Origin of the sequence: Nocardia jiangxiensis NBRC 101359, assembly GCF_000308615.1 — a bacterium.
GTDB classification, from domain to species: Bacteria; Actinomycetota; Actinomycetes; order Mycobacteriales; family Mycobacteriaceae; genus Nocardia; species Nocardia jiangxiensis.
This window is the reverse complement of record NZ_BAGB01000031.1, coordinates 1-230,686: the sequence shown is the minus strand read 5'-3', so window position 1 is coordinate 230,686 and position 230,686 is coordinate 1. Positions and strand designations below refer to the sequence as shown.

Annotated in this window: 211 protein-coding genes, 1 tRNA gene and 1 pseudogene (1 of these 213 cut by a window edge); 67 read left to right on the top strand and 146 right to left on the bottom strand. The window is 68.1% G+C overall.

The features are described from left to right. On the bottom strand, positions 1-136 hold the 5' end (the start) of the coding sequence (gene uvrA, locus ON40_RS11325) for an excinuclease ABC subunit UvrA (protein ID WP_040821362.1). Its footprint begins 2,861 nt before the window's first position; only the first 136 of its 2,997 coding nucleotides appear in the window; it begins with the start codon at positions 134-136; its stop codon lies beyond the left edge, outside the window. Between the two features lie 177 nt (positions 137-313). Then, on the bottom strand, positions 314-1,456 hold the full coding sequence (locus ON40_RS11320; RefSeq protein ID WP_040821360.1) for a beta-ketoacyl synthase N-terminal-like domain-containing protein: 1,143 nt from the start codon (positions 1,454-1,456) through the stop codon (positions 314-316). 252 nt (positions 1,457-1,708) lie between these two features. Between ON40_RS11320 and ON40_RS11315 the strand changes: the two genes are divergently transcribed. Together ON40_RS11315 and ON40_RS11310 are read left to right on the top strand one after the other, a co-directional pair. Next, on the top strand, positions 1,709-3,043 hold the full coding sequence (locus tag ON40_RS11315) for a diguanylate cyclase domain-containing protein (protein ID WP_040821357.1): 1,335 nt from the start codon (positions 1,709-1,711) through the stop codon (positions 3,041-3,043). Positions 3,044-3,159: 116 nt separating this feature from the next. Further along, the gene (locus ON40_RS11310) at positions 3,160-5,460 is read left to right on the top strand and encodes a HelD family protein (RefSeq protein WP_051192970.1); all 2,301 of its coding nucleotides are present in this window, start codon (positions 3,160-3,162) and stop codon (positions 5,458-5,460) included. 84 nt (positions 5,461-5,544) lie between these two features. On the opposite strand, the gene ON40_RS11305 is transcribed toward ON40_RS11310, so the two are convergent. Together ON40_RS11305 and ON40_RS11300 are read right to left on the bottom strand one after the other, a co-directional pair. Continuing rightward, entirely contained in the window at positions 5,545-6,000 is a 456-nt protein-coding gene (locus tag ON40_RS11305; RefSeq protein ID WP_040821354.1) for a universal stress protein, read from the bottom strand. 461 nt (positions 6,001-6,461) lie between these two features. Then, complete coding sequence (locus tag ON40_RS11300; RefSeq protein WP_245567755.1) at positions 6,462-7,325, bottom strand: AraC family transcriptional regulator; 864 nt, start codon at positions 7,323-7,325, stop codon at positions 6,462-6,464. Positions 7,326-7,402: 77 nt separating this feature from the next. On the opposite strand from ON40_RS11300, the gene ON40_RS11295 reads away from it, so the two are divergent. After that, on the top strand, positions 7,403-7,876 hold the full coding sequence (locus ON40_RS11295) for a VOC family protein (RefSeq protein ID WP_040821352.1): 474 nt from the start codon (positions 7,403-7,405) through the stop codon (positions 7,874-7,876). A 182-nt stretch (positions 7,877-8,058) separates the two neighbouring features. Here ON40_RS11295 and uvrB read toward each other — a convergent pair whose 3' ends face one another. Then, positions 8,059-10,230, bottom strand: a complete 2,172-nt coding sequence (gene uvrB / locus ON40_RS11290) for an excinuclease ABC subunit UvrB (protein ID WP_040821349.1) — start codon at positions 10,228-10,230, stop codon at positions 8,059-8,061. Between the two features lie 260 nt (positions 10,231-10,490). Here uvrB and ON40_RS11285 point away from each other — a divergent pair, with 260 nt between their 5' ends. Both ON40_RS11285 and ON40_RS11280 read left to right on the top strand, forming a co-directional pair. Beyond that, positions 10,491-11,099 (top strand): DUF402 domain-containing protein, encoded by a 609-nt coding sequence (locus tag ON40_RS11285; protein WP_040821347.1) that lies wholly within the window; start codon positions 10,491-10,493, stop codon positions 11,097-11,099. Between the two features lie 45 nt (positions 11,100-11,144). Next, positions 11,145-11,672 carry a ribonuclease FAU-1 family protein gene (locus ON40_RS11280; RefSeq protein ID WP_040821344.1) on the top strand — a complete coding sequence of 176 codons (528 nt, stop codon included), beginning with the start codon at positions 11,145-11,147 and terminating at the stop codon, positions 11,670-11,672. Between the two features lie 3 nt (positions 11,673-11,675). Here the strand turns inward: ON40_RS11280 and coaE are convergent, their stop codons facing one another. Further along, on the bottom strand, positions 11,676-12,863 hold the full coding sequence (gene coaE / locus ON40_RS11275) for a dephospho-CoA kinase (protein ID WP_040821342.1): 1,188 nt from the start codon (positions 12,861-12,863) through the stop codon (positions 11,676-11,678). A gap of 308 nt (positions 12,864-13,171) precedes the next feature. On the opposite strand from coaE, the gene ON40_RS11270 reads away from it, so the two are divergent. Further along, a complete protein-coding gene (locus tag ON40_RS11270) occupies positions 13,172-13,387 on the top strand; it encodes a hypothetical protein (RefSeq protein WP_040821341.1) in 216 nt (71 codons plus the stop codon). A gap of 110 nt (positions 13,388-13,497) precedes the next feature. Here the strand turns inward: ON40_RS11270 and ON40_RS11265 are convergent, their stop codons facing one another. After that, positions 13,498-15,027, bottom strand: a complete 1,530-nt coding sequence (locus ON40_RS11265) for an alkaline phosphatase family protein (protein WP_040821338.1) — start codon at positions 15,025-15,027, stop codon at positions 13,498-13,500. A 200-nt stretch (positions 15,028-15,227) separates the two neighbouring features. Here ON40_RS11265 and ON40_RS11260 point away from each other — a divergent pair, with 200 nt between their 5' ends. Continuing rightward, positions 15,228-17,489 (top strand): MMPL family transporter, encoded by a 2,262-nt coding sequence (locus ON40_RS11260; protein WP_051192969.1) that lies wholly within the window; start codon positions 15,228-15,230, stop codon positions 17,487-17,489. On the opposite strand, the gene ON40_RS48065 is transcribed toward ON40_RS11260, so the two are convergent. Further along, positions 17,435-18,067, bottom strand: a complete 633-nt coding sequence (locus ON40_RS48065) for a TetR/AcrR family transcriptional regulator (protein WP_051192968.1) — start codon at positions 18,065-18,067, stop codon at positions 17,435-17,437. The genes ON40_RS11260 and ON40_RS48065 overlap by 55 nt on opposite strands. A gap of 83 nt (positions 18,068-18,150) precedes the next feature. Continuing rightward, complete coding sequence (gene rpsA / locus ON40_RS11250) at positions 18,151-19,623, bottom strand: 30S ribosomal protein S1 (protein WP_040821336.1); 1,473 nt, start codon at positions 19,621-19,623, stop codon at positions 18,151-18,153. A 278-nt stretch (positions 19,624-19,901) separates the two neighbouring features. On the opposite strand from rpsA, the gene ON40_RS11245 reads away from it, so the two are divergent. After that, positions 19,902-20,780, top strand: a complete 879-nt coding sequence (locus tag ON40_RS11245; protein WP_040821333.1) for a class I SAM-dependent methyltransferase — start codon at positions 19,902-19,904, stop codon at positions 20,778-20,780. Between the two features lie 33 nt (positions 20,781-20,813). Here ON40_RS11245 and ON40_RS11240 read toward each other — a convergent pair whose 3' ends face one another. The 4 genes from ON40_RS11240 to ON40_RS11225 form a co-directional block, all read right to left on the bottom strand. Further along, positions 20,814-21,581 carry a hypothetical protein gene (locus tag ON40_RS11240; protein WP_063712987.1) on the bottom strand — a complete coding sequence of 256 codons (768 nt, stop codon included), beginning with the start codon at positions 21,579-21,581 and terminating at the stop codon, positions 20,814-20,816. A 202-nt stretch (positions 21,582-21,783) separates the two neighbouring features. Further along, on the bottom strand, positions 21,784-21,966 hold the full coding sequence (locus ON40_RS11235) for a type II toxin-antitoxin system antitoxin (RefSeq protein ID WP_040821331.1): 183 nt from the start codon (positions 21,964-21,966) through the stop codon (positions 21,784-21,786). Then, positions 21,966-22,901, bottom strand: a complete 936-nt coding sequence (locus ON40_RS11230; RefSeq protein ID WP_040821327.1) for an SPFH domain-containing protein — start codon at positions 22,899-22,901, stop codon at positions 21,966-21,968. Before ON40_RS11230 ends, ON40_RS11235 begins: the two co-directional genes overlap by 1 nt. 147 nt (positions 22,902-23,048) lie before the next feature. Next, positions 23,049-24,413, bottom strand: coding sequence for an FAD-binding oxidoreductase (locus ON40_RS11225; RefSeq protein WP_040821325.1), 1,365 nt, complete (start codon positions 24,411-24,413; stop codon positions 23,049-23,051). A 71-nt stretch (positions 24,414-24,484) separates the two neighbouring features. Here ON40_RS11225 and ON40_RS11220 point away from each other — a divergent pair, with 71 nt between their 5' ends. After that, positions 24,485-25,399 (top strand): LysR family transcriptional regulator, encoded by a 915-nt coding sequence (locus tag ON40_RS11220; protein WP_040821322.1) that lies wholly within the window; start codon positions 24,485-24,487, stop codon positions 25,397-25,399. Here ON40_RS11220 and ON40_RS11215 read toward each other — a convergent pair. The 4 genes from ON40_RS11215 to ON40_RS11200 all read right to left on the bottom strand — a co-directional run bounded on the left by ON40_RS11215 (position 25,396) and on the right by ON40_RS11200 (position 29,267). After that, on the bottom strand, positions 25,396-26,148 hold the full coding sequence (locus tag ON40_RS11215) for an amino acid ABC transporter ATP-binding protein (protein ID WP_040821538.1): 753 nt from the start codon (positions 26,146-26,148) through the stop codon (positions 25,396-25,398). The two genes, ON40_RS11220 and ON40_RS11215, sit on opposite strands and share 4 nt — an antisense overlap. 41 nt (positions 26,149-26,189) lie before the next feature. Continuing rightward, complete coding sequence (locus tag ON40_RS11210) at positions 26,190-27,137, bottom strand: amino acid ABC transporter permease (protein WP_040821319.1); 948 nt, start codon at positions 27,135-27,137, stop codon at positions 26,190-26,192. Between the two features lie 4 nt (positions 27,138-27,141). Further along, on the bottom strand, positions 27,142-28,050 hold the full coding sequence (locus tag ON40_RS11205; protein WP_083895569.1) for an ABC transporter substrate-binding protein: 909 nt from the start codon (positions 28,048-28,050) through the stop codon (positions 27,142-27,144). Positions 28,051-28,199: 149 nt separating this feature from the next. Then, a complete protein-coding gene (locus ON40_RS11200) occupies positions 28,200-29,267 on the bottom strand; it encodes an isocitrate/isopropylmalate dehydrogenase family protein (RefSeq protein ID WP_040821315.1) in 1,068 nt (355 codons plus the stop codon). A 415-nt stretch (positions 29,268-29,682) separates the two neighbouring features. Between ON40_RS11200 and trxA the strand changes: the two genes are divergently transcribed. Further along, entirely contained in the window at positions 29,683-30,066 is a 384-nt protein-coding gene (gene trxA, locus ON40_RS11195) for a thioredoxin (protein ID WP_040821313.1), read from the top strand. A 67-nt stretch (positions 30,067-30,133) separates the two neighbouring features. Here trxA and ON40_RS11190 read toward each other — a convergent pair whose 3' ends face one another. The 8 genes and pseudogenes from ON40_RS11190 to ON40_RS11160 form a co-directional block, all read right to left on the bottom strand. After that, positions 30,134-30,568, bottom strand: coding sequence for an alpha-isopropylmalate synthase regulatory domain-containing protein (locus tag ON40_RS11190; RefSeq protein ID WP_051192967.1), 435 nt, complete (start codon positions 30,566-30,568; stop codon positions 30,134-30,136). A gap of 679 nt (positions 30,569-31,247) precedes the next feature. Beyond that, positions 31,248-33,983 carry a DNA polymerase I gene (polA, locus tag ON40_RS11185; protein WP_040821308.1) on the bottom strand — a complete coding sequence of 912 codons (2,736 nt, stop codon included), beginning with the start codon at positions 33,981-33,983 and terminating at the stop codon, positions 31,248-31,250. A 126-nt stretch (positions 33,984-34,109) separates the two neighbouring features. Continuing rightward, positions 34,110-34,805, bottom strand: coding sequence for an ABC transporter ATP-binding protein (locus ON40_RS54485; RefSeq protein ID WP_235748240.1), 696 nt, complete (start codon positions 34,803-34,805; stop codon positions 34,110-34,112). Positions 34,806-35,039: 234 nt separating this feature from the next. Beyond that, positions 35,040-36,032: pseudogene (locus ON40_RS54480) on the bottom strand (ABC transporter ATP-binding protein); the annotation flags it as partial. Continuing rightward, positions 36,029-37,264: a branched-chain amino acid ABC transporter permease gene (locus ON40_RS11175; RefSeq protein WP_040821306.1), complete on the bottom strand. Its 1,236-nt coding sequence runs from the start codon at positions 37,262-37,264 to the stop codon at positions 36,029-36,031. The pseudogene ON40_RS54480 and the gene ON40_RS11175, both read right to left, overlap by 4 nt. Beyond that, entirely contained in the window at positions 37,261-38,295 is a 1,035-nt protein-coding gene (locus tag ON40_RS11170; protein ID WP_051192966.1) for a branched-chain amino acid ABC transporter permease, read from the bottom strand. The genes ON40_RS11175 and ON40_RS11170 overlap by 4 nt, the downstream gene beginning before the upstream one ends. Positions 38,296-38,455: 160 nt before the next feature. Next, positions 38,456-39,646, bottom strand: a complete 1,191-nt coding sequence (locus ON40_RS11165) for a branched-chain amino acid ABC transporter substrate-binding protein (RefSeq protein WP_245567760.1) — start codon at positions 39,644-39,646, stop codon at positions 38,456-38,458. A gap of 237 nt (positions 39,647-39,883) precedes the next feature. Further along, entirely contained in the window at positions 39,884-40,504 is a 621-nt protein-coding gene (locus ON40_RS11160; RefSeq protein WP_040821299.1) for an ANTAR domain-containing response regulator, read from the bottom strand. A 202-nt stretch (positions 40,505-40,706) separates the two neighbouring features. On the opposite strand from ON40_RS11160, the gene ON40_RS11155 reads away from it, so the two are divergent. From ON40_RS11155 to ON40_RS11145, 3 genes are all read left to right on the top strand, one after another. Then, positions 40,707-40,793, top strand: a tRNA-Leu gene (locus ON40_RS11155). A 437-nt stretch (positions 40,794-41,230) separates the two neighbouring features. Further along, positions 41,231-41,860 carry an arsenate reductase/protein-tyrosine-phosphatase family protein gene (locus tag ON40_RS11150; protein ID WP_051192965.1) on the top strand — a complete coding sequence of 210 codons (630 nt, stop codon included), beginning with the start codon at positions 41,231-41,233 and terminating at the stop codon, positions 41,858-41,860. A gap of 154 nt (positions 41,861-42,014) precedes the next feature. Continuing rightward, positions 42,015-42,377, top strand: a complete 363-nt coding sequence (locus ON40_RS11145; RefSeq protein WP_245567754.1) for a hypothetical protein — start codon at positions 42,015-42,017, stop codon at positions 42,375-42,377. Positions 42,378-42,392: 15 nt separating this feature from the next. Here ON40_RS11145 and ON40_RS11140 read toward each other — a convergent pair whose 3' ends face one another. From ON40_RS11140 to ON40_RS11090, 11 genes are all read right to left on the bottom strand, one after another. Then, complete coding sequence (locus ON40_RS11140; protein ID WP_245567753.1) at positions 42,393-43,289, bottom strand: acyl-CoA thioesterase; 897 nt, start codon at positions 43,287-43,289, stop codon at positions 42,393-42,395. Then, positions 43,290-44,711, bottom strand: coding sequence for a pyruvate kinase (gene pyk, locus ON40_RS11135; RefSeq protein ID WP_083895567.1), 1,422 nt, complete (start codon positions 44,709-44,711; stop codon positions 43,290-43,292). 81 nt (positions 44,712-44,792) lie between these two features. After that, positions 44,793-45,461 carry an amino acid ABC transporter permease gene (locus ON40_RS11130; protein ID WP_040821291.1) on the bottom strand — a complete coding sequence of 223 codons (669 nt, stop codon included), beginning with the start codon at positions 45,459-45,461 and terminating at the stop codon, positions 44,793-44,795. A 15-nt stretch (positions 45,462-45,476) separates the two neighbouring features. Beyond that, positions 45,477-46,211, bottom strand: a complete 735-nt coding sequence (locus ON40_RS11125) for a transporter substrate-binding domain-containing protein (RefSeq protein ID WP_373281892.1) — start codon at positions 46,209-46,211, stop codon at positions 45,477-45,479. Between the two features lie 166 nt (positions 46,212-46,377). Then, positions 46,378-46,881, bottom strand: coding sequence for a TM2 domain-containing protein (locus ON40_RS11120; RefSeq protein WP_040821286.1), 504 nt, complete (start codon positions 46,879-46,881; stop codon positions 46,378-46,380). Positions 46,882-46,995: 114 nt separating this feature from the next. Next, on the bottom strand, positions 46,996-48,153 hold the full coding sequence (gene lgt, locus ON40_RS11115) for a prolipoprotein diacylglyceryl transferase (RefSeq protein ID WP_083895566.1): 1,158 nt from the start codon (positions 48,151-48,153) through the stop codon (positions 46,996-46,998). Positions 48,154-48,215: 62 nt separating this feature from the next. Then, on the bottom strand, positions 48,216-48,989 hold the full coding sequence (gene trpA, locus ON40_RS11110) for a tryptophan synthase subunit alpha (RefSeq protein WP_040821525.1): 774 nt from the start codon (positions 48,987-48,989) through the stop codon (positions 48,216-48,218). Between the two features lie 121 nt (positions 48,990-49,110). Further along, positions 49,111-50,367, bottom strand: a complete 1,257-nt coding sequence (gene trpB, locus ON40_RS11105; RefSeq protein ID WP_040821284.1) for a tryptophan synthase subunit beta — start codon at positions 50,365-50,367, stop codon at positions 49,111-49,113. Continuing rightward, positions 50,364-51,188, bottom strand: coding sequence for an indole-3-glycerol phosphate synthase TrpC (gene trpC, locus ON40_RS11100; RefSeq protein ID WP_040821282.1), 825 nt, complete (start codon positions 51,186-51,188; stop codon positions 50,364-50,366). Before trpC ends, trpB begins: the two co-directional genes overlap by 4 nt. A gap of 147 nt (positions 51,189-51,335) precedes the next feature. Further along, a complete protein-coding gene (locus tag ON40_RS11095) occupies positions 51,336-52,190 on the bottom strand; it encodes a Trp biosynthesis-associated membrane protein (protein ID WP_083895565.1) in 855 nt (284 codons plus the stop codon). 1 nt (position 52,191) lies between these two features. Continuing rightward, complete coding sequence (locus ON40_RS11090) at positions 52,192-53,763, bottom strand: anthranilate synthase component I (RefSeq protein WP_372460216.1); 1,572 nt, start codon at positions 53,761-53,763, stop codon at positions 52,192-52,194. A 383-nt stretch (positions 53,764-54,146) separates the two neighbouring features. Between ON40_RS11090 and ON40_RS11085 the strand changes: the two genes are divergently transcribed. The 3 genes from ON40_RS11085 (at position 54,147) to ON40_RS11075 (ending at position 55,770) form a co-directional block, all read left to right on the top strand. After that, positions 54,147-54,455: a hypothetical protein gene (locus tag ON40_RS11085; RefSeq protein ID WP_040821279.1), complete on the top strand. Its 309-nt coding sequence runs from the start codon at positions 54,147-54,149 to the stop codon at positions 54,453-54,455. A 66-nt stretch (positions 54,456-54,521) separates the two neighbouring features. Then, complete coding sequence (locus ON40_RS11080) at positions 54,522-55,100, top strand: hypothetical protein (protein WP_040821277.1); 579 nt, start codon at positions 54,522-54,524, stop codon at positions 55,098-55,100. A 145-nt stretch (positions 55,101-55,245) separates the two neighbouring features. Continuing rightward, entirely contained in the window at positions 55,246-55,770 is a 525-nt protein-coding gene (locus ON40_RS11075) for a MarR family winged helix-turn-helix transcriptional regulator (RefSeq protein ID WP_051192964.1), read from the top strand. On the opposite strand, the gene hisI is transcribed toward ON40_RS11075, so the two are convergent. The 4 genes from hisI to priA are packed head-to-tail and all read right to left on the bottom strand — an operon-like array spanning position 55,761 to position 58,449. Further along, positions 55,761-56,108, bottom strand: a complete 348-nt coding sequence (gene hisI, locus ON40_RS11070; RefSeq protein WP_040821516.1) for a phosphoribosyl-AMP cyclohydrolase — start codon at positions 56,106-56,108, stop codon at positions 55,761-55,763. The genes ON40_RS11075 and hisI overlap by 10 nt on opposite strands. A 10-nt stretch (positions 56,109-56,118) precedes the next feature. Continuing rightward, complete coding sequence (hisF, locus tag ON40_RS11065) at positions 56,119-56,892, bottom strand: imidazole glycerol phosphate synthase subunit HisF (protein ID WP_040821274.1); 774 nt, start codon at positions 56,890-56,892, stop codon at positions 56,119-56,121. Beyond that, the gene (locus ON40_RS11060; protein ID WP_040821514.1) at positions 56,889-57,713 is read right to left on the bottom strand and encodes an inositol monophosphatase family protein; all 825 of its coding nucleotides are present in this window, start codon (positions 57,711-57,713) and stop codon (positions 56,889-56,891) included. Before ON40_RS11060 ends, hisF begins: the two co-directional genes overlap by 4 nt. 4 nt (positions 57,714-57,717) lie before the next feature. Next, entirely contained in the window at positions 57,718-58,449 is a 732-nt protein-coding gene (priA, locus tag ON40_RS11055; RefSeq protein ID WP_040821272.1) for a bifunctional 1-(5-phosphoribosyl)-5-((5-phosphoribosylamino)methylideneamino)imidazole-4-carboxamide isomerase/phosphoribosylanthranilate isomerase PriA, read from the bottom strand. A 289-nt stretch (positions 58,450-58,738) separates the two neighbouring features. Between priA and ON40_RS11050 the strand changes: the two genes are divergently transcribed. After that, on the top strand, positions 58,739-59,251 hold the full coding sequence (locus ON40_RS11050; RefSeq protein ID WP_157186266.1) for a hypothetical protein: 513 nt from the start codon (positions 58,739-58,741) through the stop codon (positions 59,249-59,251). A 10-nt stretch (positions 59,252-59,261) separates the two neighbouring features. Here the strand turns inward: ON40_RS11050 and ON40_RS55450 are convergent, their stop codons facing one another. The 5 genes from ON40_RS55450 to hisD form a co-directional block, all read right to left on the bottom strand. Next, entirely contained in the window at positions 59,262-59,384 is a 123-nt protein-coding gene (locus tag ON40_RS55450) for a hypothetical protein (RefSeq protein WP_281033021.1), read from the bottom strand. Positions 59,385-59,510: 126 nt separating this feature from the next. Further along, positions 59,511-60,176, bottom strand: coding sequence for an imidazole glycerol phosphate synthase subunit HisH (gene hisH / locus ON40_RS11045; protein WP_051192963.1), 666 nt, complete (start codon positions 60,174-60,176; stop codon positions 59,511-59,513). Further along, a complete protein-coding gene (gene hisB / locus ON40_RS11040) occupies positions 60,173-60,817 on the bottom strand; it encodes an imidazoleglycerol-phosphate dehydratase HisB (RefSeq protein ID WP_040821509.1) in 645 nt (214 codons plus the stop codon). Before hisB ends, hisH begins: the two co-directional genes overlap by 4 nt. Positions 60,818-60,879: 62 nt before the next feature. Continuing rightward, on the bottom strand, positions 60,880-62,004 hold the full coding sequence (locus ON40_RS11035) for a histidinol-phosphate transaminase (protein WP_085997696.1): 1,125 nt from the start codon (positions 62,002-62,004) through the stop codon (positions 60,880-60,882). 5 nt (positions 62,005-62,009) lie between these two features. Next, positions 62,010-63,347: a histidinol dehydrogenase gene (gene hisD / locus ON40_RS11030; protein ID WP_040821264.1), complete on the bottom strand. Its 1,338-nt coding sequence runs from the start codon at positions 63,345-63,347 to the stop codon at positions 62,010-62,012. A gap of 193 nt (positions 63,348-63,540) precedes the next feature. Here hisD and ON40_RS11025 point away from each other — a divergent pair, with 193 nt between their 5' ends. After that, complete coding sequence (locus ON40_RS11025) at positions 63,541-63,942, top strand: PPOX class F420-dependent oxidoreductase (protein WP_040821261.1); 402 nt, start codon at positions 63,541-63,543, stop codon at positions 63,940-63,942. Positions 63,943-64,069: 127 nt separating this feature from the next. Here ON40_RS11025 and ON40_RS11020 read toward each other — a convergent pair whose 3' ends face one another. Together ON40_RS11020 and ON40_RS11015 are read right to left on the bottom strand one after the other, a co-directional pair. Further along, positions 64,070-64,657: a maleylpyruvate isomerase family mycothiol-dependent enzyme gene (locus tag ON40_RS11020; RefSeq protein WP_040821506.1), complete on the bottom strand. Its 588-nt coding sequence runs from the start codon at positions 64,655-64,657 to the stop codon at positions 64,070-64,072. A 104-nt stretch (positions 64,658-64,761) separates the two neighbouring features. Next, positions 64,762-66,318, bottom strand: coding sequence for a serine/threonine-protein kinase (locus ON40_RS11015; RefSeq protein WP_040821258.1), 1,557 nt, complete (start codon positions 66,316-66,318; stop codon positions 64,762-64,764). 242 nt (positions 66,319-66,560) lie between these two features. Here ON40_RS11015 and ON40_RS11010 point away from each other — a divergent pair, with 242 nt between their 5' ends. Beyond that, on the top strand, positions 66,561-67,733 hold the full coding sequence (locus ON40_RS11010) for a winged helix DNA-binding domain-containing protein (RefSeq protein ID WP_040821255.1): 1,173 nt from the start codon (positions 66,561-66,563) through the stop codon (positions 67,731-67,733). Positions 67,734-67,743: 10 nt separating this feature from the next. On the opposite strand, the gene ON40_RS51780 is transcribed toward ON40_RS11010, so the two are convergent. Further along, positions 67,744-68,319, bottom strand: a complete 576-nt coding sequence (locus ON40_RS51780; RefSeq protein WP_040821253.1) for a TetR/AcrR family transcriptional regulator — start codon at positions 68,317-68,319, stop codon at positions 67,744-67,746. 93 nt (positions 68,320-68,412) lie between these two features. Between ON40_RS51780 and ON40_RS11000 the strand changes: the two genes are divergently transcribed. Further along, on the top strand, positions 68,413-69,138 hold the full coding sequence (locus ON40_RS11000; RefSeq protein WP_051192962.1) for a CPBP family intramembrane glutamic endopeptidase: 726 nt from the start codon (positions 68,413-68,415) through the stop codon (positions 69,136-69,138). A gap of 116 nt (positions 69,139-69,254) precedes the next feature. Here the strand turns inward: ON40_RS11000 and nadC are convergent, their stop codons facing one another. From nadC to nadA, 3 genes are read right to left on the bottom strand one after another with little or no spacing between them, the layout of a single operon-like run. Further along, positions 69,255-70,115: a carboxylating nicotinate-nucleotide diphosphorylase gene (gene nadC, locus ON40_RS10995; protein ID WP_040821251.1), complete on the bottom strand. Its 861-nt coding sequence runs from the start codon at positions 70,113-70,115 to the stop codon at positions 69,255-69,257. 40 nt (positions 70,116-70,155) lie between these two features. Beyond that, positions 70,156-71,820, bottom strand: a complete 1,665-nt coding sequence (locus ON40_RS10990; protein WP_040821249.1) for an L-aspartate oxidase — start codon at positions 71,818-71,820, stop codon at positions 70,156-70,158. Positions 71,821-71,851: 31 nt separating this feature from the next. After that, entirely contained in the window at positions 71,852-72,877 is a 1,026-nt protein-coding gene (gene nadA / locus ON40_RS10985; RefSeq protein ID WP_040821247.1) for a quinolinate synthase NadA, read from the bottom strand. Between the two features lie 77 nt (positions 72,878-72,954). On the opposite strand from nadA, the gene ON40_RS10980 reads away from it, so the two are divergent. Then, positions 72,955-73,713, top strand: a complete 759-nt coding sequence (locus ON40_RS10980; protein WP_040821244.1) for an NUDIX hydrolase — start codon at positions 72,955-72,957, stop codon at positions 73,711-73,713. Between the two features lie 116 nt (positions 73,714-73,829). Then, entirely contained in the window at positions 73,830-74,489 is a 660-nt protein-coding gene (locus ON40_RS10975; RefSeq protein WP_040821241.1) for a DedA family protein, read from the top strand. A 23-nt stretch (positions 74,490-74,512) separates the two neighbouring features. Here the strand turns inward: ON40_RS10975 and ON40_RS10970 are convergent, their stop codons facing one another. From ON40_RS10970 to bioB, 5 genes are all read right to left on the bottom strand, one after another. Then, the gene (locus tag ON40_RS10970; protein ID WP_040821238.1) at positions 74,513-75,709 is read right to left on the bottom strand and encodes a dipeptidase; all 1,197 of its coding nucleotides are present in this window, start codon (positions 75,707-75,709) and stop codon (positions 74,513-74,515) included. Between the two features lie 208 nt (positions 75,710-75,917). Then, positions 75,918-76,100: a hypothetical protein gene (locus ON40_RS10965; RefSeq protein ID WP_040821236.1), complete on the bottom strand. Its 183-nt coding sequence runs from the start codon at positions 76,098-76,100 to the stop codon at positions 75,918-75,920. A 301-nt stretch (positions 76,101-76,401) separates the two neighbouring features. Beyond that, positions 76,402-77,091, bottom strand: a complete 690-nt coding sequence (locus ON40_RS10960; RefSeq protein ID WP_051192961.1) for a DUF2567 domain-containing protein — start codon at positions 77,089-77,091, stop codon at positions 76,402-76,404. Then, on the bottom strand, positions 77,091-77,300 hold the full coding sequence (gene bsaP, locus ON40_RS10955) for a biotin synthase auxiliary protein BsaP (protein ID WP_040821499.1): 210 nt from the start codon (positions 77,298-77,300) through the stop codon (positions 77,091-77,093). Before bsaP ends, ON40_RS10960 begins: the two co-directional genes overlap by 1 nt. 106 nt (positions 77,301-77,406) lie before the next feature. Further along, on the bottom strand, positions 77,407-78,426 hold the full coding sequence (gene bioB / locus ON40_RS10950) for a biotin synthase BioB (RefSeq protein WP_040821234.1): 1,020 nt from the start codon (positions 78,424-78,426) through the stop codon (positions 77,407-77,409). 134 nt (positions 78,427-78,560) lie between these two features. Here bioB and ON40_RS10945 point away from each other — a divergent pair, with 134 nt between their 5' ends. Then, positions 78,561-79,163 (top strand): TetR/AcrR family transcriptional regulator C-terminal domain-containing protein, encoded by a 603-nt coding sequence (locus ON40_RS10945; protein WP_040821230.1) that lies wholly within the window; start codon positions 78,561-78,563, stop codon positions 79,161-79,163. Positions 79,164-79,249: 86 nt separating this feature from the next. On the opposite strand, the gene bioD is transcribed toward ON40_RS10945, so the two are convergent. The 3 genes from bioD to ON40_RS10930 form a co-directional block, all read right to left on the bottom strand. After that, entirely contained in the window at positions 79,250-79,933 is a 684-nt protein-coding gene (bioD, locus tag ON40_RS10940; protein WP_040821228.1) for a dethiobiotin synthase, read from the bottom strand. A gap of 32 nt (positions 79,934-79,965) precedes the next feature. Further along, a complete protein-coding gene (locus ON40_RS10935; RefSeq protein WP_051192960.1) occupies positions 79,966-81,153 on the bottom strand; it encodes an 8-amino-7-oxononanoate synthase in 1,188 nt (395 codons plus the stop codon). A gap of 64 nt (positions 81,154-81,217) precedes the next feature. Further along, complete coding sequence (locus ON40_RS10930) at positions 81,218-82,486, bottom strand: adenosylmethionine--8-amino-7-oxononanoate transaminase (RefSeq protein ID WP_083895563.1); 1,269 nt, start codon at positions 82,484-82,486, stop codon at positions 81,218-81,220. Positions 82,487-82,660: 174 nt separating this feature from the next. Between ON40_RS10930 and ON40_RS10925 the strand changes: the two genes are divergently transcribed. The 3 genes from ON40_RS10925 to treY all read left to right on the top strand — a co-directional run bounded on the left by ON40_RS10925 (position 82,661) and on the right by treY (position 88,333). Next, positions 82,661-83,599 (top strand): bifunctional helix-turn-helix transcriptional regulator/GNAT family N-acetyltransferase, encoded by a 939-nt coding sequence (locus ON40_RS10925; protein ID WP_040821223.1) that lies wholly within the window; start codon positions 82,661-82,663, stop codon positions 83,597-83,599. 103 nt (positions 83,600-83,702) lie between these two features. Next, entirely contained in the window at positions 83,703-85,871 is a 2,169-nt protein-coding gene (gene glgX / locus ON40_RS10920) for a glycogen debranching protein GlgX (protein WP_051192959.1), read from the top strand. Between the two features lie 35 nt (positions 85,872-85,906). Further along, positions 85,907-88,333 (top strand): malto-oligosyltrehalose synthase, encoded by a 2,427-nt coding sequence (gene treY / locus ON40_RS10915; protein ID WP_051192983.1) that lies wholly within the window; start codon positions 85,907-85,909, stop codon positions 88,331-88,333. A 21-nt stretch (positions 88,334-88,354) separates the two neighbouring features. On the opposite strand, the gene ON40_RS10910 is transcribed toward treY, so the two are convergent. After that, positions 88,355-89,509 (bottom strand): T6SS phospholipase effector Tle1-like catalytic domain-containing protein, encoded by a 1,155-nt coding sequence (locus tag ON40_RS10910; RefSeq protein ID WP_051192958.1) that lies wholly within the window; start codon positions 89,507-89,509, stop codon positions 88,355-88,357. A gap of 233 nt (positions 89,510-89,742) precedes the next feature. Between ON40_RS10910 and dnaE the strand changes: the two genes are divergently transcribed. Continuing rightward, the gene (gene dnaE / locus ON40_RS10905; RefSeq protein ID WP_040821219.1) at positions 89,743-93,288 is read left to right on the top strand and encodes a DNA polymerase III subunit alpha; all 3,546 of its coding nucleotides are present in this window, start codon (positions 89,743-89,745) and stop codon (positions 93,286-93,288) included. Positions 93,289-93,399: 111 nt separating this feature from the next. Here the strand turns inward: dnaE and ON40_RS10900 are convergent, their stop codons facing one another. Then, positions 93,400-94,434, bottom strand: a complete 1,035-nt coding sequence (locus ON40_RS10900; protein WP_245567752.1) for a LacI family DNA-binding transcriptional regulator — start codon at positions 94,432-94,434, stop codon at positions 93,400-93,402. 425 nt (positions 94,435-94,859) lie between these two features. After that, entirely contained in the window at positions 94,860-95,093 is a 234-nt protein-coding gene (locus ON40_RS10895) for a hypothetical protein (RefSeq protein ID WP_040821214.1), read from the bottom strand. 171 nt (positions 95,094-95,264) lie between these two features. On the opposite strand from ON40_RS10895, the gene ilvA reads away from it, so the two are divergent. Next, a complete protein-coding gene (gene ilvA / locus ON40_RS10890) occupies positions 95,265-96,620 on the top strand; it encodes a threonine ammonia-lyase IlvA (RefSeq protein ID WP_051192957.1) in 1,356 nt (451 codons plus the stop codon). A gap of 32 nt (positions 96,621-96,652) precedes the next feature. On the opposite strand, the gene ON40_RS10885 is transcribed toward ilvA, so the two are convergent. Together ON40_RS10885 and ON40_RS10880 are read right to left on the bottom strand one after the other, a co-directional pair. Next, a complete protein-coding gene (locus tag ON40_RS10885; protein WP_040821212.1) occupies positions 96,653-97,591 on the bottom strand; it encodes an AraC family transcriptional regulator in 939 nt (312 codons plus the stop codon). Between the two features lie 207 nt (positions 97,592-97,798). Further along, positions 97,799-99,049 carry a serine hydrolase domain-containing protein gene (locus ON40_RS10880; RefSeq protein ID WP_174435029.1) on the bottom strand — a complete coding sequence of 417 codons (1,251 nt, stop codon included), beginning with the start codon at positions 99,047-99,049 and terminating at the stop codon, positions 97,799-97,801. 44 nt (positions 99,050-99,093) lie between these two features. Here ON40_RS10880 and ON40_RS10875 point away from each other — a divergent pair, with 44 nt between their 5' ends. After that, entirely contained in the window at positions 99,094-100,494 is a 1,401-nt protein-coding gene (locus ON40_RS10875; protein ID WP_040821209.1) for an alpha/beta hydrolase family protein, read from the top strand. Between the two features lie 23 nt (positions 100,495-100,517). Here ON40_RS10875 and treZ read toward each other — a convergent pair whose 3' ends face one another. Both treZ and ON40_RS10865 read right to left on the bottom strand, forming a co-directional pair. Continuing rightward, positions 100,518-102,254: a malto-oligosyltrehalose trehalohydrolase gene (gene treZ, locus ON40_RS10870; RefSeq protein WP_040821206.1), complete on the bottom strand. Its 1,737-nt coding sequence runs from the start codon at positions 102,252-102,254 to the stop codon at positions 100,518-100,520. Beyond that, a complete protein-coding gene (locus ON40_RS10865; protein WP_157186265.1) occupies positions 102,251-102,484 on the bottom strand; it encodes a hypothetical protein in 234 nt (77 codons plus the stop codon). Before ON40_RS10865 ends, treZ begins: the two co-directional genes overlap by 4 nt. 92 nt (positions 102,485-102,576) lie before the next feature. Here ON40_RS10865 and ON40_RS10860 point away from each other — a divergent pair, with 92 nt between their 5' ends. Further along, complete coding sequence (locus ON40_RS10860; protein WP_040821199.1) at positions 102,577-103,194, top strand: class I SAM-dependent methyltransferase; 618 nt, start codon at positions 102,577-102,579, stop codon at positions 103,192-103,194. Between the two features lie 10 nt (positions 103,195-103,204). Here ON40_RS10860 and ON40_RS10855 read toward each other — a convergent pair whose 3' ends face one another. Together ON40_RS10855 and ON40_RS10850 are read right to left on the bottom strand one after the other, a co-directional pair. Next, complete coding sequence (locus ON40_RS10855; protein WP_040821197.1) at positions 103,205-103,900, bottom strand: response regulator; 696 nt, start codon at positions 103,898-103,900, stop codon at positions 103,205-103,207. Next, on the bottom strand, positions 103,897-105,639 hold the full coding sequence (locus tag ON40_RS10850) for a sensor histidine kinase (protein ID WP_245567751.1): 1,743 nt from the start codon (positions 105,637-105,639) through the stop codon (positions 103,897-103,899). Before ON40_RS10850 ends, ON40_RS10855 begins: the two co-directional genes overlap by 4 nt. Positions 105,640-105,838: 199 nt before the next feature. Between ON40_RS10850 and ON40_RS10845 the strand changes: the two genes are divergently transcribed. Genes ON40_RS10845 through ON40_RS10835 form a run of 3 tightly spaced genes read left to right on the top strand, consistent with a single transcriptional unit; the run spans position 105,839 to position 108,572 of the window. Next, the gene (locus ON40_RS10845; RefSeq protein WP_040821195.1) at positions 105,839-106,645 is read left to right on the top strand and encodes an ABC transporter ATP-binding protein; all 807 of its coding nucleotides are present in this window, start codon (positions 105,839-105,841) and stop codon (positions 106,643-106,645) included. Beyond that, positions 106,635-107,519: an ABC transporter permease gene (locus ON40_RS10840; protein ID WP_040821192.1), complete on the top strand. Its 885-nt coding sequence runs from the start codon at positions 106,635-106,637 to the stop codon at positions 107,517-107,519. Before ON40_RS10845 ends, ON40_RS10840 begins: the two co-directional genes overlap by 11 nt. Before the next feature lie 3 nt (positions 107,520-107,522). Continuing rightward, complete coding sequence (locus ON40_RS10835) at positions 107,523-108,572, top strand: ABC transporter substrate-binding protein (protein WP_040821190.1); 1,050 nt, start codon at positions 107,523-107,525, stop codon at positions 108,570-108,572. An 88-nt stretch (positions 108,573-108,660) separates the two neighbouring features. Here ON40_RS10835 and ON40_RS10830 read toward each other — a convergent pair whose 3' ends face one another. Both ON40_RS10830 and rarD read right to left on the bottom strand, forming a co-directional pair. Then, positions 108,661-109,059, bottom strand: coding sequence for a VOC family protein (locus ON40_RS10830; protein WP_040821187.1), 399 nt, complete (start codon positions 109,057-109,059; stop codon positions 108,661-108,663). A gap of 119 nt (positions 109,060-109,178) precedes the next feature. Next, positions 109,179-110,087 carry an EamA family transporter RarD gene (gene rarD, locus ON40_RS10825; RefSeq protein WP_373281891.1) on the bottom strand — a complete coding sequence of 303 codons (909 nt, stop codon included), beginning with the start codon at positions 110,085-110,087 and terminating at the stop codon, positions 109,179-109,181. A gap of 221 nt (positions 110,088-110,308) precedes the next feature. Here rarD and ON40_RS10820 point away from each other — a divergent pair, with 221 nt between their 5' ends. Further along, the gene (locus ON40_RS10820; RefSeq protein WP_040821185.1) at positions 110,309-110,722 is read left to right on the top strand and encodes a group I truncated hemoglobin; all 414 of its coding nucleotides are present in this window, start codon (positions 110,309-110,311) and stop codon (positions 110,720-110,722) included. 159 nt (positions 110,723-110,881) lie between these two features. On the opposite strand, the gene ON40_RS10815 is transcribed toward ON40_RS10820, so the two are convergent. After that, complete coding sequence (locus tag ON40_RS10815) at positions 110,882-111,457, bottom strand: TetR/AcrR family transcriptional regulator (RefSeq protein WP_040821182.1); 576 nt, start codon at positions 111,455-111,457, stop codon at positions 110,882-110,884. 95 nt (positions 111,458-111,552) lie between these two features. Between ON40_RS10815 and ON40_RS10810 the strand changes: the two genes are divergently transcribed. Beyond that, positions 111,553-112,599 carry a beta-ketoacyl-ACP synthase III gene (locus tag ON40_RS10810; protein ID WP_040821179.1) on the top strand — a complete coding sequence of 349 codons (1,047 nt, stop codon included), beginning with the start codon at positions 111,553-111,555 and terminating at the stop codon, positions 112,597-112,599. Positions 112,600-112,610: 11 nt separating this feature from the next. Here the strand turns inward: ON40_RS10810 and ON40_RS10805 are convergent, their stop codons facing one another. The 5 genes from ON40_RS10805 to lspA all read right to left on the bottom strand — a co-directional run bounded on the left by ON40_RS10805 (position 112,611) and on the right by lspA (position 118,353). Next, entirely contained in the window at positions 112,611-113,429 is an 819-nt protein-coding gene (locus tag ON40_RS10805) for a PhzF family phenazine biosynthesis protein (RefSeq protein WP_040821177.1), read from the bottom strand. Between the two features lie 65 nt (positions 113,430-113,494). After that, entirely contained in the window at positions 113,495-115,918 is a 2,424-nt protein-coding gene (locus tag ON40_RS10800; protein ID WP_051192956.1) for a cation-translocating P-type ATPase, read from the bottom strand. A 158-nt stretch (positions 115,919-116,076) separates the two neighbouring features. Continuing rightward, positions 116,077-116,781: a hypothetical protein gene (locus ON40_RS10795; protein ID WP_245567750.1), complete on the bottom strand. Its 705-nt coding sequence runs from the start codon at positions 116,779-116,781 to the stop codon at positions 116,077-116,079. Next, complete coding sequence (locus ON40_RS10790; protein WP_040821173.1) at positions 116,729-117,655, bottom strand: RluA family pseudouridine synthase; 927 nt, start codon at positions 117,653-117,655, stop codon at positions 116,729-116,731. The genes ON40_RS10795 and ON40_RS10790 overlap by 53 nt, the downstream gene beginning before the upstream one ends. Continuing rightward, entirely contained in the window at positions 117,652-118,353 is a 702-nt protein-coding gene (lspA, locus tag ON40_RS10785) for a signal peptidase II (protein ID WP_083895573.1), read from the bottom strand. The genes ON40_RS10790 and lspA overlap by 4 nt, the downstream gene beginning before the upstream one ends. 100 nt (positions 118,354-118,453) lie before the next feature. Here lspA and ON40_RS10780 point away from each other — a divergent pair, with 100 nt between their 5' ends. Beyond that, entirely contained in the window at positions 118,454-119,404 is a 951-nt protein-coding gene (locus ON40_RS10780; RefSeq protein ID WP_245567749.1) for a hypothetical protein, read from the top strand. Then, complete coding sequence (locus ON40_RS10775; protein ID WP_157186264.1) at positions 119,401-120,150, top strand: sensor domain-containing protein; 750 nt, start codon at positions 119,401-119,403, stop codon at positions 120,148-120,150. The genes ON40_RS10780 and ON40_RS10775 overlap by 4 nt, the downstream gene beginning before the upstream one ends. A 542-nt stretch (positions 120,151-120,692) precedes the next feature. On the opposite strand, the gene ON40_RS10770 is transcribed toward ON40_RS10775, so the two are convergent. The 3 genes from ON40_RS10770 to ON40_RS10760 form a co-directional block, all read right to left on the bottom strand. Next, complete coding sequence (locus ON40_RS10770) at positions 120,693-123,956, bottom strand: arabinosyltransferase domain-containing protein (RefSeq protein WP_040821470.1); 3,264 nt, start codon at positions 123,954-123,956, stop codon at positions 120,693-120,695. A gap of 151 nt (positions 123,957-124,107) precedes the next feature. Next, entirely contained in the window at positions 124,108-124,617 is a 510-nt protein-coding gene (locus tag ON40_RS10765) for a WKL family lipoprotein (RefSeq protein WP_040821167.1), read from the bottom strand. 101 nt (positions 124,618-124,718) lie between these two features. Next, complete coding sequence (locus tag ON40_RS10760; RefSeq protein WP_245567758.1) at positions 124,719-126,074, bottom strand: DNA polymerase IV; 1,356 nt, start codon at positions 126,072-126,074, stop codon at positions 124,719-124,721. A gap of 257 nt (positions 126,075-126,331) precedes the next feature. Here ON40_RS10760 and ON40_RS10755 point away from each other — a divergent pair, with 257 nt between their 5' ends. Beyond that, positions 126,332-127,210, top strand: coding sequence for a UTP--glucose-1-phosphate uridylyltransferase (locus tag ON40_RS10755; RefSeq protein WP_040821164.1), 879 nt, complete (start codon positions 126,332-126,334; stop codon positions 127,208-127,210). 18 nt (positions 127,211-127,228) lie between these two features. Here the strand turns inward: ON40_RS10755 and ON40_RS10750 are convergent, their stop codons facing one another. The 4 genes from ON40_RS10750 to pruA form a co-directional block, all read right to left on the bottom strand. Continuing rightward, the gene (locus tag ON40_RS10750) at positions 127,229-127,846 is read right to left on the bottom strand and encodes a C40 family peptidase (RefSeq protein ID WP_245567748.1); all 618 of its coding nucleotides are present in this window, start codon (positions 127,844-127,846) and stop codon (positions 127,229-127,231) included. Between the two features lie 361 nt (positions 127,847-128,207). Next, complete coding sequence (locus ON40_RS10745) at positions 128,208-129,569, bottom strand: MFS transporter (protein WP_174435028.1); 1,362 nt, start codon at positions 129,567-129,569, stop codon at positions 128,208-128,210. 271 nt (positions 129,570-129,840) lie between these two features. After that, positions 129,841-130,881, bottom strand: a complete 1,041-nt coding sequence (locus tag ON40_RS10740) for a proline dehydrogenase family protein (protein ID WP_051192954.1) — start codon at positions 130,879-130,881, stop codon at positions 129,841-129,843. Continuing rightward, on the bottom strand, positions 130,878-132,533 hold the full coding sequence (gene pruA / locus ON40_RS10735; protein WP_040821162.1) for an L-glutamate gamma-semialdehyde dehydrogenase: 1,656 nt from the start codon (positions 132,531-132,533) through the stop codon (positions 130,878-130,880). Before pruA ends, ON40_RS10740 begins: the two co-directional genes overlap by 4 nt. A 79-nt stretch (positions 132,534-132,612) precedes the next feature. Between pruA and ON40_RS10730 the strand changes: the two genes are divergently transcribed. After that, positions 132,613-134,289, top strand: coding sequence for a PucR family transcriptional regulator (locus tag ON40_RS10730; protein ID WP_040821160.1), 1,677 nt, complete (start codon positions 132,613-132,615; stop codon positions 134,287-134,289). 19 nt (positions 134,290-134,308) lie between these two features. Here ON40_RS10730 and ON40_RS10725 read toward each other — a convergent pair whose 3' ends face one another. The 23 genes from ON40_RS10725 to ON40_RS10615 form a co-directional block, all read right to left on the bottom strand. Then, complete coding sequence (locus ON40_RS10725) at positions 134,309-134,872, bottom strand: 3'-5' exonuclease (RefSeq protein ID WP_040821158.1); 564 nt, start codon at positions 134,870-134,872, stop codon at positions 134,309-134,311. A 141-nt stretch (positions 134,873-135,013) separates the two neighbouring features. Next, positions 135,014-138,190, bottom strand: a complete 3,177-nt coding sequence (gene ileS / locus ON40_RS10720) for an isoleucine--tRNA ligase (protein ID WP_040821156.1) — start codon at positions 138,188-138,190, stop codon at positions 135,014-135,016. A 325-nt stretch (positions 138,191-138,515) separates the two neighbouring features. Further along, complete coding sequence (locus ON40_RS10715; protein WP_040821458.1) at positions 138,516-138,716, bottom strand: hypothetical protein; 201 nt, start codon at positions 138,714-138,716, stop codon at positions 138,516-138,518. A gap of 105 nt (positions 138,717-138,821) precedes the next feature. Beyond that, positions 138,822-139,658, bottom strand: a complete 837-nt coding sequence (gene wag31, locus ON40_RS10710) for a DivIVA-like cell division protein Wag31 (protein WP_040821154.1) — start codon at positions 139,656-139,658, stop codon at positions 138,822-138,824. Positions 139,659-139,731: 73 nt separating this feature from the next. After that, positions 139,732-140,034: a YggT family protein gene (locus ON40_RS10705; protein ID WP_040821152.1), complete on the bottom strand. Its 303-nt coding sequence runs from the start codon at positions 140,032-140,034 to the stop codon at positions 139,732-139,734. 124 nt (positions 140,035-140,158) lie between these two features. Then, a complete protein-coding gene (locus ON40_RS10700; RefSeq protein WP_040821150.1) occupies positions 140,159-140,941 on the bottom strand; it encodes a cell division protein SepF in 783 nt (260 codons plus the stop codon). A 183-nt stretch (positions 140,942-141,124) separates the two neighbouring features. Next, on the bottom strand, positions 141,125-141,877 hold the full coding sequence (locus ON40_RS10695; protein WP_040821148.1) for a YggS family pyridoxal phosphate-dependent enzyme: 753 nt from the start codon (positions 141,875-141,877) through the stop codon (positions 141,125-141,127). A 134-nt stretch (positions 141,878-142,011) separates the two neighbouring features. Then, positions 142,012-142,716, bottom strand: coding sequence for a peptidoglycan editing factor PgeF (gene pgeF / locus ON40_RS10690; RefSeq protein ID WP_245567747.1), 705 nt, complete (start codon positions 142,714-142,716; stop codon positions 142,012-142,014). A 246-nt stretch (positions 142,717-142,962) separates the two neighbouring features. After that, positions 142,963-144,195 (bottom strand): cell division protein FtsZ, encoded by a 1,233-nt coding sequence (gene ftsZ / locus ON40_RS10685; RefSeq protein ID WP_040821144.1) that lies wholly within the window; start codon positions 144,193-144,195, stop codon positions 142,963-142,965. A 364-nt stretch (positions 144,196-144,559) separates the two neighbouring features. Further along, a complete protein-coding gene (locus ON40_RS10680; protein ID WP_083895572.1) occupies positions 144,560-145,234 on the bottom strand; it encodes a cell division protein FtsQ/DivIB in 675 nt (224 codons plus the stop codon). A 5-nt stretch (positions 145,235-145,239) separates the two neighbouring features. Beyond that, positions 145,240-146,745 (bottom strand): UDP-N-acetylmuramate--L-alanine ligase, encoded by a 1,506-nt coding sequence (murC, locus tag ON40_RS10675; protein WP_174435026.1) that lies wholly within the window; start codon positions 146,743-146,745, stop codon positions 145,240-145,242. Next, positions 146,742-147,905 (bottom strand): undecaprenyldiphospho-muramoylpentapeptide beta-N-acetylglucosaminyltransferase, encoded by a 1,164-nt coding sequence (gene murG / locus ON40_RS10670; RefSeq protein ID WP_281033020.1) that lies wholly within the window; start codon positions 147,903-147,905, stop codon positions 146,742-146,744. Before murG ends, murC begins: the two co-directional genes overlap by 4 nt. Continuing rightward, the gene (gene ftsW, locus ON40_RS10665; RefSeq protein ID WP_040821449.1) at positions 147,902-149,320 is read right to left on the bottom strand and encodes a putative lipid II flippase FtsW; all 1,419 of its coding nucleotides are present in this window, start codon (positions 149,318-149,320) and stop codon (positions 147,902-147,904) included. Before ftsW ends, murG begins: the two co-directional genes overlap by 4 nt. Before the next feature lie 64 nt (positions 149,321-149,384). Then, positions 149,385-150,833 carry a UDP-N-acetylmuramoyl-L-alanine--D-glutamate ligase gene (murD, locus tag ON40_RS10660; protein ID WP_040821142.1) on the bottom strand — a complete coding sequence of 483 codons (1,449 nt, stop codon included), beginning with the start codon at positions 150,831-150,833 and terminating at the stop codon, positions 149,385-149,387. 49 nt (positions 150,834-150,882) lie between these two features. Beyond that, entirely contained in the window at positions 150,883-151,959 is a 1,077-nt protein-coding gene (gene mraY / locus ON40_RS10655) for a phospho-N-acetylmuramoyl-pentapeptide-transferase (protein WP_040821139.1), read from the bottom strand. Then, a complete protein-coding gene (locus ON40_RS10650) occupies positions 151,956-153,512 on the bottom strand; it encodes a UDP-N-acetylmuramoyl-tripeptide--D-alanyl-D-alanine ligase (protein WP_040821137.1) in 1,557 nt (518 codons plus the stop codon). The genes mraY and ON40_RS10650 overlap by 4 nt, the downstream gene beginning before the upstream one ends. Further along, positions 153,509-155,200, bottom strand: coding sequence for a UDP-N-acetylmuramoyl-L-alanyl-D-glutamate--2,6-diaminopimelate ligase (locus ON40_RS10645; protein ID WP_040821135.1), 1,692 nt, complete (start codon positions 155,198-155,200; stop codon positions 153,509-153,511). The genes ON40_RS10650 and ON40_RS10645 overlap by 4 nt, the downstream gene beginning before the upstream one ends. 175 nt (positions 155,201-155,375) lie before the next feature. Beyond that, positions 155,376-157,178 carry a peptidoglycan D,D-transpeptidase FtsI family protein gene (locus ON40_RS10640; protein ID WP_157186263.1) on the bottom strand — a complete coding sequence of 601 codons (1,803 nt, stop codon included), beginning with the start codon at positions 157,176-157,178 and terminating at the stop codon, positions 155,376-155,378. Between the two features lie 101 nt (positions 157,179-157,279). Next, the gene (ftsL, locus tag ON40_RS48060) at positions 157,280-158,146 is read right to left on the bottom strand and encodes a cell division protein FtsL (protein ID WP_051192953.1); all 867 of its coding nucleotides are present in this window, start codon (positions 158,144-158,146) and stop codon (positions 157,280-157,282) included. Positions 158,147-158,183: 37 nt separating this feature from the next. Further along, the gene (gene rsmH, locus ON40_RS10630) at positions 158,184-159,167 is read right to left on the bottom strand and encodes a 16S rRNA (cytosine(1402)-N(4))-methyltransferase RsmH (RefSeq protein ID WP_040821132.1); all 984 of its coding nucleotides are present in this window, start codon (positions 159,165-159,167) and stop codon (positions 158,184-158,186) included. A 163-nt stretch (positions 159,168-159,330) separates the two neighbouring features. Then, the gene (gene mraZ, locus ON40_RS10625) at positions 159,331-159,762 is read right to left on the bottom strand and encodes a division/cell wall cluster transcriptional repressor MraZ (protein ID WP_040821130.1); all 432 of its coding nucleotides are present in this window, start codon (positions 159,760-159,762) and stop codon (positions 159,331-159,333) included. Between the two features lie 442 nt (positions 159,763-160,204). Beyond that, positions 160,205-160,627, bottom strand: coding sequence for an SCO2097 family morphological protein (locus tag ON40_RS10620; protein ID WP_040821441.1), 423 nt, complete (start codon positions 160,625-160,627; stop codon positions 160,205-160,207). Between the two features lie 123 nt (positions 160,628-160,750). Then, positions 160,751-161,182 (bottom strand): SAV_6107 family HEPN domain-containing protein, encoded by a 432-nt coding sequence (locus ON40_RS10615; protein ID WP_051192952.1) that lies wholly within the window; start codon positions 161,180-161,182, stop codon positions 160,751-160,753. 176 nt (positions 161,183-161,358) lie between these two features. Between ON40_RS10615 and ON40_RS10610 the strand changes: the two genes are divergently transcribed. Genes ON40_RS10610 through ON40_RS10590 form a run of 5 tightly spaced genes read left to right on the top strand, consistent with a single transcriptional unit; the run spans position 161,359 to position 166,391 of the window. After that, positions 161,359-162,015, top strand: a complete 657-nt coding sequence (locus tag ON40_RS10610; RefSeq protein ID WP_051192951.1) for a GNAT family N-acetyltransferase — start codon at positions 161,359-161,361, stop codon at positions 162,013-162,015. Next, positions 162,012-163,574: a phytoene desaturase family protein gene (locus ON40_RS10605; RefSeq protein WP_040821126.1), complete on the top strand. Its 1,563-nt coding sequence runs from the start codon at positions 162,012-162,014 to the stop codon at positions 163,572-163,574. Before ON40_RS10610 ends, ON40_RS10605 begins: the two co-directional genes overlap by 4 nt. Next, on the top strand, positions 163,568-164,389 hold the full coding sequence (locus tag ON40_RS10600) for a carotenoid biosynthesis protein (RefSeq protein ID WP_373281888.1): 822 nt from the start codon (positions 163,568-163,570) through the stop codon (positions 164,387-164,389). The genes ON40_RS10605 and ON40_RS10600 overlap by 7 nt, the downstream gene beginning before the upstream one ends. Before the next feature lie 27 nt (positions 164,390-164,416). Beyond that, on the top strand, positions 164,417-165,154 hold the full coding sequence (locus ON40_RS10595; RefSeq protein WP_051192950.1) for an LppM family (lipo)protein: 738 nt from the start codon (positions 164,417-164,419) through the stop codon (positions 165,152-165,154). Between the two features lie 55 nt (positions 165,155-165,209). Next, complete coding sequence (locus ON40_RS10590; RefSeq protein WP_040821124.1) at positions 165,210-166,391, top strand: glycosyltransferase family 2 protein; 1,182 nt, start codon at positions 165,210-165,212, stop codon at positions 166,389-166,391. Between the two features lie 83 nt (positions 166,392-166,474). Here the strand turns inward: ON40_RS10590 and ON40_RS10585 are convergent, their stop codons facing one another. Both ON40_RS10585 and ON40_RS10580 read right to left on the bottom strand, forming a co-directional pair. Next, a complete protein-coding gene (locus ON40_RS10585) occupies positions 166,475-167,197 on the bottom strand; it encodes a hypothetical protein (RefSeq protein ID WP_040821122.1) in 723 nt (240 codons plus the stop codon). Positions 167,198-167,299: 102 nt separating this feature from the next. Beyond that, positions 167,300-168,295 (bottom strand): methylenetetrahydrofolate reductase, encoded by a 996-nt coding sequence (locus ON40_RS10580; protein WP_083895559.1) that lies wholly within the window; start codon positions 168,293-168,295, stop codon positions 167,300-167,302. A 109-nt stretch (positions 168,296-168,404) separates the two neighbouring features. Here ON40_RS10580 and ON40_RS10575 point away from each other — a divergent pair, with 109 nt between their 5' ends. The 4 genes from ON40_RS10575 to ON40_RS10560 all read left to right on the top strand — a co-directional run bounded on the left by ON40_RS10575 (position 168,405) and on the right by ON40_RS10560 (position 173,890). Further along, positions 168,405-169,568, top strand: a complete 1,164-nt coding sequence (locus tag ON40_RS10575; protein WP_083895558.1) for a polyprenyl synthetase family protein — start codon at positions 168,405-168,407, stop codon at positions 169,566-169,568. Next, positions 169,565-171,157, top strand: a complete 1,593-nt coding sequence (crtI, locus tag ON40_RS10570) for a phytoene desaturase family protein (RefSeq protein WP_040821118.1) — start codon at positions 169,565-169,567, stop codon at positions 171,155-171,157. The genes ON40_RS10575 and crtI overlap by 4 nt, the downstream gene beginning before the upstream one ends. Positions 171,158-171,287: 130 nt before the next feature. Beyond that, entirely contained in the window at positions 171,288-172,949 is a 1,662-nt protein-coding gene (locus ON40_RS10565; protein ID WP_083895557.1) for an alpha-(1->6)-mannopyranosyltransferase A, read from the top strand. Next, positions 172,946-173,890: a phytoene/squalene synthase family protein gene (locus ON40_RS10560; protein WP_051192949.1), complete on the top strand. Its 945-nt coding sequence runs from the start codon at positions 172,946-172,948 to the stop codon at positions 173,888-173,890. The genes ON40_RS10565 and ON40_RS10560 overlap by 4 nt, the downstream gene beginning before the upstream one ends. A gap of 208 nt (positions 173,891-174,098) precedes the next feature. Here ON40_RS10560 and ON40_RS10550 read toward each other — a convergent pair whose 3' ends face one another. Continuing rightward, positions 174,099-174,467: an Rv2175c family DNA-binding protein gene (locus ON40_RS10550; RefSeq protein WP_040821114.1), complete on the bottom strand. Its 369-nt coding sequence runs from the start codon at positions 174,465-174,467 to the stop codon at positions 174,099-174,101. Positions 174,468-174,582: 115 nt separating this feature from the next. Here ON40_RS10550 and pknB point away from each other — a divergent pair, with 115 nt between their 5' ends. Next, the gene (gene pknB, locus ON40_RS10545) at positions 174,583-176,517 is read left to right on the top strand and encodes a Stk1 family PASTA domain-containing Ser/Thr kinase (protein WP_040821425.1); all 1,935 of its coding nucleotides are present in this window, start codon (positions 174,583-174,585) and stop codon (positions 176,515-176,517) included. On the opposite strand, the gene ON40_RS10540 is transcribed toward pknB, so the two are convergent. The 3 genes from ON40_RS10540 to ON40_RS10530 all read right to left on the bottom strand — a co-directional run bounded on the left by ON40_RS10540 (position 176,492) and on the right by ON40_RS10530 (position 178,849). Further along, complete coding sequence (locus tag ON40_RS10540) at positions 176,492-176,848, bottom strand: hypothetical protein (RefSeq protein ID WP_169541849.1); 357 nt, start codon at positions 176,846-176,848, stop codon at positions 176,492-176,494. The two genes, pknB and ON40_RS10540, sit on opposite strands and share 26 nt — an antisense overlap. 289 nt (positions 176,849-177,137) lie before the next feature. Next, positions 177,138-177,437, bottom strand: coding sequence for a hypothetical protein (locus ON40_RS10535; RefSeq protein ID WP_040821110.1), 300 nt, complete (start codon positions 177,435-177,437; stop codon positions 177,138-177,140). 26 nt (positions 177,438-177,463) lie between these two features. Further along, positions 177,464-178,849 carry a class II 3-deoxy-7-phosphoheptulonate synthase gene (locus tag ON40_RS10530; protein ID WP_040821108.1) on the bottom strand — a complete coding sequence of 462 codons (1,386 nt, stop codon included), beginning with the start codon at positions 178,847-178,849 and terminating at the stop codon, positions 177,464-177,466. Between the two features lie 90 nt (positions 178,850-178,939). On the opposite strand from ON40_RS10530, the gene ON40_RS10525 reads away from it, so the two are divergent. Continuing rightward, positions 178,940-179,428, top strand: coding sequence for a polyadenylate-specific 3'-exoribonuclease AS (locus ON40_RS10525; protein WP_040821106.1), 489 nt, complete (start codon positions 178,940-178,942; stop codon positions 179,426-179,428). 46 nt (positions 179,429-179,474) lie between these two features. On the opposite strand, the gene ON40_RS10520 is transcribed toward ON40_RS10525, so the two are convergent. The 10 genes from ON40_RS10520 to ON40_RS10475 form a co-directional block, all read right to left on the bottom strand. Continuing rightward, positions 179,475-180,200 carry a lysophospholipid acyltransferase family protein gene (locus tag ON40_RS10520; RefSeq protein WP_040821104.1) on the bottom strand — a complete coding sequence of 242 codons (726 nt, stop codon included), beginning with the start codon at positions 180,198-180,200 and terminating at the stop codon, positions 179,475-179,477. 134 nt (positions 180,201-180,334) lie between these two features. After that, on the bottom strand, positions 180,335-181,417 hold the full coding sequence (locus ON40_RS10515) for an ROK family protein (RefSeq protein ID WP_083895556.1): 1,083 nt from the start codon (positions 181,415-181,417) through the stop codon (positions 180,335-180,337). Then, positions 181,414-181,974, bottom strand: a complete 561-nt coding sequence (locus ON40_RS53710; protein ID WP_174435025.1) for a hypothetical protein — start codon at positions 181,972-181,974, stop codon at positions 181,414-181,416. The genes ON40_RS10515 and ON40_RS53710 overlap by 4 nt, the downstream gene beginning before the upstream one ends. Continuing rightward, positions 181,971-183,245 (bottom strand): ArsA family ATPase, encoded by a 1,275-nt coding sequence (locus ON40_RS10505; RefSeq protein ID WP_245567745.1) that lies wholly within the window; start codon positions 183,243-183,245, stop codon positions 181,971-181,973. The genes ON40_RS53710 and ON40_RS10505 overlap by 4 nt, the downstream gene beginning before the upstream one ends. 74 nt (positions 183,246-183,319) lie before the next feature. Then, the gene (locus ON40_RS10500; RefSeq protein ID WP_040821103.1) at positions 183,320-183,757 is read right to left on the bottom strand and encodes an SRPBCC family protein; all 438 of its coding nucleotides are present in this window, start codon (positions 183,755-183,757) and stop codon (positions 183,320-183,322) included. Positions 183,758-183,803: 46 nt separating this feature from the next. After that, entirely contained in the window at positions 183,804-184,202 is a 399-nt protein-coding gene (locus tag ON40_RS10495) for a hypothetical protein (RefSeq protein WP_040821101.1), read from the bottom strand. Between the two features lie 10 nt (positions 184,203-184,212). Further along, positions 184,213-185,376 (bottom strand): glycosyltransferase family 4 protein, encoded by a 1,164-nt coding sequence (locus tag ON40_RS10490; protein WP_040821098.1) that lies wholly within the window; start codon positions 185,374-185,376, stop codon positions 184,213-184,215. A 118-nt stretch (positions 185,377-185,494) separates the two neighbouring features. Then, positions 185,495-186,502: a hypothetical protein gene (locus ON40_RS10485; RefSeq protein WP_040821096.1), complete on the bottom strand. Its 1,008-nt coding sequence runs from the start codon at positions 186,500-186,502 to the stop codon at positions 185,495-185,497. A gap of 30 nt (positions 186,503-186,532) precedes the next feature. Continuing rightward, entirely contained in the window at positions 186,533-187,573 is a 1,041-nt protein-coding gene (locus ON40_RS10480) for an NlpC/P60 family protein (RefSeq protein ID WP_373281885.1), read from the bottom strand. Between the two features lie 157 nt (positions 187,574-187,730). Further along, complete coding sequence (locus ON40_RS10475; protein ID WP_040821410.1) at positions 187,731-188,315, bottom strand: C40 family peptidase; 585 nt, start codon at positions 188,313-188,315, stop codon at positions 187,731-187,733. A 540-nt stretch (positions 188,316-188,855) separates the two neighbouring features. On the opposite strand from ON40_RS10475, the gene ON40_RS10470 reads away from it, so the two are divergent. Next, positions 188,856-190,667 carry a DEDD exonuclease domain-containing protein gene (locus ON40_RS10470; protein WP_040821094.1) on the top strand — a complete coding sequence of 604 codons (1,812 nt, stop codon included), beginning with the start codon at positions 188,856-188,858 and terminating at the stop codon, positions 190,665-190,667. A gap of 61 nt (positions 190,668-190,728) precedes the next feature. Beyond that, complete coding sequence (locus ON40_RS10465; protein ID WP_040821092.1) at positions 190,729-191,004, top strand: Lrp/AsnC family transcriptional regulator; 276 nt, start codon at positions 190,729-190,731, stop codon at positions 191,002-191,004. Positions 191,005-191,086: 82 nt separating this feature from the next. On the opposite strand, the gene qcrB is transcribed toward ON40_RS10465, so the two are convergent. The 4 genes from qcrB to ctaE are packed head-to-tail and all read right to left on the bottom strand — an operon-like array spanning position 191,087 to position 195,458. Further along, positions 191,087-192,721: a cytochrome bc1 complex cytochrome b subunit gene (qcrB, locus tag ON40_RS10460; RefSeq protein ID WP_040821090.1), complete on the bottom strand. Its 1,635-nt coding sequence runs from the start codon at positions 192,719-192,721 to the stop codon at positions 191,087-191,089. After that, positions 192,718-193,923, bottom strand: coding sequence for a cytochrome bc1 complex Rieske iron-sulfur subunit (gene qcrA / locus ON40_RS10455; protein WP_174435024.1), 1,206 nt, complete (start codon positions 193,921-193,923; stop codon positions 192,718-192,720). The genes qcrB and qcrA overlap by 4 nt, the downstream gene beginning before the upstream one ends. Next, positions 193,920-194,792, bottom strand: a complete 873-nt coding sequence (gene qcrC / locus ON40_RS10450; protein ID WP_040821089.1) for a cytochrome bc1 complex diheme cytochrome c subunit — start codon at positions 194,790-194,792, stop codon at positions 193,920-193,922. Before qcrC ends, qcrA begins: the two co-directional genes overlap by 4 nt. A 54-nt stretch (positions 194,793-194,846) precedes the next feature. Beyond that, complete coding sequence (gene ctaE / locus ON40_RS10445) at positions 194,847-195,458, bottom strand: aa3-type cytochrome oxidase subunit III (protein ID WP_040821086.1); 612 nt, start codon at positions 195,456-195,458, stop codon at positions 194,847-194,849. Between the two features lie 269 nt (positions 195,459-195,727). Here ctaE and ON40_RS10440 point away from each other — a divergent pair, with 269 nt between their 5' ends. Then, positions 195,728-196,144, top strand: coding sequence for a hypothetical protein (locus ON40_RS10440; RefSeq protein WP_040821404.1), 417 nt, complete (start codon positions 195,728-195,730; stop codon positions 196,142-196,144). Between the two features lie 95 nt (positions 196,145-196,239). After that, positions 196,240-197,295 (top strand): anthranilate phosphoribosyltransferase, encoded by a 1,056-nt coding sequence (trpD, locus tag ON40_RS10435; RefSeq protein ID WP_083895554.1) that lies wholly within the window; start codon positions 196,240-196,242, stop codon positions 197,293-197,295. Positions 197,296-197,339: 44 nt separating this feature from the next. On the opposite strand, the gene ON40_RS56020 is transcribed toward trpD, so the two are convergent. The 11 genes from ON40_RS56020 to cysD form a co-directional block, all read right to left on the bottom strand. Beyond that, positions 197,340-197,894: an nSTAND1 domain-containing NTPase gene (locus tag ON40_RS56020; RefSeq protein ID WP_373281890.1), complete on the bottom strand. Its 555-nt coding sequence runs from the start codon at positions 197,892-197,894 to the stop codon at positions 197,340-197,342. 41 nt (positions 197,895-197,935) lie between these two features. Further along, positions 197,936-198,655, bottom strand: a complete 720-nt coding sequence (locus ON40_RS10425) for an ATP-binding protein (RefSeq protein WP_040821080.1) — start codon at positions 198,653-198,655, stop codon at positions 197,936-197,938. Between the two features lie 288 nt (positions 198,656-198,943). Next, positions 198,944-199,396, bottom strand: a complete 453-nt coding sequence (locus tag ON40_RS10420) for a MaoC family dehydratase (protein ID WP_040821078.1) — start codon at positions 199,394-199,396, stop codon at positions 198,944-198,946. A 43-nt stretch (positions 199,397-199,439) separates the two neighbouring features. Continuing rightward, on the bottom strand, positions 199,440-200,042 hold the full coding sequence (locus ON40_RS10415; RefSeq protein ID WP_040821076.1) for a TetR/AcrR family transcriptional regulator: 603 nt from the start codon (positions 200,040-200,042) through the stop codon (positions 199,440-199,442). A gap of 9 nt (positions 200,043-200,051) precedes the next feature. Next, the gene (locus ON40_RS10410) at positions 200,052-201,218 is read right to left on the bottom strand and encodes an MFS transporter (protein WP_051192947.1); all 1,167 of its coding nucleotides are present in this window, start codon (positions 201,216-201,218) and stop codon (positions 200,052-200,054) included. A gap of 392 nt (positions 201,219-201,610) precedes the next feature. Then, a complete protein-coding gene (locus ON40_RS48055) occupies positions 201,611-202,534 on the bottom strand; it encodes a hypothetical protein (RefSeq protein WP_157186261.1) in 924 nt (307 codons plus the stop codon). A 149-nt stretch (positions 202,535-202,683) separates the two neighbouring features. Next, positions 202,684-203,817, bottom strand: a complete 1,134-nt coding sequence (locus ON40_RS10400) for a sulfotransferase family protein (protein WP_040821075.1) — start codon at positions 203,815-203,817, stop codon at positions 202,684-202,686. A 13-nt stretch (positions 203,818-203,830) separates the two neighbouring features. Then, entirely contained in the window at positions 203,831-204,607 is a 777-nt protein-coding gene (locus ON40_RS10395; protein WP_040821073.1) for an SDR family oxidoreductase, read from the bottom strand. Further along, complete coding sequence (locus tag ON40_RS10390; RefSeq protein WP_040821070.1) at positions 204,607-205,821, bottom strand: hypothetical protein; 1,215 nt, start codon at positions 205,819-205,821, stop codon at positions 204,607-204,609. The genes ON40_RS10395 and ON40_RS10390 overlap by 1 nt, the downstream gene beginning before the upstream one ends. Before the next feature lie 42 nt (positions 205,822-205,863). After that, a complete protein-coding gene (gene cysC / locus ON40_RS10385) occupies positions 205,864-207,768 on the bottom strand; it encodes an adenylyl-sulfate kinase (RefSeq protein ID WP_040821069.1) in 1,905 nt (634 codons plus the stop codon). Next, positions 207,768-208,712, bottom strand: coding sequence for a sulfate adenylyltransferase subunit CysD (gene cysD, locus ON40_RS10380; RefSeq protein WP_051192945.1), 945 nt, complete (start codon positions 208,710-208,712; stop codon positions 207,768-207,770). The genes cysC and cysD overlap by 1 nt, the downstream gene beginning before the upstream one ends. A 90-nt stretch (positions 208,713-208,802) precedes the next feature. On the opposite strand from cysD, the gene ON40_RS10375 reads away from it, so the two are divergent. Both ON40_RS10375 and ON40_RS10370 read left to right on the top strand, forming a co-directional pair. Beyond that, the gene (locus tag ON40_RS10375; protein ID WP_245567744.1) at positions 208,803-209,750 is read left to right on the top strand and encodes a helix-turn-helix domain-containing protein; all 948 of its coding nucleotides are present in this window, start codon (positions 208,803-208,805) and stop codon (positions 209,748-209,750) included. Between the two features lie 285 nt (positions 209,751-210,035). Beyond that, on the top strand, positions 210,036-211,316 hold the full coding sequence (locus tag ON40_RS10370; protein WP_040821065.1) for an FAD-binding oxidoreductase: 1,281 nt from the start codon (positions 210,036-210,038) through the stop codon (positions 211,314-211,316). Positions 211,317-211,377: 61 nt separating this feature from the next. Here the strand turns inward: ON40_RS10370 and ON40_RS10365 are convergent, their stop codons facing one another. Both ON40_RS10365 and ctaC read right to left on the bottom strand, forming a co-directional pair. Then, positions 211,378-211,794, bottom strand: a complete 417-nt coding sequence (locus ON40_RS10365; RefSeq protein ID WP_040821063.1) for a cytochrome c oxidase subunit 4 — start codon at positions 211,792-211,794, stop codon at positions 211,378-211,380. A 13-nt stretch (positions 211,795-211,807) separates the two neighbouring features. Continuing rightward, positions 211,808-212,881 (bottom strand): aa3-type cytochrome oxidase subunit II, encoded by a 1,074-nt coding sequence (gene ctaC, locus ON40_RS10360; RefSeq protein WP_051192972.1) that lies wholly within the window; start codon positions 212,879-212,881, stop codon positions 211,808-211,810. 498 nt (positions 212,882-213,379) lie between these two features. On the opposite strand from ctaC, the gene asnB reads away from it, so the two are divergent. The 3 genes from asnB to ON40_RS10345 are packed head-to-tail and all read left to right on the top strand — an operon-like array spanning position 213,380 to position 217,321. Beyond that, a complete protein-coding gene (gene asnB / locus ON40_RS10355) occupies positions 213,380-215,305 on the top strand; it encodes an asparagine synthase (glutamine-hydrolyzing) (protein ID WP_040821062.1) in 1,926 nt (641 codons plus the stop codon). 52 nt (positions 215,306-215,357) lie between these two features. Next, complete coding sequence (locus tag ON40_RS10350) at positions 215,358-215,642, top strand: hypothetical protein (protein WP_040821060.1); 285 nt, start codon at positions 215,358-215,360, stop codon at positions 215,640-215,642. A 35-nt stretch (positions 215,643-215,677) separates the two neighbouring features. Then, entirely contained in the window at positions 215,678-217,321 is a 1,644-nt protein-coding gene (locus ON40_RS10345) for a purple acid phosphatase family protein (RefSeq protein WP_083895551.1), read from the top strand. A gap of 97 nt (positions 217,322-217,418) precedes the next feature. Here ON40_RS10345 and ON40_RS10340 read toward each other — a convergent pair whose 3' ends face one another. Both ON40_RS10340 and cobT read right to left on the bottom strand, forming a co-directional pair. Then, positions 217,419-218,171: an adenosylcobinamide-GDP ribazoletransferase gene (locus ON40_RS10340; RefSeq protein WP_040821390.1), complete on the bottom strand. Its 753-nt coding sequence runs from the start codon at positions 218,169-218,171 to the stop codon at positions 217,419-217,421. Positions 218,172-218,232: 61 nt separating this feature from the next. Continuing rightward, the gene (gene cobT / locus ON40_RS10335) at positions 218,233-220,026 is read right to left on the bottom strand and encodes a nicotinate-nucleotide--dimethylbenzimidazole phosphoribosyltransferase (protein WP_083895550.1); all 1,794 of its coding nucleotides are present in this window, start codon (positions 220,024-220,026) and stop codon (positions 218,233-218,235) included. 144 nt (positions 220,027-220,170) lie between these two features. On the opposite strand from cobT, the gene ON40_RS10330 reads away from it, so the two are divergent. Then, complete coding sequence (locus ON40_RS10330) at positions 220,171-220,536, top strand: ClpX C4-type zinc finger protein (RefSeq protein ID WP_040821059.1); 366 nt, start codon at positions 220,171-220,173, stop codon at positions 220,534-220,536. A gap of 19 nt (positions 220,537-220,555) precedes the next feature. On the opposite strand, the gene ON40_RS10325 is transcribed toward ON40_RS10330, so the two are convergent. Next, entirely contained in the window at positions 220,556-221,512 is a 957-nt protein-coding gene (locus tag ON40_RS10325; RefSeq protein WP_040821057.1) for a helix-turn-helix domain-containing protein, read from the bottom strand. An 86-nt stretch (positions 221,513-221,598) separates the two neighbouring features. Here ON40_RS10325 and ON40_RS51775 point away from each other — a divergent pair, with 86 nt between their 5' ends. Together ON40_RS51775 and ON40_RS51770 are read left to right on the top strand one after the other, a co-directional pair. Continuing rightward, on the top strand, positions 221,599-221,763 hold the full coding sequence (locus ON40_RS51775) for a hypothetical protein (protein WP_157186259.1): 165 nt from the start codon (positions 221,599-221,601) through the stop codon (positions 221,761-221,763). A gap of 14 nt (positions 221,764-221,777) precedes the next feature. Then, complete coding sequence (locus ON40_RS51770; RefSeq protein WP_157186258.1) at positions 221,778-221,948, top strand: hypothetical protein; 171 nt, start codon at positions 221,778-221,780, stop codon at positions 221,946-221,948. Between the two features lie 89 nt (positions 221,949-222,037). Here the strand turns inward: ON40_RS51770 and ON40_RS10320 are convergent, their stop codons facing one another. Beyond that, complete coding sequence (locus ON40_RS10320; RefSeq protein WP_040821055.1) at positions 222,038-222,697, bottom strand: DUF3043 domain-containing protein; 660 nt, start codon at positions 222,695-222,697, stop codon at positions 222,038-222,040. 231 nt (positions 222,698-222,928) lie between these two features. Here ON40_RS10320 and ON40_RS10315 point away from each other — a divergent pair, with 231 nt between their 5' ends. The 3 genes from ON40_RS10315 (at position 222,929) to ON40_RS10305 (ending at position 225,361) form a co-directional block, all read left to right on the top strand. Next, the gene (locus ON40_RS10315) at positions 222,929-223,279 is read left to right on the top strand and encodes a HesB/IscA family protein (protein ID WP_040821053.1); all 351 of its coding nucleotides are present in this window, start codon (positions 222,929-222,931) and stop codon (positions 223,277-223,279) included. A gap of 203 nt (positions 223,280-223,482) precedes the next feature. Next, the gene (locus ON40_RS10310; RefSeq protein WP_040821385.1) at positions 223,483-224,454 is read left to right on the top strand and encodes a carbohydrate kinase family protein; all 972 of its coding nucleotides are present in this window, start codon (positions 223,483-223,485) and stop codon (positions 224,452-224,454) included. A gap of 193 nt (positions 224,455-224,647) precedes the next feature. Next, positions 224,648-225,361: an MBL fold metallo-hydrolase gene (locus ON40_RS10305; RefSeq protein ID WP_040821051.1), complete on the top strand. Its 714-nt coding sequence runs from the start codon at positions 224,648-224,650 to the stop codon at positions 225,359-225,361. Between the two features lie 23 nt (positions 225,362-225,384). Here ON40_RS10305 and ON40_RS10300 read toward each other — a convergent pair whose 3' ends face one another. Continuing rightward, positions 225,385-226,485 (bottom strand): branched-chain amino acid aminotransferase, encoded by a 1,101-nt coding sequence (locus ON40_RS10300; RefSeq protein WP_040821049.1) that lies wholly within the window; start codon positions 226,483-226,485, stop codon positions 225,385-225,387. Between the two features lie 273 nt (positions 226,486-226,758). Next, complete coding sequence (gene gcvT / locus ON40_RS10295; protein ID WP_040821047.1) at positions 226,759-227,859, bottom strand: glycine cleavage system aminomethyltransferase GcvT; 1,101 nt, start codon at positions 227,857-227,859, stop codon at positions 226,759-226,761. A 171-nt stretch (positions 227,860-228,030) separates the two neighbouring features. On the opposite strand from gcvT, the gene ON40_RS10290 reads away from it, so the two are divergent. Continuing rightward, positions 228,031-229,551, top strand: a complete 1,521-nt coding sequence (locus ON40_RS10290; protein WP_040821382.1) for a leucyl aminopeptidase — start codon at positions 228,031-228,033, stop codon at positions 229,549-229,551. 92 nt (positions 229,552-229,643) lie between these two features. Here the strand turns inward: ON40_RS10290 and ON40_RS10285 are convergent, their stop codons facing one another. Next, positions 229,644-230,006 carry a hypothetical protein gene (locus ON40_RS10285; protein ID WP_040821045.1) on the bottom strand — a complete coding sequence of 121 codons (363 nt, stop codon included), beginning with the start codon at positions 230,004-230,006 and terminating at the stop codon, positions 229,644-229,646. Positions 230,007-230,389: 383 nt separating this feature from the next. Here ON40_RS10285 and ON40_RS10280 point away from each other — a divergent pair. Beyond that, positions 230,390-230,686 (top strand): biotin/lipoyl-containing protein (locus tag ON40_RS10280; RefSeq protein WP_040821043.1); only part of this gene is annotated, 297 nt, incomplete at its 3' end.

Below are 230,686 nucleotides of genomic sequence, written 5' to 3'. Positions count from 1 at the left end.
TGGTGTCGAACGCGAGGCTCGACTTACCCGATCCGGACAATCCCGTGAAGACGATGAGACTGTCGCGCGGCAGGTCGATATCGACCCCTTTGAGATTGTGCTCCCGCGCTCCGCGCACCGTCAGGCGATCCGCCACAGGTCGTCCCTTCCCATTCGTATTCCGGCGTCCACTGGCACCCCGGCCGCCATGCTAGGCACACCCACCGACAAGTTTCGTCGAGCAGCGCACATCAGGCGCCCGGACCAGGGGATTTCGGTCATCCGCGGCGAACACCGCCACTCCCGCGACCGATCCACCCCAGCCTACTTGCCCTCAGATCGAGCCCAGGACGATCACCGAATTGTGCCCGCCCATACCCAGCGACGTCTTGACGGTGACCCCGCCGGTGCACTCGGTCGGCCCGTCCAGCAGGCGCGGATGCGCGGGCGCGACGATCGGCGGGGCCGGTACGACCCCGCGCTCGTAGGCCAGCGCGGCCACCGCGACCTCGACCCCGGCCGCCGCGCCCTGGCAGTGACCGGTCAGCGGCTTGATCGAGTACAGCGCCGGACGATCATCGAAAATCGTTGCCAGAACGTCTGTTTCGGCTTCGTCGCACTGGCGGGTGCCGGGGCCGTGCGCGTTGTAGTAGCGGACCTGATCGGGTCGTACCCCGGACACGTCCAGCGCCCGGCGGACACAGTCGAGGATCTGCTCGTGGGACGGATCGACCGACACCACGTGATAGCCGTCGTTGGACATCGCACCGCCCAGCACCCGGGCGTACGGCCGCTCGGCATCGCGGGTGAGTACGAAGGCCGTGGACGCCTCCCCCATGCTGAAACCGCGGCTGCCCTGCTGGAACGGGCGGCAGGCATCGAGCGGTTCGGCATCGCCGACCGCCGCGCCCAGCCCGACCATGTGCTCGAGCAGTTCGGGGCTCGCCGACAGATCGGTGTTCACGCACAGCACGTCGTCGGCCATGCCCTGGTTGAGCCACAACTGCGCGGTGATCAGGGCGACGTTCGCCGAACTGCAGGCGGCCGAGACGTCCATCGACGGGCCGTGGAAACCGAACTCCTGCGCCAGCATCGCGATCGGCGTCGAGGGCAGCAGCGACATGAATCCGCGTGAACGGCGATGTCCCTCGTCCACCAGATAGAAGTCCCGCCAGTTGCGGACGTCGCCGAGCACGATCGAATGCAGGATCCCGACGGTGCGGCCCGGCCGCCAGCCGCGGGCGCGGGCATCGTCGATCGCCTCCCGAGCGGCATCCTGCACGGCCCGCCCGTAGCGACTCGCACCGACCTCGGCATCGCCGCCCTCGGGAATCAGGGCAACCCAGGCGCGCTCATCACGCCCGGCCCCGTACCCTGGATGGAGCCGAGCGGCGGACTTCGCGCTGAGCAAACCACGCCACAAGGCCTCACGACCCCAGCCGTAACCGGAGACGACGCCGATTCCGGCAATCGTCATATGATCTTGGTGTCTCGGGTTACAGCCTGGCATCGCCTCGCTCCTTCACCGGTTCGAGCAGAATAGCGAATACTCCGCCATCGCTGAGCAAACCCTTTGCCGTACCAATGTCCGATCAATGCTCGAACAAGTGCTCGAACTGTGACCGATCCGACAACGTCGGCGCTGCGATCTTCCACACGCCGACAGCAGGATGATCCCATGCTGAAATTGACATAGATAGTCTTTGATCAGGGGGTACGCGTGGCTGACATGAGCGACGAGAAAGGCGACGGCGCGGTAGACGCCGAGCAATTGGCACAAAGGTACCGGTCGCTGGTCGATCACAGCCCGGACGGTGTTGTCGTGCATGAGGGCGGCAAACTCGTTTACGCCAATCCAGCAATTGTTCGGTTACTTGGCGCGAATGCGGTCCGGGATATTCTCGGCCGCCCGGTGACGCAGTTCGTCGCACCGCGCGACATCGGGCCGATGCTCGCGCGGATCGCCCGCCTCAACGCCACCGGAGACGCCTCCGAACCCGCCGAGATGGCCCTGATCCGGCTCGACGGAGGCACGGTCGACGTGGAGACCGTCTCGGTGCTGACCATCTGGCAGAAGCGCCGCGCCCATCAGGTGGTCATCCACGACCTCACCGCCCAGCGCCGGGCCGAGGACGCCCAGCGTCGCGCCGAACAGCACTTCACCACGGTCGTCTCGCAACTGGAGGAGGGTGTGGTGGTGATCGACCGGGGCGGATGTATCGAATCGATCAATCCGGCCGCGCTGCGGATCTTCGGTCACGCGGGCGGGGATCTGGTCGGCACCGCGATCGCAGCGCTGCCGCTGGCGCTGTTGGATCCCAACGGGCAGCCGCTCTCGGCGAGCCGGCATCCGGTCGCGCGCACCCTCGCCACCGGCGAGACGATCGCACGATACGTCTTCGGCGTCGACCGCGCCGACGGGCAGCGCCGCTGGCTGTCCGGTTCGTCGCGGCTGCTCAATCCCGGTGATCCGGAATCGCCCGCCGTCTCCTCCTTCAACGACATCACCGAATTCCGTGCCAGCCGCAGACAGCTGGAGTATCAGGCCACCCACGATCCGCTGACCGGTCTGGCGAATCGGTCGCTGGTGCTGTCCCGGCTGGCCGGGGCGTTGGGCACCAGCGAGGATCTGCCGGTCTCGACGGTGCTGTTCATCGATCTGGACGGATTCAAGTCCATCAACGACACCCTCGGCCACGCCATCGGCGATACCGTCCTGCAGATCGTGGCCCAGCGCCTGCAACGCAGCCTGCGCCAGGACGACGTGGTCGGTCGCATCGGCGGTGACGAATTCCTGGTGCTGCTGTCCGGCGGCACGTTGCCGGTGGATCTGGACGGCCTGGTCACGCGCCTGCGCCAGGCGATGGCCGAACCGATCATCGCGCGCGGACACCGCATCCACGTCGACGCATCGATCGGGGTCACGCCGCTGCATCCGGGCGATACCCGCACTCCCGAGGCCGTGCTGCACGACGCCGACGTCGCGATGTACCAGGCCAAACCTGCCGCACATCACGAGGGTCCGGGCTCGATTCGCCGACCGAACAATACCCACGCCTCGTGAACTGGCGTTCACCTGCGGTTACAGCGAGTCACCCCGAGGCCAACTAGACTCGACAACTCCGTTTTCCCTTCGAATGCGGCCTCGCCCGGCCGACCGTGGTGACAAGGAGTTCCGTCTTGCCCGACCGCCTCACCGAGGATCTCCCGGCGACCGGCCACGCCGCCGAACTGGCACGCGAACAGACCAATCTGACAACGCTGTACGAGCGTCTGGACGCGATGCGCGAGTACGCGCAGCGACGTTTGCGCACGGTGCTGCTGGAGACCGGCGGCACCCCGCAGGCCCGCAGTGAACGCGAATCGTTCACCCAGCTGTACAGCGAGGACCTGGCCAAATACGACGCCGCCGAGCACGGGCTGTGCTTCGGCCGGATCGATCTGTCGGCGGGCGTGGACGGCGACGCGGAACAGCGCTATATCGGGCGACTCGGCATTCTCGACGAGGACGACGACTACGCCACCCTGCTGCTGGACTGGCGCGCCCCGCTGGCGCGGCCGTTCTACCTGGCCACGACCGCCACTCCGGACGGCGTCACCCGGCGTCGGCACATTCGCTCCCGCAATCGCCGGATCACCACGGTGACCGACGAATACCTGGACCTGGATCTGGCGCAGGCGGAGGGCGCGATCGAGTCCGATGCCGGAGTCGGCAGCGAGAGCGCCCTGCTGGCCGCGTTGAACGCGGCGCGCACCGGCCAGATGAGCGACATCGTGGAGACCATCCAGAGTCAGCAGGACGCGATCATCCGCTCCGAGCACAAGAGCGTGCTGGTGGTGCAGGGCGGTCCGGGTACGGGTAAGACGGCCGTCGCACTGCACCGCGCGGCATATCTGCTGTACACCTACCGCAAACAGCTGGACAAGGCCGGTGTACTGATCATCGGCCCGAATTCGACCTTCCTGGACTACATCGGTCAGGTGCTGCCCTCGCTGGGCGAGACCGGGGTGCTGCTGTCCACGATCGGCAACCTGTATCCGGGAGTGCAAGCGAGACTGGAGGATTCGCTGCGCGCGGGCGAGCTGAAGGGTTCGCTGGGGATGATCGACGTACTGAAGAAGGGTGTGCGCGACTGGCAGCAGACGCCGCCCGAGCCCATCCGGCTGACCTTCGACGGGTACGAGGTCATCCTGGACCGCAAGATCGTCAGCAAGGCGCGCGGACGGGCGCGTTCCTCGCGCCGGCCGCACAATCTGGCCCGGCCGGTCTTCGCCGCCTCGGTGGTGGACGCACTCACCGATCAGCTCGCCCAGACCATGGGCAAGGACCTCACCGGTGGCCAGAATCTGCTGAGCCAGGCGGATCTGACCGAGATCCGCGACGAGATGCGCGCGGACGCCGAGATCCAGCGCGCCATCGCCGGGCTGTGGCCGATCCTGACACCGCAGGAGGTGCTGGCCGGTCTGTGGGCCGATCCGGCGCGCCTGGCTCGCGCCGCCGGCGGATTCTCGCCCGAGGATCGCAAGGAGCTGTTCCGTCCCGACGACGGTAATTTCAGCGCGGCCGACACACCGCTGCTGGACGAACTCGCCGAACTCCTCGGCGTCGACGACGCGGAGGAGCGCGAACGTTCCCGGCGTCGCTGGCGCGCCCAGCTGGCCGAGGCCCAGGACGCGCTGGACATCCTGACCGGTTCCGCCCCGCAGGATCTGGAGGACGATCTCGACCCGGAGATCCTGATGGCCTACGACCTGATCGACGCCTCGCAGCTGGCCGAGCGGCAGAACGTGCGCACCCACCAGACCACCGCCGAACGCGCCGCTGGGGATCGCACCTGGACGTACGGGCACGTCATCGTCGATGAGGCACAAGAACTTTCGGAGATGGCGTGGCGAATGGTGATGCGGCGCATCCCGAATCGCTGGGTCACCATCGTGGGCGACGTCGCGCAGACCGGCGATCCGGCCGGTGCGTCGTCCTGGCAGCAGATGCTGGAACCCTATGTCGCCCAACGCTGGAAGCTCACCGAACTGACCGTCAACTACCGCACTCCCGCGGAAATCATGGCCGTGGCCGCGGACGTGCTCGCGGCGATCGATCCGCAGGTGACCGTACCCCGCTCGGTCCGCGAATCGGGCTGTCCGCCCGAGGCCCGGCACATCTCCCCCAGCGAATCGGTCGCCACGGTCGCCGAACTGGTGGCCGCCGAGGCCGACCGTCCTGGCACCACCGCGGTCCTGGCCCCCCACGCCATCCTCGGCGACTACACCGACCTGGCGAGCGACTCGGTCCGCGTCCTGACCGTCACCGAGGTGAAGGGCCTCGAGTTCGACACGGTGATCCTGGTCGAACCCCAGGACATCCTCGACGAATCCCCCCGGGGCCTCAACGACCTCTACGTAGCCCTCACCCGAGCCACCCAGCGCCTGTCGGTGGTCTACTCCGGCGAACTACCGGAAGTACTGGGCGCATTGGGCTGAACAGACCAGAGCGGCCGTGAGCAGTACGGAACTGCTCACGGCCGCTCTGTTGCGACAGCGCCGCGCGGGTGAGGATCTGCTACCTCATCGCACGGTGTGGACGATCAAGACGTCCGAGCGGGACTTGCGGGCGACGTCCGAGGGCACCGAGCCGAGCAGACGACCGGCGAGGGTGTTCAGGCCACGGTTACCGACGACCAGCAGGTCGGCCTGCACCTGTTTCACCAGATCCAGCAGCGATTCGACGGGCTCGCCGACGATCGCCTTCTCCTGCACGTCGGTGGCGCCCGCCGCGTGGGCCTTGTCCCGTGCGACGCGCAGGATCTCGTTCGTGGGCGCCGAGCCGTGGACCTGGTAGGCCTCGTCCTTGAGCACATCGCTCGCGGCGGCCACGTCGCGGTCGTCGGTCGGGTAGTAGGCACAGGCGACATACAGGGTCGCGCCCGAGGCCCCGGCCAGGGCAGCGGCCTTCTCGACGGCGACGTACGACGAGTCCGAGCCATCGGTACCGACGACAATGGACCGGTAGGCGGTGGTCATCTTTCCTCCAAACGTACAAGTGGTCGGATGCCGGCGCATGACGTCCGCGACTGCGGGCGCCGCGCGGCAACTGCGCTAGACCATAACCGCTACCGAGTCGGAAAAATCCGAAATTGCATCACATCACATCCGCACGCTGTGTAGCGCATGCCACACATTCGCCGGGACCTTCCGCGAGGACCCTAACTACCAGCGCGGATCCGGACATCTCCGACCGTCGCGGCGACGTACGCCGCAATCGCGAACGGTCTTGCGGCCCTGGGATTCTCATCACAGTTGCGCTGCTCGGCGCGCCATCGGGGCCCTGCCGTGGGTATGTCCGGCGACCGCGGTTCCGGGCCAGGAGTGAACAGCATTTACCTGCTTCACCACGGCAGCTGGTAGTTCGCCCGGAAATCCCGGGTAATTGTCGTGAATTGCACCAAAGTTTCGCCGTCCTGCACAAATGCGTCGCGCGACAGTCAATCCGCCGATCGCGCGTATTCCAGGGGCGCCATTCCCACCTCCAGGGCGAACTCGCGGGAGAAGTGGGCCTGATCGAAGTAGCCGAGGTCCAACGCCAGGGCCGCGAGATCCTCGGTGCGGCCGTCGGCGAGCAGCTGCGCACCGTCCTGCAGACGATAGCGGCGCAGCACCCACTTCGGATTCGCGCCGACATAACGCCGGAACAAGCGTTGCAGGGTGCGGATCGGCACACCGAAACGTTCGGCGACCTGATCGACGCGGAGTAGATCGCGGTCGGACTCCATGGCTGCGATCATCCGCAGCAGCAGCCGATAGTTGTCGTCGACGACGGCCGTACGCGCCTGTTCGGCGAAGAAATCCTCGACCACGTCACGCCGCCGCTCGGCGGTGGGCACGGCGAGCACCCGCTCGGTCAACCCCTGCGCCTGCGGCAGCACCTCGATGAGGTCGATCGCGGAATCTCGGAACGAGGCCACATCGAGCCCGGTGAACGCGCCGAAACCGCCGGGCCGGAACTTCACCGCGAAGGCCTCGCCCTCCTCGGCCAGTTCGCGGGTGAACTTGGTGGTGCACACGCCGTTGACGAAACCGCCGGTGCTCGCGGTCGTGCGTTCGAAGGTCAGATTGACGCTCGGGAACGGCAGCACCTCGGCCACGAACGGCGGACAACCGCGCAGATCCCACCGCACCTCCCAGTACCACTCCACGAACCGGGACATCTGCGCACTCGCGGGCACCCTGGTCAGCCGCCGGTGCCGAGCCTGCGTACGGGGGTGCAGGATCCCCTTGGCGACCTCCGCCGGTGGAATCGGAACACGTTCCAGCGCAGGATCTTTCGCATCCCGACCGACGGCGTTCACCGGCCTGCTCCGTTCGCTCGCGCGTGCTGTCGCGTTCTTACAAGATCCACTGCGGGCGAACCGGCAGAGTCGTGCCCATGACGAACACCGTGAATCCGATCCCCGAGGGCTATCACTCCATCAACTGCTTCCTGGCCGTCCCCGATGCCAATGCCGCCATCGAGTTCTACGGCGCGGTTTTCGGCGCGGAGGTGCTGAGCCGCAACGACCTTCCCGACGGCCAGGCCGCGCACGCCGAACTGAAGGTGGGCGATTCGACCTTCCAGATGGGTATGCCGATCCCCACGGAGGGGGTGCTTGCTCCCGCGGCCGACTGGGTGCACACCAGCATCGTGCATTACTGCCCCGACGTGGACGCGGTCACGAAACTCGCCCGTGAGCACGGTGCCAAACGCGTCGAGGACCCGCAGACCTTCGTCACCGGCGACAGATACGGCCTGATCATGGACCCGTTCGGACATCGCTGGGTGGTCATGACCCGGGTCGAGGACATCTCCCGCGAGGAGGGCGAGCGCCGCGTGAACGAGTGGATGGCGAGCCAGTCGAGCTGATCCGCCGCACCGGGCACGGCCCGCACCGCCACGGCGGACACCGGAACCCAGGCACACCTTCCCTGTGCGCACGACCGCGTGCACGTGTGCCTGGGCCCCGGACTCCGCCGGGACGGCATGCCCCGCGACGACCGGAAATCCGGGCGATGCGGGAACCGAGCCGAAACCCAGTGGAACGGTACTCATTTCAACCCGGCCGCGTCCATTCCGCGTAGTTCCTTTTTCAGATCGGCGATCTCGTCACGCAATCGACCGGCGAGCTCGAATTGCAGCTCACGTGCGGCGTTCATCATCTGGTCGGTCATTTCCTTCACCAGATCGGCCAGTTCGGCGCGCGGCATGGATTTGATGTCGCGCCCCTCGTAGACGCCCGCGCTGACCGCCCGGCCCGGTTCGCCCTGGGCGCGACGCCCGCGGCTGGCGTTGCGGCCCGAACCGCCGATCTCGACCTCCGTCTCGTCGGCCTCGCGGTACACCTGGTCGAGGATGTCCGCGATCTTCTTGCGCAACGGTTTCGGGTCGATCCCGTTCGCCTCGTTGTAGGCGACCTGTTTGGCGCGCCGCCGCTCGGTCTCCTCGATGGCGTTGCGCATCGAATCGGTGACCTTGTCGGCGTACATGTGCACCTCGCCCGAGACGTTGCGGGCCGCGCGGCCGATGGTCTGGATCAGGCTGGTGGTACTGCGCAGGAAGCCTTCCTTGTCGGCGTCCAGAATCGCCACCAGCGACACCTCGGGCAGGTCCAGGCCCTCGCGCAGCAGGTTGATGCCGACCAGGACGTCGTACTCCCCCAGGCGGAGCTGGCGCAGCAGTTCCACCCGACGCAGCGTATCGATCTCCGAGTGCAGATATCGCACCCGCACGCCGAGCCCTAGCAGATAGTCGGTGAGATCCTCGGCCATCTTCTTGGTCAGGGTGGTGACCAGTACGCGTTCGTCACGCTCCGCGCGCATCCGGATCTCGTGCACCAGATCATCGATCTGTCCCTTGGTCGGTTTGACCACGACGTGCGGATCCACCAGACCGGTCGGCCGGATGACCTGTTCGACGAACTCGCCGGAGGTCTGCCCGAGTTCGTACGGGCCCGGGGTGGCCGACATGTAGACCGTCTGGCCGATGCGGTCGGCGAACTCCTCCCAGGTCAGCGGGCGGTTGTCCACCGCGGACGGCAGCCGGAAGCCGTATTCGACGAGGTTGCGCTTACGCGACATATCGCCCTCGTACATGCTGCCGATCTGCGGGACGGTGTTGTGCGACTCATCGATGATGAGCAGGAAATCCTCGGGGAAGTAGTCGATCAGGGTGGCCGGGGCCGATCCGGCCGCGCGGCCGTCGATATGCCGCGAATAGTTCTCGATACCCGAGCAGAAGCCGACCTGCCGGATCATCTCCAGGTCGTACTGGGTGCGCATGCGCAGGCGCTGCGCCTCGAGCAGTTTGCCCTGACGCTCGAGTTCGGCGAGGCGATGTTCGAGTTCGACCTCGATATCGGCCACGGCCCGCTCCATCCGCTCCGGACCGGCCACATAGTGCGTCGCGGGGAAGATCCGGACCATATCCACCTGTCGCACCACATCACCGGTCAGCGGGTGCAGGTAGTAGAGCGCCTCGATCTCGTCACCGAAGAACTCGATGCGGATCGCGAGCTCCTCGTAGGACGGGATGATCTCGACCGTATCGCCGCGCACCCGGAACGAACCGCGGGTGAAGGACATGTCGTTGCGGGTGTACTGCACATCGACCAGCAGCCGCAGCAACCTGTCCCGGTCGACCTCGCCGCCGACCTCTAGCTGCACGGACCGGTCCAGATAGGACTGCGGCGTGCCCAGGCCGTAGATGCAGGACACCGAGGCGACCACCACCACGTCCCGGCGAGACAGCAGACTCGACGTGGCCGAATGCCGCAGCCGCTCGACATCGTCGTTGATCGAACTGTCCTTCTCGATATAGGTATCGGTCTGCGCGATGTACGCCTCGGGCTGGTAGTAGTCGTAGTACGAGACGAAGTACTCGACCGAGTTGTTCGGCAGCATCTCGCGCAACTCGTTGGCCAGCTGCGCGGCCAGGGTCTTGTTCGGCGCCATGACCAGCGTGGGACGCTGGGTGCGCTCGATCAGCCAGGCCGCCGTCGCGGATTTACCGGTGCCGGTGGCGCCCAGCAGGACCACATCGCGCTCCCCGGCCCCCAACCGGCGGTCGAGCTCCTCGATCGCGGTGGGCTGATCGCCCGCGGGCCGGTGCTCACTGATCACCTCGAACCGCCCGTCGGCCCGCTCGATCTCGCCGATGGGCCGGAACTCCGAATGCGCCAGCGGTGTGTTGCCCTCGGCGGGCAGCTCGGATGCGAAAGCCATGATTCACAGCGTAGGACCACCCACCGACAACATTCACCGCTCTATACGCGCGCCCGCGGGCCCCGCGCGCCCCGGCGGCCGCCCCCGGCCACCTGGGAATGATCAACGAATGTCCGAAATGTCCGGTGCCGCAAGGAAGTTCGCACTCGGTGCCGAATTCGTCACGACGCGCGAGAAGTGTGTTTACGCTCCCGCGCGGCAGGCAATCCCGGTGTACTGTCGACCCGGTTTCCCAGGCAGTTCCAGATAGGGGCAGTGCAATGACGAGTCTCAACCCATTGCGCAACGCAGCACGCAACCTGCTCTCCACCGTGCACACGCACGGCGCGTCGCAGAATACGGGTCCTGCCGGTGCACCGGCGCGCACCGCGCGCAAACCGTCGATCGAGTACTTCGACATCGCCGACTGCACCAAGACCGACGCCCGCGGCTTCGTGCACGCCGTGGAGAGCTATCACGCCGAGCCGTGGGGCCTGTACCTCGTGCGCGCGGCCGACGCGCCCCCCAATCGGTTCACCGAGACCTGGTTGCTACCGGATCCCGCGGTGCGGATCACGATGAGTCACGCCAACAACGCACACGATCGCGATCCGATCTACCACGTCCACGTCGGCGAGTACACCCGTCTCGAGCCCAAGCGCTGGCGCGCGATCTACCACTACATCGATATCGTCTCGCGCAACGGCCACACCCCCGAACTACACGGCCTGGGCGACCTGTTCGCCGCGCACGACGCGGGTTACGTCGATGCCGCCGAGGCCCAGCGCATCATCGAACGCGCCAATTCGGTGGTCTCCGGCATCGTCGCGCACGAGCGCCACGTCGAGCGCTGGCTCGGGTCCAAGGGCATAACCCTCACCTGGTTGTAGCGGGAATCCTGAACTACCGGGCGATGCCCGGTAGATTCTCAGGATATGACCCAGGTGCCAGCGGTTCATCTGCATCGACCCAAGGTCGAGTACTTCGATGTCGGCGAGCTCACCAACACCGATCCGAAGGGGTTCGTGCGGACCGTGGAGCGGTATCACGTCGAGCCGTGGGGGCTGTACATGGCCCGCACGGCCGACCATCCCGAATTCCACTACCTGGAGTCCTGGATCCTGCCCGCGGTGTCGTTGCGCGCCACCGTCTTTCACTACACCCCCGCACACCGCCGGGATCAGGACTACTACATCGATATCGGTGAATTCGCCGAGATCGAACCGGGCCGGTGGCGTTCGATCGACCACTATCTGGATCTCGTCGTGCGCACCGGCCGCGACGTGCGGCTGCTCGATGTGGACGAACTCCTCGCCGCGCACGCCGCCGGATATCTCGGTCCGGTCCAGGCGCAGCAGGCGATCGAGGTCGCCACGACCGCGATCGACGGCATCGCCCGGCACGGGCACGACTTCGGCAGCTGGATCGAAGAGTCCCAGGGCATCACGCTGACCTGGCTGTAGCGGTCAGCCCGCCTGCTCGGCCCAGGTCAGCACGCGGGGATAGATCTCGTCGAACCACGGGGTCTTCACGTCGATGTACGCCGCGATCGCCGCGGCGCCGGTCAGCCCTGCCGCACTCGCCTCGGCTTTGTGCTTGACCGCCAGGTACTCCTCGCGCGCGGCGGGTTCGGCGCGCAACCAGTCCCGGAAGGCGAGGGCGAAGCGCTGTCCGGGCCAGCCGTCCACCCGGATGTGCACATTGGCCGGTCGGCCCGGATCGGCATTGCCGTGAATCCGTTTGGCCCACAGCGCCGGATCGGTACCCGCCCTCGGATCGTCGGTGAGATACGGACCGCGCGGAAACCCGGCGTCCTGCAACGCATCTCGAAGCCCGTCCGCGGTCTCCAGATCGGCCACGGTGATCTGGATGTCGACGACGTCCTTGGCGGGCAGTCCGGGCACGGCCGTCGAGCCGATGTGATCGATGCGCAGCGCGGCGGCGCCGCAGGCCAGGGCGAGCCGGGCGATGATCCGCTGCGCCTGCGCGGGCCACGACGGATCCGCGGCAACCACCTGCACCGCACCGCGCTCGGGCAGGGTCCGGGTGCGCAGGTTGTGTTCGAACGGCACCAGCCGCTCGTCCCACAGCGCACTCACCTGCGGCTCCAGATCCGCCGGAACCCCCGAATTGTCCAGTAGCACATCGGCGACCGCTCGCCGCTGCTCGTCGGTCGCCTGGGCCGAGATCCGCGCCAACGCGTCCGCGCGGGCGATCCCGCGGAACTCCTCGAGGCGGTGCACCCGCGTCTCCAACGCCGCCTCGACCACGACGACCAGGTTGGTCATCGCCCCGAGCCCGTTCTCGACCAGCAGCGGAACGTCCTGCACCACGATGCCGTCCGCGGGCGCGGCGGCGATGATCTCGGCGGTGCGGGTTCCGACCAGCGGATGGGTGATCGAGTTCAGCGTGCCCCGGGCCTCGTCGCTGGCGAATGCCTTGGCCGCCAGTGCCGGACGATCGAGACTGTCGTCGGCGGAGAGGATGTCGGACCCGAACGCATCGACCAGCGCGGCCAGTCCCGGGGTACCCGGCGCCACCACCTCGCGGGCGATCGCGTCGCTGTCGACCAGGACCGCGCCCCGCTCCACCAGCAGCCGCGCCACCGTCGACTTACCCGCTCCCATGCCTCCGGTGAGACCGATACGCAACATCGGACCAGTTTCGCATCCGGCCGGCGCGCCGACCCGCCCGCCCCGGCCCCGCCCGGCGGTGACATCGCCGCAAACGAACCGAATACCCACACGGGCAACGTCTTTCACGCGACCCCCGGCACATTTCCCATTCCGTGACGGCAGCGATATCAATCCGCAACTTTTTCCACCCGATACCGACCTGTGGTCCGAGAATTTCCGACACGCAAGGACACAAGTCGATCAAAATCGCCGATCACACACTTTCGTTCCGCTAATCTTTCGCCGCAGGCGATCCAGGCCGCAGACGAGCAAGCGAAGGAACAGCATTGGGCATCCGAAACATCCAGACGGGTCGCCACCGATTGGGCACGCCGGGCGGGGTGCACTGCCTCGAAATCCCCGCCGTCGCGACCGCTTTGGCCGCATACCGCCGCACCTGGCTCACCGCGCTGATCAATCCGGCCCGGCACAGCTGGGCGGCCATGCGACGCCGCACGACCCTGGCCGCGGTGCCCTGGGTTCCCGCGACCGCCGTCGGCTGACGAGTCCGGCTCCCGCCGTTCACCTTCCCATTCGCCACCGATGCCCGGCGCGCACTTGCCGCACGCCGGAACAATGACGGAAATATCGCCGCAATGGCGACCGCCGCGAATTACACCAGCCCGCTCGGCCGCCGTCGAGTGCCCGGCTGCTGCGTGGGCATCGCATTGGGCGGCACGGGATGGGGAACGCCCTTGTCCTGCGTCCCGAGCGCGATATTCGGACCGCACTGCGCCAATGCCGCGGCCGTACGGGAATTCGGGTCGGAGATTCGCGGCCGCGCCTTGTTCGGCGCGGAGGCGAAATCGAAGGCCGAGGTCATATCGCCGACGGTCCGGCGGCGCCAGGCCGTCAGGTTCGGCACGTCGACGCCGAAACGCCGCTCCAGCAAACGCAATTGGGAGGTGTGGTCGAAGGTCTGCGAGGCGACCAGCCCACCGCGCGAGTACGGCGAGATGACCAGGCACGGTACGCGGTAACCCAGGCCGATCGGCCCCGCGACGCCCTTTGCCGCGGGCACCCGCTTCAGATCGGCGGTCAGGTACTCCCCCGCCGTGCCGGGCGGCGGCGTCGGCGGGGTCACGTGGTCGAAGAATCCGCCGTTCTCGTCGTAGCTGACGATCAGCGCGGTCTTCTCCCACACCCGTGGATTCGAGGTGAGGATGTCCAGCACCTGCATGATGCCGACCGCGCCGAATGCGGGCGGCAGCGCCGGATGCTCGCAGTTCATCAGCGCCGGGATCACCCAGGACACCGACGGCAGCGTGCCGGCGGCCACGTCGGCGGCGAACTCGTTCGGAAAGGTCGGGGCCTTACCGCGCCGCGCGAGTTCGGAATTCGGATCGGCGGCCTGTTTGAAGCAACCCAGCATGCCGTCCAGGAATACCGAGGAGATCGGACCGATGTCGCGGTTGTTGTACATCTTCCAACTGACCCCCGCGTCGGAGAGGTTCTCCGGCATGGTGCGCCAGCTGAAGACGTTCTGCGGCAGGATCGTGGGCGTCTCCACCAGCGGGCCACCGGCCACGCCCTCGGGATCGATGTGCGCGGACATCCAGTACAGCCGGTTCGGATCGGTCGGGCCCAGCACCGAGCAGTGGTAGTGGTCGCAGATCGTGAACGCGTCGGCCAGTTCGTGATGGATCGGGATGTCCTCGCGGGTGTAGTAACCCATTGCGGCAGGACCGTTTCCGGCACCGACGCTCGCGATCGACATCGGCATCCACCGGTCGTTGCGCCCGCCGTTCCAGGACTCGTGCATGCCGGGCCAACTGTGGTCCGGATCGTTGATGCACTCCCCGTCCAGGCTCGCGCCACGGGTGGTGTCGAGCCGGAACGGCAGAATGAATCCGTCCGCGGTCGGTCCGACGCCTGGCGCGTAGCCGTGCTGCCGCCAGGCCGCCGACTTGTCACCGAAGCCGCGAACCCCGGACGTCGTCCCGAAGTAGTGGTCGAACGAGCGGTTCTCCTGCATCAGCAGCACGATGTGCTCGATATCGCCGAGCCCGCCCATACCGGCCGGATCGGCCGCATACGCGCGTTCGATGATCGGATTCGCCAGCGAGGCCAGCGCCGCGACCCCGCCCGCCGCCATCGCCTTGGCCAAGAAGTCTCGCCGATTGATGCCGTCGAACAGACCCATGCCGCCCAGAAACCTTCCGAATTGTGAAATTACAAATTTTCAATTCTGCCGATAACGCTATCCGACAACCTATCCCGTCACCACGCGGCCCGCGCGCGATGCACCCGGGACTCCAGACAGCCACTTGCACGTGTGCCCGGCGGGTCTCTATGGTGAGACATACCTGATAGTGACTTTCAGGTATTCACCAGGGAGGGGCGATGACACAGTCCGCCACGTCGGATCGGCCCGAGGCGGCGACCATCGAACCCCGGCTCCACGCCGCAGGGCGATGGGGCAGGTTCATCGCGCGCCGTCACCGGGTCGTCCTGTGCGCGTGGCTGCTGCTCGCCGTCCTGTGCGGCGCGGGCTACCCGGCCCTGCACGCGCGCCTCGGCGCACCGGACTACACCCTGCCCGGGTCAGCCTCACAGGCCGTTGACCACGTTGTCGCACAGCATTTCTCGCGAGCCGGAGTCGAGCAGGATCTGATCGTCTTCCACTCCGGCGGATACACCGCCGACACCCCGGAGTTCCGAGCTGCGATCGATCGGACCCTGCCCGCGGTGCGCGACGTGGCCGGAGTGGTGAGCGCGATCGGACCGTTCGAGGGGTCCGCGGCCATGCAGATATCCGCGGACCGGCACACCGCCTTCGCCGTGATCGGCATCGACGGATCGATGTCGGCGCGCAGCGAGGTCGCCCAGCACCTGCAGAATGCTGTTGCGGCCGTGTCGGATTCGACGGTGCGGATCTCGGTGACCGGATACTCCCCCGTCCAGGCGGATCTGATGCGGACCGAGACCGCCGACATGTCGCGCGCGGAGGCCATCGGCGTGCCCGTCGCCGCCGTACTGCTCGCCCTGGCACTCGGCGCGGTGACCGCGGCCATGATCCCGATCACGGCGACCGCGGCCGGGATCGCACTCGCGGTCGGAATCCTGTTCGGGCTCACCGTATTTCTGAGCTTCGACTCACTCGTGCTGTCGGTGGGGACCATGATCGCCACGGGGACCGCGATCGATTACGCGATGTTCATCGTCAGCCGCTTCAACGAGGAACTGACCCGGCGTGGTGTGCGCAGCCGACGCGAGCGCGAGGCGATCGGGCAGGCCGTCGGCGTCGCCATGGACACCGCCGGGCGAACCATCCTGGCCTCGGGGCTGATCGTGGCGATATCACTGTGTTCGCTGGTCCTGGTCGGCCTGCCCATGCTCGACGGTGTCGCGGCCGGGGTGCTGGCGGCGCTGTTCGCCACACTCACCAGCGCGTTCACCCTGCTTCCGGCCGCAATGGGCCTGCTGGGACCGGCGGTCAACCGCGGCGCGCTGCCCGCTCGGCTGCGCCCGGCCGAAACCCGGTCGGCTACGGCCTCCCGCGGCTGGGCGCGGTGGGCGCATACGGTCATGCGCCGTCCCGTGCTGTTCGGGTTGGCCGGTGTCGCGGTGCTTGCCGTGGCGGCGCTGCCGCTCACCGGACTGCGCTACGGCGTCGACATGGGCCTGCGGTCGGTGGCCGACCAGCCCTCCGGCCAGGCCACCCGGCTGGTGCAGGAGAACTTCGGCCCCGGCCTGCTCGCGCCGATCGAGGTGGTCGCGACCGGCCCGCACGATTCGGTGCTCACACCGGCCGGCCTGAGCGCTGCCGACACCTTCGTCGGCGAACTGTCCCACGATCCGCGTATCGCGAAGGTTCTGTCCCAGCCGAGTGACGGCAGGCTGCTCGCCGTCGTGGTGCCGCGAGAGTCGTTCGACTCCACCGTGGTTGCCGCGATCGTTTCCGATATCCGTTCCCGCGCACAGGATGTCGACTCGGCGCAGATCCTGGTCGGCGGCACGACGGCCACCTTCGCCGACGTGTCCGCGCGGATCACCAGCCGGTTCCCCTTGGTGATCGCCCTGGTACTGATCGTCTCGCTGATCTTCCTGGTGATCGCGTTCCGCAGTATCGTGCTGGCACTCAAGGCGATCGCGCTCAATCTGCTCGCGACCGGTGCGGCGCTGGGCCTGACCGTACTGGTCTTCGAACACGGCGTCGGCGAATCCGTACTCGGTTTCCGCAGCACCGGCTTTCTGCAGGTCTATCTGCCGATGCTGGTGTTCGCGGTGTTGTTCGGGCTGTCGATGGACTACGAGGTGTTCCTCATCCGGCGTATGCGCGAGGCGTGGGATCGCCACCCGGACAACGCATCCGCGGTCGCCGAGGGCCTGGAGCGCACCGCGCGCCCCATCACCGCGGCAGCGGCCATCATGGTGGCCGTCTTCGCCAGTTTCGTCACCGCCGATGTACTCGAACTGAAGCAGATCGGCTTCGCACTCGCGGTGGCCATCGCCCTCGACGCGCTGATCGTGCGGCTGATCCTGGTCCCGGCGTTCATGCGACTGTTCGGCCGCTGGAACTGGTGGCTGCCGCGGCTACCGGCACGCTGTCAGCGGAAGATCGCCTCCACCGCATCGATGATCGAACCCACCGCATCCCGGTAGACGTCCCGCAACCGAGCCTGGAATCCCGTTGCGGCCCAATGATCCAGGGCCGCCACACCACCCCAGATCGCGGTCGCGGCGGCCAGGCGAACCTGCAGATCGTTGTGATCGCGGCCCGAGCGGTCCGCGAAGAGGATGCGGACCTCGTCCTCCATCTCCCGCATCTGACGCATCTGGCCGTCCCGAACCTCGGCGATCGTGCGAACGTAGTGCAGACTGCGACGCACCCGTTGCTCGGTGTCGTCGGTGACCAGCGCATCGGCCACCGCCGGAACCAGGCTCCGGGCCAGGGCGATCAGAGCGGAAACCTCGAAGGTCGTACCTCCGCCCGCCGTCCGCAGCACGTCGAGCAGCTTGGGATCGGCCTCGTCGTAGAGGACCAGCATCTCCTTGGTGCCGAAGTACCGGTAGACCGAACTGGGCGAGACGCCCGCCGCGGCGGCGACCCGTTCGACGGTCACCTCGCGATAACCGTTCTCGTCGAACAGATCCAGCGCAACCTGCTGGATACGGGTCATCGCCTCGTACTTCCGGCGCTCCCACAGGGTCGGTGCGGATTCCGCGGCAGACTCGGACATGTCATCGCCGAGAATACCGGGACGCCCCCGAAAACGGGCGAAGGCCCCGGTCGATGGACCGGGGCCTTCGTCGGACGTGCGAATTACGCGTTGCCGGACAGCTTCTCGCGCAGCGCGGCGAGCTGCGCGTCGCTGGCGAGCGAACCACCGGTCGACTCCGAAGAGGAGGACGACGACGCGTTCGACTGCGCGCCGCTCTCGGAGGAGTAGTTCGACGAACCACCGTTCGCGGCCTCGGCGGCGGCGTCGGCGGCCATCTTCTCCATCTGCGCGGTGTGCATCTTGTGGCGACGCTCCGCCTCGGCGTAGCGGCCTTCCCACTCCTCGCGGACCTTGTCCGAACCCTCGAGCCATTCGTTGGTCTCGGGGTCGAAGCCCTCGGGGAAGATGTAGTTGCCCTGCTCGTCGTAGCTGTCGGCCATGCCGTACTTCGACGGGTCGAACTCGGCGTGGTAGTCCTCGTTCGCCTGCTTCAGCGACAGCGAGATCCGGCGACGCTCCAGGTCGATGTCGATGACCTTGACCATCGCGTCGTCGCCGACGGCGACAACCTGGTCCGGCACCTCGACGTGGCGCTCGGCCAGCTCGGAGATGTGCACCAGGCCCTCGATGCCCTCCTCGACGCGCACGAACGCACCGAACGGAACCAGCTTGGTGACCTTGCCGGGCACGATCTGGCCGATGGCGTGGGTGCGGGCGAACTGACGCCACGGGTCTTCCTGAGTCGCCTTGAGCGACAGCGAAACCCGCTCGCGGTCCAGGTCGACGTCGAGAACCTCGACGGTGACCTCCATGCCGACCTCGACGACCTCGGACGGGTGGTCGATGTGCTTCCAGGACAGCTCGGAGACGTGCACCAGACCGTCGACGCCGCCGAGATCGACGAACGCACCGAAGTTGACGATCGAGGACACGACGCCCTTGCGGACCTGGCCCTTCTGCAGCTGGTGCAGGAACTCGCTGCGGACCTCGGACTGGGTCTGCTCCAGCCAGGCGCGACGGGACAGAACGACGTTGTTGCGGTTCTTGTCCAGCTCGATGATCTTGGCCTCGATCTCCTTGCCGACGTACGGCTGCAGATCGCGAACCCGGCGCATCTCGACCAGCGAGGCCGGCAGGAAGCCGCGCAGGCCGATGTCCAGGATCAGACCGCCCTTCACGACCTCGATGACGGTGCCCTTGACGGCCTCGTCCTTCTCCTTGAGCTCCTCGATCGTGCCCCACGCCCGCTCGTACTGCGCGCGCTTCTTCGACAGGATCAGGCGGCCTTCCTTGTCCTCCTTGGTGAGAACGAGGGCCTCGACCTCATCACCCACGGAAACGACCTCATTCGGGTCGACATCGTGTTTGATGGACAGTTCGCGGGAAGGGATGACGCCTTCGGTCTTGTAACCGATGTCGAGCAGAACCTCGTCGCGATCGACCTTGACGATGGTGCCTTCAACGATGTCTCCGTCGTTGAAGTACTTGATCGTCTTGTCGATGGCGGCGAGGAAGTCCTCGGCGGAGCCGATGTCGTTGACGGCTACCTGCGGCGAGGTGACGGTGGTGGGCATATGTTGGGTTGCTCCGGACGGATTGTGGTCGGTAGTGGACATTGGAACTTTCGGTTTCGCTGCTACTCACAGCCACGGGAACTACGTTGGACCTGCACAGCACATCGCCGCGACACAGCACAACGCTGTACTCATTACCTGGACTCACAGCTCACGAGTGACATCAGCAATCACGTACCAGGTACGCGAGCACTGAAGACACTCGCGGGAAACAGCGTACGCGACGTGCGTTGTACCAAGCAAACAAGGGTCCCCCGGTATGTCGATACCCTTCCATCATGCCTCGAGACCGTCCCGATTTCTCGCCCGAAGATCGCCACGCACAGGCCAATGCCCTGCTCAGCACCGCCGGAGTGAGCCGTACCCGCATCGACTCCGACGCCAGCGCTCGGGCGAGTCGGGCCTGGTGGGACGCCGATGCGGAGCAGTACCACGACGCACACGCCGACTTCCTGGGCGTGGACTCCCTGGACGGCGAATTCATCTGGTGCCCCGAGGGATTGCACGAGGGCGACTGGCATCTGCTCGGCGACGTCGCGGGTAAGCGGATCCTGGAGATCGGCTGCGGATCGGCCCCGTGTTCGCGATGGCTGGCCGCGCACGGCGCCCGCCCGGTCGGTCTGGATCTGTCCCGCGGGATGCTCGAACGCGGGCTCGCCGCGATGGCACGCGGTGGTCCGCGGGTGCCATTGGTACAAGCCGGTGCGGAGGAGCTGCCGTTCGCCGACGAATCGTTCGATCTGGCGTGTTCGGCATTCGGCGCGGTGCCCTTCGTCGCCGATTCGGCGCGCGTCATGCGCGAGGTGGCGCGAGTGCTGCGGCCGGGCGGGCGCTGGGTGTTCTCGGTCAACCATCCGATGCGCTGGATCTTCCCCGACGACCCGGGTCCGGACGGATTGCGCGCGACCATGCCGTATTTCGACCGCACCCCCTACGTGGAGGTCGACGACGAGGACAACCCGACCTACGTCGAACATCACCGCACCGTGGGCGACCGGGTTCGCGAGATCGTTGCGGCCGGACTCGTCCTGGTCGATCTGATCGAACCGGACTGGCCGGAGTGGCTCGACCGCGAATGGGGCCAGTGGAGCCCCCTGCGCGGCGAAATATTCCCCGGCACAGCCATTTTCGTTACTGCGCGACCCGGCCCCGCGTGACCGGCCCGCCTTCCCGCGACTTCAGCGTGCCCCTCAGGCCTTGGGGATCGGCATGGTCTCCGGAGAGGCCGGGGCGGAGGCGATCGGCATCGCTTCGGTGGCGGCGCTCTCGCTCGACGCGTTGGTCGTCATGGTCGCACTCGTGCTGGAACTCGCGCTGGAGCTGGAGCTACTGCTCGCTTCGGCGGTGCCCACGCTCGCGCCGACGGCGGACGGGCCGGTGAACGCGGGCAGGGCGGCGTAGCGCGGGTCGATCTTGGCGGTGCGGCTGGCGTGCACGATCCAGGCGCGGGCGCGAGTGAGGGCGTGGCCGGGGAACATCGAGTCCCAGCGCATGTCGTCGGCGGCGTTGTAGGGCAGTTTGCCCCGGACGTCCGGCGCGTACGGGTGCGGCGGGAACATGTTCGGGAACCCCACCTTGGGCACGACCGCCGCCTCCCGCGCGCCTGGCCGCCCGTTCTCCGGGCACATGATCTTCAGGATCGCGCTGCAGGTCGCCTTGGGCACCACGATCCCGGCGGTGAATCCGAGACCGGATTCGCGGTCCGGCAACGGGAACTTCTCCAGCCGCAACAGCGCGGGCTGACCGTTCACCGTGATGGAGTGCGCCTCGAGCAGACAGCCGAACTCGGCCTGTAACTCGGTGAGCCGACGGCGCAGCGTGTCCTCGTCCTCGAGTGGCGCAGGCAGATCGGGCACCGCATCGATGTACGTCAGCGTGATGATGTCACGTGTCTTCGGATCCCCCCAGGTGTTCTGGTCGAGCTGTTGCAGTCCCCCGGTTTCGAACGAGATTGGCACGCGACCACGCTACCTATCCGTGATGTCCACGCATGTCCTGGGGCGTTTTGTGCTCAATACGTGACGTGTTGGTAACCAATCCTGGACAAAACCGACGTTTAGTTTGTTTCCTCCCCGGGCAGGTCGCGCCCCGATCGCGAGCATGCCGGTGGGCCGTGGTTCGCGAACCACGGCCCACCGGCTTATTCGCACCCGTACCCGATCAGTTCTCGCCCGGCGCGGCGCGCGGTTTGGGCGATCGGCCCGCCTGCTCGAGGGCCTTTCGCAGCGCGTACTCGATCTGGGCGTTCACGCTGCGCAGATCGTCGGCCGCCCACCTGGCGATCGCCTCGTGGACGGCCGGATCGAGCCGCAGCAACACCTTCTTGGGCTCGCGCGCGACCATCAGGAGTACAGCGTCCCGGTGTTGACCACCGGCTGCGCGGCACGATCGCCGCACAGCACCACCAGCAGGTTCGACACCATCGAAGCCTTGCGCTCCTCGTCGAGGTCGACCATCCCCTCGTCGGACAACCGCTGCAGGGCCATGCCGACCATGCCCACCGCGCCGTCGACGATGCGGCTGCGCGCCGCGACCACCTGACTGGCCTGCTGACGCACCAGCATCGACTGGGCGATCTCCGGCGCGTAGGCCAGATGGGTGATCCGGGCCTCGAGGATTTCGATACCGGCCATCTCGGTGCGTTCACGCAGTTCGGCGGTCAGCTCCTCGGCCACCTCGGCGCCGTTGCGCAGGCTGGTGCGCGACGGGTCGACAGCGGAAACCTCGGCCGTCTGCGTGACCAGGTGCGAACCCGCATCGGGTGCGGCGTCGTACGGATGCGTGGTCGCCAGATGCCGGACCGCGGTCTCGGACTGGGTGCGCACGTACTCCTCGTAGTCGTCGACCGAGAACGCCGCCTTGAAGCTGTCCACCACCCGATAGACGACCACGGCCGCGATCTCCACCGGATTACCGTCCGAATCGTTGACCTTCAGCTTCTGCGTCTCGAAGTTGCGCACTCGCAACGAGATTCGCCGCTTGGTCGTCAGCGGCACCACCCAGAAGAATCCGGCATCGCTGACCGAGCCGATGTACTTCCCGAAGAACTGCAGCACCTTCGCCTCGTTCGGCCCGACGGTCGCCAGACCTGTCAGCCCGAGCACCGCCACACCCAGCACGATGTACCCGACCACGGCCCCGGCACTCGCCCCGGCGCCACCGCCGTTCGCGGCCGATCCCGATGCGGTGATCCCGCCGATCAGCCCGGCTGCCCCCACGACCAGCAACACCACCAGCATCAAGAACCCGTTGACCCGAAAGGCCCGCCGCAACTCCATGACATCCTCCCAATATTGAAGTGATATCACGACAATAGCGTTCTGATGTCTCAGGTGTCCAGTGGCGGCGACGCCCCGAATCACGGGGGCAACGCCGCCGGGCACGACATCTCCGCGGTCACCGGAGCGGCACAGTCCACCGATCGATCACGAACGGTTCGGACGGATGTTGCGGTTGAAGCGGAACAGGTTGGCCGGGTCGGTATCGGACTTCAGCGCGGCCAGGCGGCGGTAGGTGGCGGGGGTGTATCCGGCGCGGGTCTGAGCCTCGTCGGCTCGATCGCCCGCACCGTAGAGGAAGGTGGGGCTGTGGCCGACGGCCCAGGAGGACAACGCTTTCGCGATCAGATCGTGGTGGTCGCCAACCGCGGTGCCGTCGGTTTCGGGTCCGGTGATGAATCGGGCGAGATATTCCGCGTCACGGTGATCGACCGCGACGTTCGCCGGCCCCGGACGACGCAGCGCACCGCCGAGATGGCGGATACCGGCGACCACCGGCACCGGGCTCGCCGGACCCGCAACGTCCAGGAACGCCTGTGCCGCATCGACGGTCAGCTCCGGCAGCAACGCGTTGGTCGCGGTATAGGCGTGCGGGAAGGGCGGGTCGCTGTGGATCGTGTGAGTGTCGACATAGGGCATCACACGCAGGTCGTCGGTCAGGCGGGGGCCGATCGCGCGCAGCGGCGCGACGAGGCGTTCGCCATCGCTGCCCGAACCGGTGTAGGCGATGTTGACGGTGGCAATGTACCTGCCGCGCAACGGTTCCGGGATCACTGGAAGATCGGGCATGGCCATCACGGTGATCGCCGAGGTCATCTCCTCGGGCAGATCCCAGGTCCATTGCCGCCACCCCTCGAGGGCCGGTTCCACGAGTCCGGCGTCGAAGATCAGCCGACCACCGTAGACGGCGGCGATCGGGAAGAGTTCGACCTCGAGTGCGGTGACCACGCCGTAATTGCCGCCGGTGCCCAGGACCGCGCCGAACAGATCCTCGCCCGGAGTGAGGCGGCGCAGTCGTCCGTCGGCGGTCACCAGTTCGATCGCCCGGACATGGTCGGCGGCATAGCCGAAGGTCCGAGCCAGGATGCCCAGGCCCCCGCCGAGGTGATAACCCACCACCCCGACACTCGGCGAGGATCCGTTCAACGGCGCGAGACCGTGTGCCCCGGCCGCCTCGATCAGCGCCTCGGCCTGCACACCCGCACCCACCCGGGCGGTGCGGGCATCCGGGTCGACGGTGATCTCCCGCATCCGCCGCGTACTGATCAGCACGCCGTCGTCGGCAGCCACCGACAGACCGTGCCCGGTCGCCTGCACCGACACCGGAAGACCATGCCGCGCAGCGTATTCCACCGCACTGCGGACATCCTCGGCGTGCAGTGCGCCGACCACCAGGGCGGGCCGGTGGGTGTAGGCGGTCTGGAAGCCCGCGATCTCCTCGTCGTATCCGGGTGCGCCCGGACGGAACAGCGGGCCGGTGACTTCGGGAAGTTCGGGAAGCGTGTTCGTCATATTTCGAACTCTGCCCGCGCGCGAATCAGAAGTACAACAGATGGTTTTTCTCAGAGCTATAATTAGCAGTTATGGAACTGCGGCAGCTGCGCTACTTCGTCACCGTGGTCGAGGAGGCCAACTTCACCCGGGCCGCGGCTCGCCTGCACCTGACCCAGCCCGGTCTGTCCGCCCAGATCCGGCAGTTGGAGAAGGAGGTCGGCCAGCCACTGCTGGACCGTTCCGGCCGATCGATCACCCCGACCGCGACCGGCGCCGCCGTGCTGCCGCATGCGCGCGCGGCATTACAAGCGGCACAGCAGATTTCGCACACCGTGGACGAATTCACCGGCCTGCTGCGCGGTCACGTCCGGATCGGGCTCATCTCCGGCGCGGCGCTCGGCGAGGTGAATATCGCCGCGGTGCTCACGACCTTCCACCGCGATCATCCGCAGGTCGGGATCAGCCTGACCGAGGACACCTCCGAACGGATGCTCGCCGCGGTGGTGCGCGGCGATCTCGATATCGCGCTCATCGCGTCGACCGGCGCCGAACCGGATCCCGGCCTGGGCATGGACATCGTGTTCGACACCCGGATCAACGCCGCCGTCGCCGCCGACGACCGGGAATTCCGCTCCCGGACAACACTTTCGGACCTGCGCGACCGGCCGCTGATCTGCCTGTCCCGCGGCACCGGCATCCGCGGCGTCCTCGAACGCGCCTGCGCTGCGGCAGGTTTCGAACCACGCGTCGAATTCGAGGCCGCCGCGCCGCCGCTGCTGGTCCGCCTCGCCGCCGGTGGCCTGGGCGTCGCCGTGGTCCCCGATCTCACCCCCGAACAGGCGGCGGCCGAGGGCGTCCGCATGGTCGAGATCGAACCCGAACTACGCGGCCGCCTCGCCCTGACCTGGCGCGCGGACCGACCGGCCGCGCCCGCCGCGAAAGTGCTGCTCGGTCAACTCCGCATCGCACTCGCTCCCCGCGCGGCCACCCGCACGCCGAGCTAGAGGATCCGGGACAGGAACGCCTTGGTGCGCTCGTGCTGCGGATCGGACAGCACACTGCGCGGGTTGCCCGACTCCACGACGACTCCGCCGTCCATGAACACCAGCTGATCGGCGACCTCGCGGGCGAAACCCATCTCGTGGGTGACCACCACCATGGTCATCCCCGACGCGGCCAGCTCGCGCATCACGCCCAGTACCTCGCCGACCAGTTCGGGATCCAGCGCCGAGGTCGGCTCGTCGAACAGCATCAGCTTCGGGTCCATCGCCAGTGCCCGCGCGATCGCGACCCGCTGCTGCTGACCGCCCGACAGCTGAGCCGGATACGAATCGGCCTTGTCCGCCAACCCGACCCGGTCCAGCAGTTCCTTGGCACGAGTGATCGCCTGGGCCTTGCGGATCTTCTTCACCTGGGTCGGCGCCTCGATGACGTTCTGCAGGGCCGTGCGGTGCGGGAACAGGTTGAAATGCTGGAACACCATGCCGATATCGCGCCGCTGGCGCGCGGCCTCCCGCGGATGCAGCTCGTAGAGCCGTCCACCCTTCTCGCGATAACCGACCAGATCGCCGTCGACGTACAGCCTTCCTGCATTGACCTGCTCGAGGTGGTTGATGCAGCGCAGGAAGGTGGATTTGCCCGAGCCCGACGGACCGATCAGGCACATCACCTCCCCGCGCACCACCTCCAGCGAGATGCCCTTGAGCACCTGCAGGGTGCCGAAGTTCTTGCACACCTGCTGGGCACTGATCATCGAGGCGCTCTGGGCTCCGGCGGAATCAGTTGCGGCGGAGGTCATTTGGCCACCTCTCCCAGAGTGGTGGTCTCGGCCATCGCGCGCAGCTGACGAGCGGTCAGCCGCCGGGTCGCGCCGCGCGAGTAGTACCGCTCGAGGTAGTACTGCCCGATCATCAGCACACTGGTGATCGCCAGATACCAGGTCGCGGCGACCAGCAGCAGCGGCACCGGCTTGAAGTTGACGCTCGAGATATCGTGCGCCCGGCCGTACAGATCGGTGGTCAGCGGAATGGCCGTGACCAGCGACGTGGTCTTGAGCATGCTGATCAGCTCGTTACCCGTCGGCGGGATGATCACCCGCATCGCCTGCGGCAGCACGGTGCGCCACATGGTCCGCGACCAGGACATGCCCAGCGCGTACGAGGCTTCCCGCTGCCCCTCGTCCACGGAATTGATTCCCGCGCGCACGATCTCGGCCATGTAGGCCGACTCGTTCAGACCGAGGCCGATCATCGCGAACAGGAAGGGCGCCTGCCACTGCTGCACGTTCCAGTGCGTGAAATGCGGTCCGCCGAACGGGATTCCGAGCTCGATGACCTTGTACAGCGACGGGAACAGACCCCAGAAGAGCAGTTGCACGTAGACCGGCGTCCCGCGGAAGATCCACAGGTAGCCCCACGACACCGAGCGCAGTACGGGATTCGGCGACAACCGCATCACCGCCAGGGTGACGCCCAGCACCACGCCGATCACCATCGCCAGCACGGTCAGCTCGAGGGTGACCAACGCACCCTCGGTGATCCGCACGTCGAACAGGTAGTCGCGGTAGGTGCTCCACTGGTAGCCGTCGTTGGTGGCCGCGCCGTAGATGAACAGTGCGAGCAGGATCGCGATGACGATCGCGGCCACCCACCGGCCCGGCCGCCGCAGCGGCACCGCCTTGATCGGTGCGGGCTCGGTGACTGCCCCGGCGGCGTGCGTGTTGTCCGGGTCCGGTGAACTCACCAGCTCAGCCCTTGGCGCCGTTGATGACCGACTTGGTGATCGCACCCTGTTCGACGCCCCAGTTCTGGGAGATCTTGCGATAGTCACCGGAATCCATCAGATGCTGCACCGCGGCCTGCAGGACCGGGCCCAGCGGCGAGCCCTTGGCCACCGGCCAGCCGTACGGCGCGGAGGCGAAGATCTGACCGTCCGTCTCGATCTTGCCCTCGTTCTGCTTGACCGCGTAGGCGGTCACCGGCGAATCCGCCGAGAAGGCGTCCACCTGGCCCAGCACCAGCGCGTTCGCCGCGGCGGCCTGATCGTCGAAGGCGACGATATCGATCTTGGCCTTGCCCGCGTCCGTGCACGCCTTGCTCTTGGCCGGGAGTTCGTCGGTCTGCTGCACGGTGGTGCGCTCGACCGCGACCTTCTTACCGCAGGCGTTGTTCGGGTCGATGGACGCACCCTTCTGCTGAGCCCACTGGCTGCCCGCGGAGAAGTAGTCGACGAAATCGACCGACTTCTCGCGATCGGCGTTGTCGGTGAACGAGGACATGCCCAGGTCGTAGGTGCCCGCCTGGATGCTGGGAATGATCTTCTCGAAATCGGCCTGCTGATAGTCGGCCTTCAGCCCGAGGGTCGTGGCGACCGCATCCATCAGATCCACATCGAAACCGACGATCTTGCCCGACGAGGGATCGCGGAACTCGTTGGGCGAGTAGGGGATATTGACCCCGACCACGAGTTTGGCTGCCTGCTTGACCTTCTCGGGCACCTGCGCCGCCAGGGCGTCGACCTTGCTGACCTGAACCTTGGCCACCGCCGGGGTGGTGCTCTCGGTGTTCTTGGTACAGCCCGTCAGCAGCAATGCACCGCCGGCGACAACACATGCGGCTCGCAGAATGTACCCGCGAGCTCCGGATCGAACAGACACAGCAGCCCTCCATGTTTGGGTGAGCGATAACACGACATCGCCCGCCGTTCGAAATGTATGCGATTCGGACCGACTGTGCCGGTCGGTTACCGAAGGTTAATCCTCGCCGGGTGCGACGAGTACCCATACACGCCGAATCCGGGACCCTATCACCAGCGATGCACGCGCGCGCGGACCTGCTCGGTGAACTCGCTCGTGGAGGCGAGCCCGCCCAGGTCGGCCGTCGCGATACCGGCCTCGAAGACGGCCGCCACCGCGCGTTCGATGCGTTCGCCCGCATGTGTGAACGTCGGCTCTTTTCGGTGAGATCCCAACCAGCGCAACAACATTGCCGTAGACAGTTGCAGCGCCGCCGGATTCGCACGGTTGTGTCCGGCCAGCACGGGCGCCGCACCGTGCACGGCCTGGGCCATCGCCTGGGTGCGTGAACAGTTCAGCGAGGCGGCGGTGCCGAGCGATGCACCGAGTTCGGCGGCCAGATCGGACAGGATGTCGCCGAACAGGTTCTCGGTGACCACCACGTCGTAATCACCCGGCGCGCGCACCAGATGGGCAGCGGCCGCATCGACGTGCTCGTCGTCCACCCGCAGGTCCGGATAGCCCGCGGCCACCTCGTAGCACACGTCGCGGAACAGTCCCATCGTCATGGGCAGCACATTGGCCTTGTGCACGATGGTCAGATGTCTGCGGCGGGCCGAGGCCAGCGCACAGGCCTCGTGCGCGATCCGCGTACATGCCTCGCGCGTGATCACGCCCACCGACATCGCCACATCGGGCGTCGGCCGGAACTCGCCCGAACCCGCAAACATATTGCGATCGGCGTAGAAACCCTCGGTGTTCTCCCGCACGATCACCAGATCCGTCTCCGGCGCGACCGCCCGTACCCCGGGGAACGCCCGCGCGGGGCGGATGTTCGCGAACAGGCCGAACCGCTTGCGGATCGCCCCGCCCGGTGGTGCGAATGTGCGGAATTCCGGTGCGTACGAGGCATTGTCGTGCGGACCGAGAATCCACCCGTCCAACTCTGCCAGCGCGTGGAGCGTCACCAGCGGCAGCGGATCGTTGAACTCATCGATCGCACCCTGCCCCATCGGCAGCCGCACCCACTCCGCCGCCGGAGCCCCCGCCGCCCCCAACGCCTCATCGGCCACTTCCCGGGCAGCCCGCACCACCTCCGGCCCGATACCGTCTCCGTCGATCAACCCCAGCCGAACCATGTCCGAAGTCACCACCCCATCCTCGACGCCCACCCACCCCCGGCAACACCCGGGTCACCCCTCCCCCACTCTCAGGCAACCCACCGGCAAGCAGTGATCCGCACCATCACCACACCCACCCGCCTGCGATCCCCGACATCGAAGGCGAGAACCACCCGCAAGCGTGCAATAGGTCATTCTCACGCGATAGCGTGCAATTGCGGCGCGAGCCGCACCCGCAACGATTGATCTCGTGAGCACATGGGTAACTCCCCGGGAACGCCCGAAACCCGCCCCCGCTCCAAACCGCCAGCCCGACGCCCAACGTTCCGAGGCACCCAACGACACGCTCAATTCTCGGGGAGGCGGGACCGCGGTGGAACAGGCGGGGCATGGTCTTGCGTTGTAATGGGCGATACCAACAGGAGAGGAACCCATGGCCACCCAGACATTGACCGCTCAGAACTTCGATGAGGTCGTCACCGGAAACGACGTCGTGCTCGTCGATTTCTGGGCCGACTGGTGCGGACCGTGTAAGCAGTTCGCGCCGACCTACGACAAGTCCTCGGACAAGCACCCCGACGTGGTGCACGGCAAGGTCGACACCGAGGCCGAGCAGAGCCTGGCCGCTGCGGCCAACATCCGCTCGATCCCGACGATCATGGCGTTCCGCGAAGGCGTACTGGTGTTCGCACAGCCCGGCGCACTGCCCCCGGACGCCCTCGAGGATCTGGTGACCCAGGTGAAGGCACTCGACATGGACGACGTTCGCAAGCAGATCGCCGAGCAGGCCGAACAGGGTGCCGACCAGGCCGAGTGAGACTCGCCCCATCGCACACATCTCGCCCCCGCCGCGTCGTACGCGGCGGGGGCGAGTGCTGTGAGTATCAGTTGGCGAACGAGTTGATGCCCGAAAGCATCGCTCGCACAGAGGATTCCGCGCCGTCGCCGGCGAGGGCGGCACCCCAGCCACGACGGCCGTTGACCTCGCAACGGACGAAAGTCGCTATGCCCGAAGCGGTTTGCCGCTGGTGGAACTGCAGGATCTCGACCGGATAGCCCTCGTCGTAGAGAGCCGAGGTGAGTGCGGCCACCGGGTTGCCCGCGGACACCACGGTCCGCAGGTGGTCGTTGAATTCGAGTGTGGCGGTGTAGGTTGCCGAGGCATGTCGCTGCCCGGCCGGTATCCATTCGCCGAGCTTGACCGGGCCTGCGAGGTCGCAGTACCGCTCGTGGAACTCGGCGGGGGTCAGGCCGTCACTCTCGGCGCGCAGGGCGCGAGGGGCGGCAGTGATGAAGGCAGTGTCGATGGTCAGTGTCATGATGACTAGGTCTTCCCGAGGCGTGTCGTGTCCGATTGACAGAGGGGACCAGCTCAGTAATTAGGTTCTACGGCCGCAGCGAGGGGCCGGTCCGAATCAGACCCCGCTACGGCGGAGAACTACGAGAAGTCGACCAGTAGCCACCATCGCGGTCAGCGGCATTAGCGCCACGCGGTCGCGGTCGGCGACATTGCGAGCGGCGCTGTGGCTAGCGGCGGGATTCGGCACGATTCGAGGATATGGACTGTCCGCGCCGATAGCAACCACATCGGCGCGGAACCGATGGGTAACTTCGTCACAATCGTCCGTAAACAGCGAACCAACGGCCGACGATGCGCTCAGCAACCCGATCGACGAGCGGAAATCAGCGCTTGCACGCCCAGCAGGACATACTGGCAATCTTCAGGCAATCAGATTCGAATGTCCGTTTCGCCCGGATCCGACGGGCTGATCCGGCCTCGGACCGGGGACCGTCACCGCCGCCGGATGACGTTCTCAGCCTTCTCGAAGGTCGCTATCATCCGCCCGTAAGGCGGGCGACGCACGATAGATCTGATAACGAGCCATACCGGAACGGGCCCACCGGCCCGACCGGATCCGGCGCCACGATGCGCCGACCGACTCCGTGGCCGCCGGGCGTCCCCCTCATCCGACCGGCGGCCACGGTTTTTCTTCGTCGCTAGTGCGCGGCGGCATCCCAGCTGCGCCCGACTCCCACCGAGACCTCGAGCGGCACCGACAGCTCGATCGCCTTCGACATATGTTCGCGCGCAAGAGCTTCCAGCTGCTCGCGCTCGCCCGGGGCGACTTCGAAGAGCAGTTCGTCGTGGATCTGCAGCAGGGTGCGCGAGGCGAGTCCGGCCTCCTGCACCGCGTGCTGCACGTTGATCATGGCGACCTTGATGATGTCGGCGGCGGTGCCCTGGATGGGCGCGTTGAGCGCCATGCGCTCGGCCGCCTCGCGACGCTGGCGGTTACTCGAATCCAGATCGGGCAGATAGCGGCGACGACCGAACAGCGTCTCGGTGTACCCGACCTTGCGGGCCTGCTCGACCGCCTCGTGCAGATAGTCGCGAATCGCGCCGAACCGGGAGAAGTACACGTCCATCTGCGCCTTGGCCTCCTCGGCGCTGATCTTGAGCTGCTGGGACAACCCGTAGGCCGACAATCCGTAGGCCAGGCCGTAGGACATCGCCTTGATCCGGCGGCGCAGCTCCGGGTTCACCTCGGTGATCGGTATGTCGAAGGCCTTGGAGGCGACGAAATTGTGCAGATCCTCCCCCGAGTTGAACGCCTCGATCAGGCCCTCGTCCTTGGACAGGTGCGCCATGATCCGCATCTCGATCTGGCTGTAGTCCGCGGTCATCAGCGACTCGCAGCCGGGCCCGACGACGAAGGTGTCGCGGATGCGACGGCCGGTATCGGTGCGGATCGGGATGTTCTGCAGATTCGGCTCGGTGGAGGACAACCGGCCCGTCGCGGCGATGGTCTGGTTGAACGTGGTGTGGATGCGGCCGTCGTCGGCGACCGATTTGAGCAGGCCGTCGACGGTCACCTTCAGCCGGGTCGCATCGCGGTGCGCGAGCAGATGCTCCAGGAAGGGATGCTGGGTCTTCTCGAACAGCGACTCGAGCGCATCGGCGTCGGTGGTGTATCCGGTCTTGGTGCGCTTGGTCTTGGGCATCTCGAGCTCGTCGAACAGCACCACCTGCAACTGCTTGGGCGAGCCGAGGTTGATCTGCTTGCCGATCACCCCGTAGGCCGCGCTCGCGGCATCGGCGACGCGATCGGCGAATTCGGATTGCAGCTGCTCGAGTTCGGCGACGTCGACGCCGATACCGGCCTCCTCCAGTTCGGCCAGCACCGCCAGCAGCGGCAGCTCCATCTCGGTGAGCAGCCTGGTGGACTCGATGCGCTCCAGCTCGATATCCAGCGCCTCGGCCAGATCGGCCACCGCGCGGGCGCGCAGGATCTCGGCCTGGGCCAGTTCGGCGTCGACCGAGCCCTCCTCGTCGAGCAGGGACAGCTGTGGCTGCTCGTCCGATTCCACGCGCAGCTCGCGCGAGAGATAGCGCAGCGACAGATCGTCCAGATTGAAGGTGCGCTGACCGGGGCGGACCAGATAGGCGGCCAGCGCCGTATCGCTGGCCAGGCCGGCCAGCCGCCAGCCACGCCCGCGCAGCGCGTGCTTGGCGGCCTTGGCCTCGTGCACGGCCTTGGGGATCGCCGGATCGGCCAGCCACGCGCCCAACGCCGCCTCGTCCTCCGGGGTCAGCCCTACCGCGTCGAAATAGCCGCCCTCGCCGTCGGCGGCCGAGATCGCGATCGCGGTGACGTCACCGTTCACCGGAGTTCCGGTGCCGACTACCGAAATGCCATGGCGCACACCGGCTTTGGCATGCTCGGCCAACCAGTCGGCGGCCCCGCCGGGCTCGACGGCCCCACCGCTGATCTCGAATCCGCCGTCGGCCTCGGGCTCGGGCGCCGCGAGGGTGTCGAACAGCCGATCACGCAGCACCCGGAATTCCAGATCGTCGAACAGGCGGTGGATCCGGTCTCGATCCCACGGCTGCTGAGCCAGCTGATCGGGGGTGTACGGCAGCGCGACGTCCTTGACCATCTCGGTGAGCTGGCGGTTGAGCACGACGCTGGACAGGTTGGCGCGCAACGCATCACCGACCTTGCCCTTCACCTGATCGACACGTTCCACCAGGGTGTTCAGATCGCCGTATTCGCGCACCCACTTGGCGGCGGTCTTCTCCCCCACGCCCGGAATACCGGGCAGATTGTCGCTCGGGTCGCCGCGCAGAGCCGCGAAGTCCGGATACTGGGCCGGGGTCAGGCCGTACTTCTCCTGCACCGCGTCGGGGGTGAACCGGGTGAGTTCGGAAACGCCCTTCTTCGGGTACAGGACCGTGACGTCGTCGGTCACCAGCTGGAGCGAATCCCGGTCGCCCGTGACGATCAGCACCCGGAAACCCTGCGGCACGGCCTGGGTGGTGAGCGTCGCGATCACATCGTCGGCCTCGTAACCGTCGATCGCCATCACCGGAATGCCCAGTGCGCCCAGGACCTCCTGGGTGATCTCCACCTGGCCGCGGAACTCGTCGGGCGTCTGGGCGCGATTGGCCTTGTACTCCGGATACGCCTCGGTGCGGAAGGTCTTGCGGCTGACGTCGAACGCGGCGGCCACGTGGGTGGGCTTCTCGTCGCGCAACAGGTTGATGAGCATGGCGGTGAACCCGTACACCGCATTGGTGGTCTGCCCGGTGACCGTCTTGAAGTTGTCCGCGGGCAGGGCGAAGAACGCGCGATAGGCCAGCGAATGTCCGTCCAGCAACAACAGGGTCGGCCGCTCGCCTTCGGTGGCTGCGGGCACGGTGCTCGGGCGCTGATCGCTGGTGGCTGAAGTCACGGCACAGAGTCTAGGGACAGGCACCGACAAGCGTTGCCGGACCTCCGCGGATCCCGCGCGCCGCGATCGGATGAGGCGGTTCGGCCGGGATCCGGCCGCGCATCGCACGGCCGGATCCCGCACCGGTTACGCGACGCCCAGATACGCCGATTTGACCGCCGGATCGGTCAGCAGCGCACGGCCACCGCCGGTCTTGGTGATCTCACCGGTCTCCAGGATGTAGGCGCGGTGACTGCGGGTCAGCGCCTGTTGCGCGTTCTGCTCGACCAGCAGCACGGTCGTGCCGTTGGCGTTGATCTCGCTGATGATCCGGAAGATCTGCTGGATCACCATGGGAGCCAGACCCATGGACGGCTCGTCCAGCAGCAGCAGCTTCGGCCGGGCCATCAGCGCGCGGCCGATCGCCAGCATCTGCTGCTCACCGCCGGACATGGTGCCGCCCACCTGTTTACGGCGTTCGGCCAGGCGCGGGAACAACTCGAACACCCGCTCGAGCGTCTGCCCGTACTCCGCCCGCTGCTTGAACGGCCGTGCGTGACAACCCATGTCGAGGTTCTCCTGCACGGTCATGCCCGGGAACACCCCGCGGCCCTCGGGGGCCTGGATCAGTCCCTCGACCACCCGCTCGTGCGCCCGCATCCGGCTGACGTCCTTGCCCGCGAACGTGATCCGCCCGCGCCCCAGGGGCAGCAGCCCGGACAGCGCGCGCATGGTGGTGGTCTTGCCCGCACCGTTCGCGCCCAGCAGGGTCACCAGCTCACCCTCCGCGACCTGCAACGAAATACCGTGCAGCGCTTGGATTCTGCCGTAGCTGACGACCATGTCCTCGACCACGAGCAGCGGTTCGGAGCCACCCTGCCCGGGACCGCCGGTGGTCAGCGCGGCGGGTGATACCGCGCCGGATCCGCTCGCCGCGCGGTCGGATCCGGTGCTCTCGGGGATCCGGAACGGCACATCGGGATCCGCGCCCGCGGCATCCGCCGGGCGGGGATCCTCCTCCTGGTAGACCGGAAGCACCGCGGTATCGGCCACCGCGGTCGGGTTCACGAATACCGACGATTCGGATTCGCTCGAGGCATCGGCCAATTCCGCCGCCGCCTCCTCGTCCGGAACACCCAGATAGGCCGCGATCACCGCCGGGTCGTCGCGGATCTGCTCGGGCAGCGCGTCGGCGATCTTGCGCCCGAACTCCAGCACCACGATCCGGTCGGTGACGCCCATGACCAGCCGCATATCGTGCTCGATCAGCAGCACCGTGAACCCGTCGTCACGGATCTTGCGGATCAGATCCATCAGCGCGGACTTCTCGCTCGGATTGAATCCGGCGGCGGGCTCGTCGAGGCACAGCAGCTTCGGCTCGGTCGCCAGCGCGCGGGCGATCTCCAGCCGGCGTTGATCGCCGTAGGACAGGTTGCGCGCCTTCTCCACCGCCCGCGGCGCGATGCCGACGAACTCCAGCAGCGCCATACCGCGTTCGATGGCGTCGCGCTCCTCGCGACGATGTCGCGCGGAACGGAACACCGCACCGGGTACCGAGGTGTGGTGCCGGGCGTCGGTGCCCACGACCACGTTCTCCAGCGCCGTCATCTCCCCGAACAACCTGATGTTCTGGAAGGTCCGGGCGATGCCCAGCCGGGTGATCTGGTTGCGCTTGGTCTTTGTCAGCGGCTTGCCGTCGAAGAACACCGTACCCGCCGACGGCCGGTACACACCGGTGATGGCGTTGAAGCAGGTCGTCTTGCCCGCGCCGTTGGGCCCGATGAGTCCGAGGATCTCGCCGCGGCGGATCTCGAAACTCACCGCGTCCAGTGCCGTCAGACCACCGAACCGCATGGTCAGCCCGTCGGTGCGCAGCAGCGGCTCGCCGACCGCCGTCTCGATTTCCCGGTGTGGTGCAACGACTTCCGCGACGACCTGGGTATCGGCCAACTCCGGGAGCACGGCGCCGACGTCGACCACACCGGCCGCACCCGCCTCCTGCTCCTCGGCGTACCCCGCCGACATGTCCTCGTTGTCGAACAGCGCGCCACCAGCGCCCGGCCCGGTCATGCGCCCGCTCCCGTCGCCTCGGCAGCCTGCGCAGGCCGCCGCACCGCTCGATACACCTGCCTGGAATAGGCGAGCAATTTCTGCCGCGCCGGGAACAGCCCCTGCGGACGGAAGATCATCACCACCACCAGCGTGAGACCGAAGAACAGATATTTGAAGTCGCCCAGCGACTGTCCCGCCACGTTCACCGACATGAACCGGTTCGGCAGGTACACGATCAGGAACGCGCCGACGATCACGCCGAGCTTGTTGCCCTGACCGCCCAGCACCACCGCGCACAGGAACAGCATCGAGTTGATGACGTTGAATCCGGTCGGATTGATGAACTGCACCTGACCGGCGTACAGCGCGCCGGACAGGCCGCCCACCGCCGCGCCGATGGTGAACGCCCACAGCTTGAATTTGAAGGTGGGCACGCCCATGATCTCCGCGGCGTCCTCGTCCTCGCGGATCGCGACCCAGGCGCGGCCGACGCGGCTGCGCTCCAGATTGCCGACCAGGATCAGCACCACGACCACCAGCAGCATGCCGATCCAGAACCACCAGACCCCGGAATTCGCGCGGTCCAGCAGATTCCCGGAATTCCGGTCGCCGAGGTTACCCGACGAGAAATAGCCGCCGGTATGGGTTTTCGACTCGCCCAGGTGCGGATACGCGATGCCCGCCAGGCCGAGGCTGCCGTTGGTGACCCCGCCCAGGTTGTCGGCGAGCAATCGGACGATCTCACCGAATCCGAGGGTCACGATCGCCAGATAGTCACCGCGCAGCCGCAGTGTCGGGGTGCCCAGAATCAGGCCGGAAGCCGCGGTCGCCAGGATCGCCAGCGGCACGCACAGCAGCCACGCCCATTTCGAATCGAAGACACCGGAATTCGAATGGAACGGGCTGTTCGGACTGGTCAGGATTCCGACCGTATAGGCGCCGACCGCGTAGAAGCCGACATAGCCCAGATCCAGCAGACCGGTCTGCCCGACCACGACGTTCAGGCCGATCGCGATGAGCGCGTACATCGCGAACTGCGCCATCACCCCGCCGAAACTCGTGCCCGGGGTGTTGATCAGCGGCGGCGGGAACAGCGCGATCAGCCCGAGCACGATGACCGCCGGCACGCCGAACGCCCATTGTGCCGGCCGGGACAGCCCGCCCCACCAGCCGCGAATCGCATCACCCACACCGCGCGGCTGCTGCTGCGGTGCGGTGGAGGTCACCGGAACTTTCGTCGCCTCGCTCATACCCGGGCCTTTCCGAGACTCTCGCCCAGAATGCCGGTCGGACGGAGCATCAGCACCGCCACCAGCACCACGAACGCGACCACGTCACGCCACTGGGTACCGAACAGGATCTGGCCGTAATCCTCGGCCAGGCCCAGCAGCAGACCACCCAGCAGCGCGCCGCGCAGGTTGCCGATACCGCCGAGCACCGCGGCGCTGAACGCCTTGACGCCCAGGATGAATCCGCCGTTGAAGACGATTCCCTGCGGCACCTTCAAGGTGTAGAGCGTCGCGGCGGCACCGGCCAGCAGACCGCCGATCAGGAAGGTCAGCATGATGACCCGCTCGCGGGACACGCCCATCAGCGTCGCGGTGTCGGGGTCCTGGGCGACCGCGCGGATGGCGCGGCCGAATCTGGTCCGGTTGATCAGGATCTCGGTGAGCGCGGCCAGCGCGACCGCGGCCAGCACGATCACGATCGCCACATTCGTCACCGATGCTCCGAACAGGGAGAATTCCTGTTTGGGCTCGACGAGTTTGATCGGCTGCTGCGGATTGGTGCCGCCCAGCCCGGACACGAGTTTCGGCAGTACGTAGTGCACGAACTCCTGCAGCACGAAGGACATGCCGATCGCGGTGATCAGGAAGATCAGCGGTTTGGCGCCGCGTTTGCGCAGCGGCCGGTAGGCCACCCGCTCCAGGCCGACGGCGGTCGCACCGGACACCGCCATACCGATCAGCATCGCCACCAGCAGGTAGACGATCGTCAGCAGCACACCCTGGGAGTAGACATTCCCACTGGCGGAGAATCCCAGCAGCTCCAATCCGACATACTGTCCGAACATGCCGAGCATGAAGACCTCGGAATGGGCGAAGTTGATCAGCCGCAATACGCCGTAGACCAGGGTGTAGCCGACGGCCACCAGCGCGTAGATCGCGCCGTAGCTCAATCCGTCGACGGTGAGCTGCCAGAACTGGTCGACCACCCCGGAAATGTTGAAATCAATGGTCCCGGCATACAGCGCGGGATCCGCCAATACGGTTACAGACATTCGACACTCTCGTCATCGTGGGAAACAGCGTGCCCGGGTCCCGATGCGGACCGCCGGAGCGGAGATCACGGGTGCCCCCAGCCAAGGTGATGGAAGGGGCGTGCACCGGGACGATGGGTTCGCCTTCCGGTGCACGCTGTTGCCGATACGGGGTAGGTCCCTACTTGACCTGGTACATCCAGATCAAGGCGTTCGACAATTCACCCGTGCTGTCCCACTTGTAGTGCCGAGCCAGGCCCTGGCCGTCGTAGTTGCGCACGTAATCGAGCACCTCGGGGCGGGTGACCTTGCCCGCGTCGATCGCCTTCAGCACGATCGTGGTCAGGTCGTACGCCTCGACCGAGTACACGCCCGGCTCCTGGTTGTTCAGGGCCTTGTAGGCGGTGGCGAAGGAATCCGGCGCCGGGCCACAGGGGCAGGACAGCAGCGCGCCCTTGCTGGAGTCACCGGCCTGCTTGACGAACTGCGGGTCGTTGGTGCCGTCGTCGGAGACGAAGGTCGCGCTCACCCCGGCCGAGTGCAGCTGCTCCACCAGCGGAGCCGCCTCGGCGTAGTACCCGGAATAGAAGATCGCGTCCGGCTTGGCGGCGGACAGCTTCGAGACCGTCGCGGAGAAGTCCTTGTCACCGGTCTTCACCTGGGCCGCGCAGGATTCGTCGGCCGAGGAGCCGAGCGCGGCGATGACCGACTTGGCAAGGCCCACACCGTAATCGGAGTCGTCCTGCACCACGCAGATCTTCTTGAACCCGCCCGCGCCGGTCAGATAGTGCGCGACCGAGGGACCCTGCAGATCGTCGTTGGCCAGGCCGCGGAAGAAGGTCTTCCAGCCGTTCTTGGTCAGCGAGGCGTTGGTGGCCGAGGAGGTCAGCGCCGGAAGTCCGGCGTCGCTGATGATCTGGCCGGTCGCCTTGGTCTCACCGGAGAACGCCGGACCGATCAGCGCGGTCACCGACTGATCGCTGATCACCGTCGGGATGACCTGGCTGGCCTTCTGCGGATCACCCTCGGTGTCGAAGGGCTTGAGCTGCACCTGACAGTCCGGGTTGGCCTTGTTGTGCTGCTGGACAGCGAGTTTCACGCCATCCACGATGTTGATGCCGAGCGCGGAATTCGCCCCCGTGAGCGCACCGGCCATCGCGATCGCCGTGGTGGGCGCGCACTTGGCCTTGCCGTCACCCGCGGGATCGGCGGCCTGAGCCGTACCGGTCTGGGTCACCGCCTTGCCCTGGCTATCGATCTGCACCAGCGACTTGATCGACAGACCGGTTCCGCTCCCGCCACCGGCGCTGTTCGACGTCGATTTGCTGCTGCAACCGGCTACGGCCAGCACGGCCGCCGCCCCGATCACCAACGCACCGCGAACCACACGAGTCCGCGTGGTGCTCCGCGTTATTGAACCAAGCACGATTCACCTCTATGTTCCTCGATCCCCCGGGGTTGCCGAGAGGGCCGACCATGTCGGCCAAGCTCAGAACATAGCGTTGTGACGTTAGCTCCGCATCACATTCGGGCCATCGGTCCTACTTCGATCCCGAAGATTCGTCAAGATCGCGTTACCACTGTGTTAATGGTGGCAAATGCATCGCTACTACGACTTGGGTGCGAGGTTCTCCAAAACCACCTCGGCAACCGCCTTCATCGTGGTGCGGCGGTCCATCGCGGTCCGCTGTATCCACTTGAATGCCTGCGGCTCCGACAAACCCTGCGTCTGCATCAGCACACCCTTGGCACGCTCGACGAGTTTGCGCGTCTCGAGCCGCTCGGACAGGCTCGCGACCTCGCTCTCGAGTGCGGTGATCTCGTGGAAACGGCTGGCTGCCAGCTCGATCGCCGGTACCAGATCGGATTTGGTGAACGGTTTGACCAGATAGGCCATCGCACCCGCGTCCCGGGCCCGCTCGACCAGGTCGCGCTGGCTGAATGCGGTCAGGATCACAACGGGTGCAACACGATTGGTCGCGATCTCCGCCGCGGCGTCGATGCCGTCGCGCCGCGGCATCTTCACATCCATGATCACCAGATCCGGGCGCAGCTCACCGGCCAGATCGACCGCCTGCTGACCATCGCCCGCCTCGCCGACGACCTGATAGCCCTCCTCGGTGAGCATCTCCACCAGGTCCATCCGGATGAGTGCCTCGTCCTCGGCCACGACCACACGCTTGGCGGCGGTCGCCCCATCCTTCTTCGCGCCCCCTGTTGACGTTCCCATAGACAGACCCCTCGTATTCCGATGCCGACACCCGATGCTCCGATGTAGTCCGACGCCGCCCTCGACGGACCGCTACGCATCCGAGTTCCCTGAAGCGTACCGTTCGCCGCCGTCTAGAACCCACTTACCCAGCACGAACCGGGGCAGTATCACACCGATTCGGTTCCCGGGAGGGTCACCGGCTATGATTTGCACCCGGTGCGCCGAGTTGGCGGAACAGGCAGACGCGACGGTCTCAAAAACCGTTGTCCGAAAGGACGTGTGGGTTCGAGTCCCACACTCGGCACCAGATAAGCCTCCCCTTTCGGTCGGCATCTCGTAATTCTCTTCCGCGGATCTGTCCGAATATCCGGATCCGGTCGTCATCCATCCGGGCACACGAGGCGTACTTCCTGTGCGACGGGATCGACGCCATGTAGGACGATATGACCACCCCGATCGGGCCCGGCCCGCGTCGCACCGACGGCGGCAATGCGCGCACGACTGTTCTCCCCCGCGGACACGTCGAAAGCGCGGCCCCGAAAGCCGACCCGGCGGTCGAAGAAGCGACATATTATACCGAAGATTCCGGCCGGAAATAATTTACCGATTTCCGGGCCGTTCAGCGACTCACAGGCAAACGGCTCACGCGCGACTCGCTACACGGAAATGAACATCTGGCGACAATGGCTGTTTTCCGCTATTGCCGTCTTCTCGTCGCGCCCGTGGACGCATACCGTACCTGCCATGCATGTCCTGTTCGTCTGCACCGGCAATGTGTGCCGCTCGGTGATCGCCGAACGCCTCACCCGCGCGCTGGCGGACGAACACGGACTGTACGACGAACTGACCGCGGAGAGCGCCGGAACCCGGGCATTGGTCGGATTCGGTGTGGAACCGCTTGCGGCACAGACGATCACCGGACTCGGCGCGAATGCGAGCGGCTTCCGCGCCCGCCGCCTCAAACCGGAGATGGTCGACCGCGCCGATCTGATCCTGGCCATGACCGAACAGATTCGCGACGATATCGTCGCGCATGTCCCCGGCGCCCGGCCACGCACCTTCACACTGCTGCAGGCGTACCGCATCGCCAAGGTCAGCGGTGCGCGCACCGTCGCCGAGATGGACCGCGCCCGTAACGATCTGGCACTGGTGGGCCGGGAGAACATCGCCGATCCGGTGGGCCTGTCCCCGGAGAAATACTGCGAGGTCGGCGACCGGATCGCCGAAAATCTCGCGCCGCTGCTGCTGTGGCTGTGCATGCCCACCGGGCACGCCACCGACGACCGCGGCCGCCCGCATCTGGTGGTACTGCCCGGTGGACGGCGGGACGTACCGCCGGTGACCGACACCACTCGAATCGGCCGACAGGCCTGAGGAATTCGCACCGACGCTCCAGGCGACGGAGGTGTCCTCCCCATTTCCCGCGGGAGCGACTACACTGCCGGGCGAATGGCTCCGCCAAAGGTTCGACACAAGAACAGGACTCGACATGCCGAAACGCATTTCGGATGTTTCACTCCATGTTTACGTGACACCCGAAACCCTCGATCGTGTGGTGGCCACCGTCCGCAGGGTGGTCGACGAACACGTGGCCGATCGCGATCTGTTCGCGTGGCGATTCACTCTGCCGGTCGATGCCGATCAGCCGACCCACGCGGTACTGGAAACCCAATGGCGACTGGATAATCCGGACGAAGACCCCGGTGACAGACGCACCTACGAGATCGCCCTGAGCCTGGTCGGTGACGCGAAGCTGCTCACCGAGACCAACCTGGCCCAGCTGGAGCGCCGCCTGATGCTGTGCATCTCCGCACAGGACGCGGTCCCCTACGAGATCCACACCCTCCACCGGGAGAGCTTCGACCTCGAAGAGAACCGCGAACTGATCTAGTACTCCCCGGAGGGCTCAGCGCCTGGCCGGGAAGTGCCGGATGACGCCTTCCTGCACAACCGTCGCCAGCAATTCGCCTGCGCGAGAATAGAAATGCCCCATCGCCAGGCCGCGCTGCCCGGCGGCGACGGGCGACTGGGTCGAGTACAGGGCCCACTCGTCGAAGCGGAACGGGCGGTGGAACCAGATCGAGTGGTTCACCGTCGCCGCGACGATCCGGTCGAAGCCCCAGGACAGGCCGTGCGTGGTGATGATCGAATCCAGCACCGTGGTGTCCGACGAATAACCCAGCGCCGCAACGTGAATCAGCGGATCGTCGGGCAGCGTGCCGTCGGCCTTCATCCACACGCGGTTGTGGTTGAGGGTTTCACCGGTGCCCTTGAGGATCCACGCCGGATCGTTGGTGTACCGCATATCGATCGGATGCGGAGCCTGGACGAACATCTGCAGCCGGTCCTCGAGCCCCTCGAAGGACTCCTCGACCCGCGGCAGACCGTCCGGATCGGGCACCTGCGGCTGCGGCGTGGCGTGCTCGAGGCCCTTGCCGTAGTCCTGGAAGGCCGCCAGCATGACGAACAGCTCCTGATCGTCCTGATAGGCGGTGACGGTGCGATTGGCGAAGGCGCGGCCGTCCCGGTGACGTTCCACCCGGTATTCGATCGCCTTCTTCACATCGCCGCCGCGCACGAAATGCGCGTTGACCGCGTGCACCGGACGCCCGGGGCCGACGGTACGGCCGGCGGCGATGATCGCCTGCGCGACCAGCTGCCCGCCGAAGGTCCGGCTCCACACCTTCTCCGGGTGCTGCCCGAGGAACGTGTCCTCACCGGTCTGCTCCAGGTCGAGCAGACCGAGCAGCACCTCCAGATCGCCCGTTCCCGTAGACACCGACTCGCCCAGTGACGCGCTCAACTAGTGGTCCTCCTCGCCTATCCGATGCACGTGAATCAGGTTGGTGGAACCGATGGTTCCCGGCGGGGACCCGGCCACGATGACCACCAGATCGCCCTTGGCGTACCGATTCAGCGACAGCAGTTCCTTGTCGACCTGACCGATCATCTCATCGGTCGTGCGCACGGTCGGCACGATGAACGTCTCCACGCCCCAGCTCAGCGACAGCTGGCTGCGCACCTCCGGCAGCGGGGTGAACGCCAGCAGCGGCAGCGGGGTGTGCAGTCGGGCCAGGCGGCGCACGGTGTCGCCGGACTGGGTGAACGCGACCAGCGCCTTGGCGTTGAGCCGCTCGCCGATGTCGCGGGCGCCGTAGGAGATGACACCGCGCTTGGTGCGCGGCACATGGGTCAACGGCGGTACCCGCGTGGAGGTTTCGGATTCCACGGCGTGCACGATGCGTGCCATCGTGCGGACCGTCTCGATCGGGTATTCGCCGACCGAGGTCTCGCCCGAGAGCATGACCGCGTCCGCACCGTCCAGCACCGCGTTGGCGACATCGGATGCCTCGGCGCGGGTCGGTCGGGAGTTGGTGATCATCGACTCCAGCATCTGGGTCGCCACGATCACCGGTTTGGCGTTCTCCCTTGCCATCTGGATCGCGCGCTTCTGCACCAGCGGCACCTGCTCGAGCGGCAGCTCCACGCCCAGATCGCCGCGGGCGACCATGATCGCGTCGAAGGCCAGCACGATCGCCTCGAGGTTGTCGATCGCCTCGGGCTTCTCCAGTTTGCCGATCACCGGCACCCGGCGGCCGACGCGATCCATCACGTCGTGCACCAGTTCCACATCCGCCGGGGAGCGCACGAACGACAGCGCGATGAAGTCCACGCCCAGCTTCAGCGCGAACTCCAGATCGGCAATGTCCTTGTCCGACAAGGCCGGCACCGAAACGTCCATACCGGGCAGCGACACGCCCTTGTTGTTCGACACCGGGCCGCCCTCGGTCACCCGGCACACGACGTCGTCGCCCTCGACGCGCAGTACGGTCAGCCCGACCTTGCCGTCGTCGACCAGCAGCCGGTCGCCCGCCTTGGCGTCGGCGGCCAGTTCCTTGTAGGTGGTGGAGACACGGTCGTGGGTGCCCTCCACGTCCTCGACGGTGATGCGCACCTCCTCGCCGGTGGCCCACATCGTCCGGCCGTCCGTGAACCGGCCGAGCCGGATCTTGGGGCCTTGTAGATCGGCGAGGATGCCGACAGCGCGACCCAGGTGATCCGCGGCCTTCCGCACCTTCTCGTAGTTCTCAGCGTGATCGGCGTGTTCGCCGTGACTGAAATTAAGCCGGGCCACATCCATGCCGCTTTCGACAAGTTCGCGGATCCGGTCCTCGGAGGCTGTGGCCGGCCCGAGGGTGCATACAATCTTTGTCCGTCGCATCACGGCTCGAGCCTAGTCCTGCTCGATGCGCTTCGCCGAGTGGGCACACCCTTCGCTATCAATAGGGCGAGCCTATGGTCCGGCTCACCCCGCGAGATGTCTGGCCAGCCGGGTTTCGACACGAGTTTGCGCAAATCCGAGCACCAGACAGATCACCCAGTAATAGATGGCGGCCACACCGTAGAGCGCGAAGAAATCGAAGGTCGGGGCGGCCGCCAATTGCGCCACCCGCAACAGTTCGGTTACCAGAATCGTGGATGCCAGCGAGGTGTCCTTCACCAACGAGATGAGGGTATTGGACAACGGCGGCACCGCGATTCGCGCGGCCTGCGGCAGCACGATCAACCGCAGCGTCTGCGGATAGGACAACCCGAGCGCCTCCGCGGCCTCCCACTGCCCGCGTGCCACCGACAGGATGGCCGCCCGAATCACCTCTGCGGCATAGCCACCCACGTTCAGACTGAACGCGATCACCGCCGCGGGGAACGGATCGATGACGACGTTCAACTCGGGCAGCGCGTAGAACACGATGAACAGCTGCACCAGCAACGGCGTGCCGCGAATGACCGAAATGTAGAACCGTGCCACCGCGGCGACCGGGCGCACCGACGACATCCGGGCCAGCGCCACGAACAACGCGAGGACCAGGCCGATACCGAAGCTGATCGCCGTCAGCGGCAACGTCTTGGTGACCGTCGCGACGAGCATCGGCTCGAGATTGTGACGGATCAGCTCCCAGGTCGGGGAGTCCATGGATCGGCAACCGGCCTATTTGCTGACGTCGGAGCCGAAGTACTTCACGGAGATCCGGGCCAGCGTGCCGTCCGCGCGCAACTGGTTCAGCGCATCGTCGATCCGTCCGATCAGCGCCCCGGAATCCTTGCGGGCGGCGAAGGCCTGCTTACTGGTGTCGCTGGTCTTCGCCGCGACCTGCACGGCGGTGTCGCCGGTCTTCTTCGTGTATTCCCCCACCGCGAGAGTGTCGTTGACCGTGGCGTCCACGCGGCCCTGTTTCAACAGCTGGATCGCCTGCACGAAACCCTCCACGGCCTCGACCTTGCAGCCCGCCGCGGCAGCCACCTGACTCCAGTTGCTCGTCGAGGACTGGGCGCAGGTCTTACCGCGCAGATCGGGCAGCGCGTGCACCGAGTGATCGTCGGCGCGGGTGACGATGACGCCCTCCGAGGTGGTGTACGGCTGGGACAGGGCGTACTTCTGCTGCCGATCCGGATTCACCGTCACCTGGTTGGCGACCAGGTCGAATCGCTTGGACGTCAGCCCGGCGAAGATCGAATCCCAAGGGGTCTGGGTGAATTCGACCTTCTTGCCCAGCTTGCCGGCCACGGCCTGCGCGACCTCGATGTCGTATCCGGTGAGCTTGCCGTCACTGCCCTGATAGCTGAACGGCGCGTAGGTGCCCTCGGTCCCGACCTTCAGTACATTCGGATCGCTGCTGCTGCTGCACCCGGCGGATGTCCCGACGATGGCAGCGAACGCGAGCACGGCGGCGAACAGCTTGCGACGCAATGGATTACCTCTCCGGCAGACAGGTCCGTCTCCTCGGGCCCGATGAGACAGAACCGGCACAGACTACGGTATGCGCGCATGTCGTCCGGAGGATTTCGCTCGCGATGAGCCGAATTCCCGGTATCGCCGCTCGCCGGCGTCGTCAGCTTTCCTGCAGCGGGCGGCCGTACGGGTCGGGGACGTTACCGATGAAGATCATGATCGCGTCGATGAGTGGCCAGATGCCGCCCAGACCGCAGGTGAAGATGGTGACCAGCAGCTGTGCGACGGCAATCCCGTTGTAGCCCAGGTAGAACCGGCCGGCTCCGAAGCCGCCGAGGAACAGTTGCAGCAGGCCCGCCACCAACTTCGACTTGTCCGAGTAGGGCATGCCGTACATGTCGCGGCCGAAGGGCGCCTGGGGATCCATCCCGGGCTGGCCGTACGGACCGGCCGGATAGCCGGTTTGCGGGTATCCGCCCGGCTGCTGCGCGTACACCTGCTGGTTGTACGGGTTGGACTGGCCGTAGGCGTCCTGCGGCTGTCCGTACGCGTCCTGCGGACCGTACTGCGGCTGGCCGTACGGCTGCTGCCCGCCCATACCCGGGCCCGTGCCCGGTGCGCCGTACTGCGGCCCGTAGCCGGGCTGCTGATAGGGGTCGGTCACTGCCGCACCCCGCTGTGCTCGATCATCCTGTCCTCCTCGTCCGCGGGGCGTACCACGCCGCCCCGCCTCACCCCGTCCCGCCGCATCGTGGCGGATCGGATATCGCTGCCGGTCCTACTCGGCGGATTTCGACGGTGTCCCCGTCGACTCCGCCGCGGCGGACACCGTCGACTCGTCATCGTCGGCGGCGTCGTTTTCGCTACCGGAGGTTTGCTCGTCCGTCCCGGATTCCTCCGACGAGTCCTCGGGCTCAGCGTGCTCCGGTTTCTCGCTCGACGCATCCGATTTCCCGGGGTTCTCCTCGGAACCCTGCGCCGACTCCGCGCCGCGCGCGCGCAAGGCGCCGAACTGCCAGGGCCACGGGCGTTTCCCGCCGGGCTGCAATGTCTCGGCGGCCTCGCGGCCCTTGGTGGCGAGCACGAAATAGGCGATGGCGCAGACGAATACGATCGTCGAGGTGAACGAGTTGATCCGGATGCCGAAGATGTGCGTGGCGTCGTCGTCGCGCAGCAACTCGACCCAGAACCTGCCGAAGGTGTAGACCGCGACGTACAGCGCGAACAGCCGCCCGTGGCCGATCCGCCAGCGCCGGTCCGCCCAGATCAGCAGTGCCACCCCGATCAGGTTCCACACCAGCTCGTACAGGAAGGTCGGTTGCACGATGCGCTGGACGACGCCGGTGGACACGCCGTTCATCATGTCCAGCTGGCCGTTGTGGTCGAACCGGAGGTAGATCTCCAGGCCCCACGGCTTGGTGGTGTCGTGGCCGTACAGTTCCTGGTTGAAGTAGTTGCCCAACCGGCCGATCGCCTGCGCCAGCAGAATGCCCGGCGCGATCGCATCGCCGAAGGCGGGCAACGGAATTCGGTACACCCGGCAGCCGATCCAGGCGCCGACGCCGCCCAGCAGCACCGCGCCCCAGATGCCCAGGCCGCCGTCCCAGACCTTCAGCGCGTCCCAGGGATCCTTGCCCGTGTCGAAATACCGGTACCAGTCGGTGCACACGTGGTAGAGCCGCCCGCCGACCAGACCGAACGGCACCGCGAACATCGCCACGTCCAGCACCGCGCCCGCGCGGCCGCCGCGCTGCTGCCAGCGCCGCTCACCCCACCAGATCGCGACGATTATGCCGATGATGATGCACACCGCGTACGCCCGCAGCGGTAGCGGGCCCAGATTCCAGACCCCGCGCGGCGGACTCGGAATATATGCCAGCACGGAGCCGTGCACGGCACTGTCGACAACACTCTCGGCCAGGACTCGGTAGGTCACGCGCCCACCGTAACGGAAACCACTCGCGCCGCATTCGGCGCGGTCGGCCGGACACCGGCGGACTAGGAGGCGACGGCCGCCGAACGCACGCCCTCGGCCAGTTCCGCGGTCAAAGCCCGGACCTCGGCCAGCCCCTGACCAGCGGCGGTGACCAGGGCCGAGCCGACGATCACACCGTCGGCGTAGGCGGCGATCTCCGCGGCCTGCGCACCGCTGCGCACACCCAGGCCGACGCCGATCGCGATATCGGAGTGCGCCCGGATCCGCGCGCACAATTCCGGCGCCATCGAGGACACCGCGGCACGCGCACCGGTCACGCCCATCGTCGAGGCGGCGTAGACGAATCCGCTGCTGGCCTCGATGGTCTTGACCAGACGTTCCTCGGTCGAGGACGGCGCGACCAGGAAGATCCGGTCCAGGCCGTGCGCCCGCGAGGCGGCGAACCAGTCCTCGGCCTCTTCCGGAATCAGATTCGGGGTGATGATGCCCAGGCCGCCCGCGGCGGCCAGATCACGCGAGAACCGGTCGACGCCGTATTGCAGCACCGGATTCCAGTACGTCATCACCACGGCCTTGCCACCGGCCCGGGTGATCGCCTCGACCACGGCGAACACGTCCCGCACCCGTACTCCGCCGCGCAACGCCTGGTCGGCGGCGGCCTGGATGGTGGGTCCGTCCATCACCGGATCGGAGTACGCGACACCGACTTCGATGACGTCGCAACCGGATTCGACCATTGCGGTGCAGGCGGCGATGGAACCTGCCAGATCCGGGTAACCGGCGGGCAGATAACCGATCAGCGCGGCCCGGTCCTCGTCGCGGCACGCCGCGAACATATCGGCCAACCGGCTCACTTCTGCTCCTCCTGCGGCTCGTCGAACAGGCCGAACCACTTCGCCGCGGCGCTCCTCGATGTCACTGCCATGTCCTTGTCGCCGCGACCAGCAATCGTCATCATCACGCGTCCTCGTCGAACAGGTTGAACCACTTGGCCGCGGTGTCCATATCCTTGTCGCCGCGACCGGACAGGTTCACCAGGATGACCGATCCCTCGCCCAGCTCACGCCCCAGGGTCAGCGCGCCCGCCACGGCGTGCGCGGACTCGACCGCCGGGATGATGCCCTCGCGGCGGGACAGCAGCAGCAGCGCGTCCATCGCCTCGGTATCGGTGATCGGCCGGTATTCCGCACGACCGATGTCCTTGAGGTAGGCGTGCTCCGGGCCGACGCCCGGATAGTCCAGACCAGCCGAGATCGAGTGCGACTCGATCGTCTGCCCGTCCTCGTCCTGCAGCAGATACGAGTACGCGCCCTGGAACGCGCCCGGCGTACCGCCGGTGAACGTGGCTGCGTGCCTTCCGGTTTCGACACCCTCACCAGCGGCCTCGTAGCCGATCAGGCGCACGCCCGCGTCGTCGATGAAGGGATGGAAGATGCCGATCGCATTGGATCCACCGCCCACGCACGCCGCGACCGCATCGGGCAGCCGCCCGGCCTGCGCCTGGATCTGCGCCCGCGCCTCGAGCCCGACCACCCGCTGGAAATCGCGCACCAGCAAGGGGAAGGGGTGCGGGCCCGCGGCGGTGCCGAAGGCGTAGTAGGTGTCGTCCGCATTGGTGACCCAGTCGCGCAACGCCTCGTTGATCGCGTCCTTGAGGGTCTGCGAACCGGTGGTCACCGAGACGACCTTCGTGCCCAGCAGTCGCATCCGGGCGACGTTGAGCGCTTGGCGGGCGGTGTCCACCGCACCCATGTAGACCACGCAGTCCAGGCCCAGCAGGGCGCACGCGGTCGCGGTCGCGACACCGTGCTGGCCCGCGCCGGTCTCGGCGATGACCCGGGTCTTGCCCATCCGCTGGGCGAGCAGGGCCTGGCCCAGCACGTTGTTGATCTTGTGCGAGCCGGTGTGGTTCAGATCCTCGCGCTTGAGGAAGATGCGCGCTCCGCCGGCGTGCTCGGCCAAGCGCCGGCATTCGAACAGCGGCGAGGGACGACCGGCGTAGTCGCGCTGCAACCGGTCCAGCTCCCCGAGGAAGTCCGGGTCGACGCGGCACTTGTCGTACTGGGCGGTGACCTCCTCGATCACCGCCATCAACGCCTCGGGCACGTGCCGCCCGCCGTAGACGCCGAAATGGCCGCCCGCATCGGGTTCGTGGCTGCGCTGCGTCACACCCTCGCTGGCCTGTGGCAGCACCGGCTCGTGGGTCCGGGTCATCGGGCCGCACCCCGGCGCAGCGGGCGCGGGCAGGACGGGTGGGTTCCGGCGGTCGCCAGCTCGGACACCGCCGCGCGCGGATCACCGCTGGTCACCAGGCTCTCGCCGACCAACACGGCATCCGCGCCCGCACCGGCGTAGGCCAGCAGATCCGCGGTACCGCTGATGCCGGACTCCGCGACGCGGATGACCTCGGTGGGCAGGCCGGGCGCGATCCGCGCGAACACGTCGCGATCCACCTCGAGCGTCTTGAGATTGCGCGCGTTCACACCGATGACCGAGGCTCCCGCCTCCAGGGCCCGATCGGCCTCTACCTCGGTGTGCACCTCGACCAGCGCGGTCATGCCCAGCGATTCGGTGCGATCGATGAGCGAGGACAGCACGTCCTGCTCCAGGGCCGCGACGATCAGCAGGATCACGTCCGCACCGTGCGCGCGCGCCTCGTGGATCTGGTAGGGACCGACGACGAAATCCTTGCGCAGGATGGGCAGATCGACGACCGCGCGCACCGCGTCGAGGTCGTCCAGCGAGCCGTTGAACCGGCGCCGCTCGGTGAGCACGCTGATGATCCGCGCGCCGCCGTCCTCGTACGACTTCGCCAGACTGGCGGGGTCCGGGATGTCGGCCAGATCACCCTTGGAGGGGCTGGACCGCTTCACCTCGGCGATCACTCCGACACCGTCCTGGTGCAGCGCGGCGAGCGCGTTGCGTGGGGACGGGGCCGCCGCGGCGGCCTTCTTGACGGCCTGGAAATCCAGGTGGGCTTCCCGTGCGGCCACATCCGCGCGGACCCCGTCGAGAATCGAGTCGAGTACCGTCATCTGGCTCGAATCCTTTCTGGGGAGACGGAGTTGATGCCTGAGAATCCCCCCAGGCCGTTGTCTCTCACCGAACTTGATAAAGAGTAAATGGCTATGTTCGCGACGCCGACGGCGGGGTGTTCCGCGTCGCACCTGGGCGGATATGACTCACCGGTCACGTTCGGCCCCGTCGTCGGTGGGGTCGGCCCCGGCGTCCAGCGCATCCCACAGGACACGCTCGGACAGCGGCTCCTTCGAGGCGGAACCCGCTTGCGGCGCACCGGATTCCGCAGTCCCAGCCGGAGCTTGCCCAGAGTTCGCTGACGACGTTGCCGCGACGTTGCCGCGCTGCCGCGCGACCTGCTCGGCAGCGGCCGCCCGCCGGAACACCGGATTATCGTATTTGCCCGACAGTCTGGCCGTGGCCTCGGGCATCCGCGCGAGCAGGACACCCGCGGCGAAGGCCAGCAGCGCGCCGATCAGACTCAGCACTGCCGGAAACGCCGCGGTGGTGACGTGATCCACGTGCGCGCGGGCAGGTAGCTGAGCCAGCGTTGCGGCGCGTTCGGCCGTCTTGCCGTGATGGGTCAGCAACGCGAATCCGGGGACCGCGGCCACCGCCGCGAGCAGGGCGACCACCACTCCGACCAGCCGCCGCAGCCACCCTCGCGTCGCGAAGACGGCCGCCACACCGGCCAGCAGCACCAGCGCCACCGGGGTCAGCGCGCCGAACCACACACCGCCGTCGAGCCGATGCGTCGCCGGTTCGGTGAGCCCGTCGGAGGACGAGATCGTCACCCACGTCATTCGCGACGCGCCCCACAGCGCGGCGGCGGCCAGCACCAGCAGCACCACCGGCCCGATCGGATTCTTCCGCCGGGCAGGCGCTTCGGGCTGCCCGGGGACGTCGTCGGGCGGAACCGCGCGCTCGGCGCCGACGCGCGCGACCTGGTCGTCGGCCGGTGCGGCGTGGTCCTGGGGGGTCGAATCCGGCTGGGCCGGTTGGGATTCCGGGGAACTCATCTCAGCCCGCCGAATCCTGGTCCGGGGTGAAGGCGCGAACCGTGCGGGCGGCCGCGACGGCGTTGAGCACCGCCATCGCCTTGTTGCGCGACTCGGTGTCCTCGTATTCGGGTTCGGAGTCGGCGACGATGCCACCACCGGCCTGCACATAGGCGATGCCATCCTTGAGCACCGCGGTGCGGATGGCGATGGCGGTGTCGGCGTCACCGGCGAAGTCGAGATATCCCACCACTCCGGCGTACACCCCGCGACGCGTCGGCTCCAACTCCTCGATCAACTCCATCGCCCGCACCTTGGGCGCACCCGACAACGTGCCCGCCGGGAAGCACGCCTGCACCGCGTCCAGGGCGATCCGGCCCTCGGCCAGTTGCGCGGAGACGGTCGAGACCAGATGCATGACGTGGCTGTACCGCTCGACGTGGCGATAGTCGGTCACGCGCACCGTGCCGGGGCGGCAGACCCGGCCCAGATCGTTGCGGCCCAGGTCGACGAGCATGAGATGCTCGGCATTCTCCTTCTCGTCGACCAGCAGATCCTTCTCGAGCAGCACATCCTCCTCGGGGGTGGCACCGCGCCACCGGGTGCCCGCGATCGGATGGGTGGTCGCGATGCCGTCCTTGACGGTCACCAGCGATTCCGGACTCGAACCCACGATGGAGAACGCGGTGTCGCCGGACGCGTCCGGAACGTGCATCAGATACATGTACGGACTCGGATTCGACGCCCGCAGCATCCGGTACAGATCCAGCGGGCTGCCGTCGTAGTCCATCTCGAATCGCTGCGAGAGAACCACCTGGAACGCCTCGCCGGCCTCGATCTCCTTGACCAGCCGCCGCACGCCCGCATGGTGTTCCTCGCTGCTGCGCTGCCGCCGGTACTCCGGTTCGGGCCGGTCGAACACCGAAACCGTGGACTCGGCCGGGGCGGCCAGGGCGACGGTCATCCGGTCCAGCCGGGCGACCGCGTCGTCGTACGCCTCGTCGACGCGCTCGTCGGTGCCGTTCCAGTTGACGGCGTTGGCGATGAGCGTGATCGCGCCCTCGTGGTGGTCGAAGGCGGCCAGATCCGTGGCCAGCAGCATCACCATCTCCGGGACGTGCAGATCGTCCTGGGCCAGCGAGGGCAGCCGTTCGATCCGGCGCACGATGTCGTAGCCGAGGTAGCCGACCAGTCCGCCGGTCAGCGGCGGCAGATCCGGGAACCGCTCGGTGCGCAGCAGTTCGAGCGTGTCCCGCAGCGCGTGCAGCGGATCACCCCCGGACGGGGCGTCGGCGGGGGTCGCGCCGTACCACGCCGCCTCGCCGTCCACGACCGTCAGCGCGGCCCGGCTGCCCGCGCCGATGAACGACCATCGCGACCACGATCGCCCGTTCTCCGCCGACTCGAGCAGGAACGTGCCCGCCCGGTCGCCGGCCAGCTTGCGATAGGCCGAGAGTGGAGTTTCCGAGTCCGCCAGCACCTTTCGAGTCACCGGTACCACACGGTGCTCGGCCGCGAGCGCACGGAAGTGTTCGCGGGTGGTGGTGGTCGAGGTCCCCGGACGATCGGTTGCGCCGTGCATACCGCCCATCATTTCAGGAACGGGCAACCGAGATTCCCGCGGCCCACACCAGCATGCCCGGTTCGCACCATGCGCGGGCGTTCCGGGCGTTACCCTTACCATCGCCGTTCGCGGCCGGACGAGGTCATCGGCGGCGGATGCGCCGAGCCCCACCCCACCAAGCCCGCTGGGCGAGTTCTTCCGGGCGGGCCATCGGACGCAGTCGACTCCTGGGGCAGCACCGCGTACCAGGAAATGCTCCACCAGAGCCGGGCCCATCGGCGATCGATGCCGAGGGGTCTCCGGCTCCGTTTCACCAGCAGCTAGACCAGCTATCAGTTCAAGCCCTCCGCGGGCGCGAGTTCGATCAGCGCGGCGCGGCGGGACACCCGAGCAAGAGCGGAGTTCATACACCGATGTACCCCTCGCAACCGATCGCACCGGAGGTACCCCGATACCCGGCGCAGCCGCTGGGCGGTACGCCCGGCCAGGCACCCCGGATGATGCCGCGCGGCCCGCAGACCACCGGGACCCGGTCCGACGCCCTGGCCTCCTTCGTCACCTATGTGAAGGCTCTGGAGAGCCTGGACCGCCGCAAATTCCCGGACGAGTACGCCGAGCACGCCGATCGCATCAAGGAACTCAGGCCGTTCCTGAAGGCGCACGGCATCCTGGACGTCATGCAGATCAAGAATCCGGAAGTGGCAACGCTGCTCGGGGTCTGACCGGCTTTTCGGTACCGGGCGTGTGCCGCGCCCGGTACTTCGGCAAATTCCGCCTACGCTGGTCATATGACCTCGCAAAGTGCGGAGCAATCATCCAGCACCAATACGTGGCGAAATCGGATCATCGGTATTGTCGCCGTGATCGTGGCGCTGGTCGTCGCCTATTTCATTCTGGCCTCCTTCATCCCGCGCTGGTGGGCGCAGCGCATCGCGACCATGTCCGGGCACGGCAGTTTCGCCAAGGGCATCTGGTCCGGCCTGGGATTGGGCTTCTTCTGCACGGTGATCCCGCTGTTCCTGCTGATGGGCGTCGTCACGGTCTGGCGGCGCAGGGGCGGGCGATTCCTGGCCGGATGCGCGGCCGTGCTGGCACTGGTCCTGGCCCTGCCGAATCTGATGACGCTGACCATCGTCTGGGGCGGTAGCAGCGCAGCGCATGCCGGGGAGCGCGTGCTGGACGTGCAGGCGCCGGGCTTTCGCGGCGCATCCTTGATCGGGGCCATCGTCGCCGCCGTGCTGTTTCTGCTCGCACTGTTCCTGCGGATGCGCGGGCGGTGGCGCACGCGCCACGCCGGGCGGCACCGTAAGGATTCCAGCGCGCCGCCACCTCCTGCCCAGCCCGCTGACATGGAACGCAACGGGTGAGAGATGTCACGTCATTCACAACACCCGTGACCATCGAGCGAAATCATGGCAAACTACGTGTCTGCAGGTGACCGTGGATTGACCATTCAAGACCAACCAGTATCGCAAACCAGATCACGTCACTTGGCTGTAAGAAAGGCTCGAAGTGACGAAGTGGCTGAACCCCACCGAACAGCGAGCGTGGCGAATCCTGGTCGCGCTCACGACCCGGCTGCCCGCCGCCATGGACACGCAGATGCAGCGTGAATCCGGCGTCACCCACTTCGAGTACTTCGTCCTCGAGCTACTGGCCGCCGAACCCGAACGCCGACTTCAGCTCAGCGAACTGGCCTCCAGAGCAAACGCTTCGCTATCTCGCCTGTCCCATGTGGTGACCAAATTGGAGCGGCTCGGCTGGGCCAAGCGCGAGATGTCCACCGGCCGCCGCGGCGCGGACGCGGTACTGACCGAAACCGGCTATCTGAAGGTGCAGCAGGCCACCCCCGGCTACCTCGAGGCCGTGCGCGGACTGGTCCTGGACGGCCTCGACGAGCAGCAGACCGAACAACTCGCCGAACTCGGCGAGGCGATGGTCGCGCAACTCGAAGAGGGGCTCACCCGGGGGCTGGGGCGCACCGACGGCCGATCCACCGTCACCGAGGACGCCGAACCCGGATCAGCTCAGCCCTGATCGGTCAGCAGGACGTCCGAATCCCAGCAGGTGTGCGTGCCGGTGTGGCAGGCCGCGCCCTCCTGATCGACGATCAGCAGCAGAGTGTCACCGTCGCAGTCCAGACGCACCTCGTGCACGTACTGGGTGTGCCCGGAGGTCTCGCCCTTGACCCAGTACTGCTGCCGGGAGCGCGAATAGTAGGTGGCCTTGCGCGTCGCCAGAGTGCGGGCCAGGGCCTCGTCGTCCATCCACGCCATCATCAGCACGTCACCGCTGCCCCGCTCCTGCGCGACGGCGGCGACCAATCCGGCCTCGTTGCGTTTGAGGCGGGCGGCGATGGCGGGATCCAGACTCACGCGGTCCACGCTAGCGGACCGTGATTCCCTCGCCGCGCATGGCGTCCTTGACCTGCGTGATGGTCAGGTCACCGAAGTGGAACACGCTCGCGGCCAACACCGCGTCGGCGCCCGCTCGCACCGCCGGGGCGAAATCCTCGACCTTGCCCGCACCGCCGCTGGCGATGACCGGCACCGAGACCGCCGCGCGCACCGCGCGCAGCATCCGCAGATCGAAACCCGCCTTGGTGCCGTCGGCGTCCATCGAATTCAGCAGGATCTCCCCGACGCCCAGTTCGGCGCCGCGCACGGCCCATTCGACCGCGTCGATTCCGGTTCCCCGCTTACCGCCGTGCGTGGTGACCTCCCAGCCCGAGGGCGTGGGTTCGGTACCTTCGGGCACCGTCCGGGCGTCCACCGACAGCACGATGCACTGCGAGCCGAACCGCTCGGACATCTCCCGCAGGATCTCCGGATTCGCGATGGCGGCGGTGTTCACCGACACCTTGTCCGCACCGGCGCGCAGCAGCCGATCCACATCGGCCACGGTGCGCACACCGCCGCCGACGGTCAGCGGGATGAAGATCTGCTCGGCGGTGCGGGTCACCACATCGATCATGGTGCCGCGGTCGCCGGTGGAGGCGGTGACGTCCAGGAAGGTCAGTTCGTCCGCGCCCTGGGCGTCGTAGGCGGCGGCCAGTTCCACCGGATCGCCCGCGTCACGCAGGTTCTCGAAGTTCACGCCCTTCACGACGCGTCCGGCGTCGACGTCCAGGCACGGGATCACGCGCACGGCCAGTGTCATCGGTTCGTCTCCCCTGCGGCCTCGTCGACCGCGGTATTGATCATCTCCAGCAATTCCTCGTGGACGCCGGGCGCGGCCGCGAGCACCGATCCCGAGGTGATGGTCCACGGTTCGCCGCGCAGATCGGTCACCACTCCTCCCGCGGCACGCACCAGCGCGACCCCGGCGGCGTTGTCCCACGGATGATGTCCGAACACGACCGCGCCGCCCAGTACCCCGGATGCGGTGAAGGCCAGGTCGATTCCGGTGGAACCGTGCATGCGCACCCGGCCGGACAACCGGCTCAGCGCACCCAGCAGGTCGAAGCGGAACCGGCCCGGAATGCGCCCGCGCGAATCCACATTGAACGCGCCGAAACCGATCATGGCGTCGGCGAGAGTCCCGGACGCCAAGGGCGGCAGCGGTTTCCCGTCCAGCAGGAGCGGACCATCGACCGCGGCGGCATAGCGACGCCCCAGCAGCGGCAGCCAGGTCAGGCCCAGCACCGGCGTACCGTCGTGCACCAACGACAACAGGATGCCCGAGAGCGGGTGTCCCGCAGAGTAGTTGAACGTGCCGTCGATCGGGTCGAGCACCCACGCGGTGCCCGATTCGAGGGAGGGGCCGCCGAATTCCTCGCCGTGCACGCCGATTCCGGTGCGTTCGAGCAATACGTCGGACAGGGTTCGCTCGAGTTCCAGATCCAGCGCGGTGGCGAAATCGCCACGCCCCTTCTCGACCGCGCTGGGCGCGCCGAGCCCCTGGACGAAACGTGGTGCGGCCGAATCCAATATCTCGCTCGCGACGGCGAGCAGCGCCTGACTGTCCGGTTGAGCGGTCATCACCTCAGCGCACCGCGTCCAACGCCTCGGGCAGGGTGAATCGCCCGGCGTACAAGGCTTTTCCGACGATCGCCCCTTCGACGCCCTCCGGTACCAGCCCGGCGATGGCGCGCAGATCGTCCAGTGTGGACACGCCGCCGGAGGCGACCACCGGCGCCTCGGTGGCCTGGCAGACCTCGCGCAGCAGATCCAGATTCGGCCCGGTCAGGGTGCCGTCCTTGGTGACGTCCGTGACGACGTAGCGCGAACAGCCGTCGCGCTCGAGCCGTTCGAGCACCTCCCACAGATCGCCGCCGTCGCTGACCCAGCCGCGACCGCGCAGCCGGTATTCGCCCTCGGTCAGCCGCACGTCCAGGCCGACGGCGATCCGGTCGCCGTATTCGCCGATCGCGCGGGCCGCCCACGCCGGATCCTCCAGCGCGGCGGTGCCCAGATTCACCCGGGCGCATCCGGTCGCCAGGACCGCCTTCAACGACTCGTCGTCGCGGATGCCGCCGGACAGTTCGACCTTCACATCGAGTTCGCCGACCACCCCGGCGATCAGGTCCCGGTTGGAGCCGCGCCCGAAGGCGGCGTCCAGGTCGACCAGATGGACCCATTCGGCGCCGGCGGTCTGCCAGGCCAGCGCGGCCTCGCGCGGCGATCCGTAACTCGTCTCACTGCCCGCCTCCCCCTGGACCAGGCGAACGGCCTCACCATTGGCAACATCGACGGCGGGAAGCAGCACAAGATTCACGGCAGTAGCCTACTGGGCAACCGTGCTGCTCCGGGCTCCGGGCCGGACCCGCCGCAGGCCCGGGGCTGTCGACCGGACTTCGAACGCGGCCGGGCACGGCCCGTGCGACGGCGCAGCACCCGCCTCGTCGCGGCGGCGCACCGCGAGTTCGACGACATGCCCGCGAGGCGAACTGGACCGCTGATCAGGTTTGCCGAGCCGCTCGTTGGGCAATATGAAATGGGCGCGTGTCATTGCACGGGGCGAGGACACGGGTTCGCAAGCATTGTCGAGCAACAAGGGGTGCGGTATGTCCCGGAGAACGCTGCGACACAGGGGCCTGCCACGACCGGCCACGGGAATCGGCATGGTCGCACTGGCCGCATCGGGTATCAGCGTGATCCCCGTGAGCGGTCTGCTGGCCGGCCCCGCCGCCGCCGATCCGACCGATCCGGCGCAGATGGCCGCGTGCGAATTCGGCCGCCAGCTCACGACCTACACGTTCACCGACTACGACGCCTACAACCAGCGCGTCCTGGACAACTCCACCGGCACGTTCCACGCGGATTTCCAGAACTCCAGCACGGACCGGCGCAATCGGGTGGTCGGGTCACACACCTCCTCCGATGTGGTGTCGGTGGAGTGCAGCACCCAGACCGCCGACCCCGGCCACGCGCAGATGGTGGTGTCGGTGGACCAGACCACGCGCAGCGACGCGACCTTCGGTCTGCCCCGCCCCGGACGCACGGTGATGCACGTGAGCCTGGACAACGTCGGCGGCCGCTGGCTGGCCGAACGCGTCGACCCGGTGCCGCCGGACTGAGCCGGATCCGCTAACTGGATCCGGCCGCCGCCGAACCGGACGCAGACCCGCTCAGCAGCGGAATCCCCGCCGAGCCGGTGTTGATGTACCCCAGCCACATCGGCAGGTCGAATGCCGCGGCCAGAGCGTTCACGATGTCACCGCGCCCGCGCCGGAATTGCTCTCGAGCTCACGCACAGCAGTCCCTTTCGCCGCATGGTCCCGACCGGGTTCGACCCTAACCGCAATTCCTCGGCGAACCTACGACCCGGACCGTGGACTACAGCGAGTTCACCCAGTTGCGCAGCAGTAGCGCACCGGCGTCGCCGGATTTCTCCGGATGGAACTGGGTCGCGCTGAGCGGGCCGTTCTCGACCGCGGCCAGGAACGGTCCGCCGTGTTCGGCCCAGGTGAGCTTCGCGGCGGGAATCGCGGTGTCCGCGTCGTTCCAGGCCCACTTCTGCGCGGCGTAGGAGTGCACGAAGTAGAACCGGGTCTGCTCGTCCATTCCCGCGAACAGCACGCTGTCCGCGGGGGTGCGCACGGTGTTCCAGCCCATGTGCGGCAGGACCGGCGCGGGCAGCTGCTCGACCGTGCCGGGCCACTCCGCGCAGCCCTCGGTCTCCACGCCGAATTCCACGCCGCGCTCGAACAGGATCTGCATGCCGACGCAGATACCCAGTACCGGCCGACCGCCCGCGAGACGTTTGCCGATGATGCGTTCACCGCGCACCGCACGCAGTCCGGCCATACAGGCGGCGAAAGCTCCCACGCCGGGAACAACCAAACCGTCGGCGGCCAAGGCGATTTCGGGATCGGCCGTGACGGTGACCTCGGCGCCGGCGCGGATCAGCGCGCGGTTGGCCGAATGCAGGTTGCCCGAGCCGTAGTCCAACAGCGCGACACTGGGCGCGGCGCCTGCCGAGCGCCCCGGATATACCGTCACAGCGTCCCCTTCGTCGAGGGCACACCGCTGACCCGCGCGTCGAATTCGACCGCGGCACGCAATGCCCGTGCCACAGCCTTGAATTCGGCCTCGGTGACGTGATGCTGGTCGCGGCCGTACAGCACCCGCACGTGCAGTGCGATGCGTGCGTTGAGTGCGATGGATTCGAACACGTGCCGATTCAGCACGGTGGAGTACGGCGCGCCGGGACGCAGCGCCGAACCCGCCGGACCGGAGCTCGCCGAACCGGGAATGATCGTGTGCAGCAGGTGATCCGGCTCGCCGGTGTGCACGCAGTAGGGCCGCCCGGACACGTCCACGACCGCATGCGCCAGCGTCTCGTCCATCGGGATGAACGCGTCGCCGAAGCGCCGGATGCCCTTCTTGTCGCCCAGCGCCTGCCCGAGCGCCTGCCCGAGCACGATCGCGGTGTCCTCGACGGTGTGGTGCGCCTCGATCTCGATATCGCCCTGCGAACGCACGGTCAGATCGAAACTGGCGTGCGCGCCCAGTGCGGTCAGCATGTGGTCGTAGAAGGGGACGCCCGTGGAGATCTCGGTGCGGCCGGTTCCGTCGAGATCCAACTCGACGACGATGCTGGACTCCTTGGTGGTGCGCTCCACCCGCGCGGTTCGGTGCATACTCGCTCTCGCCTGGGGATTGGTCTCGGCCGACGTGTCGGCGGCCGTATCGGTGTTCGCGGTCACGGGACCACCCGCTCGCTGGCCGCCAGAAGCTCACTGACGCGCAGGAATTCGTCGTTCTCGGCGGTGAGGCCGATGGTGACGCGCAGATGCCCGGGAATGCCGACGTCGCGAATCAGCACGCCCTCGTCCAGGTACCGCTGCCAGGCGCGCGGCGCATCGGCGAAGGGGCCGAACAGCAGGAAGTTGGCATCGCTCGGCGCGACGCGGAATCCCATCTCCCCCAGCGCTTTCGCAACCCGATCGCGCTGCACCGCCAATTCCGCGACGCTGGCCAGGGTTTCGTCGGCGTGCCGCAGGGCCGCCCGCGCGGCCGCCTGAGTGACCACCGACAGGTGATACGGCAGGCGTACCAGCAACATCGCGTCGATCACCGCGGGTGCGGCGGCCATATAGCCGAGGCGGCCACCGGCGAAGGCGAACGCCTTGGACATCGTCCGGCTGACCACCAGCTTGGCCGGGAACCGATCGATCAGCTCGATCGCGCTGGGGGCGCCGGAGAACTCGGCGTACGCCTCGTCGACGATGACCATGCCCGGCGCCGTCTCGAGGATGCGGACCAGATCCGCCTGGGCGATGCTGTGCCCGGTCGGATTGTTCGGACTCGTCACGAACACCACATCGGGACGACGTTCGGCGATGTGCGCGAGCGCGTAGTCGATGTCCAGGGTGAAATCGGCGTCACGCTTGGCCGCCACCCATTCGGTGTCGATCCCCTCGGAGATGATCGGGTGCATCGAATACGACGGCACGAAACCCATTGCGCTGCGGCCGGCTCCGCCGAATGCCTGCAACAGCTGCTGCAGCACCTCGTTGGAGCCGTTGGCGGCCCACACGTTCGACACGTCCAGGGCGACGCCGGTCTGCCGGGTCAGGTAGGCGGCCAGATCGGTGCGCAGCGCGATCGCGTCGCGGTCCGGATAGCGATGCAGATCCGCCGCCGCGGCCCGGATCGATTCGGCGACGTCCTCGACCAGCGCCCGGCTGGGCGGATGCGGATTCTCGTTGGTGTTCAGTTGGACCGGCACGGTCAACTGCGGTGCGCCGTACGGGGATTTACCACGCAGGTTCTCCCGCAGCGGCAGATCGTCCAGGGATATCGCCGACCCCGGGATGTTCGCCACACTCGTCACGACAGGGCCTCGAATCGAGCCTGCACGGCCTGGCCGTGCGCGGGCAGATCCTCGGCCTTCGACAGCGCGACCACATGGCCCGCAACATCTTTCAGCGCGGCCTCGGAATACTCCACGACGTGGATGCCGCGCAGGAAGGTCTGCACACTCAATCCCGAGGAGTGCCGGGCGCATCCGGCCGTCGGCAGGACGTGATTGGATCCGGCGCAGTAGTCGCCCAGGCTCACCGGTGACCACGCGCCGACGAAAATCGCTCCGGCACTGCGTACTCGGGCCGCCACCGCGGATGCGTCGGCGGTCTGGACCTCGAGGTGTTCGGCGGCGTAGGCGTCCACCACGCGCAGCCCCTGAGCGACGTCGTCGACCAGGACGATGCCGGACTGCTTGCCCGACAACGCCTCCGCCACCCGGTGGTGGTGTTTGACGACGTCGAGCTGCGCGTTCACCGCCGCCTCGACGGCATCGGCCAGTGCGGCGCTGTCGGTGACCAGCACGCTCGCGGCCAGGACGTCGTGTTCGGCCTGGCTGATCAGATCGGCGGCCACGTGCACCGGATCGGCGGTGGCGTCGGCCAGAATGGCGATCTCGGTGGGGCCGGCCTCGGCGTCGATGCCGACCAGGCCGCGGCACAGGCGTTTTGCCGCGGTGACGTAGATGTTGCCAGGGCCGGTGATCATGTCGACGGGCTCGAGCGCGGATCCGGTGGTGTCGGTGCCGCCGTAGGACAGCAGTGCGACCGCCTGAGCGCCGCCCACGGCCCAGACCTCCTGCACGCCCAGCAGTTTCGCCGCGGCCAGGATGGTCGGATGCGGCAGCCCGCCGAACTGCGCCTGGGGCGGCGAGGCCACCACGAGCGAGCCGACCCCGGCCGCCTGGGCGGGCACCACGTTCATCACGACGCTGGAGGGGTAGACCGCGTTGCCGCCGGGCACGTACAGCCCGACGCGCTCGACCGGAACCCAGCGCTCGGTGACGGTGCCGCCCGGCACCACCTCGGTCGTGGTGTCGGTGCGGCGTTGATCGGCGTGCACCTTGCGGGTCCGCTCGATGGCGACCTCCAGCGCGGCGCGCACGGCCGGGTCCAGTTCGGTCAGCGCCCGGTCCAGCTCGTCGGCGGGCACCCGGATCGAAGCGGGCACAACCCCGTCGAACTTCTCGCTGAACTCCTGGGCCGCCTCGACACCCCGACCGCGGATCGCCTCCACGACCGGCCGGACATGATGCAGCACCGAGTCGACGTCGACTCCCCCGCGCGGCAGCGCGGTGCGCAGATCGCCGGCGGTGGGAGTACGACCGCGCAGATCGACGCGGGCGAGCTCGATGCGGGATGTCATAGCGGTGTGGAATCCTTGTCTGTGCTGGTCATCACACCCGAGGCAGGATGGCCCCGGACCACATACCAGACTATCGGGTCCGCGCCGCGAGCCATCCGCCGCCCGACCGGCTGCTTGCGTGCTGGGCATAGTCGAGCGTCCTTCGTGGTTCGATCCGGACGTACACCGAACACCGACGAAGGAACGAGGCACGATGGTCGAAATCCCCGCGAAGGCCCGCGACCTGCTGGAGCGGCCCATTTTCGCGAGCCTGGGCACCACCCGGCCCGATGGAGCGCCGCAGGTCAACCCGATGTGGTTCGTCTGGGACGGTGAGTTGATCTGGTTCACCCACACCAATGCCCGGCAGAAGTTCCGGAATCTCGCCGCCGAGCCGCGGGTTTCGGTCTCGATCTTCGATCCGGACAAGCCGTACCGGTACATCGAGGTTCGCGGGGTGGTCGACCACATCGACCTCGACCCGGAGGGCTCGCTCTACACCAGCCTGTCCCAGCGCTACGGCGGCGGGCCGATCGTGCCGCCCGATGCGAAGGACCGCGTGAAGTTGGCGATCCGCCCGACGCACGTGTCGGGATACGCCGTCACCCGGGACTGAGCATTCGCCGGGTGCCGAGCCCCGCACCGTGCGGCGGCCCGGCACCCGGCCGTCATCGCGATGATGAATTACGTTCGGCTGCAGCTGTTCTCGATGAGCCCCGCGCACATGCGCGGCTGCGGGCGGTTCACCCGTGACGCAGGCGCAGGATCGGCACTCCGTCACCGGTCAGGTCGTCCAGAGCAGCGGTTCGCCCGACCATCGCCAACGCCAAAGCCTCACCCGGACCACTGACCTCCGGACCCACGCCACGCGACCACTCCACATCGGTCGCGACGAATCGCAGGCCGCTGGTGTATCGACCCGGCCGGGCGAACGGATCCGGATGGGCCAGCACCGCACGCAGGCGCTCGGGCGGCACGGTGCGTTGATATCCGAGGGGGCGGCGAATGTCCTGCTGGTGGACGAACATATCGGCCAGGCCGACCTTCGGGACCAACCGCGTGATGTGTTCGCGGTTGTGCTCGAGCTTGTCCAGCAGTTCCTCGATGGACAGGACCTTCGTCCGGTCGACCAGTGTGTTGTTCACCCGGTCCGGAGAGAAGCGGCAGCGCACGCCCGCCATCGCGTACTCCGGCAACGGAATCGCGTCGTACAACAGATGCCCCACCACATCGCGCACCCGCCACCCCGCGCACAGCGACGGCGACTCCCACTCCTCGTCGCTCAGCGAACGCAGCAGCGCGACCAGTTCGGCGCGCTCCTCTCTGAGCATCTGCCGTATATCCACAGTGGAAGGCTAACCGGGACAACGAATACGGCAAACCCTAGGGTGCGCGATTGCGCCATCGGGCGCATTCGCGACAGGCCCGACACCGCTCAGGACTTCGTATCGCTGTCGATGAGCAGTTTGCCGCTGCTGCCGACGACCACGCGCAGCGATACCGACCGGGAATGTCCGGCATTGGTGACGTTGCCGACGGACATGTCGACCGATCCGTCCGCGTTGGCACCGTCGCCGGCCCCGGAGACCGAGCTCCACTTGGTCACCGGATTCTGCGTCCAGTAGTTCTCGAAGGCCGATTCACTGCCGTAGACCTGCTGAGCGGCCGGAGTCAACATGTTCCACGCGCTGCTGGGGCTGCCGTCGCTGCCGACCAGGGCGTTGTAGAAGTTCTGGATCAAGGTCGCCGCGGACCCCACGCTGGCCTTACCCGCGCTCTTGGTCTGGCCGAGCGACGCGCTGGAAGGCGCGGTGGTCTGCGCCGCCGCACTGGTCGGAGTCGAATTCGCCTCCGTGGACGAGGATTTCGGCGGCGAACCGCCGAACAGCAGGTACAGCGCGACACCGACGATCACCAGGCCCGCCACGAAACCGCCGACGAACAGCAGGGTCCGGCGGTTGCCCGGCTCCTCCGGCTCGGGGGTCGGCACGGGATGCGAACGGGTCGGGTGGCCGTTGGATCGGGCCGGGCGCACGGGCGGCAGACTCGGCTCCGACGGGGGCTCCTGCGCCATCATCTCCGCGGTGGAGATCTCGGCCTGCTCGGCACGGCGATCCAGGGTGCGGGTCGCCTGACGGCGCGACGCGGGTCGGTGCGTGGCCAGCATGCGGGTCGGCACGGCGTCATCGGCCATATCGGCGAATTCGGCCAGCTGATCGCGGACCTCGACCATGCTCGGCCGGTCCTCGGGCTCGAAGCTGAGCAGATCCAGCAGCAGGTCGGTGAGCTGCCCGGCGTTGCGGGGCTGGCTGAGCTGGCCGTTGGCCGCCGCGTACAGCAGGGCCAGCGGGTTGGGGTTGCTGCCGTAGGGCGGCTCACCCTCGAGGGCGTGGAAAAGCGTTGCGCCCAAGGCGAAGACGTCGGCGGCGGGCGTCGGGTCGGTACCGCGGGCCACCTCGGGGGCGAGGTAGGCGGCGGTGCCGGAGATCAGCCCGGTCGCGGTCAGCGCGACATCACCCTTGGCCTTGGAGATGCCGAAGTCGGTGATCTTGACGGTGCCGTTCTCCCCGAGCAGCACATTGCCCGGCTTGACGTCGCGGTGCACGATCCCGGCGCGATGTGCGGCCACCAGGGCCGAGGCCACCTGCTCGCCGATCCGCGCCACCTGATCCAGCGGAAGGATGCCCTGCGAGGACAGCACCATCGCCAGACTCTGCGACTGCAGGTACTCCATCACCAGGCAGGGATCGCCCTCGTGGTCGGTGATGTCGAAGACCACGATCGCGTTGGGGTGCTGGAACCGGGCCGCGTTACGCGCCTCGCGCGAGGCGCGCGCCCGCACGATCTCCTTCTCACCCGGAGGCAGACTGGGCTGGGTGAGGATCTGCTTGATCGCCACCGACCGTTCGAGCCGCTCGTCGACGGCGCGCCACACGACGCCTGTGCCGCCGCTACCAATCCGCTCGACCAGGCGGTAATGCCCTGCGATCACTTGGCCGGTTTCGATGGCACTACTCCGAATTCTCCGCGATCCATGACTTACCTCGCGCAGTCACCTACGCGTGTTCCCGCACGAGTGTAGCGGGCCGTGCGGACGACGCCGACGCCGGAGCGTGATCCGCGAGAAATATGTGGAACCGCTGTGCAATGCGCAGGAGATCATCGCGCAACCGGAACGAGATCATCGGCGTCCCTGTCGTGGATTTCACAGATCCGCGCCGCTAGTATTCGCCCATGCGTTCGATCGATGCCGCACAGCGGCGGGCACGCCTGGCCGTGCGGCACCGGCTCACCGCGGCGGCCCGGGTGGACGACGCCGCAGCGATCACCCGTTCACTGGTGGTGCTGCACGCCACCGATCCCGCGACGGTCTTCCTATCGATCGCGGCGCGCAGTCTCGAGCTGGAACCCGCGCAGATCGAGAAGGCCCTCTACACCGACCGGACCCTGCTGCGGATGCTGGCGATGCGCCGCACCATGTTCGTCGCGCCGATCGACCTGGTGCCCGCGCTGCAGGCTTCGTGCGCCGACGCACAGGCGGTCAAACAGCGCCGCACCTATGGGCGTCATCTCGAACAGGTCGTCGACGGAGATATCGACGCCTGGCTCGCGGAGGTAGAGGAGCAAACCCATCGCGAACTCCTGGCCCGTGGCAGCGCGACCGGCGCACAACTCGGCGCGGCGGTGCCGCGACTGCGCACGCAGGTCGACACCGCGCCCGGCAAGCCGTATTCCAAGCCCACCGCCATCACCACCTGGGTTCTGCTCATCCTGGGATGTGAGGGCCGGATCGTGCGCGGCCGCCCCAACGGCAGTTGGGGCAGCACCCAGTACGTCTGGGAACCGATCGAATCCTGGCTGCCCGCGGGAGTTCCCGCCCAGTCCGCGGATTCCGCACGCGCCGAACTCGTGCGCCGCTGGCTGCACGCATTCGGCCCCGCGCCGGTCGCGGATCTGAAGTGGTGGACCGGCTGGACGCTCGGCGAGGTTCGAAAAACCTTGGCGCAGCTGGATATCGTCGAGGTCGACCTCGACGGCGGCACCGGCGTGCTGCTCGCCGAGGATCTCGACCCGGTCCCCGAACCCGAACCGGGCCCGGCGCTGCTGCCCGCGCTCGACCCGACGCCGATGGGCTGGCAGGAACGCGAATGGTTCCTCGGCCCGCACCGCACGGCACTGTTCGACGGCAACGGCAACGTCGGCCCGACCGCCTGGTGGGGCGGGCGCGTCGTCGGCGGCTGGGCCCAGCGCTCCAGCGGCGAGATCGTCTGGCGCGCACTGGAGGACATCGGCCGCGAGGCCACAGAGAGGGTTGCCGCGGAGGCTGCCCGGATCGAGGCGTGGTACGGCGATGTCCGCGCGATCCCCCGGTTCCGGACGCCTCTCGAACGCGAACTCACCGAGTAGTCCGGGAAATTCAGCTCACGATGTGGTCGGCGAACCAGCGCATCGCCGTTCGCGCCGCTGCCGCGTCGACGCGGTCCGGGAACAGGAACATGTCGAGGTTCAGCCCATCGACCAGGGTGAGTACGCGCACGACGTGAGCCGCCACGTCCTCCGCCGCGATATGCCCCTGACCGGCGAGCACATCCAGCCAGCCGTGCAACGCCGCGCGTGAGGCCTCGCGCCCGACCGCGAGGATCTGTGCGACGCCCGCATCGCCGCCGAGGGCCGCCCTGACCAGCTCGGCCCAGCCGGTCAGCGCCGGAATCTGCTCGGCGGGCCGGGGGAGGAACTGGACGAGGCAGTCGTACAGGCGGTCGGCCGGATCGCGAGTGTCGTCGGCGATGTCGAGATCGGACAGGACGCTGGTGACCACCCGGCTCGCGACGGCCCGATACAGGTCGGCCTGGGAGGGGAAGTAGTGCCGCAACGTGCTCGCGCCGACACCCGCCGCGGACGCGACCGATCGGACGCTCAACGCACCGACGCCATGCTCGGAGGTCAGCCGCAGGGCTGCGGCGAGGATTTCCTCCCGCCTGCTCGTATTCACGAAAGCGAGACTAGCACAGTGTGCTAGCACGGTGTACGGTACATCGTGCTAGCACACTGTGCTAATGCCGTAACGCCGATCAGGGAGCATCGAATGAACGAGACCGCCCGCACCGCTCCGGCCGAGATGCCGACCGAGACGTCGCACGTCGGACCGCGTCCCGGCCGACCCGAGATCGTGGCCGGACTCGCCGCCTACGGGCTCCTCTACGCGGGGGTGATCTGCTATCTGACGCACGCGAACCTGCCGGGCGCCGCATCGGGCGTCGTGGAATTCTCGCTCTCCGCGGCGATGGGCCTGGGCGCGTTCGCGGTCGCCGCCCTACTGCGAATCCGCAGGCTCGCACCGTTCGGCGTGCGGCGCGCGAGCGGACGATCGCTCCTGGCCGCCATCGGATTCGGCGTCCTGGCCTACCTGTTGTCGGCGATCGTCTCGCTGCTCTACCAGACCCTCACCGGCGACCACCGGAACATCCAGACCGGTTACCACTCCGCCGCGGCGGGCGGCATGCTCTGGTACCTCGCGACGGCCGTCACCGGATTCGTCGCCACCCCGATCGGTGAGGAATTCCTGTTCCGCGGCGTCCTGGCCAATGCCCTGAGCCGTTACGGAGCCCCGATCAGCGTCCTGGTCAGCGCCACGATCTTCGCCCTCGTGCACGGCATCAACCCCGTGCTGCCCGTGGCGTTCGTGGTCGGCGTGATCAACGCCCTGCTGCTGCGCCGCACGGGTTCGGTGTGGCCGGGCGTCGTCGTGCACGGCGTCAACAACGGCTTGGCCATATCGCTCCCGGTGCTCGCCGCGTTGGCAACCAACTGACCGTCACCGCCGCCCGGCCTGGTCCGGGGTCGTGGCGACGCCGACTGCGGGCAGCCGGGTCGACCCGCAACCGAGCCGACCGCGACCGATTTCCCTTGTCCCCGAACGGGATCCGTCTACATGTCCAGGCCCAGGTCCAGGACCCGGACCGAGTGGGTGAGTGCGCCGACGGCGAGATAGTCCACGCCGGTACCGGCGTATTCGGCGGCCAGGTCGAGCGAGAGTCCGCCGGAGGACTCGAGTTTCGTGCGCGGGGCGCGGGAGTTGCGGCGCTGCACCGCAGCCTGGGTGGCCCACAGCGGGAAGTTGTCCAGCAGAACCAGTTCCACGTCGTGTTCCAGGACGGCGTCGAGTTGTTCGAGGGTGTCCACCTCGACCTCGCAGGTGATGTCGGGAGCCAACGCGCGCACCGCCTGCAGGGCCGCGACCACCGATCCCGCGGCGACCACGTGGTTGTCCTTGATCAGCGCGGCATCACCCAGACCCATCCGATGATTCACCCCGCCTCCGGCCCGCACCGCGTACTTCTGCAGAGAACGCAGGCCCGGCAGGGTCTTCCGGCTGTCGCGGATGCGGCATTCGGTGCCCGAGACCGCGTCCACCCAGGCGGCCGTCGCGGTCGCGATGCCGGACAGGTGGGTCACCAGATTGAGCATGGTGCGCTCGGCGGTGAGCAGCCCGCGGGTCGGGGCGAGCACGCTCAGCACGGCGTCACCGGGGGCGACCCGGGTGCCGTCGGGCACCCGGTCGGCGACCTCGTAATTCCCCGCGCCGATCACCTCGTCCAGCACCAACAGTCCGACATCGATCCCGGCGACGGTGCCCGGCTGACGCGAGACCATCGCCGCCTTCACCACGGCCTGCTCGGGAACCGTCGCAGCCGTGGTGATATCGGGTCCGTACCGCAGATCCTCGTCCAGCGCGGTACGGATCAGGGTGCGGATCTCCTCGCGGTCGAGGCCGGGATCCAGGCTCATCGGTGTACTCCTGCGTCAGTGTCCATATGGTCGGCCGGTCTCACGATGCCCTCGGCACCGATGCACCCCAGCCGCCGGTGTGCTCGGCGCCGGCGGCGACCAGCTGCGGGCGGCCGTCCGGACCGAGCCGCACCGGAATACTGCGGCGCAGGTCGTCACGGGTGTCGGGGTGATCGGATCGGGTGTGGCAACCGCGGCTCTCGGTGCGCGCACCCGCGGCCAGCAGGATGGCGCGGGCGGTGAGCGTCAGAGCCGCGTCCTCGATGTCGTCGACCACCCTGCCGACGTCGCAGGTCCGCTCCGGGTCGTCGGCGAGTTCGGGAAGATCCGCGGGCATGGCCCGGACTCCGCCGTTGCGGTCGTTGAGCAGATGCAGCAGCCGCAGCACGGCCGCACGCAGCCCGTCGCCGTCGCGTACCACACCGGCGTGCTCGGTCATCAACTCCTGCAACAACTTCCGGTCGGCGCGTGGGAACTCCCAGTCGCCGATCTCGCCGACCCGTCCGGGTTCACCGAGCCGCTCCGCTGCCGCGGCCCCGGCGCGCTCGCCCACGACCAGCCCCTCCAGCAGGCTGTTGGACGCGAGCCGATTGGCCCCGTGCAGGCCGGTGCGGGCGACCTCGCCCGCGGCGTAGAGGCCGGGCACCGTCGTGCGGCCGTGCGGGTCGGTGAGGATCCCGCCGCACTGGTAGTGCGCGGCCGGAGCGACCGGGATCAGATCCGCGCGCGGATCGATGCCGACCGCGCGGCACGAAGCCGTGATGGTCGGAAACCGTTGCGGAAAGCCGTCGATGGCGCGGGCGTCGAGGAAGATGTGATCGGTGCCCAGCGCACGCAGCCGGGCCGCGATCGCCCGCGAGACCACATCGCGGGGTGCGAGATCACCGCGCGGATGCACCCCCTCGGTCACCGAATCCCCTTGGGAATCGACGAGTTTCGCACCCTCGCCGCGCACGGCCTCGCTGATCAGCGGCCGTCGCCCCAGACCGCCCGGGGTGAACAGCACGGTCGGATGGAACTGGACGAATTCCAGGTCCGCGACGGTCGCACCGGCCCGCAGGGCCAGCGCTATCCCGTCCGCGGTGGCGCCGGACGGGTTGGTGCTGCAGGCGTACAGCTGCCCGAGACCTCCCGTGGCCAGCAGCACCGCGGGTGCGTGCACGACGCCGAAACCCTTGTCCGACACCGCGACAACGCCCTGAACTCCGCGCGGACCGGTGACGATCCGCACCGCGGCGGCGCCGAACAGCACGGGCAGACCCGCCGCGTTCAGCGCTCGCTGCACCTCCGCACCGGTGGCATCACCACCGGCGTGAATGATGCGCCGGGTGCTGTGCCCACCCTCGCGGGTGCGCGAAACCTCGCCGTCCCGGCCGAGATCGAAGACCGCACCCAGATCGGTCAGCGCTGCCACCGCACCGCGACCGCCCTCGACGATCGACCGCACCGACTCGGGATCGCACAGTCCCACTCCGGCCACGACCGTGTCCTCGACATGGGATTCCACCGAATCCCCGTGCGGCGCAACGACGGCGATGCCGCCCTGCGCGTACTGGGTGGAAGTGTCCGAGGGCCCGCCCTTGCTGAGGGTGAGCACTCGCAGTCCGCGCAGCGATGCGGTGCGCGCCGCGGTCAGGCCCGCGACGCCGCCACCGATCACCACCAGATCCGCCTCGGCCTCCCACCGGATCACCGGAGCGTTCATCGCGGCTGTCCAGGTTCGGGGTCGGGAACGCTCACTCCCCACCGCCGGGGTTGCCGATCTCGATCATGCGCAGCACCGAATCACGTCCCGCCGCAGCGGTTTCCGGGTCGACGTGCACCTCGTCGCGATTCTCGGTCAGGCAGCGCAGCAGCGCGGCCGGAGTGATCATCTTCATGTACTTGCAGGAGGCGCGATCGTTCACCGCCTGGAAGTCGATGCCGGGCGCAGCCTTGCGCAACTGGTGCAGCATGCCGATCTCGGTGGCGACCAGCACCTCGCGCGAGGTCACGGCCTTCGCGGCATCGATCATGCCGCCGGTGGACAGGATGTGCACCCGCTCGGCCGGGAAGGCGCCCTCGCCTGCGAGGTACAACGCCGATGTGGCGCAACCGCATTCGGGGTGCACGAACAGTTCGGCGTCGGGGTGGGTGCGCGCCTGCTCGGTCAACTCGTCACCGTTGATGCCCGCGTGCACGTGGCACTCGCCCGCCCAGATGTGCATGTTCTCCCGGCCGGTCACCCGCTTGACGTGCGCGCCGAGGAACTGGTCGGGCAGGAACAGCACCTCGCGGTCGGGGTCGATGGAGGCGACCACGTCGACGGCGTTGGACGAGGTGCAGCAGATGTCGGTGAGCGCCTTCACCGCGGCGGTCGTGTTCACGTACGAAACCACCAGCGCCCCAGGGTGTTCGGCCTTCCATTCGCGTAGCTCGTCCGCGGAGATGGAGTCGGCCAGCGAGCAGCCCGCGCGCTGGTCCGGGATCAGCACGGTCTTGTCCGGGCTCAGGATCTTGGCGGTCTCGGCCATGAAGTGCACGCCGCAGAACACGATCGTGTCCTCGGGAGCTTCGGCGGCGATGCGGGACAGCGCCAGCGAGTCGCCGACGTGATCGGCAACGTCCTGGATCTCGGGCAGCTGGTAGTTGTGCGCCAGGATCGTCGCATTGCGCTCCCGCGCCAGCCGCTTGATCTCCGCCGCCCACTCCGGGGTCGCCTCGACACCCGTGAACCCCGACGGACCGTCGGTGACTCGCCCGGTCAACGTCATAGTCGCCATGGCATGGCTCCTTCTCTCTGCGCCCGGCGCAACCGCCGATTTCGCATCCAACCGGTTTTCGACTTATAATCGAAAACGTGCCCCATAGTAGCACCATTCACGAATCGCTCACCGCAGTGTTCCAAGTTCGTCGCTTCCGCGACACCGTCACCGCAGGTCAGCACAGCAACGAGCCGGTCGACCCCGACGCGGCCCGATCGGCATCCGGCTGGCACACCGAACTGGGCGTGCTGCTGTGGCAGCGGGCGATGGAACCGCAGACCGGCACCTGGTCACTGCCGGGCGGGCGGTTGCGCGACGACGAGGATCTGGATTTCTCGGCTCGCCGCCAGCTCGCGGAGAAGGTCGACGTGCGCGAGGTGTCCCATCTCGAGCAGGTCTGGGTGTTCAGCGATCCGCACCGGGTGCCGCCGCCGCGGCGCATCGCGTCGGCCTATCTCGGACTGGTCCCGCTGACCGCCGACCCGCAGCTGCCGGACGATACCCGCTGGTATCCGGTCTCGGCCCTACCTGCGATGTCCTTCGATCACGGCACCGTCGCCCGGCACGCCCGCACCCGACTGGCCGCGAAGCTGTCCTACACCAATATCGCCTTCGCCCTTGCCCCGTCGCGCTTCACCATGTCCACCCTCCGCAAAATCTATTGCGCGGCACTGGGATACGACGTCGACACGACGAACCTGCAACGAGTCCTGACCCGCCGCAAGGTGATCACCCCGACCGGAGCCACCTCCACCCCCGGTAAATCCGGCGGCCGCCCCGCCGCTCTCTACCGCTTCACCGACGACGGCCTGCGCGTCACCGACGAGTTCGCCGCGCTCCGCCCGCCCACCTGAGCAAACTCCGGCGAGGCGACCGGGCAACCTCCGGGCGATGGCACAGCTATCGGTCCTCGAACTCAGCGGACCGCGGGACACGCTGCGCTCTCGGATTGCCAGGTACCGTTGCCGACATGAACTCGCTGATGCAGCGGATCCTCGAGATCGCACCGGTATGGGTCTACCTGACCGTGGGACTGCTGGTGTTCGCCGAGGACGCGATCTTCATCGGTTTCGTCATCCCGGGCGAGACCGCGGCGGTGCTCGGCGGGGTCGCGGCCAGTCAGGGCCATGTGCAGCTGTGGGCGATGATTCTGCTGGTGGTGCTGGCCGCCATCGTCGGAGACAGCGTGGGATACGAGGTCGGCAAGCATTTCGGCATACGGCTGCTGGGAATGTCCATGCTGGATCGCTATCGGGGACGACTCGATCGCGCTCAGGAGTTCCTGGCCCACCGCGGTGGCTGGGCGGTGTTCCTGGGCCGGTTCACGGCATTCTTCCGCGCGGTCATGCCCGCGCTGGTCGGCACCTCCCGCATGCCCTACGGCCGATTCCTGGCCTACAACGCCACCGGCGGCATCGTCTGGGGCACGACCTTCGTCGTACTCGGATATCTCGCCGGGCAGTCCTACGAGAAGCTCGCCTCGACCGTGGGCCGCGGTATGACCATCGCGGTCGTGGTCATCGTCGTCGTCGGCCTGATCGTGTGGAAGGTGCGCGAGCGCCGCCACGCCAAGGTGATCGAGGCCGAGTACGAGACCGCGCACGGGGAGAACGCGCCGGGACCGCACTGAGTGCGCTCGACCGCGAGTACTGCTCAGTCGTTTCCGTCCAGCTGATCGATGGTCGCGATCGACGGCGCCCGAGTGCGCTGCAACTCGCGGGCGACGTCCTCGGCATCACGTAGGGCCCGAACGGCGTTGTGCCAGGCGAGTTTTCCCAGATCGGACGTGGACCAGCCGCGTGCGAGGAGTTCGGCGATCAGATTCGGATATCCGGAAACATCGTCCAGACCCGCTGTGACGAAGGCGATTCCGTCGAAATCTCCGCCGAGGCCGACATGATCCACCCCGGCTGCCTCCCGCACATGATCGACGTGATCGGCCACATCGGCGACCGTCGGAACCGGCCGCGGATTCGCGGCCTCGAACGTCCGCTGACAGGCCATCGCGGCCGGCCCCGTGTCGAGCGGATGGAAACCGTGCTCACGCATATTCGCATCCGCGTCCACCACCCAGCGCGTCGCGGCGGGCAGGACGAATTGCGGCACGAAGGTCACCATCGCCACACCGCCGTTGGCGGACAACGACTTCAGCACATCGTCGGGAATGTTGCGCGGGTGATCGCACAGCGCCCGCGCTGAGGAATGCGAGAAGATCACCGGCGCTCGCGACACCGCGAGCGCGGCGCGCATGGTGTCGTCCGAGACGTGCGACAGATCCACCAGCATGCCGAGCCGATTCATCTCCCGGACGACCTCTTCGCCGAATCTGGTGAGCCCGTTCGCCTTCGGCTCGTCGGTGGCCGAATCCGCCCACGGCACATTGTCGTTGTGAGTCAGCGTCAGATAGCGCACGCCCAGTAGATACAGCGACCGCAAGGTGGCCAGCGAACAGTCGATACTGTGCCCGCCCTCGGCCCCCATGAGCGAGGCGATCCTGCCCTGCGCCCGTGCGGCTGCCATATCGTCCGCACCGAACGCCGCCCGCAACCGATCCGGGTACCGCGCGATCAACGCCCGCACGAAGTCGATCTGCTCGAGCGTCGCACTGACCGCCCGATCCCCCGCCAGACTCGACGGCACGTACACCGACCAGAACTGCGCACCGACCCCACCGTCGCGCAACCGGTTCAGATCGGTGTGCAGAGTTCCGGACAGGTCCCCCGCCAGATCCAGCGCATCCAGGTCGTAGCGCACATGCGAGCGCATCGCCCACGGCAGATCATTGTGCCCGTCCACCACCGGTGCATCCCGAAGCACAGCACGAGCACGATCGAACAGATCAGCGGTCATCCAACAGTTCTAAACCTCCCCCATCCGCCGACCTGCCGATCTCGGGCGGACACGCGGACGAACCACCCCGACACCGGGTTCCACCCATCCGATCGGAGCGCTCTGCACCGGTAGGACTGCTGGGTCCGAAGTCGATCGGCTCAACCCCAGCACGCACAGTCGACCCCATCGAAACCCCCGACGCCGATCCCGCGTCACCTACCGGTGGTCACTCGGCATCCCGCTTGCGGTGCTTGGTGGTGCGACGATAAGTCCGCTTGCTCGCAATCGGTTGTGCGGCATTGGATCTGCGCAGCTCGTGGCGGGCGCGCCAGGCGGTGAGGTCGGCGCGTTCGGCGGGGTGTTCGGTCGATCGGTCCGCCGGGCGAGCACGGTCCTGCATGTGGTTCATCGCCGACCTCCTTTCCGTTGGTCGTCGGCTGTTCGTTGGGCCACGGTAGCCGTCGACCGATGGGACGGCTACCGAGTTTCCTGCGGGACAGCGGGTTCGGAGACTGTTCCGTTCGCACGGTCGCCTCTACCGACGAACCCGCAGGCCGGATGGGGTGATCGCACTTCCGGACCGGACACGCAGAATCACCGATCTACCAGGGTCCAGTCGTTCCGCCGGCAGGCGTTGGCACCCGACGACGCCATCGGCATCTCGAGTTGGCTGTGACAGGTGGCGTGCTGGATCGACCCTCAACCGCGATTCAGCGGGAGTCGGCGCCCTCGTACGGACCGGTCTGGCCCAGGGAGATGCCGTTGGCCACCGGCGTGCTGTAAGGGCCGTAGGAGATCTCGGAAGTGTAAGCGGGATGGACGGGGCCCACGCCGAGGTCTTCGGAGGTGCTCAAAGCGGCGACCAGGAGGATCACCAGGGCCGCGAACAACGGTTGGACCAGCACGACCGTCCACGCTCCGGCGGAGAGGTCCGAGTGGATCCAGTGATCGACGAGGTTGCGCCAGCCGTCGACCGGGGGTGGCATGGCGACGATGGTGTGCAGCGGCGGATTCGACGAGTGCGGATGCATCCAGCGGGCGACCAGTTCACCGAACCAGGACATCAGTTCCGCGCCGACTAGTGAGGCGAACAGCAAGGCGCACTGCATGATCGGGCCGCGTACCCGGCGCAGCCGCCACACCGCCGCGGCGGTCAGCACACCGACCACCATCGCTACGCACACGAACAGGGCCATCGCGTCGAAACGGTGCCCGCTCTCCCCCGTCAGCGCCGCGCCGCGGCCGGGCTGCACGACGACGACCCGTTCGGTCGGGGCGAGCACCGCCCAGACCACGCCGCCGATCGCGCTGACCAGCAGCACCGCGAGTACCACTGCGAGCGCGGCGCGCACTTCACGCCGCCGCGAGGCGGGCGGTCCGGCGACACCCTGCCGGACCATCAGCGACGATCCAGGGATTTCGAATCGACCACGCCGTGCCGGGAACACTTGGCCCACCAGCCCTCGGGATGCACCTGCACGATCATCCGGCGTCCGCACTGCTCACAGAATCGCGGCGGCTCGAGGCCCAGCGCGGCTGCGGCGGGTACCGGATCATCCAGGCCCGCGACGATTCGCTTACCCGTGAACGGGTTGTAGCGCTCTTCCATATCGACGACCACTTCTGCGAAACCCCTCGATGAAGTGCAGCGGCAGGGCTGCTCGACAATACCTTCACCGTACCGGCGGTCCGCGCCCGGCTCGGCCACGGCGCGATCAGAGAGTTTCGTTGAGCGCCTTGATCGGCATCTTCAGCTCACCCAGCAGGTCCAGGTCGGCCTCGGCGGGGCGGCCCAGCGTGGTCAGGTAGTTGCCGACGATGACGGCGTTGATGCCGCCGAGGATGCCCTGTTTGGCGCCCAGATCACCGAGGGTGATCTCCCGGCCGCCCGCGAAACGCAGGATGGTGCGCGGCAGCGCGAGCCGGAAGGCGGCCACGGCCTTGAGCGCCTCGGCCGCGGGCAGCACCTCGAGATCCCCGAACGGGGTGCCCGGACGCGGGTTCAGGAAGTTCAGCGGCACCTCGTCGGGCTCCAGTTCGGCCAGTTGCGCGGCGAACTCGGCACGCTGCTCGATGGTCTCACCCATGCCGAGGATGCCGCCGCAGCACACCTCCATACCGGCCTCGCGCACCATGCGCAGGGTGCCCCAGCGCTCCTCCCAGGTGTGCGTGGTGACCACGTTCGGGAAGTGCGACTTGGAGGTTTCCAGGTTGTGGTTGTAGCGGTGCACGCCCATCGCGGCGAGCTGGTCGACCTGCTCCTGGTTGAGCATGCCCAGCGAGCAGGCGACCTGGATGTCGACCTCGTTGCGGATGGCCTCGACGCCGGCCGCGACCTGCGCCATCAGCCGCTCGTCCGGGCCGCGCACGGCCGCGACGATGCAGAATTCGGTCGCGCCGGTCTTGGCGGTCTGCTTGGCGGCCTCGACCAGCGAGGGGATGTCCAGCCAGGCCGCGCGCACGGGCGAGGAGAACAGGCCCGACTGCGAGCAGAAGTGGCAGTCCTCGGGGCAGCCGCCGGTCTTGAGCGAGATGATGCCCTCGACCTCGACCTCGGGACCGCACCAGCGCATCCGCACCTCGTGCGCCAGGCCCAGCAGCTCCTCGAGCCGATCGTCCCCGAGCCGCAGCACCTCGACGGTCTGCTCCTGGGTGAGTCCGACGCCGCGCTCGAGCACCTGCTCGCGAGCGGTCGCCAGAATATCGACGTCGGTCTTGACGGGTGCCTGGGTCACAGCACGAATCCCTTCTTCTGGCCGGGGCGGCCGCGCAACGTGAACAATGTACTTGAACGGTGTTCAGGCTAAGGTACCTGCAGACAGGAAGTCAAAGCTCGTAAAAAAAGAAGGTCGTCAGAAAGGGCCAGCCCGTGCAGCTGCACCGCACCGACGTCGTCGACGGAGCCGTCGCCATTCTCGACCAGTACGGACTGGCCGATCTGACGATGCGCCGGCTGGCGACCTCCCTGCATGTCCAACCCGGGGCACTGTACTGGCACTTTCCCAACAAACAGGCCCTGCTCGGCGCGGTGGCCGACCGGATTCTCGCGCCCATGGAGGACACGGTCGATGCGGACGACTGGTCCGGACAGGTCATCGAACTCGCCCATCGGCTGCGCTCGTGTCTGCTGGCCTACCGCGACGGGGCCGAGGTGGTCTCGGCCACCTACGCCTCCCGCCTGACCACCAGCAAGGGCCGGGAACGGTTGGCCGGGGCGCTGATTCGCGGCGGGATGACTCGCGAAGAGGCCGATCGGGCCGCCTACACACTGCTGTACTACGTGCTGGGCGGGACGGTGGACGAGCAGTCGCGCATGCAGATGGATTCGGCGGGCGCGCTGGCCGAGGAGTCCTCGCCGGTTCACGAATCGCTCACCGACGGCGAAACACTCAGTGCCACCGATCGTTTCGATTTCGGTCTGCAATTGTTCCTCGGTGGGGTGCGGCACCTACTGGGCAGCCGGGTGCGCTGAGTACCGCCCCGGCGGCGATCAGGCCGAGGGCTGTCGCTCGGACCGGACGAGGCGAACCGACTCGATGCGGCCGCCCTCGGTGCGGATCACGCTGTGAGATAGCGCTGCGTCCACGCGGGCTCGAACCAGCCCGGGGCGGACTCCGCGAAACGTTCCGGAGTCCAGCGGCCCGCACCCTCCGGAATGCTGCCGACCAGGTCCACGCCGGTGACCGCGGGCAGATCGGCACGGTTGCAGTCGGAGGCCAGATCCGGTGCGACGGGCCAGGATCCGATGACCAGACCCGCGCAGGGCACGCCCGCGGCGGACAACGTACGGGTGGTCAGCTCACTGTGATTGAGGGTGCCCAGGCCCGCGGCGGCGACGACCAGCACCGGCGCGTTCATCTTCTGGGCCAGATCCAGCACCGTGAAATCGCCCATCCGGACCAGCAGTCCGCCCGCGCCCTCCACCAGCGTCAGATCGGCGTCGGCGAGCGATTCCACGCCCGCGACCGTCTCGGCCAGGGTCAGCAGCGGGCTGCCGCAGCGGCGGGCGGCGGTGTCGGGGGCGAGCGGATCCGGATAGCGGGCCAATTCCAGTGTGCGCGTGACACCGGCGAGCCTGCCGACCTCGGCGAGATCGCCGGGTTCGCCCGGCTGCACACCGGTCTGGGCCGGTTTGCAGACCGCCACCGAACGTCCGGCCGCGTGCGCCGCGGCCGCCAGCGCCGCGGTGACGATCGTCTTGCCCACATCGGTCGACGTGCCGGTCACGATCAGAACACTCACGAGATCCTCACTCCCACATCAGGAAACAATGCCTACGACGCGGACGCGGACACACCGGCGGGTTGCGGCTCCCGATCCGGCGTTCCGGCGCGCGCCTGCACCAGCACCTCGCCGAGAACCGTTGCGATGGTGTCCATCTCGGCATCGGTGAGATCCGCGCGCGCGGTCAGCCGCAGCCGCGAGGTGCCCTCGGGCACCGACGGCGGGCGGAAGCATCCGACGTTCACTCCGCGCGCCCGGCATGCACAGGCGGCGTCGTAGGCGACCTGCGCCCGACCGAGCACTACCGACACCACGGCCGAATCCGGCTGCGGCACACCGGCGATGCGCGCGATCTGCGCCGCGCGGGTCAGCACGCGCCCGCCCATCTCCGGATCGCGGCGCAGCAGTCCCAGTGCCGCGCGCGCAGCGCCGACGGCCGCCGGGGCCAGACCGGTGTCGAAGATGAACGTGCGCGCCGAATCGATCAGATGTGCCCGCACGCGCTCACTGGACAGCACCGCACCACCTTGCGCGGCAAGGGCTTTGGACAGTGTCGCGGTGACGATCAGATCGGGCAGCCCGGCCAGGCCCAGCTCGTGCACCAGCCCGCGCCCGCCCTCGCCGCGCACGCCGATACCGTGCGCCTCGTCGACGATCAGCACCGCACCGTTGGCGCTGACCACCCGATGCAGATCGGCCAGCGGCGCGAGATCACCGTCCGCGCTGAACACCGAATCGGTGAGCACCAGCGCCCGCTCCTCGGTGCGTTCGGCCAGCAGCCGATCCACCGCGTCGACGTCGCAGTGCGGGGCGATCTCGACCCGGGCCCGGGAAAGGCGGCAGGCGTCGACCAGCGAGGCGTGGCTGCCCGCATCGGACACCACCAGCGATCCGCGCCCGGCCAGTGCCGTGACCACCCCGAGGTTGGCGGCGTATCCGGTGGCGAACACCAACCCCGCCTCCGCACCGACGAATTCGGCCAGTTCGGCCTCGAATTCCTCGTGCGCGGTCGTCGTCCCGGTCACCAGCCGCGAACCGGTCGACCCGGTTCCCCAGGTGCGCACGGCATCGACCGCGGCGGCGATCACCTCGGGATGCCGGGACAGCCCCAGATAGTCGTTGGAGGCCAGATCGATCGCCGCGGACCGCGGCTGGCGCGCTCGCAGTTCCCGCCGCAGTCCAGCGCTCACCCGCGCGGTGGCCCGCTCGTCCAACCAGCTCAACGGATCGCTACTCACAGGAGAGAAGCATACTTGAACGGCGTTCAGGAGCAAGGCCGGGTATGCCCCGGCGCGAACACACTCAGCTCGCGGCCGCGGCGACGACGCCCGCGGTGATGCGCGCGATATCGTCCGGACTGCTGATGAACGGCGGCATCGTGTAGACGAGGTTGCGGAAGGGCCGCAGCCAGACCCCGGCGTCCACGGCGGCGTGCGTGGCCTTGCGCATATCGACCGGATGATCGAGTTCCACGACGCCGATCGCGCCCTGCACCCGCACCTCCACCACGCCCGGAACTTCTTGCGCCGCAGCCAATCCGGCGGTCAGCCGGGCCTCGATCCCGGCGACCTCGCCGTACCAGTCGCGCGAGAGCAGCAGTTCGATCGAGGCGACCGCGACCGCGCAGGCCAGCGGGTTGCCCATGAAGGTCGGCCCATGCATGAGCCCGCCGTGCCCGGCGCTGATCGTCTCGGCGATCCGCGACGTGCACAGGGTCGCGGCCAGCGTCAGATATCCGCCCGTGAGGGCCTTGCCGACGCACATCACGTCGGGTCGCACGCCGACCCGGTCCGCGGCGAAGAATGTGCCGGTGCGGCCGAAACCGGTGGCGATCTCGTCGAACACCAGCAGGATGCCGTGTTCGTCGCAGAGGCGGCGCAGGTCGTTCAGATAGTCCGGGTGATGAAAACGCATACCGCCCGCGCCCTGCACGATCGGTTCCACGATCACCGCGGCGGTCTCGTCCGCGTGTTCGGCCAGCAGACGTTCCAGTTCGCGGACGTACTCCGGCTCGTATTCCTTCGGCGGGACGGGAGCGAAGATCTGCTCGCTGAGCACATCGGTCCACAGCGAATGCATGCCGCCCTCGGGATCGCACACGCTCATCGGGGTGAAGGTGTCGCCGTGATAGCCGCCGCGCCAGGTGAACAGCCGCCGCTTGCCCGGCTTGCCCAGCGCCCGCCAGTACTGCAGGCACATCTTTGCGGCCACCTCGACCGACACCGAACCCGAGTCGCACAGGAAGACCTTGTCCAGCCCGTCCGGGGTGTGCTCGACGAGCAACTGGCACAGTCGTGCCGCGGGTTCGTGGGTCAGACCGCCGAACATGACGTGACTCATCCGCTGCGCCTGCTCGGTCAGCGCCGCGTCCAGCACCGGATGCCGGTAACCGTGCACCGCCGCCCACCAGGAGCTCATTCCGTCGACCAGCTCGCGGCCGTCGGCCAGGGTGAGCTTGGTTCCGGCGGCGGAGGCGACGACCAGTGGTTCGGTCGGAGCCGGGAAACCGCCGTAGGGATGCCAGACGTGTGCGGCGTCCAGCGCGGTGATCTCGTCGGGGGTCAATGCCACGGCAATCCTTCACGAAGGCTTCCTTGAACGTCGTTCAAGTTACCATCGGCGACCCGCTCCCCCGCATCTGCATGCGAAAACCGGTTCACACACGAGGGCTGCAGAGCTATCGTTTGACGGAGTCAAAGAATATCCTGACCGAGTCAAGGACCAGCGAACCGGAAGCGGAGCCTCATGAACACCGTCAGCACGAGTGCCGAAGTCGCCGCCGAGCACATCGATGCCGTCCGCGAATTCAATCGCCGCTACACCCGATTGATCGGCGTCCTGCACGAACACCTCGTCGATACCGACTACTCGCTGACCGAGGCGCGAATCCTGTTCGAACTGGCCCACTCCGAAACCGCGGACGTGGTCGAACTGCGCCGGAGCCTGGACCTGGATCCCGGTTATCTGAGCCGCATCCTGGCCCGCTTCGCACAGGACGGACTCGCCGAACGGCGACGCAGCGAGCAGGACGCGCGACGCCAGCAGGTGCAGCTCACCGACCGGGGCCGCGCGGTCTTCGCCGACCTGAACGAACGCTCCAGCCGCGGCGTCGCCGACCTGCTCGCCGAGCGTCCCGCCGCCGACCACACCCGCCTGGTCGAGGCCATGCACACCATCGAGGCGATTCTGGACGGGCACGAGGCACCGGTGCGCATCCGCGAACCCCGCCCCGGGGACTACGGCTGGGTGATCGCCAGAAACGCCGCCCTCTACGCCGCCGAATACGGCTGGGACGGCAGCTACGAAACCCTCGTCGCGCGGATCGTGACCGGCTTCCTGGAATCACACGACCCGCACACCGAGCACGCCTGGATCGCCGAATCCGGCGGCGAACGGCTCGGCGCGGTGTTCTGCATGCACGAGGACGACGACACCGCCCGGCTGCGGCTGCTGCTGGTGGAACCGTCCGCACGCGGCCGAGGCGTGGGCACCGCACTGGTCCGGCACTGCGTCGAATTCGCCACCGCCGCCGGATACCGCGAGATGGTGCTGTGGACCAACGACGTGCTGACCTCGGCCCGGCACATCTATCAGCGGGCCGGATTCGAACTCGCCGAGTCCGAACCGCACCACAGCTTCGGCAAGGATCTGCTCGGGCAGACCTGGCGGCGCGCACTGCGCTGACCACCGCGCGGCACGATTGCGCCACCGCCCGAGATGCGTGCAATGCCACATCTCGCGGCCCACCCGCACCGGGTACCCAGCGACGCCCATTACTGTCGAAGGCATGGTTGCACCCGACGCACTCGGTGAGGTCGCGCCGCTCGGCGTCTGGCCGGGCACCGCGTACCCGTTGGGAGCCACCTACGACGGAGCCGGAACCAACTTCTCCCTCTTCTCCGAAGTCGCCGAGCGGGTGGAATTGTGCCTGATCGGACGGGACGGCGCGGAGGTCCGCATCCCGCTCGAGGAAGTCGACGGCTACGTCTGGCACGCGTACGTGCCCACGATCGGCCCCGGACAACGCTACGGCTTCCGGGTGCACGGTCCGTTCGAACCCGAGCGCGGGCTGCGCTGCGATCCGAGCAAACTGTTGCTGGACCCGTACGGCAAGGCGTTCACGGGCGAGTTCGGCAACGATCCGTCGCTGTACACGCCGGGCCGGGATTCCCTGGGGCACACCATGACCGGCGTGGTGATCAACCCGTACTTCGACTGGGCCGACGACCGCGCGCCGCGGCGGCCCTACCACGAGACGGTCATCTACGAAGCGCACGTCAAGGGGATGACGATGACGCATCCGCAGGTGCCGCCCGAACTGCGCGGAACCTATGCCGGGATGGCGCATCCGGCGATCGTCGAACATCTCGTCGGACTGGGCGTCACCGCGGTCGAGCTGATGCCGGTGCACCAGTTCGTGCACGACCGCCTACTGCTGGACAAAGGGCTGCGAAACTACTGGGGGTACAACAGTTTCGGCTATCTGGCCCCGCATCACGAATACGCCGCAGATCCGCGCGCCGGGGCCGCGGTCACCGAATTCAAGGCCATGGTGCGGGCATTGCACGCCGGGGGGATCGAAGTGATTCTCGACGTGGTCTACAACCACACCGGTGAAGGCAATCACCTGGGACCCACCCTGTGCCTGCGCGGCATCGACAACGCCGCGTACTACCGTCTGGCACAGGATGATCCGCAGCACTACGTCGACTACACCGGCACCGGCAACAGCCTCAACGTGCGTCATCCGCACACCCTGCAGCTGATCATGGATTCGCTGCGCTACTGGGTGCTGGAGATGCACGTGGACGGATTCCGCTTCGACCTGGCCGCCACCCTGGCCCGCGAACTGCACGACGTGGACCGGCTGTCCACCTTCTTCGATCTGGTGCAGCAGGATCCGGTGGTCAGTCAGGTCAAACTCATCGCCGAACCCTGGGACGTCGGCGAGGGCGGCTATCAGGTCGGCAACTTCCCGAGTCTGTGGACCGAATGGAACGGCAAATACCGTGACACCGTGCGGGATTACTGGCGCGGTGAACCGGCGACGCTGGGCGAGTTCGCCTCTCGGCTGACCGGCTCGTCGGATCTGTACGAGGCCACCGGCCGCCGCCCCGGGGCCAGCATCAACTTCGTCACCGCGCACGACGGGTTCACGCTCCGGGATCTGGTGTCGTACAACGACAAACACAATCAGGACAACGGCGAGGACAATCGCGACGGCGAGAACTACAACCGATCCTGGAACTGCGGTGTGGAGGGGCCGACCGACGACCCCGGAGTCCTGGCGCTGCGAGATCGCCAGACGCGCAACATGATCGCCACCCTCGCACTCTCACAGGGCACCCCGATGCTGCTGCACGGCGACGAGATGGGCCGCACCCAGCTCGGCAACAACAACGCCTACTGCCAGGACTCCCCGCTGTCCTGGGTGGATTGGTCTCTGGCGCAGAAGAACTCGGATCTACTGCGGTTCACCCGCGCCGCCCTGGCACTGCGTACCGAGCATCCGGTGTTCCGTCGCCGCCGCTTCTTCGACGGCCGCCCCGGCGCGGACGACGACCGCGACGGTCGCCTGGACGCCCCCGACATCGCCTGGCTCACCCCCTCCGGAGCCGAGATGACCGCCGCGGACTGGGATTCCGGATTCGGCCGCTCGCTGGCGGTCTTCCTGAACGGCTCGCGGATCAACGAGCCGGGACCGCGCGGCGAGCGCATCCGGGACGATTCGTTCCTGCTGTGTTTCAACGCTCACGACTCCCCCATCGAGTTCACCCTGCCGGGACCGGATTTCGGCACCCGGTGGTCGGTGGCCCTGGACTGTTCGACCCCCACCGGACACGCACCGATCGACTTCGACACGCCGGCCGTGGTCGAGGTGCCGGACCGTTGTCTGCTGGTATTGCGCCGGACCGACCGGCACGATGCGCGGGAGCCGACGTGGGCGAGGATGTAGGGCCGCACGCACGCCATGATGAGATCAAGACAGAGATGACAGAATTCGCTTCCACCGAGTCCCACACCACACCGGTGCTCCGGCAGACGAACGTCCGCAGCACCTATCGGTTGCAACTGCGACCGGACGCGTTGACCTTCGCCGATGCCCGTGCGATCGCGGAATACCTGCAGCAACTGGGCATCTCGCATCTGTATCTGTCCCCGGTCATGAGTGCGATGCGCGGTTCCGCGCACGGCTACGACGTCACCGATCCGACGACGGTGTCCGCCGCACTGGGCGGCCCGTCCGGGCTCAAGGCGCTGTCGGACGAGTTGCGCAGTCGCGGAATGGGTTTGATCGTCGATCTGGTGCCGAACCACGTCGGGGTGAGCGATCCCCGGCAGAACCCGTGGTGGTGGGACGTGCTGTGCCACGGCCGCAAATCCCAGTTCGCCCACTTCTTCGACATCGACTGGTCTCCGAGCAACGGCGCGGGCGGGCGCCTGGCGCTGCCGATGCTGCAGAACGAGAACGATCCGGCCGCGCTGACCGTCGATCGCAGCGGCCCGGAACCGATGCTGGCACTGCACGATCTGCGCTTCCCGATCGCCCCGGGCACCGACGGGGAGAACGCGCTGCGGATCCACGACAAGCAGCACTACCGCCTGGTCAGCTGGAAGGCCGGGATCTGCACCTACCGCCGGTTCTTCTCGGTGTCGAGCCTGGCGGCGATCCGGCAGGAGGATCCGGCGGTCTTCGAGATCACCCATCGCGAACTGTCCGCCTGGTGTGAACACGATGTGATCGACGGTGTGCGCGTGGATCATCCGGACGGCCTGGCCCATCCTGCGGCTTATCTGGCCCGCCTGCGGCGGCTGATCGGCCCGCATCGGCTGCTGCTGGTGGAGAAGGTGCTCTCCAATCGCGAGCCGCTGGACGCGATGCTGCCCATCGACGGCACCACCGGCTACGACGCGCTGGCGGATCTGGGCGGGGTGCTGATCGATGCGGACGGCGAGAAGGCTCTCACCGAGCTGTCGCGCAAGTACTGCGGGCACGGCAGCAACGGCGCGTGGATCGGCAACAACGAACACCGCATCAAACGCGCCGTGGCCGAGACGATGCTGGTGCCCGAGATCCGCAGGCTCGTCGCCGCGATCAAGTGCGACGCGGGAGTCAGCGGCATCGACACCGTGCCGATCAGCGATATGGCGCTGACCAACGCCACCATCGAGGTGCTCTCGTTCATGCCGGTGTACCGCACCGACTACGCACCGCTGGCGGGCATGATCACCGCGGTGGTCCAGAAGGTGTGCAAACGCAACAGCGAGCTGACCGCACCACTGTCGGTGCTGGTCACCGCGCTGGCGGCGAACGGCGAGGCGGCCGTGCGGCTGCATCAGGTGTGCGGGGCGGTGACCGCCAAGGCGGTCGAGGACACCATGTACTACCAGGGCGCGCGACTGGTCTCGCTGCAGGAGGTGGGCGGCAATCCGGCCCGGTTCGGCCGGTCGGTGCTGGAGTTCCATCTCGCCAATTCCGAACGCGCCCAACGCTGGCCCGCCACGATGACGACGCTGAGCACGCACGACACCAAACGCGGCGAGGACGTGCGCGCCCGGATCGGGGTGCTGTCCCAGGCCGCGGAACTGTGGGCCGAATCGGTGCCCCGCTGGTTCGAGAACACTCCGCCGCCGGACGAGGCGACGGCGCTGTTCCTGCTGCAGAACATGTTCGGCATGTGGCCCAACGACGGGCGGCCCGCCGCGACGGTCGCAGGCCTGCGCGAGCGGCTACATCTGTTCGCGGAGAAGTCTGCTCGCGAGGCGGGCACCAAAACCTCCTGGGAGGAACCGGATCTCGAGTTCGAGTCCGCGCTGCACCAGTGGATCGACGCGGTGATCGACGGCCAGGTCGGCGGCGGACTGTCGGAGACGGTGATCAAGCTCGCGCCGCACGCGTGGTCGGATGCGTTGTCGCAGAAGCTGCTTCAGCTCTGCGGCCCCGGCATCCCGGACATCTACCAGGGTTGTGAACTCTGGGAGGATTCACTGGTCGATCCGGACAACCGTCGCCCGGTCGATTTCGGCCATCGTCTGTCGATGCTGCAATCGCTCACCGGCACACCGGAATTGGATTCCAGCGGCGCGGCCAAGATGTGGATCGTGGCCTACGCGCTGTGGCTCCGGCGCGAACGTCCCGAATGTTTCGCCGGCGGGGCGTACACGCCGCTGTTCGCCGCGGGCGACCGCGCCGGACATCTGATCGCCTACGCCCGCGGCCGGGTCGACGAGCCGCCGCAGGTGATCGCGGCCGCCACCCGCCACAGCGTCCGGTTGAACGAAACCGGCTGGGGCGATGCGGCATTGGACCTACCGCCGGGCACCTGGACCGATCGCCTCACCGGGCACACCTTCACCACTCGCGTTCGCCTGGAGAAGCTGTTCACCCGGCTACCGGTAGCGCTGCTGGTGCGCTGAGGACGTCGCGCCCGGCGGCGATCAGGCCGGGATCTCCTCCGGGGCGGGCGAATCCGTGGTCTCCACGTGACTCGTGGCCTCCACGGGGATGCGGTCACCGCACTCCTGCGCCCAGCGCTGCACGTTCGGCGGGTTGTATTCCGTATGCGGTTTCGCGCAGGAAGCCAGGTACACCCGCTTGTCCTCGGGCGCGGCGAGCCGACGCCAGGCGTCCCGGTAGAACCGCGGATTGCGCGGATGGAACAGCAGTCCGATCAGGTTCGTGAACCGGTAGCCCAGGGTGAGATTGTCGCTCGGGCGCACCGCCCCGGTGGCGGTGTCGCCGCGCTCGAAGATCTTGGCCAGCAGGTCGTCGTCGAATTCCAGACCCTGTTCGCGCGCCTCGCGCACCATCCACTGCAACGTCCGGTCCGAGAGCCGGCTGTCGGGCATTCCGCCGCCGATATCGGTGTGGCAGCCCTCGAACCACACCTGCTTGACCCGATCGGGCCGCTGCTGGGTGACCCCGGCCTCGTCGGTGACCTCCCACAGGCAGGGCTCGTAGATGCGTCGCCGCTCGTCGACGGCCAGTGCCTGACGCGCGGTGTGCACGCCCGGCGACAGCCGCAGATCGTGGAACCGATAGCGCCACGAGGTGATTCCGGGAACGCCCATCGCGCCGACGGTGTCGAAGACGCCGACGAACTTGACCGGCACCGGACTCTGGCAGTAGCGGGTGCGGAATTCGGCCCACTCGGGCGGATCCGCATCGTCCGGATGTTCCTTGCGCTGCCGGAAGATCCGCATCGCCTCCGGATACCGGCCGTCGATCATCGCCTCGGCGGTCAGCAGACCGATCCGGTTGATCAGACCGGTGAGACTGCGGGCGATGTAGGCGCCGCGGCTGAATCCGAAGACGAAGATCTCGTCACCGGGCTCCCAGTTCAGCACCAGCTGCCAGTACATGGTGGACAGCCCGGCGTCCAGGCCGAGCCCGAACGCACCGCCGATGTACTTGTCGAGAAGGTACCCGCGCGAGCCGGGCCCGTCGGTGTAGAACACCCGCTGCCCGACCGAACCCCCGGCTTCCGCCGTGGCGTCCAACCGGACCGATTCCGCGATCTTGACGACGTTGGACACCAACGGATTGCTCGCCGATCCCCAGGTGCCGTCACAGCACACAACCAGACGTTTCATAGGTGGATCCTCCCGCCCCACGCATAAGCCTTGCGCGCGTAGCGAACTACCCGAATCGTCCCGGGGATCTCGCGCACACGCACATCATTCCCCCAAAACCCCTCCCGTACACACTGGTTTTCGGCATCGGGCACGCGTATCCGACACGGCCGGACTGCTATCAGATGCCCTTTCGCGCGGACCTCCGACCACCTCCGGCGATTCCTGTCGTACCGGGGGCATAATCTCTACCCGTGTCAGCCTCGGGATTCGTTCACCTCCACAACCACACCGAGTACTCGATGCTCGACGGCGCGGCGAAGATAACGCCCCTGTTCAAGGAGGCCGAGCGGCTCGGAATGACCGCCGTCGGCATGACCGACCACGGCAACATGTTCGGCGCCTCGGAGTTCTACAACTCGGCCAAGAAGCAGGGCATCAAGCCGATCATCGGCATCGAGGCGTACATCGCGCCCGAGTCCCGCTTCAACACCAAACGTGTCCAGTGGGGTGATCCGAGCCAGAAGGGTGACGACGTCTCGGGTTCGGGCGCCTACACCCACATGACGATGGTCGCGGAGAACGCGACCGGTCTGCGCAACCTGTTCAAGCTCTCCTCGCTGGCCTCGATCGAGGGTCAGCTCGGCAAGTGGTCGCGAATGGACGCGGAGATCATCGCCGAGCACGCCGAGGGCATCATCGCCACCACCGGCTGCCCCTCGGGCGAGGTGCAGACCCGGCTGCGCCTGGGACATGAGCGCGAGGCGCTCGAGGCCGCGGCCAAATGGCAGGAGATCTTCGGCAAGGAGAACTTCTTCCTCGAGGTGATGGACCACGGTCTGTCCATCGAGACGCGCGTGCGCCAGGGCCTGCTCGAGGTCGGCCGGAAGCTGGACATTCCCGCGCTGGCCACCAACGACTGCCACTACGTGCACGAGACCGACTCCACCAACCACGAAGCGCTGCTGTGCATTCAGACCGGTAAGACGCTCTCGGACCCGACCCGCTTCAAATTCGACGGCAGCGGCTACTACCTCAAGTCCGCCGACGAGATGCGCGCGATCTGGGACGCCGAGGTGCCCGGCGCCTGCGACAACACGGTGCGGATCGGCGAGCGGGTGCAGTCCTACGACGACGTGTGGACGCACCGCGACCGGATGCCGATCTTCCCGGTTCCCGAGGGGCACGATCAGGCCAGCTGGCTGCGTGAGGAAGTGCGCCGCGGTCTGGATCGCCGCTTTCCGGGTGGCCCGCCGCAGAAGTACATCGATCAGGTCGACTACGAGATCGGCGTCATCCTGGAGATGGGCTTCCCGGCCTACTTCCTGGTCGTCGGCGACCTGATCAACCACGCCCGCGAGGTCGGCATCCGTGTCGGCCCCGGCCGTGGCTCCGCGGCAGGTTCGCTGGTCGCCTTCGCACTGGGCATCACCAATATCGACCCGCTGCCGCACGGTCTGCTGTTCGAGCGGTTCCTGAACCCCGAGCGCGTGTCGATGCCCGATATCGATATCGACTTCGACGATCGCCGCCGCGGTGAGATGGTGCGCTACGCCGCGGAGAAGTGGGGCACCGACCGGGTCGCCCAGGTCATCACCTTCGGCACCATCAAAACCAAGGCCGCGCTGAAGGATTCGGCCCGAGTCCTGCACGGTCAGCCCGGTTTCGCCATCGCCGACCAGATCACCAAGGCGCTGCCGCCGCCGATCATGGCCAAGGACATCTCGGTCTCGGGCATCACCGATCCCGAGCACGAGCGGTACAAGGAAGCCGCCGAGGTCCGCACCCTGATCGAGACCAATCCGGAGATCGCCAAGATCTACCAGACGGCCAAGGGACTCGAGGGCCTGATCCGCAACGCCGGCGTACACGCCTGCGCGGTCATCATGTCCTCCGAGCCGCTCACCGACGCGATCCCGGTGTGGAAGCGCGCGCAGGACGGCGCCATCATCACCGGCTGGGACTACCCCTCCTGTGAGGCCATCGGCCTGCTGAAGATGGACTTCCTGGGCCTGCGCAACCTGACGGTGATCGGTGACGCGCTGGACAACATCAAGGCCAACCGCGGCGTCGACCTGGATATGGACACGCTGCCGCTGGACGATCCGTCCACCTTCGAATTGCTGTCGCGCGGTGACACTCTCGGCGTGTTCCAGCTCGATGGTGGGCCCATGCGAGATCTGCTGCGCCGCATGCAGCCCACCGCGTTCGAGGACATCGTGGCGGTCGGCGCGCTGTACCGCCCCGGCCCGATGGGCATGAACGCGCACAACGACTACGCCGACCGCAAGAACGACCGGCAAGAGGTCAAGCCGATCCATCCGGAGCTCGAGGAGCCGCTGAAGGACATCCTGGGCGAGACCTTCGGCCTGATCGTCTACCAAGAGCAGATCATGCACGTCGCGCAGAAGGTGGCCGGATACTCGCTCGGTCGAGCGGACATTCTGCGCCGCGCGATGGGTAAGAAGAAAGCCGAGGTCCTCGAGGCGGAGTTCGAGGGCTTCGAGAAGGGCATGCTGGAGAACGGATTCTCCAAGGCCTCGATCAAGGCGCTGTGGGACACCATCCTCCCGTTCGCCGGATACGCGTTCAACAAATCGCACGCCGCCGCCTACGGCCTGGTGTCGTACTGGACCGCGTATCTGAAGGCGAACTATCCGGCCGAATACATGGCCGCCCTGCTCACCAGCGTCGGCGACGACAAGGACAAGGCCGCGGTCTACCTGTCCGACTGCCGCCGCCTCGGGATCACGGTGCTGCCGCCGGATGTGAACGAGTCCGAGCACAACTTCGCCTCGGTCGGCGCGGATATCCGGTTCGGACTGGGTGCGGTGCGCAACGTCGGCGCGAACGTGGTGGCCTCGATCATCTCCGCCCGCAAGGAGAAGTCGAAGTACACCGACTTCTCCGATTACCTGAACAAGATCGACACCGTCGCCTGCACCAAGAAGGTCACCGAATCCCTCATCAAGGCAGGCGCTTTCGACTCGCTCGATCATCCCCGCAAGGGTCTGCTGCTGGTGCACTCCGATGCCATCGACGCGGTGATGTCCACCAAGAAGGCCGAGGCGATCGGCCAGTTCGACCTGTTCGGCGGGCTGGACGACGGTGACGAATCGATGGCCTCGGTCTTCGATGTGAAGGTGCCCGACGAGGAGTGGGAGTCCAAGCACAAGCTCGCGCTGGAGCGGGAGATGCTGGGGCTGTACGTGTCCGGGCATCCGCTCAACGGTGTCGAGCACGTCCTCGCGGCACAGGCGGATACGCCGATTCCGTCAATTCTGCAGGGCGATGTCAAGGACGGCGCGCAGGTCACCATCGGCGGCATCCTGGCCTCGGTGAACCGTCGCGTCAACAAGAACGGCCTGCCCTGGGCCTCGGCCCAGCTCGAGGATCTCACCGGTGGGATCGAGGTGCTGTTCTTCCCGCAGTCCTATTCGGTGTACGGCATGGACGTCGTCGACGACGCGGTGGTGCTGGTCAAGGCCCGCGTCTCGGTCCGCGACGACCGCATCTCCCTGATCGCCAACGATCTGGTGGTACCGGATCTGTCCGCGATCGGCGTGGAGAAACCCCTCGCCGTCACCATCCCGACCCGCCTGTGCACCCCGGACAAGGTCAGTGCCCTCAAGCGCGTGCTGTCCAGCCACCCCGGCACCGCCGACGTCCACATCCGCCACATCGGATCCCGGGAGAAGACCACCCTGCTCAAGGTCGCCGACAACCTGCGCGTCTCCCCGTCCTCGGCGCTCATGGGCGACCTGAAGGCACTGCTCGGCCCGGGTTGCCTGGCGAGTTAGCCGATAGATTCAACGACAGAGCCTCCGCATCCGACCGATGGATGCGGAGGCTCTGTCGTTTCGGCGCAGCTGCGTGCGGATGCGCCGGGACGGCTCGATCGGCAGGGGAACCTAGCGCGGCGGGGCGGTGCTTTCGCGGACTACGATGGTGGGCACGACCGGAGGCGGTTCGGGGACGTCGGTGTCGGATTCGAGGAGTTGGAGCAGCAGTTGCATGCTGCGACGGCCGACCTCGTCGAAGTCCTGGCGCATGGTGGTCAGCGGCGGGGTCAGGTAGGCGGCTTCGGGGATGTCGTCGAAGCCGACGACCGAGATGTCTTCCGGGACACGGATGCCGCGTTCAGCGAAGGCGCGCAGCAGGCCCAGGGCCATCTGGTCGTTGGCCGCGAAGACCGCGGTGACCCCGGTCTGCGCGGCCAGCACCACGCCCGCCTCGTAGCCCGAGCGCGCGCTCCAGTCGCCGCCGATCAGCGGTGGGATCTCCGCACCGGCCGCCTCCAGGGCGCGCCGCCAGCCCTCCGCACGGTCGCGCGCCTCGAGCCAACCGGCCGGGCCGGAGACGTGCCAGACCGTGCGATGTCCCAGGTCCAGCAGGTGCTGCACGGCCAGCCGGGTGCCCTCGAACTGGTCCACCGCCGCGGCGGGGAGTCCGGCGTCCTGTCCGGCCTCGACCGCGACCACGACCAGTTGGCGGGGCATCGAGTGCAATGCGGCCGCGGTGGTCTGCTGCGGCGCGATGACGATCACCCCGTCCACTCCCTGATCGGCGAGGGTGTTGACCGCCGCCAGCACACTGGGCCGGTCCACGGTCTCCAGAGTGGCGATGCTGACGCCGTAACCCGCTGCGCGCGCGGCCCTTTCGATACCCAGCATCATCGATGCGGGACCGAAGAGCACGGTGTCGAAGGTGACCACGCCCAGCACCTTGGAACGGCGGCTGACCAGGCCACGGGCCATCGCATTGGGGCGATAGCCCAGCGCTTCGACAGCGGCCAGGACGCGTTCGCGCGTTTCGGCGCGGACCTGCGGGCTGTCGTTCAGCACCCGCGAGACGGTCTGATGTGACACACCGGCCAGTTTGGCCACATCCGTCATCACCGCCGGACGGCCTGCCTTTCCCGGGGGGCGCCCGTTCCGGTCTCTCACATCCCCACCTTCCGTGCCGGACTACCGGCGTCGATCCATGATTCAGGTTAGCGCCCGCGCCTGCCGCACCCACCGGCCGCCCGTGACGAGGCGAATCACCCTGCGCCTCAAGCGATACCGGTGGCGGCACAGCTCGCGTCGTTGCGGAGCCGGATTCCGGACAAGACAATGTTAACGATCACACGGCCGGAATCCGGGGATCCGAACCGCCGAGCTCGAACACGAGCCGGAAGCGACTGCCGCCCAAGACATCCCGTCGCACATCGCGACACACCGGGGTGAAGGTTCAACATCAACAGCGTTTCGTCGAGAAACGCGGCTTCGTTACACGCGGAGAGAAACCTGGAAACCTCACGTCGGACACGACCCGCCACGTAAAATCCGCCGGTACCGGACGCGTACCGCGCCGACAGGAATGCGGCGAGTCAGCGAGCCGGACGGTTCGAGCGAACGACGACGGCCGCGATCCAGCGCGCTGCGGCGACCATGGCCGCGGTAAGGACGGCGACCTGCGGCGACCCGGTAACCAGCACCAATACGAGACCGGCCACCACCCCGAGGGCCAGCGCCTCGAGTTTGTACAGCGGCCACTGCGAGCCGGCGATGTCGACCTTCCGGACACCGCGGGCGACGGTCTGCGGGGGGTTCACCACGGTCATCTTGTCAGGGTACACGGATTACCAAGTTCGGGCCACCGAACTTTTCTTTCCAGATTGCCGGAGGCCGGCGAGGTCATCGCGGGGACCGGCGGTTATCGGGCCGTCTTCCCGGCCGATGCGGGCACGGCAGGCGCACGCGACCCTCCGGCGCGGCCCGGATAGCATGTTCGGGTGTCCCAACCGCTTGATATCGCAGAAAAGCTGACCGGTCCGCTGCCCGAACTGAGCGCGGACGAGATCGACGCGGCCGCCAAGCGAATTTCGGACATTATCGAGCCGACCCCACTACAGCGGATCGAACGGCTCTCGGCGCTGACGGGTGCGGAGGTCTACGTCAAGCGCGAGGACCTCACGGCCGTGCGCTCCTACAAACTCCGCGGGGCGTACAACCTGATCGTGCAGCTCACCGATGCCGAACGAGCGGCCGGGGTGGTGACGGCCAGCGCCGGGAACCACGCCCAGGGCGTCGCGTTCGCCTGCCGCGCGATGGGCATCGCCGGGCGCATCTACGTACCGACCACGACACCGAAGCAGAAACGCGACCGGATCCGGGCGCACGGCGGCGAATTCGTGGAACTGCTCGCCATCGGCGACACGTTCGACGCCGCGGCCGCCGCGGCCGCCGCGGATGTGGCCCGCACGGGCGCGACGATGGTGCCGCCCTTCGACGATCCCCGCACCGCCGCCGGACAGGGCACCATCGCCGCCGAGATCCTCGAACAGCTCGGCCGCGCACCGGATCTGGTGATCATCCCGGTCGGCGGCGGCGGCTGCCTCGCCGGGATCGGCACCTACCTGCGCGCACGCTCCCCCGCCACCGCCATTCTCGCGGTGGAACCGGCGGGAGCCGCCTCCATGACCGCCGCCCTGGTGGCCGGTGGACCGGTGACCCTGCCCGAGGTCGACCCGTTCGTCGACGGTGCGGCGGTGCGGCGGATCGGCGATCTGCCCTACGCCGCGGTCTCCGGATTCGGCGGCCGGGTCATCTCGCACGCCTCGCTGCCCCTGCTGACCGCGACCGAATCCCCCAGGGGCGCAGGCTCTTTCCGCATGATGCTGGTGGACGAGGGCGCGATCTGCACGGCCATGCTGGAGCTGTACCAGAACGAGGGCATCATCGCCGAACCCGCGGGTGCGTTGTCGGTGGCCGGCCTGGCCGAGATCGGCGTCACGCCGGGTTCGACCGTGGTGTGCCTGATTTCGGGCGGTAACAACGACGTCTCGCGCTACGGCGAGGTCATCGAGCGATCGCTCGTACATCAGGGCCTGAAGCACTATTTCCTGGTGGACTTCCCGCAGGAGCCGGGTGCGCTGCGCCGGTTCCTGGACCAGGTCCTGGGCCCGGACGACGACATCACCCTGTTCGAATACGTCAAGCGGAACAACCGGGAGACCGGCGCCGCACTGGTCGGCGTCCAACTCGGTTCCCCCGACGGTCTGCACTCCCTGCTCGAGCGCATGCACGCCTCCCCGCTACAGTGCGAACGCCTCGATCCCGGCTCACCCGCGTACCGCTACCTCACCTAGCCCCGCGCCCGGGAAGAGTCGTGCGCGCACGCTCAGCGCATATCGCGGGGGCTGGCTCCGAAACGGCCGCGGAATGCGGTACTGAATGCGCTGGCGGACCCGAAGCCGAGGTCGGCCGCGAGAGCGCTGATGCTGCGATTGCGGTATGCGGGGTCCTGCAGTCGCACATAGGCGAGTTGCAGGCGTTCTTCCCTGATCAGCTCGCGCGGTGTCGTCCCGGCCCGTTGCAGAGTGAGCTGGATCTGGCGCAGGGACCAGCCCAGAGCGCGCGCGACGGCGGCGCCGGTCAACTCCGGGTCGTGGGCGTGAGTACGGACATGGTGCCGGATCGCGGCTTCCACGTCCTCGAGGTGACCGGATTCGGTGGGATGGTCACCGAGGATGTGCATGCACAGCAGATCGACCAGCCGGCTTGACACGGCATCGAATTGGCGGCGGCCGAGGGAGTCGTGCTCGGTGAACAGCGTGGTGGCCATCTCGGCGACGACTCGTCCGAGCCCGGTGGTGAAATCCAGGATCTGTTCCGGCGCTGCGCGATTCAGCCGATGATCGATCTCGGGCCGCCGGATGGTCATGACCAGCCCCTCGGTGTCGTCCCCCTGGGCGTAGGCGAACGGCTGGTCGACGGTCACCAGACAGCCGATGCCCGGCGGCAGCGGCGCGTGCCGACCGTCCTGCCAGAGCGTCATGCGCCCGGCGGTGGGCAGCAGCAATCGGTAGTCCTCGTCGGAGTCGACGCGTACCTGCCCGGGAGTGCGGTAGTAGGCGACAGCGTCGCATCGCCATCCCACGATCTGGTAGTTGCGCGTCCGCCGCACGGCGGTGCGCCCGTGAAAGTGCTTGCGGGGGAAGGCGTATCCGAAGATCCTGCCCTGGTGGGACTGGAGCGCCGCGGCCCAGTAATCGGTGCGTTCGTGCGGCAGGACCGACTGGGTGGTCACCGACTCGGTGAAATCGGTCCTGTCGGTCATCCGCTCAACTCCTGGTTGTGATGCACATATCGCTGCGCACCACGGCAATTCTCGTGCGCTCAGCGGAAATCGGGGCCCGGTGCAGCAGTCTACGGCGTCTTTCCAGCGCCGCACCTCCGCGACGAAAGCCCGAACATGCGGCCGATGACGAGGACTGAACCAGACGGACGACGAGCAGGCCGAGCGGACGCCCGCCCGCAACGCGGGTCAGGCGGCGCCCAAGGACTCGTTGACGTCCCCGAGCGGCGGAACCGCGCGGGCACCGCGCACGACCAGCGGAAGGATCCAGCTGGAAGCGATCTGGTCCCAGGCGAACCGGCTTCCGTGCAGGCGGTTGTGCACGAACCCGACGGACAGGCCCTGACGCGGCTCGGCCCAGCCGAACGATCCGCCCAGGCCGATGTGACCGAATCCGGCGCGCGATCCGGTGGTCGGCATCGAGTGGTAGCCCAGATGCCACATCATCGGCATGTAGAACAGCGTGCGGTCCAGACGGTAGGTCTCCACCTGACGCAGCGCGCGCACGGTGCGCGCGGACAGGTACCTGCGGCCGCCGATCATGCCGTCACCGAGCGCGCTGTACAGGGTGGCCAGTGCGGACGCGGTGCATACACCGTTGCCCGCACCCATCTCGGTGTCGAGAATCGGCGGCTCCACACCCTCGAGGATGGTCTCCACACCCGGCAGGAACAGTGATCGCGTGGCCGCACCGAGAGTGCCGGGAATTCCGTAGGCGTGGCCGAAGAACATCGCGCCCAGCGGCGCGCGCACCGCCGACAACCGCGAACCGGTCAGTGCCGCAATGGTTGTCGGCGAGCCCTGCGGCGGCCGGCCGAGATGGATACCGTCGATGCCGAGCGGTTCTGCGACCTCGATGCGGAAGAGTTCGGCCATGCTGCGGCCGGTGATCGCGCGGGCCAGCCCGGCCAGCAACCAGCCGAAGGTGAGCGCGTGATACGCCGGGACGCCCAGCAGCCGGTCGGGCGAGGCCGCGGCCAGGCGCTGTTCCATCAGCTCGTGGTCGAGCACGTCGTCGGCCCCGACCGCTATCGAGGGCAGCGAGGAGAGTCCGGCGCGGTGGGTCAGCAAGCGCCGCACCGTGATTCGTTCTTTTCCGGCGACGCCGAAATCCGGCCAGTACTCGGCGACGGGCGCGTCGTAGTCCAGCAGGCCGCGATCGGCGAGCCGGTGCACGACCGTGGCGGCGACTCCCTTGGTGGCGGAGAAGACGATGGCGCCGGTATCGCGTGTCCAATCGGTGCCGGGCGATGCCTGCCCGGTCCAGATGTCCACGAGCGGTTCGCCGTGCCGCATGACCGTGAGACTGCCTCCCGCACCGGGGCGGCCGCCCACGAAGGTCGCGAAGGCGCGCACCAGCGGCGCGAATCCGGCAACCGCAGATCCACGCACCCCTTCGGGCATGGCCGCGAGGCCGGAAGAGAAAGCGTCGTTGCTCACATCTCCACCGTACGGGTGTCCGGTTCGTCCGGCTACGCTGAGTTATGCGATTGTTGCGGGTCCTGGGCCTGATTCTGCTGATCATCGCGGCCGCGGACGGCGCACCGCAGGCTCGTCGGCCCACTCCGGAAGATACCGAAGATCCCGTGGCGGGCGACTGGACCGGGACGCTCGAGATCCCCGGGCAGCCGCTCGCGCTGGGCATCACCCTCGACGACGACAGCGCGACGCTCTCGATTCCGGCCCAGAGCCTGTTCGCACACCCGCTCGCACAGGTGCATGCCTCGCCGGACAAGGTCGCCTTCAGCATTCCCGGGCTGCCCGGCGCGCCCGCCTTCGACGGCCACTACGACGCCGTGCGTTCGGTGATCACCGGGACGTTCACCCAGTCCGGCCACGAGTTGCCGCTGACGCTGCATCGCGGCACCGTCCCGGTGCCGCCGCGTCCGCAGGAACCGGCCCCGCCCTGGCCCTACCGCTCCGCGGACGTGACGTACCGCAGCGGCGAGATCACCATCGCCGGAACGCTCACACTCCCGTCGACACCCGGTCCGCATCCGGCGGTGATCCTGCTCAACGGCAGCGGAAAGAACGACCGGAACGAGGAAGTCTTCGGGCACAAACCTTTTCTGCTGCTGGCCGATACGCTGACCCGGGCCGGATATGCGGTGCTGCGCACCGACAAGCGCGGTGTCGGCGGCACGAGCGGTGTGTTGGCCGACGCCGACTACAACGATCTGGCCGGGGACGTCGTCGCGGGAGTGGATTTCCTGCGTTCGCAGCGAGACATCGACCCCGAACTCATCGGATTGCTCGGGCACAGCGAGGGCGGCTACCTCGCGCCGCTGGTCGCCGCAGAGCCCCAGAACCGGATCGCATTCGTGATCACCATGGCCGGTCCGGCGGCCTCCGGTAAGGAGGTTCTGCTCGCGCAGAATCGCGCGTTGCTCGCCGTCCGCAACGCATCCGCGGACGAGGTCGCCGCGCAGATCGGCTTCGTGGACACCCTCACCACACTCCTGCTCGACGGCGATCCGGACCAGGCCCGGCAGTACGTCATCGAACACAACGCCGCCCTCCCGCCGGAGCAGCGCCAGCCCGAATCCGCCGTCGAACGGATCGTCAACGCGAACTTCGCCTCGTTCGTGGGCTGCGACCCGGCTTCGGCTCTGCAAGCCCTGCGCATGCCCGTGCTGGCGTTCTACGGTTCGAAGGATCTGCAGGTTCCGGTCGATCAGAACGCGCCGTTGGCCCGGACTGTCCTGGCCGCCGACCCCGATGCCGACGTGCACGTCTTCGACGGCCTCAACCACCTCATGCAGCCCGCGAGCACGGGCAGTCCGAACGAATACGGGCAGAGCGAGATCACCATCGCGCCGGAGGTTCTGGCATACGTCACCGATTGGCTCGGCCGTCGCGTCCCACCGGTGATCACAGGCCGGTAGCGGGCCCGTCGTTCATCTCGGGATCACTGTCCGGTGGGTACACCAGCCAGGAGTGCGAACGAGTGCGCGGGAAGCATTGTGTGCGAATCGGTTTGCTGTACGGGATCCCAGACCAGTAGCGGGTCGCCGGTGATCGGCAGCTGCACCGGACGCTGGGACAGATTGCAGACGAGGTGGATACCGTTGCGGTGCACGATGAGCCAGCGTTCGGTCTCGTCGTACTCGACGGTGAGGCGGTCCAGCCGGGGGTCGGCGAGGCCCGGCTGGGTGCGGCGCAGGGTCAGTAGTGCGCGGTAGCAGTTCAGCAGGCGGGTGTGGGTGGGTTTCTCCGGCTCGGACCAGTCCAGTTTCGAGCGATGGAACGTGGCCGGGTCCTGCGGATCGGGGATATCCGCGGCAGGCCAGCCGTGATCGGCGAACTCCGCGACACGACCTTCGGCGACCGCGGCGGCCAGCTCCGGCTCGGGGTGAGAAGTGAAGTACTGGAAGGGGGTTCGCGCGCCCCACTCCTCCCCCATGAACAGCATCGGCGTATACGGCGAGGTCAGGATCAGGGCCGCCTTCACCGCGAGCTGACCGTCTGTGAGATAGGCCGACGGGCGATCACCGAGGGCTCGATTGCCGATCTGGTCGTGGGTGCAGGTGTACCCCAGCAGGGCGCTGCCCGGTACGGTCCGCGTGTCCAATGGTCGGCCGTGGACCCTGCCACGGAAGCTGGAATATGTTGCGGCGTGGAAGAATCCGTTCCGCAGGGTATTCGCCAGACAACGCATCGAGCCGAAATCTGCGTAATATCCCTGCCTTTCACCCGATACCGCGGCGTGCACGGCGTGGTGCAGATCGTCGTTCCACTGGCCGTGCAGACCGAAACCGCCTGCCGCACGCGGGGTTATCAGGCGCGGATCGTTCAGATCACTCTCCGCGATCAGAGTCAGCGGGCGGCCGAGCCGGGCGGACAACGCGGCGGTCTCGGTGGCCAACTCCTCCAGCAGCCCGATCGCGCGATGGTCCACCAGGGCGTGCACCGCATCCAATCGCAGTGCGTCGATGTGGAATTCATCGAACCAGCGCAGCGCGTTACCGATGATGTAGCGGCGCACCTCGTCCGAATCGGGCCCGTCCAGATTCAGGCGCTGTCCCCATGTGTTCGATTCCGCACCGAGGTACGGCCCGAACCTCGGCAGATAGTTGCCCGATGGACCGAGATGGTTGTAGACGACGTCCAGCGCAACCGCCAAACCCCTTCCGTGGCAGGCGTTCACGAATCGTTGCAGGCCGTCGGGGCCACCATACGGTTCGTGCACCGCGTACCACAGCACACCGTCGTATCCCCAGTTCCACACCCCGTTGAAGGCGTTCACCGGCATCAACTCGACAGTGGTCACCCCCAGCTCCACCAGATGCCCCAGCCGCTCGACCGCTGCGTCGAACGTCCCCTCCGGCGTGAACGTCCCGACATGCAGCTCGTAGAACACCGAACCCGCCAATTGCCTCCCAGTCCAACCCGAATCGGTCCACCCCACCGGATCCGGCGCATACCGAGCCGACCGACCGTGCACCCCGTCCGGCTGCCGCGGCGATCGCGGATCCGGCAACACCACCGAATCGTCGTCGAGCAGAAACCCATACCGCGCCCCCACCCCGGCATCAACGTCCCCCGACCACCACCCACCCGCATCAACCCGCATCGGATGAACCACCCCGTCCACCTCGACCCGCACCCGCCCCGCCCCCGGCGCCCACGCCTCGAACCGACTCACACCCGCACCTCTCCCATTGCTTCGCCAGGCCGGACGCGCGCTCGACCGCGTATGCGGAGCCGCTCATCGTCGGACAACCGCCGCACCGTGACCTGCGAGCGTCGCAGGCCGTCCAGGTCGAGTGCGTGCACACTCTCCTCGCGGGGCGTCACGCTGCGCATCTCGGCGAGCTGTCCGCGCCGCAGCTCCAGGACGTCCGGGCTGGTCAGGTCGTCGATGCGGATCTCCACCAGCCTCACGGTACCGAGGGCCGGATGCGGATCCGGCAGCCATCCGCCGCAAGATCGCAACTCACGACGGTGGGTGGTGGCAGAGTCGAGGTATGGGTATCTACAGCGAACGGGTGCTGCCGCGGATCGTCGATGTGGCGTGTGGGCGGGCGCAGCACGATGGGCTTCGTCGGCGGACGGTGGCGGGGCTGCGTGGGCGGGTCGTGGAGATCGGGTTCGGGTCCGGGCGCAATGTGCCGTTCTATCCCGAGGCGGTGGAATCGGTGAGCGCGGTGGAACCGGCCGATCTGGGGTGGCGCCTGGCGAAGGAGCGGCTGGCCGCGGCGACGGTGCCGGTGCAGCGGGCCGGGCTGGACGGGCAGTCGCTGCCGTTCGCGGACAACAGTTTCGACACGGCGCTGTCGACGTGGACCATGTGCACGATTCCGGATGTCGATGCGGCACTTCAGGAATTGCGCCGGGTGCTGGTGCCGGGCGGGACGCTGCACTTCGTGGAGCACGGACTCGCGCCGGACGCCCCGGTACAGACCTGGCAGCATCGCCTGGATCCGGTGCAGCGCACGCTGTTCGGGGGATGTCATCTGGACCGTGATATCCGCGGCACGCTCGAACGCGCCGGATTCGAGATCCAGGACATCGACTGCTTCTACGAACAGCCGGGGCCGAAATTCCTTGCCGCACTGAGCCTCGGGGTCGCCGCGTCGGCATGACCACACACCGTCACGGCGCTGCGACACCGCCGCTCACCGCGACGTACTCCTGTGCCGGTCGGCCGGTGCTGCCGTATCGCAACTGCATGCGCAGTGCGCCGATCCCCACCAACGTGGCCAGATAGCGTTGCGCGGTCGCGCGGGAGACACCGGTCGCGGCCGAGACCTCCGCCGCGGACAGCGCCTCCGGCGAATCCCGCACGGCTCGCAACACCAGATCCTTCGTCGGAGAGCCTGAAACGGCGGCCGATCCGGACGAGTTCGCGCCGGACGGGCCCGCGGGCCGCAACGCCTCGAGGGCCGCATCGATGTCCCGTGGCGTGACCACGGGCACCGACAGCAGTTTGCGGTACCGCGCGTATCCGGCCAGGCGCGAAGCCAGCGCGGCATGATCGAACGGTTTCACCAGATAGGCCAGAGCGCCCGCGGACAACGCCGCACGAACGGTGTCGGATTCGGTAGCCGCGGTGAGCATCATTGCGTCACAGGAGATCTCCCGCACCAGATCTACCCCGGAACCGTCGGGTAGATACACATCGACCAGCGTCAGATCGTAGTGCGCCGCCGCGATCGCGGACCGGGCCTCCGCCAGGCTGTGCACCGTGGCCCCGACCGTGAAACCCGGTAGCGCCGAGACGATTCCGGCATGCAGATTCGCCACCCGGAAATCGTCGTCGACGACCAGGACCCGCAGTTCGGTACTCATGCCGTGCCTGTCTCCTCCAGTACCCCGGGCAACCGGGCGATGAATTCCGCTCCGCGCAGCGCACTGTCGGCGCCGCCCGGACTGGCCAGCACCAGATCCCCGCCGAGCGCCCGCGCCACCTGCCGCGACAGCGCCAGCCCCACACCGCGCCCGCCGGGCGCCCCGTTGTCCTGACGCGTCGAAACCCCTTCGGTGAAAATCGAATCCACCAGTTCGGCGGGAACACCCGCCCCGCTGTCCGCGACGGTGATGTGCAGGGTCGAGCCCTCCTGCACGAGTTCGACCTCCACCTGCCCGGACAGTGCCGTAGCGGTCGGCGCAGCAGCGGAACCGGGGCTGTTCTCCCGAATCGGCTGCACCCGTTCGCCGTCGGCGCGATCGCTCACCCGCGCCGCCTCGATGGCATTATCGAGCAGATTGCCCAGAATCGTCGTGACATCCACGGGCACAGCGAGATTCGCATCGACCCAGGTATTGGGCCCCAGCCGCAGTTCCACCCCGCTCTCGCGGGCGTGGGCGGCCTTGGCGGCCAGGAATGCCTGCAGATACGGGTCACGCAGGGAGTCCATACCCGCGAGCGCCGCACCGAGCGGTCCCGAGCCGAGCAGCTCCTCGATGTACTGCGCGGCTTCCTCAGGGCGGCCACCGTGCAGCAGCCCGTTGAGCAGGTGCAGGCGGTTGGCGAACTCGTGCCGCTGGGCTCGCAGCACCGTACTCATGGACTGCACCGCATCGAGTTGGCGGGTCAGCGATTCGACATCGGTGCGGTCGCGCACGCTCAACACCGCGCCCAGCGCACGCCCCTCACGACTGACGGTGCGCGCGGTGACGACGAGCAGCCGATCCCCGACCGCCGCGGGCACCGGACGCGCCCGAGCCGCCCGGAACACCGCGACGACCCGCGGCGTCAGCCCGATCTCGTCGACGCTCACTCCCGGCGCGCCGTCGATGCCGAGCAGCCGCCGCGCCTCGTCGTTGACAACCGTTGTGCGCCACTGGGTATCGACCGCGACCACCCCTTCGCCGATACCGTGCAGCACCGCCGCCTGCTCACGCACCAGCTCCGCGAGTTCCGGCGGCTGCAGGCCCAGGGTGAGCTCGTGCCAGCGCCGGGCCAGCAGCAGCGATCCGATGACGCCCGCGAACAGCGCGACCCCGGCGAGCAGACCCGCGCGCTGCAGATCCCGCAGCAGCTGATCGTGCACGGCCGCGGTGGAGATGCCGACGCTCACCTCACCCACGACCTTGGTCGCATCGGGTTGCAGCACAGGCACTTTCGCCCGCACCGACTCCCCGAGCGTGCCGCGCTCCCGGATCACCACCTCCGCCCCGCGCAATGCCGCCGAAGGATCGGTACTCACCATCTCGCCCAGCCGGTCGCGGGTGGGATGCGCCAACCGGATCCCCGTGTCATCGGTGACGACCACATACAGCGCACCGGTCCGCGTCCTGGTGTCCTCCGCGATCCGCTCGAGCCGTCCCGCGGCCAGCTCGCCATCGGATACCGGCCCGCGCGGCGCGGCAGCCGACGAGTAACCGTTCACCTCGTCCCGAACCACCGGATCCGCCGCCACGGTACGCGCGATCGCCAGCGCACGCTGCCCGTACTCCCCGGACAACCGCTGCTCACTCACATACGCGAACACGGCGAACGCGATACCGAGCGTCAGCGCGACGAGCACTACTTGCAGTAACACGATCTGCGTCCGCAACCGCACGCCGCGGCCGAACACGAACATCGCCCACGTTCTATCACCTCGAGCAAAACGAGCACAAGCGGCGAAGCAGCGGCCCGGACACCCTGAGCAGAACGAGCAGAATGCGGATATTGCAGGTTAGGCGGATTGTGCGCACAACGGGGCAGATGTGACCCGGCGCACTTTATGGTCGGTCGGCGGTCGCACGTGAGGTGCGGCGAGAGTGTTTCAGGAGTAGGCCATGACCAACCCTGTCATCGAGTTCCGGGGCGCGACCAAGCGCTTTCCCGGGACCGGCGGTGGTATCCACACGGCGGTGCGAAATCTGCACTTCACCGTGGACCCGGGCGAATTCGTCGCCGTTGTCGGACCGACCGGCTGCGGTAAGTCGACCACGCTGTCGCTGGTGTCCGGGCTCGAGCGCACCTCGACGGGACGAACCCTGGTGCGCGGCAAGGACGTCGACGGAATTCCCGAGGGCATCGGGTACATGTTCCAGCAGGATGCGGTGCTGCCGTGGCGCACGGTCCTGGACAACGTCGCGTTCGGGCCGCGACTGCGGGGCACGTCGAAATCGCGGGCCCGGGAACAGGCTTCGCAATGGGTCCGCACGGTCGGGCTGGCCGGATTCGAGAAGTACTACCCGCATCAGCTCTCCGGCGGTATGCGCAAACGAGTCGCACTGGCCCAGACCCTGGTGAACGATCCCGAGATCATCCTCATGGACGAGCCGTTCAGCGCCCTGGACGTGCAGACCCGCCAGCTCATGCAGGACGAGTTGCTGCGCGTGTGGTCCGGCACCGGCGCCGCGGTGATATTCGTGACCCACGATCTGGAGGAGGCCATCGCCTTGGCCGACCGGGTGGTGGTGATGACCGCGAGCCCCGCGACGGTCTGCGGCGATTACCGGGTCGACCTGGCACGTCCGCGCAATGTCGAGGAGGTCCGGCTGACCGACGAATTCCGCACGCTGTATTCCGAGATCTGGGGCACGCTGCGCGATCAGGTCGAGGCCGCCCGCACGAAGGGAGCCGACCGTGTCGCTTGAGATCACCGCAACCGACTCGCCGACAGGTGAATTCGAGGCCGAGTCCGAGGAGCAGATCCTGGCCGCGGCCCGTCGCCGCGCCCTGCGGTCGCGCCTGCGCACCTGGGGCCTGCGCATCGCGATCATCGTGCTGTGGCTGGGCGCGTGGCAGCTGACCGCCACGCTGTGGATCGACCCGTTCTTCTACTCCAAACCGTCGCTGATCTGGGACCGGCTGGTCGAATGGTTCAGCAGCGGAACACAGTTCGGCTCGATCTGGCTGCAGATCCTCACCACCGTCCAGGAGGCCGTGGTCGGCTTCGTGATCGGCGCGGTCGCCGGTGTGGTGCTGGGTGTGCTGCTGGGCCGCAGCCGGTACTGGGCCGAGGTCGCCTCGCCGTTCATCAAGGCGCTCAACGCCGTTCCGCGCATCGTGCTGGCCTCGCTGTTCATCATCTGGTTCGGGCTGGGGCTGGAGTCCAAGGTCGCCACGGTCGTCGTGCTGACCTTCTTCGCGGTGTTCTTCAACGCCTTCACCGGCGCCCGCGAGGTGGACGGCAATGTCATCGACAACGCCCGCATCCTGGGCGCGAGCCGCTGGCAGGTGCTGTCGCAGATCGTGCTGCCCAGCGCGACCACCTGGATTCTGTCCAGCCTGCACACCGCGTTCGGATTCGCGCTGATCGGCGCGGTGGTCGGCGAGTACGCGGGCGCGAGCAAGGGTCTGGGTCTGTTGATCTCCAACGCGCAGAACACCTTCGACTCCGCGGGCATCTACGCGGGCATGATCATCATCACCGTGGTGGCGCTGGTGGCCGAGTGGGCGATCGGATTCGCCGAGGGCCGATTGCTGAAATGGCGTCCGTCGCAGGCGCAGTCGGCGCGCGAGGTGTGAGAGATGAGATATCGCAAGCACATCGCGGTGGCGATGCTCGCCGTCTGCTCCCTGCTGCTGGTGACCGGATGCCGTGATTCACGGGTCATCCCCACCAAGAACGGCCGGCCGCAGATCACCATCATGATCGGCGGCATCGACAAGGTGATCTACCTGCCCGCGATGCTGGCCCAGCGGCTGAACTACTTCGCGGACAACGACATCGACGTGCGACTGCTGGACCAGCAGTCCGGCGCGACCGCGGAGACCACGCTGCTGACCGGGGACGTGCAGGCGGTGGTCGGCTTCTACGACCACACCATCGACCTGCAGTCCAAGGATCAGTGCCTGCGCACGGTGGCCCAACTCTCCGACGTGCCGGGCGAGGTCGAGCTGGTCGCCAAGGCACAGAGCGGAAAGATCAACTCGCCCAGGGACTTCGCCGGAAAGAAGCTGGGCATCACCTCACTGGGCTCGTCCACCGACTTCATCACCCAGGCCCTGGCCGGCCAGGCCGGACTCGGGACCTCCCAGTACGACCGGGTGAAAGTCGGTGCGGGACAGACGTTCATCGCCGGAATGAATCACGGCGGCATCGATGCGGGCATGACCACCGATCCGACAGTCGCGCAGATGGTGCAGGCCGGAACCGCCCAGGTGATGCTGGACATGCGCACCGAAGCGGGCACCCGGGCGGCACTGGGCGGGCTGTATCCGGCCTCGTCGCTGTACATGCGCTGCGACACCGTGCAGTCGCATCCGGAGATCGTGCAGAAGCTGGTGAACGCCTTCGTGCAGACGCTGCGCTGGATCAAGACGCACACCCCGGAGCAGATCGCGGCGAAGATGCCCCCGCAGTACGCCGCGGGCGGCAAGGACCTGTACATCCGGTCCATCCACGATTCGATCGGCATGTTCAACGGTGACGGCCTGATGAAATCCGAAGGCGCGCAGAACGTCCTGAAGATCCTGGGCCAGTACTCGGCCAATGTGAAACCGGTGCGCGACCGCATCGATCTGGCGAGGACGTACACCAACGACTTCGCCCGCCGGGTGCCCACCGGCACCTCGTAACCCGGTCGCGGGCCGCACCACGGATGAGGGGTGGTGCGGCCCGCGCCGAACTCGCCGATCACGCTGTCCGGCAAGGACTCCGGCCGGATTACGATTCGGGCCAGCCGCCGTACGGGACGGTCAGGAATTCGAGCGCATGGCCGTTGGGGTCGCGGAAGTACACACCCCGGCCGCCGTCGTTGTGGTTGATCTCGCCCTCGTGCTGCCCGTGCGGATCGGCCCAGTACCGCAGGCCCAGCTCCTGAATCCGCGCGAAACCCGCGTCGAAGTCCTCCTCGGAGACCAGGAAGGCATAGTGCATAGTCGGGATCTCCCCCACCACGGGCGAATCGAGCGCGAAGTCGAAGGTGACGCCGTTATCGACCGTGACGGGCAGAAACGGACCGTATTGCGCCCCGATCTCGAGCCCGAGCATGTCGGCCCAGAACCGGGCGCTCGCGGTCGCGTCGTGACAGGCGACGATGGTGTGGTTGAAATGGATGGACAGTGGTCACTCCCCTCGATCGTGACGACCCCGACCCCGGACCGGTGCGAGTCGGCCTACGGGAGCATCGCCACACTTCGAAACTAGTCCCGACCACCGAATCTCCGCAACGAGCGACGGCTCTACTGCACGGGAACCTTGGTGCGGCGTCTGCGCAGCGCATCACCGGTGAACAACACCAGCGCCAGCCAGATCAACCCGAATCCGGCCCACCGCGAGGCGGGCATCGGCTCGTGCCCGACCAGCACACCCCAGGCCATTTGCAGTGCGGGAGTGAGGTATTGGAGCAGGCCCATGGTCGACAGCGGCGTCCGGGAGGCGGCGAGCGCGAACAGCAGCAACGGAATCAGGGTGACCGGACCGGCCGCGACGAGCAGTGCCGAATGCCCGAGTCCGTGACCGAAGGCCGCATGTCCGGTGACGCCGAGCACGACCACAGCGATCAGCGCGAACGGCGCGGACACCAGCCCCTCCGCGGCGACACTGCGCAGCGGGTCCAGCCGTATCACCTTCTTGACCAGGCCGTAAGTGGCGAACGAGCAGGCCAGGACCAACGCGATCACCGGCGGACGGCCGTAGTCGACGGTGAGCACCAGCACCGCCAGCACACCCAGCGCGAGTGCGACCCACTGCGGCCAGGCCAGCCGCTCGCGGAACAGCACCACCCCGAACAGCACGGTCACCAGCGGATTGATGAAGTAGCCGAGGGCGCACTCCACCACGTGCCCGGAGGTGACGCCGTAGACGTACACACCCCAGTTGATCGCGATGGCGACCGCGGCCACCACCGCGAGTTGCCAGGTCCGCCGATCGATCTCGAACAGTTCGCGGATCCGCCCCGCCACCAGCAGGATGATCAGCACCACCACCAGCGTCCACAGGATGCGTTGGACCAGGATCTCGACCGGGTTGGTGAACTCCAGTAGTCCGAAGAACGCCGGGAACGACCCCCACAGGATGTAGGCGGCAGCGCCGAACACCGCGCCGCCACTGCCCCACCGCGCCCGTCGGCTGCTGGATTCGGACTCCACCGCTGTCTCGGACGATCGCACGCGCACGCCGGAACGGTACTTCCGTACGGTAATAGTGTCTAGCGGATAATGGCCGTGGCACCAGGACGTCATAGCAGAGACGAACCTCACAACCCGCGGACGGCGGGAGTGAGGGTGCGGCAATTCGCTTGCCATGCACGGTAATCGGCCCGCGACAGCGGACTAACCGACCGGCAACAGCTCGCTGATGTCCTTGGAACATGCGAATTCCCTCACTCTTCAAATCGAAGAACACCACTCCGGAAGAACCGACCATCTACGCGAAGATCGGCGGACACGAGGCGCTCGAGACGGTCGTCGAGGACTTCTACGTCCGAGTCCTCGCCGACGACGAGCTGAAGGACTTCTTCACCGGCACGAACATGTCCCGGCTCAAAGGCCGCCAGGTCGAATTCTTCGCCGCCGCCCTCGGCGGACCCGACCCGTACACGGGTGCGCCGATGAAGCAGGTGCACCAGGGCCGCGGCATCATGATGAAGCACTTCAACCTGGTCGCGGGCCATCTGACCGATTCGCTCAAGGCAGCGGGCGTACGGGACGACATCGTCGCCCAGATCATCGGCGCGGTCGCTCCCCTGGCCGACGACATCGCCTCCGACGCGGCCACCGCCTGACCGTCCGGGCAACCTGGTCGGCACAGCCCCTGACCATTCACGAATCGGAGCGAAGCGGAGGCCGCAGGCACGACACGAGTGCCCGACACGGGACATCGACAATCCCGAGGCCGCGAACCATCGGAGCGTATGCGCTCAGGTTCGCGGCTTTCTCGTCTTTCAGCTGAGGTGGTGTCGCAGCAGGATGGACATTTGGGTGCGGACCTCGTCGAAGGGGTGGCTGGACTTGAGTGCGCGGCTCTGCACGATGGCGCCCTCGATCGTGGACAGGAGCATCCCCGCGACCGAGCAGGCGGTGGCCTGTTCCATTCCCCTGGCGACCATCCCGTCCGCGAGCCGGGCGGTCCATTCGGCGAACGCCTGTCCGGCCGTGGACTGGACGGCGGGATTCATCTCGTCCAGCGCGGCGGCCATCATGAACGATCCGGCGCGGTAGTCGCTGGCTTCGAGCGGGCCGCGCCAGAACGCCAGCAGCTCGTCGAGCCAGCGTTCGGCCGAGGACGCGGACTCCAATGCGTCGGCCATCTTCGCGACGTGTGAATACACCACGCGCGCAACGATTCTCGCGGCCGCCTCGACCAGCTCCCCCTTCCCCTCGGGGAAGTGCTGGTACAGCGAGTTGCGTGAGGCGTTACTGCGTTTGAGTAGCTCGCTCAGGCCGGCCGCGTGCACGCCGTGCTCCTGCACCGTGGAGATGGTGCTGGCGATCAACCGAGCGCGCGGTCCCGCTGCCATGGGATCTCCCTCCTACCCTTGCCTGAACCGATCGGTTCATGTTAGACCTTTTCTCTGCATGGACCGATTGGTTCACACAGAGAGTAAGGATCCGCATGCCCGCGCTCATCGCCACCGCCGCACCGAACGCCCATGCCGCACCTCTGGGCATCGGCGTCTACCGGCCGCGCCGGGTCGTCCCCAATGCCGAGATCGTCGACCGCATCGACTCCTCCGACGAATGGATCCGATCCCGATCCGGGATCGCCGCACGGCACTGGGCCGAACCCGACGAGACCATCGTCACGATGAGCACCGCCGCCGCCCGGCAGGCGCTGGCCGCCGCGAATCTGACCGCCGACCAAGTGGACGCGGTCGTCCTCGCGACCTCCTCGCAGATGGTGCTGGGCCCCTCCGCGGGCGCGGTGGTCGCCACCGAACTGGGCATGCACAACGCCGCCGCGTTCGACATCTCCGCCGGGTGCGCCGGATTCTGTTACGCCCTGGCCAATGCGGCGAATCTGGTGCGCGCGGGCCAGGCCCGCAACGTGCTGGTGATCGGCGTCGAACGCCTGTCGGACCTGCTCGACCCCACCGACCGCACCTGTGCGTTCATCTTCGCCGACGGCGCGGGCGCGGTCGTGGTCGGACCCGCCGAATCGGAGGGCATCGGCCCGGTGGCCTGGGGCTCGGACGGCAGCCAGACCGCGGCGATCAAGCAGGACAAGGACTTTCAGGAATACTTCGCCGAGGTCGCGGCCGCCGAGGCCAGCGGGGGCACCTCGCAGCGGCCCTACATCCGGATGAACGGCACCGCGGTGTTCCGGTGGGCGGTCACCTTCCTGGACAAGGCATGTCGCGATGCGCTGAACAACGCCGGGGTCACCGTCGAGGATCTGGACGCCTTCGTCCCGCACCAGGCCAACAGCCGCATCACCGACGCACTGGTCAAGGCGCTGGGGATGCCCGAGCGCGTCGCGGTCGCCCGGGACATCGCCGAAACCGGGAACACCAGCGCCGCATCCATTCCGATGGCGATGGAACAGCTGCTCCGCTCGGGCGAGGCGAAACCCGGTGACACCGCGCTGCTGCTGGGCTTCGGCGCCGGCCTGGCGTATGCCGGACAGGTCGTGCGGCTCCCCGCGATCTCCGAGCAGGACTGAGCCCCGTCAGCTCACCCCGGCAGGCGCACCACGCCGTCCAGATATCGCCGGCATCGTCCGGCCAGCAGGACGCGATCGCCGTCGAGCCGGCAACGCAGCGCACCACCGCGGCGGGACAGCTGTCGCGCGGTCAACGTCGTACGCCCGAGCTCGGCGGCCCACAGCGGGGTGAGCTGGGCGTGCGCGGACCCGGTGACCGGGTCCTCGAGGATACCGGCGCCGGGAGCGAACATCCGTGAGACGAAGTCGGCCGAATCGCCGCGTGCGGTGAGCACCGCCCCGCGTTCGAGTTTCGGAAACGCCGCGAAATTCGGGTGGGCCTCGCGCACCTCGCGTTCGGTAGCCACGACCAGTACCTCGTCCTGGCCACTGAGCGCGCGCACCGGACGCACTCCCAGCGCGGCCACCAGCTCGGGATCCGGTACCACGTCCAGGGATTCGACCGCGGGCAGGTCCAGGATCAGTTCGTCGTCGTCGGTGCGATCCACCGCGAGCCAGCCGCTGCGGGTGAAGAACTGCACCCGGTCCGCACCCGGGTGGATGTCCTCGACCAGATGCGCCGCGGTGGCCAGCGTCGCGTGACCACACATGTCCACCTCCGTGCCGGGGGTGAACCAGCGCAGGTGGTAGGCGGGCCCGACACCCGGCGGCTCGCCGGCCTCCGGTGGCAGAGCCGAAGTGTAGAAGGCGGTTTCGGCGAGATTGTTCTCCTCGGCGAGTTGTTGCAGCAGCTCGTCGGGCAGCCAGGCGAGCAACGGCATCACCGCCGCGGGGTTACCCGTGAACGGTGCGTCGGCGAACGCGTCGATCTGATGCAGCAGCACCTCCATACAGCCGAAGGTACCCGTGTCGAATACCGAGCGACACAATTCGATCCACGACGCGCCGTTCCGGCTCAGCCGTTCCGGTCACCGTGATCGGCCAGCAGCCGCCCGGCCACCCCGGTCGGGGCGGCACTGAACCACCAGGCCAATTCGACCAGCACGATGCCGATCAGCCCGCACACCACCGCCGCTCCGGTCAGCGCGGTATCGGACGGATCGAGTTTGAAGAAGTGCCGGGTGAACGGCACGCTGAACAGAATCAGATAGCCCGCAACGGATCCGGCGATCAGCACGATCTTCCACCACGCCCACGGCCGGGCCACGATCGCCAGCACCCACACCGCGATGATCAGCAACGTGATCAGCGCGGTCGTGCTCGCGTGCACCTTCTGGGTCTCGGTCTGCCCGGCCCCCTGGTACGCGATCAGGTAGGCGATGAACGTCATCACGCCGATCACCACCCCGGACGGCACCGCCAGGCGCAACACCCGCGGCACGAAACCCGTTCGCGCCCTTTCGTTGTTGGGCGCGAGCGACAGGATGAACGCGGGAATGCCGATGGTGAACCAGGCCGCGATGGTGACGTGCCGCGGCAGGAACGGATACGGCATCGGGTCGTAATGGAATATCTGCGAGCCGATTCCGGCCACGCCGACCAGGAAGGCGAGCAGGACCGAGTACACCGTCTTGGTGAGGAACAGGTTCGATACCCGTTCGATGTTGCCGATCACGCGGCGGCCCTCGGCCACCACGTAGGGCAGCGTGGAGAACTTGTTGTCCAGCAACACGATCTGCGCCACGGCGCGGGTGGCGGGACTGCCCGCGCCCATCGCGACGCCGATGTCCGCATCCTTGAGCGCGAGGACGTCGTTGACGCCGTCGCCGGTCATCGCGACGGTGTGCCCACGGGACTGCAGGGCCGAGACCATGGCCCGCTTCTGATCCGGGCGCACGCGGCCGAAGGTGGTGTGCTTTTCCACCACGTCGGCCACATCGTCACGGCGAGTGGGCAATTCACGCGCGTCGACCGGATCCTGTCCGCCGGGCAGGCCCAGCGAGGCGGCCACCGCACCCACCGACACCGCGTTGTCGCCGGAGATCACCTTGATCGAGACATTCTGCCCGGCAAAGTATTCCAGCGTCTCGCGGGCGTCCGGGCGAACCTTCTGCTCGAGTATCACCAGCGCTCGTGGAGTGACCGCACCGGGCGCTTCGGGCGCGTCCACCGGACGATCGCTCTCGGCCAGCAGCAGTACCCGCTGGCCGGTCGCGCCGATCTCCTGCGCGGTCGCGGCGGCGGCGGAGTCGGGGGCCAGCAGCACATCGGGTGCGCCGAGCAGCCAGTTCCCGTACTGACCGTAGGAGCTGCCGCTCCACTTCTTGGCCGAGGAGAACGGCGCGACCGCGGTCTGCTGCCACACGGGCGCGTCCGGGCAGCCCTCCGCGATGGCCGCGACACTGGCATTGGGTCGTGGATCGTCGGCGGCCATGGCCGCGAGCGCCGCGCGCAGGCGCCCGGCCGGAGCATCGCCCAGCGCGCGGATCTCGGCCAGGCGCATACCGTTCTCGGTGAGGGTTCCGGTCTTGTCGGCGCACACCACGTCCACCCGGGCCAGTCCCTCGATCGCGGGCAACTCCTGCACCAGGCATCTGCGCTGTCCGAGCCGGACCACGCCGACCGCGAACGCGATCGAGGTCATCAGCACCAGCCCCTCGGGCACCATCGGCACCAGCGCGGCGACCATGCCGTTGAGTGACGAGCGCCAGGATTCGTGACTGGAGAACAGCTGGTTGTAGATCGTCACCAGGCCCGCCGGAATCAACAGGTAGGTGATGACCTTCAGAATGGTGTCGATCCCGTTGCGCAGCTCCGAGTTCACCAGCGTGAACTTGCTCGCCTCGGCCGCCAGCTGCGCGGCATAGGCGTCCCGGCCGACCTTGGTCGCCCGGTAGGCGCCCGATCCGGACACCACGAAACTGCCCGACAACACCTGATCGCCCACGCCCTTGCCGATCGCGTCGGCCTCACCGGTCAGCAGCGACTCGTCGATCTCCAGCTGCGAGCACTCCTGCACCTGGCCGTCCACGACGATCTGATCACCGGGCCCCAGCTCGATCAGATCGTCCAGCACCACCTCCCCCGGCGCGACCGCACGCGCCACCCCCTCGCGCCGCACCACCGGCTGCGCCTGCCCCACGATCGCCAGCTTGTCCAGCGTCCGCTTGGCCCGCAGCTCCTGCACGATGCCCACCACGCTGTTGGCCACGATCAACAGCCCGAACATCCCGTCGATCAGCGATCCGGTAGCCAGCACAAGCACGAACAACACGGCCAGAATCGCGTTGATCCGCGTGAAGACGTTCGCCCGCACAATATCGGCAACCGACCGCCCGGTCCGATCCGGCAGATCGTTCGTCTGCCCGACCCGAACCCGCTGCTCCACCTCGGCCCTGGTCAGCCCGCCAGCCCGAACCACCCGCTCGACACTCGCCATACCCCCACCCTAGAGCGCCCACCGGCCTCGACCTCGAAAGCTGGACCGTTGCCGTACGCCACATCGAGCCCGGCGTCCCAGCGGACGTGCGATATGCCATCCGGATGATGCCGCAGGCCGGCCTGGTCGAACTCGTCGACGGCAGGGTGTCGCGGGAGTCAGCGAGCGGGGACCGGGCCGTCGTCCGGGCCGGGGGCGGCGGTGTCGGTTTGTTCGGGGAGCAGGGGGATCACCGCGAAGGCTCCGGCGGAGGCGTCGGGGGGCAGGGCCTGGACCGCGCGGATGTTCGGGCGGGTGGTGAGGATGCGGAGCTGGTTCAGGGTGCCGCGGACGATCAGGTTCGCCGCGCAGGCGCAGCCCGCGTGCAGGCGGGCGGCCATGACCGCGGTGCTTCGGGCGGTGCGGTCGTCGAAGGATTGGGAGGCGTCCAGGACACCGGCCGCGGCTCGGGCCGAATCGATGACGGCCGCGTCGTCGGCGGGAGTGGGAACGGTGATCGGCGAGGTGTAGACGTGGTTGATCGGGACGTGGTAGATGACCCGCGCGACTCGCAGGCCCGCAACCGATTTCGGGATGTCCCGGGGAACGACGGCGGCGGTCAGGGCCACCAGGGCCCAGTGCTCGTCGTTATCGTCGCCCTGCAATGAATCACGAGCCCTGACAAGGTAATTCGCGACGGCCTCACCCGAATCCGGTCCCAGACGGTCGGTTCCGATCACCGAGGCCCGAGGCGGGTACGCCCAGCCCAGCACCAGGATCAGCAGCACCAGAGCGACTGCGACACCGGCGAATCCGGCGATGCGTAACCGCTCACGCATGGCGCAGGATGTCCAGCGCATGCTCCAGGTCGGCCGGATACTCACTGGTGATCTCCACCCAGCGTCCGTCGGCGGGGTGCGCGAAGCCGAGCGCACGCGCATGCAGCCATTGCCGCTCCAGGCCCAGTCGCTGCGCCAGCCGTGGGTCCGCGCCGTAGGTCAGATCACCGCAGCAGGGATGCCGGATCGCGGAGAAGTGCACCCGAATCTGGTGAGTGCGACCAGTTTCCAGATGGATGTCGAGCAGACTGGCCGCCTGGAACGCCTCGACCGTGTCGTAGTGGGTGACGCTCGGACGCCCGTCCGCGGTGACCGCGAACTTCCAGTCGTTGCCGCGCGCCCGGCCGATCGGCGCATCGATGGTGCCGCTGGAGGGATCCGGATGTCCCTGCACCAGTGCGTGATAACGCTTGTCGATGGTGCGCTGTTTGAACGCGCGCTTCAGCACGGTGTACGCGTGCTCGGACTGGGCCACCACCATCACCCCGGACGTGCCCACGTCCAGCCGGTGCACGATGCCCTGCCGCTCGTGCGCGCCGGACGTGGAGATCCGGTACCCCATCGCGGCCAGCCCGCCGACCACCGTCGGCCCGGACCAGCCGACCCCGGTGTGCGCGGCCACCCCGACCGGTTTGTCGACCGCGACGATATCGTCGTCGGCGTAGAGGATCTTCATCCCTTCCACCGGCGTGGCCTCGACCGTCAACTCACGTTTGGGTTCGGGAAACTCCACCTCGAGCCAGGCGCCACCGGCGAGCCGATCGGATTTCCCCGCGGGCGAGCCGTCGATCTGCACCGCGCCCTCCTCGGCGAGCGAGGCCACGGCCGTGCGGGACAGACCCAGCAGCCGGGACAGCCCGGCGTCGACCCGCAGCCCGTCCAGGCCGTCGGGCACCGGCATGGCACGCGTCTCCCTCACTCCCGATCACCGTCTTCGGCGCGCCGCGAGCGGGTGCCGTCCGGTTCGAACCCGAACACGGTCAGCGCGACCAGCAGAATCGCCCCGCACACGATCGAGGAGTCGGCCACGTTGAACACCGGCCACCAGCGCGTCACCGAGATGAAATCGACCACATGCCCCTGCAGCGGCCCGGGTGCGCGAAACAGCCGATCGATCAGATTGCCGACCGCGCCGCCGAGCACCAGCCCCAGCCCGATCGCCCAGCCCACCGACCGCAGCGACCGCCCGATGCGGATCACCCCGACCACGACGGCCGCGGCGATCAACGTCAGCAGCCAGGTCATCCCGGTGGCCATCGAGAACGCGGCGCCCGGATTACGCACCAGAGTCAGCCGCACGACATCGCCGATGATCGAAATCGGCTCGCCCGGTGTCATTTTCGCGACGACCAGGGCCTTGGTCCCCAGATCCAGCAGAAAGGCCACGGCCGCGATCACCAGCAACACCGGCAGCGTGCGCCGCGGAAGCACAGCGGATTCCCCGTCCGGCGACTCGTCCGCAGCGGAGTCGGGCTCCTGCGCGGATTCGGTCACACCGTCGGACTCCGCACCCCCCGCGGTCACCTGTCGATCGCCCTCGGCGGCGATATCCCGGGGTGGCTCCTCGTGCTCGTCGGTGTGCTGCTCGCGCGGCCGGTCGATACTCACAGCCCCCATCATTCCCTATCGCGATTGCGCCCCTGTCGCTCGGCAGGGCAGCCGGACCCAGCGGCGGCGTCAAAGCAGATTTTCAGGTACCGGTCGTAACCTGTCTGGCGTGACGGTGTTGTCTTCTCACTCTCGCACGGCCGTGCGGTCCGCCCGTCCGGGCGTATTACTCATGGTGCTCGCGGTCGCGCTGTCGACCATGGGCGTCGGCTGCAGCGACGTCACCGAGACCCGCAGCGAGGCCGAGATCGAGCCGCCGACCCTGGACAAGGAGGTCACCATGCCGATCGCGGCGGTGGTGACCACGGTGGTCAAACCGGGTGCGCAACCGCACGAGCTGCTGCGGCGCTCGTTCGCCGTGGGCAACGCCCAGCAGGTGACCCTGCACACCGTGCACCACATCGAACAGCAGATGAACGATCAGGTCCCGCACGATTTCTCCCCGCCGACGGTCACCATCCCGCTCACCGCGCAGACCGGCCGGGACGGGGTCGACCTGACGCTCGGTAACCCCACGTCCTCCGATCCCCGCCTGGCCGAACAACTCCAGTCGGCGGACGGCTCGCACGCGGGTTTCGAGATGAGCGACGTGGGCGCGATCACCTCCCTGCGGATGGCGCCCAAGCCGGAAACCCCCGACGCCGCTTGCGCGGCCCTGGAACAGGCGTTCTACCAAGCGGTCTACCAGTCGATCGCGTTCCCCGTGGATCCGGTCGGCGTGGGCGCGGTGTGGACCGTGCACCAGCAGGTGACCAGCGGCGTCCCGCTCGATCAGGTGACCACCGCGACGCTCACCAAGCGCGAGGGCGATCTGCTCACCATCCAACTGGACGTCACCCAGACGCCCAAGGCCAAGGTGTGGTCGCTCCCCAGCAACGCGGGCAACCTGGACATCGTCGACTACGCGATGCACGGCACCGGCACCATCACCGTGGATCTCGGTCTGCCACTGCCGGTTTCGGGATCGGTCACGGTCGCGGGCCGCCAGTCCTACCGGGATCCGCACAGTGCGATCCTGCTGCATCAGAACATCAGCACACAGGTGCAGTGGGGCCGGTGAGCGGAATCGACGCGATGCCCGAAGCACGCCGGACGTGGACCGTTCGCGCCCTGCTCGCGGCCGCGGCGGTATTCGCCGCCGGATGCAGCTCACCGCACGGCGGTTCCGCGCTACCGCCGGTGAGTCCGGCGGCCGCACCCTCGACGGTGACCGCGGCCCCGCTCACCGATTCGGCGGCATTGCAGGCCAAGCTGTTGTCCGGGACCGATATTCCGCCCGAATACCAGGCACTCGACGACGGCTCGGGCGGCGGTGACGCCCCGACCACGACCGCGCCGGACCGGTCGCACACCGATCCGGCCGCCTGCGCGAAGGTGCTCGACGCGGTGAATGATCAGGTGCCGGGCGCGAGCGCCCATGGGGCGGTGCACTATTCGACGGCCGGATTCGACAGTATCGATATCGACGCGGCCAGTTATCCGAGTGCCAGAGCGGCCGAGGCGTTCGGCGCGGTGCAGGATCTGCTGCACCGATGCGGATCCTATTCGGGCACCGATGCCGACGGCACCTCGGTCAGCTATCAGGTCGGCGCACTGGACGAGCCCCGCGCCGGGGACGCCTCGGTCTCCTTCCAGGTGCGCACCAGCAGCCAGGGCCTGACACTGTATTCCGCGGCGACGGTCGCCCTGGTCGGCAGCACGGTCGTGCAGATCGCGCGAGCCGGTCAGAAACCGGTCGACCCGGCCGCGCTGCGCTCGATCACCGGCACCCAGATCCAGCGCCTACAGGGCATCTCCGGCCCGTAGGAATCTCCGGCGGCGATAAATCGGATGCGCGCCAGGGCGGTTCGTTGTTACCGTCGTCGGCATGTGGTTCGCACTGTTCTCCTGAGCGTGTTCTCGCTCGCGCCCGCGCCGTTCCGGCCCGGGGCGCAGCTTCTGTCGCAGTCCGGCATTCCATCCAGGCCGGCGGTCCGTCATGCGATGAGTCGGCCACGAACCCCTAGGAGGCGCCATGCCCGCGCAATCCCCACTCCGCCAATCCGATACCACCGCTCCCGCGCCCATGTCGCGACGTGAACGTCGCGGTAAACGCACCGAGCAACAGCCGATCCCGGGTTTCAAGCTCCCTACTCGAGGGGCACAGAACACTCCGCCCGCGCGTAAACACAACAACTACCGCCGCGGCTGAGGTCGCCGCATCCTGTGCGGGCCGGTTCGCCACACCGGCAACCTGCCCGTACGGGTGCGGCTCGGGCCGGTACCGACAGCCTCCGGCTCACCACACGACTCCCCGCGTATGGATCTGCAAGGCGGGCCTCATACGCGGGGCGGGGTGGTGGGCGGTCTCACCAGGCCGTATTGATATGCCCCGGAGTCCACATGCCGCTGTGCGTGTCCTGCGTGACCGTGGGCGTGGCCCGGACCGCGGACGGATCGATCGGGGTCAGCCGCTGCAATTCGCCCCAGTCCTCACGCCAGCCGTCCTTCAGGTAGGTGGCCAGGGTGCTCGAGCGCTGCAACTGCTGGCTCCAGCCGAGCGGGCCGCCGCCGTCGTGGCTCTCCCACAGGTTGGTGTCGTGCGCACCGCCGCGGTCGGGCAGGATGCGCCAGCCCGGAACCTGGGCGATGCCGTCCTTGTGGTCGTACGGACGCTGGCACGGGAACTGCAGGCCCACCGCCCAATCCAGCAGCACCGGCTGCGAGGATCCGATCAGCTCGTTCAGCGTGACCGTGTGCGGCACCCGGGGCGGAGTCAGCGCGATCCACTGCCCCGGATCGAGGCTGTGCACACTGGCCACGATGCGAATCACATCGGCCTGCGCCGGAATCTGATCCATCGGCACGCGCAGGTTGCGCCACGACGGCGCGGGTCCGATATCGATCGGCGTCAGCCGTCCGAGCGGATGCGCGCTCGTGGCCGAATCACTCGTACCGTATTCGACCTCCACCGGCTCCCCCGGCGTGATCACGCCGTCCTTGTCCGCCGAGCGGATGCGCCCGGCGGCGGCGATGGCGACGATGCCGCTGCGGTCGCCCGCGGCCGGCAGGCGGTACCAGCCGGTGGTCAGATCCGACGGCGCCGTCTGACCGGACGTGCCCAGCTCCGGCGTGGTCGCCGAGTTCAGACCGAAAGGCAATGGTGCACCGCCGGTTTGGGTGCCCACATCACCACCGGGCTTGGTGTTGAAGGTATTCGTGCTGGCGAGACTGCTCGCTGCGGCGGGTTGACCGTCCGGGCTCAGGTCACCGATCCCGTTCGGCACGAATCCCGTTGCGCCATTGGCGAATGCGCTGAACCGGTTGCCCGTCAGCGGCGGCAACAGGGAGGCGTTGGGGTCCGGCTCCACCAGCACGTGATCGGCCAGGCCACATGGCTTGCCCAGTACCGCATTCACATTCGAGGCGGCCAGGGAGAAGCCCGGATACTGCGCCACCGCGCCCTTCGCGAACGAAGCCACCTCGAACAGCACCAGAATCGCCGCCGCCACGGTCAGTGGCGGAATCTTCGCCAGTTTCCAGGCCCGCGGCGAAATCCGGTGCGGGATACCGGGTTCCGGTGCCCGCACATGCCACCACGCGGCCAGCAGCAGACACAGGGCCGCGATGCCGACGAATACCTTCTCGATCAGAAAACCGTGCACCGACGGCGCCTTGTCGTTCCACGGAATCCCGAAACTCGAGACGTACCACCACTGGTTGATACTGGTGAACACCTGCGCCAGGATCAACGACACCACCGCGGCGAACAACGCCCGGTTCCGCGGCGCGCGCAATACCCGCGGGCCGACGGCGACCGCGGTGAGCGCCGCGACCGATCCGGCCAGCCCGGCGTACACGCCGTCGTGGTGGGTGAACTTCGTCGGCGAGAGCGCCAGCAACAGCATCGCACCGAAGGTCAGGCCCAGCAGCCGCTTGGTCGGCCCGGGTGTGGTGAACGGAATCCGTCCGCCCTTGCGCAACAACACGAATGCGCACACCAGCAGGCCCAGCCACATCGCGACGATGCCGAAGCGACGTCCGATCGACCCGTCGGCGTTGGGCATGAACAGCCACTGATAACTCAGATATTCGTCGTACCAGGGCGACGCCGGTCCGGCGATCTGATGCACCCGATTCGTCTCGAACATGTCCGACAGCGGCAGCACCGAGAAGGCCACCGCGACGATCAGCGTTCCGGCCCCGGCCAGCGGCGCGAGCAAGGCGCCGTACGCGCGGATCCACGCCCACACCGTGACCTTCGCCCCGTCCGCGGCCCCGGCCAGTGTGCGAGCCCGCGTCACGCCGAACCGCCACACCGGTCGCAGCCCGGCCAGCAGCGGCGCGAAGCAGATCAGACCCGAGGGGTTCGCGGTGCACGCGAAGGCCGCGACGATGATCGCCAATGCGAAGGGCAGCAACCGCCGCACGGCGATCGCCCGCTCCACCAGACACCAGGTGAGCAGAACACTCACCGCGACAACGGGTTCCGGACGCAACCCGTTGTTGAAGGGCAGCCAGACCGCCAGGAACCCCAGCGCACCGGTCCAGCGCACCACCCGGTCGTGCCGCACGGCCGCGCCGAACCGCGGAATCACCTCCCGGCTGATCAGCAACCAGGACAGCACCCCGGCCAGCAGCGTGGGCAGCCGCATCCACGGACTCGCCGTACTCAGCTCGGACATCCGCGCCAGCAGATCGAACCACGGTGTGCCGACCGGGGTTTCGGGCACGCCCCAGTACCGGAAGTAGTTGGCCATATAGCCCGACACCAGCGAGACGCGGGCCATACCGAACTGGTACCCGTCGTCGGAGGTGGTCGACCCGATGAAGTACCAGACCGCCAGCGTCGCGAAGACGACGCCGTCGACCAGGCCGAAGGTCCGCCAGCGCTGGGCCAGCACCCGCCGGACCCGGCGTCCGTCCAGCGTTTCGAGCCGATAGAGCGCCACCAGCGCGATCAGCGTGCAGACGATCGCCAGAATCGTCGCCGCGCGCTTGGCGAAGGTCGGCACGACCGAGAACCGGCTGTCCACCTGCGCGGTGACCTTCGCACCCGCGGTGGTCTTCAGCTCGCTGAAGATCCCGACCAACTGCGGACGCCAATCACCGCTCAGCGTCACAGGATTCACCGTCGAGCCGGTGAGAGTGGCTGTGGCCGAAGATATGTCGGCATGCACGGTGAATGCGCAGTCGCCGAGCCGGTTCAGCGGAACGCTCAGCAACGATTGGTTGCGCAGCACCGCCTCGAACTGCGCGGGTTGTCCGGCGTGAGCCGGATTCACACGTGCGACAAAGCCGTAACGATCCAGGTCGGGCGCACCGGCGGGCATGGTCGAGGTGACCACACCGCCGTGCGCGGCCAATTGTTTCACCGCGCCACAGGGAATCGACGCATCGAACGTCAGCGGCGCGTAACCGACCAGCGGCGCGGTGATGCCGCGCGGCGAATCCTGTTGTGGCCAAGACAGAATGGTGTGATCCACCCGCACCGGCAGCAGCGGTACGGCGATAGCGAACAACGCTGCGAGCAGACCTGCGATGAAGGCCACCGGTGTGGCCCACTGCCTGCCGGATCGTGCCGCGGTACCGGGTTGTTCGCGTGCCGCGGGCGCCTCATCCGCCCGCACCATCGTGTCTGTCACGGAGGCAGATGTTAGCGTGACCGCTTCGTAACCGGCGAAATCGCTTGACGATTCTCAGTCTGCGCTTAGAATCCGCGGCCGCGAAATGACCGAGGGCCGGTATCCGCACGGATACCGGCCCCGCGGCCGACGCCTTCGCTCAGCTGCAGGCGGGCGAGGTCTGGTTCAGGTTCTGCAAACCACTGCACGCCCACTGCTTCTGCAGCTTCCACTTGCCGTCCTGCGCGACGAACGGCACGGTCGCCACGTTGTTCTGGCCGCCGTTGACCGAGAAGTTCGCGTTCGCGGTCAGGGTCGGTCCGCCCAGGTAGCTGACGGAGGTCACCGAGATCTTGGCGTTGTTCTGCTTGTAGGCCGTGATGAGCTTGTTGATCATCTCCGGATCCTTCTGCAGAGCCGTCGCGCCGTCCTCCAGATACTGCACCTTCTGCGAGGAGGGCACGCTCGGGTCGAGTGTCTGGGACAGTTCCTGGTTCAGCTGGGCCACCGTCGGAACCGCCGGATAGCTGCTGCTGGTCGCGGCCGCAGCCGTCGTCGTCTTGGCCTTGGAGCTCGAGTGCTTGTCACCGCTACCGCAGGCCGACATGCCGAGCGCGGCCACCACGGCCAATGCGGCAACCGCGACGCGTCCAGTCCTCTGAAGCTTCAATGCTTGTCCTTTACCTTCGAGTTGGGTCTCTTGCGTGCTCTGTGACAACTACCACCCGACCGGTGAGGTTGCACGAGTGGCCTCACGCTACCCGCAGACTTTCAAAGAAGACTAAGGAGTGGATCGGCCGGACCCAGATCCGGATCGTCGGCGGCGAAGGTGTGCGCCGGACCCGCACCGGTCGAGCGAGTCTCGAAACGCACTGTGACACGGCCGTGCCCGCTGCCCTGCACCCAGCCGTGGCCGTGTTCGCGATGGGTCACATCCCGTCCGGGATAGAAATATTCGGTGGTGTACGAGCGCGTCGCGGGCGGCACCGGCGCGTCGGACGTGCCCGAGATATCGGTGGCCAGCGTGACCGTCGGCTCCGGTGCGACGAATTCGTCCAGTTCGGCGGTCTCGCGCGGCTCGGTCGCCTGATCCAATTCTGGGAACAGCGACTCCTGCCGCACCGCCGACAGACCGCCGAAGCCGACGCCGACCAGGCGAATCGGCCCGATCCGGGCCGGATCGAGCGCCGAGCGCAGAGCGGCGGCGGTGAGCGTGGCCGGATCCTCGGTCGCGTACGGCAGGGTGAACGAGCGCGTCACGATGCTCATATCGGCCTTCTTGAGTTTGAGCACGACGGTGCGCGCGGCCCGGCCGTCGCGGATCAGCCGGCGGTGCGCGGCGGCGGCCATCTCCTCGATCGCCGGACGCAACTGGCCGAGGGTGGCGATATCACTCTCGTAGGTGGTCTCGGCGCTGATCTGTTTGGCCTCGGCCCGCTCGGCGACCGGACGATCGTCCAGTCCGCGGGCGAGCCGGTGCAGCGCCGCGCCCACGCTGCCACCCAGCAGCGAGGCCGCCTCCGATTCCGGCAGTGCCGCGAACGCGCCGACGGTCTCGATGCCGACCGACCGCAACCGGCTCTGCGCCACCGGCCCCACTCCCCACAACTTGCGCACCGGCAGCGCGGCCAGCAGCTCCTGCTGTTCGCGTGGCGAAATCACCCGCACCCCATCGGGTTTGGCCAACCCCGAAGCGATCTTGGCGAGCTGTTTGCCGGTGCCCGCGCCGACCGAGGCGACCAGCCCGGTGCGCTCACGCACCAACGCCCGCAACGACTCACAGAACTCCAGCACCTCCCCCGCGGTGGTACCGACCAGTTCGACGGGCTCGCCGAACGCCTCGTCGAAGGACAACGTCTCGAGTACCGGAATGCGCGAACGCAACGTCTCGAAGACCTGACCGCTCACCTCGCCGTACACCACCCCGCGCGGCGGCACCACCACCGCGGTCACGCCGACCAGCCGCCGCGCCTGATGCATCGGCATCGCCGAGCGCGCCCCGAAAACCCGTGCCTCGTAACTGGCTCCGGCCACCACGCCGCGCGCGCCGGTCCCCCCGACCAGGACCGGACGGCCCCGCAGCGTGGGCCGGGTGAGCTGCTCGACCGAGGCGAAGAAGGCGTCCATATCGATGTGCAGCACCCAGCGCCGCGCCACCGGCCCGGAATCGGCCCGAATATCCGGCGCGCCCGCGAGATTGCTGCCCGATTCCTGCGTCGATGTCCGGGGCCCACGCTGCCCACCGGCCACTCCGGCGACCCCGGAAGATACCGGTTGACCTGGCCAAAGCCGTGTCGTAGCCGGGTCGGAGTCGGTGGTCATACCCGGAAATCTACGCTCGGCTACCGACATGTTCGGGCGTGCCCGTATGTGATGATCGGATCATGACTATCCGCAAGGCCGTGATCCCCGCCGCCGGCATCGGCTCGCGCCTGCTGCCGCTGACGAAGGCGATCCCGAAGGAGATGCTTCCGGTCGGTGACAAGCCGGTCATCGAGCACACTGTGCGTGAGCTGGTGGCCTCCGGTATCACCGACATCACTATCGTGGTGAGCGCCGGAAAGTCGTTGATACAGGACCACTTCCGCCCCAATCCGGCATTGGTGGCCCAGCTTCGTGCCGACGGCAAGTCCGCCTACGCCGACGCCGTGGAGGAGGTCGGCGAACTCGGCCGCCTCGGCCACATCACCTACCTCGACCAGCACGGCCCCTACGGCAACGGCACCCCGGTCCTGAACGCAGCGCGCAATCTGGGCGAGGAACCCATGCTGGTGCTGTGGCCGGACGATGTGTTCGTCGCCGAGGTGCCGCGCGCTCAGCAGCTGATCGACGCCTACAACAAGACCAGATCGCCGGTCCTGGCGCTGATGCCGATGGAACCCGGCGATTCGGTGCGCTACGGCGTCCCGGTCGTCGAGGAGACCTTCGACAACGGGCTGATGCGGATCACCGGTCTGGTCGAGAAGCCCAAGCCCGAGGACGCGCCGTCGGCATTCGCCGCGGTCGGCGGTTACGTGGTCACCCCGGGCATCATCGAGGAGCTCGACAAGCAGGTGGCCCAGTGGTATTCGCATCGCACCGGCGAGGTGTACCTCACCGATGCGATCAACGCGTTCGCCGGTGCGAATGCCGCCTACGGCCAGGTGATCCGCGGTCGCTGGTACGACACCGGCAATCCCGCGGACTACCTGACCGCGCAGTTCGCCACGGCCCTGAACCACCCGCAGTACGGTCCGCTGCTGCGCCAGCTCGTCACCGAATGATCCGCGCGATCCGCCGGCTCAGAAGAAGCGGCGGATCGCGTAGATCTTGAACTGGCTCAACGGCGAATACACCACGCCTACGCCGTAGTCGTAGGCGTTGAGCACGGCGCCGTTGCCGACGTACAGGCCCTCGTGCGAGCCGTCGGCGTTGAGCACCACGACATCGCCCGGCTGAATCGCGCTCAGCGGCACGGGGCTGCCCGCGCGCGCCTGCTGCCAGGTGGTGCGCGGCAGGAAGATGCCGACCCAGCGGTACGCCCACTGCACCAGGCCGGAGCAGTCGTAGGCGTTCGGCCCGGTCGCGCCCCACTGGTAGGGCTTGCCGGTCTGGGACTTCGCGATGGCCAGCGCCACCATCGCTCGCGGACTGGCCAGCGGCAGGTTCGCCGAACCGCTGGCGCTGCCGGAGCCCGAACCCGTCCCGGAACCGGACGATGCGCTGCCCGTACCTCCCGCAACGGGGTCCGAGGCGCTGCCGGTTTCGGCGCTGCCGCTGTTCGCGACAACCGGTATGCCCGGATCCGCGCCGGCGATTCCCGCCGGAACGGTCTCGGTTACTGCGCCCGCGACCAGGAACCCCATCAGTGCCCCGGTCAGCAGGCGGGTGAATCTGCCACACGATGCCGTACTTGACATGGTCTCGCCCTTCGGTGTGCAGACACCACCGAGGTCAGTGCCCCGGCGACCGATCGGCACAGACGAAGAACTCTCGGATGACCGCTTCCCCACGGGCATCTCGGCCGGGACCACATGCCTGGCAGTGCAATGTTCTCAGCTGGAGGTCTAACTGGAGAGATATCGGTTGGAGCGCGAAGCTCAACTAGAGCATCAGAGTTGCCCTGACATAGCTGTTGTACCGTATGTCCCATCCATCACACAAGACCTCCCCTGTAACGACCTTCGGGGATTCCGTCCTGAAACGGATTTATCTGCGGCAATGCGGGTACTCGTCGTCAGATGCGCGTGTCGCGAAGACCGGGAGAGTAGTTCGCTGGAACTACACTTCGCTCAGTTCCCGATGTCGCGTCTCGGGTAGCGCCAGCAACGACAGCAGCGAGATCACCGCCATGGCGGCCATGAAGAACCCCACCGCGCCCGTACCGCGGGTCTGGCCGAGTTGCGCGACGATGAGCGGAGCCGCCCCTCCGCCCAGGACGCCGCCGAGGTTGTAGGCGATTCCTGCCCCCGAATACCGCACATCGGTGCCGAAGAGTTCGGGCAGATAGGCGCCCAGCGGTCCCCAGCCGATGCCCATGCACAGCAGCGCGCCGGACAGGGCGACCGCGATGAGGATCGGGTTGCGGGTGTTCAGCAGCGGGAACATCACCAGGGACCACACCAGGCTGAAGGCCGCACCACCCAGCAGCAGCCTGCGCCGGCCGAGCAGATCGGACTGCTGCGCAACCACGAAGGTGGCCACGCCGAGCACCGTGACCGCGATCAACGTCAGGCCGAGCATCGTATTGCGCGGCACACCAAGGGTTTTCGTGGTGTAGGCGAGGCAGTAGGTGGAGGCCGTGTAGAACATCACGTACACCACCACGATGGCGCCCGCACCCAGCAGCAATTGTTTGGGATAACGCCGGATCACCTCGAGCGTCGGCACCCGCACCGCATGTTCGGTCGCCAGGAATTTCGCGAACGCCGGAGTTTCGGCCACCCGCAACCGAATTCGCAGCCCGACCGCCACCAGGAGGAAGGACAGCAGGAACGGCACGCGCCAGCCCCAGGATTCGAACGCGCCCTTCGGAAGCCATTCCGACAGCGCCCAATACACCGCGGTCGCGGCGAAGAAGCCGATGGGCGAACCCATCTGGGGCGCGGCCGCATACAGCCCGCGCTTGCCCTTCGGCGCGTACTCGGTGGAAAGCAGTGCCGCGCCGCCCCATTCGCCGCCCAGGCCGATTCCCTGCAGCACTCGCAGCACGACCAGCAGGATCGGCGCCGCCACGCCGATACTCGAATATCCGGGCAGCAGTCCGACGAAGGCCGTGGACAGCCCCATCAGCAGTAGCGAGACCACCAGTGTGGCCTTGCGGCCGATGCGATCACCGAAGTGCCCGAAGACGATCGCACCCACCGGCCGGGCGATGAATCCGATGGCGAAGGTGGCCAGCGAGGCCAGCGTGCCCGCGACCGGCGACAGCGCGGGGAAGAACAGCTTGTTCAGCACCAGCGCCGCGGCGGTGCCGTAGATGTAGTAGTCGTAGAACTCGATCGCGGTGCCGATGAAGCTGGCGATCGCGATGGTCCGGCCCGACCCCTTGCCCGGAGTGCCGACCTCCGGTGCGACGGATGGCGTGGCGGGAGCAGGGCTCTCGCCGGAAGGCCGCGGAGCGGCGGGCGCTGAATCGTTCACGGTCTTCCCTCATCACATCGGTCGAACCGCGTCATGGTACGCGAGAGTCACCGAACAGCCGGGGTGCGGTTACGTGAGCCGCTCGGCGGATGCACCAGTTGGCGTCACTAGGGGAAACATCCGCCGAGCAGCACTGCACTTCCCCGCCGATCGGGCTGGGGAAGACCTTCGAGGTCGCCGGTTCAGCTCCCCCCTCATGGGAGCCGACCCAGTGTTCCTTACCTCGTCACGAACTGTATCACCATATGCCATCTTTCAGTGGTACATACCACTATTTAACGGTCCAGTAATATTGGCCACGGGCTTCGGGCATCGCGGAACGCAGGAAGAACAGCAGATTCGCCGGTCGCTCGGCGAGCCTGCGCACGAAGTAGCCGTACCACTGTTCACCGAACGGGACGTACACCCGCAGATGCTGCCCCAGGCCGGTCAGCCGCTCCTGCTCGGCGGGGCGGATCCCGTACAGCATCTGGAACTCGAAGTCCGCGCACCCGCGCGAGGCGGCCGTCGCCAGCAGTGCGGCGGCTTCGATCATGGCCGGATCGTGCGTGGCCACCATCGGATATCCCTTGCCCCGCATGAGAATACGAAGACAGCGCAGATACGACGCGTCGACCTCGCGCTTGCGCCGGAAGGCCACCGATTCCGGCTCGTCGTAAGCCCCTTTGCACAGCCTGATCCGGGCGCCCTCCTGCGCGAACGCCTCGCAATCCGCCTCGGTCCGCCGCAGATACGCCTGCAGCACGGTGCCCACCGTCTCGGGATGCTCGTGCCGCAGCCCGCGCACGATCGCCAGCCTCGAATCGGTGGTGGCATGATCCTCGGCATCCACCGTCATCCAGATCCCCGCGGCCGCAGCGGCTTCGGCGATCACCCGCGCGTTGCGCAGCGCCACGGCGTGACCGTCCTCGCCGAGGGCCAGTCCGAGCGCGGAAAGTTTCACCGAGATCTCCAGCGGCCGTGGCGCATCCGCGCTGCCCTGCGGAAGCTGCGCCAGGGCCTCGAGCAGGCGCAGGTACTCCTGCACCACCTGTTCTGCCCGTTCGGGATCGACGGTGTCCTCGCCGAGATAATCGATCGTGACGAAGCGGTCCTGCCGCACCAGCTCTCGCACCGTCTCCATCGCTATATCCCGAGAGTCGCCCGCGACGAACCGGTCGACGATCCGCCTGGTCACCGGTATCCGGGTGAGGCCGCGTTCGGCGCGGGCCGACCGCGCCGCGGCCAGCAGCGCCGGCCGCAGGGGGTTGGCGAGCACGAGTGCGGGACGGTGTGCCGCGGAGTCGGCCGGACGGGTGAATTCGGCGCTCATTTCACTTCCCCGGATTCGCTCGCCTGATGCGGATATTCGTGCGAGGTCGCCGCGACGAAGGTCTCCTTGAGCGAACGCGGGGAGGCCCACCGCAGCAGGTTGAGCGAAGATCCGGCCTTGTCGTCCGTACCCGAGGCGCGGGCGCCGCCGAAGGGCTGCTGACCGACCACCGCACCGGTCGGCTTGTCGTTGACGTAGAAGTTCCCCGCCGCGAAACGCAGTGCGGCGCCGGCCTTCTCGATCGCGTGGCGATCCTGGGCGATGACCGCGCCGGTCAGCGCGTAGGGCGAACCCGAATCGACCACGTCCAGCACGTCCTCGAACGCACCGGGTCGTGCGTCGTCGTAGACGTGCACCGCCAGGATCGGGCCGAAATACTCGGTGCGGAACGCCTCGTCACCCGGATCGTCGCCGAGCAGCAGGGTCGGGGCGACGAAATAACCGACGCTGTCGTCACAGGTGCCGCCCGCCGCGACGGTCAGGCTCGCGGTCGACTTCGCGCGCTCGAGCACACCCGCGAGCCGGTCGAAGGCCCGCCGATCGATCACCGCGCCACCGAAATTCGTGAAATCGGTGACGTCGCCGTACCGCAGCGCGCTCACCTTGTCGATCAGCTCCGCGCCCATGCGCGCCCACACCGAGCGCGGCACGAACGCCCGCGAGGCCGCCGAGCACTTCTGTCCCTGGTACTCGAACGAGCCGCGAATCAGCGCGGTGGTCAGCACATCCGGATCGGCCGAGGAGTGCGCGAGCACGAAATCCTTGCCGCCGGTCTCCCCGACCAGCCGCGGATAGCCGCGATACCGGTCGATCCGCTTGCCCACCTCCTGCCACAGGTGCTGGAAGGTGCGCGTGGAGCCGGTGAAATGAATGCCCGCCAGCCCCGGATCGGCCAGCAGCACATCGGACACCTCGGGCCCGTTGCCGTGCACCAGATTGATCACACCGGGCGGCAGCCCGGCCGCCTCGAGCAGCCGCATCGTGTGATAGGCCGCCACCGCCTGGGTCGGCGAGGGCTTCCAGATCACGGTATTGCCCATCAGGGCGGGTGCGGTGGGCAGATTGCCCGCGATCGCACTGAAGTTGAACGGGGTGATCGCGTAGACGAACCCCTCCAGCGGGCGGTAGTCGGTGCGGTTCCACACCCCCGGCGAGGAGATCGGCTGACCGGCCAGGATCTCCCGGGCGAAATGCACATTGAAGCGCCAGAAGTCGACCAGTTCGCAGGGCGCATCGATCTCGGCCTGGTAGCAGGTCTTGGATTGGCCGAGCATCGTCGCGGCGGCGATCTGCTCACGCCAGGGTCCGGCGAGCAGGTCGGCCGCGCGCAGGAAGACCGCGGCGCGCTCGTCGAAAGGTAGTGCGCGCCAGGCGGATGCGGCGGCAGTCGCGGCGGCCACGGCCTCGCGGGCCTCGTCCGCCTCGGCCAGGTGCAGGGTGCCCAGCACCGCCTCGTGCCGGTGCGGCTGCACCACATTCACCGCGGCTCCGGTGCCGGGGCGGTGCCTGCCGTCGATCACGTGGCAGATCTCGGTGGGATCAGCGGCCAGCTCGTGTAGAGCGGCGCGCAGACGTGCGCGTTCGGGGGTGCCGGGCGCATAGGAGTGCACGGGTTCGTTGGTCGGTGCGGGGACCGTGGTGATCGCATCCATAGCAGGAAATAAACACCGAACCGACCGCCTCCCCCTTGTCCGCACGGACGAATTGCGGGACTTGTTTTAGTCGGATTGAATGAAGAGTGTGAACCAGTTCATACCACTCTCGGAACTGCTGTCCGCGCTGACCAGCTCGGTTGTCACGCTGGTGGACGCGCCCGAGGGCGAGGACGTGGTCGTCGGATCGGTGGCCTTCCTGGATCTGGACGATCCGAACCCCGAAACGGCGCCCGCCCAGCCCCTGCCGGAGCTGTATCTGCAGGTCGGGGTGTCGAACGCCGATGCGGTGCACTGGCTGCGTGAACTCGTCCGGCACTGTCCGGCGCAGTATCGCCCGCGCGCGGTGTTCTCCAAGGGGGCCGAGGAACTGCGCGAGGCCGCCCGCGACGCCGGGCTGGCGCTGGTGGCGGTGCATCCGCAGGCCCGCTGGGAGATGGTGCACGCGCTCGTCGGGCGGATCATCGGACAGGGCGGCGGGCCGCTGACCGTGGCCTCCGCGCCCGTGCTGGACACCGATCTGTTCGGGCTCGCGGCGTCGGTGGCCGAATCCACGCACGGGCTGGTCACCATCGAGGACGACCAGTCCCGGGTGCTGGCCTATTCGGCGGACAGCAGCGCCTGCGCCGATGCGGTGCGGCGGCTGTCGGTACTGGGCCGCCAGGGACCGCCGGGATATCTGCACTGGCTGCAGCGCGAGGGCATCTTCGATCGGTTGCGCAATACCGGTGACGCCGTGGAGGTTCCGGCGCAGCAGGAGTGGGAGACCAAGCGCCGCATCGCCATCGGCATCCGCGAGCCGGGTGCACCGGGTATCCGCCCGCGCACGGTACTGGGCACGATCTGGGTGCAGGAGGGCGCCGAACCGCTGCGTTCGGACAGTCCGCGGGTGCTGCGCGGTGCGGCTTCGATCGCCGCACGGGTCATCTGGCGCACCCGGCACGCGCCGACCACCGATGCGCTGCTGGTCCAGCGCCTGTTCGGCGCGCACGGCGGCGACGTGGACGTGGCCGCCTTCGCCGAGACCTTCGGTGTCGCGGTGGACGGGCGCGCCGCGGTGGTCGGCTTCGCCCGGCATACCGACGAGCAGGAACCGGCCCAGCGCGCGCAGGAGGCCGTCCACCGCGGCGCGGTGACACTTCGCCTGCACGCCAGCGCCTTTCGTCAGGACTGCGTCACCGCGCTGATCGGCGATCGGCTGTATGTACTTTTCCCCGAACATCATTCGGCCGATCGGGTGACCTCGTGGACCAGGCAGGTGATCGAGCAGCTCGCCGAACGATCCGGATTGCGGCTGCGCGCGGCCATCGCCTCGCCCGTGGACGGACTGGCCGATGCCGCGCGCGCCCGCGCCGAGGTCGACCGCGTCCTGGACCGCACCGCCGATCTGCCCGACGCGGATACCGTCACCACCCTGGCCCGCTCGCGCACCACGGTCCTGCTCGCCGAGATCCTCACCCTGATCGGCGATCAGCCCCAGCTACGCGACCCTCGCCTGGACACCCTGGTGGACTACGACGCGAAGTACTCCGCCGATCTGCTCGCCAGCCTGGATGCCTACCTGACCCGTCACGGCGACGTCCGCACGGCCGCAACGGATCTCAGCATCCACCCGAACACCCTGCGTTACCGCGTCCGCCGCGCCACCCAGCTGATGGGCCTGGACCTGGACTGCGCCCCCGACCGCCTCCTGCTGGAAATCCAGCTCGCGGTGCATCGCCTGTCCGTGCCGCCTCCGGCCGAGACCCGGAACTGAGCCGTACCGGAAAGCGCCACTACCCACTGCTCGCGGGCCACTGCCCGCGCCGGGACATATCGACGATCAGCGCGGCGATATTCCACGCGTCGTCACCGCCGCGATGATGCGTCCCCTCCAAGGGCAGCCCCGCGACCTGCAACGCCGCATCCATCCCGAAACGCTTCGAGGTGTCACGCGATTCGGAGAACACCCGCTTGGCATTGGTATGCCGATCACCGAATGGATACGTCACACCGGTTGCGGCACACTGTCTCTCGAACTGCCGCCGGTCGTAGTCCCCCCAACTGGCCCACGCCCGCTCGCTCGCCCGATACCGCTGTCCCAACAGCGCACACGCACTCGCGAAATCCACCCCCGCCGCAACCTGCTCGGGCGTGAGAGTGGTTAGCCGCGTACAGAATTCACTCACCGAGGACCGCTCGGGCCGCACCAGAATACTGTCCCGGCCCACCCGCTCGAGCGTCCGCATATCCAGCACGCAGACCCCGACCTCGATGATCTCGCTGGGCTGTCCATCGGGACTCGCGCCCTCCCAGCACGTGGCCTCCACATCCACGACATTGAGCAACCGATCGTCCATACCAGCAGGCTACCCAGCCCTCATCCCCACCGACCAGCGGTTTTCCGACAACCCGAGTGCTCCCCGTGATCCGGAGATGCGTCCGCGCAGATCCCACGATCCACACGGACGCATCGACCGATCGGTTCACGAGCCCGACGCTCACGCCTTGGTGATCGACACCCGCACCCCGCCGACGATCTCGGCCGCATCCTGGCCCGCATCACCGAATGTGAGTGTGGTGGCGAGGATTTCACCGGCGATCAGGTCGCGGTGGGTGTGGGCCCACTCGGCGCGGTCGGCCGGCACGTCCAGCACGACGGTGATCCGGTCCGAGACGTCCAGCCCCAGCGATTTGCGCGTCTCCTGCAGGTCGCGGATGAGGTCGCGGGCCCAGCCCTCGGCCTCGAGTTCCTCGGTGACCTCCGAATTCAGCACCACCAGACCGGCATTGCCGGGCAGGGCGGCGGTGGATTCGGGTTCCGCGGCGACCAGGCGCTGGGTGTACTCCTCGGGCAGCAGCTCCACCCCGGCCGCGGTGACCACCCCTTCGGGGCTCTCGGACCACTCCCCGGCCTTGACCGCCTTGATCACCGTCTGCACCTGCTTGCCCAGGCGCGGACCGGCGGCGCGGGCGTTCACGACGAGTTCGAAACGGCCGTGCGCGGCGACGTCGGCGGTCAGGTCGACCCGCTTGACGTTCACCTCGTCGGCGACGATATCGGTGAACGGTCGCAACCGCTCCGCGTCCGCCGCCGCGATGGTCAGCTCCGACAGCGGCAACCGCACGCGCAGGTTCTGTGCCTTACGCAGGCTCAGCACCGTCGAGCACACCGACCGCACCTCGTCCATGGCCGAGACCAGTTCGGTGTCCGCGGGCAGATCTCCCGCCTCGGGCCAGTCCGTCAGATGCACCGAGCGACCACCGGTCAGGCCGCGCCAGATCACCTCCGACACCAGCGGCAGCAGCGGCGCGGCCAGCCGGGTGGTCACCTCGAGCACCGTGTGCAGGGTGTCGATCGCGTCGTTGTCCTCCTCCCAGAACCGCGAACGCGACCGACGCACATACCAGTTGGTGAGCGCGTCGGCGAAACCGCGCAGTTCGTCGCAAGCCCCGGCGATGTCGTAGACGTCCAGCGCCTCGGTGATGACGTCGCGAGTGCGCGCCAGCTTGGCCAGGATGTACCGATCCAGCACATGCGACGAATCGGTGCGCCAGGTCCCCGGCTTGGAGGCGTACAGCTGCAGGAAGGTCCAGGCGTTCCACAGCGGCCGCAGCGCATGGCTCACGCCCTCGCGGATACCGCGCTCGGTGACGATGAGGTTGCCGCCGCGCAGGATCGGCGAACTCATCAGGAACCAGCGCATGGCATCGGAGCCGTCGCGGTCGAACACCTCGTTGACGTTCGGATAGTTGCCCTTGGACTTGGACATCTTCAGGCCGTCGTCGCCGAGCACGATGCCGTGTGCGGCAACGGTCTTGAACGCCGGTCGGTCGAACAGCGCGGTCGCGAGCACGTGCATCTGGTAGAACCAGCCGCGGGTCTGGCCGATGTACTCGACGATGAAGTCGGCCGGATTGTGGCCCGGCGCCTGCGCGGTGCCGTCGAACCATTCCTTGTTCTCGAACGGGTAGTGCACCTGTGCGAACGGCATGGATCCGGAGTCGAACCAGCAGTCCAGCACCTCCGGCACCCGGCGCATGGTGGACTTGCCGGTCGGATCGTCCGGATTGGGCCGGGTCAGCTCATCGATGCCGGGCCGATGCAGATCGTCCGGACGCACCCCGAAGTCCCGCTCGAGTTCGTCCAGCGAACCGTAGACGTCGATGCGCGGATAGGCCGGATCGTCCGACAGCCACACCGGGATCGGGCTGCCCCAGTAACGGTTGCGGCTGATGTTCCAATCCCGCGCGCCCTCGAGCCACTTGCCGAACTGACCGTCGCGGATGTGCTCGGGCACCCAGGTGATCTGCCGATTCAGCTCCACCATCCGGTCCCGGAATTCGGTCACCGCCACGAACCAGGACGGCACCGCCATGTAGATCAGCGGTTGCCCGGAGCGCCAGCTGTGCGGATAGGAGTGCTCGATCGTCTCGTGCCGCAACAGCTTTCCGGACGCCTTGAGATCCTTGATGATCACCGGATTGGCGTCGAACACCATCATGCCCTCGTACGGCGGCACCATCGAGGTGAACCGCCCGCCCGGATCCAGCGGCTGCACCAGCTCGATCCCGTGGGCGGAGGCCACATCCATATCCTCCTCACCGAACGCGGGCGCGAGATGCACGATCCCGGTACCGGATTCGGTGGTGACGTAGTCCGCGGTCAGCACGCGATGCGCGTTCGGGTGGCCCACGAAGAATTCGAACGGCGGCTCGTACCGCAGATCGGCCAGGGCCGCACCGGCGTACTCGCCGAGCACCTCGGGTTCCGCGCCGAGTTCGCGGGCGTACTGCGAAACCCGCTCGGCTGCGAGCAGATAGCGCTTGTCGCCCTGCCCGCGCACCTGGACGTAGGTCACGTCCGGATGCACCGCGATCGCGAGGTTGGACGGCAGCGTCCACGGAGTGGTGGTCCAGATCAGCGCGTTGGCGCCGTCCAGATCGTGCAGCGGATGTTCCTCGGGCACCCGCAGCAGCATGTCCACGGTGACGGCCGGGTCCTGCCGCATCTTGTAGGCGTCGTCGAGCCGGGTCTCCTGATTCGACAGCGGCGTCTGCTCGTACCAGCTGTACGGCAGCACCCGGAATCCCTGGTACACCAACCCCTTGTCGTACAAGGTTTTGAATGCCCACATCACCGACTCCATGAAGTCGATATCGAGGGTCTTGTAGTCGTTGTCGAAATCGACCCACCGTGCCTGACGGGTCACATAATCGCGCCACTCACCGGTGTAGCGCAGCACAGAGGATTTGACAGCGGCATTGAATTCCGCAAGGCCCATCTGTTCGATCTGTGATTTGTCCGTGATACCGAGCTGCTTCTCCGCCTCGAGTTCCGCGGGCAGCCCGTGACAGTCCCAACCGAATCGCCGATCGACCTTCTTGCCGCGCATCGTCTGAAAACGCGGGACCAAATCCTTGACGTACCCGGTCAGCAGATGACCGTAGTGTGGCAAACCGTTGGCGAACGGCGGACCGTCGTAGAAGATGAACTCCGCACGGTCCGAACGGTTGTCGATGCTGGCGCGGAAGGTGTCGTCGGCGGCCCAGTAGTCCAGGACGCGCCGCTCCAGCTCCGGGAAGGAAACCTGTCCCCCGGCGCCCAGATCGACGCGCGGATAGGTGTCCCGGACATCGCTGGGCTCTGCCTTGCGGGGGGTTGTCTCGTCCGCCATGTCGGGACGTCTCTCCTCGTGCCGTATGCGCCGTCGGCGCAATCCATGGGCACGGGGACGAATATCGGCGCCGGTGCGCCGAGACCGCGGTACCACCCCGCTTGCCCGGCGCAATGGTGATAGCACCGGACCTCTCGTTGTGAGCTGTGACGGGCTCACCCGTTCGGTTCTACTGAGCGTCGCAGCTCACGAGGCCGCGTAGCCGTTCTTCCGAAGGCTCCCCGGTGATTGCCGGATCAGTGCCGTAGTTACAGGTTTGATTGTAGCCACTACGGTCAAAACTATTTCCGACCGCGGTTGGGTTCGCATCGAGCGGCTACATCGCTCACCGTTTGACGTGTCGGCCTGGACGCGTCTGGGTGTCATCGTCGGAGTCGCGCATCGACAGGGCACTCACCAGCAGCAGAACCGCGCCGATGACGCACACCACGATGCATCCCCAGGCCCACACCACCGAACCGGTGGTCAGTGCGGCGACCAGGAGGCCGAATCCGATAGCCGCGAGAACAAGTGTCAGGACGAGCATGGTCACCCCCTAGGCGGGCCTACTGGCTCGACGAACTTCCGACCACGACCGCGGCTGCGCGTACCGAACCCGAGCTGCCGGGAGCGGCGGACAGCCGAAGCGAAATTACTTGCCGCCCTTGGCGAATGACGCAGAGGCATGGCTGTTGTTGGCGCCATCGAAGGCCTCACCACCGTCGACCGGTACCGCCGAACCGCGGTTCTCGAGTTCTTCGAGCTGGGACTCCAGGTAGGACTTCAACCGCACCCGGTACTCGCGCTCGAACGTCTTGAGCTGCTCGATGCGGCTCTCGAGCACGCTGCGCTGCTGGGTGATGGTGGCCATGATCTCGGTGTGCTTGCGCTCGGCGTCGGCTTGCAGGGCGTCGGCCTTCTCCTTGGCCTGGCGCAGCTGGTTGTCCGACCGGCTCTGCGCGTCGGACAGCAGGGTCTCGGCCTTCTGCCGAGCCTCGGAAACCATGCCGTCGGAGCGGGTCCGCGCCTCGGTGACCAGTCGCTCGGAGTTAGCCCGCGCGTTGGACAGCAGCGTCTCGGCCTCGGTCTTGGCATCGGTCGTGAGCCGGTCGGCCATCTCCTGGGCCAGGCTCAGCACCTTGGCGGCCTGCAGGTTGGCGTCCGCGGCGCCGGGATCCTTGACCGGCGCGGGCGCGGCGACCGGCATCGGAGCCGGCGGCGGCACCGGAGCGGGCTTGGGCGGTTCCGGTTGCGGCGGTGCAGATTTCACCGCCTGCGGCATCGGGCGGGGGGCCGCCTTGGCATCGGACAGCTCGGCATCCAGCTCGGCAACCCGCTGGCGCAGATCCGCGTTCTCCTCGATCAGACGTGAGAGCTCCTGCTCGACCAGATCGAGGAAGGCATCGACCTCGTCCTCGTTGTAGCCGCGCTTCCCGATCGGCGGTTTGCTGAACGCGACGTTGTGCACATCGGCTGGGGTCAGCGGCATGGAAGGATCCCTTCACGCTTCGTACGGAGGTCTAGCGGTAGATCTTGCAAGCTATTCTTCACGACCCATTCTGTCACACCGGCGCGTGCGCCTGCCCGAGCCCGCCCGTGACCGTCATCAAGATGAACACGATGAATATCAACACCATAATCGACAGATCCAGCCGAATTCCCCCCAGGTTGACCGGAGGTATCAGCCGCCTCAGCAGTTTCACCGGGGGGTCGGTGATCGTGAAGATCAGCTCGAGCCCGATGACGACCGCGCCGCGCGGGCGCCAGTCCCGGGCGATGCTGCGGATGAACTCGACGATGATCCTGCCGATGAGCAGCAACCAGAAGACGAACAGCAGGTAGTTCAACACACTGAACAGGGCCACCCCGCCCACTCTGCCTCAGATTCGGTGTCCTGCAAACTCCCCGCGCCGTCTCGAGGCGGCGCGGCTTCCCCCGCGCGTCGCGCACCGGCCGGTGACGGCCACGGCACGACGTCCGATTCGAGCGTTATTTCTGGTTGTAGAAACCGGTTTCGGCGATGCGGCGGCGCTCCTCGGCCGATACGTCGACATCGGCCGGTGAGAGCAGGAACACCTTCGTGGCGACCTTGTCGAACGAACCACGCAGCGCGAACGCCAGGCCCGCGGCGAAGTCGACCAGGCGCCGGGCATCGGCGTTGCTCATCTCCACCAGATCCATGATCACCGGAGTGCCGTCGCGGAACCGCTCGCCGATGATGGCCGCCTCGGTGAAGGTGCGCGGCCGCAGTGTCGTGATCTTGGACAACGGGCCTCCGTCCTCGAAGACCGGCGAGCGGCGCGGAGCCGGCTCGAAACGAGCGCGCTCCTCCAGCCGCCGCTCTTCCATCCTGCGCTCGACCTCCGGGTCGACCGCCAGCGCGCCGTGCGTGGTGCCGCGGATCATCGACGGTCCGCTACCGAGGCCGCGCGAGCGCCCCGATGGCGCGGACTCGATTCGGGTGGGCCGGCGAGACTCGTAACGATCGTCGGAATAGGCGTCGTCGGCGAATTCGCTACGCCGAGACACGGTGTACCCAGGCTGATACGGCGCCTTGTAGGCGGGCTCGGGATAGCTCTGCTCGGCCTCGTAGCGATCGTCGTCGAAACGCGAACGCCCCCCGCCCTCGTAGCGAGACTCCGAGAACTCCCGCGACCGACGCGCGGGCCGATCCTCGATCCCCCGAGGCCCGCGATCATCGACGTAGTCGTCTTCGTACTCCTCCAGCGGCACCATGCCGAAGTACGCCTTGAACCTGTGCAGCGTGCTCATTCTTCCACCTCGCTGACGCCTCCCCGCACGAGCACGCTCGTGACTGCCTTGACGACTCGCTCGCTGCGCTCGCTCATCCTGGTCGACCTTCCTACGGCCCCGGTTGACCTGGGGTGTTGAAGTCTTGCTCAATCCTCGCAGTCTCAAGCATATGTTTCGAATGTGACTGATGAGGTTTGTTTGCTATCCCGAGGTTATCGGTCGAGCGCCCATCAAGGCAGTACCGACACGCACACAGGTGGACCCGTGTCGAATCGCCGCCTCGAGGTCTCCCGACATGCCTGCGGACAGCTCGGTCCCCGTGGGGTGTTGCGCTAGAAATCGGGTCCGCATCTCGGCCAGCCGAGCGAACTCGGCATCCGGATCCGAATCCAGCGGCGGAATCGCCATCAGGCCCGCGAGCTGCAGATTCTCCAGGCCCGCAACATGATCGGCGAGTGCGGGCAAATCGTCCGGGGCGATGCCACCGCGGCCCGGATCGCGATCGAGGCCGACCTGGAGCAGAACCCGCAGCGGACCCCGGCGAACATCCGCCTCCCGGGCGGCCCGCACACCCGCGTCAAGAGCCGTTGCCAGCCGGGCGCTGTCCACCGAATGGACCGTATGGGCCCATCGGGCAACGGCTTTGGCCTTGTTGCGTTGCAGACGGCCGATCATGTGCCATTCGACACCGGGCAGATCGGCCAGTTCGGCCGCCTTCGCGGTCGCCTCCTGCTCGCGGGATTCGCCGAATTCACGCCGCCCCAGCCCGTGCAGAATCGCCACGTCCGAGGCCGGAAAGAACTTCGTGACCGGCAACAATCGCACCTGCGCCGGATCACGCCCGGCCGCGCGGCAGGCCGCATCGATACGTCCGAGCAACCCGGCAAGCGCGGTCGACAGCTCGCCTGTCCGCGTGCCGGATTCCGTAGTGGCCCTATCGAATTCGCCGATCATGATTCCTCTCCCTCGAATGCGATTCCTATCACGATCCGTTCGGGCGTGTCCCGTCAATTTCCGGACACCGTGTCCGCATCAGCCCGCACTGCGCCCTCGGGTACACCCTGCGACGTACCCGAGCGACCGCCGGATCAGGCCGGAGAATCCGCGGGCTCGCGCCAGATGACCCCGGCGATGCGACCGGTCGGCGCACCACGACGATGACTGAACAGCGTGGCGTCCTCGATCGTGCAACGCGGATCGACCGCGACCGCACCGACCCCCGCCGCCTCGAGCTGACGGCGAACTCCGGCGCGCAGATCCAGGCCCGGAGTGCCCTGCGCGGTGGTGGTGGCGCTACCGGGCAGATGGGCCTCGACGTCCGCGCGCATCGCGGCGGGCACCTCGTACCGTGCGCCGCTCGCCGCGGGGCCGAGGAACGCGCCGATGCGTTCGGATTGCGCGCCGACCGAGATCATCGCCTCCAGCACCCGCGGCACGATCCCGATCCGCGCGCCGACCCGGCCGGCGTGGACCGCGGCGATCACTCCGGCCTCGTCATCGGACAGCAGGATCGGCACACAGTCCGCGGTCAGCACCACCAGTGCGAGTTCCGGGACGGTGGTCACCAGCGCATCGGTCACCGGCACCGGCTCCGCCCGCGGCCCGTCCACGATCGTCACGGTGCGACTGTGCACCTGTTCCATCCAGACCAGCCGCTCCGGCGCCAGCCCGATCCCCTCCGCCAGCCGAACCCGATTGCGCCGCACCGCCTCCGGATCATCACCGACATGATCACCCAGGTTGAACGAGTCGTACGGCGCGCGGGAGAACCCACCGGCACGGGTCGTGGTCACCCGCCGAGTCCTCCCCCGCCTCTCCGCGACTTCAGCGTGCCGCAAGGTGCCCGAAGACTCATGCGTCGGGCCGACGGTTCGGGAAACCGGTTGGATTCTGGGCGTTCCCGACGAGTTACCCATATGCACCCGAGATCAGTTGTTGCGTTGGCATACACCCGAGATTAGTAGCCCTCCTCCGAGAGGGGCGGACACGGGAGCGCCCGCTCCCTTTTCGGGAGCGGGCGCTTTTCAGGGAAACACTACCTACCGGCGCATGAACGAGGGCACGTCGACGTCGTCGTCGGTGTCCTCGTCGGGCGGCTGGATGTGACTGCGGGAGTTGTGCGCGACGGTGGGTTCGACGGCCGGGCGGGGTTCATAGGACGGGGCGGGGCCGCGGGAGACAGGGGCCGGAGTCGCGGGAGGAGGTGCCGGGTCCGCGGTACGGCTCGGGAAATCGGTGCCGCGGGAGTGCGTTTGGCCGACCTCTCCGGCACGCGCCGAACCGATCGTGGAGCGGGTGACCGGCGCGTCCAGCCGACGGGTCGGTGCGCCGCTGTCGAATCCGGCCGCGATCACCGTGACGCGCACCTCGTCGCCGAGCGAATCGTCGATGACCGTACCGAAGATGATGTTCGCCTCGATGTGCGCGGCCTCCTGCACCAGCGAGGCGGCCTCGTTGATCTCGAACAGGCCCAGATCGGACCCGCCCGCGATCGAGAGCAGCACGCCGTGCGCGCCGTCCATCGACGCCTCCAGCAGCGGCGAGTTGATCGCCGCTTCGGCCGCCTTCACCGAACGGCCCTCACCGCGTGAGGAGCCGATGCCCATCAGGGCCGATCCGGCCCCGGACATCACGCTCTTGACGTCGGCGAAGTCGACGTTGATCAGACCCGGGGTGGTGATCAGATCGGTGATGCCCTGAACACCGTTGAGCAGCACCTCATCCGCGGAGCGGAAGGCGTCCATCAGACTGACCGCCGCGTCGCCCAGCTGCAGCAGCCGGTCGTTCGGGATGACGATCAGCGTGTCGCAGGACTCGCGCAACGCCTGTATTCCGGCCTCGGCCTGGTTGCTGCGCCGCTTGCCCTCGAAGGAGAACGGGCGCGTCACCACACCGATGGTCAGGGCGCCGAGTTTGCGGGCGATGCTGGCCACCACCGGCGCGCCGCCGGTTCCGGTGCCGCCGCCCTCACCGGCGGTGACGAAGACCATGTCGGCACCCTTGAGCACCTCTTCGATCTCGTCCTTGTGATCCTCGGCGGCCTTGCGGCCCACCTCCGGGTCTGCACCGGCGCCGAGGCCGCGGGTGAGCTCACGCCCGACGTCGAGCTTGACGTCCGCATCACTCATCAGCAGCGCCTGCGCGTCGGTATTGACGGCGATGAACTCGACTCCCTTGAGTCCCTGTTCGATCATTCGGTTGACGGCGTTCACGCCGCCGCCGCCGATACCGACGACCTTGATCACTGCAAGGTAGTTGTGCGGGGGCGTCATGGGCTCTCGCCTTCCTTCGATCTAAAGCCTGTCGTTTGTGGATTCCCGGCAGAGCGCCGAGCCGCGGATGGTTTCGATCCGGCTAACCCGGGCTCCCGCCCGAGCAAACCCTCAACCTCAACCATAGGGTTGGCGTTATGTCAAGTATCCGACTGCTGCGGAACGCTATTCGTACCCGCCGCAATCCGCGCGCAGGCGCGCCGACGCGAGAACCAGAATCTTGTGCGATCCGTCTCGTCCGAGCCCGCCCCGCATCGTATCGCGAACAGCCGCTCCAGGCAGGGGGAATCGTCACCGGCGGCCCCGGCGAATCGGCGCGCATCGCGACACGCACCGAAAACACCAACGGCACAACGGGTATCACTCACCTTACCGTGACCAGATCCGGAGTCGAAACGTCGTATACCTGTCCGGGCCGAGTCAGCACCGGCACGACCACCTCCGCCTTGCGCGCGGAGTCGGCCGCACCGCCCCACAGCACGGTGCGCCCATCTCGCAGTTTCAGCTCGATATCCGAAACCGACCGCGCCACAACCTCACCCACTTGACCCCGCAACCCCTGCGATGCCGCAGTGAGCACTGTCACCGCCGCACGAGTGACCGGGTCGCTATCGCCCGGCCGACTCGTGGTCAGCTTCGGCACGCCGGGAGGCGGTGGCTCGATGGCGAATTCGACGCCGTCCGCGTCCAGCAGATGCGGCCCCTGCGGAGAATCGAAGTACAGCACCGCGGTGCGCTCCTCGACCGTCACCCGGACCGTCGCGGGGAACACCCGCCGCACCCGCACCGAATGCACCTTCGGGATCGCCGCCGCCCGATGCGCGATCTCATCGGTGTTCAGGCGCAGGATCGAAACCCCCTCGGGCACCTGCAACGCGTCACGCACCTGTTTCTCCGGCACCGTCTCCAGCCCGTCGATCGTGACGGTCCGCACCGCCAGCAGCGGCGTGAACCACGCCACCACGGCCAGTACGACCACGACCCCGGCAACGGCCAAGGCCCACAGGGCCATTCGGCGGGACGGCGGTCGCAGACGCATCGTGATCATCGTCCGGTGGGCGGGCGCACCCGCAATCCGTCGAGGATCTGCCCGCCGAGCATCGTCACATCGCCCGCGCCCATCGTGATCACCACATCACCCGGCCGCGCCAGTCCGGCCGCCTGACGGCCCACCCGCGACATATCCGGTTGGTAGTGCACGGGTTTGGAGACCGACTGGGCCACCAGGGCGCCGTTGACGCCCGGCAGCGGCTTCTCCCGAGCGCCGAACACGTCCAGCACGACGACCTCGTCCGCGACATCCAGGGCCGCGCCGAACTCGGTCGCGAATGTCGCAGTGCGGCTGTACAAATGGGGCTGGAACACCACGATCACCCGGCCCTGTCGCGAACGCGCGCCGTCGGCGGCCTCCTGCCGGACCAGTTCGGACGCCGCGCCCAGTACCGCGCGAACCTCGGTCGGATGGTGCGCGTAGTCGTCGAACACCCGCACGCCGTTCTCCCGGCCGACGAACTGGAATCGCCGATGCACCCCGCCGAAACCCTCGAGTCCCTGCAGCACCTCGCCGAGATCGGCGCCGGCGTCCCGCGCGGCCAACAGGGCGGCCAGCGCGTTGAGCGCCATGTGCCGTCCGGGCACCGACAGCCGCAGCGTGCGCGGTGCGGACTCGTCGGCCAGCCGGAAGGTGGCCACCCCGCCCACATCGCGCGGCTCCCAGGACAGCAGCCGCACCCCGACCGGAACCGGAGCGTCGGCCAGATCGCCGGAGCCGTAACCCAGTACGCGGATATCGAGTTCGTCGGAACGGGCCACGACCCGCTCGGCCAGCGCTCGCGAACCCGGATCGTCCAGGCACACCACCAGCAGTCCGCCCGGGGTGAGCCGATCCACGAAGTCGTCGAAGACCTGGACGTACGCCTCGTCGGTACCGAAGAAATCCAGGTGGTCCGATTCGATGTTGGTGACCACCGCGACGTCCGGATCGTATTGCAGCAGTGAGCCGTCCGACTCGTCCGCCTCGGCCACGAAATAGCCGCCGGTGCCGTGATGGGCGTTGGTGCCCGCCTCGTTCAGCTCGCCGCCCACGGCGAAGGACGGATCGAATCCGCAGTGCTGCAACGACACCACGAGCATCGAGGTCGTGGAGGTCTTGCCGTGCGTCCCGGACACCAGCAGCGTGTGATGGCCGTGCATGAGTTCGGCGAGTACGGCCGGGCGCAGCAGCACCGGCACCCCGCGCCGCTTCGCCTCGACCAGTTCGGGATTGGTCTTCGGGATGGCCGCGTAGGTGGTGACCACCGCGCTGGGCCCGCCGGGCAGCAGATCCAGCGCACCGGCGTCGTGGCCGATGCGGACCTGCGCACCCCGGGCCCGCAGGGCGAGCACACCGCGGCTCTCCTTCGCGTCGGAGCCGGAGACCGATCCGCCGCGGGCGAGCAGGATCCGGGCGATCCCGGACATCCCGGCTCCGCCGATACCGACCATGTGCACCCGCTGCAGTAACGGCGGTAGCTCGGCCGCCACCACGGTCGTGTCCTGCTCGTCGGTCATCGCCCGGCCACCTCCACCACGATCCGCGCCACCGCGTCTGCGGCGTCCCGATGCCCGGCTCCCGCGGCGGCCGCGGACATCTGCGACAGCCGCACCGGGTCGGTGAGCAGCGGAATCACCTCATCCAACACATATTTCGCGGTCAACTCCGCGTCGGCGACGATCCGGCCGCCGCCCTGCGCCACGATCGGACGCGCGTTGAGCTCCTGCTCACCGTTACCGTGCGGCAGGGGCACGTAGAACGCGGGCAACCCGACCGCCGACACCTCGGCGACGGTCATCGCGCCCGACCGGCACACCGCCGCGTCGGCAGCCGCATACGCCAGATCCATCCGCGAGACGTACGGCACCGCAACATATTTCGCCTTGTCGTCGGGAGCCGACTGCTCCGCGATCTGCAGGGTGTTCTTCGGACCGTGCGCGTGCAGCACCGAGATTCCCGCGGCCAGCAACTGCGGCGCGGCGGCCGAGACCGCCTCGTTGAGCGTGCGCGCGCCCTGCGAACCGCCGAACACCAGCAGCACCGGCCCGTCGGCGGGCAAGCCGAAATGCTCCCGAGCCTGCGCGCGCAGACCCGCCCGGTCCATCGTCGCGATCGACTCGCGCACCGGAATCCCGACGATCTCCGCATCCGCGCGCCCCGAGGCCCGCACACCCGAATTCGCCACCGCGGCCAGCACGCGCGCGGCCCGGCGCGCGCCGACCTTGTTCGCGATACCCGCCTTCACATTCGCCTCGTGCACCACCACCGGCACCGACCGGCGACCGCGCAACCCGCGCCCGGCCGCCAGATAGGCGGGCAGCGCCACATATCCGCCGAATCCGACGATCACATCGGCCTCGGCCGCATCGATCACCGCCCGGCTGCGCGCGATCGCGGTCCGCACCCGGCCCGGCAGTCGCAGCAGATCCGCGGTCGGCTTGCGCGGCAACGGAACCGGCGGAATCAACTCGAGCGGATAGCCGCGTTCGGGCACCAGGGTCGTCTCGAGTCCGCGCTGGGTGCCCAGAGCGGTGATCCGGATGTTCGGATCGAGGCGGCGCAACGCGTCCGCGACCGCCATGGCCGGTTCGATATGACCGGCGGTGCCACCGCCCGCGACGATCACCGAAAGCGCCCGTCCCCCGATATCGGGCCCGACGCCGTCGCTACTGGTCACCTGGACTTACCCCGTTCTCTCGCATGTGTCGTCCGATAGCTGGGCTCCCAGGCCCGCGTGGTCCGCAGCGATGCGGTGCCGCGGCGTTCGCGCCGGGCAGAATCCGAATCTACCCGTCGGCGGGCCGGTGGCAATTCGCGCCGCGGCGGCGGGGTCCGGGATCCGCCGCGCGTGCGCGAGGCCGCGTTGCGCGAGGGCGGGTACATCTCCGGCTTCGGCAGCCGCAGCAACCGGCTGAACCGGCCGTCCTGTCCGGCGTGCAGGGCCGCGACCGCCTCGGGCTCGTGCCGCGCTGCACTCGCGATGATGCCGAACATCAGCAGGGTGATCGCCAGCGAGGAACCGCCCGCCGAGACCAGCGGCAGCTGCAGACCGGTCACCGGCAGCAGGCCCACCACATAGCCGATGTTGATCAGCGCCTGACCGGTGATCCAGGTCGTCGCGGTGGCGACCAGCAGCCGCAGGAACGGATCCGCAGACCGGCTCGCGATCCGCAGACCGGTGTAGACGAACAGCGCGAACAGGCCCAGCACCAGCGCGCAGCCGAGAAATCCGAGTTCCTCGCCGATGATGGCGAAGATGAAGTCGTTGTGCGCGTTGGGCAGATAACTCCACTTGGCCCGGCTCTGCCCGAGCCCGCGACCCCAGATCCCGCCGTCGGCGAGGGAGAACATCGCCTGACGCGCCTGATAGCCGATACCCTGCGGATCGTCACCGGGATTGAAGAACGCGCGCATGCGATCCGAGCGGTACCCGGCCGTCATCGCCAGCACCAGCGCCGCCACCACACCGGACGCGCCGATCGCGACGAACAGCCGGACCGGCAACCCGCCGAACCACAGCAGCGCCACCAGGATGATGCCCACCGCGATCGTGGTCGACAGGTTCGGCTCCAGCACGATCAACAGACAGCACAGCAGGCCCGCCGGAACCAGCGGCATCAGAATCTCTTTGTACCCGGCATTCTCCGCGCGACGGGTGGCCAGCAGATGCGCACCCCAGATGATCAGGGTGACCTTGACGATCTCCGAGGGCTGCACGTGGACGAACCCGATGTCGAACCAGCGCCGCGAACCCTGCGCCTGCGAGCCGATGCCCGGAATCAGCACCAGCACCAGCGCCAGCACCGACACCGCGAACATCGGGAAGGACAGACGGCGCAGGGTGCGGAAGGGAATTCGCAGCGCGAGATAGAACAGCACCGCACCCAGGACGGCGAACATCAGCTGCTGGATGAACAGCGAATAGGCCGATCCGTCGTCGGCGTACGATTCCACGCTCGACGCCGAGAGCACCATCACCAAGCCGAGCACGGTGAGCAGCGTGGCGATCGTGACGACCAGGTGGAACGAGGCGAGCGGACGCGCCAGCCAGGCACCGAACCACGTACCCGAACCCTTGCGCGCCTTGGTCACCGGGCCTCCCACAGCGCGGCGCGCCCGGGGCCCGCCGCACGGATCACCACCGCGTCACATCTGCTCACGAAGGGCTCCCGATATCTCCTTCGTCCAGCGCCTGCACCGCGGCGACGAAACTGCGTCCCCGGTGGGTGTAGTCGGCGAACATGTCCAGCGACGCCGCCGCCGGGGCGAGCAGCACCGTGTCACCGTTGGTGGCGTATCCGGCGGCGATGCGCACGGCCCGCGCCATGACCGCGTCCGCCCCATCTATCTCGGACGTGAGTTCCGCACCCATCCCAGCATCGTCGCCCGAACCGAGCTCGACGACCGGGACATCGGGGGCGTGTCGCGCCAATGCCGCGGCGATGACCGGGGCATCCTTGCCCAGCAGCACCACCGCGACGAGCCGTTCGGCCACCTCCTCGACCAGATCGTCCACGTGCGCGCCCTTGAGCAGTCCACCGGCGATCCAGACGACCTGGGCGTGCGCCTGGATCGAGGATCTGGCCGCATGCGGATTGGTGGCCTTGGAATCGTCGACGAACTCCACGCCCGACAGCTCGCGCACCGAGGCCGCGCGATGCGGACCCACCTTGTGCTCCTGCAGGCCCTCCTTGACGAATTGCGGTGCGACGTCGATGGATCGGGTCAGCGCGGCCGCGGCCAGCGCATCGGCCACCCCCGCCGGACCGGGCGGGCTGATATCGCGCACCTCGGCCAGGATGGCCGCCTTGGTGAACGCGCGATCGAGCAGTTTGCCGTCCACGACGCCGAGTTCACCGTCGGCCGGGACGCCGACGCGGAAACCGACCGTGCGCCGGGCCCGGGACTTGCGCGCGAGCGCCGCGGCGACCGGATCGTCCAGGCCGACGACGCCGACCCGGCCCATCAGCGCCCGCGACTTCGCCGCCGCGTACGCGTCCAGGCCGCCGTGCCAATCCAGGTGATCCTCGGCCACGTTCAGCACCACGCCCGCCTCCGGACGCACCGAGGGCGCCCAGTGCAGCTGGAAGGAGGACAGCTCCACCGCCAGCACCTGCGGTCCCGGGGTGCGCCGCAGCGCGTCCAGAATGGGCAGGCCGATATTGCCGCAGGCGACGCTGGCGATTCCGGCCGCGCGCAGGATCGCGTGCGTCATCTGGGTGGTGGTGGTCTTGCCGTTGGTTCCGGTGATCACCAACCATTTGCGCACCGGCCCGTACAGCCGCGCCTGATCGACCCACCAGGCGAATTCGACATCACCCCAGACCGGTACGCCCTCGGCGACCGCGGTGGCCAGGACCGGCGAATCCGGCCGCCAGCCCGGACTGGTGATCACCAGCGCGAACCGGTCCAGCCCGCCGGGCTCGAGCAGACTCTCCCCGGTGGCGGTGTCCAGGCCCAGTTCGGCCGCCTCGGCCATCGCCTTCGCACCGGCGTCGGTGACCACCGGGGTCGCGCCGATATCGCGCAGCGGATCGATCAGTGAGCGACCCGATATTCCCCAACCGGCCACGAGAACATCACGGCCACGCAAGAATTCGAGCATGGGGCCCGGCGATCGCAGGGCCCGCGGAGTGTGTTCGACCATTGCTGCTTTACCCGACCTGAGAGAGGTATTCGCTGTAGAACAAGCCAAGTCCGATCGCCGACGCTATGCCCGCGAGTAACCAGAACCGAATGATCACCGTAGTCTCGGCCCATTTGCTGAGTTCGAAGTGGTGGTGGAACGGCGCCATCTTGAACAGTCGGTTGCGAGTCGTGCGATAGACCGCGACCTGCAGGACGACCGACGTGGTCTCGGCGACGAACAGCGCGCCGATCACGATCATCAGCAGTTCGGTACGCGACAGCAGCGACAGCCCGGCGATCAATCCGCCGAGTGCCAGCGAGCCGGTGTCACCCATGAAGATCTTCGCGGGAGCCGCGTTCCACCACAGGAACCCGATGCACGCGGCCGCACCCGCGGCGCAGATCAGTGCCAGGTCCAGCGGGTCGCGCACGTTGTAGCAGCCCGCCTCGGCGTGCACCGAGCACGCGTTGCGGTACTGCCAGAAGGTGATGATCACGTATGCGCCCAGCACCAGGCTCATCGAGCCCGCGGCCAGACCGTCCAGGCCGTCGGTGAGGTTCACCGCGTTCGACCAGGCGACCACCACCAGACAGACGAAGGCCAGGAAGATGATCACCCCCATCGAGACGGTGGTGATGTCGCGGACGTAGGACAGGTGCCGGCTCGCCGGTGTCTGCTTGTTCGCCCCCGGGAACTGCAGCGCGAGCACGCCGAACACCACTGCCGCGGAAAGCTGTCCGATGTATTTGCCCGCCGCGGTGAGACCGAGGTTGCGGCCCTTGCGCAGTTTGATGAAGTCATCGATGAATCCGACCCCGCCCAGTGCGGTGGTCAGCGCCAGTACCAGCAGGCCCGACACCGTCGGCCCCTCGGCGCGATAGCCGATGCCGATCAGGTGCGAACCCCAGTATCCGGCCCACAGTCCGGCCAGGATCGCGACGCCGCCCATCGTCGGAGTACCACGCTTGGCCTGATGGCTGGCCGGTCCGTCGATCCGGATCTCCTGACCGAAGCCGCGTTTGGCGAACATCCGGATCAGCAACGGCGTCAACAGGATCGACACCGCCAGTGCGATCGCCGCCGCGAAAAGAATCTGCCTCATCGGCCCGCTTCCGTGTCCACAGGAGGCACTTCCGAGCCCTCCGTACCGGCGCCGGGCGCTGCGATGCCCGGCGCGAGATGCTCTGCCACCGCCCACAATCCGACGGAGTTGGATGCTTTGACCAGCACCACGTCGTCGGCCGCGAGCTCCTCGTCGAGCACCTCGAGTGCGGCGGCGATATCGGGGACCAGGATCGACTCCTCACCCCAGGAGCCCTCCATGACCGCCCCCTGATGCAATGCGTGCGAGGGCCGTCCGGTGCCGACCACGATGAGCCGGTCCACGTCCAGCCGGACCGCCAGACGGCCGATGCGATCGTGTTCGACCACCGAATCCGCACCCAGCTCGGCCATTTCGCCGAGCACCGCCCAGCTGCGCCGCTTCCCGCCGGGACCGCCGTGCGCACCGGCACGGGCCATGGTCACCAACGCCTTGAGCGCGGCGCGCACCGAATCCGGGTTGGCGTTGTACGAATCGTTGACGATCGTGACGCCGTCCGGGCGGGTGCGCACATCCATCCGATGCTTGGAAGCCGCCCGCGCACTCGACAGCGACCGCGCGACCGTCTCGAGGTCCGCACCGCATTCGAGGGCGACCGCGGCCGCGGACAGCGCGTTGGCCACCTGATGCTCGCCGTGCACCGACAGATGCACCGGCACTTCGGAACCGTTGGCGCGCAACGTGAACCGGGCGCGCGCGGACTCGTCGAGCTGGACGTCCAGCGCACGCACATCCGCGCTCTGGGACTGCCCGGCGGTCACCACCCGCCCCACGGTGCGCGTGGCCATGGCCGCGACATTCGGGTCGTCGGCATTGAGCACCGCCACCCCCGACGGGGCCAGCGCCTCCACCAACTCACCCTTGGCCTGCGCGATCGCCTCGCGACTGCCGAATTCGCCCAGATGCGCGGTGCCGACGTTGAGCACCACCGCGATCGATGGTGGCGCGATCTCGGTGAGCGCCTTGATATGTCCGGGCCCGCGCGCGGACAGTTCCAGCACCAGGAAACGAGTACCGGCATCGGCGCGCAACGCCGTCCACGGGAAACCGAGTTCGTTGTTGAACGACTCCGGCGGCGCGACCACCGTCCCGAGCGGGGCCAGGACCTTGGCCAGCAGATCCTTGGTCGAGGTCTTGCCGGAGGAACCGGTGACGCCGACGACGGTCAGCTCACCGCTCGCGGCCAGGCGATCCACGCTCGCGCGGGCCAGTTTGGCCAGTGCCGTGAGGACCGCGGCCGCCGAGCCGTCCGTATCGTGCGCCAGCACGTACGCCGAACCGCCGTCGGCCTGCTGCCCGGCCGGACTGACCACCACGGCGGGCACGCCGACCGGCCGCGCCGCCAGCACCGCGACCGCACCGGCGGCCACCGCACCGGCCGCATAGTCGTGCCCGTCGACCCGCGCACCCGGCAACGCCAGGAACAGATCTCCGGAATTGATTCGGCGCGAATCGAATTCGACCGCACCGGTCACCGTCACCGCGGGATCGGGAACATCGTGCAGCGTGCCGCCGACGATCTCCGCGATCTCCCGCAGGGTCATCTCGATCATGAAACCGTCAGGTCCTTGTCATCGGGCGCCGATCGCCGGCAGAGGGCCTCCGCCAGCACCTCGCGGTCATCGAACGGATACTTCACACCCGCAATCTCCTGCCCTGTCTCATGCCCCTTACCGGCCACCAGCACCACATCGCCGGACCGTGCCCAGTCCACCGCCGCGGTGATGGCCGCCGCCCGGTCACCGATCTCGGTGACCTCACCGCGTTCGGTCTCGGCCATACCGAACGCCCCGGCGCCGATCGCCGCGCGGATCGTCGCGGGATCCTCACTGCGTGGATTGTCGTCGGTGATGATCACCAGTTCCGCACCGCGTGCGGCGGTCGCGCCCATCAGCGGGCGCTTGCCCGGGTCACGGTCGCCGCCCGCACCGACCACCACGGCCAGCCGACCGCTCGAACCCTTCAGATATTCGCGCAGTGTCGCGATGACCGATTCGACCGCGGCCGGTTTGTGCGCGTAGTCGACCACGGCCAGGAAATCCTGCCCGCAATCCACCCGCTGCATCCGGCCCGGCACGTCGACCTCGGCCAGCGCTCGCCCGGCGACCCGGGCGTCCACGCCCGCCGCCGCGCACACCGCGATCGCGAGCAGGCCGTTGGCGATGTTGTAGCGGCCCGGAAGACGCAGCCGCACACCGACTTCCACAACCTCGGCCGACTCGGCGACCGGACGCGCATCGTCGGACCGACCGCCCGGACCCACGGCGGTGAACTGCTGTTCCCCACCGTCCAGCGTGCTCGCGGCCACCGCGGTCCAATCCGGTTCGGCGCCATCACCGGCGGGACCGGAGCCGGTCGACACCCTCACCACCGGGGCGCGCCCGCCCACCTCGCGGGCCAGACGCCGACCCCAGGCGTCGTCCACACAGATCACGCAGGTCTGCGCGGCCACCGACCCGAACGACGAGGCGGAGGCATCCGCCGACACCGCATCCGGGACGAACAGTTTGCGCTTGGCGGCGTAGTAGTCCTCGAAATCGGCGTGGAAGTCCAGATGGTCCTGGGACAGATTCGTGAACGCGCCCACGGCGAATCGCACACCGTCCACCCGACCCAGGGCGAGCGCGTGGCTGGACACCTCCATCACCACCGCCTGCACGCCCTGCTCGACCATCAGCGCGAACATCGCGTGCAACTGCGGGGCTTCGGGCGTGGTGAGCGCACTGGGCACCCGCTGCCCGCCGATTCGGGTCTCGATGGTGCCGATCAGCGCGGTGCGCAGTCCGGCCGCGGCCAGGCCCGCCTCGACCAGATAGGACGTGGTGGTCTTGCCCGAGGTGCCGGTGATGCCCAGCACCTGCAACCGCTGCGACGGGTTGCCGTAGATCGACGCGGACAGCTCGCCCAGCACCGAACGCGGATTCTCGTGCACCAGTACGGGCACCGAGAGTGCGCCGATCGATTCGGCGCCGGCGGCGTCGGTGAGCACCGCGACCGCACCGCGTTCCACGGCGTCGGCGGCGAACCGGGCGCCGTGCGCATGCGCACCGGCGAGTCCGGCGAACAGATCACCCGGCTGCACCGCGTTCGAGCGTTGCTCGATACCGGTGATCACGACCCCGGCGAGCTCATCGGCGCCGACGCCGGAAAGGCGCGCGTCCGTGAGCTCGACGACCGTCTGCAGCTCCGTCGACGGTGGGACCGCCGGACGCAGCACCTGCGGGCTGGGCTGCACGGGCACGAGGCTCCTCTCAGTCACAATGCGGCTCTGCTCGGCAAATCCGCCGTGGACGGGTTTCGGATCGACGAGTCAGGGTACCGACGCTGGATCACAGCCGGGCAACGCGGCTGGGTATTGCGTGGGTCCCCGTGCATGATATTGGCCCGCCGATCCGGACCCGACACCGCCCGGCTGTTCACATCGCCTGCAGCACAAGCTCTTTCGCCGGGGGCGAGGGCGGCACCCGGTCACGCTGCAGCGCCCACGACGCGATGTTGTGGAACAGCGGGGCCGCGGACTGCCCGCCGCTGCCGTCGGAGCTGCGCACCGGCGCGTCCAGCATGATGCCGATGACGTAGCGCGGATTGTCCGCCGGCGCCATCCCGGCGAACGTGATCCAGTAGCGACTCTCGGAGTAGCAGTGGCAGGCGGAATCGATCTGCTGCGCGGTGCCGGTCTTACCGGCGACCTGGTAGCCCGCGATCGCCGCGGGAGTACCGGTGCCCTGCTGATAGCCCATCGGATCCTTCTGCACGATGGATTGGAACATCTGCCGCAGCGTCTGCGCGGTCTTGGCGCTCACCACCCGGACGCCGTCGGGCTGCTTCTCCTGGGTTCTGCCGCCGTCCGGTCCGGTCTCGGACTTCACGATGCGCGGCGGAATTCGCACGCCGTCGTTGGCGATGGCCTGGTACATCCCGGTCATCTGCAGCAGCGTCATCGACAGACCCTGTCCGATGGGCAGATTCGCGAAGGTGGAACCGGACCACTGATCGCGCGGCGGGATCCGGCCCGCGCTCTCGCCGGGCAGGCCGACGCCGGTGCGCTGACCGAGCCCGAACCGCTTCAACATGTCCGCATAGCGGTCCTCGCCGATCTTCTGCGCCAGCATCAGGGTGCCGACGTTCGAGGACTTGCCGAAGATTCCGGTGGTCGTATACGGCATCACGCCGTGCGACCAGGCATCGTGCACGGTGACTCCACCCATCTCGATGCTGCCCGGCACCTGATGCACCTCGTCCGGCGTGGTCAGGCCGTATTCGATGGCCGCGGAGGCGTCGACGATCTTGTTCACCGAACCCGGCTCGAAGGCGTCGGTGACCGCCGGATTGCCCAGATTGGCCGAACCCCAGAACTGCGGCCCCTTGGCGGGATCGAAGGTGTTGTCGTTGGCCATCGCCAGCACCTGCGCGGTATGCGCGTCCAGCACCACGACCGAGGCGTCCTTCGCACCGGACATGTCCTTGGCCTGCTGCACCTGCTGCTGCACGTAGTACTGCAGATCCGAATCGAGGGTGAGCTCCACGTCGGTGCCGTTCACCGCGGGATGGCGATTGCGTTCACTGCCCGGGATCATCGCCCCGTCCGAACCCTGATCGTAGGTGTGCGATCCGTCGGTACCCGCCAGACTCGAATCGAGCGCGGACTCGAGGCCGATCTGCCCGTGCCCGTCCCAACCGGTCGCGCCGATGATGTTGGCGGCCAGCGAACCGCCGGGATAGACCGGTTTGTCGTGCCGTTCCTTGCCGACCTCGGGGAATTCGTCGGTGATCTCGGTGGCGATCCGGGGATCGACGTCCCGCACGAGATAGACGAACGAATCCTTGCTTTTCAGGTTGTTCAGCAGATCCTGCTCCGAGGGAGCGTCCTTGCCGATCTTGTCGTGAATGGCCTTGGCGATGGCCTTCAATCGCGTGTCCGGGTCGGGCGCCTTGGGACTCTTGGCATGCGCCTCGGCGAGTTCCTTGCGCACGATGACCGGCTGGAAGGTCAGCCACTGGGTGGCGACGGTGAAGGCCAGCGCCTTGCCGTTGCGATCGGTGATCGAACCGCGCAGCGCGTAGTCCACCTTGTGCACGGTGCGCTGCGTCGCCGCCTCGGCCGAGAGCTTCGGTGCGGAAACCGTTTGGATCCACAGCAATTGGAGTGCGACGACCAGCAGGGCCACCAGCATGACGATTCGGCCGGTGCCGAACCGTAATCGCGAGGAGGAATCCATCCCGGCCCCGCCTCGGGCCCCGGCGGTCCGCCGCGGCCGCGCCGCGCGCGTGGAGCGACGGCCCGAGGGGGTGCGACCGAGGCCGCGTGATGCACCCGGGCTCACTGCCCACCCCCGGCCGCCGGAACGGGCGTCGCGGCGGGCGCGGCCGGATTCGGTACCGGTACAGTCTGATCGACGCGGGCCGCGGGAGCCGGAGTCGGCGCGGGCCGCGCTGCCGTCGCGGGCACGGGCGCGGTGGCCGGTGTCGTCGGAGCCGCGGCCGGGTTCTGAGCCGGAGCCGGGTTCTGGGTCGCGGCCGGTGCGGACGGGGCCGGACCGGCGGTCGGCTGCGCCGGACCGTGCGCGGAGTTCTCGTCGGCCGGATTCTGATTCGGCAGCGCCGTCACCGGGACGATCCGTTCCCCTTGTGCCTGAGCCGGATTCGCCGGAGTCGGCGAGGCGGGGGTGGTGTTCAGCGGCGGGGCCGGCGGACCGAGCTGCGCGGTCTCCTTACCGATCACCGTGACCGCGCCGTTCGGCGCGACGACCAGGCGCGCGGGATCCTTGGCCGGGATCATGCCCAGCTCACGTGCCCGGGTAGCCAGTTCCGGCGCGGCATCGGCCGCGGCCACCTGACGCTGCAGTTCGGCCTGCTCGTCGGAGAGTTGCTGATTGATCTGGCGCGCGTCGCTGAGCTGGTAGCTGTCCTCGGCCGACCGCGTGGTCAGCAGCAGCGTGCACATCAGGCCACAGCCCAACAACACCAGAATGGCCACCACGAACGGGATTCGGCCGCTCATCACCGAGCGCCCCGGCAGCGGCGGCAGAACCGGACCGCCCCCGACGCGGTTGCGGCGCCGGGCGTACGCCCGCTTGGCCGCACCCGATGTCACGTGTTCGGGATCGTGCACCGGGCGCGGCGCGTTCCGCCGCTCCGTGGTCTTCCCGCCACGTCGTGGTGCGTCCACCCGTGTCCGCACGCTCATAGTCCCGCCTCCCCTACCGTTCGCACGTCGCCCGAACTCATCGCGACGCCTGAATTCGTTCCGCCGCGCGCATCCGGACCGGCGCCGCGCGCGGGTTGTCCTCGATCTCGGCGGCCGTGGCCTTCTCCGCACCACGGGTCAGCACCTTGAATTCCGGTCCCATACCGGGTAATTCGACCGGCAGGTCCATCGGTGTGCGCGAGGTCGATCGCTCCGCGAGAACATGTTTGACCACTTTGTCCTCCAGCGATTGATAGGACATGACCACGATGCGGCCACCGACCTCGAGCGCGTCCAGGGCCGCGGGCACCGCGGCCTCGAGCGATTCCAGCTCCCGGTTGACCTCGATCCGCAACGCCTGGAACGTGCGTTTGGCCGGATGCCCGCCGGTACGCCGGGTCGCGGCCGGGATGGCGGCGTAGAGCAGTTCCACCAGCTCGGCGCTGGTGGTGAAGGGTCGCTGCGCCCGCCGCCGGACGATCTCGCCGGCGATGCGGCCCGCGAAACGTTCCTCCCCGTAGACCTTCAGCACCCGGGCCAGCTCACCGTGGCTGTAGGTGTTGAGCACGTCGGCGGCGGTCGGGCCGGTGGTCGGATCCATTCGCATGTCCAGCGGCGCGTCGACCGAATAGGCGAAACCGCGGTCGGCCTCGTCCAACTGCATCGAGGACACGCCCAGATCCATCAGAATCGCTCGCACGGAATCGGTTTCGGCCAGACCGGCCTCGCGCAGTGCCGCGGCGATGCCGTCATATCTGGTGTGTACCAGCGTGATTCGATCCTCGAACGGCGCCAGCCGCGCGGCGGCCAGCCTCAGCGCCTCGGTGTCGCGATCCAATCCGATGAGCCGGATCGAGGGATAGGTACGCAGGAAGTGCTCGGAATGACCGCCCAGGCCGAGTGTGGCATCGACCATGACACCGCCGGATTGCAGTGCGGGACCGAGGATTTCGTCCGAACGGCGGAGCAGGACCGGAACATGGCGGGGTGTGTGATCGGCAAGATCCACCTCGACCTCCAGATCCTCCTCGCCCCTATCGCGGCGTCGCTGTGCGCATCGAACTCACTAGGTCGGACGGCCAATGTCCCGGGGTCTCTGACCGAAGCACGGCACCTGGCGTTGGGGAAGTACGTCAGGGTCCGTGTCGGGCAGAGGCCGCAGGACACTCGCCTCGCTCGCGGGGTTAGAAGATTCCGCCCAGCGACTCGTCTCTGGCCATCGAGTAGTCCTCCTCGTTCTCGGCGAGGTAGGACTCCCACGCCTGCTTGTCCCAAATTTCGAGGAAGTCGACCGAGCCGATCACCACGCAGTCCTTGGACAGGCTCGCGTAGCGGCGGTGTTCGACCGACAACGTGATGCGCCCCTGGGCATCGGGACGCTGCTCGTCCGTGGACGCCGCCAGGGCCCGGACGAAAGCCCGTGCCTGCGGATTGCTCCGGGACGCCGCGGCGGCTCGCCGCGCCAGCGCGGTGAACTCCTCCTTCGGATACACGGCAAGGCTGTGGTCCTGCCCTTTCGTGACCATCAACCCTCCCGCCAGTTCGTCCCGAAACTTCGCGGGCAACGTGAGTCGCCCTTTGTCGTCCAGGCGAGGCGTGTAGGTACCGAGAAACACTTCTCGACACCTCCCGCGTGATCACCCCGTCTGGTTGGTCTCCGCTCGTGCGGGCTCCACATTACCCCACTTTCCCCCACTTTCAATCGAAAGCCGCAGCGATCTCACCCCCGGCGTACCGGATTCCGCTGGTCACACCAGCTATCGGGCCGGTGGGGAGATTTTTCCGAGATACACGACACGCGAGCACGATTGAGCACATGACCCGAAAACCGCCAGCAAACCCCCTGAACGCATCTGCTATAACTGCACGAAACGTGACCGGCGCGAGCGCGGGTGGGGCGAGGTGGGGAATCGTGTGGGGCGAGGTGGGGATCCGGCCGCGGCGTCGCGTGAACCGGGGAAAAGAAAGACACGCCGCACGTTGTGCGGCGTGTCGCGTTATCCGCCCTTGATAGGGCGCAGCGCAAAACCCGGATCCGTCAAACGGATCCGGGCCTTGTCAGTTGTCCTGTTCGAACCGGCGCCTGAACCGATCCTCCATGCGGGCGGAGAAGCCGCCGCCCTGCTTGCGCTGTTTGCCACGGCCGGCCGTGGGCCCGCCGCCCTGCTGGGCGTCCTCGCCGCGGCGACCGCCGCCCGACGCGCCCGAGCTACCCAGGAGCAGCAGCACTCCGGCGCCGAACATCACGATGAAGCCGAACAGGCTGATGATGGGGAAGCCGCCGGGCTTGACGGGCAAGGCGATACCCGCGATCAGCAGGCAGAGGCCGAGGACGAAGAGTGCGGCCGACTGGAATCTACGTCTGCCCGTAGCAGAACGAAGACGCCCGCCTCGGACGGTCGAGGCGAACTTGGGATCCTCAGCATAGAGCGCGCTCTCGATCTGTTCGAGCATGCGCTGCTCGTGCTCGGAGAGTGGCACGGTACCTCCCCCGGCACTAGGTGTGGTGGTCGCCTCCGGGTAGACGACGGACAGCCGACCTTGGCGGCTCTCTGCCACCATGATACGAGTTCGATCAGCGCGGTACCACCTACTCGCCGATGTTCACGCCGAGCCCTCGGCCAGCCAGCCGGTGATCGGCCGCATCCGGGCCGCTGCGCTGATCGAATCCTCCACGTCGTGCAGGAATGCTCCCACCCGGGAAACGAACTCGTCGGCCACCTGCGCATCGACCGGACGGTCCAGCCCGGCCTCGATGGCCGCGCGGGTCTCGGAGAAGGAACTGAAATAGTCCGACCACATCACGAATTCCGGTGCGGCCTGCTGCATCAGCACCCAGGCATTGCGCGAGCGGGCCCGCGGCGCACGGTCGGCCCCGGTCAACGCGAGCACCGCCCCCGCCCCGCGCAGGGCCGCCAGATATGCGGTGCGGAATCGCTCGCGCGAATCGGGCTCGGCCGCGGCCTGCAGCAGCAGCCCGTCGGCACGGCCCAGCAGACCGCCCGCTCGCCCCGGATGCTCCATCCGACCTGCCATCACGGCACCTCCCTACCGTCGTACACCCTGATTCGCGCAGTGCATCGCCGACCACGCGAACCGAACAGATATTCGAACGTTTCAATGAGTGTGAATATAGAGACGACCACCGACAAACTTTCGCGCTCGCGTTCGCGGCGAGCGCCCGGGCCGAACGAGAGCCGCGCCGACCGGATATGACAGCCGCCAGACTTCCTCACGCACCCGCCCCCGTCGTCATCGACCTCTCGGCCGCCGCGCTGCGCTCTCGGCTGCACGACGCGCTGGCCGTCTACGTCGCGGCGATGGACTATCCCCGCGGCACCGAATACCACCGCGCGCCGATGTGGACCGAGCACACCGCCCGGCAGGGCTGGCAGGCCGTGGCCGCCGTGGTCCCCGACGAGACCGGCGGATTCGACCTGCGCAGCGCGCCCATCGTGGGCATCGCCTACGGCTATCACGGTGCGCCGCACCAGTGGTGGCATCAGCAGGTGCACAACGGAATGCGCCGCTCGGGCTGGGCCGAGTACGCCGCCCGCGATCTGCTCGCGGACTATTTCGAACTGACCGAACTCCATGTGCATCCCAGCGCGCAGGGCCACGGCCTGGGCGAGACGCTGCTGACCCGGCTGCTGCGCGCCCGCCCCGAACGCGCCACGCTGCTGTCCACTCCCGAGGTGGATCGCGAGGCCAACCGCGCCTGGCGGCTGTACCGCCGACAGGGATTCACCGACGTGGTACGGCATTTCGTCTTCTCCGGCGACACCCGGCGCTTCGCGGTGCTGGGCCGTCCGCTGCCGTTGCAGGGCCCGCCGATCGCCGAACCGCCCGCCCCGGGCCCGCGGCCGTGACGGTCCTGGTCCTCGGTTCGGGCCACAACGCGCTGGTCGCGGCCTGCTATCTGGCGCGGGCGGGCGAGCAGGTCGAGGTGCTCGAACGCGACGAGATCCCCGGCGGCGCGGTCTCGACCGTGGAGCGGTTCCCGGGACATCTGGTCGATCGCGGCTCCTCGGCGCACATCATGATCCGGCACACCGGGATCATCGAGGAGCTCGGGCTCGACCGGTTCGGGCTGCGCTATATCGACTGCGATCCCTGGGGTTTCGCGCCCGCACCGCCCGGAACCGATCTCGCGCCGATCGTGTTCCACCGCGACCTGGACCGCACCTGCGCGGCCATCGCGGCGGCCTGCGGCGCCCGCGACGCGGACGCGTACCGCCGGTTCGTGCGGGTGTGGGGACCGCGCGCGCAGCGGGTGATGCGCGCGTTCGCCGGGACGCCCGGCCCCGGGCGGCTGCTGCGCTCGTTCTGGGGTCTGGACGCGCGTGCGGGCGGCAGCGCGCTCTCGCGGGAATTCCTGCAATCCGGAGATGCGCTGCTGGACAGCCTCTTCGACGACGAGCGGCTCAAGGCGGCGCTGGCCTGGTTCGGTGCGCAGTCCGGACCGCCGATGTCCGAACCGGGCACCGCGCCGATGGTCGGATTCGCCGCGCTCATGCACACGCTGCCGCCGGGTCGCGCGGTCGGCGGAAGCGGCGCTCTGACAACGGCTCTGGCCGCGCGGCTGCGCTCCGACGGCGGGGTGCTGACCTGTGGTGACGCGGTCACCGAACTGCGCCACGACGGTGCGGGCTGGCAGGTCCGCACGACCTCGGGCCGAGAGCTGTTCGCGCGCACCGTGATCGCGGGCACGCACATCCTGACCACATTGGATCTGCTGCAGCGCGGCGGATTCGACGCCGGGGTGCTCGACGGCTGGCGCCGGCGCATCCGGGTCGGGCCGGGGATCGGGATGGTGGTGCGGGTCGCCGCGAACGCGCTCCCCCGCTATCCGGGTGCGACGGCCGACGACTCGGCCCGCGGACTGCAACTGCTCGCCACCGATCGGCGGCAACTGCGTCTGGCACACGGTGCGGCGCTGGCCGGGGAGCTGCCGCCGCGGCCGGTGGTGCTGGCGATGAGCTTCAGCGCACTCGATCCGAGTATCGCCCCGGCCGGACAGCATCAGCTCTCGCTGTGGGCGCAGTGGCACCCGCGGCACCTGGCCGACGGGAGCGACTGGAGTGCGCACGCCGAACGCGAGGGTGACCGCATCATCGCCGAACTCGACGCGGCCGCACCGGGTTTCGCCGACACCGTGCGGGACCGGTTCGTGCAGACCCCGGCCGATCTGGAGCGCGAGCTCGGCCTGATCGGCGGCAATGTCATGCATGTGGAGATGTCGCTGGACCAGATGTTCTTCTGGCGGCCGCTGCCGGAGCTGTCCGGACAGCGCGTGCCGGACGCACCCGGGGTCTATCTGACCGGGGCCTCGACCCATCCCGGCGGGGGCGTCTCGGGAGCCAGCGGGCGCAGCGCCGCCCGGCTGGCGCTGCGGGATCTGCGCCGTCCGCGGTTGCGCCGGTGGTGAATCCGCGGCCGGTCCGCACCGCGCTGCGCTGGGCGCCCGCGATCACGGCCGTGCTGCTGATCCTCACCCAGATCACCTATCCGCTGACCGCGGGCATCGGGCGGGACCGGGTGACCGCGGCCGTGGTTCTGCTGTCCGCGCTGGCCGCACTCACGCACGCCTGGGCCACCCGCGGTCCGCGCTGGGCCGCCGGACTGCTGCTGATCGTGTCCGGGCTCGGACTGGCCGCCGAGATCGTGGGCGTGGCAACGGGATTCCCCTTCGGCTGCTACACCTACGCACAGCACCGGCTGGGTCCCGAACTGGCCGGTGTGCCGCTGCTCGTGCCGCTGGCCTGGACCGGCGGGGTGTATCCGGTCTGGATCGTGGCCGGACTGCTGTGTCGGCCGGGAAAACACCGGGCCCGGACACGTATTCCGCTGACCGCACTGGGCGCGGTCGGCTGGGATCTGTTCCTGGACCCGCAGATGGTGTCCGCCGGACGGTGGTCCTGGTGCTCACCGCTGCCCGGACTGCCGGGGACACCGCACATCCCGGTGACGAACTATCTGGGCTGGTTCGCCGTCGCACTGCTGATGGCAGCACTCCTCGAGGTGCTGGACCGCCGCGACGCCCCGGCGGACCGCAGGGTCGCTGTCCCGGTCGTGGTCTTCCTGTGGACCTGGCTGGGCTCCACCCTCGCCCACGCGGTCTTCCTGGGCCTGCCCGCCTCGGCCGGGTACGGATTCCTCGGACTCGGCCTGCTCGGCATTCCGCTGCTGTACACCTCGGCCCGTCGCATGCCGGTCCGCTCGGCGGGCCATGGCACGATGTGACCCGTGCAGCCGAGTCCGACACCACCGATGCCCGACGTCACGAGCGCACCCCCGCGCCGCGGCACGAAGCCCCCGACGCGCCGTCGCGCCTGGTCGGCGGTATTACTGCTGGCCATGCTGCTGCCGTTGCTGGCCGGCTGCCTGCGGGTCCAGGTCTCGATGGGCGTGTCCTCCAACGACCGCGTGTCCGGCCATATCGTCGTCGCGGTGGTCCCGGCCAACGACAAGGACAAGGGACCGCAACTGAAGGTGCCCGGTCCGCTGGCCGGCAAGGTCCGCGTCGAGTCGTACAGCCAGGACGGCTACGTGGGCAGTCAGGTGTATTTCGACGATCTGACCTTCGGTGAGATCGGCGAGCTCGGCGGTCTGTCCGATCAGACGCAGGGCATGTTCACCCTGCAGTTCGTCCGGACCGGCGATCTGGTCACGCTCAACGGCCGCGTGGACCTGAAGTCGGTGCCGCCGCAGGGGTCGGACATCCAGTTCACCATCGCGTTCCCGGCCCGGGTGGCCACCACCAACGGCACCCGCGACGGCGATTCGGTGGTGTCCTGGAAGCTGCCCGCCGGCGATGAGAGCACGGTGCACGCCGAGGCCAGCTACGCCGATCCGAACACCCGCTCGTTCGCCGGGTGGGCCGGGATCGTCGGCGGTATCACCCTCGCCGTCGCCGCGCTGGTCGCCGTCATCGCGTACCTGAGCCGGAATCCGACCCCGAACTACGTCTCCCGGCTGCGCGAGCCGCGCACACGGGAGAAGGTCTGACCCGCCGGCGACGATCGGGCGGAGCGACCGCGGAAACCCGCGAGAACGGAAGCGTATGAGAAGCACTCTGGTGAGACGAGCGGTGGTCGCCGGGACGGCCGTGTCGGCGGCGGGCTGTGTCCTGACGGTGCTGAACCGGCTCACCGTGCGACGGCTCGGAGTGGTGGGTCCGCCGGTGATCGAACCGGTGACCGTCTGCGTCCCGGCTCGGGACGAGGCAGTGCGGCTGCCGGGCCTGATCGCTGATCTGCGTGGCCAGCACGGAGTTTCGCGGATGCGGGTGCTGATCATGGACGACGGGTCCGGGGACGGCACCTATGCCGCGGCGGTCGCGGCGGCCGGGGACGACGAGCGTTTCACCATCGTCACCGCGCAGAGCGAGCCGCGGCCCGGTTGGACGGGAAAATCCTCCGCCTGCGCCCGGCTGGCCGAGATCGCCTGGACCAGTGCGGATTCCGATGAACCACCTGCGGGAGCGCTGATCTTCCTCGATGCCGACGTCCGGATCGGCGCGGGTGCGATCGCCGCCGCGGTCGGCGAATTGCGCCGCACCGGTGCGGGATTGGTGTCGCCGTGGCCGCGTCAGCTGGCCGGGTCGTTCGCCGAGACGCTGGTCCAGCCGCTGCTGTGCTGGTCGTGGGCCGCGACGCTGCCGGTACGCCTGGCCGGGCGTAGTCTGCGCCCGGCCACCGCGGTGTCCTGCGGGCAGTTCCTGGCCTTCGACGCGGCCGCCTACCGCGCGGCGGGCGGCCATGCCGCGGTGGCCACGCACGTCACCGAGGATCTCGCGCTGGCGCGAGCGGTGCGGCGCACCGGGCGACGCACCGTCCTGGTCTCCGCGGGCCGCATCGCGAACACCCGGATGTACCGGGGCGCAACCGAACTCGACACCGGATACACCCGGTGGCTGTGGTCGGCGTACGGCTCCGCGGCAGGCAGTGCCGCGGTCGGCGCGACGGCGGTGCTGGCCTACTGGGTCCCGCCCCTGGCAGCGCTGTTCGGCCGGGGCGTGACCCGTCGCGTCGGGCTGTTCGGCTACGCCTGCGCCGTCGCGAGCCGCCTGGCCGCCCGCTCCCTGGAATCCGGTGGGACGCTGGCCCCCTCGGACGCCTGGGCGGCACTGGCCCACCCGCTCTCGGTGGCGGCGTACCTGCGCCTGTCCATCCGGTCACATCGACTGCACCGATCGGGAGCCCTCACCTGGAAGGGCCGCGCGGTCGCCGAACGCGTCGGCTGATCTCGGCGGATCCGATCGACTGCGGCTCGGATCGGGTTGCCCGCCCGGCTGATTCGACATTCGGGCGGGCTCGGCGAATCGGCTCAGGCGACTCGGGTGACGCCGACGGTGGGTAGGAACAGGCAGGTCCGGTCGCCGTTGTGCACGGTGCCGAAGACCGCGGCCAGGACGGTTCCCGAACCGGTGTCGACCGGGACCGCGCGCACTCCGCCCGACGGCAGTGCGGTGCCGAGGAAGTTCTCGATGGCCTGCTGGGCGAGCGGGCGCATCGCCGGTGCCACCTGCGGCGGGACCATGGATGCGGCCACATCGGCCACCGATCCCATCGGGGTCAGGCCGCTCTGCCCGGTGTTGGCGTTGAACCAGGCCACCTGCATCCCGGAGGTGTCGGTGCTGTCGGGGCCGAGGCCGTAGGGCACGAAGGCGAACATCGTGTGCCCGGCCTTGACGGCGGACAGATCCACACCGGGCATGCTCACCGTGGTCTTCGGCCACGGGCCGGGCACCGCGCCGGCGATCGCCGGGACCAGGCCCAGCGTGCTGCCGTTCGCGCAGAACGCCGAGGCCGAGGGGTACAGGAACGGATTCATCCCGAACTGCTGCAATCCCTCGATCGCCCGGTGATAGGCGCTCAGCGCATCGGTCTGCGCGATGACGCCGTGCCAGGCAGTGGTCACCGCCGACGCGGCGGCAGCCGCGGACGGGCCCGGCGGCGCCGCCGACGCGGGGGTGAAACCGGTGCAGGCCAGCGCGGTGGACACACCCACCGCACCGGCGACGCGGACGAGATTGCGCAATACGGCCATCGGCACTCTCCTAGTCGTCACGGATCCCGGGTCCTCACGGGTGCGCGTGATCGTACGCGCCGGATCAGCACATCAACCGCTAATCCGGCCGCGAAACGCCGACTAGGCTTCGACCGGCGTCGGGGCCACGGTGTATCCGAGATTGGTGAGCACCTCGGTGGTGGCCTTGGCAAAGTTCAGCGTGATGAAATGCAGGCACGGCGCACCTTCGGCAATCAACCGCTGACCGATCTCGGTGGCGATCTCGATACCGACCTCGCGCACCGCGTCGCGATTGGCCTCGGGATCGTTGCCCGCGGCCCGCTCCAACCGGGCCATGAGCGCGGGCGGCACGGGACGACCGGAGAGTTCCTCGGCGCGCTGCACGGTCCGCAACGAGGTGATCGGCATCAACTCCGGGATGATCGGCTTGTCGCCCTGTACCGGATCGCACGCGCTCACCCGCTCCCGCAGACGTAGATAGTGGTCCACGTCGAAGAACATCTGGGTGATCGAATATTCCGCGCCCGCACGGAGTTTCGCGCACAGGTAGCGGGTGTCGTGGTCCAGGTCCGGCGATCGGTGATGGCCCTGCGGGAAGGAGGCCACCCCGACGTGGAAGTCGCCCAGATCGCGCACCATCCGCACGAGTTCCTCGGCGTATTCGACGCCCTCGGGATGCCGTTGCCACTCCCCCAGCGGATCACCGGGCGGGTCGCCGCGCAGCACCAGAAGATTGCGGATCCCGGCGTCGGCGTACACGCCAACGATCGAGCGCAGCTCGGCGACGCTGTGCGCGACGGCGGTCAGATGGGCGACCGTGAGCAGTGTCGTCTCCTGTGCCAGCTCCCCGGTGACCCGCGCGGTGCGGTCGCGGGTGGAGCCGCCCGCGCCGTAGGTCATCGAGACGAAGGCGGGATGCATGCGTTCGAATTCACGTGCCGCACGCCACAGTCGAGCCTCCGCGGCCGAATCGCGCGGCGGGTTGAACTCCACGGAGAACGGAATGCTGCCGTCGGGACGCGGCCCCAGCCGGCCCACGACGGACGGAGTTCCGGAAACCTGCGGCGGGCGGGGTCGGCCTGCGGTCGAGCGTCCCCGTACGTTGTCGAAACTCACCGGACCAGTCTAGTGGGACACCCCGGCCCGACGGGACCGTCCGCCGCGACCGGGGCGGAAGCGGACGCAGTATCGTTCCAATCCAGGGACGCCCACGCGTCCGAACCATATGCGTCAGCGTTTTTCATCGGTGCTGTCGCGGCAAGTCACCTGGGAGGTTCCGTTGTCGGCCGATACCTCGACACGTCCGGGTCCGGCAGCGGATGCGGCCGGGCTGGTCGGCGCCGTCGCCGAGGCGCTGAATCGGTTCTTCGCCACGCGTCGCGAGATCGTCGCCCAGCTGGGCCCGGTCTTCATCGATGCGAGCGAGGCGCTGCAGGACTTCGTGCTGCGCGGCGGCAAACGCACCCGTCCGTCCTTCGCCTGGACGGGCTGGCTGGGTGCGGGCGGTGATCCGGACGGCCCGCAGGCCACGGCGGTGCTGCATGCCTGCGCGGCGCTGGAACTGGTGCAGGCGTGCGCGCTGATCCACGACGACATCATCGATTCCTCGCGCACCCGGCGCGGCTTCCCGACCGTGCACGCGGATTTCGAACGTCGCCACACCGCCCGCGAATGGGGCGGTGACGCAGGACATTTCGGTATCAGCGTCGGCATCCTGATCGGCGATCTGGCCCTGGCGTGGGCCGACGACATGGTCGCCGCGGCTCGGCTCGACCCGGCCGCGCGCGCCCGGTTCACCCCGGTCTGGGCGGCGATGCGCACCGAGGTGCTGGGCGGGCAACTGCTGGACATCCACGGCGAGGCGGGCGAGGACGACTCGGTGGAGTCGGCGATGCGGGTCAACCGGTACAAGACCGCCTCCTACACGATCGAGCGGCCGCTGCATCTGGGTGCGGCCCTGGCCGACGCCGATCCGGCGCTGATCACGGCCTATCGCACCTTCGGCACCGATATCGGCCTGGCCTTCCAGCTGCGGGACGATCTGCTCGGCGTCTTCGGCGATCCCGCGGTGACCGGTAAACCCTCCGGCGACGATCTGCGCGAGGGCAAGCGCACCGTGCTGATCGCCGAGGCGCTGCGCCGCGCCGACGCCACCGACCCGGCCGCGGCCGCGCTGCTGCGCAACCGGCTGGGCACCGATCTGACCTCGGACGAGGTGGACAGGTTGCGCGAGGTCATCACCGGACTGGGCGCGGTCGAGGACGTGGAACGCCGGATCGACGACCTCACCGATCGCGGTCTGGCGGCGCTGGCCGGATGTTCGGCGACGCCGGAGGCCAAGCGGCGGCTCGAGGCGATGGCCTTGGCCGCCACCCGACGCGTCGCATGAGGACCGCCACCGGACGCACCGACCGCGTGATCGTGGTCGGCGCGGGATTGTCCGGGTTGTCCGCGGCCCTGCATCTCACCGGCGCGGGGCGCACGGTCACCGTGCTCGAGCGGGCGGATCATCCCGGCGGACGGGTCGGGGTGTATCGCGGGCCGGATTACGAGATCGATTCCGGGGCAACGGTTCTCACTGTTCCCGGACTCATCGACGAGGCGCTGGCCGCAGTCGGGACCGACAGCGCGTCCCGGGGTCTGCGCATCCATCGGCTCGCCCCGGCCTATCAGGCGCGTTTCGCCGACGAATCGGTCATCTCGGTGTTCTCCGATCCGGACGAGATGGCCGCCGAAGTGGCTCGCGCGTGCGGGGCGGACGAGGTGGCCCGGTATCGGCGGCTGCGAGCCTGGCTGGCCCGGATCTACGGGGCGGCTTACGGCGAGTTCATGGATACCAACTTCGATTCCCCACTCGACATGGTCACCATCGGCCGCAAACGGGCGGCATTGCTCGAACTGGTGCGCGCGGGCGCGTTCGGGCGGCTCGGCCCGCGGGTCGGGCGGATCCTGCGCGATGAGCGGCTGGCCCGGCTGTTCACCTTCCAGGCCCTGTACGCCGGGATGGCTCCCGCGCAGGCGCTCGGGGTGTACGGGTCGATCCCGCACATGGACACCTGTCTGGGCGTGTATTTCCCCGAGGGCGGGATGCGCGCGGTGACCGCGGCTCTGGCCGGTGCGTTCACCGATGCGGGCGGGCGGCTCGAACTGGGCGTCGAGGTGACCGGAATCGACTACCGCGACGGGCGCGCACACCGGGTGCGCACCGCCGCGGGGACCTACGACTGCGATGCGGTGGTGCTCACCGCCGATCTGGGCTCGCTGCCCCGGTTCGGGATCCCCCGTCGGCGGCCGCTGCGCGCCGCACCCTCGGCGGTCGTCGCGCACGGCACGATTCCGGCCGAGATCGCGGCGCGATGGCCGGTGCAGGCGCATCACACCATCGAATTCGGTCGCGCCTGGGAACGGACGTTCACCGAGATCGCCGCGCGACGCGGCCGGGGCCGGACGATGAGCGATCCGTCGCTGCTGCTGACCCGGCCCGCGCTCAGCGATCCCGGGCTGTTCATCGAGCGTGACACCCGCCACGAGCCGTTCTCACTGCTGGCGCCCTGCCCGAATCTGGTTGCCGCGCCGCTGGATTGGCCCCGCGTGGGCCCGGCCTACCTGCGCGAGCTGCTGGGCGTGCTGGAGCAGCGCGGATATCACGGCATCGCCGAACATTTCACCGTCGACCATCTGGACACACCGCGGACCTGGGCCGATCAGGGCATGATCGCCGGAACACCGTTCTCCGCGGCCCATTTGTTCCGGCAGACCGGTCCGTTCCGCACCCGGAACCTGCCGCGTTCGGCCGAGAACGTCGTCCTGGCCGGTTGCGGCACGACACCGGGCGTCGGCGTGCCGACCACGCTGCTGTCGGGAAAGCTGGCCGCACAGCGGATCACCGGTCGCACCGGACCGGATGCGGGCCCATTCCCGGCCGAGCGCGCGCACCGGACCGGATCGGCGAGCGCCGCGACGGGCATTGCGGGGTGAGTTACCGGCATGCCGACATACAATGCGTGCCGACCGGCGCGATAGTGTTCCCGACAGGACTATTAAACTGGCCCGCGACCTACTGACCGCGGTTCCGACCGCACGTGATTCCCGGGGGGAACGACGACCTATGCCGACCCCCGAACCATCGACCGCCACCGCGGAACCCATCGCCACCACCGCAGCCCCGGAGACCGAGGCCGCGGCGAGACCGCACACCCTGCGCTGGTGGCTGCGCTTCGCCGGTGAATTCCTGCGCAGCCCGGAGGGGCATGCCGCGTTCCTGGGTTTCTGGGGTTCGCTGATGATCACCCTCGGCGGCCTCGGCGCGGGTGCGGTGCGCCGCAACGATCCGCTGTTGGAATCCGCGCATCTGTCCTGGCTGCGCTTCGGTCACGGGTACACGCTGGCGACGATCGTCGTGTGGCTGGGCGTGCTGTCGATGATCGTGGCGTGGGTCCGGTTGGGCCGCATCACGATCGGCCTCGGCGGCGGAGTTCGGCTGATCTCCGGTCTGCGCAACGGCACCGACCCGGACAGCCCGGTGACGCTCAACGAGCTGCGCGCGATCGTGGGTATCTGGATCTTCCCGCTGCTGTTCGCGGTGCCGATGTTCAGCCAGGACGTCTACTCCTACCTGGCCCAGGGCGCGCTGCTGCGGGACGGATTCGATCCGTACAAGGTGGGCCCGGTGGCCAATCCGGGCGTCCTGCTGGACAACGTGAGCCCGGTGTGGACCACCACCACCGCGCCCTACGGCCCGATCTTCCTGCTGCTGGGCAAGTGGATCACCACCATCACCGGCGACAACGTCGTGGCCGGGACCTGGGCCATGCGGCTGGTGATGCTGCCCGGTCTGGCCCTGATGATGTGGGCGGTGCCGCATCTGACCAAACACCTCGGTGGTAAGCCGACCGTCGCGCTGTGGCTGGCGGTGCTCAATCCGCTGGTGCTGATCCACCTGATCGGCGGCGTGCACAACGAGATGCTGATGGTCGGGTTGATGGCCGCCGGTATCGCGCTGGTGCTGGAGCGGCATCACGTCGCGGGCATCGTGGTGGTCGCGATCGGGGTGGCGATCAAGGCGACCGCGGGCGTGGCATTGCCGTTCCTGGTGTGGATCTGGATGATTCACGAACGTGAACGCCGGGCGGCGAAGAACGAGGGCCCGCTACCGCATCCGATCTGGACGTTCGCGAAGATCGGCGGACTGGGTGTTTCGGTGTTCGCGGTGGTGTTCGTCGCCGCCTCGGCCGCGGCCGGGGTGGGCATCGGCTGGCTGACCGCGCTGTCCGGTTCGAAGAAGATCATCAACTGGCTGTCGCTGCCGACGATCATGGCGCACATCGTCACCTGGTTCACGCCCTGGGCGCTCGAGCCGGTGCTGTTCTGGACCAGGTCGATCTGCGCCGTCGCGCTGGTGTTGGCGCTGGCCTGGACGTGGTGGCGGTTCAAACTCACCGAACGCCAGGCCGTGCTGGGCATCCTGATCGCCTTCGTCGCGATCGTCGTGCTGTCCCCGGCGGCGCTGCCCTGGTACTACTCGTGGCCGCTGGCGCTGGCCGCGGGATTCGCGATGTCGACGATGACGCTCATGGTGCTGGTCGGGCTGTGCACGTGGTTGATGTTGGTGTTCGAACCCGGTGGGGCCATCGGGCTGTACAACTTCTGGTACGTCGCGGCGGCAACGTTCGCCGCGGTGGTGGCGGCATTGTCGTTGCGCACGGTCGATCCGCTGCGGCTGCGCGCAGGCTCCGGTAAACCCACCGGCAGCATCTCGCCACCGCGATGACGACGGTCGCCGCCGCGCGGGTCACGAGCGGGGAGCTGTCCGACGCCTACCAGCACTGCCGGGGTATCGCCGCCGCACACGGCCGCACGTATTTCCTGGCGACCCGGCTGCTGTCCGCCGAACGGCGTCCGGCCGTGCACGCGCTGTACGCGTTCGCCCGGACGGTGGACGATATCGTCGATCGCGAGACCGTCGCGGACACAACCGATTCCGCTACGGCGGTGGACCGGCTGGACCGGATCGAGGAGCAGTTGCGCGCCCGGCTCGACGACCGCTGCCCGCTGGATCCGGATCCGGTGCTCGCGGCCGTCGCCGATACGATCACCCGCTATCACATTGCGCCGCAGCACTTCCGGGTCTTCCTCGCGGCCATGCGGATGGATGTGCCCGGCAGTGCGCAATTCCGGAACAGATACCGCACGATGGCCGAATTACGCGACTACATGCGAGGTTCCGCGGCCGCGATCGGCCTGCAGTTACTGCCGGTCCTGGGCACGGTCGTGCCGGTGGCCGAGGCCGAACCGGCCGCGGCCGCGCTGGGCGAGGCATTCCAGCTGACCAACTTCCTGCGCGACGTCGGTGAGGATCTCGACCGCGACCGGATCTACCTCCCGTCCACCGAACTGGCCGCGTTCGGCGTCGACGAGGACCTCCTGCGGCACTGCCGCCGCACCGGCCACACCGACCGCCGCCTACGCCGCGCCCTGGCCCACCTGATCGCCACCAACCGAGCCCTGTACCGCACCGCCGACCCGGGCATCGACCTGCTCCATCCCCGCGTCCGCCCGGCCATCCGCACCGCCGCGGTGCTGTACGCGGGAATCCTGGACGAGGTGGAGCACGCCGACTACGAGGTCTTCGCCCGTCGCGCGGTGGTGCCCCGCCACCGCCGCCTGCGCGTCGCGGCACGACACCTCCCCGCCGCGATCACCAGTCGCTGATCGCGCTCGACGCGCCGACCCCCCCGAGCGAGGCGTGACCCCGCACACCTTGTTCCATCACCTTGGACAACGCCAACTCCTGTTCGCGGCCCGTCTCGCCGCTCGGACGCGTGGCGGGTGCGAGGAACGAGTACCCGACACGGGGCCGAGCGGCGAGACTCAAGGGGGCCGCGAACCGCCGGAGCGAAGCGGAGGCCGAAGACACAGCTCAGAAGGGGTCGGCTGCGGCTCGGCGGATGACTTCCCGGGCCAGGGGGCCGTGGAGGGCGTCGATGGGGCGGCCGGGGAGGGATTCGTCGTCGAGGTAGATCCACTCCAGGATCTCCTCGTCGGTGTATTTCGCATCACGCATGACGGTGATCAGGCCGGTCAGGTGCTTGGCGATCTCTCCGTCGGAGTCGAAGAAGTCCTCGGGGATACCCGGGATGCCGTCGCGGCGGACCGCGATGATCTGATGATCTCGCAGCATCTGATGCACTCTGGTCACGGCCATGCCCAGTTGCTCGGCCACGTCGGGCAGAGCGAGCAGGGGCACGGACTCCGGCAGCACGTCGTCGCTGCATGGAAATGCGCTCACGCCGACAACGGTAGTCTGCGGTTCTCGCCTATACGATCGGTGGTGCCGCCATCGGGGTGGCACAGCGAGAGGTGAGAGCTTTGTGAAAGGCGGAGGACAGCAGTTGATCGGCCAGATGCTGGACGGGCGCTACCGCATCGATGCGCCGATCGCCCGGGGTGGCATGTCGATGGTGTTCCGTGGGGTGGACACGCGCCTGGACCGACCGGTCGCGATCAAGGTGATGGATCCGAAGTTCGCCGGGGACCCGCAGTTCCTGAGCCGCTTCGAGTTCGAGGCGCGCGCGGTGGCCAAACTCAAACACCCTTCCCTGGTCGCGGTGTACGACCAGGGCGTCGACGGTGAACATCCGTTCCTGATCATGGAATTGGTCGAGGGCGGCACGCTGCGCGAACTCCTGCGCGAGCGCGGCCCGATGCCCCCGCACGCGGTGGCCGCGGTCGCCGAGCCGGTGCTGGCGGCGATCGGGGTGGCGCATCGCGCGGGGCTGGTGCATCGCGACGTGAAACCCGAGAACGTCCTGATATCCGACGCCGGTGAGGTCAAGATCGCCGACTTCGGCCTGGTGCGCGCGGTGGCGGGATCGAATATGACCTCCTCGAGCGTCATCCTGGGCACCGCGGCGTACCTGTCCCCCGAACAGGTCGCCAACGGCAACGCCGACGCCCGCAGCGACGTGTACTCCTTCGGCGTCCTGATCTTCGAGATGCTCACCGGCAGAACGCCGTTCACCGGTGATACCTCGCTGTCGATCGCCTATCAGCGGGTGGAGAAGGACGTCCCGAATCCGAGCCGGTTCATCGAGGGCGTGCCGGCGGAGTTCGACGAGCTGGTCGCACGGGCCACCGCCCGCGAGCCGGCCCACCGATTCGCCGACGCCACCGAGATGGCCGCGGAGCTGCGCGGCATCGTGCGGGAGCTGGATCTGCCCGCCTACCGGGTTCCCGCACCGCGCGAATCGGCCGAGCACCAGTCCGCCCACTATCGCGCGGTCACCCCGCAGCGTCCGGCCCCCGTCGAACCGGCAACCACCCGGCTCGCCGCCGGACCGGCCGCCTCCCCGCACACCCGCGTGCTGACCACCTCGCATTCGCGGGCCGAGCCGACGGGCTACGTCGCACCGCCCGAACCGCGCGAGCCCTACTATCCCGAATACGACGACGACCGCAACCGGTCCCGGCGGCGGGTGCTGATCTGGGCGGCGATCGTGGTGGCGCTGGCCCTGATACTCGGCGTCGGCGGCTGGTACCTGGGGGTCGAGCGCTATTCGGCGGTCCCGGCGATCGCGGGTATGGACACCGCCGCCGCGACCACCGCGCTACAGCAGGCCGGATTCTCGACCACGCAACGCAACAAGGCCTCGGACACCATCCCGGTCGGCGGTGTGGTCGGCACGGATCCGTCCGCGGGGGCGCGGGTGGTGAAGGGGTCGACGGTCGCGATCCTGGTGTCCAGCGGCAAGCCGCAGGTGCCGCGGTTCAACTCCGGCGAGGATGTGCAGTCGGTCGAACAGTCCATCCGCGATCAGGGCCTGACCCCGGTGGACAGCGGCGAGATCGCCAGTACCGCGCCGAAAGGTTCCGTGGCGCAATTGGATCCGGCACCGGGTACGGTGCTGCCCTCGGGCGCCGAAGTGAAGGTGTTCCGCAGCAAGGGATCCGTTCAGGTCACCCTGCCCGATGTGAGCGGCAAGAGTGTCGACGAGGCCAAGGCGGCGCTGCAGAGCGTGGGAATCACCGTGCAGGACACCAGGACCCAGTTCGATGCGCGGGTGAAGGCCGATCAGGTGATCGGCACCGATCCGGCCGCGGGGACCACTGCGCTGTCGGGCAGTTCGGTGACGCTGATCGTGTCGAATTCGGTGCAGGTGCCCGACGTGGTGGGCAAGAGTGCGAGCCAGGCCCGCACGGAATTGGAGAATCTGGGCTTCAAGGTCGTGCTGAATCAGGTGTTCAGCACCGATCGCGGCACGGTCCGCGTGCAGACGCCGTTCGGCGGAACCAATGTGGCGCCGGGCAGCACGATCACCTTGACTGTTCTGCCGTTCTGATCGGCGCGCCGACGCTCGCACCGGCCAGCAGGTCCGAGCGGCTGATGCCGAGCCGGCCGGCCGCCAGATCGATGGCCTGCCCGAGCACCTCCTGCGAGCTGATTCCGACGACCTGGGACTGTTCGCGCCGCGTGTCGCCGCGCGCCACCCGGATCCGGCACCGCCAGATGCCGCCGCCGTGGTCGATCTCCGGTCGTTCGATGACCACCGAGACGGTGAGTCCGTCGATGATCGTCTCGTGGGTGACCAGTTCGGTCGTGGCCGGAACCGATCGTTTTCCCACACTGGTCGGAAGCTGGGCCCGCCGACGCACGGCATAGCGTCGACCCATTCCTGAAAGCAATTCACCAGCTACCGGCATTGCGCGCATCGGGTCCTCCCACTGCATTTCCCGCTTTTTGTCGCCGAGGCGACGAACCAATACGGAAAACCTAACGCACCAATCCCCATCCAGCAACAGTTCAGCAAATGTCAGTGGGCTGTGACTGTGCCCACAACTCATCGGGACAACGAAAAACTCAGGGGCACAACAAAATCAGTGAATCAGACCGAATGTGACGCCGATGTGACCAGCAAACATCCGGCCGAAGAATGGATACCGATCGGTTACAGCGGACCGCTCAGGCAACCGCGAGCAACGGGGCTCCGGTCTCCGGATCATTGATGGCGACGACAGTGTCGGTGGTGAACACATCCACCGACACCCCGCCGATACTCGGACTGATATTCGTCGTCACCTGCGCCGAAACCGCGGCCGGATCGTAACCCCAGGAGATGTTGAAGATCAGCAGGCGACTCCCGTCGCGCAACACCACCTCCGAGGGGATCCCGTCCCGGTCCCGGTCACGCAGCAACCGCAGGATGGTGCGATCGGCGGGATCCACCCGCAGTACACCCGCCCCGCGGAATACGACGTTCACCGCTGCTCGCCCCTCCTCGCCGGCGATCAGCGCAGCATCTCGGCGACGAGGAAGGCCAGCTCCAACGACTGCTGAGTGTTCAGGCGCGGATCGCAGGCCGTCTCGTACCGATCCTCCAGATCCAGATCGGAGATGTCCTGCGCGCCACCGAGACATTCGGTGACGTTCTCGCCGGTCAGCTCGATGTGCAGACCGCCGGGATGGGTGCCCAGCGCGCGATGCACCTCGAAGAAACCCTGCACCTCGTCCACGATCCGATCGAAGTGCCGGGTCTTGTACCCGGTCGAGGATTCGTGGGTGTTGCCGTGCATCGGATCGCACTGCCAGATCACCTGGTGACCGGTCGCCTGCACCTTCTCGATGATCGGCGGCAGCACATCGCGGACCTTGTGATTGCTCATCCGGGCCACCAGCGTCAACCGGCCGGGTTCGTTGTTCGGATCGAGCCGCTCGACATATTCCACCGCCTGATCCGGGGTGGTGCCGGGACCGATCTTGAGCCCGATCGGATTGGCCAGCAGTTCCGCGAACGCGATGTGCGCGCCGTCCAGCTGACGGGTGCGCTCCCCGATCCACAGGAAATGCGCCGACAGGTCGTACAGCACCGGATCACCGGCGGCGTTGTACGCCAGGCGCAGCATGGCGCGCTCGTAGTCGAGCACCAGCGCCTCGTGGCTGGCGTAGATCTTGGCCGCCTGCAGACTCGGATCCTGCACCCGGCAGGCGGTCATGAAGCGCAGACCGCGGTCGATCTCCTCGGCCAGCTGCTCGTACCGGGCGCCGGCCGGGGACTGCGCGACGAAATCGCGATTCCAGTCGTGCACCTTGTGCAGATCGGCCATACCCGCGCCGGTCAGCGCGCGCACCAGATTCATCGCCGCGCTGGCATTGGCGTAGGCGCGCACCAGACGCGACGGATCGTGTTCACGCAGTGCGGGTTCCGCGACGAGCGAATTCACCATGTCGCCGCGGTAGGACTTGAGGCCCTTGGCATCGGTGTCGGCCGAGCGCGGCTTGGCGTACTGCCCCGCGATGCGGGCCACCTTGACCACCGGCAGACTCGCGCCGTAGGTCAGCACCACGGCCATCTGCAGCAATGTGCGGATATTGCCGCGAATGTGCGGTTCGGTGTTGTCGGCGAACGTCTCCGCGCAGTCGCCGCCCTGCATCAGGAACGCCTCACCGCGCGCCACCTCGGCGAGGTGCGAACGCAATTCCTCGACCTCGGCGGGGACACAGATCGGCGGGACGCTCTCCAGGACGGTGCGCATCCGCTCGGCCTCTTCGAGGTCCCAGGACGGCTGCTGCAGGGCGGTGCGGGCCAGTGCGTCGTCGAGCCGACGACGCATTTCCGCGGGAAGCGGAGGCAACTCCGGCAAGCGATCGATGGGTACGTCGACGGTCCAGTTCACCAGACAAGAATAGATTCGGCCGCGAACTCGTGCGAACTCGGAGGTGGGGCAGCTCGCGATCGCGTGGCGAACACGCCGTAACCTCGACCGGTGCGCTACTTCTACGACTCGGAATTCATCGAGGACGGCACCACCATCGACCTGGTCTCGATCGGCGTCGTCTGCGAGGACGGACGCGAGTACTACGCGGTCTCCAGCGAATTCGATGCGGCCAAGGCAGGCCCGTGGGTGCGGCGCAACGTGCTGCCCAAACTGCCCGCCCCGTCCTCCCCGCTGTGGCGCACCCGCCGGCAGATCCGCGACGACATCTACCGCTTCCTGATCCCGCGCACCGGTGTCGAACCGGAGCTGTGGGCCTGGGTCGGCGCCTACGATCACGTGGCGCTGTGCCAGCTGTGGGGTTCGATGGTCGATCTGCCCAACACCATGCCCCGCTACACCAACGAACTGCGCCAGCACTGGGACATGGCCGGACGTCCGCCGCTGCCGCCGATTCCCGCGGACGCGCACGACGCCCTCGCCGACGCCCGGCACAATCTGGCCAAATTCGAGGCGATAGAAAAAGCGCGCCGCATGTGATGCGACGCGCTGTCTTCGAGATTTCCGGGTGTCCGGATGAACCTGCCTATCCGGCAATCGATTCGGGCACCCGATCAGCCTCGGGACGGCTGCCCGAGGGCACGCCCTTCTTCAGGCTGGCCGCGTAGACGTCCACGTACTCGCGCCCGGACATCCGCATCAGCTCGTACATGATCTCGTCGGTGACCGCGCGCTCCACGAAACGGTTGCCGCCCATCCCCTCGTAGCGGGAGAAGTCGATCGGCTTGCCGAACTTCACGCTGACCTTGCGCATCCGCCAGCGGAACGGTCCGGGCGGGCAGACCTCGTCGGTGCCGATCAACGCCACCGGAATCACCGGGACGCCGGTCTCCAGCGCCACGCGCGCGACACCGGTCTTGCCCTTGTACAGCCGCCCGTCGGGCGAGCGGGTGCCTTCCGGGTAGAGCCCGACCACGCGGCCCTCGTCCAGCAGTTTGCGCGCGGTGTTCAGCGCGCTCTCCGCGGCGTCGGCCCCGCTGCGATCGATCGGGTACTGCCCTGTGCCGGAGAAGAAGAACTTCTGCAGGCGACCCTTGATGCCCGGGGAGGTGAAGTATTCGGCCTTGGCCAGATAGGTGATCCGCCGCGGACTCAGCAACGGCGTGAACAGCCAGTCGGTGAACGACAGGTGATTGCCCGCGAGGATCACCGGTCCATCGACCGGGATGTTCTCCACACCTTCGACCGTCGGCCGATTGAATAGATGCATGAACGGCCCCGGGAACACGTACTTCAACAGCCAGTAGAACATTGCGTCCTTTCACCCCAGTCGGATTTCCGGGACCGGCGTCGTCGCGGGCACCACAGTCCGATGCCGACTCTACCGCCGGTGATGAGTTGTGACCAAGTTCGCAAGATGCATTTCACACCACCGGAACACAGTGGTCAGCGGCGGGCCCCCGCCCGGCCACCCGGAGCGGTCTCCCGGGCGGTCGAACGTGTCGACTTGCGCGCCGCCGACGACTTCGCGCGATCCGCACCGACCGTCGGCGGGCCCGCGCTCAGGGCCGTGCGAGCCAGCTCGGCGGCCCCGATCATGCCCGCGCCCTCACCCAGCTGGGTGGTGCGGATGCGGGCCAGGGGCCGATGGCGGGCCCCGGTGATCGCGGCCGCGTAGTGCTCGCGGGCCTCGTCGAGAAACAGTGGGGCAGAGGAACTCACCCCACCCGCGATGACCACCAGATCCGGATCGAAGATATCGCTCACGAAGGCCAGGCCCAGGCCCAGCCACCGCGCGAAATCCGCCATCACCTCGAGTGCGACCGGATCACCGTCCTGCGCGGCGCCGGCGACCCGGCGTCCGGTCAGCGAGCCCGCATCCCGGGAGACCTCCCGCGCCAGAATCGTCGAGCGGGTCGGGTCGATCGCCAGGCGCTCGATCGCGGTGTCCACCAGAGCCGTTCCGCTGCAGTATCGCTCCCAGCAGCCGCGTTTGCCGCACGGGCAGGCGCGGCCGTTCGGGACGACCTGCAGATGCCCCAATTCCGGTGCCACGCCGAAACTTCCGCGATACAGCTCGCCGCCGACCAGCAGCGCCGCGCCGATTCCGGTGCCGATCGCCACCAGCACCCCGTTGTGCGCACCGGCCGCCGCGCCGAACCGGTATTCGGCCCACATCGCGGCATTGGCATCGTGTTCCAGGATGACCGGCAGCTCGAGCCGCTCGGACAACCGGCTCGCCACCGGCGAGTCCTGCCACGGCAGATGCGGGGCGAAACGCACCGAAGCCCGTGTCTCGTCGACGAATCCGGCCACCGCGAGTCCGACCGCGCCGATCCGGTGCCGTCCACACAGTTCGCGCACGGCGCGCTCGAGGCCGTCCTCGAGCGCGTGTTCCGAATGCGGGGTCGGGGCCTGCACGGTGTCGAGCACCTCACCCGCGCCGTCGACGACCGACGCGCGAATGTTGGTGCCGCCGACATCGATTCCGACGGTGAGGGGCCGTTCCCGCCCGATGCGCGTGGTCATACCTTGATCTGCACCGGGATCGAGATGTACCGGCGCCTGCCCTCGGCCGATGTGGTCGAGTTCGCTCGTACATCGGATTCGGCTGCGCCGGACCGCGTTTCGGCATCGTGCTCGGCGGCCGAGGAGCTGCGGCCGCCGGGGACCGGCGCGTCCGGGTCGAACGGACTCGCCGGTTCGTCCGGCGAATCGTGCTCCGGCACACCAGCCTTCGGCACATCACCGGCGGCCGCGGGATCTTCGGCCACATCGGTATCGGTCGGCAGGACCGGTTCGACCGGGACGCCGGCCAGGGCCTCGCGCAGCACCGTCACGATGGCGGTGCCGTGTGCGGCCAGGGAGGCGACCACGTCGTGGTGTTCGCCGCGCGCCAACGCCGCCGCCGCGCACAGCGGGCACCAACTGCATCCGGTCCATTCGGCGCCACCGTCGGCGGACGCCCGGCGCAGCACCGGTTCGACCCGTTCCAGCAGCACCTCGGCCAGCAGCCGGAGTTCCTCGGCGAGTTCACCGATGTGCGCATCGTGCTCGGGACCGTGCGGTTCCCGGTAGTCGTTCATCGCGGCCATACCTCGGGGTCGGGGCGAAAGCGCACGACCAGCAGGCCGCCGTCCAACTCGGCGCCGTCGACGGTGCATCGTCGCAGCACCGGGGCCAGCCGCAGCCGCCGCCGGATGCCGTCCGCTCCCACGATCAAATCGTCCTCCACTCGTCCCAGTCGCAGCGTCGCCGGGTCGACCACGGGCAACGCCAGCCGCAGCGCGTACACCGACTGCAGGCCGCTTCCCGACTCGAGCCGAACCTGCGGCTCGCCGGGGCGCGCGCCTCGGACCGCCGCGTCGTCGCCAAGCATAGGGTCTGCGGCGACTCCTGCCCGATTACCACGCGTTTCGGCTGCCAGCGCCGCCAGCGGCTCCGCGCCGACCGGCTCGGACCCGCTGTGATGGGCGATCCGCACCGGCAGATCCGGGATGCGACGGCGCAGATCGGCGATGACGGCGAGTTGTTCGGCGCGTCGCTCGGCATACCAGCGCACCGCCGGATGCTCGGACGGCTCCGCATCGGGCAGCGGCGGGAGCACCTTGTTCACCAGCACCTCGTCCAGGCGCAGATCCAGCAGCGCCGCGGCCGAACGCACCCGCACCGATTCGGCCACCGCGACCCGTTCGGCGACGGTGATCAGCCGCATCCCCGTGCGGGTCCGGTCGGCGAGCAGATCGCGCACCCGGGCGACCGCACCGGCGATCCGCTCGGCGGTCACGGCCACGATCGCCCGCCGCAGATCCCGCCCGCCCGCACTCATCGCACGCGCGTGCGCGGGCCAGATCCGGTCCAGATAGCCCAGCAGGGAACTCGGACCGGTGACGATGCGCAACATATCCGCCGTCGGCGGGCAGTCCACCACGATGACGTCCCAGTCGCCCTCGTCGGCGAACCGGGCGATCTCGCTGAGCATCAGCAATTCCTGCACACCCGGCAGACCGGTCAGCTCGGCCGGATCCAGCGACCCCAGATCCAGCCCGTGCTCGTGCCCCGCCCCGCCCAGCAGGCGCACCACCTCGCGGAAGCGATCCTCCAGCAGCGCAAGGGAATCCACCTCGATGACGTCCAGACCGGGCAGTACGGAGGTCACTCCGGCGACGCTCCCGGGAGCGTGCGGGAACCGGTGGCTCAGCGCATCGCCCAGCGAATGCGCCTGATCCAGCGAGGCCAGCAGGACGCACTCCCCCGCCGCGCGATACGCCATCGCCGTGGCACAGGCCAGCGTCGTCTTGCCGACACCGCCCTTGCCCGCGAACAGTTCCAGCCGAGTCCCCCGCGACCCACCCACCGAGGACTCCTGCTCGGAGCCCACGGGGCGAGCCGCGGACTCGGCCGGAAAATCCGCGGAGGGCGCTGATCCGGTCAGTCCTCGACCCGCTTCTTGAGTTCCTTGAGCGCGGTATCGGTGATGACCTTCTCCGCCTTGCGCTTGAACATGCCGATCATCGGGATGGTCAGATCCACGGTCAGCTCGTAGACGACCTGGGTGGTGCCGTCGGGCTGATCGATCAGCTCGTAGGTGCCGTCCTGGGCCTTCTGCAGATCACCGCTGGAAAGCTGCCAGCTCACCGCCTTGCCGTCCGGGCGCCAGGTGTAGGAGAGCACATAGGTGTCCTTGACGACGCCCGCGTCCAGGACGAACCGCGCGGTCCGGGCCCGCCCGTCGGCGAATGTGTCGAGGATTTCCACCGAACGCGCCGCCGCCACCCACTCCGGGTACGACTCCAGATCGGCGATGACGGCCATCACCCGATCCGACGGTGCATCGATGATGATCGACCTCTGGGTCCGGTCGGCCATGACTGACAGCGTTTCCTTTCCGGCGTGCGGTGCGGGAGAACAGGATTCAGGAGGTGATCAGGTCGGCCGACGCGTGTGCCGGGGGTTCACCGGCCGCGCGTCCGGCCTCGAGGCGCGCCTTGATCTCGAACGCCATCTTCTTACCGGCGACGCGCCGAGACCGGTTGGCCGCGGCCAGATCACGCCCGGCCGACGAGGTCGGTTCGGCGTGCAGGAAGTAGTGCAGGATGACCCCGTCCAGCGACGGCTCCAGCCACACCTCCATGGTTCCGGTCAGCGCACCGCTCACCGTCCAGCGGATTCCCTTGTCGGCCCGGTCCTCTCGCACCTCGAGGGTGAGGTCGGGCCACCAGCGCCGCCAGCGGCCGCGGTCGGCCAGAACCTCGCCGACCGCGCTTCCGGGGGCTGCGACGAAGGTTTGATCCGCCACCTGGATGCTGCTCATGCGCCTGAGCCTAACCCAACCGATCCGCACCGCTCGATCGCACGTTCCCGTCCAGCAGTACGCGCAGCCGAGCGCCGAGGGCATCCCAGCGCCATTGGGTGCTCACCCACTCCCGCCCGGCCGCACCCATACTCGCCGCCGCGTCGCGATCGGACAGGATCTCCACGATCGCGTCGCCGATCTGCGCGATCGACCGCCCGTCCACGACCCGTCCGGTCCGGCCCTCCTGCACGGTTTCCGGTGCGCCGCCGGAATTTCCGGCCACCACCGGAACGCCGGTCGCCGAGGCTTCCAGATAGACGATGCCCAGCCCCTCCACGTCCAGTCCCGCGCCGCGGGTGCGGCACGGCATGGCGAACACGTCGGCGATCGTGTGATGCGCGGCCAGCTCGGCCGAGGGCACCCGGCCGGTGAACACCACCTGATCGGACAGGTCCATCGCCTGGACGAGCCCGCGCAACTTGTCCTCGTACGGGCCGCCGCCGGCGATCACCAGCACCGCGCCGTCCACTCGATCCTTGACCTCGTGCATCGCCATGATCAGCATGTCCTGGCCTTTGCGCGGGACCAGACGGGACAGGCACAGGATCGTCGGCCGCTCGCCCAGTCCGTAGCGGGCGCGAAGTTCGCTGCGCGCGGCGGGATCCGGGCGGAACACCTCGCTGTTCACCCCGGGCGGCAGATATTCCAGAGCCGACCGCGCGCCGAAGGCCGCCGCGAAACGCCGCCGCGTGTACTTGCTGACGTAGGTGATCGTGTCGGTGGTGTCGCCGATCGTCCGCAGCGCCTGCCGCGCGCCCGGCAGCATCGACCAGCCCACCTCGTGGCCGTGCGTGCTGGCCACGATGCGCTCGGCACCGGCGCGGCGCAGCAGCGGCGACATCAACGCCAGCGGCGCGGCCGCACCGAACCAGACCGTGTCGCACCGCTCGTCGCGCAGCAGTTTGGCGGCGCGCCGCAGCACCAGCGGGGTGGGCACCATCAGCGTGGTCGGATGACGCACGACCTGGAACGGCTGTTCGGCGTCGAAGCGCAGATGCGAATCCCCGCGCCACCGCGGCGCGTACACCACCAGCTCATCCGGCGGCAGCTGCATGGCCAGCGCATGCACGTAGGACTGGATACCGCCCGGTCTCGGTGGGAAATCGTTCGTTACCAGCAGGGTGCGCGCCATGCGGGCAGTCTATTGACGGGTGCGCCTGCCGTGCGGTCCGGGCTCTGCTGCGGTGAGAAGGGTTGCGCCGCACCCGCATCCCCGAGCTCGCCGATACCGGCAACGGGACGTTCCCGGGTCAGGCGCTCGCGCGAGCCTTGATCCAGTCGCGCCAGCGAGCGACGAAGTCGGTGTGACCGATGCCCAGGGTGCTGTGCAGGGCGGTGTCCAAGGCGGACGCGTCCTGTGGTCCGGTGGCCAGGTGGCGGTAGAGCTCGACCAGCTTCGGTTCACCGAACCGCGCGGCGACGTAGGCGTTCGCGGACCAGCCCTGCTCGTAGGCGAGTTCGGCGTCGTTGCCCGGAGTCGGGACGAAGGCGTCGTCCGCGGGCAGGTCGGCGGGCAGCGCACCGGTTCGCGCCTTCGCGGTCAGGGTGGGGGCGAGCTGGGCGAACGTGCGGCCCGAACCGCGATGCGCGGAGTACTCGGCGAAACCCTCCAGCACCCACTGCGGCGAGCCGTCCACGGTGACCGCGCGAGCGGCGACATGGGTGAGCTCGTGCCGCAACGTCTCACGCAGACCTTCCGGGCCCAGACGTCGGCCCGCCGCGGCACTGAACACGATGCGCTGACCGGTCGGCTGCGCGGGCGGGACGAACGGATCCGACACCGAAGCCGCCGCGATCTGATCGGAGACTTCGCCCGTGTCGTGGGTCAGCGCGGCGAATTCGGCCGGATCCGAGGCCACCGCGATCACCGCGTCCCGGGCCCAGTCGGTGCCCCACAGCTGGGTCACCGCCGCGACCGCCGCGCCCACGTCACCGGCCAGGGCGTCCACGTCGTCGCGCTGATAGGGATGGCCGAGCACTACCGACAGGCGGCCGTCGGCGGCACAGACCTGCCGGGTGACCACGGGCGCGTACGACTCCATCGCCCGACGCAGCTCGGGCAGCTGCGGATCGGCCGGAGCCGAGGGCACGGCCGCATCCGCGGTCGCGGGCACCGGCCGCACGTGCAGCGCCGATTTCGGTAGTAGCACCAGCGCACCGCCGACCGCGGTCAACGCGACCACCATCGCGACCGTCGCGACGAACTCGAACCGCCGCTTGGCCGCCAACCAGTTTCGAACCCGAGTCAACGCAGTCATATCAGCACGCTCGCGCTCACCTCGTTGTGATTAGGGCATCCCGATCCAGTACCGCCGTGCCCCGTAGAAGGGGAACGACCCCATCGGCGCCACCTTCACCGGGACGCCGAAAGTCGAAGCGTGCAAGATGAGTCCGTTACCCGCGTAGATCCCCACGTGCGAGGCATCGGAGTAGAAGAACACCACGTCGCCGGGTTGCAGCTGATCGTGCTGCACCGGGGTGCCGACCGTGGCCTGTTGCTGACTGGTGCGCGGCAGATTGATGCCGACATGGTGGAACGCCCACTGCACCAGACCCGAGCAGTCGAACTGATCCGGACCGGTCGCGCCCCAGACGTACGGATCGCCGACCCGGGTCATCCCCGCGGCCAGCGCACTGGTGCCGCTGCCGGGGACCAGACCGCGCAGTAGCGCTTCGCGATCGAAGCCCGGCGGGAACAACGATCCGGCCAGGGAGCTCTTGTCGCCCGCGGACAACGCACCCCATGCCTGGATGACCTGAGCGATCGCACCTTGCAGGTCCGCACGCTTCTTCTCCAGATCCGTGCGCACCGCATCGGCCTTCTGCGCGGCGGAGTGGGCGGCGTCGGATGCCTTGTGCGCGGTGGACTGTGCCGCCGTGGCCGCATTGGTCGCCTTCGTGAACTGGGCGAGCTGCTCGCTGGTCTGGGCCTGCAACACGTCCAGCGTGGACATCTGATCCAGCAGCTGCTGCGGCGAATCGCTGGCCAGCACCGAGAACATCCGGTTGGTGCGTGCGCCCATATAGGCGGCCATTGCCGTACGGTCCACGGCCGGTTGATATTTGCGCACCTCGGCCTGGGCGGCGTCGACCACCTGATCGGCCTGGGCGAGCTTGGCATCGGCGGTACGTTCGATGCCCATCTTCGCGTCGAGATCCTGCTGCGCGCCCAGGGCCTGCTGATTGAGCTGTTCGGATTGATGGGACAGATCGATCAGCTTCTGGACGGCATCGCTGGCGCTGGTCGGCGGGGTGACCGGTTCCGCGAAGGCGCCGCCGCCGACGCCCGCGCCGAACACCAACGCGCCCACCGCGAATGACCCGCCCACCAGGCGTCTGGTTCGTCTGTTCCGATAGTGCGCGGTCACTGCCTGCAAGGCCCCATTCCGTGTTCCGGACTAGTCATCACGAAGGTCTCGATCAGGTTACGGAATCCCGGCCCACGATGTCCAGCACAGCACAAAACGATCACGGTCTTTTCGGTGGTCAGTAACGTCGCACGCCGGCGATGGGCATCGCGTGCAGGGGCGCGACCTTGACGGGCTGGCCGTAGGTGGACGCGTGCACGATGTTGCCGTTGCCGACGTAGATGCCCGAATGGCTACCGCCGTAATAGGACACGACGTCACCGGGCTGCAGATCGTTCAGGCCGACGGGAGCCCCGGCGGAGAGCTGCCCGTAGCTGGTGCGGGGCAGGTCGCGACCGGCCTGCGCGTAGGACCACTTCACCAGACCCGAGCAGTCGAAGGCGTTCGGGCCCGCGGCGCCGTAGACGTAGGGGTCGCCGACGCGGGACAGGGCCGCGTTCGCCGCGCGCTGCCCGACCGTCTCGACGGGGGCGGGCGTCGGGGTGATGCCGGGGATGACCACACCCGGCGGAATCACGTTCGGCGGGATGGCGCCCTTCGGGATCGCGCCGATGACCTGATCGGGCACCTCGACGCTGCCGATCCCCGGAATGGTGACCGGCGCAGCCGTGGCGGGCGCGATGGACAGCAGCAGAGCGCTGAGGGTGGCAGCGCCGACGGCTCCGGCCGCAACGGCCCGGTGGGCGTGTCGCTTGATCGCCATGATGCGGTGACTCCTCATCTGCCCCGCGACGCCGCACCGGGTGGTGCGTCGAGCTCCGCGAGGTCTCGACAAGATTACGAACGGATAACGGTCCGTTGTAAAGCCGCGAACACGGCCAGCAGAAGTTGGCAACTTTTACGAGCACGGATTCCTGGGAGATATGTCACACCAATCACGAAACCATAACAACCGGAGCTGACCTGCGATTTCCCGGGGGCGCATCAGCCGGCCGAAGCGATCTCCCGAAAGATGGTTTCAGATCGTCCCGATCGGGAAATCAGCATGTGGGTAGTGTGTTCGCAGCACGTACTCAACCGTACGGTCCGTATGCGATCAGCCCCGGACGCGCGCGCTCGCGCATCGCTCGCCAAGCCTCCTGGAATTTCGGCCGACTCATTCACAAACCGAATCATTGTGACCCTGGTCACTTTTATGTGTTTCACCCTGAAACAGACCGCATATATCGGGTAGTGCGGTGAGATATCGGCGACATCGACCGCATCGGCGATTCCTGTCGTACCCCGCCGATACGCTGCCGCCGTGTCCCCTCCCGCGCCGCGCCCGGCTCAGCTGGCCTTCGACGACCTGGACACTCCGCTGTACGACACCACCTTCGTCGTGGTGGATCTGGAGACCACCGGGACCAGCCCGGAAGGCGACGCCATCACCGAGATCGGCGCGGTCAAGGTGCGCGGCGGTGAGGTGCTGGGCGAATTCGCCACCCTGGTCGACCCGGGTCGCGCGATCCCGCCGCAGATCATGCAGATCACCGGCATCACCACCGCGATGGTCTGCACCGCGCCGCGGATCGAGGCGGTGCTGCCGGGTTTCCTGGAATTCGCGGCCGGGTCGGTTCTCGTCGCGCACAACGCCCGGTTCGACATCGGCTTCCTCAAGGCCGCCACCGCCCGGTGCGCGACCGCCTGGCCCGGTTTCCAGGTCCTGTGCACGGTGCAACTGGCCCGGCGGATCCTGCCGCGCGACGAAGCGCCCACCGTGCGCCTGTCGGCACTGGCCGAGTTGTTCGGCGCGCAGACCCGCCCCACCCACCGCGCGCTCGACGACGCCCGCGCCACCGTCGACGTCCTGCACGCGTTGATCGGCCGGGTCGGCAATCTCGGCGTGCACAGCCTGACCGAACTGGCCGACTATCTGCCCGCGGTCACCAAGCGCCAGCGCTCCAAACGCTTCCTCGCCGCAGACCTCCCGGCCGTGCCCGGGGTGTATCTGTTCCGCGGCCCCTCCGATGAGGTCCTCTATGTGGGGACGGCGGTGAATCTGCGTCGGCGGGTCCGCACGTACTTCACCGGATCGGAGACCCGGCCGCGCATGCGGGAGATGGTCGCCCTCGCGACACGGGTCGAGCACGTCCCGTGCGCGCACGGACTCGAGGCCGGTGTGCGCGAGCTACGACTGCTCGTCGCGCACACCCCGCCCTACAACCGACGCTCGAAATTCCCGCAACGCGCGTGGTGGATCACCCTGACCGAGGAGCCCTTCCCGCGCTTCGCCATCACCCGCACCCCAACCCGGGATACTTTGGGGCCGTTCGGATCCCGCGCCGCCGCGGCCGAGATCGCCGCCACCGTCGCCGAGTACTGCGGCCTGCGCACCTGCACCACCCGCATCCCCCGCACCGGCCGGCACGGCGCGCGCTGCCCACCGGCCACGGTCGGCGGCTGCCCGGCGGGCAGGTCCGGGATCCTCACCGCCGCAACCGAATACGCACCGACGGCGCAATCGGTGCGCGACCTGTTCGACGGCCGCTCGGATCTGCCGCTGCGCGCCATGCGCGAACGTCTCGAAATCTGTTCCGACGCCGAGAATTTCGAGGTCGCCGCCCGCGTGCGCGATCGCACCGTCGCGGTCGTGCGCGCCCTGCGCCGCACCCAGCGGCTCGCGGCGCTGGCCCGCGTCGCCGAACTCGTGGCCGCGCGCCGCGGCGAGGCCGGCGGATGGGATTTCGCCGTGATCCGCTACGGGCGTCTGGCCGCCGCCGGATCCGCGGCCCGCGGCGTCCCGCCGATGCCGGTGGTCGACGGTCTCGTCGCGGCCGCGGAAACCGTCGTCCCCACCCGCCTCGACCGCACCGGCACGCCCGCTGCCACGCTGCCGGGCACCGATTCCGCCGACGAGCGATCTCATCCCCCACTGCGCGGCGCGCCACCGGAGGAAACCGCACTCATCGTCACGTGGCTGGAACAACCCGGCACCCGCATCGTCCGGACCAGCGACGGCTACGCCGAACCGCGCCTCGGCGCGGGCCCCTGGCTGACCTGGGTCGAACGCGCCGAGACCGCCGCCCGCACCGAATCGGCCGGGCGCGACTATCTCACCGACACCGAATCCTGACCTCCCCACCGGTCCGCCGTCTTCCCGCAGGTCCGGAGCACGCCCCATCTAGACTCACTGCATGATTACCGCGATCGTATTGATCCACGCCGACGCCGCCCGCATCCCCGAAACGGCGCAGGCGCTGGCGGATCTGGAAGGTGTGGCCGAGGTGTACTCGTGCGCGGGCGATGTGGACCTGATCGCGGTGGTGCGGGTGCGCGATCACGAACAGATCGCCGAGGTGGTCACCGGGCACGTCAACAAGACCGCGGGCGTGCTGCGCACTACCACGCACATCGCGTTCAAATCCTATTCGCGAGCCGAGGTCGAGGCCGGATTCTCGATCGGCGAATGAACCCGCCCGGCCGCTGAGTCACACCTGAAAAAGCAAAGGCCCCGAACCGTTTCCAGTTCGGGGCCTTTGCTGGTGAGCGAACTCAGTGGCCGTGCTCGCCACCGTCCCCGCCACCCGCGTTCTGATCCTGGTACTCGGCCAGGATCTCGAGCTGCTTGTGGTGCTGCTCGTTGTCGTAGGTGGTCTGGTCGGCGGCCTGTGCGGCCGGATCGGCCCGCAGGAACGAACCGGCGCCGGGCTTACCGGCCCAACCCAGCTTGTTCATCTTCTTCGGCACGATCGCGCCCTGGTACTCCAGCGGGATCGGGTGGCCGTGATCGTCGACCGGACCCAGCGGCTGGTGCACCTCGATGTACTCACCGTGTGGCAGACGCTTGATGACGCCGGTCTCGATACCGTGCTCGAGCACCGCGCGGTCGGCGCGCTGCAGACCCAGGCACATCCGGTACGCCAGGAAGTAGGCGATCGGCGGCGCGGTCAGCAGACCGATGCGGAAGATCCACGTCGTCGCGTTCAGCGAGATGTCGAACTTCAGCGCGATGATGTCGTTGACGCACGCCAGGGTCAGCACCAGGTAGAACGCCAGGGACATCGCACCGATCGCGGTGCGGACCGGCACGTCGCGCGGACGCTGCAGCAGGTTGTGGTGCACGTCGTCGCCGGTCAGGCGCTTCTCGATCCACGGGTAGGCGATCAGCACCATGAACACCAGGCCCATGAGCAAGGCCACCCAGACCGGAGCCGGAACGGTGTACCGGCCCAGATACAGCTCCCACGGCGGCATCAGACGGGCCAGACCGTCGGTCCACATCATGTAGAAGTCCGGCTGCGAACCCGCGGAGACCTGGGAGGGGTTGTACGGCCCCAGGTTCCAGATCGGGTTGATCTGCAGGACGCCACCCATGATCGAGACGATGCCCAGGGTGAACATGAAGAACGCGCCCTGGTCCGCGGCGAACACCGGGACGATGCGCGCACCGACGACGTTCTTCTCGGTGCGGCCCGGTCCGGGGAACTGGGTGTGCTTCTGGTACCACACCAGCGCCACGTGCGCCGCGATCAACGCCAGCATGATGCCCGGGAACAGCAGCACGTGCGCGATGAACAGGCGCGGAATGATGATCGTGCCCGGGAAGTCACCGCCGAAGATCAGCCAGTGCATCCAGGTGCCGATCACCGGAATTCCCATGGTGATACCGCCGAACGCGGCGCGCAGGCCGGTGCCCGAGAGCAGGTCGTCCGGCAGCGAGTAACCGAAGAAGCCCTCGAACATCGCCAGGATCAGCAGCAGCGAGCCGATCACCCAGTTCGCCTCGCGCGGCTTGCGGAACGCACCGGTGAAGAAGATGCGCAGCAGGTGGATGATGATCGAGCAGGCGAACAGCAGCGCCGCCCAGTGGTGCACCTGGCGGACGAACAGACCGCCGCGCACCTCGAAGGTGATGTCCAGCGCCGACTCGAACGCCCGCGACATGGACACGCCGCGCAGCGGCTGGTACGAGCCGTTGTAGACGACCTCGGTCATCGACGGATCGAAGAACAGCGTCAGGTAGATACCCGACAGCAGCAGGATGATGAACGCATACAACGCGATCTCACCGAGCAGGAACGACCAGTGGGTCGGGAAGACCTTGTTGATCGAGCGCTTGACGAATGCGGCAGCGCGGTACCGCTCGTCCATCTCGTTGGCCTGTGCGGCCACTTTGCCAGGACTCATGAACGACGCTCCCAGTAGGCCGGGCCGAGCGGCTCGATGAAGTCGCCGTTGGCGACCAGGTAGCCCTCGGAGTTGACGGTGATCGGCAGCTGCGGCAGGGCTCGCGCGGCAGGGCCGAAGATCGGCTTACCCCAGTGAAGGGCGTCGAACTGCGACTGGTGGCACGGGCACAGGATGCGGCTGTCCTGCTGCTCGAACAGCGAGGTCGGGCAGCCCAGGTGGGTGCAGATCTTCGAGTAGGCCCAGTAGTCGCCGAAGTTGAAGCTCTCCTGGCCCCGGCGCTTGACGGCCCTGGCCGCGTCCTCCGGACGGAAGCGGATCAGCATGACCGCGTTGCGGACGCCGCGCAGCGACTGGAGGGTCTCCTCGGCGTTGCCGCGCCACTCCTCTTTCCAGGGGAACACCGTCTCCATACCGCCCGCGTCGAGATCCTCGGCGCGCACCAGCACGATGTCCTCGGGACGTCCGGTGTCCTTGCGCAGGAAGACGGTCTGACCGGCGTAGTCCGGCGTCCAGCCGGACACCCACAACGGCGACTTCTTGCCCTGCGCCCACGGGTTCTTGATCAGACCGCCGACGAAGACGAACAGCGCACCCACGCCCAGCACGCCCAGGCCCAGGCCCGCGGTGCGGGTGATCAGCTTGCGGCGGGCCAGGGTGGAGGTGTCCAGCGCATCGCCCAGCTGAGCGGCGAGGGTACGGCGTTCCACCTCGTCCGAGGGGCCGTCGTGCCGCGTCTGGATGGCGATCTCCGGCGGGATGAACTTCTTGCGGATCAGCACCATGGCCACGCCGACGGCCAGCACCGCGATACCCAGCAGCAGGCCGTACAGCGGCGTGGTCAGCGAGTAGATGCCCGCGCCGGACTCGTCGCGGCCCTTGTACCGCCACGGCCAGAACAGGAAGACCCCGATCAGCGCGATCCCGGCGAGCGTCGACACGACGAACCAGAACGCCACCTGACGCTCGGCCCGCTTCTCCGCGCGTGTGCCCGGAACCGGCCAGCGCGGAGCACGGTAGGCGACGTCGACGCCGTCCCGCCTGGTGCCGAGTTCGACCAGCTCGTCGCGAGACATCGCGTCGAGCTGCTTCTCGGTCGGGTTCAGATCATCGTGGGAACTCGCGGAACTGCCATCGGCACCCGTTTTGACGGCACCGCCGTCGTCCGGCCGACCCATGTCGTCGTTCTCCTTGTCTGTCATGAGCGGGATCCGATCCACATCGCCGCACCGACGACACCGACGATGCCGATGATCCAAATGGCCAGGCCCTCGGTCGCGGGACCGAAGCCGCCGAGACCGTAGCCGCCCTCAGGGTCGGACTTGGTGCGGTTCTTGATGTACGCGATGATGTCGCGCTTCTCGTCCGGGGTCAGCTGCCGGTCGGAGAACTTCGGCATGTTCTGCGGACCCGACAGCATCGCGGTGTAGATCTGCTGTTCGCTGGCCGGGTTCAGCGGCGGGGCGAACTTACCGGAGGACAGCGCGCCGCCCTTACCGGTGAAGTTGTGGCAGGACGCGCAGTTCATCCGGAACAGCTCACCGCCGACGCCGAGGTCGGCGCCCTTGGTCAGCGACTCCTGGGCGATCGAGCCGTCCGGGTCGCGGACCACCGACGGACCGCCGCCGTTGGACGCGATGTAGGCCATCAGCGCGTCGGTCTGCGTCTCGTCGAACTTCGACTCCTTGCGCACGATCTGCGCGGAGTTCGACGGCGCGGGCATCCGACCGCTGGAAACCTGGAAGTAGACCGCGGCCGAGCCGACGCCGATCAGGCTGGGGCCGCGATCCTGCACACCCTGCAGGTTCGCGCCGTGGCAGGTGATGCAGGAAGTGTCGTAGAGCTGCTTGCCCTGACGGATCAGGGCGGACTGATCCTCGTCCGCGGTGGCGACCTGCGCGTGCGGGGTCAGTGCCGAGGCAGCGAAGCCGGCTCCTACCAGAGCCATCAGAAGAACCAGCCCGCCGGCCAGCTTCCGGCGCATCCGGCGCTGCTTGCGGGTCTTGGTGGCCTGCGCGTTCCCGGCCCCGCTGTGGGGCTCTTCAGGCACTGACGGGGGAGATGAACTCATCTGTGTCCCTTTTGGAGTAGACGGAACCGACTGATGCTCTTGTTGGGCGCCGGGCTAGCGGACGAAGTAGATCGTGGCGAACAGCCCGATCCAGACGATGTCGACGAAGTGCCAGTAGTAGGAGACGACGATCGCCGCGGTGGCCTGCGCCGGAGTGAACTTGGAGACCTTCGTGCGGATCAGCAGGAAGATGAACGCGACGAGACCGCCGATGACGTGCAGACCGTGGAAGCCGGTGGTGATGAAGAACACCGAGCCGTAGACGCTGCTGGAGATCGAGGTGCCCTCGCTGTAGAGGCCGTGGTACTCCGTGGCCTGGCCGCAGACGAAGAACAGACCCATGATGAAGGTCACGACGTACCAGCGCCGCAGTCCGAACACGTCGCCCTTCTCCGCGGCGAACACCCCCATCTGGCAGGTGAACGAGGAGGCGATCAGCACGGCCGTGACCGGTACCGCGAGCTTCATGTCGAGCTCGGTCGGCTCCGGCGGCCAGTTGCCGTGGGCCTGCGCGCGGGCGACGAAATACATGGCGAAGAGGCCGGCGAAGAACATCAGCTCGCTCGACAGCCAGATGATGGTTCCGACGCTGACCATGTTGGGCCGGTTCAGCGAGTGCACACGCTGGGTTATGGCCGATCCTGGTGTCCCTACTGCGGTCGTCACGCCGGTAAGTATGACTCGCCGTAGTACGACAGGAGTACTCGGGTGCGGATCTCGGTGTTTCGTGTCGGAATCCGCAGGGCGGGACACAGTCTCGTCACGGCTTCGGCGTGGTCGGCCCGCGAGTCGATCGAGCCAGGTCGCAGCGGGTTCCGGCGGGCTGCGAGACGCTCCGTCGGCCCGGTGTGCCTCGCGCGGGCGCGATTTCTATCGTGGTGTTCCGGGCGCGCACGGCGTCGATGAAACGCACGGTGACGGGTACGGAGGTCGGTATGGGATGGCGGTCGGTATGGCAGCGCTGGACCGGTCGCGGGGGTGCTGCGCGATGGGATCCGGAGCGCACGGATCTGGTGGTCGTGGTGTCGAGTTTCGATGACGCGGAGTCCTGTTCGGGCGCGCTGGAGCGGGCCGCGCAACAGTGGGCTCCCGACGTTCCGGCGATGCTGCGGCATCATCTGCGCATCCCGGCCGAACAGGTGGCGGCGGTGACCGCGCTGGCCGCGCAGGACGGCTACTCCCCCGCCGAACCCGGTGAGACGAGCCCGGCGACAGCGGATCTGCTTTTGCAGCGGGTGCAAATACTCGATGCCCTGCACTGTTCGCAGGAACGTTCGCGCATGGCGAGTCTGGCGCAACGTCACGACGGCACCGCCGTGGGCTGGGATGCCCTGCAACCGCCACGGTCCTGATCCGTCAGGGCAACCGCGCGGAGAAATGACTCGACACATCCCATTAGGCTGATTGTCCGGTAGCCGGGATGCGGCACTTGCGACAGGAGAGGTTGATGAGCGCGCGCAGCTGGCCCCAGATTCTCGGGGCCCTCACCGACGGGGTCGATCTGACCACGGAGGACACCGCGTGGGCGATCGATGAGATCTTCTCCGACAACGCGACTCAGGCCCAGATCGCGGCGTTCGGCGTCGCGATGAAGATGAAGGGCCCGACCCCGGCGGAGTTGGCGGGGCTGGCCGACGCCATGCTCGGGCGGTCCCGGCGGGTGCCGATCGAGGGTCCGGCGATCGATATCGTCGGCACCGGCGGGGATCGGTCGGGCACGGTCAACATCTCGACGATGTCCTCGATCGTGGTGTCGTCGGCCGGAGTTCCGGTGGTCAAGCACGGCAACCGGGCGGCCTCCTCCAAGAGTGGCGGCGCGGACGTGCTCGAGGCTCTCGGGGTGAAGATCGCACTGGGCCCCGAATCGGTGGCGCGGTGTGTGCGCGAGGTCGGCATCGGTTTCTGTTTCGCCCCGATATTCCATTCCGGCCTGCGGTTCGCGGGACGCGCCCGCGCCGAGATCGGCATCCCCACCGTCTACAACGTGCTCGGCCCGCTGACCAATCCGGCCCAGCCGCAGGCCGGACTGATCGGCTGCGCCTTCCCGGACCTGGTCGGCGTGATCGCCGGGGCCTTCGCCGGACGTAAGAAGAACGCCCTGGTGGTGCGCGGGAACGACGGTCTGGACGAGATCACCACCGCCGATACCACCGACGTCTGGGTGGTCACCGGGGGCAGCGTGTCCGAGACGACCGTCGACCCGACGCGGCTGGGTATCGAGCGGGTTCCGCCCGAAGCACTGCGGGGTGGCGACGCCGAGGTCAACGCCGCCATCGCCCGCGAGATGTTCGCCGGCGCGCCCGGCGCGGTCCGGGACGCGGTGCTGCTGAACTCCGCGGCCGCGATCGTGGCGTACGAGCTGACTCCCGAGTCGGCGAACGGCGATATTCACGACGCGCTGGCCGCTTCGCTGGATCGGGTCGCGCAGGCCGTCGACGGTGGTGCGGCCACGGAGCTGCTGGAGCGTTGGGCGGCGCTGAGCAACGAGCTCGGCGACGACTGATCGCGCGATCGTGGGTCACGCGAGGTCGTCGCACGGGCCGCGGCTCATCCCCTGCCGCAGGGCCTCGACTCCTCTCCTACGGATGCCCGAGACCCCGATTCGCTCCTTACGCCTGCCTTTCGCATGCGGCCCGGTACGGCACTCCGGCTAGATACTCGCGCCACACGTCGGCGGTGAGAACCCCCTTCGAGTCCTGGCAGATTCGGCGCGCGACACGATCGGGATCCAGGTCCCACCAACGGATTTCGCCACGTGCATTGGTCCCGACGAGGTGGTTGCCGTCCGGTGCGAACGCAAGGTTCCAGCCCGACCCGATCCTCATCCAGCCAGGTGCGCAGGCGCGGCCAGGCATCCAGGACGATTTCGTGTGTGAGATAAGCGGTTTCGGCGTCCAGGGTGATCAGCCGAGTGCGCGCCAGCGCCTCCAGCGCGGCATCGGCGGCCTCGATCGCCCGGCGGGTCAGCTCCTCCCGGGAAACGCGCCGACGGGTGTCCCGCGAATCCCGGCCGACGGTGATCAATCCGAGCAGGACCTGTTTGGCGGCTGCCTGTTGGAATTCACTCAGACCGGTCCAGGCTCGTTCGGCGGTCGCCGACACCGAGCCGACGACGCCGCCGGCCGCACGGTATCCCTCGATGGTCAGCCGCCTCCCGAACGTCGCTCCCACGCGGCCGTCATGACGTGCGACAGCAGCGGCAGCGCGCCCGGACCCGCGTATCCGATCGCGCCCAGCAGTGCCGTCAGCGGCCGGGCGCCGGGCGTGAGAATCACACTGTCCCAGCCGTCCTCGGCCAGTTGCGGGGCCACACCGGCCGCCAGCAGCGAGGACTTTCCCGCCCCGGACGCACCGACCAGTACGACGATGCCGCCGTCCCCTTCGGCCGTGGCGCGCACTAGCCCGGCCAGTTCGGCGGTCGGGCGGGTACGTCCGAAGAACAGCGCTGCGTCCTCACGGCGGTATGCCGACAGCCCCGGATACGGACAGGGCAGTTGCGGATCGGCATCGGCCGTCCAGGCGACCGCTGCCTCCCAGATGCGCTGCCATTCCCGCACATCCAGTAACGCGGGCGGTACCGGCTCGCTGGATTTGCGCGCCTCCTCGATCAAAGTCAGCAGCACCGGAACCAGCGCGTCGAATTTGGCGGGCACATTGCGTCCCGCTCGCCAGTCGCTGATCCGCTGGGCGGAAACCCCGCCACCCTGTCCCTTGGCGCGGGCGGCCCGCATCCGCGCACCGGCGGCTGTGGCGACGCGTTTGAGCGTCGGATTCCCGGCGGCCTCGTAGAGTTCCGCGAAGCGATTCGCGAAGACCGTCCGAGGTGTCTGCGGCACTCGTATGCCGTTGTCGGCCGTACTCATTGGCCCCCTCCGATGCCTCGCCGTCGAGCGACTCGACGGGCTCGGCCCACGGTAGGCGAACCGGACATCACGTCATCGGTGATCCGCGGCGGATTGCCTGGTCGGACCCGCCGACCGATGTTCCGGACCGGAGCCGACACGCGCGGACCCGCACGGCCGAATCACGCGCTCTGCCGGAGCAATTCACCTGCACGGATTTGTCTCGTGTCCTTCGGAATTCGGCGTGTATTTCCGTCATAGCAGGCTCCGCTGCGGGTGATTTCGTTCATGCCGCGCTAGCGGTCCGGATCAGGACAGGTAGCGAACGATGCTCTCGGCGATACAGGCCGGTTTGTCCGCACCCTCGAGCTCGATCGTGACGGTGCGCTGGGCCTGGATGCCGCCGGGAATCTCGCGCACCGAGTCCAGGCTGACCCGGGCGCGGATGCGCCCGCCCACCGGAACAGGGGTGATGAACCGGACCTTGTTGAGCCCGTAGTTGATTCCCATCCGCACCCCGCCGACACTCGTGGCCTGATTCACCAGCGGCACCGACAGCGACAGGGTCAGGAATCCGTGCGCGATGGGCCCGCCGAACGGCCCCTTCGCCGCCTTCTCCGGATCCACGTGGATCCACTGGTGATCGCCGGTGGCGTCGGCGAAGGTGTCCACACGCTGCTGATCGATCGTCATCCAGTCGCTGACACCGATCTCGGTGCCCACAGCGGCGGTGAACTCTTCCAGATTCGCGAACTCGGTCATTATCAAGCGCTCCTTCGGTTCTCGCCGACCACGTTAACCTTTCTCACGACCTGCCCGGTGCGCGGGCGAGCGCCGCATCCAGCAGCGTCTCGGCCGCCGCGCGGGCATCGGCCCCCGCGGCGCCGTCACCGTCGATCTGGGTGACCACGGTGGACCCCTCGACGAGCAGGAGCAGCTGCCGGGCCAGCGGTGCGGGATCGGCCACACCGGCCTCGGCCAGCAACTGCTGCAACAGCTTTCGATATCGCATGAGGTGAGCGCGGGTGATGTCCCGGGCACTGTCCCCGCCGCGGCTGTCCGCGGCGTAGTTGACCACCGCGCAGCCGCGGAACCCCTGTTCGGCGAACCACCGCGTCAGCAGGTCGAACAACGCCGTCACCCGGGCGCGGCCCGCGGGCACCTCCGCCAGACCCGCGGCCAGCCAGGCGTGGATACGATCGCTGCGTTCGCGCACCACCGCTTCGGCCAGTCCCTCCTTGGACTCGAAGTAGCGGTAGATGGTCAGGGGCGAGGCGTTGGCCGCCGACGCGATCTCGCGCATGCCCACCGCGGCGAGACTGCGCTCGTAGAACAGCCGCGCGGCCACGTCCAGCACCCGGGCGCGGGTGGCATCGGGATCGATCGTCTCTCCGGCCCTGACCGGCATCGGATCACCTCATTTTCGTATCTCCGGCACCAGTGCGGCAGCCTGAACCGGTCTGCGCAGCAGGGTACTCGCGAGCACCGCGGCCCCGATCCCCAGGACCGCCGCCACCACGAAGGCGGTGCGATATCCCGCGCCGACCGCGAGCAGACCACCCACCGGCCCGGCCACCATGATGCCGAGATCCCAGCACGAGGTCACCGCCCCGACCGCCGCACCCGGACACAGCGACCCGGTGCGGCGCAGCGTGATCGCCACCGTCGCCGGATACATCAGCGCGAGCCCGGCTCCGGCGAGCACCGCTCCCGCCAGCACGGCCGGTTCGGCCCGGATCAGCCCCGCCAGCAACAGGCCCGCGGATTCCACGGCGAGCGAACACGTCGCGATACCGACCCCGCCGAGGCGATCGACCAGCGGACTCCCCGCTAATCGCGTGATCAGGAAGGCGACGGCGAACAGCGACAGCACCGCCGCCGCACCCCCGCCGTGCAGGCTGCGCAGATACAGTACGGCCAGCGCGGACACGGTCCCGTACCCGTAGGCCGCGAGCCCGAACACCAAGCCCGGCAATCCGATTCCCGCAGGCAACAGATCCGCCGGACGCCACCACACGCCGGTCCCGGACGCGCCGGGCGCGCGGCGCGGGGTGGCCGCGGTCAGGCCCGCCGAAGCCGCTCCGAGTGCGACCACGACCCACCACACCCCGCGATATCCGGCGGCCGAATCCACCGCGGCGGCCAGCGCGGGCCCAGCCGACAATCCGCCCCACATCGATAGTCCGAACCCTCCCGCCATTCGTCCACGCCGATCCGGCTCCGTCCCTGCGAGCACCCACGGCAGCGCCCCGGAGAACAGTGCGGCCTCCCCCGCCCCCATCACCAGCCGCGACCCCAACAGCACCGCCGCATCGGGCGCGATCAGATGTCCGGCCCCACCGATCGCGGTCAACATCCCGCCGAGCAGCACCACCGGCCGAGCCCGTCCGTGGTCGGCCGCGCCCCCGGCGAAGGGCCGCCCGATCGCGGTGGCCAGAAACGCGATTCCCACCGCACTCGCACTCAACACCGCCCCGCCGTCGAACCGCCGCGCCACGAACGTGGGCATCTCCTGCACGGTCGCCCCCAGCGCCAGATACCCCGCCAACACCGCCAGCCAGAGCCGGATCAGGGGAACCTTCATCCGCGCAACCATATTCAGAAGATAACTATCGTTACCATCTAGAGTCAACGGCGAACGACAGCCCGCACAGGCCGAATACCGGTCGAAGCCAGTGATATTCGAGGTCCGCTCGCCAGGGCAACCGTCAGAAACGATCTGCCACACATCGATTCACTCGATGTCGGCTGGTGGTTCCTCGGGCGGGAGCAGGATCGCAGGCATCGCGATGAGGCCGGTAGACGTGCGGTCGCGCTCGTGGGCGACCCAGTCGGCGGTGTGGCCACGACCGCCGCTGTGCCTGGGAAGAACCTGCGCTCGCCGGTGTGGCGGATCGCTGGCGATTGATCTCCGGCCCACCCACCGCATCCCGCTTCACCCGCTGATCGGAGTCCGCTCTCGCGACAGATCCGGTATCAGCGCGGGAACTGCACCAGGACGCGCATACCGGCGGGCTCGAGGACTACGACGGTGGGGATGAGGTCCGAGCCGCAGTCGTGCGGTTCGCGGACCAGATCGGCGAGGGTGCCCGCGGCATCGGTATCGGCGCGGGCGAAGTAGAGATGGTCCTCGCACGGGAAGGCCGCGACGAAACGATCACCGCCGATCAGGCCGGCCACTCGATCGGTGAAGCCCGGCAGCGCCAGCGCGGCGGCGGGCATGTGGCGGGAGTCGATGCCCTGGAAATGCACGACCCGGTCGCGGGCGGTCTCGCCGCGCAGCACCGTGCGCAGGCCCTCGCCCAGGTTCGCATTCGCCTCCGAGAGCACGTCCTCGAACGTGAAACCCGCATCCTGCACATGCTTTTCGAGCACCCAGTGCATGCCGAGCGAACCCTGCGGCGTCGGCGCGACACCCGCGACCACGACGTACAGCTGCCCGGGAATCAACGCGCGAGAGGCCACCAGCGGCGGCGGCTCCGCCGTGGTGCGCAACATCGGAATCATCAGCGGCTCGTCCGAACCGGCCTCGCGGTCGGTGCGATTCGCGCGCTGCCGCTCCTCCTGCTCGAGCTGCCGCTCGGCCTCCTGCCGGGCCTGCTCGGCCGCGGCCAGGGCCTGATCCCAGCCGTCCGGTTCGGGCCGGGTGAAGGCCGCGGAGACCTCCCGCAGATTCGGGAAGTTCTTCCGCAGGAAGCTCTCGTCGGCCTCGGTGGGCGCCCAGTCCGAGGCGATGCCGGTGACCGACTCGGCGGTCATCCCGTGCTGGCGGATCACCGTCCGCCATGCCTGCCGATACCCGTCCTCCACCAGCACCGGAACGGTCGTATCGGCCATCTTCCCGGACTCGCCGTACCGGAAGATGACGATATTGACCTCGTCACGCACAGCCTCACTCACCACAATGTCCTCCGGCCCCGAATCCGCCCACAACAAAGGCGATTTCGGAACTTAGGCGATATCCGCTGGACACGCCAAAACGATCATCGCCGGTGGGCGGGTCGCGGCGGCGCGGACCACCCGGGTCCGCGCCGCGCCTAACCCCTGGATCAACCCGGGAAGTGCGCCCTGACCTGATCCTCGGTGAGCCCGTAATCGGCCAGCTCGTACCGGTGCGCGGGCTTGCGGTCGCCGCTGCGGCTCTCCTCGTCCAGGACGGTCATCGCCGCCCGCGCGGCATCGGTGAATTCGATGCCGAACCGCCGGTAGATCGACTCGATCGTGCCCAGCGGATCCGCCCGCAGATCGGCGAAGTCGACGTCGATGAACTGCGCCGCGTCGTACCGTTCCCGCGCGGCGGTGAACTCGCGCAGCCCGCGCGACCACAGCTCCAGCTGCGATTCACCGATCCGCTTGCCGGAGAACGTGTTCGACCAGCCCTTGGTGGCGTGTTCGGACAGGCTGCAGGAGGAGGCCAGCACGGTCACCGGATCGCGGTGGGTCTGGATGATCAGCGCGTCCGGATACACCTTCAGCAGCGCGTCCAGGGCGAACAGGTGGCTGGGATTCTTCAGGATCCAGCGCCGCTCGTCACCGAGCCCGATCAGCTGCAGATTCTCGCGATGCCGGACGTAGGCGTTGGTCCAGTCCTGCCGTTGCAGCCACTGCGAATAGGTCGGCAGCCAGGCCAGACTCTCGTAGGCGATGGATTTCGCGGTCTGCCGCAACAACTGCCAGCACTCCTCCACCTCGGCGGCGGACATGTAGTGCAGGCCCATGAATTCCGGATTCTCCACGTGATGCTGCGCGAAGCCGGCATCGATCTGCTGGAAGATCGGGTTCTGCGACCAGGTCTCGCGCGGCGGACGCGGCTGCGGATACTCGCTCAGCCACATCTCGAGCGCCTGATGCCCCGGATCGGCGGCGAGCAGCCGATGCAGTGCGGTCGTGCCGGTGCGCGGCAGCCCGGTCACGAATATCGGCCTGGTGACCGGGGTTTCGACGTATTCGGGATGAGCCTTCCAGGACGCCTCGCTCAATGCGCGGGCCACCAGCGCCCCGCGCAGGAAATAGCGGTTCATCTTGCTGCCGAGTTCGGTCAGCTCGGCATCGCGCTGATACGACTCCAACAGGACGCCCAGCGCCTCGGTGTAGTCGTCGGCCCCGAAATCGGTGAGCCCGCAGGCTTTCGTCGCCGAGGTGTGCAGATCCTCGATCGTGCCGACGTCGGTACGTAGGGTCATGTGTTCGATTCCTTCAGGAGTGGTATTCGCCGCAGTTGACGTCGAGGGTCTGGCCGGTGACGGCGCTGGACCAGTCGGAGGCGAAGAACACCACGGCGCGGGCGATTTCGTCGGGTTCGGGCAGTCGCTTCAGGTCCGAGCGGCTCGCGGTCTGCTCGTACACCTGCTCGGCGGTGATGCCGTATTTCTTCGCGACCTCGCCGAAATACCATTTCAGCTGATCGCTCCAGATATAGCCGGGCGCGACGGTGTTGATGCGAATTCCCTTGTCCCCCAGCTCGGTCGCCAGAGTCTGCGACATCGCCAGCAGTGCCGCCTTGGCGACTTTGTAACTGCCGTAGCGGGGTTCGGAATGGCGCAGCACCATCGAATTGATCATCACCACCGAACCCTTGGATTTGGCCAGCTCGTCGGTGAACGCCTTGGTCACCCGCAATCCGCCCAGCACCGTGAGTTCCACGCTGTCGCGAATCTGCTGAAAGTCGGTGCGTTCCAACGGCTTCATCGAAGGCACCGAGAACGCGTTGTTCACCAGCGCGTCCACCCGCCCGAAGGTGTCGACCGTGCGGGTGATCAGATTCGCGACCGCGGCGTCGTCGGTGATATCGGTCGGCACGCTCAAGGTCGTGCCGCCCGCGGCCGCCACCTCCGCCGCCACCTCGGCCAACCGCGATTCGGTCCGAGCAGCCAGGACGACCTTCGCGCCCTGTGCCGCGGCCTGCAAGCAGATGGACCGCCCCAGTCCCGGCCCCACGCCGCTGACCACGACCACTTTATCAGCGAGCAGCATCACAGCATCCTGTCCGCGAACGCCCGCTGACGCTCGGCAATCCTTGCCCGCCAACCACTCTCGTCGACCTTGTTGGTCTCGTAGTACGGCAGGTGAGCGGCGACCTCGTCCAGTGCGAGCAGTTGCACGGCGGGGCCGTCGGCGGCGGTCATCGCCCGATCGACCCGCTGCCAGCGGAACTGCAGGATGCCGCGCCGACGTCCGGTCGTCTCGAGCCAGTTGGCGATGCCGGGATTACCCGCCGAAACCACCATGCGGATCATGCCGTCCGGATCCACCTGTGCCTGAGCGCTGTTCAGGCTGGTCTGGTGGTTCACGTAATCCAGCGAGATGTACCAGCGACTGCCGAGCTGAAAACCCTGGTAGGGCGCATCGGATTTCGGCACCGTGATCAGCAGCGCCTGATCCTCGGCCAGATCGAAGTGGCCGACCGAGGAGAACTGCGTGCTCAGCCCGCCCGGGGTGAGCCGGGGTTCGGTCAGCGTATTGACCGGCAGGTCCAGATAGAACCATTTCGGGAAGTTGAACCAGGTGTGGATGCGCTGCACCAACTGCCGTGCCGCCGCCCGGTAGCGTTTGCGCAACTTCTCCGGATCCGCTGCGACAGGGGCGGTTCCGATGGTGTCCACGCGCTCGATGCGAATGGTTCCCTTGCGCTCGTTCGCCCAGTCGCCGTAGACCTCGCGCACCGCCAACATCGACGCGCCCTCGCCGAGCACGAAGTAATTCGGTCCCGGATCGTCCTTGGGCGGGCCGAATCGCAACCGGTAGCTGCCGTCCTCGTCGATCTGCAGGCGGCGGTCGTCGAACGCGTCGTCGCCGTTGGGCACATCGCTGGCGGTGTAATCGCCCTTGAGCACCTGGAAACTCAGATCCACGGTGCTGCCGCGGGTTCCGGTGAGCAGGTATTCCGCGCCGGGCTCGACATTCGCGTGGTAGTAGAGCGTATCCGGATTGTCCAGGCCCATCTTGGTGTACGGGCCGGTCGAGGTGACGAACTGCGGATGGCTCGTACCGTGCACCCCGGACAACTGCAGTACCGCGGCGATACTCCCGGCGAGATATTCGTATCCCTCGGCGAGATCTGCTTCGCTGTCGATGAAATCGGCGGCGGCCACCAGTCTTTCGGCCTCGGCGATCGCCGCCTGGAACGGCTCGGTCAGCGATGGTTCGGGGGTGGCCGGCGTATTCACCGCTGCGGGTGGGTTGTCCATTCGATTCCTGATTCGTCGGAAATGGTTTGTGTTGTGCCGCTGCTACGGTCGCAGCGATTCGAGAATTCGGGTGGCGACCTCGGCCGGTGTGCCGTCCTCGGGAGTGATGACGACATCGGCGTGTTCGGGACGCTCGTACGGCGAGTCGATTCCGGTGAAATCGCGAATCTCCCCGGCCCGCGCCCGCGCGTACAGTCCCTTGGGATCGCGGCGCTCGCACAGTTCCAGGGGCGTGTCGACGAAGATCTCACCGAACGGCAGCCCCCGGTCCGCGTGCACCTGCCGCGCCTGCTCACGTTGTTCGGCGAACGGGCTGATCAGCGAAACGATCACCACCACACCGGCATCGGCGAACAAGGCGGCGACCTCGGCGACGCGCCGGATGTTCTCCCGGCGGTCCGCGTCGGAGAAACCCAGATCCGCGTTCAGACCGTGCCGCAGATTGTCGCCGTCGAGCAGATAGGCCGGACGACCCGAATTCACCAGTCGCCGTTCCAATTCCACGGCGATCGTAGATTTCCCGGAACCCGACAGACCGGTCAGCCACAGGGTCGCCCCGGCACTGGCCCGCTCCGCGCGATCGACCACCGAACTGTGCCAGACGATCTCGTTGCGCTGCCCGGTCTCGCGCGCCAGGATCATGCCCGCGGCCACCGTCCGATTGGTCACCTCGTCGATCAGGATGAAGCTGCCGGTGCGGCGGTTGTCCCGATACGGATCGAACATCAGCGGCGCCCGGCTGTGCAGCCGCACCCGGCCGATGTCGTTGAGCCCCAGACCTTCCGCGTCCTCGACACGATGCAGGGTGTTCACGTCCAGGCGATAGTCCAGCTCGCTGACCCGCACCCGCGCGGACTGGGCCGCGGTGCGCACGGTGTAGTCCGTACCCGGCCGCAGCACCGCCTCGTCGTCGAACCAGCACACCGTCGCATCGATCTCGCGATCGATGTGCGGCCGATTGCCCGGACGCGCGAGCATATCCCCGCGACCGATGTCGAGTTCGTCCTCCAGCGCCAGCGAGACGGCCATTCCGGTGAACGCCTCGTCCACCTTGGTCCCGCCCGGACCCCAGATCCGTGCGACCCGGCTGGTCTGCCCGGACGGCAGCACCACGACCTCGTCACCCGGTTTGAAGATGCCGCCCGCGACCGTCCCGGCATAGCTGCGCGGCTCGTCCGCAGTTTCATCGGGCATGAGCGCGGGGCCTGCGTGGTTACGCTCCGCTGCCGCCTCCGGCCCTGACCCGCTCGTACGGGGCCGCAGCACGTACTGCACCGGCAGGCGGGCATCGATCAGATTGCGGTCCGAGGCGATGTGCACGTCCTCGAGATGCGCCAGCAGCGGCGGGCCGGGATACCACGGCATCTGCGCGGAGGTCTCGACCACGTTGTCGCCCAGCAGCGCCGACACCGGCACGAAGCTCAGATCACCGACGGTCAGCTTGGCGGCGAAATCGGCGAACTCGGCCCGGATCTCGTCGAATCGCTCCTGCGAGAAATCCACCAGGTCCATCTTGTTGACGCACACCACCAGGTGCGGAACGCCCAGCAGCGCCGCCAGGAATGCGTGCCGGCGCGTCTGCTCGACCACGCCCTTGCGCGCGTCGATCAGGATCAGCGCCAGATCGGCGGTGGACGCGCCGGTCACCATGTTCCGGGTGTACTGCACATGCCCCGGGGTGTCGGCGATGATGAATTTCCTTCGCGGCGTGGCGAAGTAGCGGTAGGCGACGTCGATCGTGATGCCCTGCTCGCGTTCCGCGCGCAGCCCGTCGGTCACCAACGCCAGGTCCGCCGCCCCGTCGCCGCGTTGCGCGCTGACCCGTTCGATGGCCGCGAGCTGATCGCTGAACAGGCTCTTGGAGTCGTAGAGCAGACGGCCGATCAGCGTGGACTTGCCGTCGTCCACGCTGCCCGCGGTCGCCAGACGTAACAGATTGCGGCTCATCAGAAGTAGCCCTCTCGCTTGCGATCCTCCATGCCGCTCTCGGAGATCCGGTCGTCCGCACGCGTCGCGCCGCGTTCGGTCAGTCGGGTGACGGCGGTTTCCGCGATCACCGCGGCCGGATCGGCGGCCTCGCTCTCGACGCATCCGGTGCAGGTCGCATCGCCCACGGTGCGGAAGCGCACGGTCGCCTCGAACAGCGGCTCGTCCGGGCTCGGAGTCAGAAAACGGTTGTCGGCCAGGAGCATTCCGTCCCGCCGGAACACCTGCCGCCGATGCGCGTAGTACAGCGAGGGCAGGTCCACCGCCTCCCGGTCGATGTACTCCCAGATGTCCAGTTCGGTCCAGTTCGACAGCGGGAACACCCGGATGTGCTCGCCCGCACGATGTCTGCCGTTGTAGAGATTCCAGATCTCCGGGCGCTGCGCCCGCGGCTCCCAGGCGCCGAACTCGTCGCGGAAGCTGAAGACCCGTTCCTTGGCCCGCGCCTTCTCCTCGTCGCGGCGCGCCCCGCCGAAGACCGCGTCGAAGCGGTGTTCTCCGATCGCGCGCAGCAGGGTCGTGGTCTGTAGCCGATTGCGCGTCTCGCCCGGCCGCTCGTGCACCCGACCGGCATCGATGTCGTCCTGCACCCGGGCCACCAGCAGCCGGGCCCCGGCACGTTCGGCCGCGCGATCACGGAATTCGATCACCTCGTCGAAGTTGTGACCGGTGTCGATGTGCATCAGCGTGAACGGCAGCGGCGCGGGCCAGAACGCCTTGCGCGCCACCTCCAGCATCACGGCCGAATCCTTACCGCCGGAGAACAGCAGCACCGGCCGTTCGAAGGTCGCCGCGACCTCACGGAAGATATGCACCGATTCGGCCTCCAGGGCCGCCAGATGCGACAGCTCGTATCCCGTCCGCATCACACTTCTCACCCACTCACCGCGACGGATCGTTCGCATCGCTCTTACCACTCGCGCCTGTCTCCGACCATCCGCCGGAATCCTGACCGGAGTTGCGATGTCGAATATTCGACGCTATCGTTCGATATTGTGACACCGACGATAGGCCCGAAGCGCCACGCCGGTCAAGAACCTGTTTCAGAAATTGGTTCGGCCGCGCCCGCCTCACCGCCCACCCACCGCGTCGTCCAGGTGATCGGGCTGCTGTCCCGCCACGTCGGCGACCATCTCTCGCTGGCCCGGATCGTCCGCGAGACGGACCTGTCCCGCGCCACCGCGCACGCGGTGCTCACCCAGCTCACCGCCGATCACTGGACCGTGCGGGACGCCGACGGCAACTACGGGCTGGGCCTGGGCCTGCTCACCGTCGCCCGCCGCGCCGAGTCCGCGTTCCCGCTGCGCCGCCTGGCCCTGACTCCCATCCGCGAGTTCTCCGCACGTCAGGGCATTCCGGTCTTCCTCGCCGAGCGCGAGGACGGCGCGATCGTCATCACCGAGGTCGCGGGTACCCCGACGCTGCCGTGGATCCGGCCGGGCCGCCGCCTGCCGCTCGCGCCGCCGGTCGTCCGCGAATTCCTGGCCTGGGCGCCCGAGCCCGACCGCCAGGCCTGGCTCGGCCATGCCGATCCGGCGCATCGCGACCGTCTGGTCGCGGTCCTGGCGGCGGTGCGCAATCGCGGCTATTCGGTCGAACGGCTGGCCGACGACTCGGCCCCGATGCTCGAAGCGCTTGCCGCGCTGCGCGACTCGCCCGTCACCGATCCGCTGCGCAACCGGCTCGGCGCGATGATCGCCGATCTGATCACCATCGACTACCTGCCCGACGAGCTGGGACCGGCCAATGCCGTCGTCACCGTCGCGGCTCCGATCTTCCTGGGCTCCACGGTGACCGCCGCCGTCGTCGCCTGCCCCGACACCCTGCTGTCGGCCGAGGAACTCACCGCGCTCGGCACCGCGACGCGCGAAATGGGTGACGCGCTCACCGCAGCACTACGCCAGGACACCACCACACCGCTGACAACCGTCCAGCCCGGCTGACGCCCGATCCGCGGACAACGCCGCTCGGCTCGGCCACGTGGTTCACCAACTGCCCCACCAGCATCCAGAGCACCAATTCGCCCTGGTGCAAACGCTCCCGACCGGCACCGGGTTCGAGACCCTCCGCAAGACCGGACCGGACCGCCACGTCGGGCGTCTAATCTCCTGTGGCGCACCGGAATCGCCCTGATCAACCCGCCGGGAAATATGTTCATCGGCGAGTCGCCGATCCGCCACACCTTCGGGGCAGACGGGAGGGGTGCAACTGTGGTTAGCTGTGAGGCCATGAGCACGTCGCTGGCCGCCCTTCCGGAGGAATATCTACCGCGCGATACCGCGGATGTCGTTCGCACCGTGCGAGATTCACGGCCGCAACCGCTGACGGTCCGCGGCGGCGAGCACAGCAGCGAGAACGAGGACGAGCCCGGCCCGCCCGACCGCCGGATCGTCCTGTCCCTGCGCCGGATGAACCGGGTGCAGGCGGTCGACGCCGAGGCCCGTCAGGTGCGGGTGCAGGCCGGTGCGCGCCTGTCCGATATCGACCGCACCCTCGCCGCGCACGGACTGGGCCTGCCCATCGTGGGCGATCACCGGGAGATCACCGCGGGCGGATTCGCCGCGGTGGGCGGGCTGTCCACCGCCTCGCACCGGTACGGCATGTTCAGCGACAACGTCCTCGCCCTCGAATACGTCGATCCGGAAGGCAGATTCGGCACCTGCGGGCGCAACCACCACGCCGAACGCTTCCACCGCATCCTCGGCGGCGCGGGTCGCACCGGCATCATCACCGCGCTCACCCTGCAGGCCGTCGAGGTCGACAAGGACCACACCTGGCTGACCTCCGACGCGCACCGCTTCCTGGATTTCGACGGTTTCGTCGAGCACACCCTCGACGCGATCGAACATCCCGGCGATGCGATGTTGCAGGTCGGCCGCTGGGTCGACACCGCGCCCCTGCGGGTCTCGCGCCCGGTCGGCACCGGCAACATCCAGCTGGGCACGGTGCGCTTCGGCCAGTGGTCCAGCCTGCATCCCACCACCGCGACGACCACCCTGCGGGCCCGCCGCGAACTCGGTTCCCGCGCGCGCAAATCCCTCGGCGCGATCGCCTCGGCCGCGGGCGGACGAGCGGGCATGCCGGTCCGCAACGCCGCCGCCGGTGCGCTGATGTTCTCCCCGAAGGTACTCACCCTGCGCGACGCGGAATACCTCGCCGACACGGTGATCAGCACGTCCGAACGCGGACCGGCCTACCGCGCAGCGGTTTTCGCGCCACTGTCGACCTACACCGCGGTCTTCCACCGCCTGCACGACCTGTTCTCCGAATACCGCGAACGCAACGAATGCTTCACGGTCATCTCCGCCCTGACCTACGGCGTGCGCTCCCCCTACCTGCACGACCTCGCCGGTGAGGACCACGGCTTCATCAGCTTCACCTGCCGTCTACGCCCCGCCAGCGCCTTCACCGGCCGCACCGGCACCACCGAGGCCCTGCGCGAGATCAGCATCGCCATCGACGACATCTGCCGCTCCGAACGAGCCCGCCGCTACCTCATGGCCGAATAACGGACTCCGATACGACAGCGCCCCGGCCATGGAAACGGCCGGGGCGCTGTCGGTGCTGGAGCTAGTGCTTCTCAGGACCGATGTGGTACTCGAAGACCAGGCCGGCTGCCGCGGTCAGGATGCAGATGACGCCGATGGCGATCAGCCACAGCTGGAAGAACGCGAAACCGATCGCGGTGATCGCGGCCGCACCGGCCAGGGTGACCGGCCAGAAGCTACCGGGCGAGAAGAAGCCCAGATCGCCTGCGCCGTCCACGATCTCGGCCTCCTCGTAATCCTCCGGGCGCAGGTCCAGACGACGGGCCACGAAGCGGAAGTACGTGCCGACGATGAGGGTCAGACCCGCGGTCAGCACGATCGCGGTGGTGCCCGCCCACTCCACACCGGTACTGGACTGACCGGTGAAGAAGGCGTAGATGACGGCCACGATGATGAAGAACACCGTGAGCAGTTCGAAGATGCGTGCTTCGACCTTCATATCAGTTCAGTCCTCAGTTGCTCTGGGCCTCGGACGCCGAACGCAGGGTGCGGTCGGTGTTGAACGGGTGCGTGGACACCGCCACCGGCGACTCGCCGATGTCGGCCAGCGCCTCGGCAGTGGTCTTCCCGGCCTTGCGGTCGGTCATGTACTTGTCGAACTTCTCCGGCGAGACCGCCCGGACCTCGAAGTTCATCATCGAGTGGAACGTGCCGCACATCTCCGCGCACCGGCCGACGAACGCGCCTTCCTTCTCGATCTTCGAGATCTGGAAGATGTTGTCGGAGTGGTTCTCCTTCGGATCCGGCATCACGTCGCGCTTGAACAGGAACTCCGGCACCCAGAACGAGTGGATGACATCGGCCGAGGCGAGCTGGAACTCGATCACCCGGTTGGTCGGCAGCACGAGCACCGGAACCTCGGTGCTGGAACCGACGGTCTCGACCTTGTCGTAGTGCAGGTAGCTGATGTCGTTGCCAGGCAGGCCGTGGTCCGGACCGGGCTGGGCGTGGCCGTTGGCCTTGCGGTCCTTGTACTCGTCGATGATCTGCTGGTCCAGGCCCTGACGGGTGTGGTCGACACCGTCGTAGACCTGGCCGTTCTCGTCGACCTTCTGGTAGCCGAACTTCCAGTTCCACTGGAAGGCGGTCACGTCCACGACCACGTTCGGGTTGGACACCTTCTCGTGCACGTAGTTCTGCACGACCACGGTGAAGTAGAACAGCACCGCGATGATCACGAACGGAATCGCGGTGTAGGTCAGCTCCAGCGGGACGTTGTACCCGGTCTGGCGGGGGAACTCGGGCGAGTTCGGCTTCTTGCGGTGGAAGGCGACCGTCCAGAAGGTCAGGCCCCACACCAGCACACCCATCGCCAGCGCGGCGATGACCGACCAGGTCCACAGCTCCCGCATCTTCGTGCCCTGCGGGGTGACACCCGAGGGCCACCCGAACCGCAGCACGGGATTGTCGATCGAGCAGCCGGATACGGCGATGACAGTGATCCCCAAGGACACCGCCAGCCCGGCCCGCCGAAGCAGGCGGCCTCGTCCGCCGGAGGTAGCGCCCCCGTCGGGCCGCGCCCCTATCGCTTCGCTCGCCTTGTGCGCCACGCTCAACGCCTTCCTGGTCGTCTATCCGACTCGGCGCCGCCCGGGTGGGCCGGACGGCACATTTTCAGCACGTTCGAAGAACTCACCGGCGGACCTCGCAAACGCGCGGCCCACCTCGGGAGTTCCCGAGTACTACGCAGCGTAGACCAAACCGGGTACCGCGTTGTGCGCGGGTCGGATTCGACACTCCGAAGATCGAGGCTGCGATGAAGATCGACGCGACCGGCCAACTATCAACCGAGGTTACGACGTTGCGGACCCCGAATGGACGCCAGAGAGCCGGACACTGTGGGGCCCCGGCAGCCAGCCACTACTGCGGAATCAGCCTGGTACAGCACCGCTCCAAGGGGCGGAAGATACCGATTCGAGGCAGAATGATTCCGGAATCATTCCGCGGTACGGCATACTCGCGGACTGAGTTTCGATCTCCTCCCTGACCTACCCCCCGATCCCGGAAATGAGGTTCCTCACGCCGTGTGTGGCCTGCTCGGATTTCTGACCGCCGATGTGGCGACCGACGAGGTCGTGCACCAGGTGTACGAGGCGTTGCAGTGCGGGCGTCACCGGGGGCCCGACGAGCGCGGGACCTGGCACGACGAGCACATCATCCTGGGCTTCAACCGCCTGTCGATCATCGATATCGAGCATTCGCACCAGCCGCTGCGCTGGGGTCCGCCGGAGAATCCGGAGCGGTACGCGCTGGCGTTCAACGGGGAGATCTACAACTACCTGGAACTGCGTGAGCAGTTGACCGCCGAACACGGTGCGCAGTTCCAGACCGAGGGCGACGGTGAATCCATAGTCGCCGCCTATCACCACTGGGGTACCGAGGCGTTCTCCCGGTTGCGCGGCATGTTCGCCTTCGCGATCTGGGATACCGAGACCCGGCGGCTGGTCCTCGCGCGCGACCGGTTCGGCATCAAACCGCTGTTCGTCGCGACCGGTCCGGGTGGCACCGCCTACGCGAGCGAGAAGAAGAGTCTGCTCGAACTGCTCGAGCCGCTGGGCCTGTCCCGGTCGATCGATGTGCGGGCGGTCGAGCACTACACCGTGCTGCAGTACGTGCCCGAACCCGAGACGTTGCACGCCGACGTGCGGCGGCTGGAATCCGGTTGCTATGCAACGCTGACGCCGGGTGAGCAGCCGAAGATCACCCGATACTTCGAGCCGACGTTCCGGGTGCGCCCGTTCGCGCCGGACAGCGCCGAGGCCCGCTACCGCGAGATCTCCGAGGTGCTGCGCGATTCGGTCGCCAAGCACATGCGCGCGGACGTGACGGTCGGCGCGTTCCTGTCCGGCGGCATCGATTCCACCGCGACCGCGGCGCTGGCGATCCAGCACAACCCGAATCTGCTCACCTTCACCTCGGCCTTCGAACGCGAGGGTTACTCCGAGGCCGACGTTGCCGCCGAGACCGCCGAGGCGATCGGCGCGAAGCACTACATCCGCATGGTGAGCCCCGAGGAGTACGCCGCCGCGATCCCCGAGATCGTCTGGTATCTCGACGATCCCGTCGCCGATCCGGCGCTGGTTCCGCTGTACTTCGTGGCCAAGGAGGCCCGCAAGCACGTCAAGGTGGTGCTCTCGGGCGAGGGCGCCGACGAGTTGTTCGGCGGATACACGATCTATCGGGAGCCGTTGTCGCTCGGGCCTTTCGAGTATCTGCCGCGCGGCGCACGCAGACTGCTGGGCAAGCTGTCGGACCGGATTCCCGAGGGCACCCGGGGCAAGAGCCTGCTGCATCGCGGATCGCTCACACTCGAGGAGCGCTACTACGGCAACGCGCGCAGTTTCAGTGACGCCCAGTTGCGTTCGGTGCTGCGCGATTTCCGGCCCGAATGGACTCACAGGGATGTCACCGCGCCGATCTACGCCCGCTCGCGCGGCTGGGATCCGGTGGCGCGCATGCAACATCTGGACCTGTTCACCTGGCTGCGCGGGGACATCCTGGTCAAGGCCGACAAGATGACCATGGCCAACTCCCTCGAGCTGCGGGTGCCGTTCCTGGATCCCGAGGTGTTCGCGATCGCCGAACAGCTGCCGTACGAGCAGAAGATCACCTCCGAGACCACCAAGTACGCCCTGCGCCGGGCGCTCGAGGAGATCGTGCCGCCGCATGTGCTGCACCGTCCCAAGCTGGGCTTCCCGGTGCCGCTGCGGCACTGGCTGCGCGGTCCGGAGCTGTACGACTGGGCCGCGCAGCAGATCGCCGAATCGCAGACCGACCACCTGCTGAACAAGGCCGCGATCACCGCGATGCTCGAAGCGCACCGCACCGGCACGGTGGATCACAGCCGCCGGCTGTGGACGGTGCTGGTGTTCATGGTCTGGCACGGCATCTTCGTCGAGGACCGCATCAAGCCCGCCATCGAGGAGCCCACCTATCCGGTGCGCCTGTAGTCGGCGCTGATCGACTGGTCAGCCCGCGACCGGGCGACATACCCTGATCGGCGTGAAGAGTCGGGGGATCGTATTCGATCCGGACGCGGCCGACCCCAAGCGGGTGACGCTGACCAGAGGGCTGTCGGACGATATCTCGAAGGCCGAGATCACCTATCGGGCCGAGGGCGGGATCACCGGAAGCCGGGTGGTGCGACGCTCGGCAGCCGCGGCAGCTCGGCTGCGTACCACGGGCGGCGATCCGTACGTGCGGCCGTGGAGCCGCACCGAGATCCTGGCGCTGGACGAGGCCGGTCGTTATATCGAGCCGGTTCACCTGGTTTTCGCCGGGTCGTAGCCTCACCAGCACCGAACCGGAGTTAGCTGGAACGCATGGCGGAAAACCCAGGCCCCAGCAGCGACGACACCGCCCCGGACGCGTCGCCGCAGGCCACGAACCAGGGCATCAGCCGACGGTGGCTGTTCGGCGCGTCGGCCGGTGCCGCGGTCGCCGGGCTGGCGGTCGGGGCGGGCGGGGCCACCGCGCTGCGCGGCGACGGCGAAACTCGGGCCGCCGAGATCTGGCCGCGTTCGCCTGATCTGGTGATGAGTGCGGACAGTACTGCCGCGCCGCATGTTTCGGGTCTGCACCTGCAGTTCGGGGCCGATGCCGCGCGGGAGGCGGTGATCTCCTGGTACACCACCGCTTCGGTGCGCAATCCGGTGGTGCGCTACGGCACCGCCGCCGCCGGATTCGGCACGACCGTGCAGGCGCAGACCCGCACGTATCGCGACGGCAAGTCCGGCATCGAGATCACCGCGCATCACGCGCGGTTGACCGGTCTGTCCCCAGATACCGACTACGTCTACGCGGCCGGTCACGACGGCGCTCCCCCGGAACTGGGCACCCTGCGCACCGCGCCTTCGGGCCGGGCGGCGTTCCGGTTCACCAGCTTCGGCGATCAGGGCACGCCGACGCTGGGCAAACTGGTCGGCGGCACGTACGTCAACGACAATCTCGGCTCACCGTTCGCCGGGGACGTCACCGCCGGGATCGAGCGGGTCGCACCGCTGTTCAATCTCGTCAACGGTGATCTGTGCTACGCCAATCTGGCCACCGATCGCATCCGCACCTGGAGCGACTGGTGGGCCAACAACTCCCGCTCGGCCCGCTACCGCCCGTGGATGCCCGCGCCCGGCAATCACGAGAACGAACTCGGCAACGGACCGATCGGATATCAGGCGTTCCAGACCTATTTCACCGTGCCCGACGCGGGTAGCGAGGATCTCACCCGCGGGCTGTGGTACTCGTTCACCGCCGGTGGCGTCCGCGTCATCGCCCTCGCGAACGACGACATCTGCTACCAGGACGCGGGCAGCAGCTATGTGCGCGGCTATTCCGGCGGAGCCCAGAAGCGCTGGCTGGAGGACGAATTGACGAAGGCGCGCGCGGATCGCGGCATCGATTGGGTGGTGGTGTTCATGCACCAGACCGCGATCTCCTCGGCCGACAAGTTCAACGGGGCCGATCTGGGGATCCGGCAGGAATGGCTGCCGCTGTTCGACCGGTACCAGGTCGATCTGGTGCTGGCCGGACACGAACATCATTACGAGCGTTCCCATCCGGTCCGCGGCGTTCTGGGCACCGACACCCTCACCCCGAAACCGGTGGACACCCGCACCGATGTCGTCGACACCAGCAAGGGCACAGTGCATCTGGTGATCGGCGGCGGCGGAACCTCGGCCCCGTCCAACGCCCTGTTCTTCCCCGGCGAGCAGTGCCGCGTCGTCACCGCGGTCGGCGCGACGGACTCCGGCACCGGTAAGAAGACGCCCGTGTACGTCCAGGAGCAGGCCCCCTGGTCGGCCTTCAAGGATTCCGAACACCCCTACGGTTTCTGTGCCTTCGACGTGGACCCCGGCAAACCTGGCGGCAACACCACCATGAAGGCCACCTACTACGCCCTCACCGGTCCGACCAACACCCTGACGGTCGTCGACCACTTCACCCTCACGCGCCCCCGCTCCGACCACTGACCGCTCTCGCGCGGACTGCCGCCCACGGGTGCCGGCGGCAGTCGGCGGGCAGGCATCCGCAGCGAGACCCGCATGCGGCGACAACGGCCGCTGTCCGTCAGCGACTGCCGAAGGTGGCGACGACGAGCGCGAGCGTGGTGCTCACCTCGAGCGCGGCGCCCAGCACGTCGCCGTTGAGTCCGCCGAACCGGTTGACGCAGTGCCGGACCAGGATTCCGGCAGCGATCAGCCCCGCAGCGGCAGCGAGGATACCGAGCCACCATCGCCCCGGAACGGCGAAGAATCCGGCGGCGAGCGCGATCACGACCCACGGGAGGGCGATCCGCGGCGATTGCGTCCCGGCGACCAGCGTCCCGAATCCCGAACCGGGAGCGGGTTCGTAACCGCGGCGACAGGCCAGCACCACCGCGACCCGCCCCACCGCAACCGCCGCGGCAATCGCCAGCCACCGCCCCGATCCGGCCAGCGCGGCACACGAGAACGCCTGCACCGCAACGGCGAATATCACCGCGGCGACACCGAACGGGCCCGCCCCACCGCTTTTCATGATCTCCCGGGCCCGTTCGGGCGGCCCGTAGCTGCCGAGGCCGTCGAAAGTGTCGGCCAGCCCGTCCAGGTGCATCCCCCGGGTGATCAGCGCGAGCGCCGCCACCACGATCAACCCGGCCAGCGCGAAACTCGTTCCCGCAGCGCCCAGCACCCACATCAACCCCGCCGTCGCGGCTCCCAGCACGATCCCCACGATCGGAGCCATCGCGATCGCCCGCGTCGCCACCGCCCGATCCACCTCGTCGGGACCGGACACCGGCAGCACGGTCAGCCACGAGAACGCGAGCCGAATGCCGTTCACCGGCACACCTTCTCGCCCCGTCGACGGTGCGTCGGCAGCGGGAGACGGAGTTCAGCGGTGATCAAGGCGTGGCAGGGGCGGTGTCGTCGGCGGTGCTCACTCCGGCCTCGCCGAACGTGGCCATTTCCGTGAGGGCCGCGACGGCGGCACGCACCAGGGGCAGCGCGGCGACCGCACCGGAGCCCTCGCCCAGGCGCATCTCCATCTCCACCAGCGGTTCCAGGCCGAGTTTGGTGAGAGCGGCGCGATGCGCGGGTTCGGTCGAGCGATGGCCCGCGACCCACCACGCCGACGCCCCCGGCGCGAGCGCATCCGCGAGCAGAGCGGCGGCGGTGACGACCACGCCGTCCAGGATCACCGGCGTGCGGCGCACCGCGGCCTGCGCCAGATATCCGGCCATCGCGGCGAGATCCGCACCACCAGCGACCCGCAGCAGAGCGACCGGATCCTTCAGGTGCGGACGGGCCCGCCACATGGCGTCGCGGATCGCGGCCGCCTTGCGCATCCAGCCCGCATCGTCGACGCCGGTGCCCCGGCCGATGGCCAGAACCGGTTCGGTATCGGTGATCGCGGCGATGAGAACCGTTGCGGGCGTGGTGTTCCCGATGCCCATATCGCCCGCGATCAGCAGATCCGCACCGCCGTCGATCTCCTCGTCGGCGATCGCGCGCCCGGCTGCCAGTGCGGCGTTCACCTGGGCCTCGGTCAGTGCGTCCTCGCGATCGATGGCCCCGCCCGCGCGGCACACCTTGTACGCCGAAACGGCCGGATCGGTGTCGGCGTCCACGGCGATGTCCACCACGCGCACCGTCGCATCCGCGAGCCGGGCCAGCGCGTTCACCGCTGCGCCGCCCGCGAGGATGTTGGCCACCATCTGCACGGTGACCTCACTCGGATAAGCCGAAACCCCGTGCCGCGCAATGCCGTGATCGCCTGCGAACACCACGACCCGGGCCCGCTCGAACTGCCGCGGCGGGCAGACGCCCTGACATGCGGCGACCCAGTTGCCCAGCGTCTCCAGCCGCCCCAGCGCTCCCGCGGGCTTGGTGAGCTGCAACTGCCGTTCCTGCGCCTGCACCCGGACGTGCTGATCGGGCGGAGCGACGATCCCGAAAACCGGCGCCTCGCCCGACAAGTCGTACATCGGATCGGCCGCGCCGGGAATTTCGGCAGCGGGAACTTCGGGAGCGGAAGACGTTGCGGCCGAGCCGCTCCCCGAATCCTGCGCCGCCGCACCCCCGCCCTGCACCGTGACCGCGCTCTGCTGCGTGTCGCTCACGACCGAAGCCGCTACCGCAGTGGCGTTTCCGGATTCCCGAACGCGCACCGGAACCCCCGCGACAACGAGGTACACCTCGTCGCACAACGCCGCCACCTGCTGGTTGAGCGTTCCGATCTCATCGGCGAACAACCGCCCCGACCGGGTACCCGGCAGCACGCCCAGTCCGGTCTCGGGGCTCACGATCACCAGCGGCTGCGCATATCCGGCGATGGCCGCGACCAGCTCCTCGACATCGGGCGCAACCGTGCCGCGGGGCGATTCCCAGGCCGACCGCGCATCGATCCGGCCGGTCAGCCAGGTGCCGAGATCGTCGATCAGCGTCATCGGCGTCGGCTCGGCCAGCGCACGCACCGGATCACCCTCCACGACCTGCCAGTCCGCGGGCCGCCGCTCCCGATGCGCCGCCACCCGGTCGGCGAAATCGCCGTCGGCGGGATCCACCGCAGCGGTCGCGACATACCGGACCGGACCGGCCCGACCGGCCAGTTCCTCGGCGAAGGCCGACTTCCCGGACCGTGTCCCACCGAGCACCAGCGTCCGCAGCGGGCGCTGCCTCGAAGCATCGTTCAACACGCCAGAACGGTACCAATCACCACCTCACCACGACATGCGCGCACCGATACCTCGCGCCGATCCGCAAACCTCTTGTCAGGACAGACCTGACAGATTCATACTCGTGTCAGGTAATCCCTGACACGAACTCCCGAGGAGGGCGCGATGACCGCACCTACCCCCGCACCACCCCGATGCTCCTTCTGCGGCAAGCCTCCCGCCGAGGTGAACACTCTCGTCGCCGGTCCCGGCGTGCACATCTGCGACGAATGCATCGGACTCGCCGTCACCATCACCGAGAATCACCGCCCCTCGGACACACCCGCTCCCCTGCAGATCTGGGAGGCGATGTCGGACGACGAAATGCTTCAGCACATTCCGCGCGTCGCCGCGGTGGCCGCTCAGGTCGAGGAGAATCTGCGCGACTGGGTCCAGGAGTTGCGCCGCCGCAAGGTCACCTGGGCTCGCATCGGCGGCGCGCTCGACATCACCCGGCAGTCCGCCTGGGAGCGGTTCTCCGGCGAGGAGTGAACCACCCGCGGCGCGGAACTCAGGATCCGAAGCGACGACGATACTCGGTCGGCGCGATGCCGACCTGACGCTGGAAATGGTGTCGCAGCAGGGCTCCCGAGCCGAAACCGCACCGTCCGGCGATGGTCTCGAGATCCAGCGCGGTCTCCTCCAGCAGCTGCTTGGACAGCAGAATGCGTTGCGAGGTCAGCCATTTCACCGGCGTCGTCCCGGCCTCGGCGGCGAAGCGGCGAGCGAAGGTGCGGGTGGACATGGCCGAGCGAGAGGCCAGATCCTCCACGCTGTGCGGCAGTTCGAGGTGTTCGTTCATCCAGCGCATGGTCTCCCCCAGACTGTCCGAATCACAGTCGGGGACGGGACGTTCGATGAACTGTCGCTGCCCGCCGTCACGCTGCGGCGGCACCACCATCCGGCGGGCGATCTTGTTGGCCACCGCACTGCCCAGCTCCCGGCGGACCAGATGCAGGCAGGCATCGATTCCGGCCGCGGTGCCCGCACTGGTGATCACTGCACCCTCATCGACGAACAGCACGTCCGGATCGACCGTGGCCTCGGGATACATCTCGGCCAGGCGATCCACGTACCGCCAGTGGGTGGTACAGGTCCGCCCGTCCAGCAGTCCGGCGGCACCGGCCAGGAATGCGCCCGAACACACCGTCAGCACGATCGCCCCGGCTGCGGCCGCATCGCGAACCGCCTGCACCACAACGGGATCGAAATCCTCCCCGGAACCGAACGGAAAAGCCGGAACCGCGACCAGATCCGCACCCCGCAACTCGTCCAGGTCGTACTGCGGAGTGACGGTGATCCCGGGCGTACTCGACTTCAGCGGCCGCCCGGCCTGCGCACCGCACACCCGGAAGTCGAACAGAGGTAGTCCGTCGTCACGGCGGTCCAGCCCGAAAACCTCACAGACGACCCCGAATTCGAACATGGCCAGATGTTCGTTGAGCACGACGGCGACCTTGGACAGCACCCCACCAGTGTACTTGGCCGAATATTGTTGAAGTATGTCGTTACCGCCACTGTTGGCGGCAAGTGTATGAGCACAAAATTACTGCCATGCTCATTTTCACGCTGTTGCTCCTGGTCATCGCCGCACTGACGGCCTACCTCCACTACCGGACCGGCGCACACCCCGCCGGATCATCGAATGTCGTCGACCGCGACGCGGACCGGATGGATCACGAACTTCGCGCCATCCTCGGCATCCGCGAAACTCGCTGAAAGCCGTGCACACCATGAGCATCCGCGCTCGACTGCACCGAACCTGGACCATCGTCGGCGAACTGACCAGCAGACTCTGCGCATTCGTCCCGGAACCCCCGCAACGCACCGGAATCCAGCCCGCGGACACCGCCCGTTTCGGCATCCTGCTCAACACGTCCCACGGCATGCGCGAACACGGCTGAGCACATTCGGAATTCGTGCTCGCTCAGTGCGATCGGCCGCAGGTCACCAGACTTCGGACCAGCATGGATCCGTTCGGACTCGAATCCGATCAGATGCTGTCGCCGGGGTTGAGCCTCGGCTTGGGCATCCGCATCCGGCGAATCTGCGAGGCCCGCACGAATGCGTACCAACCCAGCTGCATCGACGAATTGGTGCTGGCGGGGAAACGCTCACGCACCCGGCGGTTGATGATGCGGCCGAGAATCACACCCTCGCCGGCCATGAACACCATCATCACCAGCATGGCCAGCGTGACGTAGATCTGCACCGCCGGATTCAGGAACATCGCCACGATCAGCAGCAGCGCCAGCGGCATGAACAGACCCACCAGATTGCGGCGGGCGTCGACCAGATCCCGCACGTAGGCGCGGACCGGGCCGCGATCGCGCGGCGGCAGGTACTGATCCTCCCCGGCGGCCATGCGGGCGCGCCGGTCGGCGGCGGCGGCACGACGTTCGGCCGAGGCGGCCTTGCGGTCGGCCTTCGTGCCCCGCGTGGCCTTGCGCCTGGCCCGCGCTTCCTTCTGGGTCATGGGCGCGGGGGCCACCGGCCCCCTGCGCTTACCCTCGACATCGCGTCGTTTGGGGGTCGGACGCCCCTTACCTGCGGTGGCCGTGACGGGCGCGGTCGAGCCACCGGTCTCGGCGGCCGGGGCGTCCTCGGCGAGGTCGTTACTGCCGGCTGCATCGCCGCGGCGGAGGAACTTCACGCCGACCAGGCTATTGGATGGAGTATCGCCCAGGAAATGCGGTACGCCCAGATTGTTGTGTCACAACTCATACCACACCGTTCAACCCCCGGTAACCCGGCGTTTCCGGGGTGCGCGGACACCCCGGCCGCGTTGGAGTGGCAAGATTGGAATAGACACCCACGGGGGTGACGTTGACCGCTTACGAGCCGTGCGCTGTTACGGGTTGAACACAGGTCCCTAGGAGAGTTCATGACTGTGCAGAACGAGACCACCACACACGGTGTGACACTGACCGATGCCGCCGCGTCCAAGGCCAAGGCGCTGCTCGATCAGGAGGGTCGCGACGATCTGTCGCTGCGCATCGCCGTTCAGCCCGGTGGCTGTGCGGGCCTGCGCTACCAGCTCTTCTTCGACGACCGCGCCCTGGACGGCGATCTGGTCGTCGAGTTCGGCGGTGTGAAGCTGGCTGTCGACCGGATGAGCGCCCCCTATGTCGAGGGCGCCTCGATCGACTTCGTCGACACCATCGAGAAGCAGGGTTTCACCATCGACAACCCGAACGCCACCGGCTCCTGCGCCTGCGGCGACAGCTTCAACTGACATCTGCCCCTCGGCGCGGAACTCATCCGGGTTCCGCGCTGCGTTCGTTTCGGCGCGTGCGGGAGTCGGCGGCGATCACACCTGGTGACCGCGCCCGGCTCGGCCGCACGCGCCCGTGTCATGTCGTTCGGCCTTACCATCCGTGATCCGTACGCGGTACGGTGAAGATCGATCTCGCCTCGACAGTGAAGGACCAGGTTTTCGTGACCATCGCAGTGTCCGCATCCATCGCGACAGACCATCTGATGCGTTTCCCGGGAAAGTTCTCCGATGTGCTGCTCGCCGATCAGCTGCAGCACGTATCGCTGAGTTTCCTCGTCGACGATCTGGTCATCCGCCGCGGCGGCGTCGCCGGGAACATCGCCTACGCGATGGGCCTGCTGCGCCGCGACCCGCTGCTCGTCGGCTCGGTCGGCGCGGACTTCGGTGAATACCGGAACTGGTTGGAGGGCAACGGCGTCGACTGCTCGGGCGTGCGGATCTCGCAGACCGCCCACACCGCGCGCTTCGTCTGCACCACCGACGAGACCATGGCCCAGATCGCCTCGTTCTACCCGGGCGCGATGAGCGAGGCCCGCGACATCTCGATCGCCGACCTCGCCGAGAACCACACCCTCGACCTGGTCCTGGTCGGCGCCAACGATCCCGACGCGATGGTCCGCCACACCCGGCAGTGCCGCGAACTGGGCATCGCCTTCGCCGCCGACCCCTCCCAGCAACTCGCCCGGCTCGACGGCGAGCAGGCGCTGGACCTGATCGACGGTGCCGCATACCTTTTCACCAACGAGTACGAGTGGGGCCTGCTGCTGCAGAAGACGGGCCTGACTCCCGAGGAGATCAGCCGTCGCGTCGGCATCCGGGTCACCACCCTCGGCGCGAAGGGTGTGGTGATCGTCGATCCCGACGGGGTCGAGGTGAATGTCGAAGTGGTGCCGGAACTTTCGAAGGTCGATCCGACCGGCGTCGGCGATGCCTTCCGGGCCGGATTCCTCACCGGCCACACCGCCGGCCTGAGCCTCGAGCGCGCCGCGCAGCTGGGGTCGCTGATCGCCGTGCTGGTGCTGGAGACGGTCGGCACCCAGGAGTGGACCCTCGATCGCGAGCGGGCGCTCGAGCGGATCGGCGCGGCCTACGGCCGCGCGGCGGCCACCGACATCGCCGCCGTCCTGAACTGAACCGCATCCCTGCCTCGAGCGGAAGCCGTTCCGCCCCAAGGTGAATCGCACACACCGTGGACCGCGTCGCCGACTTCTCGCGACGAATCCCGTCCACGGTGTGTCCTGCACTGTCTGCGGACCGGTAGCACAGTGATCGTTCACAACACCGCCGGATGCGTGGAGTTCGCCGACTGGCAATAGGGTGGTTCGTATGGGATCCGACCGTTTGTACTTCCGTCAGCTACTCGCCGGACGCGATTGGGCTGTGGGCGATCCGATCGCCACTCAGATGCGAAATTTCGCGTATCTGATCGGCGATCGTGAGACCGGCGACTGCGTTGTCGTGGATCCCGCGTATGCGGCGGGCGATCTGGTGGATGTCGCCGAGGGCGAGGGACTGCGGCTGAGCGGGGTGCTGGCCACCCATCACCATCCCGATCACGTGGGCGGCACGATGATGGGATTCACCCTGCGCGGGGTGCGCGAACTGCTGGAGCGGGTGCAGGTCCCGGTGCACGTGCATCAGGAGGAACTGCCGTGGGTGGCCAATGTCACCGGGATCGCGCCCAGCGAACTGACCGGACACGAGCACGGCGACAAGGTCGGCGTCGGCGGATTCGACATCGAACTGCTGCACACCCCCGGACACACACCCGGCAGCATGTGCTTCCTGTTCGAGGACCGGCTGGTCGCGGGTGACACGCTGTTCGTGGAGGGCTGCGGGCGCACCGATTTCCCCGGCGGGGATTCGGAGTCGATGTTCCGCAGCCTGCGTCACCTGGCGGAGTTATCCGGCGATCCGGTCGTGTATCCCGGGCACTGGTACTCCCAGGAGCCCAGTGCGGCACTGTCCGAGGTCCGCGAGCAGAACTACGTCATGCGCCCGCAGACCCTCGAACAGTGGCAGATGTTGATGCCGGGCTGAAGGCCCCGGCCGCGCGGCCTCGATCAGGCCAGCGCGCGCATCCAACCGTGGATGTCGGCGAAGGTTCCGCGCTGGATGCCGGTGAGCGTGTCGCGCAGCGCCATGGTGACCTCGCCGGGCTCCCCATCGCCGATGGTGAACTCACCGTCGGCCGAGCGGACCGAGGCGACCGGGATGACCACGGCCGCGGTTCCGCAGCCGAACACCTCGGTGATCTCCCCGGACTCGGCGCCCTTGCGCCATTCCTCGACCGAGACCCGCCGCTGCTCCACCTCGTACCCGGCATCCGCGGCCAAGGTCAGCAGCGAGTCGCGGGTGATGCCCGGCAGCAGCGAACCGGACAGTTCCGGCGTCACCAGTCGCGCCTGCGAGCCCGAGCCGAAGACGAAGAACAGGTTGTTGGTGCCCATCTCCTCGACGTAGCGGTGATCGCACGCGTCGAGCCAGACCACCTGGTCACAGCCCTGTTCGCTGGCCTGCTTCTGCGCCAGCAGCGAGGCCGCGTAATTACCCGCCACCTTCGCCTCGCCGGTACCGCCGGGGGCGGCCCGCACATATTCGGTGGACAGCCACACCCGCACGGGCTTCAGGCCGCGCGGGAAGTAGGCGCCCGCAGGCGATCCCAGCAGCAGGTACTTGTAGGCCCCGGCCGGCTTGACGCCCAGCCCCGACTCCGTCGCGAACAGGAACGGCCGCAGGTACAGCGAATCCTCGCCACCGGCGGCGGGCACCCAGTCCGCGTCGACCTCGAGCAGCTGGCGCACCGATTCGATGAACAGCTCCTCGGGCAGTTCGGCCATCGCCATACGTCGCGAGGACCGTTGGAAGCGTGCGGCATTCGCGTCGATGCGGAACGTCGCGATGCTGCCGTCGCCCTGGCGATACGCCTTGAGTCCCTCGAAGATCGCCTGCCCGTAGTGGAACACCATCGTCGCCGGATCCATCGACAGCGGCGCGTACGGCTCGACCCGCGCATCGGTCCACTGGCCGTCGGCGTAATCGATCGACACCATGTGGTCGGTGAAATAGCGCCCGAATCCGGGTGCCGCCAAGATATCCTGCCGTCGCTGCGCCGAGGTGGGCGCGGGATGCGGAATACGGGTGAACTGTGCGGCAGCGGTCATGATTCGATCCTAGCTGCAAGGTAATCCGTATCTTTCGGCCGACCATTGGGTACTCTGTTCAGCTTCGTGCCCCCAGGGAACCCAGCGGGCACAATGCCCAACGCGCCCAACCGGTATCAGCCGAGCAACCACGTCACCGCACGGCGGTCGGAACGTCCGCGTGTGTCGCGACGAACGTCGTCGGTCGGCCCGGCCTCAGCCCCGGGGCCACGCGAGCGAAGCACTCGATGCCGGGCCGTGCGGGGCGCGCGGCCTCTTCGGTATCAGACCTGTTCAGGACGTGTGCGGGGTGACGAAGGGTGGCCGGACGACCGCTACCTTCAGGCGACGGCCGCGCACGTCGACCTCGACCTCGTCACCGGGCTCGAGGGCCGCGGCCGTATCGAGCAGAGCCAGGGCGATACCGACCTTGCGGGTGGGCGAGAAGGTGCCCGAGGTGGTTTCGCCGATCACCTCGTCGCCGCGCAGTACGGACTGTCCCTGCCGCAGCACGCCTCGGTCGAGTGCCTCCAGCCCCAACAGGATTCGGCGCGGGCCGGCCGACTTCTCCTGTTCCAGTGCGGATTTGCCCCAGAACTCCGGTTTCTTCCAGCCCACGGCCCATCCTGCGCGCGCCTGCACCGGCGAAATGTCCAGTGCCAGTTCATGTCCGTGCAGCGGGTACCCCATCTCGGTGCGCAGCGTGTCGCGCGCGCCCAGACCCGCGGGCTCACCCCCGGCCGCGCGCACCTGCACTACGAGTTCGCGGAACAGCGCCTCGGCGTCGTCCCAGCGCGGCAGCAGTTCGTACCCGTGCTCGCCGGTGTAGCCGGTGCGGCAGACCCGGACCGGGCGGCCGTCCCATTCCGCGTCGGCGTAGCCCATGTACTCCATCTCGGTCGGCAGCCCGAGCGCGGTCAGCACCCGCGCCGATTCGGGTCCCTGAACCGCGAACACGGCATAGCCGCGATGCTCGTCGGTGATCGTGACGCCCTCGGGTGCGGCCGCGCGCAACGCGGCGACCACCGCGGCGGTGTTGGCCGCATTGGGCACCAGGAAGATCTCGTCGTCGGCGACGTAATAGGCGATCAGATCGTCGATCACCCCGCCCTCGGGCGTACAGCACAGCGTGTACTGCGCCTTGCCCGGCCGGATCCGCCGCAGATCGTTGGTCAGCGCCGAATTCACGAACTCCGCCGCTCCCGGCCCCGACACGGTCGCCTTGCCGAGGTGGCTCACATCGAAGACGCCGACCGTCGTGCGGACCGCCGTGTGCTCGGCCACCGTCCCGGCATAGGACACCGGCATCTCCCAGCCGCCGAAGGGCGCGAAATTCGCCCCCAGTTCGACGTGCACGTCGTGGATCGGCCCTCGCAGCAGGTTCGAGTCGTTCACCGGGCCAACCCTAGCGGCCGAATCCTCCCTCGTGTGCACCCGCCGAACAGCCGCACCCTGTCGCTGGATCCGCACCCCCTGCCGCACCTGTTTCGAGTGCGGATCCGCGTAGGGGGTGCGGCCTGGCTCCGCTGCCGTGACAGCGCGTCGATGGCCAGTAGCCTGTTCCGCATGACAGCTGCTGCAGATCGCTCGCTCGGACCAGATGTGGATCTGGTCGATTCCCTCAGTCCCGATACCGATGTGCTGGTTCTCGGAGTAGTCGGCGGCGAGGACGGTCCGGCCCTCGCCGGGAGCGACGACGAGGTCGTCATCCGCGCGATCGGCGCCGAGGCACTCGACGCGGTGCTGGCGAGCCTGCGCGCGGTCGGTGCGAAAGGCTCCGGTGAGGAGCTGACCCGTATCCCCGCTCCGGCGGGTCTGACCGGCGTCACGAGCGTGCTCGGGGTCGGCCTCGGCGCACCCGACGGCATCGATGCCGAACAGGTGCGCCGCTGCGCGGGCGTCGCGGCCCGCGCGCTGACCGGCGTGCGCCGGGCGGTCACCACCCTGTCCCGCCTGGAGCCCGGTCCGGGCCCCGCCGCCGAGGGATTCTTCCTGGGCGCGTACTCCTTCACCGCGTTCCGGTCCGAGAAGTCCGCGCCCAAGCCGGACGAGGGCCCCCTCGCGCGGATCGAGCTGCTGGTCGCCGATCCCGCCGACGACGCCGCTGTCCGGCATGCGGTGCAGGTGGCCGAGGCGGTCGCCCTCGCCCGCGATTTCGTCAACACTCCGCCCAGCCACCTCTATCCGGCCGAATTCGCCGAGCGCGCGAAGACGCTCGCCGAACAGGCCGGTCTGCAGGTCGAGGTCCTCGACGAAAAGGCCCTCGCCGCAAACGGTTACGGCGGCATCGTCGGCGTCGGCCAAGGCTCCTCGCGCCCGCCGCGGCTGATCCGGCTCACCTACGCGGGCGGGGCAAAGAAGGTCGCACTGGTCGGCAAGGGCATCACGTTCGACACCGGCGGCATCTCGATCAAACCCGCCGCCAACATGGAGAACATGACCTCCGATATGGGCGGCGCCGCGGCGGTCATCGCGGCCACGATCGCGGCCGCCAAGCTGGAACTGCCCGTCACTGTGACAGCGACGGTCCCCATGGCGGAGAACATGCCCTCGGCCACCGCGCAGCGCCCCGGCGATGTGCTCACCCAGTACGGCGGCACCACGATCGAGGTGATCAACACCGACGCCGAGGGGCGCCTGATCCTCGCCGATGCGATCGTGCGGGCCTGCGAGGACGAGCCCGAATACCTGATCGATGTGGCCACCTTGACGGGTGCGCAACTCGTCGCGCTGGGCAGCCGCACCCCCGGCGTCATGGGCACCGAGGAGTTCCGCGACCGGGTCGCGCGCCTGTCCCAGGAAACCGGTGAGAACGGTTGGGCCATGCCGCTTCCCGCCGAACTGCGCGCGGATCTCAATTCCAAGATCGCGGATCTGGCCAACGTCTCCCCGCATCGTTTCGGCGGCATGCTGGTGGCCGGTCTGTACCTGAAGGAATTCGTCGCCGAGGGCGTGCAGTGGGCCCACCTCGACGTCGCCGGTCCGGCCTACAACACCGGTAGCCCCTTCGGCTACGTCCCCAAGGGCGGCACCGGCGTACCGGTCCGCACACTCGTCGCCGTACTCGGCGATATCGCGGCGGAGTAGCAGTGATGCCGGACGGTTCGCGCGCAGGCACGGCGTCGCGAGCCGTCCGTCCGGGGCTGAGCCGACGGCACCGGGTGCCCGGTGCCGTCGGGCTAGTCCTCGATTCCGCGCAGTTCCCGCTCGACGGCTCGCTTGCGTTCGATGCGGCGACGCGCATCGAAGTCCCGCATGCGCTGCGGGTAGCCGGTCCGGCGCACGTCGTACACCGGAATGCCGAGGCGACCGGACAACCGCTGCGCACCTCGCTCGCCCACCGTGCGGCGGGTCCATTCCCCGTCATGCGCCACGAGTACGACCGTGACATCGGTCACCGTCGTCTTCGGCTCCACGTACGCCTCGACGCCGACGTGCGAGCGCACCCACTCGTCCAGATACCGGGCATCTGTCGTGGCTCCCCCGCCACCCGATGTCCGGACACGATCCACCGACTGGCGGAAACGATCCAGCAAACCCATCCCCCGCCGACCTCCTGTCCGGGATATCGGGTTCGAACGCACCCGATTCATCGATAGTGCCAGCCGTCGCGGCGACGCGCCGGAAGTACCGGACGGCAGGGCGCGACCACCGGGCACGGGCCGCCCTGTGGTACACGCCGCGACGGCGAGTGCAAGGATGGACAGTCGGAACAAGAACCCCACACGGATCTCCGGTGCCACACAGAATGTTCGGTGGCGGTCGGCGGCCCGTGCGGTCAGGGCGCGGAGGCAGAGTTTCTCATCACTGCCGAGGGCCCGGCGCACCTGCCGAATAGACTCGGACATCCGCCGCGACCCGCGGCGGGCGCCCGCCGAGAGACAACTGTTGTAGACCCGTCGAGCAGTTATAGGAGTCAACGGACATGGCCTTCTCCGTCCAGATGCCGGCCCTTGGTGAGAGTGTCACCGAGGGAACCGTGACCAGGTGGCTGAAGCAGGAAGGAGACACGGTCGAGGTCGACGAGCCACTGCTCGAGGTGTCCACCGACAAGGTCGACACCGAGATCCCCTCGCCCGCCGCCGGTGTGCTCACCAAGATCGTGGCAAAGGAGGACGACGTCGTCGAGGTCGGTGGCGAGCTGGGTGTGATCGGCGCCGCCGATGAGGCGCCCGCCGCCGCTCCGGCCCCCGCGCCCGCCCCGCCCGCTCCGGCCCCGCAG

Excerpts from the sequence above, each read along its gene's own strand:
- ON40_RS10400 (WP_040821075.1), bottom strand. The coding sequence starts at position 203,817 with ATGACCCTACGTACCGACGTCGGCACGATCGAGGATCTGCACACCTCG.
- ON40_RS10315 (WP_040821053.1), top strand. The coding sequence starts at position 222,929 with ATGACTGTGCAGAACGAGACCACCACACACGGTGTGACACTGACCGAT.
- ON40_RS11090 (WP_372460216.1), bottom strand. The coding sequence starts at position 53,763 with ATGATGGGCGGTATGCACGGCGCAACCGATCGTCCGGGGACCTCGACC.
- coaE (WP_040821342.1), bottom strand. The coding sequence starts at position 12,863 with ATGTTGCGTATCGGTCTCACCGGAGGCATGGGAGCGGGTAAGTCGACG.
- ON40_RS11130 (WP_040821291.1), bottom strand. The coding sequence starts at position 45,461 with ATGGACTCCCCGACCTGGGAGCTGATCCGTCACAATCTCGAGCCGATG.
- ON40_RS11060 (WP_040821514.1), bottom strand. The coding sequence starts at position 57,713 with ATGACCGCTCAACCGGACAGTCAGGCGCTGCTCGCCGTCGCGAGCGAG.
- ON40_RS11295 (WP_040821352.1), top strand. The coding sequence starts at position 7,403 with ATGACGAACACCGTGAATCCGATCCCCGAGGGCTATCACTCCATCAAC.
- trpC (WP_040821282.1), bottom strand. The coding sequence starts at position 51,188 with ATGACGGTACTCGACTCGATTCTCGACGGGGTCCGCGCGGATGTGGCC.
- ON40_RS10500 (WP_040821103.1), bottom strand. The coding sequence starts at position 183,757 with ATGGCCGACCGGACCCAGAGGTCGATCATCATCGATGCACCGTCGGAT.
- ON40_RS11000 (WP_051192962.1), top strand. The coding sequence starts at position 68,413 with ATGAACGAGACCGCCCGCACCGCTCCGGCCGAGATGCCGACCGAGACG.
- ON40_RS10650 (WP_040821137.1), bottom strand. The coding sequence starts at position 153,512 with ATGATCGAGATGACCCTGCGGGAGATCGCGGAGATCGTCGGCGGCACG.
- ON40_RS10610 (WP_051192951.1), top strand. The coding sequence starts at position 161,359 with ATGACAGCCGCCAGACTTCCTCACGCACCCGCCCCCGTCGTCATCGAC.
- murC (WP_174435026.1), bottom strand. The coding sequence starts at position 146,745 with ATGACCGACGAGCAGGACACGACCGTGGTGGCGGCCGAGCTACCGCCG.
- ON40_RS10695 (WP_040821148.1), bottom strand. The coding sequence starts at position 141,877 with ATGATCGGCGAATTCGATAGGGCCACTACGGAATCCGGCACGCGGACA.
- ON40_RS11200 (WP_040821315.1), bottom strand. The coding sequence starts at position 29,267 with ATGGTTCGGCTGGGGTTGATCGACGGAGACGGTATCGGGCCGGAGGTG.
- ON40_RS10590 (WP_040821124.1), top strand. The coding sequence starts at position 165,210 with ATGAGAAGCACTCTGGTGAGACGAGCGGTGGTCGCCGGGACGGCCGTG.
- ON40_RS11025 (WP_040821261.1), top strand. The coding sequence starts at position 63,541 with ATGGTCGAAATCCCCGCGAAGGCCCGCGACCTGCTGGAGCGGCCCATT.
- ON40_RS10960 (WP_051192961.1), bottom strand. The coding sequence starts at position 77,091 with ATGGTCCGGCAGGGTGTCGCCGGACCGCCCGCCTCGCGGCGGCGTGAA.
- ON40_RS10680 (WP_083895572.1), bottom strand. The coding sequence starts at position 145,234 with ATGCGTCTGCGACCGCCGTCCCGCCGAATGGCCCTGTGGGCCTTGGCC.
- trpD (WP_083895554.1), top strand. The coding sequence starts at position 196,240 with ATGAGCGCGCGCAGCTGGCCCCAGATTCTCGGGGCCCTCACCGACGGG.
- ON40_RS11080 (WP_040821277.1), top strand. The coding sequence starts at position 54,522 with ATGACCTCGCAAAGTGCGGAGCAATCATCCAGCACCAATACGTGGCGA.
- treY (WP_051192983.1), top strand. The coding sequence starts at position 85,907 with ATGACAGAATTCGCTTCCACCGAGTCCCACACCACACCGGTGCTCCGG.
- ON40_RS11225 (WP_040821325.1), bottom strand. The coding sequence starts at position 24,413 with ATGACGAACACGCTTCCCGAACTTCCCGAAGTCACCGGCCCGCTGTTC.
- ileS (WP_040821156.1), bottom strand. The coding sequence starts at position 138,190 with ATGGCGGACGAGACAACCCCCCGCAAGGCAGAGCCCAGCGATGTCCGG.
- ON40_RS10575 (WP_083895558.1), top strand. The coding sequence starts at position 168,405 with ATGCGTCAGCGTTTTTCATCGGTGCTGTCGCGGCAAGTCACCTGGGAG.
- ON40_RS10860 (WP_040821199.1), top strand. The coding sequence starts at position 102,577 with ATGGGTATCTACAGCGAACGGGTGCTGCCGCGGATCGTCGATGTGGCG.
- ON40_RS10875 (WP_040821209.1), top strand. The coding sequence starts at position 99,094 with ATGCGATTGTTGCGGGTCCTGGGCCTGATTCTGCTGATCATCGCGGCC.
- ON40_RS11280 (WP_040821344.1), top strand. The coding sequence starts at position 11,145 with ATGACCCAGGTGCCAGCGGTTCATCTGCATCGACCCAAGGTCGAGTAC.
- mraY (WP_040821139.1), bottom strand. The coding sequence starts at position 151,959 with ATGAGGCAGATTCTTTTCGCGGCGGCGATCGCACTGGCGGTGTCGATC.
- ON40_RS10560 (WP_051192949.1), top strand. The coding sequence starts at position 172,946 with ATGACGACGGTCGCCGCCGCGCGGGTCACGAGCGGGGAGCTGTCCGAC.
- ON40_RS10345 (WP_083895551.1), top strand. The coding sequence starts at position 215,678 with ATGGCGGAAAACCCAGGCCCCAGCAGCGACGACACCGCCCCGGACGCG.
- ON40_RS10835 (WP_040821190.1), top strand. The coding sequence starts at position 107,523 with ATGAGATATCGCAAGCACATCGCGGTGGCGATGCTCGCCGTCTGCTCC.
- ON40_RS10495 (WP_040821101.1), bottom strand. The coding sequence starts at position 184,202 with ATGAGCAGCATCCAGGTGGCGGATCAAACCTTCGTCGCAGCCCCCGGA.
- ON40_RS48065 (WP_051192968.1), bottom strand. The coding sequence starts at position 18,067 with ATGTCCGAGTCTGCCGCGGAATCCGCACCGACCCTGTGGGAGCGCCGG.
- ON40_RS10895 (WP_040821214.1), bottom strand. The coding sequence starts at position 95,093 with ATGACCGTGGTGAACCCCCCGCAGACCGTCGCCCGCGGTGTCCGGAAG.
- ON40_RS11215 (WP_040821538.1), bottom strand. The coding sequence starts at position 26,148 with ATGATCAGTGCCCAGCAGGTGTGCAAGAACTTCGGCACCCTGCAGGTG.
- ON40_RS10440 (WP_040821404.1), top strand. The coding sequence starts at position 195,728 with ATGGGATGGCGGTCGGTATGGCAGCGCTGGACCGGTCGCGGGGGTGCT.
- ON40_RS10885 (WP_040821212.1), bottom strand. The coding sequence starts at position 97,591 with ATGACCGACAGGACCGATTTCACCGAGTCGGTGACCACCCAGTCGGTC.
- ON40_RS11320 (WP_040821360.1), bottom strand. The coding sequence starts at position 1,456 with ATGACGATTGCCGGAATCGGCGTCGTCTCCGGTTACGGCTGGGGTCGT.
- ON40_RS10910 (WP_051192958.1), bottom strand. The coding sequence starts at position 89,509 with ATGAAACGTCTGGTTGTGTGCTGTGACGGCACCTGGGGATCGGCGAGC.
- ON40_RS11175 (WP_040821306.1), bottom strand. The coding sequence starts at position 37,264 with ATGAGCGAGGCGACGAAAGTTCCGGTGACCTCCACCGCACCGCAGCAG.
- ON40_RS11160 (WP_040821299.1), bottom strand. The coding sequence starts at position 40,504 with ATGGGAACGTCAACAGGGGGCGCGAAGAAGGATGGGGCGACCGCCGCC.
- wag31 (WP_040821154.1), bottom strand. The coding sequence starts at position 139,658 with ATGCCGCTGACCCCAGCCGATGTGCACAACGTCGCGTTCAGCAAACCG.
- ON40_RS10490 (WP_040821098.1), bottom strand. The coding sequence starts at position 185,376 with ATGGCGCGCACCCTGCTGGTAACGAACGATTTCCCACCGAGACCGGGC.
- ftsZ (WP_040821144.1), bottom strand. The coding sequence starts at position 144,195 with ATGACGCCCCCGCACAACTACCTTGCAGTGATCAAGGTCGTCGGTATC.
- ON40_RS10855 (WP_040821197.1), bottom strand. The coding sequence starts at position 103,900 with ATGAGTACCGAACTGCGGGTCCTGGTCGTCGACGACGATTTCCGGGTG.
- ON40_RS10390 (WP_040821070.1), bottom strand. The coding sequence starts at position 205,821 with ATGGACAACCCACCCGCAGCGGTGAATACGCCGGCCACCCCCGAACCA.
- trxA (WP_040821313.1), top strand. The coding sequence starts at position 29,683 with ATGGCCACCCAGACATTGACCGCTCAGAACTTCGATGAGGTCGTCACC.
- ON40_RS10770 (WP_040821470.1), bottom strand. The coding sequence starts at position 123,956 with ATGGTGCGGGCGGATGAGGCGCCCGCGGCACGCGAACAACCCGGTACC.
- ON40_RS10965 (WP_040821236.1), bottom strand. The coding sequence starts at position 76,100 with ATGAACCACATGCAGGACCGTGCTCGCCCGGCGGACCGATCGACCGAA.
- ON40_RS10805 (WP_040821177.1), bottom strand. The coding sequence starts at position 113,429 with ATGGAGGTGCTGCTGCATCAGATCGACGCGTTCGCCGACGCACCGTTC.
- ON40_RS10925 (WP_040821223.1), top strand. The coding sequence starts at position 82,661 with ATGAACACCGTCAGCACGAGTGCCGAAGTCGCCGCCGAGCACATCGAT.
- ON40_RS10815 (WP_040821182.1), bottom strand. The coding sequence starts at position 111,457 with ATGGCAGCGGGACCGCGCGCTCGGTTGATCGCCAGCACCATCTCCACG.
- ON40_RS10515 (WP_083895556.1), bottom strand. The coding sequence starts at position 181,417 with ATGACCACGCGCATCGGGCGGGAACGGCCCCTCACCGTCGGAATCGAT.
- ON40_RS11315 (WP_040821357.1), top strand. The coding sequence starts at position 1,709 with ATGAGCGACGAGAAAGGCGACGGCGCGGTAGACGCCGAGCAATTGGCA.
- ON40_RS10290 (WP_040821382.1), top strand. The coding sequence starts at position 228,031 with ATGACAGCTGCTGCAGATCGCTCGCTCGGACCAGATGTGGATCTGGTC.
- ON40_RS10595 (WP_051192950.1), top strand. The coding sequence starts at position 164,417 with ATGCCCGACGTCACGAGCGCACCCCCGCGCCGCGGCACGAAGCCCCCG.
- ON40_RS11260 (WP_051192969.1), top strand. The coding sequence starts at position 15,228 with ATGACACAGTCCGCCACGTCGGATCGGCCCGAGGCGGCGACCATCGAA.
- bsaP (WP_040821499.1), bottom strand. The coding sequence starts at position 77,300 with ATGGAAGAGCGCTACAACCCGTTCACGGGTAAGCGAATCGTCGCGGGC.
- ON40_RS10615 (WP_051192952.1), bottom strand. The coding sequence starts at position 161,182 with ATGGCAGGTCGGATGGAGCATCCGGGGCGAGCGGGCGGTCTGCTGGGC.
- ON40_RS10520 (WP_040821104.1), bottom strand. The coding sequence starts at position 180,200 with ATGTTCTACTGGCTGTTGAAGTACGTGTTCCCGGGGCCGTTCATGCAT.
- ON40_RS10820 (WP_040821185.1), top strand. The coding sequence starts at position 110,309 with ATGCGAATTCCCTCACTCTTCAAATCGAAGAACACCACTCCGGAAGAA.
- lspA (WP_083895573.1), bottom strand. The coding sequence starts at position 118,353 with ATGGGGGCTGTGAGTATCGACCGGCCGCGCGAGCAGCACACCGACGAG.
- ON40_RS10970 (WP_040821238.1), bottom strand. The coding sequence starts at position 75,709 with ATGACCGCTGATCTGTTCGATCGTGCTCGTGCTGTGCTTCGGGATGCA.
- cysD (WP_051192945.1), bottom strand. The coding sequence starts at position 208,712 with ATGCGAACGATCCGTCGCGGTGAGTGGGTGAGAAGTGTGATGCGGACG.
- ON40_RS10370 (WP_040821065.1), top strand. The coding sequence starts at position 210,036 with ATGAGCACGTCGCTGGCCGCCCTTCCGGAGGAATATCTACCGCGCGAT.
- ON40_RS10465 (WP_040821092.1), top strand. The coding sequence starts at position 190,729 with ATGATTACCGCGATCGTATTGATCCACGCCGACGCCGCCCGCATCCCC.
- ON40_RS10715 (WP_040821458.1), bottom strand. The coding sequence starts at position 138,716 with ATGCTCGTCCTGACACTTGTTCTCGCGGCTATCGGATTCGGCCTCCTG.
- ON40_RS10565 (WP_083895557.1), top strand. The coding sequence starts at position 171,288 with ATGCCGACCCCCGAACCATCGACCGCCACCGCGGAACCCATCGCCACC.
- ON40_RS10740 (WP_051192954.1), bottom strand. The coding sequence starts at position 130,881 with ATGAGCGCCGAATTCACCCGTCCGGCCGACTCCGCGGCACACCGTCCC.
- ON40_RS10285 (WP_040821045.1), bottom strand. The coding sequence starts at position 230,006 with ATGGGTTTGCTGGATCGTTTCCGCCAGTCGGTGGATCGTGTCCGGACA.
- ON40_RS11265 (WP_040821338.1), bottom strand. The coding sequence starts at position 15,027 with ATGGGTCTGTTCGACGGCATCAATCGGCGAGACTTCTTGGCCAAGGCG.
- murD (WP_040821142.1), bottom strand. The coding sequence starts at position 150,833 with ATGCTCGAATTCTTGCGTGGCCGTGATGTTCTCGTGGCCGGTTGGGGA.
- ON40_RS11245 (WP_040821333.1), top strand. The coding sequence starts at position 19,902 with ATGCCTCGAGACCGTCCCGATTTCTCGCCCGAAGATCGCCACGCACAG.
- ON40_RS10810 (WP_040821179.1), top strand. The coding sequence starts at position 111,553 with ATGCCCGCGCTCATCGCCACCGCCGCACCGAACGCCCATGCCGCACCT.
- ON40_RS10700 (WP_040821150.1), bottom strand. The coding sequence starts at position 140,941 with ATGAGCACGCTGCACAGGTTCAAGGCGTACTTCGGCATGGTGCCGCTG.
- qcrA (WP_174435024.1), bottom strand. The coding sequence starts at position 193,923 with ATGACAGACAAGGAGAACGACGACATGGGTCGGCCGGACGACGGCGGT.
- ON40_RS51770 (WP_157186258.1), top strand. The coding sequence starts at position 221,778 with ATGAGCATCCGCGCTCGACTGCACCGAACCTGGACCATCGTCGGCGAA.
- ON40_RS10730 (WP_040821160.1), top strand. The coding sequence starts at position 132,613 with ATGAAGAGTGTGAACCAGTTCATACCACTCTCGGAACTGCTGTCCGCG.
- glgX (WP_051192959.1), top strand. The coding sequence starts at position 83,703 with ATGGTTGCACCCGACGCACTCGGTGAGGTCGCGCCGCTCGGCGTCTGG.
- ON40_RS10300 (WP_040821049.1), bottom strand. The coding sequence starts at position 226,485 with ATGACCGCTGCCGCACAGTTCACCCGTATTCCGCATCCCGCGCCCACC.
- ON40_RS10755 (WP_040821164.1), top strand. The coding sequence starts at position 126,332 with ATGACTATCCGCAAGGCCGTGATCCCCGCCGCCGGCATCGGCTCGCGC.
- pruA (WP_040821162.1), bottom strand. The coding sequence starts at position 132,533 with ATGGATGCGATCACCACGGTCCCCGCACCGACCAACGAACCCGTGCAC.
- ON40_RS10540 (WP_169541849.1), bottom strand. The coding sequence starts at position 176,848 with ATGGGTCGACGCTATGCCGTGCGTCGGCGGGCCCAGCTTCCGACCAGT.
- qcrB (WP_040821090.1), bottom strand. The coding sequence starts at position 192,721 with ATGAGTCCTGGCAAAGTGGCCGCACAGGCCAACGAGATGGACGAGCGG.
- ON40_RS11190 (WP_051192967.1), bottom strand. The coding sequence starts at position 30,568 with ATGACACTGACCATCGACACTGCCTTCATCACTGCCGCCCCTCGCGCC.
- ON40_RS10800 (WP_051192956.1), bottom strand. The coding sequence starts at position 115,918 with ATGGCGAGTGTCGAGCGGGTGGTTCGGGCTGGCGGGCTGACCAGGGCC.
- ON40_RS10485 (WP_040821096.1), bottom strand. The coding sequence starts at position 186,502 with ATGACTGCGTTGACTCGGGTTCGAAACTGGTTGGCGGCCAAGCGGCGG.
- ON40_RS10845 (WP_040821195.1), top strand. The coding sequence starts at position 105,839 with ATGACCAACCCTGTCATCGAGTTCCGGGGCGCGACCAAGCGCTTTCCC.
- pknB (WP_040821425.1), top strand. The coding sequence starts at position 174,583 with ATGCTGGACGGGCGCTACCGCATCGATGCGCCGATCGCCCGGGGTGGC.
- ON40_RS11305 (WP_040821354.1), bottom strand. The coding sequence starts at position 6,000 with ATGACCACCGCCTACCGGTCCATTGTCGTCGGTACCGATGGCTCGGAC.
- ON40_RS10415 (WP_040821076.1), bottom strand. The coding sequence starts at position 200,042 with ATGCCGGTCAGGGCCGGAGAGACGATCGATCCCGATGCCACCCGCGCC.
- cysC (WP_040821069.1), bottom strand. The coding sequence starts at position 207,768 with ATGAGCCGCAATCTGTTACGTCTGGCGACCGCGGGCAGCGTGGACGAC.
- ON40_RS10850 (WP_245567751.1), bottom strand. The coding sequence starts at position 105,639 with ATGTTCGTGTTCGGCCGCGGCGTGCGGTTGCGGACGCAGATCGTGTTA.
- ON40_RS10760 (WP_245567758.1), bottom strand. The coding sequence starts at position 126,074 with ATGGACGCCTTCTTCGCCTCGGTCGAGCAGCTCACCCGGCCCACGCTG.
- ftsL (WP_051192953.1), bottom strand. The coding sequence starts at position 158,146 with ATGAGCGTGCGGACACGGGTGGACGCACCACGACGTGGCGGGAAGACC.
- ON40_RS10365 (WP_040821063.1), bottom strand. The coding sequence starts at position 211,794 with ATGAAGGTCGAAGCACGCATCTTCGAACTGCTCACGGTGTTCTTCATC.
- ON40_RS11095 (WP_083895565.1), bottom strand. The coding sequence starts at position 52,190 with ATGAGTTCCCCGGAATCCCAACCGGCCCAGCCGGATTCGACCCCCCAG.
- ON40_RS11285 (WP_040821347.1), top strand. The coding sequence starts at position 10,491 with ATGACGAGTCTCAACCCATTGCGCAACGCAGCACGCAACCTGCTCTCC.
- ON40_RS10410 (WP_051192947.1), bottom strand. The coding sequence starts at position 201,218 with ATGAAGGTTCCCCTGATCCGGCTCTGGCTGGCGGTGTTGGCGGGGTAT.
- ON40_RS10395 (WP_040821073.1), bottom strand. The coding sequence starts at position 204,607 with ATGCTGCTCGCTGATAAAGTGGTCGTGGTCAGCGGCGTGGGGCCGGGA.
- ON40_RS11050 (WP_157186266.1), top strand. The coding sequence starts at position 58,739 with ATGTCCCGGAGAACGCTGCGACACAGGGGCCTGCCACGACCGGCCACG.
- ON40_RS51775 (WP_157186259.1), top strand. The coding sequence starts at position 221,599 with ATGCTCATTTTCACGCTGTTGCTCCTGGTCATCGCCGCACTGACGGCC.
- ON40_RS10725 (WP_040821158.1), bottom strand. The coding sequence starts at position 134,872 with ATGGACGATCGGTTGCTCAATGTCGTGGATGTGGAGGCCACGTGCTGG.
- hisB (WP_040821509.1), bottom strand. The coding sequence starts at position 60,817 with ATGCACCGAACCGCGCGGGTGGAGCGCACCACCAAGGAGTCCAGCATC.
- ON40_RS11220 (WP_040821322.1), top strand. The coding sequence starts at position 24,485 with ATGGAACTGCGGCAGCTGCGCTACTTCGTCACCGTGGTCGAGGAGGCC.
- crtI (WP_040821118.1), top strand. The coding sequence starts at position 169,565 with ATGAGGACCGCCACCGGACGCACCGACCGCGTGATCGTGGTCGGCGCG.
- ON40_RS10420 (WP_040821078.1), bottom strand. The coding sequence starts at position 199,396 with ATGACCGAGTTCGCGAATCTGGAAGAGTTCACCGCCGCTGTGGGCACC.
- ON40_RS11230 (WP_040821327.1), bottom strand. The coding sequence starts at position 22,901 with ATGGAGTTGCGGCGGGCCTTTCGGGTCAACGGGTTCTTGATGCTGGTG.
- qcrC (WP_040821089.1), bottom strand. The coding sequence starts at position 194,792 with ATGAGTTCATCTCCCCCGTCAGTGCCTGAAGAGCCCCACAGCGGGGCC.
- nadA (WP_040821247.1), bottom strand. The coding sequence starts at position 72,877 with ATGGCGACTATGACGTTGACCGGGCGAGTCACCGACGGTCCGTCGGGG.
- nadC (WP_040821251.1), bottom strand. The coding sequence starts at position 70,115 with ATGAGCCTGGATCCCGGCCTCGACCGCGAGGAGATCCGCACCCTGATC.
- hisF (WP_040821274.1), bottom strand. The coding sequence starts at position 56,892 with ATGACACTGGCCGTGCGCGTGATCCCGTGCCTGGACGTCGACGCCGGA.
- ON40_RS10425 (WP_040821080.1), bottom strand. The coding sequence starts at position 198,655 with ATGAGTACGGCCGACAACGGCATACGAGTGCCGCAGACACCTCGGACG.
- ON40_RS10305 (WP_040821051.1), top strand. The coding sequence starts at position 224,648 with ATGGGATCCGACCGTTTGTACTTCCGTCAGCTACTCGCCGGACGCGAT.
- ON40_RS10640 (WP_157186263.1), bottom strand. The coding sequence starts at position 157,178 with ATGGATTCCTCCTCGCGATTACGGTTCGGCACCGGCCGAATCGTCATG.
- ON40_RS10990 (WP_040821249.1), bottom strand. The coding sequence starts at position 71,820 with ATGAACGCTCCGGTGATCCGGTGGGAGGCCGAGGCGGATCTGGTGGTG.
- ON40_RS10330 (WP_040821059.1), top strand. The coding sequence starts at position 220,171 with ATGACCGCACCTACCCCCGCACCACCCCGATGCTCCTTCTGCGGCAAG.
- uvrB (WP_040821349.1), bottom strand. The coding sequence starts at position 10,230 with ATGGCTTTCGCATCCGAGCTGCCCGCCGAGGGCAACACACCGCTGGCG.
- ON40_RS10475 (WP_040821410.1), bottom strand. The coding sequence starts at position 188,315 with ATGGCGATCAAGCGACACGCCCACCGGGCCGTTGCGGCCGGAGCCGTC.
- ON40_RS11010 (WP_040821255.1), top strand. The coding sequence starts at position 66,561 with ATGCGTTCGATCGATGCCGCACAGCGGCGGGCACGCCTGGCCGTGCGG.
- trpA (WP_040821525.1), bottom strand. The coding sequence starts at position 48,989 with ATGTTCGCGGCGTGCCGCGACGAGGACCGGGCCGCGCTGATCGGTTAT.
- rpsA (WP_040821336.1), bottom strand. The coding sequence starts at position 19,623 with ATGCCCACCACCGTCACCTCGCCGCAGGTAGCCGTCAACGACATCGGC.
- ON40_RS11170 (WP_051192966.1), bottom strand. The coding sequence starts at position 38,295 with ATGTCTGTAACCGTATTGGCGGATCCCGCGCTGTATGCCGGGACCATT.
- ON40_RS11085 (WP_040821279.1), top strand. The coding sequence starts at position 54,147 with ATGTACCCCTCGCAACCGATCGCACCGGAGGTACCCCGATACCCGGCG.
- ON40_RS11020 (WP_040821506.1), bottom strand. The coding sequence starts at position 64,657 with ATGCTCAGAGAGGAGCGCGCCGAACTGGTCGCGCTGCTGCGTTCGCTG.
- ON40_RS54485 (WP_235748240.1), bottom strand. The coding sequence starts at position 34,805 with ATGGTCGTCAGCTACGGCAGAATCCAAGCGCTGCACGGTATTTCGTTG.
- hisD (WP_040821264.1), bottom strand. The coding sequence starts at position 63,347 with ATGACATCCCGCATCGAGCTCGCCCGCGTCGATCTGCGCGGTCGTACT.
- ON40_RS10585 (WP_040821122.1), bottom strand. The coding sequence starts at position 167,197 with ATGGCCGTATTGCGCAATCTCGTCCGCGTCGCCGGTGCGGTGGGTGTG.
- ON40_RS11150 (WP_051192965.1), top strand. The coding sequence starts at position 41,231 with ATGCATGTCCTGTTCGTCTGCACCGGCAATGTGTGCCGCTCGGTGATC.
- ON40_RS10975 (WP_040821241.1), top strand. The coding sequence starts at position 73,830 with ATGAACTCGCTGATGCAGCGGATCCTCGAGATCGCACCGGTATGGGTC.
- trpB (WP_040821284.1), bottom strand. The coding sequence starts at position 50,367 with ATGACCCGGACCCACGAGCCGGTGCTGCCACAGGCCAGCGAGGGTGTG.
- ON40_RS53710 (WP_174435025.1), bottom strand. The coding sequence starts at position 181,974 with ATGAACGACTACCGGGAACCGCACGGTCCCGAGCACGATGCGCACATC.
- ON40_RS11235 (WP_040821331.1), bottom strand. The coding sequence starts at position 21,966 with ATGGTCGCGCGCGAGCCCAAGAAGGTGTTGCTGCGGCTCGATCCGGCC.
- ON40_RS10750 (WP_245567748.1), bottom strand. The coding sequence starts at position 127,846 with ATGTCAAGTACGGCATCGTGTGGCAGATTCACCCGCCTGCTGACCGGG.